Source organism: Pantoea sp. y20, from assembly GCF_054903455.1.
This window is the reverse complement of record NZ_CM142816.1, coordinates 2,990,933-3,221,618: the sequence shown is the minus strand read 5'-3', so window position 1 is coordinate 3,221,618 and position 230,686 is coordinate 2,990,933. Positions and strand designations below refer to the sequence as shown.

Annotated in this window: 209 protein-coding genes, 7 tRNA genes, 3 rRNA genes, 1 other RNA gene and 1 other annotated feature (2 of these 221 cut by a window edge); of the genes, 127 read left to right on the top strand and 93 right to left on the bottom strand. The window is 54.8% G+C overall.

The window, feature by feature from the left end:
- Positions 1-627, bottom strand: the 5' portion of a protein-coding gene (locus ACYAC5_RS15060) for a dihydrodipicolinate synthase family protein (RefSeq protein WP_110868322.1). It extends 261 nt beyond the left edge of the window; 627 of the gene's 888 nt are visible here — the first part of the coding sequence; the start codon lies at positions 625-627; the stop codon falls past the left edge of the window.
- A 166-nt stretch (positions 628-793) separates the two neighbouring features.
- On the opposite strand from ACYAC5_RS15060, the gene tam reads away from it, so the two are divergent.
- The 15 genes from tam (at position 794) to luxS (ending at position 11,593) form a co-directional block, all read left to right on the top strand.
- On the top strand, positions 794-1,570 hold the full coding sequence (tam, locus tag ACYAC5_RS15055) for a trans-aconitate 2-methyltransferase (protein WP_192411990.1): 777 nt from the start codon (positions 794-796) through the stop codon (positions 1,568-1,570).
- Between the two features lie 102 nt (positions 1,571-1,672).
- Positions 1,673-2,167: a nicotinamide-nucleotide amidase gene (pncC, locus tag ACYAC5_RS15050; RefSeq protein ID WP_192411989.1), complete on the top strand. Its 495-nt coding sequence runs from the start codon at positions 1,673-1,675 to the stop codon at positions 2,165-2,167.
- A 93-nt stretch (positions 2,168-2,260) separates the two neighbouring features.
- Complete coding sequence (gene recA, locus ACYAC5_RS15045) at positions 2,261-3,331, top strand: recombinase RecA (protein ID WP_137386329.1); 1,071 nt, start codon at positions 2,261-2,263, stop codon at positions 3,329-3,331.
- Positions 3,332-3,446: 115 nt separating this feature from the next.
- Positions 3,447-3,962 (top strand): regulatory protein RecX, encoded by a 516-nt coding sequence (locus ACYAC5_RS15040; RefSeq protein WP_192411988.1) that lies wholly within the window; start codon positions 3,447-3,449, stop codon positions 3,960-3,962.
- Positions 3,963-4,097: 135 nt separating this feature from the next.
- On the top strand, positions 4,098-6,725 hold the full coding sequence (gene alaS / locus ACYAC5_RS15035; protein WP_192411987.1) for an alanine--tRNA ligase: 2,628 nt from the start codon (positions 4,098-4,100) through the stop codon (positions 6,723-6,725).
- Positions 6,726-6,974: 249 nt separating this feature from the next.
- On the top strand, positions 6,975-7,160 hold the full coding sequence (gene csrA, locus ACYAC5_RS15030; protein WP_008104508.1) for a carbon storage regulator CsrA: 186 nt from the start codon (positions 6,975-6,977) through the stop codon (positions 7,158-7,160).
- A 305-nt stretch (positions 7,161-7,465) separates the two neighbouring features.
- Positions 7,466-7,558 (top strand) — tRNA-Ser (locus ACYAC5_RS15025).
- Positions 7,559-7,566: 8 nt separating this feature from the next.
- Positions 7,567-7,643 (top strand) — tRNA-Arg (locus ACYAC5_RS15020).
- 85 nt (positions 7,644-7,728) lie between these two features.
- Positions 7,729-7,805: transfer RNA gene (locus ACYAC5_RS15015), tRNA-Arg, on the top strand.
- Positions 7,806-7,860: 55 nt separating this feature from the next.
- Positions 7,861-7,937, top strand: a tRNA-Arg gene (locus ACYAC5_RS15010).
- A 44-nt stretch (positions 7,938-7,981) separates the two neighbouring features.
- Positions 7,982-8,058, top strand: a tRNA-Arg gene (locus ACYAC5_RS15005).
- Between the two features lie 241 nt (positions 8,059-8,299).
- Entirely contained in the window at positions 8,300-8,866 is a 567-nt protein-coding gene (yqaB, locus tag ACYAC5_RS15000; RefSeq protein ID WP_462061965.1) for a fructose-1-phosphate/6-phosphogluconate phosphatase, read from the top strand.
- On the top strand, positions 8,863-9,291 hold the full coding sequence (locus ACYAC5_RS14995) for a YqaA family protein (RefSeq protein WP_061719953.1): 429 nt from the start codon (positions 8,863-8,865) through the stop codon (positions 9,289-9,291). The genes yqaB and ACYAC5_RS14995 overlap by 4 nt, the downstream gene beginning before the upstream one ends.
- Before the next feature lie 31 nt (positions 9,292-9,322).
- Positions 9,323-10,927 carry a glutamate--cysteine ligase gene (gshA, locus tag ACYAC5_RS14990; RefSeq protein ID WP_110868328.1) on the top strand — a complete coding sequence of 535 codons (1,605 nt, stop codon included), beginning with the start codon at positions 9,323-9,325 and terminating at the stop codon, positions 10,925-10,927.
- Between the two features lie 150 nt (positions 10,928-11,077).
- Positions 11,078-11,593 carry an S-ribosylhomocysteine lyase gene (gene luxS / locus ACYAC5_RS14985; RefSeq protein WP_192236523.1) on the top strand — a complete coding sequence of 172 codons (516 nt, stop codon included), beginning with the start codon at positions 11,078-11,080 and terminating at the stop codon, positions 11,591-11,593.
- A gap of 53 nt (positions 11,594-11,646) precedes the next feature.
- Here the strand turns inward: luxS and ACYAC5_RS14980 are convergent, their stop codons facing one another.
- Positions 11,647-12,933: an HlyC/CorC family transporter gene (locus ACYAC5_RS14980; RefSeq protein WP_101762622.1), complete on the bottom strand. Its 1,287-nt coding sequence runs from the start codon at positions 12,931-12,933 to the stop codon at positions 11,647-11,649.
- A gap of 10 nt (positions 12,934-12,943) precedes the next feature.
- Complete coding sequence (locus tag ACYAC5_RS14975; protein ID WP_008108993.1) at positions 12,944-13,738, bottom strand: cytochrome C assembly family protein; 795 nt, start codon at positions 13,736-13,738, stop codon at positions 12,944-12,946.
- A 167-nt stretch (positions 13,739-13,905) separates the two neighbouring features.
- Between ACYAC5_RS14975 and ffh the strand changes: the two genes are divergently transcribed.
- The 7 genes from ffh (at position 13,906) to tyrA (ending at position 20,013) form a co-directional block, all read left to right on the top strand.
- Positions 13,906-15,267 (top strand): signal recognition particle protein, encoded by a 1,362-nt coding sequence (gene ffh, locus ACYAC5_RS14970; protein ID WP_101762624.1) that lies wholly within the window; start codon positions 13,906-13,908, stop codon positions 15,265-15,267.
- Between the two features lie 142 nt (positions 15,268-15,409).
- Entirely contained in the window at positions 15,410-15,658 is a 249-nt protein-coding gene (gene rpsP, locus ACYAC5_RS14965) for a 30S ribosomal protein S16 (protein ID WP_462061964.1), read from the top strand.
- 18 nt (positions 15,659-15,676) lie between these two features.
- A complete protein-coding gene (rimM, locus tag ACYAC5_RS14960) occupies positions 15,677-16,225 on the top strand; it encodes a ribosome maturation factor RimM (protein WP_008108998.1) in 549 nt (182 codons plus the stop codon).
- Positions 16,226-16,260: 35 nt separating this feature from the next.
- A complete protein-coding gene (gene trmD, locus ACYAC5_RS14955) occupies positions 16,261-17,025 on the top strand; it encodes a tRNA (guanosine(37)-N1)-methyltransferase TrmD (protein WP_192236546.1) in 765 nt (254 codons plus the stop codon).
- A gap of 42 nt (positions 17,026-17,067) precedes the next feature.
- Entirely contained in the window at positions 17,068-17,418 is a 351-nt protein-coding gene (gene rplS / locus ACYAC5_RS14950) for a 50S ribosomal protein L19 (protein WP_007893316.1), read from the top strand.
- Between the two features lie 387 nt (positions 17,419-17,805).
- Positions 17,806-18,885: a 3-deoxy-7-phosphoheptulonate synthase gene (locus tag ACYAC5_RS14945; RefSeq protein ID WP_101762625.1), complete on the top strand. Its 1,080-nt coding sequence runs from the start codon at positions 17,806-17,808 to the stop codon at positions 18,883-18,885.
- Between the two features lie 6 nt (positions 18,886-18,891).
- Entirely contained in the window at positions 18,892-20,013 is a 1,122-nt protein-coding gene (gene tyrA / locus ACYAC5_RS14940; RefSeq protein ID WP_061719956.1) for a bifunctional chorismate mutase/prephenate dehydrogenase, read from the top strand.
- A 33-nt stretch (positions 20,014-20,046) separates the two neighbouring features.
- Here the strand turns inward: tyrA and pheA are convergent, their stop codons facing one another.
- From pheA to bamD, 4 genes are all read right to left on the bottom strand, one after another.
- Positions 20,047-21,210: a bifunctional chorismate mutase/prephenate dehydratase gene (gene pheA / locus ACYAC5_RS14935; protein ID WP_154155473.1), complete on the bottom strand. Its 1,164-nt coding sequence runs from the start codon at positions 21,208-21,210 to the stop codon at positions 20,047-20,049.
- Positions 21,211-21,232: 22 nt separating this feature from the next.
- Positions 21,233-21,357 (bottom strand) — a sequence feature (Phe leader region).
- Positions 21,309-21,356: a pheA operon leader peptide PheL gene (gene pheL, locus ACYAC5_RS14930; protein WP_100703679.1), complete on the bottom strand. Its 48-nt coding sequence runs from the start codon at positions 21,354-21,356 to the stop codon at positions 21,309-21,311. Its footprint overlaps the feature before it by 48 nt.
- Before the next feature lie 96 nt (positions 21,358-21,453).
- Complete coding sequence (gene raiA, locus ACYAC5_RS14925; protein ID WP_008109009.1) at positions 21,454-21,780, bottom strand: ribosome-associated translation inhibitor RaiA; 327 nt, start codon at positions 21,778-21,780, stop codon at positions 21,454-21,456.
- A 276-nt stretch (positions 21,781-22,056) separates the two neighbouring features.
- Positions 22,057-22,797 (bottom strand): outer membrane protein assembly factor BamD, encoded by a 741-nt coding sequence (gene bamD / locus ACYAC5_RS14920; protein ID WP_008109011.1) that lies wholly within the window; start codon positions 22,795-22,797, stop codon positions 22,057-22,059.
- Positions 22,798-22,927: 130 nt separating this feature from the next.
- Here bamD and rluD point away from each other — a divergent pair, with 130 nt between their 5' ends.
- From rluD to ACYAC5_RS14875, 9 genes are all read left to right on the top strand, one after another.
- Complete coding sequence (gene rluD / locus ACYAC5_RS14915) at positions 22,928-23,908, top strand: 23S rRNA pseudouridine(1911/1915/1917) synthase RluD (RefSeq protein ID WP_110868333.1); 981 nt, start codon at positions 22,928-22,930, stop codon at positions 23,906-23,908.
- The gene (gene yfiH / locus ACYAC5_RS14910; RefSeq protein ID WP_280172003.1) at positions 23,905-24,633 is read left to right on the top strand and encodes a purine nucleoside phosphorylase YfiH; all 729 of its coding nucleotides are present in this window, start codon (positions 23,905-23,907) and stop codon (positions 24,631-24,633) included. The genes rluD and yfiH overlap by 4 nt, the downstream gene beginning before the upstream one ends.
- Before the next feature lie 126 nt (positions 24,634-24,759).
- Positions 24,760-27,333, top strand: a complete 2,574-nt coding sequence (gene clpB / locus ACYAC5_RS14905) for an ATP-dependent chaperone ClpB (protein ID WP_280172002.1) — start codon at positions 24,760-24,762, stop codon at positions 27,331-27,333.
- A 474-nt stretch (positions 27,334-27,807) separates the two neighbouring features.
- Positions 27,808-29,347, top strand: a 16S ribosomal RNA gene (locus ACYAC5_RS14900).
- Positions 29,348-29,420: 73 nt separating this feature from the next.
- A tRNA-Ile gene (locus tag ACYAC5_RS14895) sits at positions 29,421-29,497 on the top strand.
- Between the two features lie 143 nt (positions 29,498-29,640).
- Positions 29,641-29,716, top strand: a tRNA-Ala gene (locus ACYAC5_RS14890).
- Between the two features lie 202 nt (positions 29,717-29,918).
- A 23S ribosomal RNA gene (locus ACYAC5_RS14885) occupies positions 29,919-32,823 on the top strand.
- A gap of 106 nt (positions 32,824-32,929) precedes the next feature.
- Positions 32,930-33,045 (top strand): 5S ribosomal RNA (gene rrf, locus ACYAC5_RS14880).
- The 16S, 23S and 5S rRNA genes sit together here with 2 tRNA genes alongside, the layout of an rRNA operon.
- Before the next feature lie 232 nt (positions 33,046-33,277).
- Positions 33,278-34,582, top strand: coding sequence for an MFS family transporter (locus tag ACYAC5_RS14875; protein WP_462061963.1), 1,305 nt, complete (start codon positions 33,278-33,280; stop codon positions 34,580-34,582).
- On the opposite strand, the gene ACYAC5_RS14870 is transcribed toward ACYAC5_RS14875, so the two are convergent.
- From ACYAC5_RS14870 to trxC, 5 genes are all read right to left on the bottom strand, one after another.
- Positions 34,583-34,903: a YfiM family lipoprotein gene (locus ACYAC5_RS14870; RefSeq protein WP_462061962.1), complete on the bottom strand. Its 321-nt coding sequence runs from the start codon at positions 34,901-34,903 to the stop codon at positions 34,583-34,585.
- A gap of 3 nt (positions 34,904-34,906) precedes the next feature.
- On the bottom strand, positions 34,907-36,262 hold the full coding sequence (pssA, locus tag ACYAC5_RS14865; protein ID WP_101763429.1) for a CDP-diacylglycerol--serine O-phosphatidyltransferase: 1,356 nt from the start codon (positions 36,260-36,262) through the stop codon (positions 34,907-34,909).
- A 116-nt stretch (positions 36,263-36,378) separates the two neighbouring features.
- Positions 36,379-39,036, bottom strand: a complete 2,658-nt coding sequence (locus ACYAC5_RS14860) for a bifunctional acetate--CoA ligase family protein/GNAT family N-acetyltransferase (RefSeq protein WP_210081492.1) — start codon at positions 39,034-39,036, stop codon at positions 36,379-36,381.
- A gap of 87 nt (positions 39,037-39,123) precedes the next feature.
- A complete protein-coding gene (locus ACYAC5_RS14855) occupies positions 39,124-39,828 on the bottom strand; it encodes a tRNA-uridine aminocarboxypropyltransferase (protein WP_110868291.1) in 705 nt (234 codons plus the stop codon).
- A gap of 91 nt (positions 39,829-39,919) precedes the next feature.
- Positions 39,920-40,339 carry a thioredoxin TrxC gene (trxC, locus tag ACYAC5_RS14850; protein WP_110868290.1) on the bottom strand — a complete coding sequence of 140 codons (420 nt, stop codon included), beginning with the start codon at positions 40,337-40,339 and terminating at the stop codon, positions 39,920-39,922.
- A 156-nt stretch (positions 40,340-40,495) separates the two neighbouring features.
- Between trxC and ACYAC5_RS14845 the strand changes: the two genes are divergently transcribed.
- Positions 40,496-41,608 (top strand): tRNA/rRNA methyltransferase, encoded by a 1,113-nt coding sequence (locus tag ACYAC5_RS14845; protein WP_462061961.1) that lies wholly within the window; start codon positions 40,496-40,498, stop codon positions 41,606-41,608.
- A 37-nt stretch (positions 41,609-41,645) separates the two neighbouring features.
- Here ACYAC5_RS14845 and emrB read toward each other — a convergent pair whose 3' ends face one another.
- From emrB to ACYAC5_RS14790, 11 genes are all read right to left on the bottom strand, one after another.
- The gene (gene emrB / locus ACYAC5_RS14840; RefSeq protein WP_462061960.1) at positions 41,646-43,181 is read right to left on the bottom strand and encodes a multidrug efflux MFS transporter permease subunit EmrB; all 1,536 of its coding nucleotides are present in this window, start codon (positions 43,179-43,181) and stop codon (positions 41,646-41,648) included.
- 17 nt (positions 43,182-43,198) lie between these two features.
- On the bottom strand, positions 43,199-44,371 hold the full coding sequence (gene emrA, locus ACYAC5_RS14835) for a multidrug efflux MFS transporter periplasmic adaptor subunit EmrA (RefSeq protein ID WP_110868299.1): 1,173 nt from the start codon (positions 44,369-44,371) through the stop codon (positions 43,199-43,201).
- Positions 44,372-44,519: 148 nt separating this feature from the next.
- Positions 44,520-45,050 (bottom strand): transcriptional repressor MprA, encoded by a 531-nt coding sequence (gene mprA, locus ACYAC5_RS14830; RefSeq protein ID WP_008101638.1) that lies wholly within the window; start codon positions 45,048-45,050, stop codon positions 44,520-44,522.
- A 708-nt stretch (positions 45,051-45,758) separates the two neighbouring features.
- Entirely contained in the window at positions 45,759-46,754 is a 996-nt protein-coding gene (gene proX / locus ACYAC5_RS14825; RefSeq protein ID WP_101763435.1) for a glycine betaine/L-proline ABC transporter substrate-binding protein ProX, read from the bottom strand.
- A gap of 63 nt (positions 46,755-46,817) precedes the next feature.
- Positions 46,818-47,999 (bottom strand): glycine betaine/L-proline ABC transporter permease ProW, encoded by a 1,182-nt coding sequence (proW, locus tag ACYAC5_RS14820; RefSeq protein WP_309833572.1) that lies wholly within the window; start codon positions 47,997-47,999, stop codon positions 46,818-46,820.
- Between the two features lie 2 nt (positions 48,000-48,001).
- The gene (gene proV / locus ACYAC5_RS14815; protein ID WP_101763437.1) at positions 48,002-49,192 is read right to left on the bottom strand and encodes a glycine betaine/L-proline ABC transporter ATP-binding protein ProV; all 1,191 of its coding nucleotides are present in this window, start codon (positions 49,190-49,192) and stop codon (positions 48,002-48,004) included.
- A 482-nt stretch (positions 49,193-49,674) separates the two neighbouring features.
- A complete protein-coding gene (nrdF, locus tag ACYAC5_RS14810; protein WP_110868298.1) occupies positions 49,675-50,634 on the bottom strand; it encodes a class 1b ribonucleoside-diphosphate reductase subunit beta in 960 nt (319 codons plus the stop codon).
- Positions 50,635-50,642: 8 nt separating this feature from the next.
- Positions 50,643-52,781, bottom strand: a complete 2,139-nt coding sequence (nrdE, locus tag ACYAC5_RS14805; protein ID WP_309833574.1) for a class 1b ribonucleoside-diphosphate reductase subunit alpha — start codon at positions 52,779-52,781, stop codon at positions 50,643-50,645.
- Positions 52,760-53,164, bottom strand: coding sequence for a class Ib ribonucleoside-diphosphate reductase assembly flavoprotein NrdI (gene nrdI, locus ACYAC5_RS14800; protein ID WP_061718050.1), 405 nt, complete (start codon positions 53,162-53,164; stop codon positions 52,760-52,762). The genes nrdE and nrdI overlap by 22 nt, the downstream gene beginning before the upstream one ends.
- A 3-nt stretch (positions 53,165-53,167) precedes the next feature.
- Positions 53,168-53,410 carry a glutaredoxin-like protein NrdH gene (nrdH, locus tag ACYAC5_RS14795; protein WP_008101624.1) on the bottom strand — a complete coding sequence of 81 codons (243 nt, stop codon included), beginning with the start codon at positions 53,408-53,410 and terminating at the stop codon, positions 53,168-53,170.
- A gap of 505 nt (positions 53,411-53,915) precedes the next feature.
- Positions 53,916-54,236, bottom strand: a complete 321-nt coding sequence (locus ACYAC5_RS14790) for a DUF883 family protein (protein WP_008101623.1) — start codon at positions 54,234-54,236, stop codon at positions 53,916-53,918.
- A gap of 150 nt (positions 54,237-54,386) precedes the next feature.
- Here ACYAC5_RS14790 and ACYAC5_RS14785 point away from each other — a divergent pair, with 150 nt between their 5' ends.
- The 4 genes from ACYAC5_RS14785 (at position 54,387) to ACYAC5_RS14770 (ending at position 57,703) form a co-directional block, all read left to right on the top strand.
- On the top strand, positions 54,387-54,725 hold the full coding sequence (locus tag ACYAC5_RS14785; RefSeq protein WP_008101622.1) for a DUF2002 family protein: 339 nt from the start codon (positions 54,387-54,389) through the stop codon (positions 54,723-54,725).
- 133 nt (positions 54,726-54,858) lie between these two features.
- On the top strand, positions 54,859-56,274 hold the full coding sequence (gene mmuP, locus ACYAC5_RS14780) for an S-methylmethionine permease (protein WP_101763440.1): 1,416 nt from the start codon (positions 54,859-54,861) through the stop codon (positions 56,272-56,274).
- Complete coding sequence (gene mmuM, locus ACYAC5_RS14775) at positions 56,264-57,199, top strand: homocysteine S-methyltransferase (RefSeq protein WP_137386316.1); 936 nt, start codon at positions 56,264-56,266, stop codon at positions 57,197-57,199. Before mmuP ends, mmuM begins: the two co-directional genes overlap by 11 nt.
- A gap of 84 nt (positions 57,200-57,283) precedes the next feature.
- Positions 57,284-57,703: a hypothetical protein gene (locus ACYAC5_RS14770; RefSeq protein ID WP_008101619.1), complete on the top strand. Its 420-nt coding sequence runs from the start codon at positions 57,284-57,286 to the stop codon at positions 57,701-57,703.
- Between the two features lie 102 nt (positions 57,704-57,805).
- Here the strand turns inward: ACYAC5_RS14770 and speG are convergent, their stop codons facing one another.
- The 6 genes from speG to ACYAC5_RS14740 are packed head-to-tail and all read right to left on the bottom strand — an operon-like array spanning position 57,806 to position 63,330.
- Complete coding sequence (speG, locus tag ACYAC5_RS14765; protein WP_008101618.1) at positions 57,806-58,351, bottom strand: spermidine N1-acetyltransferase; 546 nt, start codon at positions 58,349-58,351, stop codon at positions 57,806-57,808.
- The gene (locus tag ACYAC5_RS14760; RefSeq protein ID WP_137386313.1) at positions 58,348-59,040 is read right to left on the bottom strand and encodes an ABC transporter ATP-binding protein; all 693 of its coding nucleotides are present in this window, start codon (positions 59,038-59,040) and stop codon (positions 58,348-58,350) included. The genes speG and ACYAC5_RS14760 overlap by 4 nt, the downstream gene beginning before the upstream one ends.
- Positions 59,033-59,866: an ABC transporter ATP-binding protein gene (locus ACYAC5_RS14755; RefSeq protein ID WP_462061959.1), complete on the bottom strand. Its 834-nt coding sequence runs from the start codon at positions 59,864-59,866 to the stop codon at positions 59,033-59,035. The genes ACYAC5_RS14760 and ACYAC5_RS14755 overlap by 8 nt, the downstream gene beginning before the upstream one ends.
- Positions 59,856-60,713: an ABC transporter permease gene (locus tag ACYAC5_RS14750; RefSeq protein WP_008101592.1), complete on the bottom strand. Its 858-nt coding sequence runs from the start codon at positions 60,711-60,713 to the stop codon at positions 59,856-59,858. Before ACYAC5_RS14750 ends, ACYAC5_RS14755 begins: the two co-directional genes overlap by 11 nt.
- The gene (locus ACYAC5_RS14745; protein WP_110868285.1) at positions 60,710-61,762 is read right to left on the bottom strand and encodes an ABC transporter permease; all 1,053 of its coding nucleotides are present in this window, start codon (positions 61,760-61,762) and stop codon (positions 60,710-60,712) included. Before ACYAC5_RS14745 ends, ACYAC5_RS14750 begins: the two co-directional genes overlap by 4 nt.
- Positions 61,762-63,330 (bottom strand): ABC transporter substrate-binding protein, encoded by a 1,569-nt coding sequence (locus ACYAC5_RS14740; protein ID WP_462061958.1) that lies wholly within the window; start codon positions 63,328-63,330, stop codon positions 61,762-61,764. Before ACYAC5_RS14740 ends, ACYAC5_RS14745 begins: the two co-directional genes overlap by 1 nt.
- Positions 63,331-64,136: 806 nt before the next feature.
- Here ACYAC5_RS14740 and mgtA point away from each other — a divergent pair.
- Positions 64,137-66,860, top strand: coding sequence for a magnesium-translocating P-type ATPase (gene mgtA / locus ACYAC5_RS14735; RefSeq protein ID WP_462061957.1), 2,724 nt, complete (start codon positions 64,137-64,139; stop codon positions 66,858-66,860).
- A gap of 134 nt (positions 66,861-66,994) precedes the next feature.
- Here mgtA and ACYAC5_RS14730 read toward each other — a convergent pair whose 3' ends face one another.
- Positions 66,995-67,654, bottom strand: coding sequence for an epoxyqueuosine reductase QueH (locus tag ACYAC5_RS14730; RefSeq protein ID WP_008101584.1), 660 nt, complete (start codon positions 67,652-67,654; stop codon positions 66,995-66,997).
- A gap of 124 nt (positions 67,655-67,778) precedes the next feature.
- Positions 67,779-68,135 carry a hypothetical protein gene (locus tag ACYAC5_RS14725; RefSeq protein WP_110868297.1) on the bottom strand — a complete coding sequence of 119 codons (357 nt, stop codon included), beginning with the start codon at positions 68,133-68,135 and terminating at the stop codon, positions 67,779-67,781.
- 224 nt (positions 68,136-68,359) lie between these two features.
- Between ACYAC5_RS14725 and ACYAC5_RS14720 the strand changes: the two genes are divergently transcribed.
- Complete coding sequence (locus tag ACYAC5_RS14720) at positions 68,360-68,527, top strand: hypothetical protein (RefSeq protein WP_192411362.1); 168 nt, start codon at positions 68,360-68,362, stop codon at positions 68,525-68,527.
- Here the strand turns inward: ACYAC5_RS14720 and ACYAC5_RS14715 are convergent.
- Positions 68,494-69,348, bottom strand: a complete 855-nt coding sequence (locus ACYAC5_RS14715) for a PA4780 family RIO1-like protein kinase (RefSeq protein ID WP_309833593.1) — start codon at positions 69,346-69,348, stop codon at positions 68,494-68,496. The two genes, ACYAC5_RS14720 and ACYAC5_RS14715, sit on opposite strands and share 34 nt — an antisense overlap.
- 729 nt (positions 69,349-70,077) lie before the next feature.
- Between ACYAC5_RS14715 and ACYAC5_RS14710 the strand changes: the two genes are divergently transcribed.
- A complete protein-coding gene (locus ACYAC5_RS14710; RefSeq protein WP_462061956.1) occupies positions 70,078-70,878 on the top strand; it encodes a hypothetical protein in 801 nt (266 codons plus the stop codon).
- Positions 70,879-71,031: 153 nt separating this feature from the next.
- On the opposite strand, the gene ACYAC5_RS14705 is transcribed toward ACYAC5_RS14710, so the two are convergent.
- The 8 genes from ACYAC5_RS14705 to ACYAC5_RS14670 form a co-directional block, all read right to left on the bottom strand.
- Positions 71,032-71,943 (bottom strand): retron St85 family RNA-directed DNA polymerase, encoded by a 912-nt coding sequence (locus tag ACYAC5_RS14705; RefSeq protein WP_462061955.1) that lies wholly within the window; start codon positions 71,941-71,943, stop codon positions 71,032-71,034.
- Complete coding sequence (locus ACYAC5_RS14700; RefSeq protein ID WP_462061954.1) at positions 71,933-72,868, bottom strand: retron St85 family effector protein; 936 nt, start codon at positions 72,866-72,868, stop codon at positions 71,933-71,935. Before ACYAC5_RS14700 ends, ACYAC5_RS14705 begins: the two co-directional genes overlap by 11 nt.
- Before the next feature lie 373 nt (positions 72,869-73,241).
- Positions 73,242-75,554 carry a primase-like DNA-binding domain-containing protein gene (locus tag ACYAC5_RS14695; protein ID WP_462061953.1) on the bottom strand — a complete coding sequence of 771 codons (2,313 nt, stop codon included), beginning with the start codon at positions 75,552-75,554 and terminating at the stop codon, positions 73,242-73,244.
- 14 nt (positions 75,555-75,568) lie between these two features.
- Positions 75,569-75,910 carry a DUF5375 family protein gene (locus ACYAC5_RS14690; RefSeq protein ID WP_143789980.1) on the bottom strand — a complete coding sequence of 114 codons (342 nt, stop codon included), beginning with the start codon at positions 75,908-75,910 and terminating at the stop codon, positions 75,569-75,571.
- Positions 75,897-76,163 (bottom strand): hypothetical protein, encoded by a 267-nt coding sequence (locus ACYAC5_RS14685; protein ID WP_034896822.1) that lies wholly within the window; start codon positions 76,161-76,163, stop codon positions 75,897-75,899. Before ACYAC5_RS14685 ends, ACYAC5_RS14690 begins: the two co-directional genes overlap by 14 nt.
- Positions 76,160-76,687, bottom strand: coding sequence for a host cell division inhibitor Icd-like protein (locus tag ACYAC5_RS14680; RefSeq protein WP_462061952.1), 528 nt, complete (start codon positions 76,685-76,687; stop codon positions 76,160-76,162). The genes ACYAC5_RS14685 and ACYAC5_RS14680 overlap by 4 nt, the downstream gene beginning before the upstream one ends.
- A 13-nt stretch (positions 76,688-76,700) precedes the next feature.
- The gene (locus tag ACYAC5_RS14675; protein WP_462061951.1) at positions 76,701-76,949 is read right to left on the bottom strand and encodes a hypothetical protein; all 249 of its coding nucleotides are present in this window, start codon (positions 76,947-76,949) and stop codon (positions 76,701-76,703) included.
- Positions 76,946-77,203: a helix-turn-helix transcriptional regulator gene (locus ACYAC5_RS14670; RefSeq protein WP_462061950.1), complete on the bottom strand. Its 258-nt coding sequence runs from the start codon at positions 77,201-77,203 to the stop codon at positions 76,946-76,948. The genes ACYAC5_RS14675 and ACYAC5_RS14670 overlap by 4 nt, the downstream gene beginning before the upstream one ends.
- Positions 77,204-77,744: 541 nt before the next feature.
- Here ACYAC5_RS14670 and ACYAC5_RS14665 point away from each other — a divergent pair.
- Both ACYAC5_RS14665 and ACYAC5_RS14660 read left to right on the top strand, forming a co-directional pair.
- Complete coding sequence (locus tag ACYAC5_RS14665) at positions 77,745-78,461, top strand: hypothetical protein (RefSeq protein WP_462061949.1); 717 nt, start codon at positions 77,745-77,747, stop codon at positions 78,459-78,461.
- The gene (locus ACYAC5_RS14660; RefSeq protein WP_462061948.1) at positions 78,458-78,709 is read left to right on the top strand and encodes an ogr/Delta-like zinc finger family protein; all 252 of its coding nucleotides are present in this window, start codon (positions 78,458-78,460) and stop codon (positions 78,707-78,709) included. Before ACYAC5_RS14665 ends, ACYAC5_RS14660 begins: the two co-directional genes overlap by 4 nt.
- Positions 78,710-79,150: 441 nt before the next feature.
- Here ACYAC5_RS14660 and ACYAC5_RS14655 read toward each other — a convergent pair whose 3' ends face one another.
- The 4 genes from ACYAC5_RS14655 to smpB form a co-directional block, all read right to left on the bottom strand.
- Complete coding sequence (locus ACYAC5_RS14655) at positions 79,151-80,038, bottom strand: hypothetical protein (protein WP_462061947.1); 888 nt, start codon at positions 80,036-80,038, stop codon at positions 79,151-79,153.
- 320 nt (positions 80,039-80,358) lie between these two features.
- The gene (locus ACYAC5_RS14650) at positions 80,359-81,549 is read right to left on the bottom strand and encodes an integrase domain-containing protein (protein ID WP_462061946.1); all 1,191 of its coding nucleotides are present in this window, start codon (positions 81,547-81,549) and stop codon (positions 80,359-80,361) included.
- Positions 81,550-81,741: 192 nt separating this feature from the next.
- Positions 81,742-82,104, bottom strand: a transfer-messenger RNA (tmRNA) gene (gene ssrA, locus ACYAC5_RS14645).
- A gap of 44 nt (positions 82,105-82,148) precedes the next feature.
- The gene (gene smpB / locus ACYAC5_RS14640; protein WP_007886141.1) at positions 82,149-82,631 is read right to left on the bottom strand and encodes an SsrA-binding protein SmpB; all 483 of its coding nucleotides are present in this window, start codon (positions 82,629-82,631) and stop codon (positions 82,149-82,151) included.
- Between the two features lie 159 nt (positions 82,632-82,790).
- Between smpB and ACYAC5_RS14635 the strand changes: the two genes are divergently transcribed.
- Positions 82,791-83,225, top strand: coding sequence for a type II toxin-antitoxin system RatA family toxin (locus ACYAC5_RS14635; RefSeq protein ID WP_008101549.1), 435 nt, complete (start codon positions 82,791-82,793; stop codon positions 83,223-83,225).
- Positions 83,218-83,508, top strand: a complete 291-nt coding sequence (locus ACYAC5_RS14630) for an RnfH family protein (protein WP_137386307.1) — start codon at positions 83,218-83,220, stop codon at positions 83,506-83,508. The genes ACYAC5_RS14635 and ACYAC5_RS14630 overlap by 8 nt, the downstream gene beginning before the upstream one ends.
- Before the next feature lie 54 nt (positions 83,509-83,562).
- On the opposite strand, the gene bamE is transcribed toward ACYAC5_RS14630, so the two are convergent.
- From bamE to nadK, 3 genes are all read right to left on the bottom strand, one after another.
- On the bottom strand, positions 83,563-83,910 hold the full coding sequence (gene bamE / locus ACYAC5_RS14625; protein WP_101763449.1) for an outer membrane protein assembly factor BamE: 348 nt from the start codon (positions 83,908-83,910) through the stop codon (positions 83,563-83,565).
- A gap of 187 nt (positions 83,911-84,097) precedes the next feature.
- Positions 84,098-85,759: a DNA repair protein RecN gene (gene recN, locus ACYAC5_RS14620; RefSeq protein WP_137386306.1), complete on the bottom strand. Its 1,662-nt coding sequence runs from the start codon at positions 85,757-85,759 to the stop codon at positions 84,098-84,100.
- Between the two features lie 85 nt (positions 85,760-85,844).
- Positions 85,845-86,723 (bottom strand): NAD(+) kinase, encoded by an 879-nt coding sequence (gene nadK / locus ACYAC5_RS14615; protein WP_061718023.1) that lies wholly within the window; start codon positions 86,721-86,723, stop codon positions 85,845-85,847.
- 122 nt (positions 86,724-86,845) lie between these two features.
- Here nadK and grpE point away from each other — a divergent pair, with 122 nt between their 5' ends.
- On the top strand, positions 86,846-87,424 hold the full coding sequence (grpE, locus tag ACYAC5_RS14610; protein WP_192411374.1) for a nucleotide exchange factor GrpE: 579 nt from the start codon (positions 86,846-86,848) through the stop codon (positions 87,422-87,424).
- 46 nt (positions 87,425-87,470) lie between these two features.
- Here grpE and ung read toward each other — a convergent pair whose 3' ends face one another.
- Positions 87,471-88,148, bottom strand: coding sequence for a uracil-DNA glycosylase (gene ung, locus ACYAC5_RS14605; protein ID WP_008101537.1), 678 nt, complete (start codon positions 88,146-88,148; stop codon positions 87,471-87,473).
- A 265-nt stretch (positions 88,149-88,413) separates the two neighbouring features.
- Between ung and grcA the strand changes: the two genes are divergently transcribed.
- A complete protein-coding gene (gene grcA / locus ACYAC5_RS14600; protein WP_192411376.1) occupies positions 88,414-88,797 on the top strand; it encodes an autonomous glycyl radical cofactor GrcA in 384 nt (127 codons plus the stop codon).
- Positions 88,798-88,982: 185 nt separating this feature from the next.
- On the opposite strand, the gene srmB is transcribed toward grcA, so the two are convergent.
- Positions 88,983-90,311, bottom strand: coding sequence for an ATP-dependent RNA helicase SrmB (gene srmB / locus ACYAC5_RS14595; protein WP_137386305.1), 1,329 nt, complete (start codon positions 90,309-90,311; stop codon positions 88,983-88,985).
- A 141-nt stretch (positions 90,312-90,452) separates the two neighbouring features.
- On the opposite strand from srmB, the gene trmN reads away from it, so the two are divergent.
- Complete coding sequence (trmN, locus tag ACYAC5_RS14590) at positions 90,453-91,202, top strand: tRNA(1)(Val) (adenine(37)-N(6))-methyltransferase TrmN (RefSeq protein ID WP_350260998.1); 750 nt, start codon at positions 90,453-90,455, stop codon at positions 91,200-91,202.
- Here trmN and nadB read toward each other — a convergent pair.
- Complete coding sequence (gene nadB / locus ACYAC5_RS14585) at positions 91,168-92,805, bottom strand: L-aspartate oxidase (RefSeq protein ID WP_101763455.1); 1,638 nt, start codon at positions 92,803-92,805, stop codon at positions 91,168-91,170. The genes trmN and nadB overlap by 35 nt on opposite strands.
- 440 nt (positions 92,806-93,245) lie before the next feature.
- On the opposite strand from nadB, the gene rpoE reads away from it, so the two are divergent.
- The 11 genes from rpoE (at position 93,246) to acpS (ending at position 102,592) form a co-directional block, all read left to right on the top strand.
- Complete coding sequence (gene rpoE / locus ACYAC5_RS14580; protein ID WP_007886161.1) at positions 93,246-93,824, top strand: RNA polymerase sigma factor RpoE; 579 nt, start codon at positions 93,246-93,248, stop codon at positions 93,822-93,824.
- Positions 93,825-93,851: 27 nt separating this feature from the next.
- A complete protein-coding gene (gene rseA / locus ACYAC5_RS14575) occupies positions 93,852-94,508 on the top strand; it encodes an anti-sigma-E factor RseA (RefSeq protein ID WP_192411378.1) in 657 nt (218 codons plus the stop codon).
- The gene (gene rseB, locus ACYAC5_RS14570; protein ID WP_110868278.1) at positions 94,508-95,464 is read left to right on the top strand and encodes a sigma-E factor regulatory protein RseB; all 957 of its coding nucleotides are present in this window, start codon (positions 94,508-94,510) and stop codon (positions 95,462-95,464) included. The genes rseA and rseB overlap by 1 nt, the downstream gene beginning before the upstream one ends.
- Complete coding sequence (gene rseC / locus ACYAC5_RS14565; RefSeq protein ID WP_061718009.1) at positions 95,461-95,925, top strand: SoxR-reducing system protein RseC; 465 nt, start codon at positions 95,461-95,463, stop codon at positions 95,923-95,925. The genes rseB and rseC overlap by 4 nt, the downstream gene beginning before the upstream one ends.
- A 218-nt stretch (positions 95,926-96,143) precedes the next feature.
- Positions 96,144-97,943 (top strand): translation elongation factor 4, encoded by a 1,800-nt coding sequence (lepA, locus tag ACYAC5_RS14560; protein ID WP_101763458.1) that lies wholly within the window; start codon positions 96,144-96,146, stop codon positions 97,941-97,943.
- 9 nt (positions 97,944-97,952) lie between these two features.
- Positions 97,953-98,924, top strand: a complete 972-nt coding sequence (lepB, locus tag ACYAC5_RS14555) for a signal peptidase I (RefSeq protein WP_101763459.1) — start codon at positions 97,953-97,955, stop codon at positions 98,922-98,924.
- 118 nt (positions 98,925-99,042) lie between these two features.
- On the top strand, positions 99,043-99,723 hold the full coding sequence (gene rnc, locus ACYAC5_RS14550; RefSeq protein ID WP_036620136.1) for a ribonuclease III: 681 nt from the start codon (positions 99,043-99,045) through the stop codon (positions 99,721-99,723).
- A 49-nt stretch (positions 99,724-99,772) separates the two neighbouring features.
- Positions 99,773-100,678 carry a GTPase Era gene (gene era / locus ACYAC5_RS14545; RefSeq protein ID WP_008101512.1) on the top strand — a complete coding sequence of 302 codons (906 nt, stop codon included), beginning with the start codon at positions 99,773-99,775 and terminating at the stop codon, positions 100,676-100,678.
- 3 nt (positions 100,679-100,681) lie between these two features.
- Entirely contained in the window at positions 100,682-101,410 is a 729-nt protein-coding gene (gene recO, locus ACYAC5_RS14540) for a DNA repair protein RecO (protein ID WP_008101510.1), read from the top strand.
- 70 nt (positions 101,411-101,480) lie between these two features.
- Positions 101,481-102,212, top strand: coding sequence for a pyridoxine 5'-phosphate synthase (pdxJ, locus tag ACYAC5_RS14535; RefSeq protein WP_210081456.1), 732 nt, complete (start codon positions 101,481-101,483; stop codon positions 102,210-102,212).
- Complete coding sequence (acpS, locus tag ACYAC5_RS14530) at positions 102,212-102,592, top strand: holo-ACP synthase (protein WP_101763460.1); 381 nt, start codon at positions 102,212-102,214, stop codon at positions 102,590-102,592. The genes pdxJ and acpS overlap by 1 nt, the downstream gene beginning before the upstream one ends.
- Here the strand turns inward: acpS and ACYAC5_RS14525 are convergent.
- Both ACYAC5_RS14525 and ACYAC5_RS14520 read right to left on the bottom strand, forming a co-directional pair.
- Entirely contained in the window at positions 102,579-102,839 is a 261-nt protein-coding gene (locus ACYAC5_RS14525) for a YfhL family 4Fe-4S dicluster ferredoxin (RefSeq protein WP_312464131.1), read from the bottom strand. The two genes, acpS and ACYAC5_RS14525, sit on opposite strands and share 14 nt — an antisense overlap.
- 55 nt (positions 102,840-102,894) lie before the next feature.
- Positions 102,895-103,734, bottom strand: coding sequence for a MurR/RpiR family transcriptional regulator (locus ACYAC5_RS14520; RefSeq protein WP_101763462.1), 840 nt, complete (start codon positions 103,732-103,734; stop codon positions 102,895-102,897).
- Positions 103,735-103,901: 167 nt separating this feature from the next.
- Between ACYAC5_RS14520 and yfhb the strand changes: the two genes are divergently transcribed.
- Positions 103,902-104,540 carry a phosphatidylglycerophosphatase C gene (gene yfhb, locus ACYAC5_RS14515; RefSeq protein WP_192232985.1) on the top strand — a complete coding sequence of 213 codons (639 nt, stop codon included), beginning with the start codon at positions 103,902-103,904 and terminating at the stop codon, positions 104,538-104,540.
- A 64-nt stretch (positions 104,541-104,604) separates the two neighbouring features.
- Positions 104,605-105,099, top strand: a complete 495-nt coding sequence (gene tadA, locus ACYAC5_RS14510) for a tRNA adenosine(34) deaminase TadA (protein ID WP_192411380.1) — start codon at positions 104,605-104,607, stop codon at positions 105,097-105,099.
- On the opposite strand, the gene mltF is transcribed toward tadA, so the two are convergent.
- Positions 105,096-106,553, bottom strand: coding sequence for a membrane-bound lytic murein transglycosylase MltF (mltF, locus tag ACYAC5_RS14505; protein ID WP_110868275.1), 1,458 nt, complete (start codon positions 106,551-106,553; stop codon positions 105,096-105,098). The genes tadA and mltF overlap by 4 nt on opposite strands.
- 270 nt (positions 106,554-106,823) lie before the next feature.
- Here mltF and purL point away from each other — a divergent pair, with 270 nt between their 5' ends.
- From purL to glnB, 5 genes are all read left to right on the top strand, one after another.
- On the top strand, positions 106,824-110,714 hold the full coding sequence (gene purL / locus ACYAC5_RS14500; RefSeq protein ID WP_192411381.1) for a phosphoribosylformylglycinamidine synthase: 3,891 nt from the start codon (positions 106,824-106,826) through the stop codon (positions 110,712-110,714).
- A gap of 611 nt (positions 110,715-111,325) precedes the next feature.
- Complete coding sequence (locus tag ACYAC5_RS14495) at positions 111,326-112,753, top strand: sensor histidine kinase (protein WP_101763467.1); 1,428 nt, start codon at positions 111,326-111,328, stop codon at positions 112,751-112,753.
- A 3-nt stretch (positions 112,754-112,756) separates the two neighbouring features.
- On the top strand, positions 112,757-113,428 hold the full coding sequence (gene qseG, locus ACYAC5_RS14490; protein ID WP_101763468.1) for a two-component system QseEF-associated lipoprotein QseG: 672 nt from the start codon (positions 112,757-112,759) through the stop codon (positions 113,426-113,428).
- A gap of 2 nt (positions 113,429-113,430) precedes the next feature.
- Complete coding sequence (gene glrR / locus ACYAC5_RS14485; protein ID WP_101763469.1) at positions 113,431-114,762, top strand: two-component system response regulator GlrR; 1,332 nt, start codon at positions 113,431-113,433, stop codon at positions 114,760-114,762.
- A 75-nt stretch (positions 114,763-114,837) separates the two neighbouring features.
- The gene (gene glnB / locus ACYAC5_RS14480; RefSeq protein ID WP_007886217.1) at positions 114,838-115,176 is read left to right on the top strand and encodes a nitrogen regulatory protein P-II; all 339 of its coding nucleotides are present in this window, start codon (positions 114,838-114,840) and stop codon (positions 115,174-115,176) included.
- Positions 115,177-115,227: 51 nt separating this feature from the next.
- Here the strand turns inward: glnB and hmpA are convergent, their stop codons facing one another.
- Positions 115,228-116,412, bottom strand: coding sequence for an NO-inducible flavohemoprotein (gene hmpA, locus ACYAC5_RS14475; protein WP_192411382.1), 1,185 nt, complete (start codon positions 116,410-116,412; stop codon positions 115,228-115,230).
- A gap of 339 nt (positions 116,413-116,751) precedes the next feature.
- Between hmpA and glyA the strand changes: the two genes are divergently transcribed.
- Positions 116,752-118,005 carry a serine hydroxymethyltransferase gene (gene glyA / locus ACYAC5_RS14470; RefSeq protein WP_101763471.1) on the top strand — a complete coding sequence of 418 codons (1,254 nt, stop codon included), beginning with the start codon at positions 116,752-116,754 and terminating at the stop codon, positions 118,003-118,005.
- 128 nt (positions 118,006-118,133) lie between these two features.
- Positions 118,134-119,273, top strand: coding sequence for a 3-phenylpropionate MFS transporter (locus ACYAC5_RS14465; RefSeq protein ID WP_192411383.1), 1,140 nt, complete (start codon positions 118,134-118,136; stop codon positions 119,271-119,273).
- Here the strand turns inward: ACYAC5_RS14465 and csiE are convergent.
- Complete coding sequence (gene csiE, locus ACYAC5_RS14460; protein ID WP_110868270.1) at positions 119,270-120,538, bottom strand: stationary phase inducible protein CsiE; 1,269 nt, start codon at positions 120,536-120,538, stop codon at positions 119,270-119,272. The genes ACYAC5_RS14465 and csiE overlap by 4 nt on opposite strands.
- 155 nt (positions 120,539-120,693) lie before the next feature.
- Between csiE and ACYAC5_RS14455 the strand changes: the two genes are divergently transcribed.
- The 3 genes from ACYAC5_RS14455 (at position 120,694) to ACYAC5_RS14445 (ending at position 123,496) form a co-directional block, all read left to right on the top strand.
- Positions 120,694-121,320, top strand: a complete 627-nt coding sequence (locus ACYAC5_RS14455) for a DUF1007 family protein (protein WP_101763474.1) — start codon at positions 120,694-120,696, stop codon at positions 121,318-121,320.
- Positions 121,311-122,291 (top strand): nickel/cobalt transporter, encoded by a 981-nt coding sequence (locus ACYAC5_RS14450; RefSeq protein WP_462061945.1) that lies wholly within the window; start codon positions 121,311-121,313, stop codon positions 122,289-122,291. Before ACYAC5_RS14455 ends, ACYAC5_RS14450 begins: the two co-directional genes overlap by 10 nt.
- Positions 122,292-122,482: 191 nt before the next feature.
- Complete coding sequence (locus tag ACYAC5_RS14445; protein ID WP_101763476.1) at positions 122,483-123,496, top strand: MFS transporter; 1,014 nt, start codon at positions 122,483-122,485, stop codon at positions 123,494-123,496.
- Positions 123,497-123,532: 36 nt separating this feature from the next.
- Here ACYAC5_RS14445 and suhB read toward each other — a convergent pair whose 3' ends face one another.
- Positions 123,533-124,336, bottom strand: a complete 804-nt coding sequence (gene suhB / locus ACYAC5_RS14440) for an inositol-1-monophosphatase (protein ID WP_008108283.1) — start codon at positions 124,334-124,336, stop codon at positions 123,533-123,535.
- Positions 124,337-124,457: 121 nt separating this feature from the next.
- Between suhB and trmJ the strand changes: the two genes are divergently transcribed.
- The 5 genes from trmJ (at position 124,458) to sseB (ending at position 129,261) form a co-directional block, all read left to right on the top strand.
- Positions 124,458-125,201 (top strand): tRNA (cytosine(32)/uridine(32)-2'-O)-methyltransferase TrmJ, encoded by a 744-nt coding sequence (trmJ, locus tag ACYAC5_RS14435; RefSeq protein ID WP_462061944.1) that lies wholly within the window; start codon positions 124,458-124,460, stop codon positions 125,199-125,201.
- A gap of 135 nt (positions 125,202-125,336) precedes the next feature.
- Complete coding sequence (gene iscR, locus ACYAC5_RS14430; protein WP_008108287.1) at positions 125,337-125,834, top strand: Fe-S cluster assembly transcriptional regulator IscR; 498 nt, start codon at positions 125,337-125,339, stop codon at positions 125,832-125,834.
- A gap of 88 nt (positions 125,835-125,922) precedes the next feature.
- Positions 125,923-127,095, top strand: a complete 1,173-nt coding sequence (locus ACYAC5_RS14425) for an IscS subfamily cysteine desulfurase (RefSeq protein WP_462061942.1) — start codon at positions 125,923-125,925, stop codon at positions 127,093-127,095.
- 62 nt (positions 127,096-127,157) lie between these two features.
- Positions 127,158-128,444 carry an aminopeptidase PepB gene (gene pepB / locus ACYAC5_RS14420; protein WP_101763480.1) on the top strand — a complete coding sequence of 429 codons (1,287 nt, stop codon included), beginning with the start codon at positions 127,158-127,160 and terminating at the stop codon, positions 128,442-128,444.
- 49 nt (positions 128,445-128,493) lie between these two features.
- Complete coding sequence (gene sseB / locus ACYAC5_RS14415) at positions 128,494-129,261, top strand: enhanced serine sensitivity protein SseB (protein WP_137386289.1); 768 nt, start codon at positions 128,494-128,496, stop codon at positions 129,259-129,261.
- A gap of 30 nt (positions 129,262-129,291) precedes the next feature.
- Here sseB and sseA read toward each other — a convergent pair whose 3' ends face one another.
- Positions 129,292-130,131, bottom strand: a complete 840-nt coding sequence (gene sseA, locus ACYAC5_RS14410) for a 3-mercaptopyruvate sulfurtransferase (protein WP_222233806.1) — start codon at positions 130,129-130,131, stop codon at positions 129,292-129,294.
- 147 nt (positions 130,132-130,278) lie between these two features.
- On the opposite strand from sseA, the gene ACYAC5_RS14405 reads away from it, so the two are divergent.
- The 13 genes from ACYAC5_RS14405 to ACYAC5_RS14345 all read left to right on the top strand — a co-directional run bounded on the left by ACYAC5_RS14405 (position 130,279) and on the right by ACYAC5_RS14345 (position 150,424).
- Positions 130,279-135,165, top strand: a complete 4,887-nt coding sequence (locus ACYAC5_RS14405; RefSeq protein WP_462061941.1) for an alpha-2-macroglobulin family protein — start codon at positions 130,279-130,281, stop codon at positions 135,163-135,165.
- A 6-nt stretch (positions 135,166-135,171) separates the two neighbouring features.
- On the top strand, positions 135,172-137,496 hold the full coding sequence (pbpC, locus tag ACYAC5_RS14400) for a peptidoglycan glycosyltransferase PbpC (protein ID WP_462061940.1): 2,325 nt from the start codon (positions 135,172-135,174) through the stop codon (positions 137,494-137,496).
- 168 nt (positions 137,497-137,664) lie between these two features.
- A complete protein-coding gene (gene ndk, locus ACYAC5_RS14395; protein ID WP_007884899.1) occupies positions 137,665-138,096 on the top strand; it encodes a nucleoside-diphosphate kinase in 432 nt (143 codons plus the stop codon).
- A 188-nt stretch (positions 138,097-138,284) separates the two neighbouring features.
- On the top strand, positions 138,285-139,454 hold the full coding sequence (rlmN, locus tag ACYAC5_RS14390; protein ID WP_462061938.1) for a dual-specificity RNA methyltransferase RlmN: 1,170 nt from the start codon (positions 138,285-138,287) through the stop codon (positions 139,452-139,454).
- Between the two features lie 75 nt (positions 139,455-139,529).
- A complete protein-coding gene (gene pilW / locus ACYAC5_RS14385; protein WP_192233009.1) occupies positions 139,530-140,264 on the top strand; it encodes a type IV pilus biogenesis/stability protein PilW in 735 nt (244 codons plus the stop codon).
- On the top strand, positions 140,254-141,270 hold the full coding sequence (gene rodZ, locus ACYAC5_RS14380; RefSeq protein WP_192411389.1) for a cytoskeleton protein RodZ: 1,017 nt from the start codon (positions 140,254-140,256) through the stop codon (positions 141,268-141,270). Before pilW ends, rodZ begins: the two co-directional genes overlap by 11 nt.
- A 38-nt stretch (positions 141,271-141,308) precedes the next feature.
- Complete coding sequence (gene ispG / locus ACYAC5_RS14375) at positions 141,309-142,430, top strand: flavodoxin-dependent (E)-4-hydroxy-3-methylbut-2-enyl-diphosphate synthase (RefSeq protein WP_462061937.1); 1,122 nt, start codon at positions 141,309-141,311, stop codon at positions 142,428-142,430.
- A 105-nt stretch (positions 142,431-142,535) separates the two neighbouring features.
- Entirely contained in the window at positions 142,536-143,810 is a 1,275-nt protein-coding gene (gene hisS / locus ACYAC5_RS14370; RefSeq protein ID WP_192233011.1) for a histidine--tRNA ligase, read from the top strand.
- Positions 143,811-143,849: 39 nt separating this feature from the next.
- Entirely contained in the window at positions 143,850-144,467 is a 618-nt protein-coding gene (locus ACYAC5_RS14365) for a YfgM family protein (protein ID WP_101763489.1), read from the top strand.
- A gap of 19 nt (positions 144,468-144,486) precedes the next feature.
- Positions 144,487-145,668, top strand: a complete 1,182-nt coding sequence (gene bamB / locus ACYAC5_RS14360) for an outer membrane protein assembly factor BamB (RefSeq protein ID WP_110866466.1) — start codon at positions 144,487-144,489, stop codon at positions 145,666-145,668.
- 178 nt (positions 145,669-145,846) lie between these two features.
- A complete protein-coding gene (der, locus tag ACYAC5_RS14355; protein ID WP_101763491.1) occupies positions 145,847-147,337 on the top strand; it encodes a ribosome biogenesis GTPase Der in 1,491 nt (496 codons plus the stop codon).
- Between the two features lie 93 nt (positions 147,338-147,430).
- The gene (locus ACYAC5_RS14350; protein WP_101763492.1) at positions 147,431-147,658 is read left to right on the top strand and encodes a zinc ribbon domain-containing protein; all 228 of its coding nucleotides are present in this window, start codon (positions 147,431-147,433) and stop codon (positions 147,656-147,658) included.
- A gap of 327 nt (positions 147,659-147,985) precedes the next feature.
- Complete coding sequence (locus ACYAC5_RS14345) at positions 147,986-150,424, top strand: glucose/quinate/shikimate family membrane-bound PQQ-dependent dehydrogenase (protein ID WP_192411392.1); 2,439 nt, start codon at positions 147,986-147,988, stop codon at positions 150,422-150,424.
- Between the two features lie 86 nt (positions 150,425-150,510).
- On the opposite strand, the gene ACYAC5_RS14340 is transcribed toward ACYAC5_RS14345, so the two are convergent.
- The 4 genes from ACYAC5_RS14340 to xseA all read right to left on the bottom strand — a co-directional run bounded on the left by ACYAC5_RS14340 (position 150,511) and on the right by xseA (position 153,556).
- Entirely contained in the window at positions 150,511-150,693 is a 183-nt protein-coding gene (locus ACYAC5_RS14340) for a con-10 family general stress protein (protein WP_045814915.1), read from the bottom strand.
- Positions 150,694-150,796: 103 nt separating this feature from the next.
- A complete protein-coding gene (locus ACYAC5_RS14335) occupies positions 150,797-151,123 on the bottom strand; it encodes a protealysin inhibitor emfourin (protein ID WP_192411393.1) in 327 nt (108 codons plus the stop codon).
- Positions 151,108-152,133, bottom strand: a complete 1,026-nt coding sequence (locus ACYAC5_RS14330) for a M4 family metallopeptidase (RefSeq protein ID WP_192233017.1) — start codon at positions 152,131-152,133, stop codon at positions 151,108-151,110. Before ACYAC5_RS14330 ends, ACYAC5_RS14335 begins: the two co-directional genes overlap by 16 nt.
- A gap of 49 nt (positions 152,134-152,182) precedes the next feature.
- Positions 152,183-153,556 carry an exodeoxyribonuclease VII large subunit gene (xseA, locus tag ACYAC5_RS14325; protein WP_101763496.1) on the bottom strand — a complete coding sequence of 458 codons (1,374 nt, stop codon included), beginning with the start codon at positions 153,554-153,556 and terminating at the stop codon, positions 152,183-152,185.
- A 169-nt stretch (positions 153,557-153,725) separates the two neighbouring features.
- Here xseA and guaB point away from each other — a divergent pair, with 169 nt between their 5' ends.
- Positions 153,726-155,192, top strand: coding sequence for an IMP dehydrogenase (gene guaB / locus ACYAC5_RS14320; RefSeq protein ID WP_101763497.1), 1,467 nt, complete (start codon positions 153,726-153,728; stop codon positions 155,190-155,192).
- Positions 155,193-155,264: 72 nt separating this feature from the next.
- Positions 155,265-156,845 (top strand): glutamine-hydrolyzing GMP synthase, encoded by a 1,581-nt coding sequence (gene guaA / locus ACYAC5_RS14315; protein ID WP_101763498.1) that lies wholly within the window; start codon positions 155,265-155,267, stop codon positions 156,843-156,845.
- Positions 156,846-156,920: 75 nt separating this feature from the next.
- On the opposite strand, the gene ACYAC5_RS14310 is transcribed toward guaA, so the two are convergent.
- Positions 156,921-157,058, bottom strand: coding sequence for a hypothetical protein (locus ACYAC5_RS14310; protein WP_462063007.1), 138 nt, complete (start codon positions 157,056-157,058; stop codon positions 156,921-156,923).
- Here ACYAC5_RS14310 and ACYAC5_RS14305 point away from each other — a divergent pair.
- Positions 157,015-157,791 carry a DUF3750 domain-containing protein gene (locus tag ACYAC5_RS14305; protein WP_008108318.1) on the top strand — a complete coding sequence of 259 codons (777 nt, stop codon included), beginning with the start codon at positions 157,015-157,017 and terminating at the stop codon, positions 157,789-157,791. The two genes, ACYAC5_RS14310 and ACYAC5_RS14305, sit on opposite strands and share 44 nt — an antisense overlap.
- 27 nt (positions 157,792-157,818) lie before the next feature.
- On the opposite strand, the gene ACYAC5_RS14300 is transcribed toward ACYAC5_RS14305, so the two are convergent.
- On the bottom strand, positions 157,819-157,998 hold the full coding sequence (locus ACYAC5_RS14300) for a DUF2158 domain-containing protein (RefSeq protein ID WP_101763499.1): 180 nt from the start codon (positions 157,996-157,998) through the stop codon (positions 157,819-157,821).
- Between the two features lie 487 nt (positions 157,999-158,485).
- Here ACYAC5_RS14300 and ACYAC5_RS14295 point away from each other — a divergent pair, with 487 nt between their 5' ends.
- Complete coding sequence (locus ACYAC5_RS14295; RefSeq protein WP_192411394.1) at positions 158,486-158,986, top strand: helix-turn-helix transcriptional regulator; 501 nt, start codon at positions 158,486-158,488, stop codon at positions 158,984-158,986.
- Here the strand turns inward: ACYAC5_RS14295 and mgtE are convergent.
- From mgtE to ppk1, 5 genes are all read right to left on the bottom strand, one after another.
- Positions 158,983-160,416: a magnesium transporter gene (gene mgtE, locus ACYAC5_RS14290; protein ID WP_192411395.1), complete on the bottom strand. Its 1,434-nt coding sequence runs from the start codon at positions 160,414-160,416 to the stop codon at positions 158,983-158,985. The two genes, ACYAC5_RS14295 and mgtE, sit on opposite strands and share 4 nt — an antisense overlap.
- Before the next feature lie 121 nt (positions 160,417-160,537).
- A complete protein-coding gene (locus ACYAC5_RS14285) occupies positions 160,538-160,723 on the bottom strand; it encodes a YfgG family protein (protein WP_110866478.1) in 186 nt (61 codons plus the stop codon).
- Between the two features lie 153 nt (positions 160,724-160,876).
- Positions 160,877-161,482 (bottom strand): tellurite resistance methyltransferase TehB, encoded by a 606-nt coding sequence (gene tehB / locus ACYAC5_RS14280; RefSeq protein ID WP_462062982.1) that lies wholly within the window; start codon positions 161,480-161,482, stop codon positions 160,877-160,879.
- A 21-nt stretch (positions 161,483-161,503) separates the two neighbouring features.
- A complete protein-coding gene (gene ppx / locus ACYAC5_RS14275; protein ID WP_101763505.1) occupies positions 161,504-163,030 on the bottom strand; it encodes an exopolyphosphatase in 1,527 nt (508 codons plus the stop codon).
- Positions 163,031-163,035: 5 nt separating this feature from the next.
- A complete protein-coding gene (gene ppk1 / locus ACYAC5_RS14270) occupies positions 163,036-165,096 on the bottom strand; it encodes a polyphosphate kinase 1 (RefSeq protein WP_101763506.1) in 2,061 nt (686 codons plus the stop codon).
- Positions 165,097-165,278: 182 nt separating this feature from the next.
- Here ppk1 and ACYAC5_RS14265 point away from each other — a divergent pair, with 182 nt between their 5' ends.
- Genes ACYAC5_RS14265 through pstB form a run of 3 tightly spaced genes read left to right on the top strand, consistent with a single transcriptional unit; the run spans position 165,279 to position 169,746 of the window.
- Complete coding sequence (locus ACYAC5_RS14265; protein ID WP_462061935.1) at positions 165,279-167,372, top strand: ABC transporter permease subunit; 2,094 nt, start codon at positions 165,279-165,281, stop codon at positions 167,370-167,372.
- The gene (pstA, locus tag ACYAC5_RS14260) at positions 167,369-168,967 is read left to right on the top strand and encodes a phosphate ABC transporter permease PstA (protein ID WP_192233025.1); all 1,599 of its coding nucleotides are present in this window, start codon (positions 167,369-167,371) and stop codon (positions 168,965-168,967) included. The genes ACYAC5_RS14265 and pstA overlap by 4 nt, the downstream gene beginning before the upstream one ends.
- Before the next feature lie 11 nt (positions 168,968-168,978).
- On the top strand, positions 168,979-169,746 hold the full coding sequence (pstB, locus tag ACYAC5_RS14255; RefSeq protein WP_312464214.1) for a phosphate ABC transporter ATP-binding protein PstB: 768 nt from the start codon (positions 168,979-168,981) through the stop codon (positions 169,744-169,746).
- 109 nt (positions 169,747-169,855) lie between these two features.
- On the opposite strand, the gene purN is transcribed toward pstB, so the two are convergent.
- Entirely contained in the window at positions 169,856-170,494 is a 639-nt protein-coding gene (purN, locus tag ACYAC5_RS14250) for a phosphoribosylglycinamide formyltransferase (RefSeq protein ID WP_110866482.1), read from the bottom strand.
- Positions 170,491-171,531, bottom strand: a complete 1,041-nt coding sequence (gene purM / locus ACYAC5_RS14245; RefSeq protein ID WP_008108330.1) for a phosphoribosylformylglycinamidine cyclo-ligase — start codon at positions 171,529-171,531, stop codon at positions 170,491-170,493. Before purM ends, purN begins: the two co-directional genes overlap by 4 nt.
- 229 nt (positions 171,532-171,760) lie before the next feature.
- On the opposite strand from purM, the gene upp reads away from it, so the two are divergent.
- From upp to hda, 3 genes are all read left to right on the top strand, one after another.
- Positions 171,761-172,387: a uracil phosphoribosyltransferase gene (gene upp, locus ACYAC5_RS14240; protein ID WP_008108331.1), complete on the top strand. Its 627-nt coding sequence runs from the start codon at positions 171,761-171,763 to the stop codon at positions 172,385-172,387.
- Between the two features lie 190 nt (positions 172,388-172,577).
- The gene (uraA, locus tag ACYAC5_RS14235) at positions 172,578-173,861 is read left to right on the top strand and encodes a uracil permease (RefSeq protein WP_280171958.1); all 1,284 of its coding nucleotides are present in this window, start codon (positions 172,578-172,580) and stop codon (positions 173,859-173,861) included.
- A 93-nt stretch (positions 173,862-173,954) separates the two neighbouring features.
- Positions 173,955-174,656, top strand: a complete 702-nt coding sequence (hda, locus tag ACYAC5_RS14230) for a DnaA inactivator Hda (RefSeq protein ID WP_036649513.1) — start codon at positions 173,955-173,957, stop codon at positions 174,654-174,656.
- Here the strand turns inward: hda and arsC are convergent.
- Together arsC and bepA are read right to left on the bottom strand one after the other, a co-directional pair.
- Positions 174,653-175,000 carry an arsenate reductase (glutaredoxin) gene (gene arsC, locus ACYAC5_RS14225; protein WP_217548966.1) on the bottom strand — a complete coding sequence of 116 codons (348 nt, stop codon included), beginning with the start codon at positions 174,998-175,000 and terminating at the stop codon, positions 174,653-174,655. The genes hda and arsC overlap by 4 nt on opposite strands.
- Positions 175,001-175,004: 4 nt before the next feature.
- A complete protein-coding gene (bepA, locus tag ACYAC5_RS14220) occupies positions 175,005-176,468 on the bottom strand; it encodes a beta-barrel assembly-enhancing protease (RefSeq protein ID WP_192233031.1) in 1,464 nt (487 codons plus the stop codon).
- A gap of 641 nt (positions 176,469-177,109) precedes the next feature.
- On the opposite strand from bepA, the gene ACYAC5_RS14215 reads away from it, so the two are divergent.
- From ACYAC5_RS14215 to ACYAC5_RS14175, 9 genes are all read left to right on the top strand, one after another.
- A complete protein-coding gene (locus ACYAC5_RS14215) occupies positions 177,110-177,721 on the top strand; it encodes a DsrE family protein (RefSeq protein ID WP_462061933.1) in 612 nt (203 codons plus the stop codon).
- Between the two features lie 23 nt (positions 177,722-177,744).
- Positions 177,745-178,353 (top strand): DsrE family protein, encoded by a 609-nt coding sequence (locus tag ACYAC5_RS14210; protein WP_101763515.1) that lies wholly within the window; start codon positions 177,745-177,747, stop codon positions 178,351-178,353.
- Between the two features lie 126 nt (positions 178,354-178,479).
- Positions 178,480-179,505, top strand: coding sequence for a substrate-binding domain-containing protein (locus tag ACYAC5_RS14205; RefSeq protein WP_462061932.1), 1,026 nt, complete (start codon positions 178,480-178,482; stop codon positions 179,503-179,505).
- Complete coding sequence (locus ACYAC5_RS14200) at positions 179,502-180,515, top strand: ABC transporter substrate-binding protein (RefSeq protein WP_462061930.1); 1,014 nt, start codon at positions 179,502-179,504, stop codon at positions 180,513-180,515. The genes ACYAC5_RS14205 and ACYAC5_RS14200 overlap by 4 nt, the downstream gene beginning before the upstream one ends.
- The gene (locus ACYAC5_RS14195) at positions 180,515-181,378 is read left to right on the top strand and encodes an ABC transporter permease (protein WP_462061929.1); all 864 of its coding nucleotides are present in this window, start codon (positions 180,515-180,517) and stop codon (positions 181,376-181,378) included. The genes ACYAC5_RS14200 and ACYAC5_RS14195 overlap by 1 nt, the downstream gene beginning before the upstream one ends.
- The gene (locus ACYAC5_RS14190; RefSeq protein ID WP_462061928.1) at positions 181,375-182,187 is read left to right on the top strand and encodes an ABC transporter permease; all 813 of its coding nucleotides are present in this window, start codon (positions 181,375-181,377) and stop codon (positions 182,185-182,187) included. The genes ACYAC5_RS14195 and ACYAC5_RS14190 overlap by 4 nt, the downstream gene beginning before the upstream one ends.
- Complete coding sequence (locus ACYAC5_RS14185) at positions 182,184-183,167, top strand: ABC transporter ATP-binding protein (protein WP_110866491.1); 984 nt, start codon at positions 182,184-182,186, stop codon at positions 183,165-183,167. Before ACYAC5_RS14190 ends, ACYAC5_RS14185 begins: the two co-directional genes overlap by 4 nt.
- Before the next feature lie 70 nt (positions 183,168-183,237).
- Entirely contained in the window at positions 183,238-184,056 is an 819-nt protein-coding gene (locus ACYAC5_RS14180; RefSeq protein WP_462062981.1) for a phosphodiesterase, read from the top strand.
- A gap of 165 nt (positions 184,057-184,221) precedes the next feature.
- Positions 184,222-185,814, top strand: coding sequence for a sensor domain-containing diguanylate cyclase (locus ACYAC5_RS14175; protein ID WP_101763522.1), 1,593 nt, complete (start codon positions 184,222-184,224; stop codon positions 185,812-185,814).
- A gap of 32 nt (positions 185,815-185,846) precedes the next feature.
- Here the strand turns inward: ACYAC5_RS14175 and bcp are convergent, their stop codons facing one another.
- Both bcp and ACYAC5_RS14165 read right to left on the bottom strand, forming a co-directional pair.
- Positions 185,847-186,314 carry a thioredoxin-dependent thiol peroxidase gene (gene bcp / locus ACYAC5_RS14170; RefSeq protein WP_101763523.1) on the bottom strand — a complete coding sequence of 156 codons (468 nt, stop codon included), beginning with the start codon at positions 186,312-186,314 and terminating at the stop codon, positions 185,847-185,849.
- Positions 186,315-186,454: 140 nt separating this feature from the next.
- Positions 186,455-187,021, bottom strand: a complete 567-nt coding sequence (locus tag ACYAC5_RS14165; protein ID WP_101763524.1) for a glycine cleavage system transcriptional repressor — start codon at positions 187,019-187,021, stop codon at positions 186,455-186,457.
- A gap of 143 nt (positions 187,022-187,164) precedes the next feature.
- Here ACYAC5_RS14165 and dapA point away from each other — a divergent pair, with 143 nt between their 5' ends.
- From dapA to ypfH, 6 genes are all read left to right on the top strand, one after another.
- Complete coding sequence (gene dapA / locus ACYAC5_RS14160) at positions 187,165-188,043, top strand: 4-hydroxy-tetrahydrodipicolinate synthase (protein ID WP_101763525.1); 879 nt, start codon at positions 187,165-187,167, stop codon at positions 188,041-188,043.
- Between the two features lie 14 nt (positions 188,044-188,057).
- Positions 188,058-189,086 carry an outer membrane protein assembly factor BamC gene (bamC, locus tag ACYAC5_RS14155; RefSeq protein WP_101763526.1) on the top strand — a complete coding sequence of 343 codons (1,029 nt, stop codon included), beginning with the start codon at positions 188,058-188,060 and terminating at the stop codon, positions 189,084-189,086.
- Between the two features lie 266 nt (positions 189,087-189,352).
- Entirely contained in the window at positions 189,353-190,066 is a 714-nt protein-coding gene (gene purC / locus ACYAC5_RS14150) for a phosphoribosylaminoimidazolesuccinocarboxamide synthase (RefSeq protein WP_007884822.1), read from the top strand.
- Between the two features lie 214 nt (positions 190,067-190,280).
- Positions 190,281-191,150, top strand: a complete 870-nt coding sequence (gene ypfJ, locus ACYAC5_RS14145; RefSeq protein ID WP_110866495.1) for a KPN_02809 family neutral zinc metallopeptidase — start codon at positions 190,281-190,283, stop codon at positions 191,148-191,150.
- Positions 191,151-191,176: 26 nt separating this feature from the next.
- Positions 191,177-193,108, top strand: a complete 1,932-nt coding sequence (locus ACYAC5_RS14140; protein ID WP_277973950.1) for a tRNA(Met) cytidine acetyltransferase TmcA — start codon at positions 191,177-191,179, stop codon at positions 193,106-193,108.
- Positions 193,109-193,181: 73 nt separating this feature from the next.
- Positions 193,182-193,877 carry an esterase gene (gene ypfH, locus ACYAC5_RS14135; RefSeq protein ID WP_101763528.1) on the top strand — a complete coding sequence of 232 codons (696 nt, stop codon included), beginning with the start codon at positions 193,182-193,184 and terminating at the stop codon, positions 193,875-193,877.
- Between the two features lie 47 nt (positions 193,878-193,924).
- Here the strand turns inward: ypfH and ACYAC5_RS14130 are convergent, their stop codons facing one another.
- Genes ACYAC5_RS14130 through ACYAC5_RS14120 form a run of 3 tightly spaced genes read right to left on the bottom strand, consistent with a single transcriptional unit; the run spans position 193,925 to position 195,630 of the window.
- The gene (locus tag ACYAC5_RS14130) at positions 193,925-194,113 is read right to left on the bottom strand and encodes a YpfN family protein (protein WP_277973949.1); all 189 of its coding nucleotides are present in this window, start codon (positions 194,111-194,113) and stop codon (positions 193,925-193,927) included.
- A 19-nt stretch (positions 194,114-194,132) separates the two neighbouring features.
- Positions 194,133-195,260, bottom strand: coding sequence for a succinyl-diaminopimelate desuccinylase (dapE, locus tag ACYAC5_RS14125; RefSeq protein ID WP_277973948.1), 1,128 nt, complete (start codon positions 195,258-195,260; stop codon positions 194,133-194,135).
- Between the two features lies 1 nt (position 195,261).
- Positions 195,262-195,630 (bottom strand): ArsC family reductase, encoded by a 369-nt coding sequence (locus ACYAC5_RS14120; RefSeq protein ID WP_101763530.1) that lies wholly within the window; start codon positions 195,628-195,630, stop codon positions 195,262-195,264.
- 404 nt (positions 195,631-196,034) lie between these two features.
- Here ACYAC5_RS14120 and ypfM point away from each other — a divergent pair, with 404 nt between their 5' ends.
- A complete protein-coding gene (gene ypfM, locus ACYAC5_RS14115) occupies positions 196,035-196,094 on the top strand; it encodes a protein YpfM (RefSeq protein WP_137386901.1) in 60 nt (19 codons plus the stop codon).
- 196 nt (positions 196,095-196,290) lie between these two features.
- Here ypfM and acrD read toward each other — a convergent pair whose 3' ends face one another.
- The 3 genes from acrD to narQ all read right to left on the bottom strand — a co-directional run bounded on the left by acrD (position 196,291) and on the right by narQ (position 202,033).
- Entirely contained in the window at positions 196,291-199,407 is a 3,117-nt protein-coding gene (gene acrD, locus ACYAC5_RS14110; protein WP_462061927.1) for a multidrug efflux RND transporter permease AcrD, read from the bottom strand.
- Positions 199,408-199,602: 195 nt separating this feature from the next.
- Entirely contained in the window at positions 199,603-200,235 is a 633-nt protein-coding gene (locus ACYAC5_RS14105) for a response regulator (RefSeq protein WP_110866498.1), read from the bottom strand.
- A 109-nt stretch (positions 200,236-200,344) separates the two neighbouring features.
- The gene (narQ, locus tag ACYAC5_RS14100) at positions 200,345-202,033 is read right to left on the bottom strand and encodes a nitrate/nitrite two-component system sensor histidine kinase NarQ (protein WP_277973946.1); all 1,689 of its coding nucleotides are present in this window, start codon (positions 202,031-202,033) and stop codon (positions 200,345-200,347) included.
- Between the two features lie 244 nt (positions 202,034-202,277).
- Between narQ and ACYAC5_RS14095 the strand changes: the two genes are divergently transcribed.
- The 8 genes from ACYAC5_RS14095 (at position 202,278) to nudK (ending at position 209,561) form a co-directional block, all read left to right on the top strand.
- Positions 202,278-202,550 (top strand): YdgH/BhsA/McbA-like domain containing protein, encoded by a 273-nt coding sequence (locus tag ACYAC5_RS14095; RefSeq protein WP_462061926.1) that lies wholly within the window; start codon positions 202,278-202,280, stop codon positions 202,548-202,550.
- 279 nt (positions 202,551-202,829) lie between these two features.
- Positions 202,830-204,332, top strand: coding sequence for an L-asparagine permease (gene ansP / locus ACYAC5_RS14090; protein WP_101763535.1), 1,503 nt, complete (start codon positions 202,830-202,832; stop codon positions 204,330-204,332).
- A gap of 163 nt (positions 204,333-204,495) precedes the next feature.
- Complete coding sequence (gene napF / locus ACYAC5_RS14085; protein WP_192411412.1) at positions 204,496-204,966, top strand: ferredoxin-type protein NapF; 471 nt, start codon at positions 204,496-204,498, stop codon at positions 204,964-204,966.
- Complete coding sequence (locus ACYAC5_RS14080) at positions 204,956-205,234, top strand: chaperone NapD (RefSeq protein ID WP_176971097.1); 279 nt, start codon at positions 204,956-204,958, stop codon at positions 205,232-205,234. The genes napF and ACYAC5_RS14080 overlap by 11 nt, the downstream gene beginning before the upstream one ends.
- Positions 205,231-207,717 carry a nitrate reductase catalytic subunit NapA gene (gene napA, locus ACYAC5_RS14075; RefSeq protein WP_101763538.1) on the top strand — a complete coding sequence of 829 codons (2,487 nt, stop codon included), beginning with the start codon at positions 205,231-205,233 and terminating at the stop codon, positions 207,715-207,717. The genes ACYAC5_RS14080 and napA overlap by 4 nt, the downstream gene beginning before the upstream one ends.
- An 11-nt stretch (positions 207,718-207,728) precedes the next feature.
- Positions 207,729-208,160, top strand: coding sequence for a nitrate reductase cytochrome c-type subunit (gene napB, locus ACYAC5_RS14070; protein WP_007890846.1), 432 nt, complete (start codon positions 207,729-207,731; stop codon positions 208,158-208,160).
- 7 nt (positions 208,161-208,167) lie between these two features.
- Positions 208,168-208,752: a cytochrome c-type protein NapC gene (gene napC, locus ACYAC5_RS14065; RefSeq protein ID WP_101763540.1), complete on the top strand. Its 585-nt coding sequence runs from the start codon at positions 208,168-208,170 to the stop codon at positions 208,750-208,752.
- Between the two features lie 230 nt (positions 208,753-208,982).
- Positions 208,983-209,561, top strand: a complete 579-nt coding sequence (nudK, locus tag ACYAC5_RS14060; protein ID WP_101763541.1) for a GDP-mannose pyrophosphatase NudK — start codon at positions 208,983-208,985, stop codon at positions 209,559-209,561.
- A 103-nt stretch (positions 209,562-209,664) separates the two neighbouring features.
- Here the strand turns inward: nudK and ACYAC5_RS14055 are convergent, their stop codons facing one another.
- From ACYAC5_RS14055 to ACYAC5_RS14020, 8 genes are read right to left on the bottom strand one after another with little or no spacing between them, the layout of a single operon-like run.
- A complete protein-coding gene (locus tag ACYAC5_RS14055; RefSeq protein WP_309836642.1) occupies positions 209,665-210,627 on the bottom strand; it encodes a ribokinase in 963 nt (320 codons plus the stop codon).
- The gene (alsK, locus tag ACYAC5_RS14050) at positions 210,627-211,520 is read right to left on the bottom strand and encodes an allose kinase (protein WP_462061925.1); all 894 of its coding nucleotides are present in this window, start codon (positions 211,518-211,520) and stop codon (positions 210,627-210,629) included. The genes ACYAC5_RS14055 and alsK overlap by 1 nt, the downstream gene beginning before the upstream one ends.
- Entirely contained in the window at positions 211,517-212,209 is a 693-nt protein-coding gene (gene alsE, locus ACYAC5_RS14045; protein ID WP_061717928.1) for a D-allulose 6-phosphate 3-epimerase, read from the bottom strand. The genes alsK and alsE overlap by 4 nt, the downstream gene beginning before the upstream one ends.
- Positions 212,209-213,258, bottom strand: coding sequence for an ABC transporter permease (locus tag ACYAC5_RS14040; protein ID WP_101763544.1), 1,050 nt, complete (start codon positions 213,256-213,258; stop codon positions 212,209-212,211). The genes alsE and ACYAC5_RS14040 overlap by 1 nt, the downstream gene beginning before the upstream one ends.
- 16 nt (positions 213,259-213,274) lie before the next feature.
- Positions 213,275-214,264, bottom strand: coding sequence for an ABC transporter permease (locus ACYAC5_RS14035; protein WP_101763545.1), 990 nt, complete (start codon positions 214,262-214,264; stop codon positions 213,275-213,277).
- Positions 214,257-215,762, bottom strand: coding sequence for a sugar ABC transporter ATP-binding protein (locus tag ACYAC5_RS14030; RefSeq protein WP_110866694.1), 1,506 nt, complete (start codon positions 215,760-215,762; stop codon positions 214,257-214,259). The genes ACYAC5_RS14035 and ACYAC5_RS14030 overlap by 8 nt, the downstream gene beginning before the upstream one ends.
- A 2-nt stretch (positions 215,763-215,764) precedes the next feature.
- Positions 215,765-216,748: a substrate-binding domain-containing protein gene (locus tag ACYAC5_RS14025; RefSeq protein ID WP_110866506.1), complete on the bottom strand. Its 984-nt coding sequence runs from the start codon at positions 216,746-216,748 to the stop codon at positions 215,765-215,767.
- Between the two features lie 12 nt (positions 216,749-216,760).
- Positions 216,761-217,591, bottom strand: a complete 831-nt coding sequence (locus tag ACYAC5_RS14020; protein WP_101763547.1) for a DeoR/GlpR family DNA-binding transcription regulator — start codon at positions 217,589-217,591, stop codon at positions 216,761-216,763.
- 488 nt (positions 217,592-218,079) lie between these two features.
- Between ACYAC5_RS14020 and ACYAC5_RS14015 the strand changes: the two genes are divergently transcribed.
- The gene (locus ACYAC5_RS14015) at positions 218,080-219,153 is read left to right on the top strand and encodes a DUF1176 domain-containing protein (RefSeq protein WP_110866507.1); all 1,074 of its coding nucleotides are present in this window, start codon (positions 218,080-218,082) and stop codon (positions 219,151-219,153) included.
- 92 nt (positions 219,154-219,245) lie between these two features.
- Here the strand turns inward: ACYAC5_RS14015 and ampH are convergent, their stop codons facing one another.
- The 3 genes from ampH to tal all read right to left on the bottom strand — a co-directional run bounded on the left by ampH (position 219,246) and on the right by tal (position 223,591).
- Positions 219,246-220,415, bottom strand: coding sequence for a D-alanyl-D-alanine-carboxypeptidase/endopeptidase AmpH (ampH, locus tag ACYAC5_RS14010; RefSeq protein WP_192411415.1), 1,170 nt, complete (start codon positions 220,413-220,415; stop codon positions 219,246-219,248).
- Between the two features lie 146 nt (positions 220,416-220,561).
- The gene (gene tkt, locus ACYAC5_RS14005; protein ID WP_192411416.1) at positions 220,562-222,571 is read right to left on the bottom strand and encodes a transketolase; all 2,010 of its coding nucleotides are present in this window, start codon (positions 222,569-222,571) and stop codon (positions 220,562-220,564) included.
- Between the two features lie 69 nt (positions 222,572-222,640).
- On the bottom strand, positions 222,641-223,591 hold the full coding sequence (tal, locus tag ACYAC5_RS14000) for a transaldolase (protein WP_101763551.1): 951 nt from the start codon (positions 223,589-223,591) through the stop codon (positions 222,641-222,643).
- A 341-nt stretch (positions 223,592-223,932) separates the two neighbouring features.
- On the opposite strand from tal, the gene maeB reads away from it, so the two are divergent.
- Positions 223,933-226,212, top strand: coding sequence for an NADP-dependent oxaloacetate-decarboxylating malate dehydrogenase (gene maeB / locus ACYAC5_RS13995; protein WP_192411417.1), 2,280 nt, complete (start codon positions 223,933-223,935; stop codon positions 226,210-226,212).
- A 104-nt stretch (positions 226,213-226,316) separates the two neighbouring features.
- Here the strand turns inward: maeB and hemF are convergent, their stop codons facing one another.
- Positions 226,317-227,237, bottom strand: coding sequence for an oxygen-dependent coproporphyrinogen oxidase (gene hemF / locus ACYAC5_RS13990; RefSeq protein ID WP_462061924.1), 921 nt, complete (start codon positions 227,235-227,237; stop codon positions 226,317-226,319).
- A 48-nt stretch (positions 227,238-227,285) separates the two neighbouring features.
- Positions 227,286-228,143, bottom strand: a complete 858-nt coding sequence (gene amiA, locus ACYAC5_RS13985; RefSeq protein WP_277973936.1) for an N-acetylmuramoyl-L-alanine amidase AmiA — start codon at positions 228,141-228,143, stop codon at positions 227,286-227,288.
- A gap of 211 nt (positions 228,144-228,354) precedes the next feature.
- On the opposite strand from amiA, the gene ACYAC5_RS13980 reads away from it, so the two are divergent.
- The 4 genes from ACYAC5_RS13980 to ACYAC5_RS13965 form a co-directional block, all read left to right on the top strand.
- Positions 228,355-228,780 (top strand): GNAT family acetyltransferase, encoded by a 426-nt coding sequence (locus ACYAC5_RS13980; protein WP_061717913.1) that lies wholly within the window; start codon positions 228,355-228,357, stop codon positions 228,778-228,780.
- Positions 228,780-229,241, top strand: coding sequence for a DUF2919 domain-containing protein (locus tag ACYAC5_RS13975; RefSeq protein ID WP_462061923.1), 462 nt, complete (start codon positions 228,780-228,782; stop codon positions 229,239-229,241). The genes ACYAC5_RS13980 and ACYAC5_RS13975 overlap by 1 nt, the downstream gene beginning before the upstream one ends.
- A 63-nt stretch (positions 229,242-229,304) precedes the next feature.
- The gene (locus ACYAC5_RS13970; RefSeq protein ID WP_192411420.1) at positions 229,305-229,925 is read left to right on the top strand and encodes an RpoE-regulated lipoprotein; all 621 of its coding nucleotides are present in this window, start codon (positions 229,305-229,307) and stop codon (positions 229,923-229,925) included.
- 101 nt (positions 229,926-230,026) lie between these two features.
- A protein-coding gene (locus tag ACYAC5_RS13965) for a Dyp-type peroxidase (protein ID WP_462061922.1) crosses the window boundary here: on the top strand, positions 230,027-230,686 show its 5' portion. 237 nt of this gene lie beyond the right edge of the window; only the first 660 of its 897 coding nucleotides appear in the window; its start codon is at positions 230,027-230,029; its stop codon lies beyond the right edge, outside the window.

Sequence of the window (230,686 nt, the reverse complement as noted above, 5' to 3'; positions counted from 1 at the left end):
CACACCTGAACCGCCAGCCAGTAGATTGGGCAACAGATATTCGTCATAGCCGGAAAGCACGGTGAAATCACTGCGCACCTGCTTCGTTTCTTCAATCATTGCGCGGTTGTGCGACAAGCAATCCATGGTGTCTTTGATGCCAATAAAGTTGGGCAGCTCTGCCGCCAGTTCTGCGACCAACGCAGGCGTTAAATCACAGCCGGTGCGTGCGGGGAAATTGTAGGCGAACCACTTGCCGCCCAGCTGTGTATCCAGCGCTTTGAAATAGCGCAGCAGCTGTTTATGTGTCTGCCCGTAATAGTAAGGAGGCAGCACCATTACAGCATCAAATCCGTTCTGCCAGGCCGCATCTGCCAGTTGCAGCATGTCCGCAATACAGGTGCTGGAGACATTTGCCACCATGGTCAGGGGCGAGAGTTGACGCGCCTCGCGGATCAGTAACAGGCGCTCCTGCTGCGAGAGCGAGGCAAATTCGCCAATACTGCCCATCAGCAGCAAGGTATCAATGCCTGATTGGCTCAGGCGAGAAAAATGGCGGCCAAGCGCATCAATATCGAGATTATTGTTGCTATCAAAGGGCGTTACTGACGGACACCATACGCCGGGCAATGCGGGTTGTGCAGACATATCAAGCTCCTTGGTTGGAAAATGAAACGTCGTTTTAACTTAATGCTATCTGCACAGGCTAACCAGCTAACGAGGGCAAAAAGGTGAGATATCGCACTTTTCTCTTTCTATAAACGCATGAAAAGCAGGTAGTGTTTAACCCCTCAGCCAAGACAGGAGCATTGCCATGCAAGACTGGAATCCACAGCTGTATCGCCAATTTGAATCAGAGCGAACCCGCCCGGCGCGCGAGCTATTGGAGCGCATTCCGCTCGATGATGTGCGCTTTGCCACCGATCTTGGTTGCGGACCCGGCAACAGCACCGAGCTACTGGCACAAGCCTGGCCGGAGGCGCAGATAACCGGCATTGACAGTTCTGCGGCAATGTTAGAACAGGCGCGCGAACGTCTCCCCAACTGCCATTTCCTGCAGGCCGATATTCGTCGCTGGCAGGCTGAACAGCCGCAGCAGGTTGTCTATGCCAACGCCTCGCTGCAGTGGCTGACCGAGCATCACACCTTGCTGCCGCATCTGGTTGATCAATTGGCCATCGGTGGCGCGCTAGCGATTCAGATGCCGGATAATCTTGAAGAACCATCGCACCGTCTGATGCGTGAAGTGGCGGCGAATGAAAAATGGCAGGCGCTGATTTCGCCACAAGCGGCGGATCGCAAACGTCTGCTAACCACCGATCGCTATTACGATCTGCTGACCGATGCGGGTTGTCAGGTTGATGTCTGGCGCACTACTTATTATCACCCGATGGCAGATGCGCAGGGCATCATTACCTGGTTGCGTGCCACCGGGCTGCGTCCTTTCCTCGCGGGGCTGGATGAAACGCAGCAGGCAGCATTTCTTCATGATTATCATCAGGCCCTCATTCCGGCTTACCCCGCACGCAGTAACGGCCAGGTTTTGTTAGCCTTCCCGCGTCTGTTTATGGTTGCAGTGAAAACAGGTTGAGGTATCTGGAATCCACTGCGCAGAAATGATGGCTGAAGGTTGAAAAGGGCTTTTCAGTGCACCATTTACTGCTAACGTGAAGCGCCACAACGGGAGAAGGCGATGAACGATGAACAGTTACAGCAGCTAAGCCACCGCATTGGCGAACAGCTGAAGAGACGTCAGGCCACGGTGACCGCTGCAGAATCCTGCACCGGCGGCTGGATTGCGAAAGTATTTACTGATATCAGCGGTAGCTCTGCCTGGTTTGAGCGCGGTTTCGTTACTTACAGCAATGAAGCTAAGCAGCAGATGGTCGGCGTACAGGAGACAACGTTGCAGCAGCATGGCGCCGTAAGTGAACAGACGGTGCGTGAGATGGCTACCGGTGCGGCTAAAGCGGCAGCGGCAGAATACGCCATCGCCGTAAGCGGTATTGCCGGTCCTGAAGGTGGCACGCCCGATAAACCGGTGGGCACCGTGTGGTTTGCGATTGTGGGTCCAGAGGGGCGCGTACTAGCGCAGCGCCAGATCTTTGCTGGCGACCGTGATGCGGTACGCCGTCAGTCAGTGGCTTGGGCGCTGCAAACGCTGCTTGATGAATTTCTGATAAATTAAAACTTGATACTGTATGACTATACAGTATAATTAGCTGCAACAGAACGAGCGACATACTTGATGTCGACTCACCCAGCATGATTAGGAGTGGAAATGGCGATCGACGAGAACAAACAGAAGGCTTTAGCTGCCGCACTGGGCCAGATTGAGAAGCAATTTGGTAAAGGCTCCATCATGCGCTTGGGTGAAGACCGCTCAATGGATGTCGAAACCATCTCTACCGGCTCACTGTCACTGGATATCGCGCTGGGCGCGGGTGGCTTGCCGATGGGCCGTATCGTTGAGATTTACGGACCGGAATCTTCGGGTAAAACCACGCTGACGCTGCAGGTCATTGCTTCTGCACAGCGTAAAGGTAAAACCTGTGCCTTTATCGATGCTGAGCACGCACTGGATCCGGTGTACGCGAAAAAACTGGGCGTTGATATCGATAACCTGCTGTGTTCACAGCCGGATACCGGTGAGCAAGCGCTGGAGATTTGTGATGCGCTGGCGCGTTCAGGCGCAGTTGACGTCATCATCGTCGACTCCGTGGCGGCGCTGACGCCGAAAGCGGAAATCGAAGGCGAGATTGGCGATTCGCACATGGGTCTGGCCGCTCGTATGATGAGCCAGGCAATGCGTAAGCTGGCGGGTAACCTGAAGCAGTCCAACACGCTGCTGATCTTCATCAACCAGATTCGTATGAAGATTGGTGTGATGTTCGGTAACCCGGAAACCACAACAGGCGGTAACGCACTGAAATTCTACGCTTCTGTTCGTCTGGATATCCGCCGTATCGGTGCGATTAAAGAGGGCGACGAAGTGGTAGGTAGCGAAACCCGCGTGAAAGTCGTGAAGAACAAAGTTGCGGCACCGTTTAAGCAGGCTGAATTCCAAATCATGTACGGCGAAGGTATCAACACCTTTGGCGAGCTGGTGGATCTTGGCGTGAAGCACAAACTGGTTGAGAAAGCCGGCGCGTGGTACAGCTACAACGGTGAGAAGATTGGTCAGGGTAAAGCTAACTCCACCAACTTCCTTAAAGAGAACCCGGCGATTGCGAATGAAATCGACAAGAAGCTGCGTGACTTACTGCTAAGTGGTGATGCCGCCGCCGCAGACACCGCGAAAATCTCCGCGGATGATCGCGAAGAAGCCAGCGAAACCAACGAAGATTTCTAAAATATTAACGGGAGCAGAAATGCTCCCGTTTTGCTTTTCCCCGCCAGCGCTTTTCCTCTCTGCCTTCTTGCTTTACTCTGCGACCCTGCACGACTGTTAGAACAAGGTTGATCCTATGTCATCATCACCATCTGCGGCACCGGTGCCAACATATTCCCGTTTACTCGACCGCGCTATGCGCATCCTTTCGCAGCGCGACCACAGTCGTGAAGAGCTGAAGCGTAAATTACAGCTCTCTTCCCAACGTGCGGCTTATCTGCAGCAGCAGGAAAATACGCCCATTCCCGACGAGTTACTGGAAAAAGTGCTCGACTGGTGTCAGGAAAGCGGTTGGCTCAACGATGAGCGCTTTACCGAACGCTTTATTCAAAGCCGTGCACGTAAAGGATATGGTCCACAGCGCGTGCGTATGGAATTGCAGCAAAAGGGCATTGGCCGTGAGGAGATCAATCAGGCGCTATTCGATACCGAAGTAGACTGGAGCCAGTGCGCAGCCGATCTTGCCAAACGCAAATTTGGCGAACCCTTACCGCAAACCTGGACTGAGAAAAGCAAGGTACAGCGTTTTTTAATGTCGAAAGGCTTTATGATGGAAGATATTCAGGCTGTTTTCAGAAATAGTGACGACTGAAAGGCGATGTGATTTTACTTCCCACTGAAGAAAATTTATCTTATTCCCACTTTTTGTTCCTCAGTCAGCGGCAGGCCGGATGGATAGGGTTTGCCAGCGAAAGGGAACGTTCGTTAGCGTGATTCCAGGAATTTTATGAGCAAGAGCACTGCTGAGATCCGTCAAGCGTTTCTCGACTTTTTTCATAGCAAGGGACATCAGGTTGTAGCCAGCAGCTCCCTCGTACCGAACAACGACCCGACTTTGCTGTTTACCAATGCCGGGATGGTCCAGTTTAAAGACGTTTTCCTCGGTCAGGATAAGCGCGACTATGCGCGTGCAACGACGTCGCAGCGCTGTGTGCGTGCCGGCGGCAAGCATAACGACCTCGAAAACGTGGGCTACACGGCACGTCACCACACCTTCTTTGAAATGTTGGGCAACTTCAGCTTTGGTGATTACTTCAAGAAAGAAGCGATCGCTTATGCATGGGAACTGCTGACGGGTGAGCAGTGGTTCAAGCTGCCTAAAGAGCGCCTGTGGGTGACCGTCTATGAAACAGACGATGAAGCCTTCGAAATCTGGGCTAACGATATTGGTGTGCCGCGCGAGCGCATTATCCGTATCGGTGACAACAAAGGCAGCGCTTTCGCATCAGACAACTTCTGGCAGATGGGCGACACCGGACCTTGCGGTCCATGTACCGAAATTTTCTTCGATCACGGCGATCATATCTGGGGCGGCCCACCGGGCAGCCCGGAAGAAGATGGCGATCGTTACATCGAGATCTGGAACATCGTCTTCATGCAGTTCAACCGTCAGGCCGACGGCACCATGGAGCCGCTGCCTAAACCGTCAGTGGATACCGGCATGGGTCTGGAGCGTATTGCTGCCGTGTTGCAGCACGTTAACTCCAACTATGAAATCGATCTGTTTGCCAAACTGATCAAATCAGTTGCGCAGGTAACTGGCGCAACCGATCTGGATAACAAGTCGCTGCGCGTTATCGCTGACCATATTCGCTCTTGTGCCTTCCTGATCGCCGATGGCGTAATCCCATCGAATGAAAACCGCGGCTATGTGCTGCGTCGCATTATTCGTCGCGCGGTACGTCACGGCAATATGCTGGGTGCGAAAGAAGCCTTCTTCTACAAGCTGGTTGCGCCACTGATTGAAGTGATGGGAGCTGCAGGCGAAGACCTGAAGCGTCAGCAGAAGCATGTTGAAAACGCGCTTAAAAACGAAGAAGAGCAGTTTGCCAAAACGCTGGAGCGTGGACTCGCGCTGCTGGATGAGGAATTGGCCAAGCTGCAGGGCGATACGCTTGATGGCGAAACGGTGTTCCGTCTGTACGACACCTTCGGTTTCCCGGCGGATTTGACCGCTGACGTGTGCCGTGAGCGCAATCTGAAGATTGATGAAGCGGGTTTTGAAGCCGCGATGGAGCAGCAGCGTCAGCGTGCGCGTGAAGCCAGCGGTTTTGGTGCCGACTATAACAATGTCATTCGCATTGATGCCGCAACCGACTTTAAAGGCTATGACCATCTGGAACTGAATGCGACAGTCGAAGCACTGTTCGTCGACGGTCAGCAAGTTGAGCAGATCAGCGCAGGTCAGGACGCGGTGGTCGTGCTGGACGAAACGCCGTTCTACGGCGAGTCAGGTGGACAGGTTGGCGATACTGGCGTGCTGGCTGGGCAGAATGCTGAATTTAGCGTTCAGGATACACAGAAGTATGGTAAAGCGATTGGTCATATCGGTAAGCTGAGCAACGGTCAGTTACGCGTTGGTGACCGTTTGCATGCGCAGGTTGATGAAACGCGTCGCGCGCGCATCCGTTTGAATCACTCCGCCACGCACTTACTGCATGCAGCACTGCGTCAGGTGTTGGGTGATCACGTAGGACAAAAAGGCTCGCTGGTTAACGATAAATATCTGCGTTTCGACTTCTCTCATTTTGAAGCCATGAAACCGCAGGAAATCCGTCAGGTCGAGGATATTGTTAACGCGCAGATTCGCCGCAACCTTGTCGTTGAGACCGAAATCATGGATCTCGATGATGCAAAACAGAAGGGCGCAATGGCGCTGTTTGGTGAGAAATACGATCAGCGCGTACGTGTGCTGACCATGGGCGATTTCTCTACCGAACTCTGTGGTGGTATTCACGCGCTGCGTACCGGTGATATTGGCCTGTTCCGCATTCAGTCTGAATCGGGCACTGCTGCAGGTGTACGCCGCATTGAAGCCGTAACCGGCGAAGGTGCGTTGGCACAAGTGAATGCGCAAAGCCAACAGTTGCTGGATGTGGCGCAATTGGTGAAAGCCAATAGCAGTAACCTGAATGAGAAAGTGCGCGGCTTAGTTGATCACGTCCGCGCGCTGGAAAAAGAGTTGCAGCAACTGCGCGATCAGCAAGCTGCGCAGGAAAGCGCGTCACTGAGCAGTAAGGCGATTGACGTTAAAGGCACGAAGTTGCTGGTCAGTGAACTGAGCAACGTTGAGCCGAAAATGTTGCGTACCATGGTTGACGATCTGAAGAACCAGTTAACGTCTGCCATTATCGTGCTGGCAACGGTTGATGATGGCAAAGTTTCATTGATTGCTGGCGTGACCAAAGATCTTACTGACCGTGTAAAAGCCGGCGAGCTGATTGGCGAACTGGCCTCTCAGGTTGGTGGTAAAGGCGGTGGTCGCCCAGATATGGCTCAGGCCGGCGGTACAAATCCGCAGGCGCTGGCTGGCGCGCTGGCAGGCGTGCAGGAATGGGTCAGTGACCGACTGTAACGTATAAAATTTCGCATTGTGATAAGCGCCAGAAGCCCGTTTTCTGGCGCTTTTTTAACGCGGTGCACACCAGGTAATGACAAAGTCCGGTTGATGTAGTGTATTTCGGCTAAACTAACTATCAGCAGAATGTATTGGCATGGCGAAGCACAATGGTGTATTTGTCATAGGCATTGTTCAGCGTTATATGATGGATACGGCCGGGAGACCGAACAAGCCCGACTCTTTTAATCTTTCAAGGAGCAAAGAATGCTTATTCTAACTCGTCGAGTTGGTGAAACCCTCATGATTGGCGATGAGGTGACTGTAACGGTGCTGGGTGTAAAAGGTAACCAGGTCCGCATTGGGGTTAACGCGCCTAAAGAAGTTTCGGTACATCGCGAAGAGATCTATCAGCGTATTCAAGCCGAAAAAACTCAAGCCTCGAGTTACTAACGGATTCAGCGCCTCGCTCATGAGCGAGGCGCTACCGGTTTTTCCTCTCCAGCCCCACACATCTTCCGCTTTTCGCTCTCTATTACCAATTCTCTTTAACGCCCATTTCTGTTCTCCAGCAGGCTTTCTTTGTTGATAAATCACTCTTTTTGTCGCTAAAGCATCCGAATTGAGTGTCATTTGTGCAATCAAACAAAAGGCTGGAAATAAATGTTTGACTTATAAGTCCGGGAAAGTAATATGTGCGCCACGCAGTGCCGATGAGCAGAAACAAGTTCAGAAGCACGGTTCGGAAGAACGCGTAAGGTGAGGTGGCCGAGAGGCTGAAGGCGCTCCCCTGCTAAGGGAGTATGCGGTCAAAAGCTGCATCCGGGGTTCGAATCCCCGCCTCACCGCCATTTCCGATGCATCCATAGCTCAGCTGGATAGAGTACTCGGCTACGAACCGAGCGGTCGGAGGTTCGAATCCTCCTGGATGCACCATTCGGAAAGGTGAAGTAAGAGTGAACGAGCAGTTCCTTTCATGGTGAGTTGTTAGCACCCTGCGTTGTACAAGAATTAACTCGATGCATCCATAGCTCAGCTGGATAGAGTACTCGGCTACGAACCGAGCGGTCGGAGGTTCGAATCCTCCTGGATGCACCATTCTTCGTATCATCCTCAGGTTGTTTCAGTTAGTCCATCGTAAGAAAACCTCAATGCATCCATAGCTCAGCTGGATAGAGTACTCGGCTACGAACCGAGCGGTCGGAGGTTCGAATCCTCCTGGATGCACCATTCCTCTTCAAACTTCTCAAAATTTTCTTCAGCAGTAACTCAATGCATCCATAGCTCAGCTGGATAGAGTACTCGGCTACGAACCGAGCGGTCGGAGGTTCGAATCCTCCTGGATGCACCATCTCTTCTTCGATACCTTTCTTTTTTTGACTCTCAGTTTCTGAATCCTGCAGCAATCAAATCAACTTGTAAAAAAATCGCTGAATTTACCGGCGTTTATCCACGGCATTGCACTCTGACCTTTTTCTGAAAACGAAAAAAACTAATGCTTTCAAAGCATTTGCGGTTAAGCGCGCCTGGCGACAACCTGAACGCATTACGCTAAAGTAATGGCTCATTTTGTGGTGCTCGATGGAGTGACAATGTACGACCAATATGACGCCCTGATTTTCGATATGGACGGCACAATTCTGGATACTGAGCCGACACATCGAAAAGCCTGGCAGCAGGTGCTTGGCCGCTATGGTTTCACCATGGGTGAAGAAAAAATGGTGGGCTTCAATGGCGCTCCAACCTGGCAACTGGCGCAGTTCATTCTTGAGCAGAACAATGCAACGCACGATCCGCATCTGCTGGCGGCGGAAAAAACCGCTGCACTGAAAGCGATGTTGCTGGATGACGTGCGTCCGCTGCCGTTGATGGACGTGGTAAAGGCTTATCATGGTCGCCGTCCGATGGCGGTGGGCACCGGCAGTGAACACAGCCTGGCAAAAGCCCTACTCGAAGAGTTAGGTGTTTACCACCTGTTTGATGCGGTGGTCGGAGCGGATGACGTACAGCGTCACAAGCCGCAGCCGGATACCTTTTTACGCTGCGCTGAATTAATGGGTATCGCGCCCAAGCGCTGTGTAGTGTTTGAGGATGCTGACTTCGGCGTACAAGCCGCCAAAGCAGCAGGCATGGACGTGGTTGATGTCCGTTTACTGTGAATGAATTTCTGACCTATGGATCGTTATTCGGCAGCAGCTTTCTTAGCGCGACTCTGTTACCGGGAAGCTCGGAAGCGGTGCTGGTTGCACTGCTGATCGCCCAAAAAGGTTCGGTTTATGGATTGTTATTGGCTGCATCAGTGGGAAACACGCTGGGTGGCCTGACCAACATTCTTCTTGGTCGCCTGATGCCGCCAAAAGGGCAAGGGCGATGGCACGACACAGCAATGACGTGGTTACACCGATTAGGACCTGCAGCACTGATTTTTAGCTGGCTGCCGGTAGTGGGCGACTTACTCTGCGTGCTCGCAGGTTGGTTGCGCTTTGCCTGGCTGCCTTCAGTGCTGTTCCTCGCCATTGGTAAAACGCTGCGTTATATCGTTATCGCGACCGCCACATTGCAAACAATGCAATGGTGGCATTGATTCGCACAGATTCGAGGCTACGGCTAACATTATGCTGAACAAAAATAAATTATTAACACAGCGGGAGGTTAACGTGATCCCGGACGTATCTAAGGCACTTTCCTGGCTGGAGGCGCATCCTGACGCGTTAAAGGGTATCGGCCGTGGTATTGAGCGCGAATCATTACGCGTAAAACCCGATGGTCACCTGGCAACCACAGGACATCCTGAGTCACTCGGTTCAGCGCTCAAGCATGATTGGATCACCACCGATTTTGCCGAAACGCTGATGGAGTTCATCACGCCAGTTGATCAGAGCATCGATCGCTCACTGGCGTTCCTGCGCGATATTCACCGTCATGTGGCGCGTGAGTTAGGCGAGGAGCGCTTGTGGCCTTTCAGCATGCCGGGCTTCATTGATGACGTTGATAGCATCGAGCTGGCGCAGTATGGCAGCTCGAACATTGGCAAAATGAAAACGTTGTATCGTCAGGGGCTGAAGAATCGCTATAGCGCGCTGATGCAGATTATCTCTGGCGTGCACTACAACTTCTCGTTGCCGCTGTCGTTTTGGCAGGAGTGGGCGGATGTGAAAGATGCCGAAAGCGGTAAAGAGACCATCTCTGCCGGCTATCTGCGTTTGATTCGCAACTACTATCGTTTCGGCTGGGTTATTCCGTATCTGTTCGGTGCATCGCCAGCGATCTGCTCCTCGTTCCTGCAAGGGCGCGAGAGCAATCTGCCGTTTGAAGGTGATGGCAAAGGCACGCTGTGGCTGCCTCACGCCACCTCACTGCGCCTGAGCGATCTCGGTTATACCAACAAATCGCAGAGCGGTTTGGGTATCACTTTTAACTCGCTGGAAGGTTACGTTGCAGCACTGAAGGCAGCGATTAAAACGCCGTCGGAAGAGTATGCCGCCATGGGCACCAAAGACGCCGATGGCAACTGGCTGCAGCTGAACACCAATGTGCTGCAAATTGAAAACGAGCTGTACGCGCCGATTCGTCCGAAACGCGTTACGCGTTCAGGCGAGGCACCATCTGATGCGCTGCTGCGCGGCGGTATTGAATACATTGAAGTGCGTTCGCTGGACATTAACCCATTCTCCGCGATTGGCGTAGATGCCGATCAGGCGCGCTTCCTCGATCTGTTCCTGATTTGGTGTACGCTGGCTGATGCGCCAGAAATGAGCGCGGATGAGCTGCTGTGTACGCGCAAAAACTGGAACCGCGTGGTGATGGAAGGGCGTAAGCCTGGCCAGGTCATTGCTGTAGGTTGCAGCGAAAAAGAACACACGCTGGTTGAAGTGGGTAAAGCGCTGTTTGCCGATCTGCGTCGCGTGGCGGAAGTGCTCGACAGCAATCACGGCAACACGCAATATCAACAGGTTTGCGATCAACTGGTGGCATCTTTCGACGATCCTGAGCTAACCTATTCGGCGCGCATCCTGCATGCGATCAAAGAAAACGGTTTGACCGGCGCGGGTGTGGCATTGGCAGAGCAATATCGTCATCTGCTGTGTGAAGAGTCGTTAGAGATTCTGACCGAAGAAGATTTTAGTCGTCAGGCGCTGGAGTCTGTGCAGGCACAAGAGAAGCTGGAACAGAGCGATACGCTGGATTTCGAAAGCTACCTTGCGGGTCGCGAAGGCTAGAAAAGAAAATGGCCACATCAATGTGGCCAAAATAAACATCTCTGTTGTCAGGGATGATGATAACAAATGCGCGTCTTTCATATATTCAGACGCTGGACGAACAGAAAAGTTTCATCGTTTTAAAAAAAATCTCAAAACAGGAGGTGACGTATGCCACTACTGGATAGTTTTACTGTTGATCACACCATCATGGGCGCACCTGCAGTACGCGTAGCAAAAACCATGAAAACTCCGCATGGCGATACCATCACCGTTTTCGACCTGCGTTTTTGCCGTCCGAATATTGATATTCTGACTGAGCGTGGCATCCATACGCTGGAGCACCTGTTTGCTGGCTTCATGCGTAATCATCTGAATGGTGATGGCGTTGAAATCGTCGACATCTCGCCAATGGGTTGCCGCACCGGCTTCTACATGAGTTTGATTGGTACGCCTGACGAGCAGCGTGTAGCGAAAGCCTGGAAAGGCGCGATGGAAGATGTTCTGAAAGTCAAAGAGCAGGGCCAGATTCCAGAGCTGAACGAATATCAGTGCGGCAGCTATAAACTGCACTCACTGGATGAAGCGCAGCAGATCGCGCGCAATGTGCTGGCGCACGACATCGGCGTGAACCGCAACGAAGATTTGAAGCTGCCAGCGGAAAAGCTGAAAGAGCTGCACATCTAGTTGAGACACCATGAAAAACGCCGCGATTATCGCGGCGTTTTTGTTTACAGGCTTCAGGAGCCGATGGAGGATTTCAGTGCGTGGTGTGGCGTAATGCGCACCTGCTTCACCATGTTGTCCTGCACATCAAGGATATCAATATCGTAGGCGCCAAGTGTGACACGAGTATCGACCAGCGGAATCTCTTCCAGTGCTTCCAGCAGCATGCCGTTAATGGTGCGCGCATCTTCTTCCGGTAACGTCCAGTTAAAGGCTTTGTTGATTTCACGCACATTGGCGCTGCCTTCAATCAATACCGAACCATCATTTTGCGGCATGACTTCTTCGGCCAGCGACGGCGACATGGAGGTGGTGAAATCGCCGACGATCTCTTCCAGAATATCTTCGATCGTCACTAGGCCTTTAACATCGCCATATTCATCAACCACCATGCCGACTTTCTTTTTGTTGCGCTGAAATTTAACCAGCTGCACGTTAAGCGGCGTGCCTTCCGGTACATAGTAAATCTCATCAGCAGCACGCAGCAGGCGATCTTTGTTGAACTCTTTCTTCTCGGTCATCATGCGCCAGGCTTCACGCACGCGCAGCATACCAACGCAGTCATCCAGCGAGTCACGGAACAGGACGATACGCCCATGCGGCGAATGACTCAGCTGGCGCTCAATCGATTTCCAGTCATCATTGACGTTGATGCCGACGATCTCATTGCGCGGCACCATGATGTCATCCACGCTGACTTTCTCCAGATCAAGCACTGACAGCAGCATGTCCTGATTACGCCGCGACATCAGCGAGCGCGACTCATGCACAATGGTGCGCAACTCTTCTTTGCTTAACGCCGAACTGATGGAACCGTCGGTTTTAATGCCCACCATGCGCATCAGAATGCGGGTTATGGTATTCAGCAGCCACACCAGCGGCAGCATCACATACTGCAGCGGAGCCAGTAACACGCTGCTGGGATAGGCCACTTTTTCTGGATAGAGCGCCGCGACCGTTTTCGGCAGCACCTCGGCAAAAACCAGCACGACAAAAGTCAGAATGCCGGTGGCAATCGCTACGCCAGCATCACCATACAGGCGCATACCGACAATGGTGCCGAGTGCGGAGGCGAGAATATTAACGAGGTTGTTGCCAATTAAAACCAGGCTGATCAGGCGGTCGGGACGACGCAGAAGTTTTTCTACCCGACGCGCGCCGCGATTGCCGCTTTTGGCTTTATGGCGCAGTTTGTAGCGATTAAGCGTCATCATGCCGGTCTCTGAACCGGAGAAATAGGCAGAGACCAGCACCATGATGACCAGCGTAATGATCAGCGTGGTGGTTGAAACGTGTTCCAACACAAAATCCTTAGTGAGAGGTGAGCAGGTGCTGAAGCACGCGACTGCCGAAGTAGGCCATGGTTAGCAGCAATGCGCCGCCACAGTTAAACCACACGACGCGGCGTCCGCGCCAGCCTTCACGATAGTGTCCCCAAAGCAGAACGATGTAGACAAACCAGGCAATGATGGAGAGAACCGCTTTATCCACATTCTCAGCACTAAACAGGTTATGCATGAAGAGCAAACCGGTGCACAGCACCAGCGTCAACAGCACAACGCCAATCTGCGTGATGTGGAACATTTTGCGCTCAATGCTGAGCAGCGGCGGCATATCCTGAGTGAAAGCCAGTTTCTTATTTTTCAACTGGTAATCGATCCACGCCAGCTGCAGCGCATACAGTGCCGCGATGATCAGCGTGGCATAGGCAAACAGCGACAGACCGATGTGAACCATCATGCCCGGCGTGGTTTCCAGATGCGTAATAAAGGCATTGGGCACAAAGGTGGCAAAGGCCAGATTAATCAATGCAAAGCTGTAAACAATCGGCAGCAGCAGCCAGCCACGATTGCGCGAGGCGACAATCGTCATGATGGCGCAGATCAGCAGGCTAACCAGCGAGCCGATATTAAGCAGGCTGAGGTTTTGCCCATTATCAACAGCAAAAATGCGCTGCTGCAGAGCAACGGCGTGCGCAATTAGCGCCACGCAGGCAGAAAGCACAGCAAAACGACGCCAGCCACCGTTGCGTTTAAGCAGGCTGGGAATGATCAATGCAAGGCTGAGGGAGTAGGCGAACAGCGCCACGATCGCGAAAACGAACATAGATCCTTTCAGGTATCGGTCAGATAAGGAAAAAAGCAGTATAGCGCCAGCGGCAGCAGGCTCCAAACGATCTGACGGTCAATTGCAGAGATCGCTTCGTCTTCGTGTTATAATCCGCCGCATTGTGTCGCCTATGGCGGCCTCGCTACGGTTCTAAGTGAGAGAGCATGTTTGATAATTTAACCGATCGTTTGTCGCAAACCCTGCGCAATATCAGCGGCCGCGGAAGGCTGACTGAAGACAACATCAAAGACACGCTGCGTGAAGTCCGCATGGCGCTGCTGGAAGCCGACGTTGCGCTGCCGGTAGTGCGTGAATTTATTAATCGCGTGAAAGAAGCCGCCGTTGGCCACGATGTGAACAAAAGCCTGACGCCAGGCCAGGAGTTCATCAAAATCGTGCGCAACGAACTGGTTGCGGCGATGGGCGCTGAAAATAATGCGCTCAATCTGAATGCTCAGCCGCCAGCCGTGGTGCTGATGGCAGGTTTGCAAGGTGCTGGTAAAACCACTAGCGTGGCGAAACTGGGTAAATTCTTGCGCGAGAAGCATAAGAAAAAAGTGCTGGTAGTTTCTGCTGACGTTTATCGCCCTGCGGCGATCAAACAGCTGGAAACCCTGGCTGGCCAGGTCGGCGTGGATTTCTGTCCGTCCGATCTGAGTCAAAAGCCGGTCGATATTGTTCAGAACGCGCTAAAACAAGCCAAAGTGCAATTCTACGATGTGCTGCTGGTGGATACCGCCGGTCGTTTACACGTCGATGAAGCGATGATGGACGAAATCAAACAGGTACACGCCGCGATAAATCCGGTGGAAACCCTGTTTGTGGTCGATGCCATGACCGGTCAGGATGCCGCCAATACCGCGAAAGCCTTCAACGAAGCGCTGCCGCTGACCGGTGTGATCCTGACTAAAGTCGATGGTGATGCGCGCGGTGGTGCGGCGCTGTCGATTCGTCACATTACCGGCAAGCCAATCAAATTTATGGGGATGGGCGAGAAGACCGAAGCGCTGGAAGCTTTCTATCCAGAGCGTATCGCGTCGCGCATTCTCGGCATGGGCGATGTTCTGTCGCTGATCGAAGATATCGAGAGCAAAGTTGACCGCGATCAGGCGGAGAAACTGGCGAAGAAACTGAAAACCGGCGACGGTTTTGATCTCAACGACTTCCTTGAGCAGTTGAAGCAGATGCGTAACATGGGCGGCATGGCGAGCCTGATGGGCAAACTGCCGGGCATGGGGCAACTGCCTGACAACGTGAAATCGCAGATGGATGATAAAGTGCTGGTCCGCATGGAAGCCATCATCAATTCGATGACGCGTAAAGAGCGTGAGAAGCCAGAAATTATCAAGGGGTCGCGCAAACGTCGTATTGCGTTGGGCTCAGGCATGCAGGTGCAAGATGTCAACCGACTGCTGAAACAGTTCGATGATATGCAGCGCATGATGAAGAAAATGAAGAAAGGCGGCATGGCCAAAATGATGCGTGGCATGAAAGGTATGATGCCGCCTGGATTCCCTGGTCGCTGAGGCGGCCGTCATAAAGCCGGAAATTTGGCACGCTTAGGTTGCTTTTTGCGCCAAAATGAGTAAAATTTTCGGGCTTTTTATATCGCGCTCGGGCCCCGTTCCTCGATGGGGGCCGAGCGCTTTATTAACTAATGAGGATGTTATGGTAACAATTCGTTTGGCACGTCACGGCGCTAAAAAGCGTCCGTTCTATCAGGTCGTCGTCACTGACAGCCGCAATGCTCGTAACGGTCGTTTCATCGAGCGCGTAGGTTTCTTCAACCCGATCGCTTCTGGTCAGGCTGAAGGTCTGCGTCTGGATCTGGACCGTATTGAGCACTGGGTTGGCCAGGGCGCAACGCTTTCTGATCGCGTTAACGCGCTGATCAAAGATGCAAAAAAAGCAGCTTAATCTGTCACGGTGGTGAGCATGAGCATTAAACCTGCCGGGCAGCCTCCCGTTAACCCGATTGTATTGGGAAAAATGGGCGCGGCTTACGGAATTCGGGGTTGGCTCAAAGTGTTTTCCTCCACTGAAGACGCTGAAAGCATCTTCGACTACCAACCTTGGTTCATCCAGCGCGCCGGTAAATGGCAGCAGGTCGAACTCGAGGGCTGGAAGCACCACAATCAGGACCTGATCATCAAAGTCAAAGGCATTGACGATCGGGACGCTGCGGCACAGTTGACCAATTGCGAAATTACGGTCGACTCCACGCAGCTGCCAGCGCTGGAAGCAGGCGATTACTACTGGAAAGACCTTATGGGAATGAAAGTAGTGAACCTCGAAGGCTACGAGATGGGCAAAGTCATTGATTTGATGGAAACCGGATCGAACGACGTTCTCGTCGTTAAGGCAAACCTGAAGGATGCATTCGGTGCGCAAGAGCGGTTAATCCCGTTTCTTGATGAACAGGTTATCAAGAAAGTCGATCTCTCTACTGGCCTTATTGAAGTAGATTGGGATCCTGGTTTTTGATCTCCGGACAATCCGGTAACGTAACGGCGAACGCGATGTGGATTGGTGTTATTAGCCTGTTTCCAGAGATGTTTCGCGCTATTACCGAGTACGGGGTAACTGGCCGGGCAGTAAAAAATGGCCTGCTCGACATTCAAAGCTGGAGTCCTCGTGACTTCACGCATGACCGGCACCGTACCGTGGACGATCGTCCTTACGGCGGCGGACCGGGAATGTTGATGATGGTGCAACCCTTACGGGACGCCATCTCCGCAGCGAAAGCAGCGGCGGGAGAAGGTGCTAAGGTGATTTATCTTTCACCTCAGGGACGCAAACTGGACCAACAGGGCGTTTGCGAACTGGCGACCCATCAGAAGTTGATTCTGGTGTGTGGTCGCTATGAAGGGATAGATGAGCGCGTGATTCACACTGAGATTGATGAAGAATGGTCAATCGGTGATTACGTGCTCAGTGGCGGTGAGCTGCCAGCCATGACGTTGATAGACTCGGTCGCCCGGTTTATTCCCGGCGTACTGGGAAAACAGGCGTCAGCCGATGAGGATTCGTTCTCGGATGGTTTGCTGGATTGCCCGCACTATACCCGACCTGAAGTGTTAGAAGGGATGGAAGTTCCGCCAGTTTTACTGTCGGGCAACCATGCCGATATTCGCCGCTGGCGCCTGAAACAGTCGTTAGGCCGTACCTGGCTAAGAAGACCTGAACTTCTGGAAAACCTGGCTCTGACTGAAGAGCAAGCACGGTTGCTAAATGAGTTCCAGCGTGAACATCAGCAGCAACAAAACGATGAGGCGGGAGAGTAATCTTCCCTCACTATCAGTTTACCCAGGATAAGAGATTTAATTATGAGCAACATTATCAAGCAACTTGAACAAGAGCAGATGAAGCAGGACGTACCTTCATTCCGTCCGGGTGATTCCGTGGAAGTGAAAGTATGGGTCGTAGAAGGTTCTAAGAAGCGTCTGCAGGCATTCGAGGGCGTGGTTATCGCTATTCGTAACCGCGGTCTGCATTCTGCATTCACTGTTCGTAAGATTTCTAACGGCGAAGGTGTTGAGCGTGTCTTCCAGACTCACTCTCCAGTAATTGACAGCATTGCTGTTAAACGTCGTGGTGCTGTGCGTAAAGCCAAACTGTATTACCTGCGTGAGCGTACCGGTAAGTCAGCTCGTATCAAAGAGCGTCTTGGCGCGTAAGCGACTTCTCAAAGTTAATAGCAAACAAGGGGTTGGCCATTTGGCCAGCCCCTTTTTTTATGGGCGTATAAGGGCGCAGGATCATCCCTAAGATGGAAAGTGTATGTTTCCTGAAAATAATGAAAATCAAAATGTTATACCAAACTTTTAGTTGAGAGCATCATCAGAACATAATTGTATGTAACTTTTAGTTTACACTTTCGCTCTGCCGTCAATTCAATTATGTATTTGATTTTGATGGTTATTTTAATGTTACCTGTGTTTTTTATTTGATGTGGTAATAAATGTGTACATGGGTGGATTGCAACCTGTACAGGGTGTGATAAAGTAAGCGCCATCCTCAGTGAGGATCCCAAACCGCATAAACGAGTAAAAAGGATCGCAATCATGCAAAAAGACGCGCTGAACAATGTGCATATCGCCGACGAACAAATTTTGATTACCCCGCAAGAGCTGAAAGCCAAATTCCCGCTCACTGCGGCGCAGGAAGCGCAAATTGCGTCTTCTCGCCAAACCATTGCCGACATTATTGCGGGCCGCGATCCGCGTCTGTTGGTGGTTTGTGGTCCTTGTTCGATTCACGATACTGAAGCCGCACTTGCCTATGCCCGTCAGTTGCAATCTCTCTCTGCACAGTTGAAGGATCAGCTGTACATCGTTATGCGCGTTTATTTTGAAAAACCTCGAACCACCGTCGGCTGGAAGGGGTTAATCAACGATCCTTACATGAACAACTCGTTTGATATGGAAGCTGGCCTGCATATCGCGCGTCAGCTGCTGGTTAATCTCGTGGAGATGGGTTTACCGCTGGCGACCGAAGCGCTGGATCCGAATAGCCCGCAATATCTTGGCGATCTGTTTAGCTGGTCAGCGATTGGTGCGCGTACCACCGAATCACAAACCCACCGTGAAATGGCTTCAGGCCTTTCTATGCCGGTTGGTTTTAAAAATGGTACGGATGGCAGCCTTGGCACCGCGATTAACGCCATGCGCGCCGCCGCAATGCCGCACCGTTTTGTTGGCATCAATCAGGCCGGCCAGGTTTGCTTGCTGCAAACGCAGGGTAACCCAGATGGACATGTGATTCTGCGCGGCGGTAAAGCACCAAACTACGGTCCAGAAGATGTCGCTCAGTGTGAAAAAGAGATGCTGAAAGCGGGACTGCGTCCGGCCTTAATGATAGATTGCAGCCATGGTAATTCTAACAAAGACTATCGTCGCCAGCCTGGCGTAGCCGAATCGGCTATTGCGCAGATTAAAGATGGAAACCGTTCCATCATTGGCCTGATGTTGGAAAGCAACATTCATGAAGGCAATCAGTCTTCTGAACAGCCACGTAGCGAAATGAAATACGGTGTGTCCGTCACTGATGCCTGCATCAACTGGGAAACCACTGAAACATTGCTGCGTGAAATCCATCAGGATCTGCAGGGAGTGCTGTCGGCGCGTCTGTCACACGAGGTGTAATGAGTCATGGTGGCTGAACTGACCGCGCTACGCGATCAAATCGATGAAGTAGATAAAGCACTGCTTGGGTTACTGGCAAAACGACTGGAGCTGGTAGCCGAAGTAGGAGAAGTTAAAAGCCGCTACGGTTTGCCGATCTATGTTCCTGAGCGTGAGGCCAGCATGCTGGCTTCACGCCGCCAGGAAGCTGAAGCGCTCGGCGTGTCGCCGGACTTGATTGAAGATGTATTGCGTCGTTTGATGCGTGAATCCTATGCGCATGAAAATGACAAAGGCTTCAAAACGCTGTGTCCGACGTTGCGTCCGGTGGTGATTGTAGGTGGCCGCGGCCAGATGGGGCGTCTGTTTGAAAAGATGCTGACGCTTTCTGGCTATCAGGTCCGCATTCTGGATAAAGGCGATTGGGAACGCTCTGACGAGCTGCTGAAAGATGCGGGCATGGTGATCATCAGTGTGCCAATTCATCTGACCGAGCAAATCATCGGTGAGCTGCCGAAATTGCCAGAAGACTGCATTCTGGTCGATCTGGCTTCGGTGAAGAATCGCCCGCTGCAGGCGATGCTGGCCGCGCACACCGGACCGGTTCTGGGCTTGCATCCGATGTTTGGCCCGGACAGCGGCAGCCTGGCAAAGCAGGTTGTGGTTTGGTGTGATGGCCGTCAGCCGGAAGCTTATCAGTGGTTTCTTGAGCAGATTCAGGTTTGGGGCGCGCGGTTGCATCGTATCAGTGCCGTTGAGCACGACCAGAATATGGCGTTTATTCAGGCACTGCGTCACTTTGCGACTTTCGCTTACGGTCTGCATCTGGCGGAAGAGAACGTTAATCTGGATCAGCTGCTGGCGCTATCTTCACCGATATACCGCCTTGAACTGGCAATGGTTGGACGTCTGTTTGCGCAGGATCCACAGCTTTACGCGGACATCATCATGTCCTCGGAGAGCAATCTGGCGCTGATTAAACGTTATTACCAGCGATTTGGCGATGCGATCAAACTGCTCGAGCAGGGCGATAAGCAAGCCTTTATCGATAGCTTTGAGCGCGTCGAACACTGGTTTGGTGATTACGCGAAACGCTTCCTGGTCGAAAGCAGAAGCATGCTGCGATCGGCGAACGATAGCCGGCAGTAAAAACAAAAGGCATCCTCACGGATGCCTTTTTGCTTAGAGACGCGGCTCAACCGGCACCACATTCTCGCCTGGATAGCAGCCAAGAACTTTTAATGAACGGGTTAAGCCGCTCAACTCGGTTAACGCCAGCTGCATATTTTCTGACTGCAGATTGCCCTGCACATCAATATAAAACATCTCTTCCCACGGATTGCCGTTGATGGGACGGTTTTCCAGTTTGCTCATGATGAGGCCGTGGTTACGTAATACCATCAGCGCTTCCACCAATGCGCCTGCTTGTTGACCCGTTGCCATGATCAATGTTGTTTTCGCTGGAACCTGACCCGAAACTTCAATCGCTTTACGTGCCAGCACGATGAAGCGCGTGTGGTTCTGCTGTTGATTGGCCAGATTGCGCTCCAGCACCTGCAATCCATACAGCTCACCGCCCGCTTCGCTACCCAATGCGGCAACCTTTGGTGAATTCATCGCTGCCACTTTCTCCATCGCTGCAGCGGTGCTTTCGGTGTATTCGATTTTCCACTGCGGGAAACGATTAATGAACTGGCTGCACTGCTGGAATGGCTGTGGATGGCTATATACCGTTTCGATCTGCTGCAAATCGGTGCTGCCGTTGACCAGCACACAGTGCTCAATTGGAATGGTCAGTTCACCCACAATCGATAGCGTGGTTTGCTGAAGCAGATCGTAAACGTCGTTGATCGAACCAGAGCTGGTATTTTCAATCGGCATCACCGCGTAGTCCGCTTGTCCACTTTCCACCTGATGGATGATGTCATGGAATTTCAGGCAGCCGATCTCAACCATTGAATCAAAATGTCGGGTGGCGTATTTGCGCGCCGCAAGATGTGAGTAGGAACCTTTCGGACCGAGGAATGCAATGCGCGGTGCGTGAGCATGTGGATGGTTGAGATTCTTTTGCAACAAGGCTTGCTGAGTAAGAACCGAATCTTCAATCACCAACTGAAACAGGCGAGTGATGTAATGCGCATCAAGCTGATGCTTTTTACCCAGTGAAATTAAGTTTTCCAGCAGAGCGCGTTCACGCTCAACATCGCGGATAGGGCGATGCGTTGCCAGTTTGGCCTGCGCAACTTCAACGGCCAATGTGCGACGCTCCGACAAAAGCGCTAAGAGTTTTTCATCAACGGCGCTGATTTTATCGCGTAATGCCAGCAGCGGATTTTCGGGATTCATAGGGCTCACCTGTAAAATGTCCAATAAAAAAGCCTCCCATTTGGGAGGCTTTGTTGTTCGTCTTCGCATTCATTTTCACATGACGAATCGCCTCCCAATCAGGGGAAGGTAAAAAAGAATGCGAAGAAGAACGGCAGATGTTTCATGGTTGTTTCCATAAATGAAGTGGCTTGAGAGTAACCGCAGTGATTTAAAGCTGTCAATAAAAAACGCGCCCGGAGGCGCGTTACTAAAGATGTTTGCTTATTCCGTAGGAAGAAAATCTTTCACACTACTGTTGGCGCGACGGGCTTCGGGTTTGTGTTGCGCTTTATTGAGTTGTCGCTCCAGCTTGGCAATCAAGTCATTGATGGCCGTATACATATCATCATGTTTCGCGCTGGCAACCAGCGTTCCGTTAGGCGTATTAATGGTGGCATCAGCCACAAACTCCTTCGGCTCTTTCGATAACACAATGTGAGGGTTTATCAGATGTGTTTGCCATTTTTCCAGCTTGGCGAGACGCTCTTCAACGTGGTTACGGATGGCCTCTGTGATTTCCATTTGTTTGCTGGTAATGTTCAGAATCATAGTTAAACCTCTCTGTCATTTCCGTGTGGGTAGGTCCAGCATACCGCGGAAATTAAGAAAATGTGTGATCTAAATCACATTGAAATGTCACTTTTTGTCAATGCCGCTTAATTGTGAGAAAGGCCGGGAAAGTGGCGGGAAATACTTGAAGACGACTGGGGAAGGGCGCATGATTGACTGGATAACTGCAGCGATAAATCTGTAAAACTGCTGAATTATCCACAAAGTGACATAAAAAAAGCAGCCTCATGGGCTGCTTTTTTGTGGGTGTAATAATCAGGACTGATTATTTGCCGCAATGATTTTTGCCACTTTGTCGGCTTCAGCCGTCAACTGCAGCTGGCGGTAAGCATTCTCCATCAACGGCAACGCTTCATGGGTCGCCTCAGTATCCGGATAATCCTTCATCATTGTTTCCACGCGGTTAACAACAGCGACATAGGCACCGCGCTTGGTATAGAATTGCGCCACCGAGAGTTCATACTTCGCCAGGCGCTCTTTCAGGAATGCCAAACGTTTCTGCGCATCCGCAGCATATTGGCTGTTTGGATAACCGCGCAGTAATTGCGAGAAGTCACGGAAAGCATCACGAGCGTGCGTCGGATCACGATCAGAACGATCGATACCGAAGAAGCCCTGCAGTGCAGAATCGTCCAGCGCCATATCCGTCAGGCCTTTCATATAGATGACATAGTCGATATTCGGATGGGTTGGATTCAGACGCATAAAGCGAGAAATAGCGGCTTGCGCCAGTGGCAGATCGGCATTTTTGTAATACGCGTAAATCAAATCCAGCTGTACTTGCTGCGAGTAAGGACCAAACGGATAGCGGTTATCCAGTGCTTCCAGTTGCTTAATCGCCGCTTTAAAGTTACCGTCCTGCAGCTTTTGCTGGGCCGTGGCGTAAATTTCAGACGGCGGGCTGTCCGGGACTGGATCTGATGAGCCAGAACAACCCACAAGCGCCAGGCTCAGGCTCAGTGTGGCAGCAGCCACCAGATGTTTCATACGCGTCATGACGAAATGATTATCCTCAAAGTGTTGTAGCAGAAGCTGTCCGTATAGCTCCCAGTTATGACCAGGTACGATAGCACATTATATTAAACGGCATCGCCGTGAAAACCCAACGTTAACGAAGAAGCTGTATATGGCACAACAAGTTCAACTCACCGCAACGGTGTCCGAAGCACAGCTTGGACAACGCTTAGATCAGACTTTGGCAGAATTGTTCCCTGATTATTCACGTTCTCGCATAAAAGAATGGATTCTTGAGCGCCGTGTCAGCGTCAACGGCACTATCATCGATAAACCAAAAGAAAAAGTTTTTGGCGGTGAGCATGTCTCGATTGATGCTGAGATCGAAGAAGAGCAACGCTGGGAAGCGCAAAATATCCCACTGAATATCGTCTATGAAGATGACGACATTCTGGTCATCAACAAACCTCGCGGTTTGGTGGTACATCCCGGCGCCGGTAATCCTGATGGCACAGTGCTTAACGCACTGCTTTATCACTATCCACCGATCGTTGATGTGCCTCGTGCAGGTATTGTTCATCGTCTGGATAAAGATACCACCGGTTTGATGGTGGTCGCGAAAACCGTTCCTGCGCAAACGCACCTGGTTGAAACGCTGCAGCTGCGCGAAATCACGCGTGAGTATGAAGCGGTGGCTATTGGCACCATGACTGCGGGCGGTACGGTGGATCAGCCCATGGCGCGCCACTCAACCAAACGTACGCACATGGCGGTGCACCCGATGGGTAAACCGGCAACCACGCACTATCGTATCATGGAGCACTTTCGTGCCCATACGCGTTTGCGTTTGCGTCTCGAAACCGGTCGTACCCATCAGATTCGTGTGCATATGGCGCATATCAACCATCCGCTGGTGGGCGATCCGCTGTACGGTGGCCGTCCACGTCCGCCAAAAGGGGCATCTGAAGCTTTCATCACTACGCTACGGGGTTTTGATCGCCAGGCGCTGCATGCCACGATGTTACGTCTCTATCACCCAATCACCGGTATTGAGATGGAATGGCACGCGCCGTTGCCGCAGGATATGGTCGATTTAATTGATGCGCTGAAAGCCGATACCCTTGAATTCCGCGATCAGATGGATTGGCTATGAGTGAATGGATCATCCCGGATTGGCCTGCGCCGCAGCATGTTCGGGCATGTTCCACCACGCGTTACGGCGGCGTCAGCGCTGCTCCATGGGATTCGTTGAATCTTGGTGGGCATGTTGGCGACACTGAGGCGCATGTTGCTCAGAATCGTCAACGCCTGGTTGAACAACTGACGTTACCTGCAATGCCGCAATGGCTGGATCAGATCCATGGTCAAGTGGTTGCGCGTTTACCCGCCAGCGATCCGCTGCCGCGCGCTGATGCCGCAATCACGCGTGAAAGCGGGGTGGTTTGCGCAGTGATGACGGCGGATTGTTTGCCGGTGCTGTTCTGCAGCAAGGATGGCAGTGAAGTCGCGGCAGCACATGCCGGTTGGCGTGGACTCTGTAATGGCGTGCTGGAACAGACGTTGTCGCAGTTTCACTGCGCGCCAAATGACATTCATGCATGGCTTGGTCCGGCAATTGGGCCGCTGGCATTTGAAGTTGGCTCGGAAGTCAGAACGGCATTTATGGCGCATGATTCACAAGCGGAAGAGGCTTTCCGCCCGGCGGGTAACCAATACTTCGCCGATATTTGGCTGCTGGCGCGTCAGCGTCTGCAGGCCGCCGGCGTGCATTCCATCAGCGGTTCAACGCGATGTACCTTCCATGAGCGCGATGATTTTTTCTCCTACCGACGCGACGGAATCACCGGGCGTATGGCAACTTTGATTTGGCTGAGATAACCTTACGCCACAAGACGGTCCAGTTAGCGTATTTTTTGCTCACAACTCAGGTCATTAACCTTGAAAAATTTGAGGGATGACCTCATTTAATCTCCAGTAGCATTTTGACCTGTAATGGGAGGAATTATGCGTCTGGATCGTCTTACTAATAAATTTCAACTGGCACTTGCCGATGCACAGTCCCTTGCTCTGGGACATGACAATCAATTCATTGAACCCCTTCATTTGATGAGCGCATTGCTCAACCAGGAAGGCGGATCGGTGCGTCCGTTGCTCAGCGCAGCGGGTGCCGACGTGGCTGGCCTGCGTACCAGCATTGAACAAGCGATTAATCGACTACCTCAGGTTGAAGGCACGGACGGCGATGTGCAGCCATCCGCCGATCTGATTCGGGTACTCAATCTGTGCGACAAGCTGGCGCAAAAGCGCGGCGACAACTTTATATCATCTGAATTATTTGTATTGGCGGCCCTCGATTCACGTGGTTCGCTGGCTGATCTTTTGAAATCAGCTGGCGCGACTCCGGAAAAACTCTCTGCGGCCATCGAGCAAATACGGGGAGGAGACAGCGTGAACGATCAAGGGGCTGAAGATCAGCGTCAGGCATTAAAAAAATACACCATCGACCTTACAGAGCGTGCCGAACTCGGCAAGCTGGATCCGGTTATTGGTCGTGATGAAGAAATCCGCCGCACCATTCAGGTGTTGCAGCGTCGTACCAAAAATAACCCGGTGCTGATTGGTGAACCCGGCGTCGGTAAAACGGCTATCGCCGAAGGTTTAGCGCAGCGCATCATCAATGGCGAAGTACCGGAAGGGCTGAAAGGCCGTCGCGTGCTGGCTCTGGATATGGGTTCGCTGGTGGCGGGCGCCAAATATCGCGGTGAATTTGAAGAGCGCCTCAAAGGCGTGCTTAGCGATTTGGCGAAGCAGGAAGGCAACGTCATTCTGTTTATCGACGAACTGCATACCATGGTGGGCGCAGGTAAAGCCGATGGCGCCATGGATGCCGGCAACATGCTGAAACCCGCATTAGCGCGCGGTGAGTTGCACTGTGTCGGCGCAACTACGTTGAATGAGTATCGTCAGTTCATTGAGAAAGATGCGGCGCTGGAACGTCGTTTCCAGAAAGTCTTTGTTGCTGAGCCGAGTGTCGAAGATACCATTGCCATTCTGCGCGGACTGAAAGAACGCTATGAGCTGCACCATCACGTGCAGATCACCGATCCGGCGATTGTGGCTGCGGCGACGTTGTCGCATCGTTACATCTCCGATCGTCAGCTGCCGGATAAGGCCATCGACCTGATAGACGAAGCGGCCTCAAGCATTCGCTTACAGATGGATTCGAAGCCTGAGCCCCTTGATCGCCTTGAGCGACGCATCATCCAGTTGAAACTTGAGCAGCAGGCGCTGAAGAAAGAGTCTGATGACGCCAGCGTGAAGCGTCTGGAAATGCTGGAAAGTGAACTTGACCAGAAAGAGCGTGAATATGCTGAGCTGGAAGAGGAGTGGAAAGCGGAAAAAGCCTCATTAACCGGCACGCAAAACATTAAAGCCGAGCTGGAACAAGCGCGCCTGACGATGGAGCAAGCGCGTCGCGTTGGCGACTTGGGTCAAATGTCTGAGCTGCAGTACGGTAAAATTCCGGAGCTGGAGAAACAGTTAGCCATCGCTACGCAGTCTGAAGGTAAAACCATGAAGCTGTTACGTAATCGCGTAACGGATGTGGAGATTGCCGATGTACTGGCGCGTTGGACCGGAATTCCTGTCGCACGCATGATGGAAGGCGAGCGCGACAAGTTGCTGCGTATGGAGCAGGATTTGCATTCACGCGTCATCGGCCAGAACGAAGCGGTAGAAGCGGTTTCGAATGCGATTCGTCGTAGTCGTGCCGGCTTGTCCGATCCGAATCGTCCAATTGGTTCCTTCCTGTTCCTCGGACCAACGGGAGTAGGGAAAACCGAATTGTGTAAAGCGCTGGCTAGCTTCCTGTTCGATAGCGATGACGCGATGGTGCGTATTGATATGTCCGAGTTTATGGAAAAACACTCGGTGTCGCGGCTGGTGGGTGCACCTCCGGGATATGTCGGCTATGAAGAGGGCGGTTATCTGACCGAAGCGGTACGTCGTCGGCCTTATTCGGTGATTCTGCTGGATGAAGTGGAGAAGGCGCATCCTGATGTGTTCAACATTCTGTTGCAGGTGCTGGATGATGGTCGCTTAACCGATGGACAGGGCCGTACGGTCGATTTCCGCAATACCGTGGTGATCATGACCTCGAACCTTGGTTCTGATCTCATTCAGGAACGTTTCGGTTCTCTGGATTATGCGGAGATGAAAGAGGTGGTGATGACGGTTGTGGGGCAGCATTTCCGCCCAGAGTTTATCAACCGCATCGATGACATGGTGGTGTTCCACCCATTGGGCGAAAAACACATTGCTTCAATTGCGCAGATTCAGCTGCAACGTTTGTATAAACGTCTTGAGGAGCGTGGCTATCAGCTGCATATCTCCGATGAGGCGCTCAAACTGCTCGGCGAGAATGGTTACGACCCGGTTTATGGTGCGCGTCCATTGAAACGTGCTATTCAGCAGCAGATTGAAAACCCGCTGGCTCAGCAAATTCTTTCTGGTGCCCTGGTTCCGGGAAGAACCATCGAAATGGATGTAAAAGACGATGTGATCGTTGCTCATCAGTAATCCCTTCCGATTTAAACGGGCCCGCGGGCCCGTTTTTTTTGCCTTTATGCAAGAATTAGCTGCTTTTTGCAACGTATAGCCTGGAAAGTGAGCGGTCGCGCAAAAACTTCAAATTAGCACTTGTCAGCTGAAATGAACTCCCTATAATGCGCCACCACTGAGACGGCAAAGCGGCAACGCAGACGACTCGGCAGGGAGTGACGAAATTCATCCCGCCGGATGAAAACGCTGAAAAAAGTGTTTGACTCCGAAGGAGAGTAGCGTAGTATACGCCACCTCGCGACAGACGGTTCAGCCGCTGTTCGCAACGCTCTTTAACAATTTATCAGACAATCTGTGTGGGCACTCGCAGGATTGATATCCGCGTCTCCGGACGCAAAAAAATATCAAAGCCTCACGAGTGAACACATAATGAAATTCATTATGACGTTTTACAGATGAGCACCGCTGAACTGGTTTCAGCAAATCAAACTTAAATTGAAGAGTTTGATCATGGCTCAGATTGAACGCTGGCGGCAGGCCTAACACATGCAAGTCGAACGGTAGCACAGAGAGCTTGCTCTCGGGTGACGAGTGGCGGACGGGTGAGTAACGTCTGGGAAACTGCCCGATGGAGGGGGATAACTACTGGAAACGGTAGCTAATACCGCATAACGTCGCAAGACCAAAGTGGGGGACCTTCGGGCCTCACACCATCGGATGTGCCCAGATGGGATTAGCTAGTAGGTGGGGTAATGGCTCACCTAGGCGACGATCCCTAGCTGGTCTGAGAGGATGACCAGCCACACTGGAACTGAGACACGGTCCAGACTCCTACGGGAGGCAGCAGTGGGGAATATTGCACAATGGGCGCAAGCCTGATGCAGCCATGCCGCGTGTATGAAGAAGGCCTTCGGGTTGTAAAGTACTTTCAGCGGGGAGGAAGGCGGTGAAGTTAATAACTTCACCGATTGACGTTACCCGCAGAAGAAGCACCGGCTAACTCCGTGCCAGCAGCCGCGGTAATACGGAGGGTGCAAGCGTTAATCGGAATTACTGGGCGTAAAGCGCACGCAGGCGGTCTGTCAAGTCGGATGTGAAATCCCCGGGCTTAACCTGGGAACTGCATTCGAAACTGGCAGGCTGGAGTCTTGTAGAGGGGGGTAGAATTCCAGGTGTAGCGGTGAAATGCGTAGAGATCTGGAGGAATACCGGTGGCGAAGGCGGCCCCCTGGACAAAGACTGACGCTCAGGTGCGAAAGCGTGGGGAGCAAACAGGATTAGATACCCTGGTAGTCCACGCCGTAAACGATGTCGACTTGGAGGTTGTTCCCTTGAGGAGTGGCTTCCGGAGCTAACGCGTTAAGTCGACCGCCTGGGGAGTACGGCCGCAAGGTTAAAACTCAAATGAATTGACGGGGGCCCGCACAAGCGGTGGAGCATGTGGTTTAATTCGATGCAACGCGAAGAACCTTACCTACTCTTGACATCCAGAGAACTTAGCAGAGATGCTTTGGTGCCTTCGGGAACTCTGAGACAGGTGCTGCATGGCTGTCGTCAGCTCGTGTTGTGAAATGTTGGGTTAAGTCCCGCAACGAGCGCAACCCTTATCCTTTGTTGCCAGCGGTTCGGCCGGGAACTCAAAGGAGACTGCCAGTGATAAACTGGAGGAAGGTGGGGATGACGTCAAGTCATCATGGCCCTTACGAGTAGGGCTACACACGTGCTACAATGGCGCATACAAAGAGAAGCGACCTCGCGAGAGCAAGCGGACCTCATAAAGTGCGTCGTAGTCCGGATCGGAGTCTGCAACTCGACTCCGTGAAGTCGGAATCGCTAGTAATCGTAGATCAGAATGCTACGGTGAATACGTTCCCGGGCCTTGTACACACCGCCCGTCACACCATGGGAGTGGGTTGCAAAAGAAGTAGGTAGCTTAACCTTCGGGAGGGCGCTTACCACTTTGTGATTCATGACTGGGGTGAAGTCGTAACAAGGTAACCGTAGGGGAACCTGCGGTTGGATCACCTCCTTACCTGAAGATACCTTCCCGCGAAGTGCTCACACAGATTGTCTGATAGAAAGTAACGAGCAGAAAAAACCTCTACAGGCTTGTAGCTCAGGTGGTTAGAGCGCACCCCTGATAAGGGTGAGGTCGGTGGTTCAAGTCCACTCAGGCCTACCAAATTTCTTCTCATGCTGCGTTAAAGCGCCGCTCGTATAGTGAACTATACGTCGCGCCACTTTGCCTTGCCTGAAAAGAAATTACCGTTTGTCAAAAACGGAACTCCTGGTGAGTGGTAGTAGTGGTCTCTGCAGTAACTGTATGGGGCTATAGCTCAGCTGGGAGAGCGCCTGCCTTGCACGCAGGAGGTCAGCGGTTCGATCCCGCTTAGCTCCACCATTACAGTGACTCAAAACAATACTTCAGAGCAAACCGGAAACGGTGTGCTGCGAAGTATTATGCTCTTTAACAATCCGGAACAAGCTGAAAATTGAAGCGACGTATCGTCTTCATTCTCCGTAATAAGAATGAAGCGGCGATATGTTCGAGTCTCTCAAATGCTTGCAGTCTGCGCGCGTTGCAAAACGCCTGTGGGTTGTGAGGTTAAGCGACTAAGCGTACACGGTGGATGCCCTGGCAGTCAGAGGCGATGAAGGACGTGCTAATCTGCGTAAAGCGTCGGTAAGGTGATATGAACCGCTACAGCCGACGATGTCCGAATGGGGAAACCCGGTGCACCCAGTGCATCATCGCAACATGAATACATAGTGTTGCGAGGCGAACCCGGGGAACTGAAACATCTAAGTACCCGGAGGAAAAGAAATCAACCGAGATTCCCCCAGTAGCGGCGAGCGAACGGGGAACAGCCCAGAACCTGAATCAGTTTGTGCGTTAGTGGAAGCGTCTGGAAAGTCGCACGATACCGGGTGATAGTCCCGTACACGAAAGTGCACATTCTGTGAGTTCGAAGAGTAGGGCGGGACACGTGGTATCCTGTCTGAATATGGGGGGACCATCCTCCAAGGCTAAATACTCCTGACTGACCGATAGTGAACCAGTACCGTGAGGGAAAGGCGAAAAGAACCCCGGCGAGGGGAGTGAAACAGAACCTGAAACCGTGTACGTACAAGCAGTGGGAGCCTCTTTATGGGGTGACTGCGTACCTTTTGTATAATGGGTCAGCGACTTATATTCTGTAGCAAGGTTAACCGTATAGGGGAGCCGCAGGGAAACCGAGTCTTAACTGGGCGTTAAGTTGCAGGGTATAGACCCGAAACCCGGTGATCTAGCCATGGGCAGGTTGAAGGTTGGGTAACACTAACTGGAGGACCGAACCGACTAATGTTGAAAAATTAGCGGATGACTTGTGGCTGGGGGTGAAAGGCCAATCAAACCGGGAGATAGCTGGTTCTCCCCGAAAGCTATTTAGGTAGCGCCTCGTGAACTCATCTCCGGGGGTAGAGCACTGTTTCGGCTAGGGGGCCATCCCGGCTTACCAACCCGATGCAAACTGCGAATACCGGAGAATGTTATCACGGGAGACACACGGCGGGTGCTAACGTCCGTCGTGAAGAGGGAAACAACCCAGACCGCCAGCTAAGGTCCCAAAGTCATGGTTAAGTGGGAAACGATGTGGGAAGGCACAGACAGCCAGGATGTTGGCTTAGAAGCAGCCATCATTTAAAGAAAGCGTAATAGCTCACTGGTCGAGTCGGCCTGCGCGGAAGATGTAACGGGGCTAAACCATGCACCGAAGCTGCGGCAGCGACGCGTATGCGTTGTTGGGTAGGGGAGCGTTCTGTAAGCCGTTGAAGGTGGCCTGTGAGGGCTGCTGGAGGTATCAGAAGTGCGAATGCTGACATAAGTAACGATAAAGCGGGTGAAAAGCCCGCTCGCCGGAAGACCAAGGGTTCCTGTTCAACGTTAATCGGAGCAGGGTGAGTCGACCCCTAAGGCGAGGCTGAAAAGCGTAGTCGATGGGAAGCAGGTTAATATTCCTGCACTTGGTGTTACTGCGAAGGGGGGACGGAGAAGGCTAGGTTATCCGGGCGACGGTTGTCCCGGTTTAAGCGTGTAGGCTGATACCTTTGGTAAATCCGGGGTATCTTAAGGCTGAGGCGTGACGACGAGCCACCACGGTGGTGAAGTAACTGATGCCCTGCTTCCAGGAAAAGCCTCTAAGCTCCAGGTAACACGAAATCGTACCCCAAACCGACACAGGTGGTCAGGTAGAGAATACCAAGGCGCTTGAGAGAACTCGGGTGAAGGAACTAGGCAAAATGGTGCCGTAACTTCGGGAGAAGGCACGCTGTCATCAGGTGAAGTCCCTCGCGGATGGAGCTGAAGGCAGTCGAAGATACCAGCTGGCTGCAACTGTTTATTAAAAACACAGCACTGTGCAAACACGAAAGTGGACGTATACGGTGTGACGCCTGCCCGGTGCCGGAAGGTTAATTGATGGGGTTATCCGCAAGGAGAAGCTCTTGATCGAAGCCCCGGTAAACGGCGGCCGTAACTATAACGGTCCTAAGGTAGCGAAATTCCTTGTCGGGTAAGTTCCGACCTGCACGAATGGCGTAATGATGGCCAGGCTGTCTCCACCCGAGACTCAGTGAAATTGAAATCGCTGTGAAGATGCAGTGTACCCGCGGCAAGACGGAAAGACCCCGTGAACCTTTACTATAGCTTGACACTGAACATTGAGCCTTGATGTGTAGGATAGGTGGGAGGCTTTGAAGCGTGGACGCCAGTCTGCGTGGAGCCAACCTTGAAATACCACCCTTTAATGTTTGATGTTCTAACGTAGGCCCGTAATCCGGGCTGCGGACAGTGTCTGGTGGGTAGTTTGACTGGGGCGGTCTCCTCCCAAAGAGTAACGGAGGAGCACGAAGGTTGGCTAATCCTGGTCGGACATCAGGAGGTTAGTGCAATGGCATAAGCCAGCTTGACTGCGAGAGTGACGGCTCGAGCAGGTGCGAAAGCAGGTCATAGTGATCCGGTGGTTCTGAATGGAAGGGCCATCGCTCAACGGATAAAAGGTACTCCGGGGATAACAGGCTGATACCGCCCAAGAGTTCATATCGACGGCGGTGTTTGGCACCTCGATGTCGGCTCATCACATCCTGGGGCTGAAGTAGGTCCCAAGGGTACGGCTGTTCGCCGTTTAAAGTGGTACGCGAGCTGGGTTTAGAACGTCGTGAGACAGTTCGGTCCCTATCTGCCGTGGGCGCTGGAGAATTGAGGGGGGTTGCTCCTAGTACGAGAGGACCGGAGTGAACGCACCACTGGTGTTCGGGTTGTCATGCCAATGGCACTGCCCGGTAGCTAAGTGCGGAAAAGATAAGTGCTGAAAGCATCTAAGCACGAAACTTGCCCCGAGATGAGTTCTCCCTGACTCCTTGAGAGTCCTGAAGGGACGTTGAAGACTACGACGTTGATAGGCCGGATGTGTAAGCGCAGCGATGCGTTGAGCTAACCGGTACTAATGACCCGTGAGGCTTAACCTTACAACGCCAGAGGCGTTTTGGTCTGAGAGACCGGATATTTTCAGCTTGTTTACGGATTAAAGAATCAGCGGAAGCGAATGTCATTCGTTTTTGCACAAAGAATTTGCCTGGCGGCTTTAGCGCGGTGGTCCCACCTGACCCCATGCCGAACTCAGAAGTGAAACGCCGTAGCGCCGATGGTAGTGTGGGGCCTCCCCATGCGAGAGTAGGGAACTGCCAGGCATCAAATAGTGAAGAAGCCCCGGACGAAAGTCCGGGGCTTTTTTACATCTGCATATAGCGAATTAAAGTCGGCAGATGGCTGAATTTGCATGAAAATCAGTAATAAATTGCACTAAAAACTTCGCGGCAATCACATTTTGCAATCCAGGAACAGAGACAATTCCCGCAACCAGTTAATAGATGCTTTACTCAATCCTTTGGCGCTAATTATTCGCAAGGAAAAGAGGTAAGCATGACTGATTCACAACAACAAAAAGTGGCTCTAACTGCAACGGCAGCTGACAGTAAAAAGCGCATCTGGTCGATTGTCGGCGCATCGTCTGGCAATTTAGTCGAATGGTTCGATTTCTACGTCTACTCCTTCTTCTCACTCTATTTTGCCCATGTCTTCTTTCCAAGCGGTGATACCACCACCCAATTGCTGCAAACAGCAGGCATCTTCGCAGCTGGTTTTCTGATGCGCCCGATCGGCGGATGGTTATTTGGCTATATTGCCGATCGTCACGGTCGCAAAGCCTCAATGCTGATCTCAGTGTGCATGATGTGTCTGGGATCATTAGTGATCGCCTGTCTACCGGGCTACGGAGAAATTGGCCTGGCCGCGCCTGTCATTCTTCTGCTGGCGCGTATGTTTCAGGGATTATCGGTTGGTGGGGAATACGGTACCAGCGCCACTTATATGAGCGAAGTAGCACTGGAAGGACGAAAAGGATTTTATGCCTCTTTCCAGTATGTGACGCTCATCGGCGGCCAACTGTTAGCGGTGCTTACCGTTGTAGTCTTACAGCAAATTCTCAGCGATGAAGAACTTCGCAGCTGGGGCTGGCGTATTCCGTTCTTCCTCGGGGCGGCGCTCGCTGTGGTGGCATTGTGGTTGCGTCGTTCTCTCAACGAAACTTCAGAGAAAAAACACCGAGAACATCGTGACGCCGGCAGCATTACGGGATTACTGCGCAATCACACCCGTGCATTTCTGATGGTGCTGGGCTTTACCGCAGGCGGTTCGCTAAGCTTCTATACCTTCACCACCTACATGCAAAAATATCTGGTAAATACTGCCGGGATGGATGCGCGCAGTGCCAGTGGATTAATGACCGGTTGCTTATTGGTATTCATGTTGATTCAGCCGATAGTTGGCGCGCTGTCAGACAAGATTGGTCGTCGTGCCTCAATGATGATTTTTGGTGCCGGGGCAGCTATCTGTACGGTACCTATTCTGCTATTGCTGCAAAATGTGCAAAGCAGTTGGCTGGCATTTGCCTTGATCATGCTGGCGCTAATCATCACCAGTTTCTACACCGCTATCAGTGGCATTTTGAAAGCAGAGATGTTCCCGCCGGAAGTCCGCGCGCTGGGCGTTGGGCTTTCCTATGCGGTGGCGAATGCTATTTTTGGTGGTTCAGCAGAGTACGTGGCCTTACTGCTGAAAAGGGAAGGTATTGAAACCAGCTTCTTCTGGTATGTTTCGGCAATGGGCGCTTTAGCATTCCTGGTATCGCTGATGCTGCATCGCAAAGGGAAGGGGATTGCGCTGTAATTACTGACTGAGGTTCCACAGTGCGATACCGCTGGCGGCGCCGGCGACATCCCAGCTAAGATCTTTCCAACTCCAGCCGCTCCCCGCTGAGCGGCTGTCATATAACTCTTTCCCCACACCGAAACTCAACGAAAACAGAAAGCCGAAACGCAAATTCTGCCCGCGGCTGTGATTTTGATGCTGATAAATCTCACTACCTGCGGCTGCCAGCACAGCAGAAGAGAAGTAGTGTTGCGCTTTGTCTTTGCCGGTCCAGTTATCCTGAGCGACATGCGCACATCCACTACACAGCAAAACCACGCAGAGGATAGGCGCACGCATCGGCTAAAGCAGACGGCTAATCAAGCGATCGATGCGAATACGGCGCAGGCGACGAATCAGCTTGCGCACCTTTGCCGGATAATCGGAGATACTTTCCAGCTCGCGATAATGCTGCACCACGGAAGTATGCTCACGAATCAGCGCCAGCTCTTTTTCGCGCTGCTCGGCCAATTGATTCAGCGGATCGTGAATCAGCACCGCATTTTCCAGATCCAGTCGCCACGCGCGTGGATTGAGGTTATTACCGGTGATCATCATCCATTCGTCATCCACCCAAATGCCTTTCAGGTGATAACTGTTTTCGCCATCTTTCCACAAGCGTACCGTCAGCTGACCATTATTGACGTAATACTGCAAACGGCTCAGGAAGCGACGCAGGTTAATCTCATATAGATAAGGCAGCGCCCCGATAATCTTGAACGGCTGTTCTGGCGGGATGTAGAAGTCATTGGCCGTTTTGTCGCCAATGATGATTTCAACTTCTTTACCCTGACGCAGTAAATGAATCAGGTTACGCACCAGAATGGCCGGCAGGTTAAAATAGGGCGTACACAGCGTCAGCTTGCGCTCAGCGCAGGGCATCAAATGGAAAATGGTTTTGTTCAGCAGGCTACGTTTGCCCAAGCCAACCAGCGGCGTGACGGCAAGGCAATCATTATCTGCATTGCCGGTAAACTGATAGTTAAAGCTGCGCAGCTCCTGACGGAACTGACGTGTTTCATTTTTGATTTCCGGGCTGGAAGGGCGCTCAGTTTTATCGAGGCGGTTAACCGCATCGGAATCCTTGAGATTTTCGCAGATCCACGCATACATGGTATCGGTAAGCTGTGGATTGCGGATCAGCTGATAACGGTCATAACGGTATTTATCATGCTGATGTAAATAGACATCGTTCAGGCTCGCGCCGCTGTAGAGCAGCGTATCATCAATGATAAACCCTTTCAGATGCAGCACACCGAGCGCTTCGCGGGTGTTAACCGGAATGCCATAAACTGGAATAGCGATATCCGGGTGCTGAGTCGCCATTTCGCAATACCAGTCAGCGTTGGTCACGCCGCGAGCAGCGCCAATACGACCACGCTGCGCACGATGCCAGTCAACCAGAATACAGACATCCAGCTCCGGACGTGCCTGACGCGCTGCGTACAGCGCCTGCATTATTCCCCGACCGCCGTCATCATTCTCCAGATACAGCGCGGTGATACAGATACGCTTTTCTGCTGCGGCAATTTTCGTCAGCAGGGTTTCGCGAAACTCGGCAGGCGAGTAAAGCGTCGTCAGATCCGACACGGATTGTGACAGTTTAGGCAGCTGTGCGAGGTGTTGTTGGTGTTTATTACGTTTAAATTTAGACAACATCACAGTGCACTTCTTCTCTGTTCATTGCATGGCCTTTTGCCATCAAATCATGATCCTAACGGTAAATAATACCATCAACCGGCCTGTAGAGGAGGAATTTTACCTTTCTGTACAGGTTAGCTGATGACATCACCGAGCGGCAAATTCAGGCTGACAATGCCATCATCCAGTTGAATATTCACGCGAAAATTGAGCTTTCGCGCCAGCGTGATCATGCCGCTATTGTTTGGCATGGTGATACCGTTCAATTGTTGCAGGCCATGATCGCGCGTATAGCGAATCATCTTCTCCAGTAAGCGCCTGCCCATGCCCAAGCCTTTCAGGTCAGACCGCACCAGCACGGAGAATTCAGCATCGATATTATCGGCATCGGAGATCGCACGTGTTACGCCAATGATCTCGTCGACGCCGTTGTGCTGCCGTACAGCGACAATCGCCATTTCGCGGTCATAATCAATTTGCGTCATATTCGCCAAATCTTCATGGGTGAATTCATTGATTTCACTGAAGTAACGATAGTAGAGATCTTCTTTCGTTACCTGGGCGATAAAGGCGCGCAGCTGCGGTTCATCTTCCGGCAGGATCGGGCGGAACAGGCAATATTGCCCATTTTTCAGCTGCACCTGCTCTTCAAGATGATGCGGGTAAGGACGAATCGCCAGCCGTGTTTCGTTATCACCATTGAAAGGCGCCAGCTGCAGCGTGACATCCAGCAGCGTGAATTCGTCAGCTGATGCCAGCAGCGGATGAATATCCAGGCGCTGAATCTCCGGACAATCGACCACCAGGTTTGAAACCTGCACTAACAGCTGGCTAAGCCCGGTGATATCCAGTGGTCGCAACGCACTACGGCTGCGGACTTTGCCGCTTTTCATCGCCTGAATCACCAGATAGCGCGCCAGCGTCATATTCAGCGGCGGCAAAGCCACGGCGGCTTGCTTGTCGGGCTGCCACTCCACGCCGCCTTCGCCCAGCAGGATGATAGGACCAAACAGCGGATCCTGTTCGACCACCACACGCAACTCCTGCGCTCCGGCGCGATTCGCCATACTCTGCACCAGCAAACCATCAATATGCGCCTGTGGATGGGTTTCACGCACGCGATCAAAAATGGCTTCAGCCGCTTGTTCCACCTCTGCGGCGCTGCGCAGATACAGCATTACGCCTTGTACCTCCGACTTATGCGGAATATCCGGCGAACGCAGCTTGAGCGCGACCGGATAGCCAATCTGATCGGCGATGCTGGCAGCCGCGGCGCTGTCGCTGGCAATCCAGGTGGGCAGCGTCGCCAGGCCATAAGCCTGCAACACCGGCTGCACTTCGTGGGTGTCCAGCGTGGTGATGCCTTTATCCAGCGCTTGCTGAATCAGCTGATGCGCCTGCGCGCTGTTCTGCGTCAAACCAATCGGCAGCGCGGGCGTCTCACGCAGTTGCTTCTGGTTGCGGCGATATTCCACCTGATGCATGAAAGCGGTAACGGTACCTTCCGGTGTGCGCCAGGTGGGAATGCCAGCCTGAGTAAACGCGCGTCGTGCGCTCTGCGAAGAGTATTCGCCGCACCAGTTCGTCAGCAAAGTAACCTGCTTGCCACGCGGATGTTTGGCAACCGCAGCGATAATCTGCTCGGCGGTCTCGCTCGAAGGTGAAACGGCGCTTGGCGCATGAATGATCATCAGTGCATCAAGTTCATGGCTATCCAGCAGCCGTTCAATGCAGGCGACATAGCGCGCTGGTGTCGCGTCATCTTTCAAATCCAGCGGATTGCCGCGGCCAACGCCTTCTGGCAGCAGTGTGGCCAGCGCCTGCAAGGTTTCGTCACTTAGCGTCGCCAGCTTACCGTTGCGCGCATACAGTTCATCCAGGGCCAGCGCCGCCGGGGCCGCGCCGTTGCTGATGATCATCAGTCGATCGCCGCGTAATGGACGCATATGGCTCAGCGACTCAACCGCCGTAAACAGTTCATGCGTATCCTGTACGCGCAGTAAACCAGCGCGCTGAATCGCCGCATCCCAGGCAGCGTCCAGTCCGCTGTGGGTACCGATCATAGCCTGCGCTTGATGACTGCGACCACTTTTTATCACCAGAATCGGTTTATTACGCGAGGCGCTGCGCGAAGCGGAAACAAAGCGACGCGCATCGCTGAGGTGTTCGAGGTAGAGCAGAATGGCGCTGGTTTTACCGTCGCGCGCGAGGAAATCCAGCAGATCATCAACGTCGATATCCAGGCTATCACCCAAGGCGATAAACCAGGAGAAACCGAGGTTACGCTGCTGCGCCCAGTCGAGAATGGTGTTAGAAACCGCGGCGGATTGCGAAATAAAAGCAATGCGACCTTTAGCAATCGGCACCGGCGAGAAGCTGGCATTCAACCCTTGCCACGGCGCCAGCAAACCTAAGCTGTTGGGCCCAAGCAGGCGAATTTGCCACTGACTGGCGCAGGCTTTCAGCTCTTCCAACTGGCTGGATGGCGCCGAGAGAATAATACAGGCCTTACAGCCTTTTTCGCCCAGTTGTTGCAGCAGTTCGAGATTACGTTTGGCGTGGGTACAGATGATGGCGAGATCGGGCGCGAAGGGCAGGCTGGCGATATCCGGCCAGGCCAGCACGCCGCTCACCGCTTTATACTTCGGCGTTACCGGCAATACCGGACCGCTAAATCCACCGGCCAGCAGGTTACGCATCATAAAGTAGCCGGCGCGCCCCGGTGTAATTGACGCACCGATTACCGCGATTGATTTAGGTCGTAACAGCGCTTCCAGTCCGCGTTGGCTCATCATCCGCTCCTGCTATCAAGATTGGCATGATTGTAAACGCTTTTTAGCGCGCGTGCCGATTCGCCGATCGCAGGCTGAGAGCCAGCTTCAGATTCCGCTACTCAATGCTTCTTCCAGAGCATGAATCGGATGATGCGGTTTCCCCGCCAGATAAGCATGACGGAAGCGGGCGAAATAGTGCTGCAATTCTGCGGCGGCGGCGAGATCCCCGGCCTGTTCCAGCAGCGCGGCAGCAACTTCGGCGGTGCAGTGCTGGCCTTCGCCGTGGGCCTCGCGCAGCGTGTAGCGCGAGGGCGCAGACACGTTGAGCGACATCACCGGCAACGCATCCAGCCACGGACTTTTGCGGAACATCTTGCGCGCTTCCGTCCAGGTGCCGTCGAGCATAATAAACAGCGGCGGTTTGCCGGTGAGCGGCGGGCTGGTGAGCACTTCGCGATCGGCATCTGCGTAAGACGCCGGGAAAACCACCAGCGGCTGATAATGGGCGTTCTTCACCGCCGCCAGCAGCGCGGCATCCGGCTCGGTGCGTGACCAGCCAAACGCCTCGGTGTCCGGCAAAACATCGGCGATTAACCTTCCGGTATTGCTCGGCTTCATCGGCTCGGTATCGAACATCACCAGACAGAAGCGACTGCGCGCTTGCTGAGGCTGGATGGTGGCGCACAGACAGTTTTTCTGCGGCAGCAGGCAGCGTTGGCAACGAATGACACGATTACCGCGCGCAAGAAACGGGCGCGTGGCGCGCGCTAAACGTTGCGCACGTAAGCGCAGAACGGCATTTTCAAACATAAATTCGCAGGCAGGAGAAAAAACGCCAGTGTAATGGAATTAGCCGGGAAAGGTAATAAGGAAGGCCAGCACGCGGCTGGCCATCAGCGGTTTACAGCGATTCGTCGAGCCACTCGTTGAAGGGCGCTTTCGGCATTGCGCCGTTCAGCATGTCGACCATCTCGCCGTTCTTGAACAGCATAATAGTAGGAATGCTGCGAATGCGGAAACGCGAACTAAGCGCCGGTTCGGCTTCGGTATTCACTTTCACGAAGCGCACCTTGCCGCGCCGCTCGTCGGCGACATCTTTAAACACCGGTGCGAAGTTAACGCACGGGCCGCACCACGGCGCCCAGAAGTCGATCACCACCGGCAGATCGTCTTGCAGATACTTATCCAGCGTGGCTGCGGTCGCGTTGGCGACTTCACCGTTGAATAGCTCGCCGCCGCAACGACCACATTTTGCTCCATCAGCCATGCGCGACTCGGGCACGCGGTTGGTTGCCTGACAGGAGGCACAAACTGTATTCATATTTACCTCAACCCGGACCTGTAAATCTGATGATTGCCGGACATTATGAAAAGGTTGAGTGCTATGCTCAATCTGGATTGCCCAATAGGTTCAATAGTTGATAGCTAAGCACCGACACATCAGGTAATCTTCGCGCTCTCAATGCTGGAGGAACAGATGAACGACGAATTTAAAGGCAAAAGCGGCAAGGTAAAAGTGATGTACGTACGTGATGAGGAGAGTGGTCAAAAGCCGAATCCCCGTACCGGCAAAGGCGGCCGTCCTGCTGCGCGCCAGGAAGATAATCGTCGTTCTGGTCCTCGCAGCGGTGCACGTAATAATGAAGAAGGTGGCCGTAGCGGCGCACGCAGCTCGGCACCGCGCGGTGCGAGTAATACCGAACGCGGTCGCAGCTTTGGTCGTCGTGACGATCGTGGTGACGACAACCGCAGCTTCGGTGATTCGCCGTGGCGCACCGTTTCTCGTCCGCCGATCGCGGATGATAGCCAACTGGATGATGTCGCGAATAAGCCGGTCATCGATCCCGAGCAGATTCGCCGTCAGCGTCAGGAAGAGACGCGCGTCTACGGTGAAAATGCCTGTCAGGCGCTGTTCCTGAGCCGTCCGGAAAGCATCGTGCGCGCCTGGTTTATTCAGAGCGTAACACCGCGTTTCCGTGAAACCCTGCGCTGGCTGGCGGCCAACCGCAAAGCCTATCATGTGGTTGAAGATGCTGAGCTGACCAAAGCTTCAGGTACTGAACACCACGGTGGCGTGTGCTTCATCATCAAAAAACGTATGGGCATGCCGGTTACCGAGTGGCTGACCAAGGCCCCCACCAAAGATTGCGTGCTGGCGCTGGAAGATGTCAGCAACCCGCACAACCTTGGCGGCATTATGCGTAGCTGCGCGCACTTCGGTGTGAAAGGTTTGCTGGTGAATGATGCTTCGCTGCTGGAGTCAGGTGCGGCAGTACGTACCGCCGAAGGTGGCGCTGAACACGTACAGGCAATCAGCGGCGAAAGCTTTGCCGATGGCCTGGAAGCGTTCCGTAAAGCGGGTTACACCATCGTTACCACCTCAAGCCACGAAGGCACACCGCTGGCGAAAGCTGAGCTGCCTGCCAAAATGGTGCTGGTGTTAGGTCAGGAGAGCGAAGGTCTGTCAGACAGCGCTTTCCAGCAGGGCGATCTCAGCCTGTCGATTGGTGGCACCGGCAACGTTGAAAGCCTCAACGTGTCAGTGGCGACCGGTATTCTGCTCGCCGAATGGTGGCGTCAGAACGCATAAAAAAACGGGCCGCAAGGCCCGTTTTTGTTTGTCTCGCTTAGTGAGCACCACCGCCGCCACTGCCCGCACCAAATGGTGGACGCGCAAACCACACCAGCACCAGCAAGATCAAGAACACGCCCGCCGATGCCCAGAAGATCTCATTCGCCGAAATAATCAGACCCTGATTGGTAATTTGCTGCGCGATATATGCCGAGGCCTGCTGCTGGGTCATGCCCATGCTTTGCAACTGGTCATATATCTGCTGTGAATTGACGTTGTACGGATTCACCGACTCCGACAGATAGCTATGATGCATCGATTCACGGTTACTCCACATGGTGGTAGTAATCGAGGTACCGATGGAACCCGCCAGCGTACGCACGAAGTTCGACAGGCTTGATGCCGCCGCCATACGTTCTGGCGGTAAGCCTGACAGCGTAATGGTGGTGAGCGGCATAAAGAAGCACGCCACCGCAAAGCCCTGAATAAACTGCGGCCACGCTGATGCACCAAAATCCATCCCCGGCTCAAATGTGTAGGCGCGCCAGTAAAAACAGACGGCATACATGATGAAGCTAAAGGTCACCAGCTTACGCATATCCAGCTTGTGGGCGAAGCGGCCAATGATCGGCGACAGGATCACTGGCAGAATCCCCACCGGTGCCGACGCTAATCCGGCCCAGGTGGCGGTGTAGCCATATACCTCCTGTAACAGCTGCGGCAGCAACACTATCGAGCCGAAGTAAAGCATATAGGCCAGGCTGATCGACAAACAGCCGATGGTGAAGTTGCGCATCTTGAACAACGACAAATCGACTATCGGATGGTCGTCGGTGAGCTCCCACACCAGCAACACCAGCAGCGCCACCACGGCGACCACCATCAGCACAATGATCTCGGTTGAGCTAAACCAGTCGAGCTCTTTTCCGCGATCCAGCATCACCTGCAGCGAGCCAATGCCCACCACCAGCAGTACCAACCCCACCATATCGATCCGGCGGATTTCGGTTTTGGTTTCACGCCCACGCAGCGTTTGCAGCGTTAGCAACACCACCACCAAACCAATCGGTACGTTGATGAAGAAGATCCAGCCCCAGTGATAGTTATCGCTGATCCAGCCGCCGAGAATCGGACCGCAGATCGGTGCCACAATCACCGTCATCGCCCACAGCGAAAGCGCCACGCTGCGTTTCGCTGGCGGATAGTTGTTCAGCAGTAAACTCTGCGACAGCGGAATCAGCGGACCGGCAACCACGCCCTGAATGACGCGGAAGAAGATCAGCATCTCCAGGCTTTCGGACATGCCGCAAGCCCAGGACGCCAATACAAACAGGATGGTCGACCAGGTAAACAGCTTCACTTCACCGATGCGCTTGGCCAGCCAACCGGTTATCGGAATCGAGATGGCGTTCGCCACCCCGAAAGAGGTAATCACCCAGGTGCCCTGCGAGTTCGAGGCACCGAGGTTACCGGCGATGGTCGGAATCGCCACGTTAGCGATGGTGGAGTCGAGTACCTGCATGAACGTCGCCAGCGACAGGGCGATGGTCATCAGGACTAACGGCGCACCTTCAAGCGGTTTTTGTGCCATAACAGCCTCCCGCGGCGTTAGTCAGCGTTGGCACGAACGATGTCAGTAATCAGCTGGTTAACCGGCGCGAGGTCGATTGCCAACGCATTACTTTCATACGCGGCTTGCGAACGCACGGTGCTGGCCAGCGTGGCACCCTCTTTGTTTTGGGTATCCACTTTCACCAGCGTGGAGAGGCCGATACGCAGCGGATGTTCCGCCACTTGTTTCGGATCCAGCTCGATACGCACCGGCAGACGCTGGACCACTTTAATCCAGTTACCGGTGGCGTTCTGCGCAGGCAGCAGCGAGAAGGCGCTGCCGGTACCCATATCCAGACCCACCACTTTGCCGTGATACTCCACGTCATCGCCGTAGATATCACTGATCACCGTGGCCGATTGACCGATACGTACACCCGCAAGCTGGGTCTCTTTGAAGTTTGCATCGATCCACAGATTAGTGGACGGCACCACCGCCAACAGCGGCGTGGTGGTGGAGATTTGCGAGCCAACCTGTACGCTGCGACGTGAAATGAAGCCATCAATCGGGCTACGGATTTCAGTACGCTGCAGCGCCAGCCAGGCATCGCGCAGCTCAGCCGCACTCTGCTGTACCGCGGGCTGATTTTCCAGCGAGGTATTCAGAATCATCGCCTGGTTAGCGTTGTATTGCTGCACTGCCACATCCAGCTGCGCTTTGGCTGTCGCTACGGCATCACGCGAGTGTTGCAGCTCTTCGCGGCCAATCAGATTAGACGCGCCCAGCGGCTCGCGGCGTTTCAGGTCAGCTTCGGCCTGTTCCAGCGCAGTTTGCTGCAGTTTGATGGTAGCTTGATACTGCTTGCCATTGATCATCAGCTGGTGGGTTTGACGCACGCTGGTAGCTAGCGCGGTCTGCGCTTTTTCAAACGCCTGCTCGGCATCAGTTTTATCCAGCGACACCAGGACGTCGCCTTTCTTCACCACGTCGGTGTTATCAAACCACACTTTGTTTACGCTGCCAGAAACCTGCGCCATCACCTGCACCTGGTTGCCCGCCACGTACGCATCATCGGTTTCCTGGAAGTGACGCAGCACCAAATACCAGTAAGCCAGATACGAAACACCAATAATTACAAACACGATAGCCAGCAGGATCAGCACACCTTTGCGCTTCTTCTTTTTATTCGCTGGCTGTTGCGGGCTTTGAGCTTCCGCTGTCGCACTCATGTCGTTCTCCACGTTTTCCATTTAGTCGGGATGTGCCGATCCTTCAACACGGTTGCCCGAGTCAAAAAAGCCAGCACTTAAGCGCTGGCCGGACAAAAGGGGATTAAAATAGCGATTTCGGAAGGTGATTGTGTCGCACTTCTTGCTATTAGCGCGACAGGGAAGCGATAACCTGATCTTCGTCCATTTTATCGAGACGGTTAAGTAACTTACGGGTAATCGATTCCAGCTGATCCTGCTCGTTAGTAGAGAGCGAAGACCACAGGTATTGCAGGCTCTGATGCTGCGGTGGCAGCAGCTGGCGCAGGAATTCATTGCCTTTTTCGGTCAAATGCAGATGCAGGCAGCGACGGTCGTTCTCGCTTTCACGACGTTCGATCCAGCCGCGCTTCTCCAGCTCATCAGCGATACGCGTGGCATTGGTGCGTGAAGAGCCGAGGGCAGAACTCAGTTCTGAAGGCTGAATGCTCTGATTTTCCTGTGCATCAAGGGTAATCAGCGCCATGAATAAGGTCTCGTTAATTCCCTGCGCCTTCAACATTTTGTTGCGATTATCCAGCAGTTTACCCTGCATGTGCATGCACAAGCGGGTCAAAATGATCTCCTGCAGCGGAAAATCTTTATGGCGGTTAGCACGGATGTTAAGCATCTGTTCAATGGGAGTAAACGAACTTTCCATTTTAAAAAAACCTCTTAGTTGCAACTGGTATAGTAATGATGGTGACAGATTAAGCGTAGTCACAATTTCCGCAGGTGATTGTTAGCACGATCACATAGTCAACATCTGACATTCCAGGTTGTTCCTTAACCCTGGGCATTTTGCCCTGACATCCCACCTGAACATACAGGCAGCCGATGCCATCAATTCATCTCGGGAAACCTTTTTACAGATAAATAATTTCGCGAGAAAAAATAACTCTGGTGAATAACTGCGCTGCTAACCATAACAAACCCAATCATTAATGAATAGTATTGCTCAGCGGTTTAGAACCATCTTTACGATTTCTAAACACTTTTCGCGCGCCGCTTATCCACGTAAATCAAGGTGTTGATTAACATGCTCTTAACAACGCCCGCGCGAATGCGACACCAGCCTAAGTGATGGAATTTGATCGCTAAACGGGAAGCAGTCATTGCGTGCGGATAAGAGAGATAATCATTTGTAGGTAATAGTAACCGAAAAAATTATTTCAATGGTGTGTTAATTAACAGGACGTACCAGTGCGCTATAGCGCACGCTTCGCTTATCGGGGGAAAGGAAAAGGGGGAGGCAGCCGTTTTGCCGTAGCGGCGCAATTTATTGCGCTGAGTTCTTAAAGTGGATTGATTGCATGAAAAACGGCGCGATAAATCGCGCCGCTACAATACCAACGCTAATGTAAATGCGTTACTTCGCTGCCGCCAGTGCGTCCTGAATCCACTTATCGAATTCCGCCTGGTGACCTTTGATCCAGCCATCAACGTGGCCATTGATATCGGCTTCAGAAGCATGGCCCGCATGCATCGCCGCATTCTCGGCGTTGATGTCGCCAATCGGCAGCTTCATCTCAGCAAACAGCTTTGCCGCGGCCGGATTTTTCTCGGTCCAGGCTTTGTTGGCGACGATATGCATGGTGTTCACCGGGAAACCGTAGTTAGCCCCGTTCGCCAGCTTGGTATCGACTTTGCTCTGCTCGCCCGGCAGTGAAGAGAACGGTACCTGCAGCCATACCACATCTTTACCCGGCTTCAGCACGTCGCTGACCCAATACGGCGTCCAGGTGTAATAAAACACCGGTTTGCCCTGTTTAAAGCGCGTGATGGTATCGGCGATCATCGCCGAGTAGTTGCCCTGATTGTGCTCCACTGTGTTGCTCAGCTTGTAGGCATCAATCTGGTGATTAATCACCGCTTCACAGCCCCAGCCTGGCGTACAGCCGGTCAAATCCGCTTTGCCATCACCATTGGTATCAAACAGTTTGGCGATCTTGGGATCTTTCAGCTGTTCAATATTGGTGATGTGATACTGCTCGGCGGTTTTCTTATCGATCAGGTAACCCTGAGCCGCGCCACCGACGTAAGTGCCCTGGCGATAAAACTTCGCATCGCCGCCCGCGGCTTTATACATATCGTCGTGCAGCGGTTGCCAGTTGGTGGCAATAAAGGTGGCATCACCGGCTGCGATGGTGGTGTACGCCACGTTGTAATCAATCTCGCTTGGCTTCTCAACGGTATAACCGAGTTTCTCCAGCGCGCGGCTCACCAACAGCGTTTGGAAGGTCTCTTCAGAGATGGTGCTCTGCGTCGGTTTAACGGTGATGCCTTTACCGGGCAGGTCGGCGGCGGACACGTGCGTCGCGGCGAACGTCGTCAGGACGGCGGCGATGAGAGCTGTCTTGCGCATAGTCATTCCTTATTTTACGTGTTACGTCGAAGACGGGCGGCCGCAGCGGACCGCCCATTGAAATCAGGCTTTTTTACTGAAAGGGCGCATCAGCAGACCGAGCGGGCCAGTGCTGTACCAGTGACGGCTGCCACGGCTGCGGCTGTCGCGGCCCATCGACTGCGTCAAGCGATCGAGGATAATGGCGAGGATCACGATGCCCACGCCGCCGACGGTGGCGAGGCCCATATCCAGGCGACCAATGCCGCGCAGCACCATCTGACCGAGACCGCCAACCGCGATCATCGAGGCGATCACCACCATCGACAGCGCCAGCATCAGCGTCTGGTTTACGCCAGCCATGATGGTCGGCATCGCCAGCGGCAGCTGCACTTTGAACAGCATCTGACGCGGGCTGGCACCGAAGGATTCACTCGCTTCAATCAGGTCGGCTGGTACCTGCTTAATCCCTAGAATGGTGAGGCGCACAATCGGCGGCAGCGCAAAGATAATGGTCACCACTACGCCCGGCACGTTGCCGATACCAAACAGCATGACGATCGGCACCAGATAGACGAAGGCTGGCGTGGTCTGCATCGCATCCAGCAGCGGACGAATAATGCGCGCGGCACGTTCACTGCGCGCCAGCCAGATGCCGAGCGGCAAGCCGATGATGATGCAGAACAGCAGGGCGGTTAGCACCAGCGCCAGCGTCACCATCGCCTGCGACCAGGCACCAATCGCGCCAATGGCAATCAGCGAGACCAGCGTAGCAACGCCCATCGCCGGGCTGGCAATCTGCCAGGCGATCAGTGCGAACACCACAATCGCTACCGGCGCGGGCATGCCGAGCAGTAACTGCTGGAACGCGCTGAGGATGTAATCCACCGGCACGCGAATGCCCTGAAACACCGGACGGAAATGGCTGACCACCCAATCGATGCCTTCAGTCACCCAGCTATCAAGCGGAATCCAGGTTTTATGGAACGGGTCCATGAGGTTGAAATGTTCCGGCGCGGGAGCGGGTGCGCTGCTCAGCCAGTCGCTGCTGCTGCTGGCAGCATTGCTGGCGGCATCGTGGCCACCGCTGCTGGCGGCGGAGGGATCGCCCCATGCATCGGCGCTGCCGGAGCTGCTATCTGCAGGCGCGGCACCGCCGCTCGCCCAGGGATCGCTGCTGCTGGCGGCGGGGCTGGTATCAGTGGTGGCAGGTTGCTGGGTGGTTTGGCTGGCGCTTTCCCACGGATTCGCTGTTTGTTCGCTCATGATTAGGCTCCTTCACGGTCTAAAGCACGCAACAGCATGCTTTTCGAAATGATACCGACGTACTGATTCTCTTCGCTGACTACCGGCACGGCGCAGGGCGCTTGTGCCACATGCGACAGCAGATCGTTCAGGGAGGTATCGGCAGGAACCGCTAAGGGCGTGTCGAGCAGCGCGCTATCCAGCCCTTCACCGGCCGCCAGCGCGGCTTTCAATGAATCGGTGGACACCACGCCAACAAACTTCTGTTTCTCCAGCACGTAGCCATATTCGCGATCTTCATCCTGCAGCAGCTTGATGGCGGATCGCGGACCAAAACCGGCGGCTTTGCGGATCAGAGAACCCGCACTGCGACGCGCAATATCTTTGGCGCTAAACACGTGACTAATATCGACGCCGCGGAAGAAGGTGCGCACATAATCGTTGGCAGGATTATTGAGGATTTCATCCGGCGTGCCGACCTGTACCACTTCGCCGCCCTGCATAATGGCAATACGGTCGCCAATACGCATCGCTTCATCGAGGTCGTGAGAAATAAATACAATGGTACGCTGATGTTTGGCCTGCAGTTTTACCAGTTCATCCTGCATTTCGGTACGAATCAACGGATCAAGTGCTGAGAAAGCTTCATCCATTAATAAAATATCAGGATTAATCGCCAATGCGCGGGCTAATCCAACGCGTTGACGCATGCCGCCAGAAAGTTCATCGGGATAAGAGTGGGCGTAATTATCCAGGCCAACCTGACGCAATGCTTCCAGCGCTTTTTCCTGACGTTCGGCTAAGGGAATGCCGGCTAATTCCATGCCAAAGGCGGCATTATTTAGCACAGTCATGTGTGGCATCAGCGCGAAGGATTGAAATACCATACTGATCTTATTTCTGCGGACTTCACGCAGTTCCGATTCCGATATTTTGGCAATATCGACACCGTCTATGATTACCTGGCCGCGAGTGGGCTCGATCAGACGATTGAGAAGGCGAACCATGGTGGACTTACCTGAACCTGAAAGCCCCATGATGACGAAGATCTCGCCTTCTTCAATGGCCAGACTGGCATTTTTGACGCCAACAGAGAGGCCGGTTTTTGCCAGAATACTCTCTTTGCTTTCGCCTTTATCGATCAGCTTAAATGCCTTTTCGGGATTATCCCCAAATACCTTATATAAATTCTTTACTTCGAGTTTAATTGCCATGCAGTAATTAATTTCCCGGTTAAATGTTTAACTATTTCTTGTTGTGGTCCTGAGTAAAATTAAGCGCCCTATACCCTAACATAGTGAAATTATCTGACAACCCTGAAGGGCGATATTCGGCGGCGCGCGCAGCAGTCAATCGCTAAAATCGCCAGTGCTCACAAGGGATGCGCGCGGATTAATTTTTTGCATTTGAGAAGTGAATTTATGTGCGTTTCAGACTGTTTCTGGTGCAGAGCGGCCGAAAATCAATCCAAAAAGAAGAAATATAAGTGAAATAAATGGGTGAGAAGAGCGGAAATAAGATTGGTTTAAAAATTAATTATCACTGAATCAATACGCTAAATAATTCGCGTCACAGCAAGGCGACAAGCCCACTCGACCCAGCAGCATAGTGAACTATGGGACTGGGAAGAGTGGGCGCAGTCAACGCTGCTGTGCCAAAAGTAGGTGCCGCCAGGCAACGCGAACTATGACGCGTATTAAAAATTCCAGTCTTCGTCTTCGGTTTCCACGGCTTTCCCCATTACATAAGAGGAGCCTGAACCTGAGAAGAAGTCGTGGTTTTCATCGGCGTTGGGCGACAGCGCGGACAAAATCGCCGGGTTCACGGCGGTCAGTTCGGCCGGGAACAGCGCTTCGTAGCCGAGGTTCATTAGCGCTTTATTGGCGTTGTAGTGCAGGAAGGTTTTCACCTCTTCCGCCCAACCGACTTCACCGTACAAGGCTTCGGTATACACCACTTCGTTTTCGTACAGCGCCAGCAGCAAATCAATCGCAAACTGCTGCAACTCCTCGCGGCGGCCAGCATCGACGTTTTCCAGCGACTTTTGGTACTTATAGCCGATGTAGTAGCCGTGTACCGCTTCGTCGCGAATGATCAGGCGAATCAGATCTGCGGTGTTGGTCAGCTTGCCACGGCTTGACCAATACATCGGCAGCCAGAAACCGGAGTAGAACAGGAATGATTCAAGGAACACGCTGGCGATTTTCTTCTTGAGCGGATCCTCGGCGCGATAGTGCTCCAGCACAATCTTCGCCTTGTTCTGCAACGCTTCATTCTCTTCACTCCAGCGATACGCCGCATCGACATCTGCGGTATTACACAGCGTGGAGAAAATCGAACTGTACGAACGCGCATGCACCGCTTCCATAAAGGAGACGTTCGACAGCACGGCTTCTTCATGCGGCGTAATCGCATCTTCCATCAGACCCGGCGCACCAATCACGTTCTGGATGGTGTCGAGCAGCGTCAATCCGGTAAACACCCGAATAGTCAGCTGCTGTTGCTGGTGGTCCAGCGACTGCCACGCTGGCAAATCGTTGGAGAGCGGCACTTTTTCCGGCAGCCAGAAATTACTGGTCAGTCGGTTCCACACTTCGAGGTCTTTTTCGTCCTGGATGCGGTTCCAGTTAATCGCTTGAATTTGTTTGAGTTGCATAGTTTTCATCACAGTGAGCAGGAGACGCAGCCCTGCACCTCGGTGCCTTGAAGCGCCATCTGGCGCAGACGGATGTAATAGAGCGTTTTGATGCCTTTTTTCCACGCGTAGATCTGCGCTTTGTTGATATCGCGCGTGGTGACGTCGTCGCGGAAGAACAGCGTCAGCGACAGGCCTTGATCGACGTGCTGCGTGGCTTCGGCGTAGGTATCAATAATCGCTTCCGGCCCAATGGAGTACGCATCCTGATAGAGGTCGAGATTGTCGTTGGTCATAAACGGTGCCGGATAGTAGACGCGGCCAGTTTTGCCCTCTTTACGGATCTCAATGCGCGACACAATCGGGTGAATGCTGGAGGTCGCATGGTTGATGTACGAGATCGAACCGGTGGGCGGAATCGCCTGCAGGTTCTGGTTGTACAGCCCATGTTGCATCACCGCTGCACGCAGCGCTTGCCAGTCGGCCTGCGTTGGCAGAGTTAGTCCGGCATCGGCGAACAGCTTTGCCACGCGCGCGGTGCGCGGCAGCCAGCGCTGTTCGACATATTTATCGAAGTAACTGCCGCTGGCGTATTTCGACTCGGCGAAACCGTCGAAACTCTTCTGATGCTCCTGCGCCAGCAGATTCGAGGTGCGCACGGCGTGATAGGTGACGCAATAGAAATAGAGATTGGTGAAATCCAGCGCCTCTTCTGAACCGTACGCCATGCCTTCGCGCGCCAGATAACCATGCAGGTTCATCTGACCGAGGCCAATCGCGTGCGAGCGGCGATTGCCTTCCGCCACCGAAGGCACCGAATTGATCTCACTCATCTCGGAAACGGCGGTCAGTGCACGCACGGCGGTTTCCACGGTTTGCGCCAGATTGCGCGAATCCATGGCATGCGCAATGTTGAGAGAGCCGAGGTTGCAGGAGATATCTTTGCCGACGCGACGATAGCTAAGATCGTCATTGAATTCGCTGGCGCTGTTAACCTGCAAAATCTCGGAACAGAGATTACTCATGTTGATGCGCCCGGCAATCGGGTTGCTGCGGTTCACGCTGTCTTCAAACATGATGTACGGGTAGCCCGATTCAAACTGAATCTCCGCCAGCGTCTGGAAGAAATCGCGCGGCTTGATGTAGGTTTTGGTGATGCGATCGTCCGCCAGCATCTCGTCGTAATGCTCGCTGATGCTGATATCACCAAAGGCTTTGCCGTAGATGCGCTCGACATCGTACGGCGAGAACAGCGCCATATCGCGATTCTCTTTCGCCAGTTGGAAGGTGATATCCGGGATCACCACGCCGAGCGACAGCGTTTTGATGCGGATCTTCTCGTCGGCGTTTTCGCGTTTGGTATCAAGGAAGCGGAAAATATCCGGGTGATGGGCATTCAGCCATACCGCGCCTGCGCCCTGACGCGCACCCAGCTGGTTAGCGTAGGAGAACGCATCTTCCAGCATCTTCATCACCGGAATTACGCCGGACGACTGGTTCTCAATGCGCTTAATCGGCGCGCCCGATTCACGCAGGTTGGAAAGCAGGAACGCTACGCCGCCGCCGCGTTTCGACAGTTGCAGCGCCGAGTTCACCGCGCGACCAATCGATTCCATGTTGTCTTCGATGCGCAGCAGGAAGCAGGAGACCAGCTCACCGCGCTGCTGCTTACCGCAGTTAAGGAAAGTTGGCGTAGCCGGCTGGAAGCGACCGCTCAGCATTTCCGCCAGCAGCTCGCGCGCTAAGGTTTCATTGCCGCGTGCCAGCGTCAGCGCCACCATGCAGGCGCGCTGTTCGAAGGTTTCCAGATAGCGTTTGCCGTCGAAGGTTTTCAACGTGTAGCTGGTGTAAAACTTCCACGCCCCGAGGAAGGTGTGAAAGGCGAAACCTGCCGCATCAGCTTCATCGTGCAGCTGACACAGGAAATCGAAAGCGTACTGATTCAGCACCTCGGCTTCGTAGTAGCCTTCGGCCACCAGATAGCGCAGGCGCTCGCCTGCCGAGGCAAACGGCACGGTATTGGGTTGTACATGCTGCAGGAAGAACTGGCGCGTCGCTTCGTGATCTTTGCTGAACTGGATGCGGCCATCGGCGTCATACAGGTTCAGCATCGCGTTAAGCGCGTGGTAATCAGTCAGCGAGCTGTTTAGGGTGTCTGTCGTTGCCAAAATTGGGTCACTCCCGCTTTTACATTAGCGATATCGTCGGGGGTTCCCATCAGCTCAAAGCGGTAGAGATAGGGAACCTGACATTTCTGCGCAATGATGTCGCCCGCCAGGCAATAGCCTTCACCGAAGTTGCGGTTACCGGCAGCGATCACCCCGCGAATCCCGCGTCGGTTGGCATCATCATTGAGGAATTGAATCACTTGTCTCGGCACCGCACCGCGCGAACTGCCGCCGCCGTAGCTCGGCACCACTAAAATGTAGGGCTGTTCGATATGCAGGCGCTGCTTGCCGTCAACCGGAATGCGGCGGGCAGGCAGCCCAAGACGCGTGATGAATCGGTGCGTGTTTTCCGACTGGCTAGAGAAATAGACCAGTGGAAACATGGCTTATCCCCCGACGGCCGCGAGCTGGCGCAGGCTGGCAATTTTGTCGGGACGGAAGCCACTCCAGTGATCGTCTTGCGTCATCACCACTGGCACCTGGCGATAGCCGAGAGATTTGAGGTTGTCGATGGCTTCAGGTTGGGTATCAAGGTTGATCAGCTGATAGTCGATACCTTTGCGGTCCATGGCATTTTTAGTCGCATTGCACTGGACACAGTTGTCTTTGGTGTAAATAATAATGCGCATGATTCGTATTTCCCTTTGATTGCGGTCAGATTGCGAGATACGAAGCAAATTCCTGTTTGCATCGAACTTCGTCCTTGACGACATTTGGTAGTTAGTTGATGGGTTGAATACTAGATGTAGTGGGTAAAAGGGTCAAGCCCACCAGATATAGGGTTTTGTGATTTTGATCTTCGGATATTCGCTAAGACCAGAGATCATGCGCCTTCCAGGCCGGAAAAATTTTTTGTAAAGGGAATGAGATGGGAGAGGTGGTTGGATTTTGTGCGATTTGACCCTCATCCCAGCCTTCTCCCGCAAGCGGGAGAAGGAGCCGATCCAGCATAGGTGTTACAGTTGAACGCCACCTAAACATTCCCTCTCCCGCCTGCGGGAGAAGGCGCTAATCAAGCTAACTATTCCCTCTCCCGCCTGCGGGAGAGGGTTAGGGTGAGGGAAAGCGCGCACTATCTCGCGCCCACAAAAAAGCCCCGCATCAGCGAGGCTCATTGCATCAACGAACACATGCTTATCGGCGTGAAGACACCAGCAACGCGCCAAGCACTAAGCCTATCGCCGCACCGACGCCCACGCCGTGCCACGGCTTGTCGTGGACATAGGCGTCAACCTGCGTACCCGCATCACGTGCCGCTTGCGATACGCGACTCTGTCCGCCGCTCAGTTTGGCACGCGTCTGCTTTAACAGCGCCTGCGCCTGGCTACGGGCATTATCAACTTCGTCTTTAGCTTCACTGCCATAAGATTTAAGTAACGCCTCTAGCGAATCGGCCAGTTCGTTTACATCCTGATTGATATCAATGTCATCGTTTTTTGCGCTTCGATTAAACATTTTTTAGCTCCCTTTGATTTAACACGTAATACTTAGTGTAGACGAAGCGTGATTAAACGCAGGGATGTGCCAGGCTTTAGGGAAAATTCCGAATGCCCATGCCATCTTGCTGCTGTAAGGTTGCGGGGCTGTGAGAAGAGAGGAGCAAGCATGTATTTACGACCAGATGAGGTAGCGCGCGTACTTGAGAAAGTGGGCTTCGAAATGGATACCCAAACGCCAAAAATTTACGGTTATCGTCGCGGCGAAAACTATGTGTACGTCAATCGCGAAGCGCGTATGGGACGGACCGCCTTAATCATTCACCCGACGCTGAAAGAGAAAAGCCAGAGCTTTGCTGAACCGGCTTCAGAGATGAAAACCTGCGATCACTACACGCAATTCCCACTCTATTTAATGGGCGATTCGCAGGAGCATTACGGCATTCCGCACGGCTTCAGCTCGCGCGTTGCGCTTGAGCGTTATCTGCAAGGCGTATTTGGCGCCTGAACTTGCGCCCCGTTTCACGCGGGGCCGCAAACCCTGACTCAATCCTCTCCTTCTGCCCCGTTGCAAATCCGCACGCTGACGCGTATAACCTTGTGTCCATATAGATGTTCAGACGTCCATACGGATAAATATCATGCAAACTCAGGATACGCCTCCACAGGAAAACTTTAAGCGCACCATGAAGGTACGGCATCTGGTGATGCTGTCGCTGGGCGGTGTGATCGGAACCGGGCTGTTCTTCAATACCGGCTACATCATCTCAACCACCGGTGCAGCCGGCACCTTGCTGGCCTATCTGATTGGTGCGCTGGTGGTGTGGTTGGTGATGGTCTGTCTCGGCGAACTGGCCGTAGCGATGCCGGAAACCGGCGCGTTCCACGTCTATGCCGCGCGCTATCTCAGTCCGGCCACCGGTTATACCGTCGCCTGGCTTTACTGGCTCACCTGGACGGTGGCGCTGGGTTCCAGCCTGACCGCCGCCGGGTTCTGTATGCAGTATTGGTTCCCAAGCGTGCCGGTGTGGACGTGGTGTCTGGTGTTCTGCATCGCTATTTATCTGCTGAATATCGTCTCAACGCGCTTTTTTGCCGAAGGTGAATTCTGGTTCTCCATCATCAAAGTGATCACCATCATCGCCTTTATCATTCTCGGTGCGGGTGCGATCTTTGGTTTTATCCCGATGAAAGACGGCAGCGCTGCGCCGGGATTACACAATCTCACCGCTTCCGGCTGGCTGCCGCACGGCACGCTGCCGATTCTGATGACCATGGTAGCGGTCAACTTCGCTTTCTCGGGCACGGAATTGATCGGCATCGCCGCCGGTGAAACCGAGCAGCCACAAAAAGCGCTGCCGCTGGCGATCCGCACCACCGTCGCACGGTTGATCATCTTCTTTATCGGCACGGTATTTGTGCTGGCGGCGCTGATCCCGATGGATCAGGCCGGGATCGTCAAAAGCCCGTTTGTGCTGGTGTTTGAAAAGATCGGCATCCCGTACGCGGCGGATATTTTCAACTTCGTGATCCTCACCGCCATTCTCTCCGCCGCCAACTCCGGCCTGTATGCTTCTGGCCGCATGTTGTGGTCGCTGGCTAATGAGAAGACGCTGCCGCGCTGTTTTGCGCGCGTCAACCGTCGTGGCATTCCCGTGCTGGCGCTGACCGTGAGCATGATTGGCGGCTTGCTGGCGCTGTTCTCCAGTGTGATTGCGCCGGACACAGTGTTTGTGGCGCTGTCGGCGATTTCCGGTTTTGCCGTGGTGGCGGTGTGGCTCAGCATCTGCGCCTCGCACTATGTGTTCCGTCGTCGCCATCTGCAGGCGGGCGGCAGCTTACAACAGCTGGCGTATCGCGCGCCGCTCTATCCGCTGACGCCGATTCTGGGCTTCCTGTTATGCCTGCTGGCGTGCGTCGGACTGGCATTCGATCCATCGCAGCGTATTGCGCTGTGGTGCGGCATTCCGTTTGTGCTGTTCTGCTATGCCGCATACCATGTCACGCAACGACGCAAGTCATCCCTTAAGGCTGAGGAGGCCAACGATGTCGCGTAATCCTGTCGCGCAGGCTCTAACCCAAACTGACACGCTGATTCTGGATGGCGCGCTGGCGACCGAGCTGGAGGCGCGCGGCTGCAATCTGGCCGATGCGCTGTGGTCGGCCAAAGTGCTGATGGAAAATCCTGAGCTGATTTATCAGGTGCATCACGACTACTTTGCTGCCGGCGCGCATGTGGCGATCACCGCCAGCTATCAGGCCACGCCGCAGGGTTTTGCCGCGCGCGGCTTAGATGAAGCGCAGGCGCTGGCACTGATCACCCAGAGCGTACAGCTGGCGCAGCGCGCGCGTGATGACTATCGCGCATCTTCCGCCAGCACCGCGCCCTTGCTGGTGGCCGGTTCGGTCGGGCCGTATGGCGCTTTTCTGGCCAATGGTGCGGAGTATCGCGGTGATTACGCGCTGCCGGAAGAGGAGATGAAAGCGTTCCACCGTCCGCGCGTGAAGGCGTTGCTGGAAGCGGGTGTCGATCTGCTGGCCTGTGAAACGTTGCCGTCCTTTACCGAAGCGCAGGCGCTGGTGAGTTTACTGGCTGAATTCCCTGCCAGCAGCGCGTGGTTCTCCTTTACCCTGCGCGATGCCGAACACATCAGCGACGGCACGCCGTTGAGTAAAGTGGCTGAGCTGGTGCATGCGGCACCGCAGGTGGTGGCGGTTGGCATCAACTGCGTGGCGCTGGAGAGCGTAACGCCCGCTCTGCGCCGCTTCCAGGCGCTGTGTGATAAGCCGCTGCTGGTCTATCCGAACTCCGGCGAGCAGTACGATGCCAGCAGCAAAACCTGGCACTCCGCGCCGTCGGGCTGCACGCTGCATGACAAATTCGCTGAATGGCAGCAGGCGGGCGCACGTCTGATTGGCGGCTGCTGCCGTACCACGCCGCAGGATATCGCGGCGATTGCTGCTTGTTGTCAACCGCAATAAAGCGCAGAAAATCATCAGTGATAGCGCGATTAAGCACAGAAGGGCAGTTTACACTGTCCTATCTGATGCTGAAGCGGACCTGCTATGAACCTGCGACCTCTTTTTCCTGCCTGTGCGCTGCTGCTGAGCGGCTGCGCCACCATTGTCGGCACTGAAACGCAACCGGTGAAAATCGACTCCCTGCCGCAAGGCGCGCGTTTCACCGTGCAGGATGAGACCGGACGCGCGGTGGCGCAGGGCTATACCCCGCAAACCGTCGAGCTGGCGAAATCGACCGGGAATTATTTTGGTAAGAAGCACTATCAGGTGATGCTGGAGAGTCCGGGCTATGTGCCGCTAACCTTGCCGATCGAGGCCAATGCCAATCTGTGGTATTTGCTCGGCAATATTCCGCTGTTGGGCTTCCCCGGCTGGCTGCTGGTCGATCCCTTCTACGGCGGCATGTACGATCTCAAACCAGAACATCCACAGCCGAAGCTGAACGTCGTCGGCGCGCGGGGTTAATAAGCCCGCACCGATCGTAGCGGCGCAATTTATTGCGCAATCTTACCGCGAAAAAAAACAGCGCAATTAATTGCGCCGCTACAAATCATTCAACAGTTTGAGTTACTGCGCGGTAGGCTTCACCATCGCATTGGCGCTTTTATGCTGCGCCAGATGTTGCTGCTGGAAAATGCACATGCGGATGGTGTTGCGGTATTCGCCGTTGATGAAAAATTCGTGCTTCAGTACGCCTTCCACCTCAAATCCCAGCTTGGTGTAGATATGCACCGCCTTCTTATTCTCTTCATCGACAATCAGATAGAGTTTGTAGAGATTCAGCACCGAAAAGCCGTAATCCATCGCCAACTTTGCCGCTTTGGTGGCTAAGCCTTTGCCCTGATGGGAAGGATCGATAATGATTTGAAACTCAGCGCGGCGATGCACGTGATTAATCTCGACCAACTCCACTAACCCGGCTTTGTGTCCATCATGCTCCACCACAAAGCGGCGCTCGGTTTGGTCATGGATATGTTTGTCATACAGGTCTGAAAGCTCGACAAACGCTTCGTACGGCTCTTCAAACCAGTAACGCATCACGCTGGCGTTGTTATCTAATTGGTGCACAAAGCGTAAATCTTCCCGCTCCAGCGGACGTAACTTAACCGTCATACGGTGTTCCTTGTTGTTGAATGTTGCTCCACGATGCGGCCCTGCGCCATACGCGCCGCGCGATCGCACATGTGATCGATCACATCCGGATCGTGGCTGACCAGCACCATGGTTAAACCATCTTTTTGCTTTAGATCGTTGAGCAGGTTGAGGATCTCGGCCTGCACCGACATGTCCAGCGCCGAGGTCGGCTCATCCAGCAGCAGGATCTTGGGTTCCAGCAGCAAGGCGCGCACAATCGCTACGCGCTGACGCTGACCGCCTGAAAGCTGATGCGGATAGCGATCCGCCAGCGCCGGATCGAGCCCGACATGGCGGAACCCGGCATTAATGCGGTCGTCGATGTTATCACGTTTGAGCATTTTCAGCGGTTCCGCCAGCGTGCGACGCAGGCGATGGCGCGGATGCAGCGAAGCGTAGGGATCCTGAAACACCATCTGCACATCGCGGCGCAGCTGGCCAGTAAACGCTTTGCCGGGCTGCACGGCGGTGCCCGCCAGCGACATGCTGCCGCTCCAGTGCGGATTCAATCCCGCCAGCACCCACAGCAGCGACGACTTGCCGCAGCCGGACGGGCCAACCAGACCAAAACACTCACCGGCCGCGACCTGCAGCGACACATCGTGCACCACGGTGCGCAGCTCGTAACCTTGCTTGTGCGAAACGCTGAGGTTCGCTAACTCAATCATAATTCTTCTCCAGCGCGGCACGATCCAGCACCGGCAAACGCTCGCCGTGCGTGGCTTTACTCGGACGACAGGCCCACAAGGTGCTGGTGTAAGGATGGCTGGCGTTGGAGAGTTCGGACGCCGGCAAGGTATCCAGCACGCGGCCCTGATACATCACCATCACACGTTCGCAGTGTTCGGAAACCTGTTGCAGATCGTGGCTGATCAGCAGCAAACCCATGTTGCGCTGCTCAACCAGACGACGAATCAGCGCCAGTACCTGATCGCGCATCGCGTGATCGAGCGCCGACGTAGGTTCATCGGCGATCAGCAGTTCAGGATCGGTGATCAGGGCGATCGCCAGCATCACGCGTTGCCCCATGCCGCCAGAAAGTTGATGCGGATAGCGTTTCATCAGCTGACGCGGGTCGGGCAAGCCCACCGCATCCAGCATCTCGCACACTTTCTCTTTACGTTCAGCGCGGCTCAATGTGTGGTGCAGCACCAGCGGTTCTTCCACCTGCCAGCCAATGGTGCGCGTGGGATTGAGCGCATATTTCGGATCCTGCATCACCATTGCCACTTTACTGCCGCGTAGCTGGATCCAGTCACGCTCGCGCAGGCTCAGCGCATCGGTGTCGACAATCTGCAAGCGATCGGCCTGCAAGTGCAGCGAAGGTGACAGCAAGCCCATCAGCGTACGTGCGGTGAGTGATTTACCGGAACCGGATTCACCCACCAGCGCCACGCGCTCGCGGCCAATTTGGAAGCCAATGTTATCGACCAGCAGCGCATCATCGCTGCGAATCGTCAGGCCTTGTACATCAATTAACAGATCATTTGGCATGACGAGTATCCAGTCGGTCACGCAGGCCATCGCCTGTCAGGTTAAACGCCAGGCTGGCGAACAGAATCGCGCCGCCGGGTGCGGCGGCAACCCACCATTGGTCGAAGATCACTTTACTGCCTTCTGCCACCATCGAACCCCATTCGGCGGTAGGCGGTTGCACGCCCATGCCAAGGAAGCCGAGGCCCGCCGCTGAAAGAATGATTCCGCCGAGGCTCAGCGCGGCACGTACCACCGCCGTTGGCATACACAGCGGCAGAATGTGGCCAAACATCAGGCGTAAACCGGTGATGCCCTGCATGCGCGCGGCGGCGAGGTAATCACTGCGGCGCAGCGCCAGCGTTTCTGCACGTGCCTGACGGGCAAACGGCGGCCAACTGGTGAGCGCCAGCGCCAGTGCGCCATTCATCAAGCCGGGGCCGAGCATAGCGACCAGCGCCAGCGCGATCACCAGATTCGGCAGTGACAGGAAGATATCGGTTATGCGCATCAACACGCGCTCGGTCCAGCCGCCCACGTAACCGGCGGTGATGCCGACCAGCAGGCCAACCGGAATGGTCAGCACCAGAATCAGTGACACCAGCAGCAGCGTGGGGCGCGCGCCGTAAATCACGCGTGACAGCAGATCGCGGCCAAAGCCATCGGTGCCAAACCAGTGCAGCGCCGACGGCGCCTGCAAACGCTGGGAGATAATCTGCGCATTGGGATCGAAAGGCGCCAGCAATGGCGCGAACAATGCCATCGCCACCACAATCAACACCAGCGTCAGGCCGATGGTAAGCGAGGTGACGCGCGCGCGTCGGCGGCGTGGACGCAGCGTTTCCAGTTCAGAGAGTTGTTGAGTCATCGGGTTCTCGGATCGGTTAACCAGGTCAGGGCATCGGCCAGCGCGTTGAGCAGAATAAAGCAGCTGCCAATCAGCAAGGTCGAGCCGAGAATCGCCGGTACATCAGAGGAAAACAGCGCGTTGGTCATGTAGCGACCGACGCCCGGCCAGGCAAATACCGTTTCGGTCAATACCGAACCTTCCAGCAGCGTGGCGTAGGAGAGGGCGATAACGGTAATCAGCGTGCCCAGCACGTTGGGGAAAATATGACGCAGCAAAATGCGGCCACGGCTGGCACCTTTCGCGCGCGCCAGCACCACATACTCTTTGCTGCTCTCTTCCAGCAGCGCCGCGCGCAGCAGGCGCGTAATGCCCGCCATTGCCAGCAGGCCGAGAATCACCACCGGCAGCCACAAATGGGCAATCGCATTGCGGAACATCTCGGGATCGCCGGACATCCAGCTATCAATCAGCACAAAGCCGGTTTTCGGCTCCAGCGTATAGATCCAGATGTCATCGAGCTGGCCCGGTCCGGCGGACCAGTGCAGCACGGCGTAAAACAGCAGCAAACCCAGCAAGCCGAGCCAGAACACCGGCACAGAGTAGCCGAGCAGCGAAACAAAACGCGCCACGTTATCGATGATGCTGCCCGGCTTCCACGCCGCCAGCAGCGCTAAGGCAATGCCGAACACTGCGGCAAAAATCATCGCGCAGGTGGCCAGCTCAATGGTGGCCGGGAAGGTACGCATCAGGTCGGCGCTGACCGGTTGATTGGTTAGATGCGATAAGCCGAGATCGCCGCGCGCCAGATGGCTGATATAGCGCCAGAACTGCACCAGCACCGGCTGATCAAGGCCGAGATCGTGGCGCACCTGCGCGTAGGTGGCTTCACTGGCGTGATCGCCAGCGATCTGTTGCACCGGATCGACAGGCGACAGGTGCGACAGCATAAAAGTGAACGCTAACAAACCGACCAACGTCACCAGCAGCGAAAGCAGGCTGGTGACGATATGGCTAACGCGTTGCCAGAGTGGCCGGGCGAACCCGGCCTGTGAAGCTGACACTGCCATTACTTAGAAACCTGCGAGTAATACACCATGTCCGGGTTGATGCCCTGCACATAGCCTTGCAGATTGTCGCGCAGCGCAATCAGGTTTTTCGCCTGCAAGCCAATCACGTACGGCGAGTTCTTCAGCACTTCACGCTGCATCGCCTGATAGAGTTCGACGCGCTTGTTGTTATCGCTCTCGGCGGTGGCGGCCAGCGTTTGCTTGTTCAGCTCCGGGATATGCCAGTCAGAACGGTAAGCCACGGTTTTGCTGCCATCTTCCGGGTTGTAAGCGAAGGACGCGGCGTTGGTGTTTGGATCGAAATAGTCTGCGCCCCAGGCGTTCAGAGTGGCTTCATATTTGTGCGCCTTCACGCGGGTGGAGACTTCAGAGCTCAGGCCAGGTTGCACTTCCACCTTCACGCCGCCTTTGGCAAAGCTGCCCTGCAGCGCCTGCGCGATGTCGAGGTAAGGCGGCTGATTGCTGGTGGAGAGCTTGAAGCTGACGTTGGTCAGACCGGCTTTCTTCAGAATCGCTTTGGCTTTCTCAGGATCGTAAGTGTACGGCGTGTCGTTGATTGCGCCGAGGAAGCCTTTCGGCAGGAAGGTCTGATGCACTTCGAACTGGCCTTTCAGCAGGTCGTTAGCGATACCTTTATAGTCGAACAGATAACGAGCCGCTTCCCACAGCGCCGGGTTCTTCAGCACCGGGTTTTCACCGATGTTGAACTGGATGTAATAGAGAGAAGCCATCGGAATCGCTTCGGTCTTCACGCCCGCTTTGCCTTTCAGCGAGGCGATCTGATCCGCACCGAGGTTACGCGCGATATCCACATCGCCCTGTTCCAGCAGCAGACGACGCGCAGCCGGTTCCGGTACGTTTTTGATCAGGATATTCTTCAGCTTCGGAGCGCCCGCTGGTGAAGTTGGGTTCGCGCTCAGCAGAATCGCTTCGTGCAGCACCACTTTACGAATCTGATACGGGCCGCTACCGGCAGAGTGAGTACCGAGCCATGCGTGGCCGAAGTCACCGTTCTTCGCGTTGGCCTGCGCGGTTTTCTCATCAACAATTGAAGAGACCGGCGCGGAGAGCAGGCTGAGCACATACGCCGGGCTGACGTTGGCGCTCCAGCTAATCTGTACGTGGTTGTCATCAACCTTCTTCAGGAAGGTATCGACGTTATCTTTATTCCAGCCGAGCTGGGTAAGAATAAAGGAGGGATCGAGATTGAGTTTAACCACGCGACCCAGCGAGAAGATCACATCTTCCGGACGCAGCGGATTACCGCTGGCGAACTGAGCACCTTTGCGCAGTTCAAATGTCAGGCTGCGATTATCGCTGCCCGCTTGCCAGGACGTGGCCAGCGTTGGCTGTAAATCGGTTGGATTGGTGGGATCGGACTGAACCAGGCGCTGATAAATGTTAGTGAACGCTTGCACCGTGGTCAGCTCAAAGCCCTGCGCGGGATCGAAGCTGTCGGCGTCATCGGTAGACTGGGCAATAACCAGCGTATCTTTCGGCGTCGCTGCCTGAACAGAGAAGGCGGCTACCAGCGATAACGCCAGCAGTGATGGAATAATTTTTTTCATGTTGTTTCCTTGCCTAAAAAAAGTAACGCGAGTTTACGAGAGCGCAGCAGTGAAGAATAGTCAATTTCAGGCTATGCATATGCATTAATGATCTAAGACGCATGGTTCAGTTATAAGGGGAAACCGCACAATCCGTAGCGGCGCAATTCATTGCGCAATGTGTGGACGGGCTTTGGGTGCAGGATCGTTAACGCAAAATCGCGCGATTAATCACGCCGCTACGGAATGTGCATGTGAGGTAATATCAACTCAACTGCAACGGAATATAAATGATGGGTGACTAACCGATAATTAACTTTACTTCGTTACTTGCCAGAATATAATGGCCGCAATTTCAAAGCAGGAGAGTTCAGTTGGACAGTCACCCTTTTAGTTGGCATCACAAGGCAAGCTGACGCGCGAACTTTTTTGTCGCTGCTTGCCAACACGGCGGGCAGCAATCCTCTCTTTTCTGATGATTGTTCCCTTTAAACGACATTGTAACGGGCCAAAGCCCGTGGGGATATCATCATGTACATGATTTTTAACACACTTTTCCCTCCACCTCGATACGCGCGCTGAACCTCAGCGTGCTGATTAGCGCTGCACATTAGACGGCTTTTCGCTGTTCGATTGCGTGGTGTTTACCTTCGTCTTTATTTATTACTCGTTATTTTTCGAGCGACTCTTTTCGTCTTTAATTTCCGGGAGGTGATATGGAAATTCCCGACAGGTTATTTTTAATTTAACAAACGCATTGCCGTTAATTTAATTTGTGTGCCTCGCACGCAGGGATTTTTATTGCCGTAATAAAGAGGAATGTCACTATGACTGACATGAAACTCAACCAGGACAAAAAAGCCTGGAACACTACGCGCCAGCCGCGTCAAAAAACACCGCGTTACCTGATTGAAGATGAAGCCGGTTTTACTGCCGACGAAACGCTGGTGCGTCTGCGCAGCGATGCGCTTGGCCTGAGTGAACGTGAAGCCGAGGCGCGCCTGGATGTATATGGCCGCAATCAGGTCGAACACGACAAAGCGCCACCGGCGTTGTTGCAGTTGCTGCAGGCATTCAACAATCCGTTTATCTATGTCCTGATGGCGCTGGCGCTGGTGAGCTTTTTCACTGATTTCTGGCTGCCGCTGCGCAACGGCGAGGAGACCGATCTGACCGGTGTCATCATCATTGTGACGATGGTAACGCTCAGCGGTTTGCTGCGCTTCTGGCAGGAGTTCCGTACCAATAAAGCGGCGCAGGCGCTGAAATCGATGGTGCGCACCACCGCCACGGTGCTGCGTCGTGAGTCAGCGCAGCAAGCGCCGCTCAAACAGGAAGTCGATATCGCCACGCTGGTGCCGGGTGACATCATCTATCTGTCGGCGGGGGATTTGGTGCCAGCCGATGTGCGGCTGCTGGATTCACGCGATCTGTTTATCAGCCAGGCGATTTTGACCGGCGAATCGTTACCGGTTGAGAAGTATGACGTCACCGGCCACGTCACCAGCAAAAGCAGCGGTGCCAGCGAACAGGGCACATCGCTGCTGGAACTGGGCAGCGTCTGCCTGATGGGCACCAACGTGTCCAGCGGCAGCGCCAAAGCGGTGGTAGTGGCAACCGGCAGCGAAACTTACTTCGGTAGCCTGGCGAAATCGATTGTGGGTAATCGCGCACAAACCGCCTTTGACCGCGGCGTCAACAGCGTGAGCTGGCTGCTGATCCGCTTCATGTTGGTGATGGTACCGGTGGTGTTGCTGATTAATGGCCTAACCAAAGGCGACTGGCTGGATGCTTCACTGTTTGCGCTGGCGGTAGCGGTAGGTTTAACGCCGGAAATGTTGCCGATGATCGTCAGCTCCAATCTGGCGAAAGGTGCCATCGCCATGTCGCGGCGTAAAGTGATCGTCAAACGTCTGAATGCGATTCAAAACCTCGGCGCGATGGATATTCTTTGCACCGACAAAACCGGCACGCTGACGCAGGACAACATCATTCTGGAGCATCATCTGGATTGTGCTGGCGTGGAGAACTCACGCGTACTGATGCTGAGCTGGCTCAACAGCCACTATCAAAGCGGCACGCTGAATCTGATGGATCGCGCCATTTTGCAGTACGGCAAAAACCGCGTCAGCGAAGCGGTGAGTGATACCTATATCAAAGTGGATGAGCTGCCATTTGATTTCATTCGCCGTCGCGTCTCGGTGGTGGTGCGCGATCGTCGTCTCAATCAACAGATGCTGATTTGTAAAGGCGCGGTGGAAGAGATGCTGAGCATCGCGACTGCCGAGCGTGAAGGCAAACTGGTGCAGCCGCTGAACGAAACGCGTCGTGCAGAACTGCTGGCGCTGGCACATCAATACAATGAGCAGGGTTTTCGCGTGCTGCTGGTGGCGAGCCGCGTGCTGGCGGAGCCAGGTTTACAGCAGCCGCTGAGCGTGGCGGATGAGCAAGGCTTAACGGTAGAAGGGCTGCTGACCTTCCTCGATCCACCGAAAGAGAGCGCCGCCAAAGCCATCGGCGCGCTGCGCGACAATGGCGTTAGCGTCAAAGTGCTGACCGGTGATAATCCGGTGGTGACCGCGCGCATTTGCCAGCAGGTTGGCATCGACAGCGGCGCGATCGTCACCGGCGACCAAATTGCCCTGATGAGCGACGAGCAGTTGGCAGACGCCGCCGCACAGAGTTCGGTATTCGCTAAACTCACGCCGCTGCAGAAATCACGCATCCTGCGCGCGCTACAGCAACAGGGCCACACCGTTGGCTTCCTCGGCGACGGGATTAATGATGCGCCGGCGCTGCGTGATGCCGATGTGGGGATTTCCGTCGATAGCGCGGCGGACATCGCTAAAGAGTCCTCCGATATCATCCTGCTGGAAAAAGATTTGATGGTGCTGGAAGAGGGCGTAATGAAGGGACGCGAAACCTTCGGCAACATCATTAAGTACCTGAACATGACCGCCAGCTCGAACTTCGGCAACGTGTTCTCGGTGTTGGTGGCGAGCGCCTTTATTCCGTTCCTGCCGATGCTGGCGATTCATCTGCTGATTCAGAACCTGATGTACGATCTGTCCCAACTGGCGCTGCCGTGGGACAAAATGGACCGCGAGTTCCTGCGTAAACCGCGTAAATGGGACGCGCGTAATATCAAACGCTTTATGCTGTGGATTGGGCCAACGTCGTCGATTTTCGATATCACCACTTTCGCGCTGATGTGGTACGTGTTCGCAGCGAATACGCCAGAAATGCAGTCGCTGTTCCAGTCCGGCTGGTTTATTGAAGGCTTGCTTTCGCAGACGCTGGTGGTGCATATGCTGCGCACGCAAAAGATTCCGTTTATCCAGAGCCGTGCGGCGCTGCCGGTGCTGCTGACCACTGCGTGTGTGATGATCGCCGGCATTCTGCTGCCGTTCTCACCGCTGGGCGCGATGGTGGGATTGGTGCCGCTGCCATGGTCTTACTTCCCATGGCTGGTGGCAACGCTGCTCGGGTATTGCGTGGTCGCGCAGGGCATGAAAATGCTCTACATCAAGCGCTTTGGTCAGTGGTTTTAAACACATGGAGGTGAAATGCGTAACCGCAATCTCAATAAGGTGGTGTTTCACCTGATAATGATGATGGTTGTCATGGTGGTGTTAACGCTGGTGTTTCGTTAATGAAAAAAGGGCAGGATTTCCTGCCCTTTTCTTTACTCTTCGTCGGGCTGATAATACTGCACGCCGATCTCAATGCGCTCGCGGCCGCTAGCTACACGATGGCGATTGCTGTCGCGCAGCGAATAGATGCAGCCGCAATACTCCTGCTGATAGAAACGTTCGCGCTTGCTGATCTCAATCATGCGTGACGAGCCGCCACCTTTCCGCCAGTTAAATTCCCAGTAGAGCATATCGGGATAGTGCGCCGCCGCGCGCACGCCGCAGTCGTTAATCTGCTGCATATTCTTCCAGCGCGAAATGCCGAGTGAACTGGTGATCACCGGGAAACCGTTTTCATGTGCATACAGCGCGGTGCGTTCAAAGCGCATGTCGAAACACATGGTGCAGCGCACGCCACGTTCCGGTTCCCACTCCATGCCACGTGCCCGCTCAAACCAATTGTCTTTATCATAATCGGCATCAACAAAGGGCACGCCAAACTGCTCGGCAAAGCGGATATTCTCCTCTTTACGCAGCTCATACTCTTTCAGCGGATGAATGTTTGGGTTGTAGAAGAAGATGGTGTAATCGATGCCGGAAGCCAGCATCGCTTCCATCACTTCGCCCGAGCAGGGCGCACAGCAGGAGTGCAACAGGACTTTATTATGACCGTTGGGTAAGGGCAGCGGCTGGCGGGTAAAGGTGTCAGACATGAGCATTATTGGTTAATGGAGTGTTGGGTAAAGTCTAAGGGGATAGCGTTAAAGATGCAAAGTTGAGGGAAAACAGGCAATAAAAAAAGGCCGCAAACGCGGCCTCTGGATTGAGCGAAGAAAGTTATTCAGTCACTTTCTTCTTCAGATCGCTGGCACCTTCTTTAGTTTTATTCCAGCCTTTCTGCGTGCCTTCTTTGGTGGCATCCCAACCTTTCTCAGAGCCTTCTTTGGTTTTGTTCCAGGCTTTCTGCGTACCTTCGCTGGCTTTGCTGGTCAGGTTATCGCTTTTGCCTTCTGCCGCATGCTTCGCTTTCAGCTGCTGCTCTTTACCTTCGTTCTGCGCCTGATGCAGTTTTTCTTTGGCGGTGTTCGCACCGGCCTGCGCGTTAGCGACAGTTTCATCAGTTGCATGTGTGGTCGCGGCAAAAGCCGAAGATGCCATCAGAATGGCTGACAGTGCAATAATGGTCTTTTTCATAATTCCCTCTTTCATGAAATTTGTCGTCTCAGGTAATCATCCTGGCACAGGCCGGGATGGAAAGATTTAAGAATAAACCAGGAATGAAAAAGGTCTAGTTTCGCTGGCAAAATCACCAGTAGATAGCATTTTAGGTTGTTGCAAGAAGGGATAAGAGCCACCTGAGCGGTGGCTCTGCAATATTAATCTGCTATCTGCCTGGCGCAGCATAGCAGTGGCGCAACGTGCAACGGTTGCGTACCGAGGTTGGCAATCAGGGATTGAACGTTACGCTGGTAACGTTGTGGAATCCGGGTGGCAATAAACACGCGATAGTCGAGGCGTTTATCGCCAGCCTGCCTGAGCTGTGGAGCCGCCTCTACTCTTCGTCGCGCTCTTTAGCGGCGCGCTGACGATCATAGAACTCATCTTCGGCGGCGATGATCTCATCCATCAATGAGTTCATATCCACTTCATGCACCTCTTCTACGAAGAGACCGGTGAGCGGCGTTTCTGGCGTCAGCTTTCCATCTTCATATAACTGCCAGATCTCTTTCGCATAGCGCGTTTGCAAAATCTGCGGAGCATATTGCCCGTAATAGGCGGTGATGTTGTTCACATCGCGCTCAAACATCGATTCAGCGTGGTTGTTTGCCGCGGCATCAACCGCTTGTGGCAAGTCGATAATCACCGGTCCGTTGGCATCCTGCAGCACGTTGAATTCCGACAGATCGCCATGAACAATGCCGGCGCACAGCATGCGCACGATATTGCGGATCATGGTATCGAAATCCTTAAGGGCGTTCTCTTCAGTCAGGAACACATCGCTCAGGCGTGGCGCAACCAGACCTTCTGCGTCTGTGACCAGCTCCATCAACAAAACGCCGTCGATGCAAATGTAGGGCTGCGGGACGCGTACGCCAGCATGCGCCAGGCGGAATAACGCATCAACTTCCGCGCTTTGCCAGGTCTCTTCTTGCTGCTTGCGCCCGAATTTCGACCCTTTTTGCATCGCACGTGAATTACGGCTGTTGCGCACTTTGCGCCCTTCCTGATAATGCACAGCCTGCTTGAAACTTCGTTGTGTGGCGTCCTTGTACACTTTGGCACACTGGATTTTGCCGCCCGTTAACACGGTATAAACGTCAGCTTCTTTGCCGCTTCTTAGTCTTTGTAGTACTTCATCTACCAGGCCATCATCAACGAGAGGCTGGAGTCGGTTTGGGATTTTCATGCGAGTCGCCTTGAAAGAGTCCAGATACAAAAAAGCCCGTAAGGCTTGCGCCATACGGGCTCTTAGGACTTCATCGAATGACTCTGGTGATCATCGATGGAGAATTTTGGTGGGCTGGCGGAGTTTGAACACAATCCGCAAGCTCATGTATTTAGGTGACTTTATCTAATTCAACTTTGTATTGTGTACCTAAACGTGTACCAATTATTAGATCTCATACCCCGGAACGGCAGGACAATGATAACGAATGCACGGCGCTAAATCCAAAATAAAATGATTTTTGGGAAAAGTGTTCACACTGTTCACTTTTGGTTTTTATGGATTAATTTCAATGTCATAGGTGGTGAATGGTTTGAGGTAGGATGTACACTAGTGTGCACTAAGAGTGACCACTTTCGTGAGTTGATTGATAAGCGACTGAAGCACAGTTTATGCGATGTGATTCTATCAAGCGCTTTGTACTGGCAATTGTCAGCTCAGCACCATAAGTAGACTTCTTAAATTTTACGGCACGTGTAATAAGTGCAGGGCTGCTTGAGTGGATTTTTACATTAGCCAACGTAAGACTAGTATGTTTCGCGTTGCTAAGATGCTTTACACTAACGTTCACTGAGTGATAAGTGAGCTCTGATTTACCTAAGTTACATTTGTCGAAATATATTATGGTTTAACTGGCCATCTCATCATTGTGAGTGGTTATTAGTAACACTGTCTAAGAATGGATGTGGAATGATCAATCAAAATGTTATAGATGGACTTGCATGGTTGTATTCTATTTTTGATATAAAGTTGCTAACTTTAATCGCTGCAGGTTTTACGATTTACTTCGGATACCAGAAAGTAACAAGAAAAATATGTGTGTCATATAGTCTAAGTACAGGAAGGTTGTACAACTCACATTTAACAAACTTTGTCATTTCAAATAAGCGAGATAACACAGTTATTATTTCCTCAATAAACATGAGGATTGGTGGTAAAGGTAGCATTGAAATAATAAAATTTGAAGAACCACTAGTCTTAAAAGGCTATGAAGCTAAATTGATCGTTATACCTAAATATAGTGAGATTTATGATCAAAATGGCTCGGTTTCGATTGGTATTTCTGAGGAACTTTTCTTTTCTGTGATTACTGGAGGCGGAGATATCATCGGTTGCGATGTGGAAAGCGCGCTAACATTAAAGAGCTTAGAAAACCGCCTATATAAAAAAGTGGTAACTTTCAATGACATAGTTTTGACGAAAAGAATGGGGTTCATATTCACTTATCGAATTAAAGATAAAACTATAGATGTAATTTTCGATAAATTTGGTTTCATAACAGGATATTCTCCATTTAAATTTAACATGTTCACGGAAATGTCAGGTGAATCATTTGAGTTTTTTCTAATATCAAATGGTTATCATGAGCACTATGATGATTACGCTCTATTCGAAGTGCAAGATAATCTAGATGCAATTTTAATATTGAGTAAATATAAGGTTCAGGAAAAATTAAAAGATAAAAGTGATGTTAGAGTTGATTCGGTTTAATTAAATTTCCACGTAAGTATATGCATGTGAAATGATATAATTTATATTGGTATGAGTTTCTATAATTTCAATTGCACGACTTCGCCTTACAATGTGATTTACTTGTTTTTAGATTATTTTACACATTAGCTAAGGTTATTGCTTACATATAAGTTATAGTTTAGATGATTGGATTTTTTTTATGATTTTAGCACTAAATTTTTCACATAGAGAATTTATAAAAAGAGGCTCAACACTTACACAATATGATAGGTATCCTTGAAGATATTTTTTCTTTTCAATTGTTAGTTGATCCCATTTGTATACTAAGCTTCTAATCTCTCGTTTCTTATCTCTACCAATCGATATGTTGCCAGCATTCGTAATTGTAAGTCCAGTTACCATCATCCTACTTTTTTTGGATGAATGTTTAGTTTTCGATGAATTAATTATTAAGTTTTTTGGATATTCTAATAAGCGCAGTATATGAATTATTCTTTGAGGCATGCTTCTTAAAATATCAGGCGTATTAGTGGACAGATAAATATCATCGGCATATCTCGTATAAGTAATACTTTGCTGGCTGCAAATTGAGTCGATAATTCTATCCAGTTTATTACAAATTAAATTAGATAACATTGGAGACGTAACAGCACCCATGGTAAGTCTGCCATTGTAACAAACTAGTTTTAGGAAAATTTCTTTATCATATTCATTCCAATCAGGATGGATTTTATTTTCCATCATGAATGACAAAATGTCATTGTGTGTAATTGACTTAAAAAAATCCACGAAATCAAGGCGGAGGAGGTATTTATTATTTTTGTGTTTTTCGGCGTTATTTTTAACTGAAGCACCCTCTAAGTAAGCTGTAGATGCTGGATGTACTGGCAGCTTAACTAAAAAATCATCATGAATTACTCGTTGTAATAATTTTAGTTCTTTATGTGGTTGATAAACAACTCTTGTGCCACCATTTTTTTTGGGCACGCTGAATTTGTTATAATTTTCACTAGCGGCATCAGCAAGTTCACAGATAAAATTCTCAGTTAAAATAAGACTATCTGAAAGATGTTCAATTAACATTCTTCATTACCTTCCCCAATTCGCTTTTAAAAGCTGGTATCATTATCAAATCTGACAGTGCTCTTGCCCTGCTTTTCAGTATTTTACTCAATAGTTTTTTGGTGGAATCATGATTGAAAAATTTATCAAAATCAACGCACGAGTAATACAACTCACTTCCAATCTGTGTTTTCTTAAATAATCCTAAAGCGATTCCAAGAGATAGCATGAATCTAATATTATTTTTGTTTCTATCCTTCAGTCCAATAATGTTAGAGCTCAGTTTTGCTATTTCTGTTGTCCCAATAGGACCAAGAGACGCAATTACATATAATAAGAAGAAAAGAAGAACTTTCGGTGAGTATTGATAGTCACCATGAAGATTATTTTTCGATACGGAAGATCTTGTTTTTCTGGTTAGTCTCTCATTAATTTGAGGAATGCATGTTAGAATTGTTTTAAAATCAGTGTAGATTGTTGGTTTAAATTTCGAGTCATTATTTACCCACATTACTGGGCCTGTGTTAATGAAGGAGTTGTGTCTCTCAAACTGTTTATCTAAAATAGGTAGCAACTTCTTTCTTAAGCTTGTGCTTAATGAAAATGCACCTAATTCAGCCACAGTTCCAAAGCTCTCAACTAATATAATTACAATGTCGGAAATATCTGCCAGCCACTCTTCTAAAGCTAGCGCATTTACATTCTTTGAGTTGTCACTACTACTAATTAAATCCCAAGCAAGTTCAGCACGAAATGTAAGATATTCCTTGTGATGTTTTCTAATATAACTTTCTAAAATCCCGCGGTTTTTACAGTTTTTTTCTTCACCACCACAAATAAAAAGGATCTTTGGTAACGAATAACTTAACTGCGTTAGTTCACTTGCTGAGAAGTTAGCAACGAAATCCTTACGAGCATTCAGATATTTTGGATGTTTTGACCACATCAAAAGAGCCCTTACACAGGTTACGAGGCGCAAGATCGCGAGGTGGCACGAGGACAGCCGTCCTCGTGACGCCTCGCGTTCTTGCGACGAGAAACCAAACAATAGCAACGGGTCGGATATGCACCAACCACAAGAAATGCCGAAGCACTTCCAAACTAAGGGTTGACAAGAAAATATCATCAATTTTACAAATTCGAAAGCGAAAAAAATAATTTCCGGCAATAGTTTTCATTCTGCTCACTCACTTATTAAATTATATTAATCAATAAATTAATAAGTGAGTGGTGTCATTACAGGTGTGCATTAGTACGCACTTAAGTTGATTCGGAGTTAAAAAAAACCGGCCTAAGCCGGTTTGTGCAGGATGAAATTATCAGGCACTACATGCTGGCAACCAATCTGCCTCGCTGTCCTCATGTAACGTGAGGTTGGTCTGGATGCCATTATTCGTTCTGCGCTTTAGTAACACGCGTTCGTACTCTTTCAGCGTCTGTGGCACAGCCTGGCCGAAAGCTGTCAGGCTAAGCGGATGCTGATGCCCACGCGATTCCATAAACGACAGATACGCATGATAGAGATAGCGCTTTGGGTTAATCGGGCGAATGTTGGCGTTGCCGATAAACAGCCCATTAGGCGCGCTTAGCGGCATCAGGTAGCCACAGAAATCAACCAGCGGATCGGCCTGTCGCTTGATCTCCAGTGCTTCGCCGGATGATTGTTGCGCCTGTAACAACTCGCGCGCTTCATCCGGTGACGCGAATCGCTGCATCAGGTGACGAACAATCACGGCCAGCTCGTTGCTGATTTTATCCAGCAGCTTTGGGTCGCGTTCTTTCGCCGGTATTACTTCCGGGAACGTCAGGATCACCCGGCGACGCGACACGCCGCCGCTGCGGTCGCTGAAACGCATAGGATTGTTGTTCACCGCCAAAATAACCGCCGGGATTTGAGTTGAGTACGGATCGCGATACTTGGGATCTATAGCTACCGCATCGCCGCCAGTAATCGCTTTGATGCCCGCGCCGTCGCCGCTCCATTTCTCCTGATCGGGCAGAATTATCAGCGAGAATCCAACCACGCTGGCGCGTTCGCGTGATGATTCTAGTGTGTCGATGGTGGCTGACGTGGTGTTATCCCGGCCAGCGAGTAGCGTGGCGATCGAGGCTAATACGCTTTTCCCGCTTCCACCTGGACCAGTTACCTCCAGGAACATCTGCCAGTCATATCGGTTTGCCAGCACCATAAATAATGCCGCGAGGATGCGCTCCTGCTTATCGTCATTGTTTCCGGCCGCCCGCGTTAACCAGCGGTAAAAGTTTGGCGCGTGGTCTGCGAGATTTTCACCGGTGCGCGGCGCGGAGTAATCAACGCTGTTTACCGTACGCAGCCAGTTCTCGCGGCGGTGAAGGCTGAATGTGCCGTTGGTCGTATCAAATACCCCGTTTCGGAAACCAATCAGGCGGCGTGCCGGTTCGCCCATCTGCGGAACCATCAGTTTGAGCGTATCGAGCACGCTGCCAATTCCGGCCGCTGAAAACGGTGCCCGCACCTTCTGAAACAGCCCGGCGATTTCACGACGCAGCGTCTGCACCGGCATCACCTGCCACGCGCCGTTCTCATAACGGCAGATTTCCTCTCCAACGGGCGGAACGGCCAGCGCCTGCCCGTAGTGATCGACCAGAAGCTCAGCTTTTTCGCTGGCGCTCATGGCTTTAAGGTCGGCTTCGCTCACCGACTCAAACGGGCTTGGCTTATGAGGTTGAGCGAAGGCGGTAAGTAGCGCCTGCGTCGCGATGTCGCCCTGTGCCTGCCAGACGTCGTTCCAGTCGCCGGTTTCCGGCGGTAAAGCGGCCTTGCCCTTACAGGCTTTCGCGGCTTCCTCCGCCTTTAACTGGCCTGTGCCGTTGTCGTCGCGATCGGAGGCAATCAGTATGAGCGCATCAGGATTGGTTTTGCGAAGCTGCGCGGCAAGTGCCGGCAGATTATTGGCGCTGAGCGCCACATAAACCGGTTGCCCGGTCAGGCGCTGCACCGTCAGGCCGGTTGCATAACCTTCGGTGAGCCACAGCGTTTTGCTGTCAGGTTCGCCTGCAAGGTGATAAGCGCCTTTCACCTGTCCGCCGGGCAGGGTGCGCTTGTCGCCAGCGGCGCTGATTAGCTGGATGTTAACGGCGTTGCCGATTTCGTCGGTCAGCGGCACAAGCAGATCGCCAACTGCAAAACTGATACCGCCACAGCGGAAACTGGCAGCCAGCGTTAACGCCTGAGTGCTGTGCAGCCCTTTCGATAAAAGGTAGGCGTTATCCGTGCGGCTGACGGCGGCGGCGAGCAACTTCTGCGCCCGCGCGGCGGCCTCAGATTGTGCGACTGCTTTATCAATTGTGTTCACCGGTGCTTTTGATACCGGTGGCAGCGCGCCGAGCATATCGGCGATTTTGATTGCCGCCTCTTTGGCGCTGACGTCGAGCGCCTTTTCGACCAGATTCAGGCCGTCACCGGCTCCACACTGATTACAGTGCCACGTCCCGCGCCCGTCCTGATTATCAAAGCGGAAACGATCTTTACCACCGCAAACCGGGCATGCGCCGTGTCTGCCGCTGGCGTGAATGCTGATGCCCAGCGCGGGCAGCAGTTGCGGCCAGAATCCGGCGGCCGCTTTTACCGTGTCAGAGACAATGTGTTTCATCTGCAGGATCTCCCTCAGTGCAACGTGGCGCGGCGAGTTGCGGCAAGCTGGCTGCAAAATAGTTCATCCATCATGGTCGCGCCAAGTCGAGTCAGGCGCGGCGGCGCGGTCAGCAGGTCAGGTTCAACCATATCGCCCAGCATGGTGCAGGCCATTTCCATTCCGGCTTCTGCGCCGTGGCGACGAACGTAAAATCCTTCCAGCTCGAGCGCGATGGTCATCTGTAGCTCGTCGAGCGTTGCCGAAACGGTGATGCCCAGCGTTGTGCAGGCATTGAGATAACCCTGCGCCAGTGCGCGACGGTAAACGGCAGTGCGGACTTCAACAGGTAAGCAGGAATTATTAGCGGTCATCATGGCGAGCCTCCGTGGCAAGAATCAGGGAATCACAGGTTTCAACAACTTTACCGAGCTGGTCGGTAAGAAGGGCGACGACAGAAGCCAGCGCGGCGCTGTCTGGCACGCAGCTTTGAGCGCTGAGGCAATGAACAGAATCGAACATATCAAGCACAGTTACGCCGACGGAATGAGCATGCAGAAGGCGCAGATAATCGGCGTGTGGAATTGAATAGGTGCTGTTGCTGTTGGTGCGAGCGGCAAGAGTATTCATGCAGTCACCGCCTGTACCGGCACGCGGCCAGCGAAGCACAGGACATAGTCACGAATGAAGTTGGCACGGGCTGTGCGCTCGTCTTTCGCCGCATAGCGCAGCATGCAGGGGCGGGCAGCGCGGTCGGTCCGGCGCACGGCGGCGAAAATAAAGGTGAATTCAGGGCGAGAGGCGGTAAGAACCATCGTCATGATGACAATCTCCAATAAGTAGCTTTTACAGCTACCACCAGAGTTCCTACGCTCAAGGGTGGTAGCCCAGACGGGGGTAGGAATACCGGCCTTATTGGAAACCGGCCAGCCCGAAGGCTGCCCCGCCTGAGCCACCATTATTTTGACAGCACAACGGCATAAGAACCGCTGCGCTAAAAAATGGCGCACTAAGGCAGCGACGTAAAAAAACACGCATGGCGCGTGTTGTGTCGCCAATAAGTAACACGGGTTCCTACGCCCGGCTGCCGATTTTGCGACAGCGCGAAAACTGTATAACGGCTGCTCGCCAGAGAAAAGGCTTTTTTCGTTCATTAGTACGTTTTCCTTAGCAATCGGTCAGGACTTGATCGGACTGCTGCGGATTTGATCGGCGCTTGCTGTCAGCTTTTCCCGTTATGAGTTTTCCCGCCTGAGCTTTTTTGCCCAGAACCGAAATATGGCCGTGCATCCCGCTGTTAAAAGAAGGTGAGGTTGCAGGCTTATCACTGAGTGCGTTTGTGAGGCTTTCAGCAATGAAGGCAGATTCATCTTTGGTCAGTGGAAATGAGCTGGTGTTGAAATTCAGCGTGATCATGCTCCACCTCCGGCTCGCTGTGCGATGCGTGATTGCATCCAGCCATCAATTTCAGAGGCCAGCCAGGCAACGTTTTTACCACCGAGGGAAATCTGTGACGGAAACTGTTCACGGCTGATTAAGTCATAAATAGTTGAGCGGGACAGGCCGCAGCTGTTGAGCACTTCTGGTAGGCGCATAAAGCGATCGCGGGGATAGGAAACATCACCAGTGTTAGGCGTTGTTGGGGTTGAAGCGGATGAAACTGCGTGCATGGTGTTACCTCATAATGAGTCCGGCCGGTGCTGCCCGGTTCCGGGTGTGTCTTCAGGTAACTCCCTATTTTGAGAATATTTTACTTAATGTAAACAACCCCTTGCACGGTGGTCTCTAGCTAAAAAGTGATCAAAAATTCATCAGTTGGTTAATATAGGTCAATATAGGTCAATATAGGTGTTTGAGTGCTTTCAGTGCCTTTATTAAGAAGTAAAAACAATTTATTTCAATTAATTAATAGGAAAAAACTATGAAAAAGGCTTGCCAGAAAAAGGCTGGATTTATAAAAGCAGTGAAGACCAGTGAACACTGAGTGAAGACTTTACCCATAAGTGTTCACTACTTTAGTTGCTGTATTTACTGCCTTTTTTCTTTAGTGAACAGTAGTGAATAGTTTTATAAGAACTAAAAGCATGTTAGGAATGTTCAAACCCCAATTTTGGGTTTGTTTGCTGAGCGACAGGCAGAAAGCAATGAAATGATTTGTTCGTTGGTGCACGACAGAATGTCTTCATCCTTTACAGATGATGCGAGACAAAGATGAACACAATTGAAAACAAATCAGCCTCACTAATTCGATTTGAAAAAGCGCGAGCGGAACATACTGAACAGATGACGGCATTTAATGGTGTTGTTGCTAACATCACCCGTTGCGAAAAAGAGCGTCAGGCCGCTATCGAGGCGGGCAAGGAAGCTGAGAGTAACTGGCGCACTAATTTTCGAAAATTGCGGGGTAATCTCACTGAGGAACTTCGCGCCGAACACACTCAGCGTATAGCCAAGCGAGAACTGGCCGATGAGTTTGCGGGATTGTTGAAAGAACTGGAGCTGGATAAGCAGTATGCCGTGCTGTGCTGTTGTACCAGCGGTAAAAAATACGTTGAAGCACATCAAACTGCTTTTACTGAGTTTGCTGACTCGCATTGGGAATCGGCACTGCGAAACGTTAGCCCTTCATTGCTATGGGCGATCAAGTTGCGCATTCAGCGCGAAAAAATTGCCTCAACCTTTGTCGGAGACGATCGTGACCCGATCCGCGATATCGCTGGGCTTGTAGGGGAAGCATTGACGCGAGCTGCGGCCGCGCTGCCTGAAAGTGTTCTAAATGAAGCTCCATTACTGGAGTCTATCGGTGTCCGTCGTCCGGCTCTGACGGGTGTTGATATGGATCTTTATTCGCGTCCTTTACGCCGTCAGAAGCTGGCGGAATCAATCAGGGAGCAGCGTTTAAAACTTCAGGAGGGCGACCAGCAATGATGCACTGCCCTTACTGCAAAAGCCCGGCGCACGCTAAATCCAGCCGCTATATGTCCGAGCAGGTAAAAGAGCGTTATCACCAGTGCACGAATCTGGATTGCTCCTGCACGTTTAAGACGAATGAAAGCATCACGAAAGTCATAACCTCGCCGCCAACGCCGGAAACAGTTGAGGACGTTTCGCCGATGCCGGTTAAAGAACGGCAGACGTTAGGACGTTACGGCTCAGCATTTCGAATCACTCATTAATCCTCACAGCCGCTGATCACACAGCGGCTTTTTTATGTCCGCTATTCGCATATCGAAAGCTTTTTTCTGGCAAGCCGCTTTGTAAAGAGCCGTGCATGCGTAGGGTGCATGGATTTGCATGCAAGATCATGCGCCAACAGTATGCGCTGAGGCTATGCAGGGTGTGGCTCAGATGGCTTTATGCACCTGCATGAAAAGCGGTGCATAAAGCGGGCAGGCGAGGGGGGGATAGCATTGCGCGCTGGCCTCTTTGTGTGATTCCAGGGTGCAATTGGCTTCCTTTCATGTGTATTAGCTCAAACTTGAGCTGACAGTTTTCACTGGCAGCATACAATCAAATCTGACAGTCTGATTAGAGCGAATTGCGGACTTTAACGCTGCCACTAGAGGTCGAGCGCAGCGAGGTCCAGCGCACGAAGCACGCGATGCAGCTTGGCTTTGTTATGCATTTTTTTGTCCGTCAAAAGGTATAACCCATTGGCAGCCGGTTACCTCTCTGAAAACCGTCATAGTAAGCATTGAGTAAAACAGCTCGAACCGTTGAAGCTCGTAATATCTAAATTCATTCATACGATTTTCAAATGCGGTTTTCAGATAACCAATCCCTTCGACATCCTTCATGGCTGAATTAATCTGCTTTGAAAAGTTAACGATTAGTTTGAAGTTATCTTCCGACTCGCGCGGTTTCATGGCTTCAATCATTTCAATTAGATCAAAATTTTCAATTCTTTCTGGCTCACTACATGCCTGCGAGTATCTGCCTGCCTTTATATAGGTATTTTTGTGGTGCCCATCCAATTCTCTGGCGCGTCTAAAGTTAGTGTTATCAATAATTGAGCCCGCCCTTTTTAGGTTGACCAACTCGGCAACATCTATAACAGAAGGGGCAGCGTAAAGGACTACCGCATCGTTACCAAATTTTGCTTCTATGTGGGAGAGCAAGGCATGTTGCTGAGCGTACAGTTCATAGCGGAAATACTTCTGGTTCCATAAGTGCCATTCAGAGCCAGTTGACATCGTTATATACTGCGGGCGCTTATACTGAAATAGCAAGTTGACTTTCATGGTCGGTATGTTCTTAACCTCTCGACCAAGATAGCGCTCCATTTCATGAGCGATTGCCGTTAGGTCCACGCCTGAAAATTGTGGAGAGAGCCAGAAGGGATATCCCAGCTTTCGCCACAGAAGCCAGTTTCTAGAATGAGCAACGGAGTCCAAGCCTAAAACGCCTTCTTGCACTTGGCCAAGGGGGAAATAGATAGATGTTTTTCTATTAAGCTCATTGTTGAAGTAACTTTCGAAAGTCTTTTCTTCGAATCTCGCATCCATTCACACATTCTCTAATTTGAATAGGCATAACGCTTATTCGGCGAAAAGATCCTTATTTAAATACGGATTTTTCGCCTTTTTACATTTGATGTGTAGAACACTACATCGATTTTTTATAACTGACAATATGCTATAGGTACAGCCGGTATTTGCATTTGCTACAAATACGGGTTAATCCGTCTAATAAGTGTTGTCGATGCAAAAATATAGGCAGGAATTTTAAACGTCTACTTCTGGCTCAGAGCTGCCTGCCAGAGTAGGTTTGGCTCTGTGCCATAGTTGTGTCCCGTAAAATCTAAGCTAATAAATTTCATATTGGGCTAACTTTTGTAGGTGAAATTGCCCCACCAACTCATCATGTCTTTACGCTGTTCGAGGTATGTAGAACGGTTGTAGGCTCTCCTCACTTCGTTTTTATCGCTATGTGCAAGTGCTGACTCGATAACATCAGGATTAAAACTGGCTTCGTTAAGTGCCGTGCTCGCTATGGAACGAAGACCATGAGCAACCAACTTACCGCCATAACCTATTCGCTTTAATGCCGCATTCGCAGTTTGGCTATTCATCGGTTCTTTGGGATTGTTTCGGCTTGGGAAAACATATTGCCGGTTGGCGCTCAGAGGCCGCATAACCTCAAGAATATCGAGAGCTTGTTTCGATAAAGGAACGACATGTTCGCGCTTAGCCTTCATGCGCTCCGCTGGAATAACCCAAAGGTTTGAATCAAAATCGATCTCTGCCCATTGTGTTCCAGAAGCTTCTGACGGCCGTACAAGGGTAAGTAGTTGCCACTCGATTAAACAGCGTGTTGTGATTGAAAGATTGGACATGACTAATGAGCGCATTAGCTTTGGAAGTTCTTCCGGGCGTAACGTAGGCATATTTTGTTTCTTTGGCCTTTCAAAAGCCATACCGACACCCGAAGCAGGATTAGTGTCAATCAACCCTGTGTTGACTGCAAAAATCATGATCTCGTTGATGCGCTGCACCAACCGGCGAACTGTCTCAAGCGCGCCACGAGCTTTAATTGGCTCCAGTGCTTCAACAATTGTCCGGGCTTTAAGCGTCTGAACAGGGATCTCACCGATAGTAGGGAAGATGTCCTTTTCCAGCGATCGCCAAATATCCTTCGCGTAATCCTCGGTGACGCTTTTGCTTTTGAGCTGGAACCATCTCCCAGCAACAACTGAAAAAAGACTATCCAGTTCAATTTGCCGTTGCTCTGATACTTCCTCTTGCTGCTTCTGAGGGTCTTTCCCTTGCGCAAGCATCGAAAGATATTGGTCACGCATTTGGCGTGCTACAGCGAGCGTTAGGGCAGGGTAAGAGCCAAGGCTGAGATTTGTGCGACTGCTGCTATTTGGTCGCTGGTAGCGAAAACGCCACAGCTTTTTACCTGATGTTTTGATGAGCAGGAAAAGGCCGTCGCCATCATGCAGTGTGAAGTCTTTCTCTTGAGGTTTAGCTTTGAGGATTTCGTTATTGGTGAGGGGGCGTGTCATCCGCGCCATGACTGGTTTCCGTCCATAATTGGTACACGTTTTTGGTACACATTATAGCGTGTACCAATTCGTGTACCAATTATCTCTGGATTCAGGCGGAACGTCTCGGAAGATTACAGACACAAAAAAGCCCGCAGGGCTTGTGCCGTGCGGGCTTCTAGGACTTCTACGGATGACTCTGGAATCATCTTCGAAGGATTTTGGTGGAGCTGGCGGGAGTTGAACCCGCGTCCGAAATTACTACACCGTCGGCACTACATGCTTAGTCAGTCTTTACATTCGCCGGCCAGCTGCGGACAGACACGCCACTGACAAACTAGCCTGATTAGATTTAGTGCTTCAACCCCAGGCAAGGCATCCACACGATCTCTTTTGGGTTTGACCTCTCTTGATCCCCGTCTTAAGAGCGGAAGCTAGGGAGAGAGGGCTTCAAAGCAGGTTATTAAGCTGCTAAAGCGTAGTTTTCGTCGTTTGCGACTATTTTTTTGCGGCTTTTTACGAGGCAAACCGCCCCTCGGCATGCTCCTAAGGCTTCACAATCCCGTCGAGTCCAGAATCAGCCCCAAGAAATTTCAATACTACAGACAAGTGACGCCAAAATCCAGCGCTTAACGCTTTGAATTCTTCATAATACGCGCTTTGTCCATCTTCCATTCGCGTTCTTTCACGTCGTCACGCTTGTCGTGCTCTTTCTTACCGCGTGCCACACCGATTTTCAGTTTGGCCCAGGCATTTTTCCAGTACATCGACAGCGCAACCACGGTAAAACCTTCGCGGTTGACGCGACCGTACAGCGAATCGAGTTCGCGTTGTTTCAGCAGCAGCTTGCGGCTTCGCGTGGGATCACACACCACATGCGTCGAAGCAACCGCCAGCGGCTGGAAAGTAGAGCCGAACAGGTAAGCTTCACCATCGCGCAACAAAATGTAGCTATCGCTGATGTTAGCCTTACCGGCACGGAGTGATTTGACTTCCCATCCTTGCAACGACATACCCGCCTCGAACTCTTCTTCAATGAAGTATTCATGACGTGCGCGTTTATTGAGGGCAATAGTGGCTGAACCGGGTTTGTTAACTTTTTTCTTTGTCATAGTGCGGCGTAGTCTACATCACTCAGTTTATGGGCGCATCCCCTGTCCTGCAGGGCGGTAAAAAACACTCCATTTTAGCACAGCAAGCAAAGCCGTGAATTTTTGTTTGGTGACTGAAAATGGTATTATTCAATGGTTTTGTGATGAACAGGAACCATTATGGCCCAGATTAGTCGTTCAGCGCTGGTCCCTTATAGCGCTGAACAGATGTACCGTCTTGTGAATGACGTGGATGCTTATCCTCAGTTTCTGCCGGGCTGCACCGGCAGTCGCGTGCTGGATAACAGCGGAGATCAAATGACCGCGGCCGTTGATGTCTCGAAAGCGGGCATCAGTAAAACTTTCACTACGCGCAACACGCTGATCAGCAACCAAAGCATATTGATGCAGTTGGTTGATGGCCCGTTTCGTAAATTGACCGGCGGCTGGCATTTCACTTCATTAGGTGATGATGCCTGCAAGGTTGAGTTGAACCTCGATTTTGAGTTCACCAATATGCTGGTAGAAATGGCGTTCGGCCGCATCTTTAAAGAGCTGGCAAATAGCATGGTGCAGGCGTTCAGTCAGCGCGCAAAAGAGGTTTATCGTGCCTGATATCAGCGTGGAAGTGGTTTACGCACTGCCAGATAAGCAGTATTTGCGTGCCGTAACGCTTGAAGAAGGCGCAACCGTGGAGCAAGCGATCAAGGCTTCCGGGTTGCTGTCACTGCGTAAAGATATTGACCTGAACTCGAATAAGGTTGGGATTTATAGCCGCCCGGTAAAATTGGGTGATGCCGTCCAGGATGGTGATCGCATTGAGATCTATCGTCCGCTGATTGCCGACCCGAAAGAGTTACGGCGTCAACGCGCAGAGCGGTCAGCTGAGAAGAAATAGTCGGAATGTAAAAACGAAAAAAGGCGCTTAAGCGCCTTTTTTATTGCCGTTCACTTAGCCTTCTTTGCCTGAGAGCTTCGGCTTATTGTCGATGTTAGTCAGCGTTCCGTTGCTGTCAAAGGTCAGCGTCAGCGTTTGCTGTTTCACACCTTCATGGCCAGGTTCCTGACGGAACACGTAATACCAAACGTTGCTGCCAAACGGATCGCGCATCATCGGCGTACCGAGCGTATAGGCAACCTGCTGCTGCGTCATGCCGTTGTGAATCTTCGACACATCGTTGGCGACCAGGTAATTCCCCTGATTGATATCCGGACGATACACAACGCGCTCAAGGGTGGAACATCCAGCGGTCATCATCAACATTACTACTGCCGCGGCAGTCAGCGTTTTACAGCGCATCTATACATTCCTTTTCTGGGGCCAAACGCCTTTCAGCAGGCTATTTTTTTGCCATCAAATTCTGAACTCTGCCTGCGGCAGGCTTTATTACTCAGACGACATAACTGCCGATGATAATAAACCTTTTCGCTATTTGAAACCTCTACAGAGCAAGCATATGACCACCAGCCGGGAAAAAAGTGCGGTATCAGGCGGCTAAAAGTTCTTTAGCGTTGGCCAGCGTGTTGCGCGTCACCTCGCTGCCGCCCAGCAAACGCGCCAACTCTTGCAGACGCGCGCGTTTATCCAGCGGCTGCATATGCGTTTCTGTCATCGCACCATCGGTCTCTTTGCTGACGTAAAAGTGCTGATGACCGCAGCCGGCAACCTGCGGCAGGTGCGTGACACACATAACCTGTGTTGACTCGCCCAGCTGACGCAGCATTTGACCGACAACAGCGGCGGTTGGGCCGCTGATGCCAACATCTACTTCATCGAAGATCATTGCCGGTGTTTCCATTTTCTGTGCGGTAATCACCTGAATCGCCAGAGCGATACGCGACAGCTCACCGCCGGAAGCCACTTTGCCCAGCGGCTGGAGCGGCTGGCCTGGGTTCGTCGTAACGCGGAAATCAATGCGCGTTGCGCCATCTGCGGTGAGTTGATCGGCATTGAACTCCAGCACAATGGCAAACTGGCCGTGCGGCATTGCCAGCGTGCGCATGCTTTGCGTAATCAGCTGGCTCAATTCTTGAGCGGAATGCTCACGCAGTTGATGCAGATTTTCAGCGCTGACTAACGCGGCTTTGTGGTGAGCGACAACTTCAGACTGCAAAGTTTCCTGATCGCTCTCTTGCTGCGAAAGCAGTTCCGCTTCATCCAGTAGCTGCTGATAAAGCACCGGCAAGGTTTCAGGTGCGACATGGTGCTTACGTGCCAATGCAATCTGCCGTGACAGACGTTGCTCCAGCTCATGCAGGCGATTGGGATCGAGATCCAGACGTTCGCAGTAGTGACGCAGTTCATCGCTGGCTTCACTGAGTTGAATCGCGGCTTCCTCCAGCAGATTGAACACGCCGCTGACTTTATTATCCAGCGTCACCAGTTCGCCCAGCATGTGACGAGCGCTATAAAGAAGGCTCTGCAGGTTGGTGTCATCCCCATCGGCGAGAATTTGCAGCGCTTGCTGGCTAGTGGACAGCAACTGGCCGCTGTTCGCCAGGCGTTTATACTCTTCATCAATCTGTTCAAATTCGCCCAGCTGCGGGGCAAATTCATTGAGTTCTTTCAACTGATACTGCAGTAGCTCGCGACGGGATTCACGCTCTTGCGATAGCTGCTGATGCTGTGCCAGCGCGCGGCAACTCTGATGCCAGCGCTGATAGTGCTGGCGCATTTCAGACAGCAAATCATCGTGGGCTGCATACGCATCCAGCAGATGTTTTTGGTGATCGGATTTGAGCAGCAACTGGTGAGCATGCTGGCCGTGAATCTGAATCAGCAACTGGCCCAGTTCACGCAACTGCGACAGCGGCACCGATGTGCCGTTGATAAAGCCACGCGAACGACCATCCGCGCTAATCACACGCCGCAGCAGACACTCATTGCCTTCATCCAGCTGATTCTCCACCAGCCAGCGTTGTGCGGAAGGCGAAGCTTTGAGCTGGAAGCGGGCGCAGATATCAGCGCGGCTGGCACCCTGACGCACCATATCTGCTTCAGCGCGACCGCCCAGACACAGGCCCAACGCATCGATGGCGATAGATTTACCTGCGCCGGTTTCACCCGTGATCGCCGTCATACCACGATGAAAATCGATCTCCAGTTCACGAACGATAGCAAAGTTACTGATGGTCAGTTGTGCCAGCATAGAATCACCTGTATGTAAAAACAGATATGGTTTTACGTACAGTATATCCTGGTTTTTTATACAGTAAAGTAGTCAACGCTGATTTTCAGAACAATTTTTTAGACCAACCCAACTTTGAGCTTAATGTATTAAAATAGTTGTAATTTTTAGGATGGATAAGATTGAGATGATTGGCGCTACGGCGGATAAGGACATCTTCACCTTCCTGAATTGGCAAGGCAATCTGGCTGTCGCAACTGATCTCAAGATCGCTGCGCAGGGAAGAAAAACGCAGGCGGATGGTGCTGCTGCTGTTGATTACCAGCGGACGCGCAGAAAGCGTGTGCGGGAACATGGGCACCAGCGTAATCGCATCCAGCGACGGCGTCAGAATAGGGCCGCCCGCCGAAAGCGAATAGGCGGTGGAGCCGGTCGGCGTGGAGATAATCAAACCATCGGAACGCTGTGAAAAGGCAAACACCTCATCAATATAGACTTCGAATTCAATCATATGCGCAACTTTACCGGGATGCAGCACCACTTCATTAATGGCACTACCAATGCGCGGCGAGCACGCTTCTTTGCACACCTGCGCCTCCAGCAAGAAGCGGCTTTCGACGAAGTAATCGCCCTGCAGCACATCGTCCAGCTGCTGTTGCGCATTGTCCGGATCGAGATCGGTGAGAAAACCGAGGTTGCCACGGTTGATGCCAATCACTTTGATGTCATAGCGCGCCAGCACACGGGCAGCACCAAGCATGTTGCCATCGCCACCAACCACGACAGCTAAATCAGCGCGTTGACCAATATCCGCAAGGCTGCCGGTTTGGGCATTTTTCAAATCCAGTTCGCGCGCAATCTGCTGCTCGACAATCACCTCATAACCCTTTGCCGTTAGCCAGCGCCAGAGCATTTCATGGGTGGTTAACGCAGTAGGATGGCGCGGATGGCCGACAATCCCGATGCAGTTAAAGTGTTTGTTCATTTAGCGCGAGTTCCTTATAAGCCAAAACGGCCAGGCAATGTGATGGGTTTACTTGAAACCGTCAAACTGATCCCCATAATAAGCCAACCAGCGAGATGAATGTGCAAAACGCGGAGAAATTCATGAGTAGTAAAGAACAGAACACCCCAAACGAGCAAGTCTCAGACGAAATTCAACAGGATCAGCAGCACGTGGACGCAGAGACAACCGCTGAGGTGGATCCGCGTGATGAGCGTATCGCGCAACTGGAAGCCGAGTTAGCCGTGTCGCAAACCGGCGTGCGTGATGCACAGCTGCGTGCGCAGGCGGATATCGAAAATATTCGTCGCCGTACTGAAATGGACGTGGAAAAAGCGCATAAATTTGCGCTGGAGAAATTTGCCAACGAGCTGCTGCCCGTGATCGATAGCCTGGAGCGCGCGCTGGAAGTGGCAGACAAAGAGAACGCTGAACTGGCTTCGATGATCGAAGGTATCGAGCTGACGCTAAAGTCGCTGCTGGGCGCGGTGCGTAAGTTTGGCGTGGAAGTGGTGGGCGAAACCAATGTGCCATTCAATCCAGAGATCCATCAGGCGATGTCGATGATGGAATCAGAAGATATGGCGCCAAATCACGTGCTGATGGTGATGCAGCGCGGTTACACCCTCAATGGTCGCCTGCTGCGTCCGGCGATGGTGGCAGTGACCAAAGCCAAAGGCTAATCTGTCGCTGTAATAACAACGGCCGCTTAATGCGGCCGTTTGTTTATTAAGGCAACACCGGCATCCAGTCAATCGGTGACTGGCCCGATTGACTGAGCAGCGCATTCGCCTGCGAGAAGTGTTTACTGCCAAAAAAGCCACGATGCGCGGAGAGCGGAGAAGGGTGTGGCGCTTTCAATACATGATGACGTTGCGTATCAATGATGCTGCCTTTCTTCTGCGCATGCGAACCCCACAGCAAGAAAATTACCCCTTCGCGATGCTGATTGATGGCGCTGATGACGTTATCGGTAAAGGTTTCCCAGCCAAAGCGCGCGTGCGAATGCGCCTTACTGGCTTCCACCGTTAACACGGTGTTTAACAGCATCACGCCTTGTGTTGCCCAGCTTTCGAGAAAACCGTGCGTAGGACGCACAAAGCCAGGCATATCTTGCTCCAGCTCTTTGTACATATTCAGTAATGATGGCGGGATCGCCACGCCGGGCAGAACGGAAAAAGCCAGACCATGCGCCTGATTCGGGCCGTGATAGGGATCCTGCCCCAAAATCACCACTTTGATATCGCCCAGCTCGGTCAGCCGAAAGGCATTAAACACATCCTTCTGCGGCGGATACACCGTTACGCCGGCAGCGCGTTCATTGGCCACCGCTTTCAGCGTTTCCACGAAGTAAGGTTTCTCTTTCTCTTCAGCCAGCACGTCGTGCCAGGTCAGCTTCTCAGCCATCGTTGACTCCCTGCAAAATAGTGCGCCTAGCTTAACGTGTCGGACTCAACAGCAGAAGGATAAAAATAATTTGAATATTTACGTAAAATTTTATTTGGCGAAGTTGTTATGAATCAATTTGTTAGGTTTTCAGCGTGTAATCGTGACTGGACGAAATTGATACAGGTCAAAACGGCGCATTTCCTGCAGTGATATACCACAGCATTCCAAAACCTTATGAACCTCGCTGCCCAGTTGCGACAGCGTAAAGCCCTGGAGACCTACTATGATTACCGGTATTCAAATTACTCAGGCAAATAATTCACAGCTATTGAACTCATTCTGGCTGCTGGACGATGATAAAGCCGAAGCGCGCTGCCTGTGCGCCAAAGGGGATTTCGCAGAAGATCAGGTTGTTGCTATCAGCGATCTCGGCGAAATCGCTTACCGTGAAATTCCACTTGAGCAGAAACCGCAGGTGCGCATCGAAGGTGGTCAGCACCTGAACGTTAACGTGCTGCGCCGCGAAACGCTGGAAGATGCCGTCAATCATCCGGATAAATATCCGCAGTTGACCATTCGCGTATCTGGCTATGCCGTGCGCTTTAACGCGCTGACGCCAGAGCAGCAGCGTGACGTGATTACACGTACATTCACCGAAAGCCTGTAATTGCAGCGCTGACGAAAAGACACACAGCAATACAAGCCGCGCCAATGTTGATTGGCGCGGCTTTTTTTATCTGGCGAGTTTAAAAGAACGGTCTATAAGGCGGATGATAGCGAAAGCGCGTTTTCGCTACGCTTAAAACAAAAAAATCGCCTCAAAAGAGGCGATTAATTACAGCGAGTGCTGTTTTATTCCGCACCAGACTTTGGTGCATCGCTACCGCTTGGCTTGCGGCGTTTACCCACATTTTTGGTATCGCGATGACGTTGCTTGACGCGCGGTTTCTCTTGTTCTTTCTCTTTACGCTCTTGACGCTTCGCAAGTGCTTTTTTCGACGGTTTTCCCGTCACTTTAGCACTTGGCGCACGGCTTTCTGGACGCAGCTCATCAATCACACGCGCTTTTAACGGCTCGTTGATGTAACGGGTGATTTTACCCAGCAGCACGTGATCGTGCGCTTCAACCAGCGAGATCGCGGTACCTTTACGGCCCGCACGCGCGGTACGACCGATACGGTGCAGATAGGTATCTGCGGTGCGCGGCAAATCGTAGTTAATCACGTGCGAGATATCGTCGATGTCGATACCGCGCGCAGCAACGTCGGTGGCAATCATCACCTTCACGCGGCCATCATTCATACGCTTGATGGCTTCGTTACGGTTGACCTGCACCATTTCGCCTTCGAGATAGCTGGTGCGGATGCCCGCTTCATGAAGCCAGGTAACCAGCTCATGCAGGCGCTCACGTTTGCGCACAAACACAATGACGCGCGTGGCATCTGGCTGTTTCAACAGGTGAATCAGCAGCTTGTTCTTATGCTCTAAATTATCGGCGCGGTAATACCATTGCTGGATTTTTTTGCGTTCGCTTTTGCTTGGGTCGGCCTCAATAAACACAGGCTCGTTGAGCAAACGCTCGGCGAAGTCTTTGATGTGCTCACCTTCCAGCGTCGCCGAGAACAGCAGCGTCTGTTTGCGCCAGCGGGTTTCTGCGGCGATGGTTTCGATGTCCTGCGCAAAGCCCATATCGAGCATGCGGTCAGCTTCATCAAGAATCAGCGTTTCTACGGCGCGGCAGTCAAAGTTCTCTTCTTTGATGTACTGCAGCAAACGGCCGGTGGTCGCGACGACGATGTCCTGGTTTTCACTGAACACTTCGGCATGGTTCATATACGCCACGCCCCCGGTGATGGTGGCGATATCCAGATGCGTGTGTTTAGCCAGCTCGCGCGCGTGATCGGCAACCTGCATCGCCAGTTCGCGCGTTGGGGTGATGATCAGAATGCGTGGTGGGCCTGATTTCTTGCGCGGGAAATCGAGCAAATGCTGTAAAGCGGGCAGCAAAAACGCTGCAGTTTTCCCCGTCCCGGTTGGAGCCGAACCCAGAACGTCACGGCCTTCCAGCGCGGCAGGAATGGTCTCGGCCTGAATAACAGTAGGGCGAGTGAAGCCTTTTTCCTGCAAAGCTTGTAGCAGGCTTTCGTCGAGTTCGAGTTCGGAGAATGTGGTTACGGTCATGGTCTACCTCAGTTTGGGGCGCTGATTATAGACAGAACGAATATAATCTTCATCTGTTTGTGTAGGTATTACCGGCGCAGGTGAATTCCCATCGCCACCACGTTACACTTCCGGCAGTAAAAAATTCAATGGTAGTGAAGTATGTCTCAGGACCAGCCGCACGCGCGGCCGACGTTAAGAAAAGACGGTTTTACCTTTAAGCAATTTTTCGTGGCGCACGATCGCTGTGCGATGAAAGTCGGCACCGATGGCGTGTTAATCGGGGCCTGGGCGCCAGTAGCCGGCGCGCGTCGCGTCCTCGATATTGGCTGCGGCAGTGGCTTGATTGCGCTGATGCTGGCGCAACGTACAGCAGATTCGGTAGAGATTGATGCCGTCGAACTGGAAGCCAGCGCAGCGCAGCAGGCGCAGGAAAATATGCAGGCTTCGCCGTGGGCGGATCGCATCCACGTCCACCATCAGGATATTGTCAGCTGGAGCGAACAGTGTGAAAAACGCTTCTCGCTCATCGTCAGTAATCCACCTTTTTTCGCGCCCGGTATGGCAAGCGGCAGTGTCGCGCGCGATACCGCGCGCAGCACCGCCACGCTCGACCATCTGACGCTGCTGCGTTGTGCCGCCCAGTTGATTGAAGAAGAAGGGCTATTTTGCGTGGTGCTGCCGGCTGAAGCTGGCGAAGCATTGATTTCACTGGCGCTGGCGGATGGCTGGCATTTGCGTTATCGCTACGATGTCGCCGCCTATGCGCAGCGCCCGCCGAATCGCGTGGTGTTAGGTTTTTCGCCCTCCGCCGGCGAAACCTTGCTGGAACGTCTCGCCATTCGTGATGAAGATAAAAGCTATTCAGCCGACTGGCTCAGCCTGGTGAAAGACTTTTACCTGTTCCGCTAGCTTCGGGCTGCAGGATGGTCGGTAACGCTTCATCCAGCAGATCGGGATTGTCGAGGGTAAAGTGTAACCCTCGGCTCTCCTTGCGCTCCAGCGCACAGCGCACCATCAGTTCGGCGACCTGCACCAGATTGCGCAGCTCAAGAAGATTGTTAGAGAGGCGGAAGTGCGCGTAGTACTCGTCAATCTCCTGTTGCAGCAAATTAATGCGCCGCAGTGCGCGCTCCAGACGCTTGGTAGTACGCACAATTCCCATGTAATCCCACATGAATAATCGCAGTTCATGCCAGTTATGCTGGATTACTACGCGCTCATCGGCATCATCAACGCGGCTTTCATCCCACGCGGGCAGATGTTCTACCGCCGCGATGTCCGGCAAGCGGGCGATCATATCTTCAGCAGCAGACCAACCGTAAACCAGGCACTCGAGCAGGGAGTTGGACGCCATGCGGTTTGCGCCATGTAAGCCGGTGTAACTCACTTCGCCAATCGCATACAGTCCGTCAACATCTGTACGGCCTTGCTGATCGACCATCACGCCGCCGCAAGTGTAATGCGCGGCTGGCACAATCGGAATCGGCTGTTTAGTGAGATCGAGGCCAAAGGTCAGCAATTTTTCGTAAATCATCGGGAAGTGCGCGCGCACAAAGCTTTCCGGCTGGTGGCTAATGTCGAGATACATGCAATCGACGCCCAGCCGTTTCATCTCATGGTCAATGGCGCGCGCCACAATATCGCGCGGTGCCAGCTCGGCACGCTCATCAAAGTCAGGCATAAAGCGAGTGCCGTCAGGACGCAACAGCCAGGCACCTTCACCGCGCAGCGCTTCAGTCAGCAGGAAGTTTTGCGCTTGTGGATGGAATAAACAGGTGGGATGGAATTGATTAAATTCGAGGTTCGCTACGCGGCAACCGGCGCGCCACGCCATGGCAATGCCATCGCCAGAGGCCACGTCCGGATTGGTGGTGTACTGATAGACTTTTGCTGCGCCGCCGGTGGCTAACACCACGGCGCGCGCGCGGCAGGTTTCCACCTGTTCACGTTTACGGTTCCAGATCCACGCGCCAACTACGCGGCGCTTGCCGGGCAGGCCAAGCTTATCGGAAAGGATCAAATCCACCGCATTGGTGCGTTCAATAATGCGGATGTTAGGATGGCTCAGCGCCTGGCTTACCAGCGTGGTTTCCACCGCGCGGCCAGTGGCATCGGCGCTATGCAGAATGCGGCGATGGCTGTGCCCACCTTCGCGCGTGAGGTGGTAACGCGCTTCACCCTCAGCCTGCGGCTCTTTATCGAAGGCAACGCCGTTATCAATCAGCCACTGCACGCAGTGACGCGCGTTGCTGGCGATAAAGCTCACCGTATCGCGGTCGCACAAGCCGGCGCCCGCAACCAGCGTGTCTTCAACGTGTGATTCGATGCTGTCCGTTTCATCAAACACCGCCGCAATCCCGCCCTGCGCATACAGCGTTGAGCCCTCATTCACCTGCGCTTTACTCAGCACGGTAACCTGATAATGCGGCGCTAAGCGCAGCGCTAACGATAAACCTGCCGCACCGCTGCCGACGATGAGGACATCACACTGATATTCCGGGAGAGAAGTCATGATGTTTAATTTACTAAACAAAAGGTGGCTTGAGCATAAGCCGTGATGGGGGTGCTGTGAAGTATTTTGAACCAACTGCGCGGAAAAATTATTCAGCGGGTAGAGATAGTAGCGTGAATTCAGTGAGTTAACTCTGAAATTAGGCACAATGTGTTTTTTATATCAAACACTCTGAAAATTCAGGGAATAAAGGTGAAAATGACGGCGTCATAAGGTACTCTGCCAGCGATTATCGGTGCCGCAAAAGACACCACCAGCGTGGCAAGTCGCTACACTGAAAGACAATCAACAACAATGATGTCGTGGTTCCGATACGGAAAATTCTGGTCGTAGTGAACTTCGGGCCAAAGGGCCACTCTAAGCGCATGCTTGCTCAGAATAATGAGATGTGCTGGCAGTTCACTTACGCATAAAAAAGTTTTGGGGAGATATTACCTCGGATGAGCGAGCAGTTAACGGATCAGGTTCTCGTTGAGCGGGTTCAGAAGGGAGATCAAAAGTCCTTTAATTTACTGGTGATTCGATACCAGCATAAAGTGGCGAGCCTGGTTTCACGCTATGTTCCGTCAGGCGATGTGCCTGATGTGGTTCAGGAATCTTTTATTAAAGCGTATCGCGCACTGGAATCGTTCCGTGGCGACAGCGCCTTTTATACATGGCTGTACCGCATTGCGGTAAACACAGCGAAAAATTATCTGGTTGCTCAGGGGCGACGTCCTCCATCCAGTGATGTGGATGCTATCGATGCGGAAAATTTCGAAAGTGCGGGTGCACTGAAAGAAATTTCGAACCCTGAGAACTTAATGTTGTCTGAAGAACTGAAACAAATCGTCTTTCGTACCATTGAGGCGCTTCCCGAAGATCTTCGTATGGCCATTACCCTCAGGGAATTGGATGGTCTGAGTTACGAAGAGATTGCCGTCATCATGGATTGTCCGGTCGGTACCGTACGTTCGCGTATCTTCCGTGCACGAGAGGCTATTGATAATAAAGTTCAACCGCTTATCCAACGTCAGTGATAACGGCTACTGGAAGGGTACCAAGGCATGCAGAAAGAAAAACTTTCCGCTTTAATGGATGGTGAAACTTTAGATAACGAGCTGTTGGCATCGTTGTCGAAGGATGCGGATCTTCAGCACAGCTGGGAAAGCTACCATCTCATTCGCGACACCTTACGCGGTGATATCGGAGAAGTGCTGCATTTTGATATCTCCGCACGTGTGGCGGCGGCCATCGAAAACGAGCCGGCACGCAAAGTCACTTCGCTGATCCCTGAAGCGCAGCCTGAACCAGCACGCTACGAGAAGATGCCGTTCTGGCGTCGTGGTGGCAGTTGGGCGGCACAGCTGACGCAAGTTGGTGTGGCTGCGTGCGTCTCACTGGCGGTGATTGTCGGTGTTCAGCACTACAACAGCTCTCCAACCGGCAGCGCGACTGAAGCGTCCGATTCACCGGCATTCAACACCTTGCCGATGATGGGTAAAGCGTCTCCGGTCAGCTTAGGCGTGCCTTCTGAAGCCTTCGACACCAACAGCTCTAATCAGCAGGTGCAGGAACAGCGTCGCCGCGTGAATGCCATGCTGCAGGATTATGAACTGCAACGTCGTCTGCATGCCGATCAGGTTCAGTTTGAGAAAAACGATCCGCAACAGGCTCAGGCTAATGTTCCCGGAAATCAGTCGTTAGGAACTCAGCAGCAGTAATGAAGCAGCTTTGGTGTGCCGTTAGCCTGCTGGCAGGCAGCCTGTTTTGCTCATCTATCGCCTCGGCGCAGACCTCTGCGTCCGGGGCGTTGTTGCAACAGATGGAGCAGGCAAGCCAGAACCTCAACTACGAATTTGCCTACATCAATGTCTCGCGTCTCGGCATTGAATCTCTGCGTTATCGTCACGCGGTTATCGACAATCGTATCTTCGCCCAACTGTTGCAGATGGACGGGCCGCGCCGTGAAGTGATTCAGCGCGGGAACGACATCAGCTATTTCGAGCCGGGATTAGATCCCTTCTCGCTGCCGGGCAATCACATCATCGATGCTTTACCTGGTTTGATGTTCGCCGACTTCTCCCGTTTGGGTGAGGCCTACGATTTCATTCCGGTGGGCCGTTCGCGCATGGCCGATCAGATGTGCGAAGTGGTGCGCATCGTGTCACGTGATGGCACGCGTTACAGCTATGTCGTGTGGCTGGATGTGGACACTAAATTGCCGCTGCGTATCGATCTGCTTGATCGGGACGGTGAAACGCTGGAACAGTTCCGCGTCATCAGCTTTGCCGTCGATGAAGGCGTACGCAATCTGATGCAAGGGCTGGAGAAGGCCAACTTGCCGCCATCGCTGTCGTTACCGGCCGGTGACAAAGTGGAACTCAGCTGGCAGCCAAACTGGCTTCCGGCGGGCATGAAACTGATCTCGCAAAGTCGCCGCGATATCCCGTCGATGAACAAAACTGTCGAATCGCGCCTGTACAGCGATGGCCTGTTTAGCTTCGCCATCAACGTTACGCCAGCAGATAAAAGCAGCAGCGTGCAGGCATTGCGCACTGGACGTCGCACGGTGCAGACAGAAGTGCGCAATAATAACGAAATCACGGTGGTGGGCGAGTTACCGCCAGCCACTGCCAAACGTATTGCGGACAGCATAGATTCGGGTTCACCAAAATGATGAAAGAATGGGCCACCGTGGTGGCGTGGAAAGAAGGCATTGCCACTCTGCACACGGAAGCGAAAACGTCTTGTAACAGCTGCTCGGCGCGTAAAGGCTGCGGCAGCCATGCGCTTAATCAGCTGGGGCCGAAAAATGCCCACGTGATGACTATCGCCAGCGCGGAGCCGTTGCAACCCGGCCAGCGCATTGAGTTAGGCATCCGCGAAAGCAGCCTGCTGGGCTCTGCCTTGCTGGTTTACATGACGCCGCTGTTTGGCCTGTTTTTAGTGGCTGGCATCTTCCAGATGCTGTTCGCCAGCGATCTGGCTGCGGCCTGTGGCGCGCTGTTGGGCGGCATTGGCGGCTTTATCGTGGCGAAAGGGGTATCCAAACTCTTCGGCGATCGCGAGGCTTTCCAGCCGGTGATTCTCAGCGTTGCGTTACCGCCTGATGCGTTGCGCGTGGAAAGCGAAGCTTGATCCCCGTCCAGGCCGCGTTTGATGCGGCCTTTCCCAATCAGCTTAACCGCTGAAATCTGTTGCGATTCCCCACAGTTCCATTCTTTAACGCGCGGCGTTAACAGTGTAATATGCGTCGTCATTAATGAGGCCGACAGGGTTCCGGGTTAAGCTCACTTTCCTGAATGTGTTCGTGCTCAAGTTTCCCACTGATTTTCTACGTGAAGATATTCATATAAATGAAGCACATACGAAATTTCTCCATCATCGCTCACATTGACCACGGCAAATCAACGCTCTCTGACCGTTTGATTCAAATTTGTGGTGGCCTGAGCGATCGTGAGATGGCGGCGCAGGTTCTGGATTCCATGGATCTGGAACGCGAGCGCGGCATTACCATCAAAGCGCAGAGCGTGACGCTCGATTACAAAGCGCAGGACGGTGAAACTTACCAGCTCAATTTTATCGATACTCCCGGTCACGTTGACTTCTCGTATGAAGTTTCCCGCTCGCTGGCGGCGTGTGAAGGAGCATTGCTGGTGGTCGATGCAGGGCAGGGCGTTGAAGCTCAGACGCTGGCAAACTGCTACACCGCAATGGAAATGGATCTGGAAGTGGTACCGGTACTGAACAAAATCGACCTGCCTGCCGCCGATCCAGAACGTGTAGCGGAAGAGATTGAAGATATCGTCGGCATTGACGCGACCGATGCGGTGCGTTGCTCGGCGAAAACCGGCGTGGGCGTACCCGACGTGCTGGAACGTCTGGTGCGTGACATCCCGCCGCCAGAAGGCGATCCGGAAGGCCCGCTGCAGGCGCTGATCATCGATTCCTGGTTCGATAACTACCTTGGCGTGGTATCGCTGATTCGTATTAAGAACGGCACGCTGCGTAAAGGTGACAAAGTTAAAGTCATGAGCTCCGGTCAAAGCTACAACGCTGACCGTCTCGGCATCTTCACGCCGAAGCGTGTTGATCGCAACGAGCTGAACTGCGGTGAAGTAGGCTGGCTGGTGTGTGCGATTAAAGACATCCTCGGCGCACCGGTGGGCGATACGCTAACCTTGCAGCGCAATCCGGCGGAGAAAGTGTTGCCTGGCTTCAAGAAAGTGAAGCCACAGGTTTACGCCGGTCTGTTCCCAATCAGTTCTGACGACTATGAAGCGTTCCGTGATGCGCTGGGCAAATTGAGCCTGAACGATGCGTCACTGTTCTACGAGCCAGAGAGCTCAACGGCGCTGGGCTTCGGTTTCCGCATCGGCTTCCTTGGTCTGCTGCACATGGAGATCATTCAGGAACGTCTGGAGCGTGAATACGATCTGGATCTGATCACCACTGCACCAACCGTAGTGTATGAAGTGGAAACCACCGACGGTGAAACTATCTATGTTGATAGCCCGTCGAAGCTGCCACCGCTGAATAATATTGCCGAGCTGCGTGAGCCGATTGCTGAGTGTCACATGCTGCTGCCGCAGGAGTTCCTCGGCAACGTCATTACGCTGTGTATTGAAAAACGTGGCGTGCAAACCAACATGGTTTACCACGGCAAGCAGGTTGCGCTGACGTATGAGATCCCGATGGCGGAAGTGGTTCTTGACTTCTTCGACCGTCTGAAATCAACCTCGCGCGGTTATGCTTCGCTGGATTACAACTTCAAACGTTTCCAGACCTCTGACATGGTGCGTGTCGACGTGATGATTAACTCAGAACGTGTTGATGCGCTGGCGCTGATTACTCACCGTGATAACTCACAATATCGTGGCCGCGACCTGGTGGAGAAGATGAAAGATCTGATCCCACGTCAGCAGTTCGATATTGCGATTCAGGCGGCAATCGGCAACCACATTATCGCTCGCTCAACGGTAAAACAGCTGCGTAAAAACGTCCTGGCGAAATGCTATGGCGGTGACGTGAGCCGTAAGAAGAAACTGTTGCAGAAGCAGAAAGACGGTAAGAAGCGAATGAAGCAGGTCGGCAACGTTGAGCTGCCGCAGGAAGCATTCCTTGCCATTCTGCATGTCGGTAAAGACAGCAAATAAGGATTTTTAATGGCTAACATGTTCGCCCTGGTTTTAGTGATCGCAACGCTGATCACTGGCGTTATCTGGTGTATCGATCGCTTTAAATGGGCACCGGCGCGTCGTGCGAAGCAGGCTGCCGCGCAAGCGCAGGCCGGCAACGCACTCGACAGTAAAACGCTGGCGAAAGTAGCCGCGCAGCCGGGTTGGGTTGAAACCACCGCATCGGTGTTCCCGGTGCTGGCGGTGGTGTTGATCGTGCGTTCGTTTATTTTTGAGCCGTTCCAGATTCCCTCGGGCTCAATGATGCCAACGCTGCTTATTGGTGACTTCATCCTCGTGGAGAAGTTTGCTTACGGTATTAAAGATCCGATTACCCAAACCACACTGATCCCAACTGGCCATCCGCAGCGCGGTGATGTCGCGGTATTCAAATACCCGAAAGATCCCAGCGTGGACTACATCAAGCGCGTGATTGGCTTGCCGGGCGATAAAGTGGTGTTTGATCCTTACAGCAAAACCCTGACCATCAATCCGGGTTGCAGCAGCGGCAGTTGCGACACGGCGCTGCCAGTGACTTACACTAACGTTGAGCCAAGCAACTTCATTCAAACCTTCAGCGGCTTTGATGGCAATGAAACCGGCAACGGCTTCTTCCAGGCGCCGCAGGGCGAAACCATGAAGGGCGGCCTGCGTCTCGGCACCCGCAAAGAGACATTGGGCAACGTAACGCACGATATCTTGCTGGTAAACGAAGCGCAAAGTCAGGCAAGCATGTATTATCAGCAGCCGGGCCAGCCGCAATCGACCTGGATTGTGCCGCAAGGGCAATATTTCATGATGGGTGATAACCGCGATAACAGCGCCGACAGCCGCTACTGGGGCTTTGTGCCCGAGAAGAATCTGGTCGGCAAAGCGGTGGCCATCTGGATGAGCTTCGAGAAACAAGAAGGACAGTGGCCGACCGGCGTGCGCTTTAGCCGCATTGGTGGGATTCACTAATTAGCTTCAAAAAAGGTTGGCCTCTCTTTCGGGAGGCCAGTGCACACGAAACAGACCAGGTTGGAACCTCAGCCCTGTTTCGTATGCAGTGATAGGCGCACAGAACAACTGGAATAGCATGAACCCCATCGTCATTAACAAGCTGCAGCGCAAACTGGGCTACACTTTTACTCATCCGGATTTATTGCAGCAGGCACTGACGCATCGTAGCGCCAGTAGCAAACACAATGAACGTCTTGAATTTCTTGGCGATTCTATTCTCAGCTACGTGATTGCCAATGCGCTCTATCACCGCTTCCCGCGTGTGGATGAAGGCGACATGAGCCGTATGCGTGCCACGCTGGTGCGCGGCAATACGCTGGCGGAGATGGCGCGAGAGTTCGACCTTGGCGAATGTTTACGCCTCGGTCCGGGCGAGCTGAAAAGCGGCGGTTTCCGTCGTGAATCGATCCTCGCGGATACCGTTGAAGCCTTAATTGGCGGCATCTTCCTCGATAGCAGCATTCAAACCGTCGAAAAGTTAATTCTCGACTGGTATCACTCACGACTGGAACAGATCAGTCCGGGCGATAAGCAAAAAGATCCGAAAACGCGCCTGCAGGAGTATTTGCAGGGACGTCATCTGCCGCTGCCGTCGTATTTGGTGGTGCAGGTGCGTGGCGAAGCCCACGATCAGGAATTCACCATTCACTGTCAGGTGAGTGGCATGGCAGAACCGGTGGTGGGCATTGGCTCCAGCCGCCGTAAAGCCGAGCAAGCAGCCGCCGAACAGGCGTTAATTAAGCTTGGCCTCGAATAAATAGTCACATTGCAGCGTCGAAAGCGGCGCTGCCCAAGTCAGGACTCGAATGAGCGAACTCGAAACATATAGCGGCTTTGTCGCGATTGTAGGCCGACCAAACGTCGGTAAATCCACTTTGCTGAACCAGTTGCTGGGGCAGAAAGTGTCGATCACGTCGCGCAAGCCGCAAACCACGCGTCACCGTATTATGGGCATCCACACCGAAGGCGCTTATCAGGCGATCTACGTGGATACGCCAGGGCTGCACATGGAAGAGAAACGGGCGATCAACCGCCTGATGAACCGTGCCGCCAGCAGCTCCATTGGTGACGTTGAGCTGGTGATCTTTGTGGTTGAAGGCACGCGCTGGACACCAGACGACGAGATGGTGCTCAACAAGCTGCGTGATAACAAAGTTCCGGTGGTATTGGCGATCAATAAAGTCGACAACATCCAGGACAAGAGCATTCTGTTACCGCATCTGCAGTTCCTTAGCCAGCAGATGAACTTCCTTGAAATCGTCCCTATCTCAGCGGAAAGCGGCAAAAATGTCGACGCGATTGCGGCGATTGCGCGCAAATGCCTGCCAAAATCTGAGCATCATTTCCCGGAAGATTATGTCACCGACCGCTCGCAGCGCTTTATGGCGTCTGAGATCATCCGTGAAAAGTTAATGCGCTTCCTGGGTGCAGAACTGCCTTACTCCGTTACCGTAGAAATTGAGCAGTTTGTTTCGAACGATCGCGGCGGCTACGACATCAATGGCCTGATCCTTGTTGAGCGCGAAGGCCAGAAGAAAATGGTCATCGGTAATAAAGGCGCCAAGATCAAAACCATCGGCATTGAATCGCGTAAAGACATGGAAGAGATGTTTGAAGCGAAAGTGCATCTCGAACTGTGGGTTAAAGTGAAATCGGGCTGGGCGGACGATGAACGTGCGCTGCGCAGCTTAGGTTACTCTGACGAAGGTTAAGTAATGGAAGGCTGGCAACGCGCCTTTGTGCTGCATAGTCGCCCTTACAGCGAAACCAGCCTACTCCTCGATCTGTTCAGCGAAAGCGAAGGGCGCGTCCGCGTCCTTGCCAAAGGCGCCCGCTCGCGCCGCTCCCAATTAAAAGGTGCACTGCAACCCTTTACGCCACTGCTGGTACGCTGGGGCGGACGCGGTGACGTCAAAACGCTGCGCAATGCCGAAGCCGTTTCGCTGGCATTGCCGCTCAGCGGCATTACGCTCTATTGCGGGCTCTACGTCAACGAGCTGCTGTCGCGCGTGCTGGAGCAGCAAATTCCCTTCTCTGATATGTTCTTTGATTACCTGAATTGCATCCAAACGCTGGCGGCAGGCAACGGCTCGCCTGAACCGGCACTGCGCCGCTTTGAGCTGGCGCTGCTCGGGCATCTCGGTTACGGCGTGGATTTTCTGCACTGTGCCGGCAGCGGCGAAGAGGTGGCTGATGGCATGACCTACAGCTACCGGGAAGAGAAGGGTTTTATCGCCAGTTTGGTGGTCAATCAACGCAGCTTTACCGGCCGCCAGCTGCGTGCGTTGTGGGAGCGCGAATTCCCGGATGCTGATACGCTGCGCGCCGCTAAACGCTTTACGCGTATGGCGCTCAAACCCTATCTTGGCGGCAAGCCGCTGAAGAGTCAGGAACTGTTTCGCCAGTTTGTGCCAAAAAAGAAACCCGATGTGGCAAACGACTAGCGCTGGTCGTACCGCCTGATATATTCAGCGCGGTACACTGCAAACACACTGAACACATTTAAGGATTGTCATGGCTGAGTTGCTGTTAGGCGTCAACATTGACCACATTGCCACCGTACGTAACGCACGTGGTACAAACTATCCCGATCCGGTGCAGGCCGCGTTTGTTGCTGAGCAGGCCGGCGCTGACGGCATTACCGTGCATCTGCGTGAAGATCGCCGTCACATCACCGATCGCGATGTACGCATTTTGCGTGACACCATCCAGACGCGCATGAATCTGGAGATGGCGGTAACGGACGAGATGATCGACATTGCCTGCGAAATCAAGCCGCACTTCGTTTGTCTGGTGCCGGAAAAGCGTCAGGAAGTGACCACCGAAGGCGGGCTGGATGTGGCGGGTCAGCAGGATAAAATCAATGCGGCGGTGCGCCTGTTAAGCGACGCCGGCATTCTGGTGTCACTGTTTATCGATGCCGATCACCGCCAGATTGAAGCGGCGGTTGCCAGTGGCGCGCCTTATATCGAAATTCACACCGGTGCCTATGCCGAAGCGCCCGAAGGTCTCGCGCGCCAGGCTGAGCTGTCGCGCATCCGCAAAGCCGCGACTTTCGCCGCCAGCCTCGGCCTGAAAGTGAATGCCGGCCACGGTTTGACTTACCACAACGTGCAGCCGATTGCTGAATTGCCGGAGATGCATGAGCTGAATATCGGCCATGCGATTATAGGCCGCGCGCTGTTCAGCGGTTTGGCCGATGCGGTCAGCGAAATGAAGCTGCTGATGCGGGAAGCGCGTCGCTAATGGCGATTCTCGGACTCGGCAGCGATATCGTAGAGATCGAGCGCATTGCTGGCGTCATTGAGCGCTCCGGCGACCGTCTGGCGCGTCGCGTATTAAGCGAAGCCGAGTGGCAGCAATATCAGGCGCACCAGCAACCGGTGCGCTTTCTGGCTAAGCGTTTTGCGGTGAAAGAGGCGGCAGCGAAAGCGTTTGGCACCGGCATTCGCGGTGGCCTGGCCTTCAATCAGTTCGAAGTGTACAACGATGCGCTGGGCAAACCGGGATTACGTTTCTTTGAGCAGGCCAGGGTGATTGCCAGCCAGCTCGGCGTGAAGCATGTGCATGTGACGTTAGCAGATGAACGCCATTACGCCTGCGCAACGGTGATTATCGAGAACTAAGGGTGTGCAACACCACAAACTTCTCCCACAGCGCCTCGCGGCTTTCCGGGTGCTGTGGATCGGTAATGATGGTGTTATCAATCGGACAGACGCTTTGGCAGGTCGGCATATCATAATGGCCCACGCACTCGGTGCAGCGGTCGACATCAATTTCATAGATCGCGTCACCTAAGCTGATTGCCTGGTTTGGGCATTCAGGTTCGCACATATCGCAATTGATGCATTTAGTGGTGATGAGCAAGGCCATAGCAGAAGTCCAATAACAGCAGAAAAGGCGCGGCTATTATACGCGCCTGATCTCATCAGACCAGCTTTTTCACCAACGCTTCGCTGTGGCGAATGTGGCTGGAGGCGCGTTCAGGATCGTTTTGTACCAGCGCCATAAACAGCAGATCGGTCAACGCCAGCTGCGCGCTGGTCGACGAGATCGCCGCACTGCGCGTGCTCTGCTCTTCCGCCACGGTGTAGAGGCAAACCGTGGCGCACTGCTGCAGAGCATTCGGCGTAAAGCCGGTAAAGGCCAGCACATCGGCACCGACCTGCGCCGCTTCCTGCGCCGCCAGATTGATTTCGCGACGTTCGCCAGTATAGGAAATCGCCAGCAGCACATCGCCCGGCGCCATCGCTTGCACGCTGGCGAGCAAAGCGTGCATATCCTGCTCCGCCACCGCATTGATGCCGATCTTCATCAGCTTCCACGAAAAATCTTTCGCCACTAAACCGGACGCGCCGATGCCAACCAGCAAAATCCGATTGGCATTTTTCAGCAGCTGCAAGGTTTGCAGCAGCTTCTCTTCGCTATTGATGTCCAGCGTGGCGCGGATCGCCGAGATCTTTTCGGTCAGCAGCTTTTCGCCGACCACTTTCAGCGGATCGTCGCTGAGAATATGGTTATGCACGGTAATCGCATCGCGATCGGCCATCGATTCGCTCAGCGCCAGCTTCAGCGCTGGAAACCCTTTGTAGCCCAGCTTCTGGGCAAACTTCACCACGCTGGACTGGCTAACGCCCGATTCCTCAGCGAGTTTTTGTGAACTGAGATGCCGTGCACGATCCGGCTGCGACAGCAAAAAATCCGCCAGCCGGCGCTCATTTAGCGCCAGTCGAGGGTAGAGCTGACGAATGCGCAGCAATGAACTCATGGTTCGATCCTTAATTCCTTTATCCGCAAACAGCGCGTAAACGCGAAGAATAAACTATTCAAATGGCATTGTAGTCACTGGAATTAAAAATAGCAGCTTTCGCCCTGAACGCCGAAGCTGGCTACACTGTAGTGCAGAAACCACGAAGGATAGAGAAGGAGTGCTGTTTGACAAAGGGTACACAACGACGCGTGGTGTTTTTCGATCTCGATGGCACGCTGCATCAGCAAGACATGTTTGGCACCTTTATGCGCTATCTGCTGCGACGTCAGCCGATCAATCTGCTGCTGGTGGTGCCGCTGTTACCGGTGATTGGTCTTGGCATGCTGATCAAAGGCCGCGCCGCACGCTGGCCAATGAGTTTGTTACTGTGGGCGATTACCTTTGGCCACAGCGAAAAACGTCTGCGCCAGCGTGAGGCGGAATTCGCTGAGTGGTTCCGCCAGCGTGTTACTGCGTTTCCGGTGGTGCAGCAGCGGCTCACCGACTATCTCAGCAGCAGCGATGCCGATGTCTGGCTGATTACCGGTTCGCCGCAGTCGCTGGTGGAGCAAGTCTATTTCGACTCGGCCTTCCTGCCGCGCGTACAGCTGATTGCCAGCCAGATGAAACCGGGCCGCGGCGGACGTTTGCTGTCGATGCGCTGCCTCGGCCATGAAAAGGTGGCACAGCTGGAGGAGAAAATCGGCACGCCGCTGCAACTGTATAGCGGCTATAGCGACAGCAAACAGGACAACCCGCTGCTGTTCTTCTGTCAGCACCGCTGGCGCGTCACGCCGCGCGGTGAGCTGCAACAGCTGGAATAACGCTTCGATTCCGGCAGCAGCATCGCTATAATGCGCCGCCTTTATTGCCCGCAGGAGTTGCCCGGTGAACCCACAAACTGATGAATATTGGATGCGTTATGCGCTGGAACTGGCGAAGCGCGCGTGGGAGCAGGGCGAAGTGCCGGTTGGTGCGGTGCTGGTGCAGGGCGACAAGGTGATTGGCGAGGGCTGGAACCGGCCGATTGGTCAGCACGATCCCACCGCACATGCCGAGATTATGGCGCTGCGTCAGGGCGGCAAAGTACTGGAAAACTATCGTCTGCTGGATACCACGCTCTACGTCACGCTGGAACCCTGCGTGATGTGCGCCGGTGCGATGGTGCATGGCCGCATCACGCGGCTGGTGTACGGCGCTAAAGATGAGAAAACCGGCGCGGCCGGTTCACTGCTGGATGTGATTGGTCATCCCGGCATGAATCATCAAATTCAGATTGATTGCGGTGTGCTGGCGGAAGAGTGTGCCGGGATGCTGAGTGACTTCTTCCGCATGCGTCGCGAGCAGAAGAAGGCGCTGCGTCAGGCGCAGCGCACCGGTTAATTCATCGCAATTTTCGGTTCGACCGCCGGGTAACCGGCGCCTAACTCCGCTTCCAGTGCCGACTGCTGCGCTAAACGCTTCTCCTGTTCCTGCAAATATCCCACCAAACTGATCTGATATTTACGGATATTCTCCACGTAGTTATAAGCTTCGTGGCCGCGCGCGTAGCCGTAGGTGGTTTGCGTGTAGTAGCGCTTCTGGCTCAACATCGGCAAACGCAGCTTCACGTCGGCCCAGCTGTCTGGATTGCCGCCCTGTTTCGCCGTCAACTTGCGTACGTCCAGCATGTGCGCGTAGCCCATGTTATATGCCGCCAGCGCGAACCAGATACGTTCATCTTCAGGAATCGTTTCCGGGACTTTCTCCATCATGCGCTTGAGATATTCGCTGCCGCCGCGAATGCTCTGTTCGGGATCGAGGCGATCGTTAACGTCAAGGCTGTCGGCGGTATTACGCGTCAACATCATCATGCCGCGCACGCCGGTTGGCGATGTGGCCTGCGGATTCCAGTGCGACTCCTGATAAGATATTGCCGCCAGTAAACGCCAATCCATGCTGGCGGAATATTTCTCAAACAGCGGTTTGATATCCGGCAAAGTGTTATCAATGGCGCGCAGGAAGGTGCGGGTATCAACGTAATCGAAGGTGCCAACGTGGCCGAGATACTTCTCTTCCAGCCGCGCCATCGTGCCTTCCTCGCCCATCTGGCTGTAGAAGTCGAGCATCGCCGCACTCAGGCTGTCGTCTTCGTTACGCGGTAAATACCAGGTGACCGGCTCTTCGTCAGTCACATCAAACGCCACCGCCAGCTGCGGATGAATGCGCTGCAGCAGGCCGATGGTGACCGAATCGCCCACCGTGTAATCGAGTTTGCCGTCAGCAACCGCTTCAAGCAGCGCTTTCTGACCCTGATCGGTGGAGATCGCCCAGTCGAGATCGGGATAGCTGTCAGCTTTGGCGGAACGTAAAGTTGACAGATATGCCGAACCGGACTGCACAATCAGGCGGCCTTTGAGATCGCCGAGATTCTTCGGACGAGGCTTATCGATGCGGTACACCAGCTGCTGGGACACCGAATAGTAGCTCGGGCCACTTTGGTAGTGCGCGAGGCGCTCGCTGTTGTAGATCAAGCCGGCCGCCAGCAAATCCGCTTTACCGTCATCGAGGTCGTCAAACAGATCGCCGAGATTAGGACGCACCTCAACTTCCAGTTTTACGCCAAGGTAATCGGCGAAGCGCTTCGCCAGCTCGTAATCCATACCGGCTGGTGCATTGTTAATGGTGTAGTAAGTCAGCGGAGAGTTAACGGTACTGATGCGCAGCACTCCGCGTGATTTGATCTGTGATAGCGCGTCTGTTCCGCCCCCGTACCACGGGATTGAAGGCCACAATGCTAGCGCAAGTAGCACGGTGATCAGACCGATAAACAGATAGTTTATTTTTAGGCGTTTCAAATAGTTGTCTCGTAATGGCTCACAGGCCTCTGTCTTTTAAAGGCAGTATTTATGTTGTTTTAACTCCCAGAGCGAGGGGCATTTTGCGCAACAAAAAGGGGCAGGGCAACTTTTATAGCAAGAATTGTGCAAAATTCAGCCAAACGCCAGGCGCCAGAATTTATGCGCAAACGGTTTCGTAACCCGAGCTGTTTCTCTATAATACCGCCCGTTTTCCCCTGTTGCGCCCAATGAAGCGTCGCCCGGCACTTCAAAGACGAGAGATCTTTAATGATGGAAATTCTGCGTGGTTCGCCCGCTCTGTCGGCATTTCGTGTAAACAAACTGCTGACCCGCTTTCAGGACGCTCACCTTCCGGTGAGTGATATTTACGCCGAGTACGTCCATTTTGCCGATGTTAGTGCACCGCTCAGCGCGGATGAGCAAGCCCGCCTGCAACGCCTGCTGAAATACGGTCCTTCTCTCGCCGAACACGCGCCACAAGGGCGTCTGTTGCTGGTAACGCCGCGTCCCGGCACCATCTCACCGTGGTCATCGAAAGCCACCGACATCGCCCATAACTGCGATCTGCCACAGGTATTGCGTCTTGAGCGCGGTATGGCCTTCTATGTGCAGGCACCTGAGCTGACGGAAGCACAGTGGCAGCAGCTGGCGAGCCTGCTGCATGACCGCATGATGGAAACGGTGTTCGCTGATCTCAACGATGCGCAGCAGCTGTTTGCTCACCATCAGCCGCAGCCGCTGAAAAGCGTTGACGTGCTGGGCGCAGGCCGCCGCGCGCTGGAGCAGGCCAACACCACGCTGGGCCTGGCGCTGGCTGATGATGAGATCGATTACCTGCTTGATGCCTTTACTAAGCTGGGCCGCAATCCAAACGACATCGAGCTTTACATGTTTGCGCAGGCAAACTCCGAGCACTGTCGTCACAAGATCTTCAATGCCGACTGGATTATCGACGGCGAAAAGCAGCCGAAGTCGCTATTTAAAATGATTAAAAACACCTTTGAACACAATCCTGAGCACGTGCTGTCTGCCTATAAAGACAACGCTGCGGTAATGGAAGGTTCTGAGGTTGGCCGCTTCTACGCCGATGCGCAGAAGGGCGAATATGAATTCCATCAGGAAGCCGCACATATCCTGATGAAAGTCGAAACCCATAACCACCCAACCGCCATTTCACCATGGCCGGGTGCCGCGACCGGTTCTGGTGGCGAAATCCGTGATGAAGGCGCAACCGGACGTGGCGCGAAGCCCAAAGCCGGTCTGGTCGGTTTCTCGGTATCGAACCTGCGTATTCCAGGCTTTGAACAGCCGTGGGAAGAGGATTTCGGTAAGCCGGATCGCATCGTCACCGCGCTGGATATCATGACCGAAGGTCCACTGGGCGGCGCGGCGTTCAACAACGAATTTGGTCGTCCAGCCCTCAACGGCTACTTCCGTACCTACGAAGAGCGCGTTAACAGCCACAATGGCGTGGAGCTGCGCGGCTATCACAAGCCCATCATGCTAGCGGGCGGCATCGGTAACATCCGTGCCGATCACGTGCAGAAAGGCGAGATCGTGGTCGGCGCCAAGCTGATCGTGCTGGGTGGCCCGGCTATGAACATCGGTCTGGGTGGTGGCGCGGCATCGTCAATGGCATCAGGCCAATCGGATGCCGATCTCGACTTTGCGTCAGTACAGCGCGACAACCCAGAGATGGAACGTCGTTGCCAGGAAGTGATCGACCGCTGCTGGCAGCTGGGCGAAGCCAACCCGATTCTGTTCATCCACGACGTCGGCGCGGGCGGCCTTTCGAACGCCATGCCAGAGCTGGTGAGCGACGGTAATCGTGGCGGTAACTTCAACCTGCGCGACATCCTAAGCGATGAGCCAGGCATGAGTCCGCTGGAAGTATGGTGTAACGAGTCGCAGGAACGTTATGTGCTGGCGGTCGCGCCGGAGAAACTGGCGCTGTTTGACGAGCTGTGTCAGCGTGAACGCGCGCCTTATGCGGTCATCGGTGAAGCCACCGAAGAGCTGCATCTGAACCTCGCCGACAGCCATTTCGACAACAAGCCAATCGACATGCCGCTCGACGTACTGCTGGGCAAAACACCGAAGATGACGCGTGATGTTGCCAGCCAGCAGGCCAACGGCGAAGCGCTGCAGCGTGACGGGATTAGCGTAGCGGATGCGGTGAATCGCGTGCTGCACCTGCCGACCGTGGCGGAAAAAACCTTCCTGATCACCATTGGTGACCGCAGCGTAACCGGCATGGTGGCGCGCGATCAGATGGTAGGACCGTGGCAGATTCCGGTCGCGAACTGCGCCGTCACCACCGCCAGCCTCGATAGCTATCACGGTGAAGCCTTCTCGCTTGGTGAACGTGCACCCGTCGCATTGCTCGACTTCGCGGCTTCAGGTCGCCTCGCCGTCGGTGAAGCGCTGACCAACATCGCCGCAACCTCCATTGGTTCGCTACAGCGCGTTAAGCTCTCTGCGAACTGGATGGCCGCCGCCGGTCATCCAGGCGAAGACGCGGGCTTGTACGCGGCGGTTAAAGCGGTCGGCGAAGAGTTGTGTCCCGCGCTGGGTATCACCATTCCGGTAGGCAAAGACTCAATGTCGATGAAAACCCACTGGCAGCAAGGTACTGAGCAGCGCGAAATGACCTCGCCGCTGTCGCTGGTAATCACCGCCTTTGCGCGCGTGGAAGATGTGCGTCGCACCGTGACGCCGCAGTTGCAGACGGATCAAGATAACCTGCTGCTGCTGGTGGATCTCGGCAACGGCGCGAACACCCTTGGCGCGACTGCGCTGTCGCAGGTGTATCGTCAGTTGGGCGACAAGCCTGCCGACGTGCGTGATGCTACGCAGCTGGCGGGCTTTTTCAACGCCATTCAGGCGCTGGTGGCCGAGCAGAAACTGCTGGCTTACCACGACCGTTCCGACGGCGGCCTGCTGGTCACGCTGGCGGAGATGGCCTTCACCGGTCACTGCGGTATCGAAGCCGATATTGCCGCGTTGGGCAGCGATGCGTTAGCCGCATTGTTCACCGAAGAGCTGGGCGCGGTGCTGCAGATCAACGCAGCGGATCGTGCAGCCGTCGAGAAGGTGTTCGCTGACCACGGTCTGAGCGCTAACCTGCACGTGATTGGTAAAGCCCTGCCAGGCGATCGCTTCGTGATCCGCTCTGGCGACAGCGCGGTGTACAGCGAAAGCCGTAGCACGCTGCGTACCTGGTGGGCAGAAACCACCTGGCAGATGCAGCGTCTGCGTGATAACCCAGCCTGTGCCGACCAGGAGCATGAAGCTAAGAAAGACGATAACGACCCAGGTCTGAACGTCCATCTGACCTTCAAGCCAGAAGAAGATGTTGCGGCACCGATGATTGCGACGGGCGCACGTCCGCGTGTGGCAGTGCTGCGTGAGCAGGGCGTTAACTCACACGTAGAGATGGCCGCCGCCTTCCATCGTGCGGGCTTTACTGCAGTTGACGTGCATATGAGCGATCTGCTGGCGGGCCGTCGCGGTCTGGAAGAGTTCCAGGCGCTGGTCGCCTGCGGTGGCTTCTCGTACGGTGACGTGCTGGGCGCGGGTGAAGGCTGGGCGAAATCCATCCTGTTCAACGGTCGCGTGCGTGATGAGTTCGAAAACTTCTTCCATCGTCCACAAACGCTGGCACTTGGCGTGTGTAACGGTTGTCAGATGATGTCGAACCTGCGCGAGCTGATTCCGGGAAGCGAGCTGTGGCCACGCTTTGTGCGCAACCAGTCCGAGCGTTTCGAAGCGCGTTTCAGCCTGGTTGAAGTAGCGGCGAGCCCATCGCTGCTGCTGGATGGCATGGTCGGATCGCATATGCCAATCGCCGTATCACACGGTGAAGGTTTTGTCGAAGTGCGTGACGGCGCGCATCTGGCACAGCTGGAGAGCAAAGGTTTGGTGGCGCTGCGCTTCGTCGATAACTTCGGCAAAGTGACAGAAAGCTATCCGGCTAACCCGAACGGATCGCCCAACGGCATCACTGCGGTAACCAACGAGAGCGGACGCGTCACCATTATGATGCCGCACCCAGAGCGTGTGTTCCGTACCGTGAGCAACTCCTGGCATCCGGCAGAGTGGGGCGAAGACAGCCCGTGGATGCGTATCTTCCGCAACGCGCGTAAGCAGTTGGGATAAGCAAAACAAAGGCCGCTAAATAGCGGCCTTTTTTATTCTGCGCGTTTTGCAGGTCCACCATTCATGGCGACCTTACTGAAATCCGCATAATCTCTAAACTGTCGGAAAATAACGACAATCCCGCCAATACGTTGTCGTCAAAAGGTGACATTTAACTCATTGATTTATATGGCCAGTAAATTGCCACGACAAACACGTTGCTAATAAGCGACACTTTTCACAGACCGTCCGGTCCGCTTTTCTCTGGGAGAGCGCTTCATCTCAGGCATTTCTCTGATAATAAACGCTATTTATTTATTGGCACGATACTTGCTATAATCCCTACGTGGCTCATTCACCTGTTTATGATTGCCCCGCTTCAGCGGCTGAGCTCATAAAAACCGAATGACGCACCAAACGGAGCCTGTCGTCCACCTCACCGATAATCGTTTGCTTTGCAACGTTATCAAACATCGGGCGCAACGTTGAGTTAGGCTCCACCTATTTTGCAAGCGATGCTGCGGCGTCGCTCTCACGGCAGGCCAAAAGGCCTGCCGTTTTCATATCTGGCCTTTCTTCCGTTTTGATACTTCGCTAGCATGCCTGCAGCTCACATTTAAGGAAGCGCGGTTGTGATGAAATGGCGTCTGTTTCCCCGATCCCTGCGGCAGTTAGTGTTAATGGCTTTCCTGCTGGTACTGCTACCGTTACTGGTGCTGGCGTGGCAAGCGTGGGAAAGTCTTTCGGCGTTAAGCAACCAGGCGGCGGATACCAACCGCAATACCTTTACCGATGTGCGTCGCAGCGAAGCGATGGCGCGTACCGCGCTGGAGCTGGAGCGCAGCTACCGCCAATATTGCGTGCTCGGCGATGCGTCGCTGGCGAAGCTGTATCAAACGCAGTGGACGCGCTACGGCCAAATGCTCAGCAGTCACGCCGCCAGTTTGCCCGATCTGCCTTCCTTCAAAGTGCTGCAAACCACCTTGCCTTCGCTGCAGCAACTGCAGTGCGATAACGGCAATCCCGAGGCGCAAGCCGCCAGCGCGCTGGAGCGTTTTTCCGATACCAATACGCAAATGGTGCAGGCAACGCGTGAAGTGGTATTTTCGCGCGGCTTACAGCTGCAGCGTGAAATCGCCGATCGCGGTCAGTTTTTTGGCTGGCAGGCGCTGATTCTGTTCCTGATTAGCCTGGTGCTGGTTTTGCTGTTCACGGGGATGATCATCGGTCCGGTGAAGCGGGTTGAACGCATGATCAATCGATTGGGCGAAGGTAAGGCGCTGGGCGATAGCGGCAGTTTCCGTGGTCCGCGTGAGATCCGTTCGCTGGGGCAGCGCATCGTCTGGCTGAGTGAGCGGTTAAGCTGGCTGGAAGAGCAGCGCCACGAATTTTTGCGCCACCTGTCGCATGAGCTGAAAACGCCGCTTGCCAGTCTGCGTGAAGGCACAGAACTGCTGGCCGATCAGGTCGCTGGACCACTGAATGCCGAGCAGCAGGAAGTGGTGGCGATTCTCGATACCAGCAGCCGTCATTTACAGCGGCTGATTGAGCAGTTGCTCGATTATAACCGCAAGCTGGCCGATGGACCGATGGCGCTGAAGCCTGTGGCGCTAAATGAGATCATTGATTCGGTGGTAAAAGTGCACTCGTTGCCAGCCAATGCACGTGAAATGACCACCCACGTTGATCTGCAAGTGCATCATTGTCTGGCGGAAGCGACGCTGCTGCAGCGGGTGATCGATAACCTCTATTCGAACGCCGTGAACTACGGCAGCGAATCCGGTAACATCTGGCTGCAGAGCCAGCAGAAGGGCAACCAGGTGTGGATTGAGGTGGCAAACACCGGCACACCGATTCCGGCTGAAGAGCAGGCGATGATTTTTGAGCCCTTTTATCAGGGCAGCCAACAGCGCAAAGGGCCGGTCAAAGGCAGCGGGCTGGGCTTAAGCATCGCCAAAGATTGTCTGCGCAGGATGCACGGCGATCTGCAGTTGGTAACGCGCAAGGATGCGGATGTCTGTTTTCGTATCATTCTGACGACCAGCGCCGGGAATGCCTGATTAATGAAACTAACCCTATTCAAACTTGTGGCCAGTGCAGTGCTGGTTTTCGGCCTCAGCGCCTGCCAGGCACCGTCACAAGATCGTACGCAGCATAATGGCGTTAGCGTGCCTGAACCGGAGGTACGCCTGCCGGATTATCTGGCGACCGATTGCCAAAACGTGTGGCAAATCGAAACGCCAGCCGCTGCAGGCAATCCGCTCTATTGGCAGCGCGCCATGGATTGCGCCGAGCGCTTATCGCCGGCCGAAGCGCGTGCAGAAGCGCGTCGTTGGCCGGTACAAGGCTGGGCGCGCGCCTTCAAGCAGGGCATCTTGCTCGCGAACGGTAACGTCACGCCAGTTGAGCGCCGTGATTTCGTCACTACCTTAGACGGTTACAGCGCGGCTTATCCTGCATCGGTGCGTCCGTTGCTACAGCTGTGGCGCAGCAATCAGGCGGCCCAACTGGAGCTGAGCGAAGCGCGTGGACGCTACGCCGCTTTGCAGCAGAGCAATGACGCGGAGATGGATAACCTGCGCCAGCAGCAAACCAAAATGCGTCAGTCGCTGGCCGATACCCAACGCAAGTTAGAGCGTTTAACCGACATTGAACGCCAGCTGTCGTCGCGTAAAGCGCCTGATAGCAGCGACACATCGCACGGCGGCAGCGATGTGCAAAGTGAGGATCAGTAACCATGAAACAAGCCGCACGTTTATTGCTGGTGGATGATGATCCGGGCTTATTGAAACTGCTCGGCATGCGTCTGAGCAGCGAAGGCTATCAGGTGGCGACGGCCGCCAGCGGGCCGGAAGCGCTGCGCCATCTGCAGAAAGAGAAGGTCGATTTGGTGATCAGCGACCTGCGCATGGACGAAATGGATGGTCTGGCGCTGTTCGGCGAAGTGCAGAAACGTCATGCGGGCTTGCCGGTGATCATTCTCACCGCGCACGGTTCGATCCCGGAAGCGGTATCCGCCACGCAACAAGGCGTGTTCAGTTTTCTGACCAAACCGGTCGATCGTGACGCTTTGTATAAAGCAATAGATGAAGCGCTGGCCCAGCGCGCACCGATCAGCGATGACGGCTGGCGCGAAGCGATTGTGACGCGCAATCCGCAGATGCTGCGCTTGCTGGAGCAGTCGCACATGGTGGCGCAATCTGACGTCAGCGTGCTGATTAATGGGCAAAGCGGCACCGGTAAAGAAGTGCTGGCGCAGGCGATTCACGCCGCCAGCCCGCGCGCCACCAAGCCGTTCATCGCCATCAACTGCGGTGCGCTGCCGGAACAACTTTTAGAGTCCGAACTGTTTGGCCACGCTAAAGGCGCCTTTACCGGCGCGGTCAGCGCACGTGAAGGTCTGTTCCAGGCGGCGGAAGGCGGCACGCTGTTTCTTGATGAGATTGGCGACATGCCACAGGCGCTGCAGGTGAAACTGCTGCGTGTGCTGCAGGAGCGCAAAGTGCGGCCGTTAGGCAGCAACCGCGATCTGGATATCAACGTGCGGATTATTTCCGCGACGCACCGCGATTTGCCCAAAGCGATGGAGAAGAAGAGTTTCCGCGAAGATCTCTACTATCGTCTTAACGTGGTGAACCTGAAAATTCCTGCGCTGCACGAGCGCGCTGAAGATATTCCACTGCTGGCGAATCATCTGCTGCGCCAATCCGCCGATCGCCATAAACCTTTCGTGCGCAGTTTCTCAGTGGATGCGATGAAGCGATTGGTCAGCGCCGCATGGCCGGGCAATGTGCGCCAGCTGGTCAACGTGATTGAGCAGTGCGTCGCGTTGAGTACCGCGCCGGTCATCGGTGATGCCCTGGTTGAACAGGCACTGGCGGGCGAAAATACTGCGCTGCCCACTTTCGTCGAAGCACGAAATCAGTTTGAGCTGAACTATCTGCGTAAACTGCTGCAGATGACCAAAGGAAATGTCACCAACGCTGCGCGTCTGGCTGGACGTAACCGCACTGAATTCTATAAGCTGCTGTCGCGCCATGAATTGGACGCCAGCGAATTTAAAGAGTAGCTTGCTGCGGCAGCGTCAGGAACAATTATACTAACGGTATCCGTCCATCATGGAGGGAGTAAAAAAGGATCTGTCATGAAAAAGATCGATGCAATTATCAAACCATTCAAACTCGATGATGTACGTGAAGCCTTAGCTGAAGTGGGCATCACCGGGATGACCGTCAGTGAAGTGAAAGGCTTTGGTCGTCAGAAAGGTCACACTGAGCTGTATCGCGGCGCTGAATACATGGTCGATTTTCTGCCAAAAGTGAAAATCGAAATGGTGGTAGGTGACGATATCGTCGATACCTGCGTAGAAACCATTATGAAAACCGCGCAGACCGGCAAAATCGGCGACGGCAAAATCTTTGTCTTTGACGTGGCGCGCGTAGTGCGTATCCGTACCGGTGAAGAGGACGAAGAGGCGATTTAAGCCCCTTCGCGCATTGCCTGTAAAAGCCTGCCTTGCGCAGGCTTTTTTGTTTTACAGCACCTTGTGCGGGCCAAATACTTCGTAGTGGATGCGATCGGCATTGATGCCGGCATCGACCAGTTGACGTGCGACAAACTGCATAAACGGCAGCGGACCACAGATCCAGAACTGACGATCGGCCTGGTTCAGCGCGGAGGATACGCTCGCCAAATCCATCAAGCCCTGCGCGTCGTAACGCCCGGCATCGGCACTTTCCGGCTGACGATACCAAACGTGGCTGGTGAAGTTTGGCAGGCGTGCGCCGAGGGATTTTACCTCTTCAGCAAACGCATGCTGCGAACCGGCTTCCGCAGCGTGTAGCCAGTCAACCGCCGCCGGATGTTGCTGCTGCGCCAGAGTAGCCAGCATCGCCAGCATGGGAGTTTGGCCGACGCCAGCAGAGATCAGCGTAATCGGCGTAGCGGCTTCAGCCTGCAGGATGAAATCACCGGCTGGTGCTGCGCACTGCACGATATCGCCCACCTGCGCACGATCATGCAGCCAGCCCGACACGCTGCCCAGCGCTTCGCGTTTAACCGCGATGCGATAAAATTGCCCATTTGGCTGGTGCGTCAGCGAATACTGGCGATGCTGAATATTTTCACAGCCTGCCGGTTGTAGGCTGATGGCCAGATACTGCCCTGGCAGGAAGGTTGCCACCGGCTTACCGTCGTTTGGCACCAGTTCAAAACTCTTGATCACCGAACTCTCCTGATTGATAGCGCGAACACGAAAATCACGCGCACCGCGCCAGCCGCCGGTTTTCTCTTCGGAGGCCGAATAGATGGCTTCTTCACGCTGGATAAACACATCGGCCAGCACGCTGTACGCTTTGCCCCATGCGGTCAGCACTTCTTCACCCGGATGCAGCAGCTCATCAATCGTCGCCAGCAGGTTTTCACCCACAATCGCATACTGCTCGGGCTGAATGTTCAGGCTGGCATGCTTCTGCGCGATTTTCTCCACCGCCGGCAACAGTACGGCCAAATTTTCCAGGTTGCTGCCATAAGCCACAATGGCGTTAAACAACGCTTCCCGCTGATTGCCGCTGCGCTGATTGTTCATGTTGAATACGTTTTTCAGTTCAGGATGTTGCGTCAGTAAACGTTGGTAGAAATGGCCGGTCAGCTGCGGTCCAACCTGGGCAATGGCGGGCAAAGTCGATTTGATGGTAGCGATGGTTTGCGCGTCGAGCATGGTGAAATCCTCAGAGTGAATTTAAACATGTATTTTAAATGCATCTTACGGGTAATCGAAGCGCCTGTAAATCCCTTGTTGTGATTAAGGATTAAGCAAGAAAGGTGCGGGCTGGCGCGCAAAGCTGAAATTCTTTCGCCATGAAAGTGAGCAAATTTCGTGATTTTCTGGCTTGCAAAAAAGCGTAAAAAACCCGTTCCAGCGCCATGCCAATCGTTTGCGCAAAAAGAGGGGATTGACGCTACCGTCACCTGTCAAAACCGTTTACACTGTTCGCCTTCGCCCCCTAGCCGGGGCCTAAACTGCCGTTAAAAAGTTAGCTGAGTCAGGAGAGTCCGGATGTTAAAGCGTGATATGAACATTGCCGATTATGATGCCGCGTTGTGGCAGGCTATGGAGCAAGAGAAAGTGCGTCAGGAAGAGCACATTGAACTGATTGCTTCTGAAAACTACACCAGCCCACGCGTAATGCAGGCCCAAGGTTCACAGCTCACCAACAAATATGCCGAAGGCTATCCGGGCAAACGCTATTACGGCGGATGTGAATACGTCGATATCGTTGAACAACTGGCGATCGATCGCGCTAAAGAGCTGTTCGGCGCAGATTTCGCTAACGTACAGCCGCACTCCGGTTCTCAGGCCAACTTCGCGGTTTACACCGCGCTGCTGCAGCCAGGCGACACCATTCTGGGTATGAACCTGGCGCACGGTGGTCACCTGACGCACGGTTCCCCGGTAAACCTGTCGGGTAAGCTGTACAACGTTATCCCTTACGGCATCGATGAAACCGGCAAAATCAACTACGAAGAACTGGCTGAGCTGGCACAAACCCACAAGCCAAAAATGATCGTCGGCGGCTTCTCTGCTTACTCTGGCGTGTGCGACTGGGCCAAAATGCGTGAAATCGCAGACAGCGTTGGCGCCTACCTGTTCGTCGATATGGCACACGTTGCGGGCCTGATCGCCGCAGACGTCTATCCGAACCCAGTTCCTCATGCCCACATCGTGACTTCAACCACCCATAAAACCCTGGCGGGTCCGCGCGGCGGCCTGATCCTGGCGAAAAACGGTGACGAAGAGCTGTATAAAAAACTGAACTCCGCGGTGTTCCCGGGTGGTCAGGGCGGTCCTCTGATGCACGTGATCGCCGGTAAAGCGGTGGCGTTCAAAGAAGCGATGGAGCCAGAGTTCAAGACTTATCAGCAGCAGGTGGCTAAGAACGCGAAAGCGATGGTGGAAGTTCTGCTGGAGCGCGGTTACAACATCGTTTCCGGTGGTACACACAACCACTTGTTCCTGATCGATCTGGTCAGCAAAAACCTGACCGGTAAAGAAGCCGATGCCGCTCTGGGCCGCGCCAACATTACCGTGAACAAAAACAGCGTACCTAACGATCCGAAGAGCCCGTTCGTGACCTCTGGCGTGCGTATCGGTACCCCAGCGGTGACGCGTCGTGGCTTCAAAGAAGCTGACGTTCGCGAGCTGGCTGGCTGGATCGCTGACGTGCTGGACAACATCAACGACGAAGCGACCATCGAACGTACCAAACAGAAAGTGCTGGAAATCTGCAGCCGTCTGCCGGTGTACGCGTAAGCTTTACGCTTCTCGATGCAGTGCAAAAAAGGATGGTGCAAGCCATCCTTTTTTATTGCCGTCGCAGCAGTGCTCTGACAAAGTAGCGCCCACTCGTGCTGCTCAGCAGCATTTTTGCTGGAGGGAATATGGCAATCGGCTCCGCCAAATGGCTCGGTTTGGGCTACTTCACTTACTTCTTCTGTTACGGCATTTACCTTCCTTTCTGGAGCGTGTGGCTCAAAGGCACCGGACTCGATGCAGAAAAAATCGGTCTGCTGCTGGGGTGCGGCATGGTGGCGCGCTTTGTCGGCAGTTTGCTGATTGCCTCGCAGGTAAAAAATCCCTCACAGCTGATCACTGCGCTGCGCTTGCTGGCGCTGATGACGTGCCTGTTCGCTATCGGTTATTGGCTGGGACAACAGTGGATGTGGCTGCTGTTCGTGATGATCGGCTTCAACCTGTTTTTCTCACCGCTGGTGCCGCTGAGTGATGCGCTGGCCGCCACCTGGACGCAGCAAATTGGTCTGACATATGGCCCGGTTCGTTTGTGGGGCTCGCTGGCGTTTGTCATCAGCTCTGCCTTAACCGGCATGCTTGTCACGGCGTTCTCATCGCAGGCGATTCTGGTGCTGCTGTCACTGGGCGCGATCGGCATGTTAGGTGGGATGATGTTAACGCCAGCGACGAAGCCGCAGGGTAGTGAACGTCAGACGTCAACCGATGGTGGCTGGCAGGCATGGCGTGATTTGCTGCGCGAAAATGCGGTGTGGCGTTTCATGTTATGCGTGACATTGTTGCAGGGCGCGCATGCGGCTTACTACAGCTTCAGCGCGATCTGGTGGCAGGAGAGCGGTTATTCCGCGTCGATTATTGGCTACTTGTGGTCGCTGGGCGTGGTGGCTGAAATCATCATTTTTGCTCTCAGCAGCCGACTGTTCCGCCGCTGGAGTGCGCGCGATCTGCTGCTGTTATCAGGCGTGTGCGCCATTATCCGCTGGACAATGCTGGGATCCAGCACCGCGTTGCCGTTGCTGATCGTGGCGCAAATTCTGCACTGCGGCAGCTTTACCGTCTGCCATTTAGCGGCGATGCGGTTTATTGCCGCGCGCAAAGGCGCGGAAGTGATTCGTCTGCAATCGCTCTATTCGGCGCTGGCCATGGGCGGCGGTATTGCGGTGATGACTATGATTTGCGGTGTGCTGTTTTCTCATCTGCAAGGACATCTGTTCTGGGTGATGGCGTTAGTGGCGCTGCCGGCGCTGTTCCTGCGTCCGCGCGCCGCTTAACTCTCCAGCAACTGGAGAATACGCTGCTGCTGATGACGACTCAGCGGCAGCTCCGCCTGGATTAGCGGCGGTGAGAACAGCGGCAATGAAATGGCATACGGCGTGATCACCAGCGCGATATCGCGCGGCGCGCCTTCACGCTGAAAATGCACGACGTCCTGATAGCTGATGTTGATCGGTAGCAGCGTCATTTCCCGCAGCTGCTGCTCCAGCAACTGCTCCAGCGCCGCATCCGCGCCCGTCAGCAGCAGCACCTGCTTTTCCTGCAATGCACTCTCCTGCATCAGCCAGGCACCAAATAACACCGCCACCAGACTTATCTCTTCAGCACTAAAGCGCGTGGCAAAGTTACGGCTGAAATGCTCAAGTGCGCGTTCCGTGGTGCGCAGCAGACGCGGGTAGAGCCGTGCGACATCCAGCGCCACGCTGTTATCGATGCCGATGGCAAAATGGCTGCGATCCAGCGCCTGCGCCAGATGCGTAAAGAGTTGCTGAGTGAGTTCGGCGCGATTTCTGAAGGTGGTTTGTGCCAACTGCTCAAAGCGCGCAATCAGCGCTTCCACTGACTGCATCAGCTTTACTGCCTGCGGATGCTCCAGCTGCGTAGCGGTTGGCGCGTGAATCAGGCTAAATAGCAGCGTCCAGAAGTCGGTCTCGCTTACATCCGGCGCTAAGTGGCAGCGCTTCTGCCAGTGATGGATTACGTCGTCGGCGGCAGCTCGTTCGACTTTTTCCGCCAGCCACGCGCGCTGTCCGTCATTGAACAAGGCGTTTTGGCGCTGGCACAGCGCATACTTCATGAATATTTGCAGAAACAGGCGGTCGCGCGGGCTGAAGTCGCGCGCCAGACGCAGGCTGCAGTGCTGAATCAGCGCCTGCAGGTTGGTTTCATCCCACAACGCTTTCTCGATTTTCAGGACTTTCAGGCGCTGACGCAGCACCGGGGCAAAATGCTCGCAGACAAAATCCTGCGACAAACGCAGCGCGCGTCGCAGCCAGTGGATCAGGCACAGCCGCCTGTCCAGTTCCGTCCCGTGTATGCGAAAGCTGCCATCGACCATCTGGTGTAGCTCCAGTTGATGGTAACGCTGTATCTCCTCTCCCACATCCGCGATATCCTGTCGGGCGACAACAGGCGCCACGCCATTTAACTGGCAGAGCTTTTCAAGCGTCAACGCGGGAGCGGGCAGAAATAGCAGCAGTAACAGATGACAACGACGCTGGGAACGGCTGAAGAGTGGTGCAGAGGAGGGTGCAGAACTCATCAATGGTTTATCCGCAGGTCACTTTTGAGCTAAGAATAGCTAACTCCACGCGGTAACCTTGCACTTTGTCGTGACTTTTGTTCAGAGCTTTAGGGCGGGTCACAATTTTTCTGGGCCACTCTACACTTCACTTTAAAATTGTTACTTTATAACACATGAAAATTGCACTCATTACGTTTACGCTGTTGTTCAGCACCGCAGCCTGGTCACATCCGCATAGCTTTATTGACATGAAAACCGAGTTCATCAGTGACAACCAACATCTTAGCGGCATGAAAATGGTGTGGACCATGGATGAGATAACCTCCGCCGATCTGTTATACGACGCAGGTAAAGCCAAGCCCGGTGATGTAGTGTGGAAAAAGCTGGCGGCGCAGGTGATGGCAAATGTGCTCGGTCAGCACTATTTCACCGAAGTGTGGCAGGACAAAAATCGGGTTAAGTTTCTCAATCTGCCGAAAGAGTACAACTTATCGCGCAACGGCAACAAAGCGGTGCTGGAGTTTATCGTGCCGTTTGGCGAGCCTCAGCTATTGAGTGCGAAGCAGTATCGCATTCAGACTTTTGATCCCAGCTACTTTGTTGATATGTATTACGATAATCCACAGGCATTAACCATGGACGACACCGTTAAATCGCATTGCCAGATCGATCTGCATACGCCGAAACCGGATGACTCGCTGAAGCAATATGCGCTGTCGCTGGATAAAGCCGATGCACCGCCAGAGGATATGGATCTTGGCCAGCAATTCGCCCAAACGGTAACACTGACATGTCACTGATTTCGCTTCCCTCCCGTTCACGTCGTTTATGGCCGCTGTGGCTGATGACGGTGTTATTGCTGCTGGCGGGCGTGCTGCTGTGGCAGCACTGGTCGCAGATTTTGCTGCAAAGTGTGCTGTGGCAAAAAATCCTCAATCGCGAAATGACGCAGCTTTTGCAGCAGGTGGCTGAACAACCGCAGCAGGCGGGCGTGACGCTGATGCTGTTCAGCCTCGCTTACGGCGTGCTGCATGCGCTGGGGCCGGGACACGGCAAAGTGGTGATCACTACCTTTCTTGCCACCCATCCGGCAAGGTTGAAAACCAGCATGAAGCTAACGCTGCTGGCGGCTTTGCTGCAAGGCGGCGTGGCGATTGGTCTGGTAACGCTGATGCTGGTGGTGCTGCAAACCTCGTCGCGTCACATGCATCTCGGCAGTTACTGGCTAGAGAAGGGCAGTTATCTGTTAGTCGTCGCGCTGGGTATTTGGGTCGGTTGGCGTGCACTGCGGTCGCTGCGCCAGCAATGGCGTCCTCAGCCAAAGTTGCAGATCCACGCTATTCGCCCAGCGCATCAGCACGATGAACACTGCGGCTGCGGACACGCGCATCTGCCCAGCGCTGCGCAGATGGATCAGGCAGTTAGCGCTAAAACGCAGGCGCTGGTGGTGTTTTCCATGGGGCTGCGGCCCTGTTCCGGCGCGATCATGATGCTGCTGTTTGCCAAAGTGATTGGTGTGTATGCGTGGGGCGTCGCCTCTGCCGTGGCGATGGCGTTGGGCACTGCTGTGACGGTTTCGGCGCTCGGCTTGTTAGTGCAGCGCTCCCGTCTGCTGGCTCAGCGCTTAGGGCAGGCCGGCGGTACTCATCCTGCGACCAGGCTGCTGGTGCCGCTGCTCGCCATGTTAGGTAGCGTGCTGTTAATCGTTGCGGGCGTTGCATTATGGCAAAGTGCCTCGCCGGGCATCGGCGGTGGAGTTCGTCCTTTCTGACATTAAGGATATTTGGGTAGTGTAAATATTCCACTGTTGCAAGTATTCTCACCCTCAACAGTTAATTAAATATCTCCGCTTAGCGCGCTGGTGAAAATAGATTTCTCTGTCTAAGCTCAATTACACCAGTCAATATCCTGGTGGATTAGCAATTATAAAATTTCAGCGAAATATTCTGCGAGGAGAAAACGATGCCTGAAACTCGGATTAATAATGGCAGCGTAGATACGGTGCACGACGTGCATGGCGGCCTACCATTAAAACGTATTTCATGGAGCGCAGTATTTGCCGGCGTTATCGCTGCGCTAATCATTCATATTTTATTGGGGATATTGGGTACAGCGATTGGTGCAACAACCATCGATCCACAACAGGAACAAAATCCGCTGCAGCATCTGGGAACCGGCGCGTTAATCTGGACCGGCGTGAGTATGCTGATTGCCATGGGCGTAGGTAGCTACGTTGCGGGGCGTCTGGCGCAGCGCGAAGGGGCGATGCATGGTTTGTTGATGTTTGGTGTTAGCACCATTTTGACATTATGGCTCGCGATTACCCTGGCGACTGGCGTTATTGGCGGTGCGTTTAATATTTTAGGCGCCGGCGTAAATGCCGTGGGTAATGGAATTTCCGCAGCGGCGCCATCACTGACCAATATGGCAAAAGAGAAGCTGCAGGAAAGTAATATCAATTTAGATGATTTAAAAAACGAATTACAAACTACACTGCGTCAAACCGGCAAGACAGAATTACAACCTGAGAATCTGCAAAAGGATGTAAATAACGAAGCCAATAACGCGCAAAATCAAGCAGAGCAAACGGCACAAAATCCACAGAATGCTGATAATGATCTGGCTAATTGGTTGAAAGGCGTTATGAATCGTCACTCAGATACATTGCAAGCTGCCGATCGTGATGCGCTGAAAAATATTATCAAAGCGCGCACCGGTAAAAGCGATCAAGAGGTTGAGCAGATAGTAACTCAAACCGAGGAGAGCTATAAAAAAGCCGTGCAACAGTATCAGGAGTTGAAACAGCAGGCGGAGCAAAAAGCCCGTGAAGTGGCTGAGCAAGCGGCGGCCGCAACGGCGAAAGCGAGCTGGTTCACCTTCTTTATGCTGGTGATTGAAGCAGTACTGGCAGCATTGCTGGGGCGCGTGGGTCGCAGGACGCAACCGCGTCAGGTATTAAGCCACGAACGTCGGTAACAAAAAAAGGCGGCTGATTCAGCCGCCTTCTCGCTTCTAGCGCTTCAGCGCCTCACTCAACTCTTCACGCATCGATGCCAGCATCGCTTTCACTACGCGTGGGTTACCCGCAACGATGTTACCTGACATCACGTAACCGTGGTTGCCGGTAAAGTCAGTCACCAGGCCGCCCGCTTCACGCACCAGCAGTTCGCCCGCCGCAAAATCCCACGGCTTCAGGCCAATCTCAAAGAAACCATCAACGCGACCTGCAGCGGTGTAAGCCAGATCCAGCGCCGCCGAACCGGTGCGACGGAAATCAGCGCACTGGGTGAACAGTTTGCCAACAATGTTGATGTAAGGGGTTGCGTGCTGCTTTAACTTGAACGGGAAGCCGGTCGCCAGGATGGTGCCATCCAGATCGCGCGCCGTGCTGCCGCGCAGGCGATAGCCATTCAGCTGAGCGCCCTGACCGCGTACGGCGGTAAAGAGTTCGTTGCGCATTGGATCGTAAACCACAGCCACTTCGGTGCGGCCTTTGATGCGCACAGCGATAGAAACGGAGAAGTGTGGTAAACGTTTGATGAAGTTGGTGGTGCCATCCAGCGGATCGATTACCCATTGAATGTCTTGATCTTCGCCCGCCAGCTCACCGCTTTCTTCGGTGATGATGGTGTGTTTCGGGTACGATTTACGAATTACTTCGATAATCAGACGTTCTGCGTCACGGTCAACATTGGTAACGAAGTCGTTGCTGCCTTTCTGGCTGGCTTCGACAGCGTCCGGGGTTTCATAATTCTTGGCAATTAAATTTCCGGCCTTGCGCGCGGCGCGCACGGCTATGTTGAGCATCGGATGCATCGGTATCTCTCGCTGGATGTTAAAGAACGGGGAAAACGGCGCGGAGTATATCAGCGTGTTCAGCAAATGTCCTCTTTTTATGTTAGGATGCGCGCCATCATTTCCCTGACCGCCTCTAATTATGCTGCAGAATATCCGAATCGTACTGGTAGAAACGTCGCACACCGGCAACATGGGCTCCGTCGCACGCGCGATGAAAACCATGGGCTTAACCAACCTTTATCTGGTCAATCCGCTGGTGAAACCAGATTCACAGGCCATTTCCCTCGCCGCCGGTGCCAGCGATGTCATTGGTAATGCGCGCATTGTCAATACCATGGATGAAGCCATTGCCGGTTGTAGTTTGGTGGTTGGCACCAGCGCACGTTCACGTTCACTGCCGTGGCCCATGTTGGATTCACGCGAGTGCGGCATTAAAAGCGTGGAAGAGGGCCAGCAGGCGCCGGTGGCGTTGGTGTTTGGCCGCGAGCGTGTGGGCCTGACCAATGAAGAGTTGCAGAAATGTCACTATCACGTCGCGATTCAGGCTAACCCCGAATACAGCTCACTGAATCTGGCGATGGCGGTGCAGATTATCGCTTACGAAGTGCGCATGGCCTGGCTGGACGCGCAGGAAAAAGCCGCGCCGACGGAAGAGCCGGTCGAATCACCGTATCCGCTGGTTGACGATCTGGAGCGCTTCTATCAGCACATCGAACAGATGATGCTGAACAGCGGCTTTATCCGTGAAGGCACGCCAAGTCAGGTGATGAGCAAGCTGCGTCGTTTATATACACGTGCGCGCCCCGAACGCGACGAACTGAACATCCTGCGCGGCATGATGGCATCGTTCGAAAAGCGCAAAGGTAATGTGGATAATAGTTGAGTAAAACAGTTGGTTAAATAGTTGAGCAATTTACTTGGTTAAATAGTTGACCGTTTTACTCAGGAATGTCAGACTGGCGTCAATTCTTCAGATAACCCGCCGATAACCGGACGGACGCTTACGAGGTTGTATGCTATGAGACTGACATCCAAAGGACGTTATGCCGTAACCGCTATGCTGGACGTTGCACTGCACTCCAATGAGGGCCCGGTGCCGCTAGCTGACATTTCTGAGCGTCAGGGCATCTCATTGTCCTATCTGGAGCAGTTATTCTCACGTCTGCGTAAGCATGGATTAGTGGCCAGCGTTCGTGGTCCAGGTGGCGGTTATCTGTTAGGCAAAGATTCAAGCGCGATTGCTGTGGGCGCGGTTATTACCGCAGTTGACGAATCTGTCGATGCCACTAAATGCCAGGGCAAAGAGGGCTGCCAGGGCGGCGAGCGTTGCCTGACCCACGTTTTGTGGCGTGATCTGAGTGAGCGCATCAGCGACTTCCTCAACAACATCACGCTGGCGGAACTGGTGAATAATCAGGAAATCCTCGAAGTGGCCGATCGTCAGAATACCGTCGACAATCGTCGTTTCCAGCAGCATCGTGTGCAAGAAACCATCAACGTTAATCTGCGCGCTTAATCCGTTCTCCTTCGGCCTTTCCTGTTCATACGGGCGAGGCCGAATGTGCTATAAAGACGTATGATTTTTTATACGGAGTTTTAGCGCAATGAAATTACCGATTTACCTGGATTACGCAGCCACTACGCCTGCGGATCCGCGTGTTGCCACCAAAATGATGCAGTTCCTCACAATGGATGGCACTTTCGGTAACCCCGCGTCCCGTTCCCACCGTTTTGGCTGGCAGGCTGAAGAAGCTGTTGATGTGGCTCGCAATCAAGTTGCTGAGCTGGTCAATGCCGATCCCCGTGAAATCGTTTTTACCTCCGGCGCGACCGAAGCGGACAACCTTGCGATCAAAGGTGCCGCGCAATTCCATCAGGCGCGCGGCAAACACATTATTACCAGCCAAACCGAACACAAAGCGGTGCTCGACAGTTGCCAGCAACTGGCGCACGAAGGCTTTGATGTCACCTTCTTACAGCCGGGCAGCGACGGTATCGTTACGCCGCAGATGCTCGAATCTGCACTGCGTGACGACACGGTGCTGGTATCGCTGATGCACGTCAATAATGAAACCGGTGTGATTCAGGACATCGCCGCACTCGGCGCGCTGTGCCGTGTGCGTGACATCCTGTTTCACGTTGATGCCACGCAAAGCGTCGGCAAATTGCCGATTGACGTCACTGAACTGCCGGTGGATTTGATGTCGTTCTCAGCGCACAAGCTGTATGGACCGAAAGGCATCGGCGCGCTGTGGGTGCGTCGTAAACCGCGTCTGCAAATTGATGCACAGATGCACGGTGGCGGTCACGAGCGCGGCATGCGTTCGGGCACGTTGCCGGTGCATCAGATTGTCGGTATGGGCGAAGCCTACCGTATCGCGCGTGAAGAGATGAGCAGCGAAATGGCGCGTCTGGCCGAGTTGCGCCAGCGTCTGTGGCGCGGTATTAGTCAATTGGGTAACGTGAACCTCAACGGTTCGCTGGAGCAGGGCGCTCCGAACATCCTCAATATCAGTTTTGCCCACGTCGATGGCGAATCGCTGATTATGGCGCTGAAAGATTTGGCGCTGTCATCCGGTTCCGCCTGTACCTCGGCCAGTCTCGAACCTTCCTATGTGCTGCGCGCGATGGGCGTTGAGCAGGAGCTGGCACACAGCTCGCTGCGTTTTTCGCTCGGACGCTTCACCAGCGCAGAGGAAATTGAGTACGCTATCGAGCTGGTCAACAAAGCGGTAACACGTCTGCGGGCACTTTCGCCTGCGGCAAACGCCCGCTAATTCATGCACCCCTTGCGCCGGTTCTGGCGTAAGGTGACACCTAACGCAAACGGAGCCACGCGATGACAACACAACCGATGATAATTACGCTCAGCTCCCAGGCCGCCGATGCGCGCTGGGGTGACAAAGCGCTGCTGAGCAGCAACGAAAGTGGCATGACCGTTCACCTGACTGGCGCAGACGCGCTGATGAGCATCCAGCGCGCGGGGCGCAAGCTGGACGGCCAGGGCATTCGTCACGTCTCGCTGCAGGGCGAAGGCTGGGATGTGGAAAAGTGCTGGGCGTTCTGGCAAGGCTACCGCAGCCCGAAAGGCAAACGTCAGGTCGAGTGGCCGGAATTCAATGAAGACGATCAGGCTGAATTTGCGCGTCGTCTGAAGATTGTTGACTGGGTGCGCGACACCATCAACCTGCCGGCGGAAGATCTTAGCCCGGAACAGCTGGCGCACAATGCGGTTGATCTGATCAACGAAGTGGGCGGCAAAGCAGTCAGCTATCGCATCACCAAAGGTGACGATTTGCGTGTTCAGGGTTACGCCGGTATCCACACCGTGGGCCGCGGCTCCACGCGCGCACCGGTGTTGCTGGCGCTGGATTTCAATCCAACTGGCGATGAAGATGCGCCGGTTTACGCCTGTCTGGTCGGTAAAGGCATCACCTTTGATACCGGCGGTTACAGCCTGAAGCAGAGCGCTTTCATGGACTCAATGAAGTCTGATATGGGCGGCGCGGCAACGCTGACTGGCGCACTGGCGCTGGCGATTTCACGCGGTCTGAATAAGCGCGTGAAACTGTATCTATGCTGCGCAGACAACATGGTCAGCGGCAACGCCTTCCGTCTGGGCGACATCATTCGCTATCGCAACGGTAAAACCGTGGAAGTGATGAACACCGATGCGGAAGGTCGTCTGGTATTGGCCGATGGCCTGATCGATGCAAGCGAGCAAAATCCTGAACTGCTGATCGATGCGGCAACGCTGACCGGCGCGGCGAAAACCGCGCTGGGTAACGATTATCACGCGCTGTTTACCTTTGACGATGTGCTGGCGGAATCGCTGCTTGGCAGCGCAACCGGCGAAAACGAAGCTTTCTGGCGTCTGCCGCTGGCCGAGTTCCATCGCAGCCATCTGCCTTCAAACTTTGCCGATCTGAATAACATCGCCAGCCCGTCACATGCGGCAGGTGCCAGCAGTGCGGCGGCGTTCCTGTCGCATTTCGTCAGCAAATATCAGCAAGGCTGGCTGCACATTGACTGCTCCGCGACGTACCGCAAAAGCGCGGTGGATCAGTGGTCCGCGGGTGCGACCGGTTTGGGTGTGCGCACCGTCGCCAATCTGTTACTGAAATAATCCTCATCACGGCAGGCGCAAGCTTGCCGTCTTTTTTGGAATACGATAAATGAGTAACCGTCTTGAAGAGGTGCTGAAGCTGGCGGCTACTGAGCCTGCGCACCGTCCGGAATTTTTCCAGCTGCTGCTGGAAGCCGATGTGTGGGTGCCAGGCGAAAGTCCCGCCGAACAGTTTGATGCGACTTCGCCGGTCGAATTACAGCATTGGGAAAAAGAGGATGGCGGCAGCGTGATCCCGTTCTTCACCTCGGAAGAGGCGATGGGCGAGGCCATCAAAGATGAACAACCTTACCTGCGCATGCCGGTGCGCACGCTGTTTGAAATCACGCAAGGCGAAACGCTGTTCCTCAATCCGAAACTGCCTGCGGGTAAAGAGTTTTCGCCGGGTGAAATCGCCCATTTGATTGGCGAAGAGGGCAGTGCGCTGAGCCAGCAAACCGTGCTGGAAGGTGGTCATGCGTTGCTGTTGTCCGAAGTGGCCGAGCCGCCAGCGCAGATGATTGATTCGTTAACGCAACTGTTTGCCAAGTACAAACAGGTACGCCGTGCTTACATCGCCAGCATTCGTGAAAGCGCCAGCGAAGCACCGAACCTGCTGATTGGTATCGAAGCTGATAGCGATATCGATGAGATTATTCAGGCGGCGGGCGGTGTAGCGACGGATACGCTTGCGGATGATGCGCCCATTGATATCTGTGAAGTGGTTAATGAAGATCGCGGCGTGAGCCACTTCTTTACTGCCCACATCACGCCGTTCTATGAACGTCGCTGGGGCAGTTTCCTGCGCGATTTTAAGGGCAGTCAGCGGATTATATAATGCGTGGTCGCCATTGATGGCGACCTGCTATCACTTCTCGATCGGTAAATCGTCGCGGCTGCCCCATTCGCCCCACGAACCGTCGTACAGCGTCACATCCCGCACACCCAGCGAGGTGAGCGCCAGAATCACCACCACCGCCGTGACACCCGAACCGCAGCTGGCAATCACCGGCTGATCCAGTTTTACCCCCGCCTGAGCAAACAGATCGCGCAGTTCCGCTGCCGGTTTCAATTCACCATTTACCACTAAACTGTTCCACGGCACGTTCAGGCTGTTGGGAATATGCCCGCGCAGCAAGCCCGGACGCGGTTCATCCACTTCGGCGTTAAAACGGTTCGCCGCACGGGCATCGACAATCTGCGCACCGCCTTCGTGGCTGATCAGCAGCACATCGGTCAGACGTTTCACCTGTGCGCTATCATAAGTCGCTTCGAATTCACCCTCCGGCAAACTAACCGGTCCGGTGGCGACATCGAAACCGGCTGCCTTCCAGCCCTGTAATCCTCCGGCCAGAATCGACACGTTTTCGCAGCCAAAGGCGCGCAGCATCCACCACGCACGCGGAGCCGAAAACAGGTTGCCTTCGTCATACACCACCAGATGTTTGTCCTGGCTGACGCCCAATTCGCGCATTGCCACCGCAAAGGATTCGGCGCGGGGCATCATGTGTGGATAAGCACTGGTGTGATCGGACAAGGCTTCAATATCGAAGAACGGCGCATTCGGCAGATGACCAGCCAGATATTCAGCCTGCACATCACGTACGGCTTCCTGGCCAGGCGGTAACATGCGGGCATCAAGCACCTGCAATGTTTCCTCGGTGTAATGTTCTTTCAACCAATCAGCGGACACAAATATGGCTGTCATAGCAACCTCTTCTCAGCAAACGGGAAACGACCAGTCTCCGGGAATGTGAACGCTATCTCAAGGGTGTGATTGCTAAAGTTGGCGGGTTGATGTGAAATTGCGCGGAATGACGTTTTCTTAACTTCTGGGACTGGTGAGGGAATTACCATGGCAAAACGTTTTAACCGGCTGCTGCTCAGCGTGCTGATCGGTGCTGGATTACTGGGCGGCGGGACCTTGACGATACACGCGGAGGAAGCGGCAGCCGCAACAGCAACGCAGAAATCGCTGTCGGTTATCGATCTCTCCGAGCTGCAACTCGACGGCGCCGCCGCGCTGGTGTTGACCTTCAACACGCCGCTTGAAGCGAAGCAGGATTTCGCTGCGCGCGTGCAAATTATCGATGAGAAAAGCGGCAAGGTTGATGGCGGCTGGGAGCTGGCGCCAAACGGTAAAGCGTTGCGTTTTCGTCATCCTGAACCGTCGCGCAAGTTGACGGTTAATGTCGATGCCGGTCTCAAAGCGGCCGATGGCAGCACCTTATCGAAATCTTTTAGCCAATCGCTCACCACGCGCGATATCCAGCCGATGGTGGGTTTTGCCAGTCGCGGATCGCTGCTGCCGCTGCGTCTGACGCAGGGATTGCCGGTGCTGGCGCTGAATGTGAATAACGTCGACGTCGATTTCTTCCGCGTGAAAAACGCCTCGCTGGCCGATTTTCTGGCGCAGTGGAATTACGGCAACAATATGTCGTACTGGGAATCACGCGAGCTGCTGAAAAATGCCGATCTGGTTTACGGCGCCCGCTTCGATCTTAATCCGGCACGCAACACGCGCGAGAAAATGCAGCTGCCGCTGGGCGATGTCGATGCGCTGAAGCAGCCGGGTGTTTATCTGGCGGTGATGAAACAGGCCGGAACCTACAACTACACGCAACCGGCGACACTGTTTACGTTGAGCGACATCGGTTTGTCGCTGCACCAATTCCCTGAACAGCTGGAACTGTTTGCCCAAAGCCTGAGCAACGGCGCGCCGCTGGATGACGTTAGCGTGCAGCTGCTGGATGAGAAAGGCAAACAACTCGCCAGTGGCACCAGTGACAGCAACGGTCATTTGCGCTTACCGGCGAATGCTAAAGGCAAGCTGCTGCTGGCGACACAAAAGGACCAAACCTCGCTGATCGATCTTAATCGTCCGGCGCTGGATCTGGCGGAATTCCCGATTGATGGTCCGCAAGGCTACGACAAACAGTTGTTCGTATTTGGTCCGCGCGATCTCTATCGTCCGGGTGAAACGGTGATCGTCAACGCGCTGCTGCGTGATGCTGATGGCAAACCGTTGCCGCCGCAGCCGGTGAAAGCCGACGTGGTGCAGCCGAATGGCGAAGTGTCGCAGACCTTTGTCTGGCAGCCGGAGAACGGCGTTTATCAACATCGCTTCGCAATACCGGCTGCGGCGATGACCGGAGAATGGACGTTGCGCATCAACAGTGGCGACAACCAGCCGCGCAGCTGGCCGTTCCACGTCGAAGACTTCCTGCCGGAGCGCATTGCGCTGGATTTGACCAACAGCGCGCAGCCGTTGGCGCCGGATGACGACGTCACCTTTGCTGTTGAAGGCCGCTATCTGTACGGCGCGCCGGCTGCGGGTAACGAGCTGCAAGGGCAGCTGCTGCTGCGTCCTGCGCGTGAAGCGGTGGCCGCGCTGCCCGGCTATCAATTTGGCGACATCACTGAAGAGCTGAAACGTTCGCTCGATGATGTGGATGAGAAGCTGGATGAGAGCGGCAAGCTGCAGCTTAACGTTGAGAGCAGCTGGAAAGAGATCCATTCACCGCTCAATCTGATTCTGCAAGCCAGCCTGCTGGAAACCGGCGGCCGCCCGGTGACGCGCCGCGCAACTCAGGCGATTTGGCCGGCAGCGGCGCTGCCCGGCATCCGTCCGCTGTTTAGCAGTGAATCGGTATATGACTATCGCAGCGATCGTTATCACGATGAGCCGACCGTGGCAGAAAACAGCCTCGCGGAATTCGACGTGGTCTACGCCAATCCGCAGGGCGAAAAACTGGCGGCGTCAGATCTTGATGTGCGCCTGATCCACGAACGCCGCGACTATTACTGGAGCTTCTCTGACAGCGAAGGATGGCAATCGCGCTTCGATCAAAAGGATCTGCAGGAGGATCAGCAGCGCATCTCTATTACAGCGGGCGGCAGCCAAAAAGTGAGTTTCCCGGTGGAGTGGGGCGCCTATCGCCTTGAAGTGCATGCCGGCAACAACATCATGAGCAGCGTACGCTTCCAGGCCGGATATGGGTGGCAGGACAATACCAACGGCACCGGCGCGCTGCGTCCGGATCAGGTCAAACTGAAAATTGATAAAACCGCCTATCAGGCGGGCGACATCGCACACGTACAGGTGGAGTCGCCTGCTGCCGGCAAAGGCTATCTGATGGTGGAATCCAGCAGCGGCACGCTGTGGTGGCAACCGCTGGAGGTTCCGGCGGGCGGCGCAACCATTGATGTACCGATTAGCGACAGCTGGAAGCGACACGATCTCTATCTCAGCGCCATCGTGGTGCGCGACGGCGACAAGGCCAGCGGCGTCACGCCGAAACGCGCGGTGGGCTTGCTGCATCTGCCGATGGCGACCGAAGCGCGCCGCCTCAGCTTAGCGCTCGACGCGCCGGATAAAATCCGTCCTGAGCAGACGCTAAAAGTGCAGGTCAAAGCCAGCCGTGAAGGTGGCGCATTACCAAAACAGGTTCAGGTATTGCTCTCGGCGGTGGACAGCGGCGTGCTTAACATCACTGACTACAAAACCCCGAATCCGTGGGAAGCGTTCTTTGGCCGCAAGCGCTATAACGCCGATCAATACGATGTGTTTGGTCAACTGATTGAAGGCGGTGGCAAACTGGCCGCGCTGCGCTTTGGTGGTGACGGCGACGATGCGGATGCGCTGTCGCGCGGCGGCAAAAAACCGGTCACTGACGTGCATATTGTGGCGCAGCAGTTGCAGCCCGTAACGCTGGATGCCAATGGCGAAGGTACGCTGGAACTGCCGATTCCGGCGTTTAATGGCGAACTGCGTTTGATGGCGCAGGTGTGGAGTGACGACAGCTTCGGGTCGGCCGATCGTAAGCTGGTGGTTGCCGCGCCATTGTTCAGTGAACTGGCGACGCCGCGCTTCCTGGCCAGCGGCGATCAATCTACGCTGGCGCTGGATCTCACTAACCTCACCGATCAACCGCAAACGCTGAAAATCAACATCAGCGCCAGCGGCCAGATCGCCCTGAACGGCAACATCCCTGCCAGCGTGCAGCTGGCGCAAGGCGCGCGCACCACCTTGCAAATTCCGGTCAGAGCGCTGGGCGGCTTCGGTGAAGGCGAGGTACAGGTCAGGGTTTCCGGCATGAGTTTGCCGGGTGAAACGCTGGCAGCGAGCGAGCGTAAATGGAAAATTGGTGTGCGACCGGCGTATCCGGCACAAACGCTGAGTTTCCATAACGTGATGCAAACCGGCCAGAACTGGCAGGTGATGGCCAGCGCCTTCAATGGCTTGCAGCAGGATACCTTGAGCGGACAGCTGTCGCTCAGTAACCGTCCGCCGCTGAATATCGCCAGCTATATCCGTTCGCTGTACGCCTATCCTTATGGCTGCCTTGAACAGACCGCCAGCGGCATTTGGCCGTCGGTGTTCACCAACTATGCGCAGCTAACGGCGATGGGCATCAAAACCAGCAACGATGAAGCGCGTCGCGCCTCAATTGATACCGGCATCGCGCGTCTTGCAGGCATGCAGCGCGGCAACGGCAGCTTTGGTTTGTGGAGCAAAGAGAGTCAGGAAGAGTTCTGGCTGACGGCTTACGTCACCGATTTCCTGCTGCGCGCCAGCGAAGCCGGTTACAGCGTGCCGGATGGCGTAATTACGCGCGCCGACGAACGTCTGCTGCGCTACCTGCAGGATCCCGCGCAGATCGAAACCAGCTGGAGCAGCGATGCCGATGGCTTGCGTTTCAGCGTGCAGGCTTATGCCGGATTGGTGCTGGCGCGCCAACAGCAGGCTCCGCTCGGTGCGTTGCGTGCGCTGTATGAAAAACGCGATCAGGCTAAATCGGGCCTGGCGATGGTGCAGCTTGGCGTGGCGTTGAAGCTGATGGGCGATCAACAGCGCGCGCAACTGGCGCTGGCGCAGGGCATTGGCCTGGAACGTAAACCCAACAGCTGGCTCGGCGATTACGGCAGCCCGGTGCGCGATCGCGCGCTGATTCTGTCGCTGCTGACAGAAAACCAGCTGCTGCCGGAGATGAAAGGTTCGTTGTTGATCGAGCTGGCAAAAGCCGTGCACGGACAGCGCTGGTTCTCGACCCAGGAAAACAACGCGTTGTTCCTCGCCGCTCGCACCTTGCAGCAGCACAAAGGTGAAAGCTGGCAGGCGACCCTGCAGGGTAAAGCGGAACCGCTCAGCAGTGATCAGCCGCTCAATATTGGCATGACGGAAGATCAGCTGCGTCAGGGCGTGTCGGTGAAAAGCGACAACGCATCGCCGCTTTACGGCACGCTGAATGTGGTGGGGTATCCGCGCACCGCACCGTCGCCGATGAGCAACGTGCTGCAGATCAGTCGTGAGTACTTCACGCTGGAGGGTAAGCCGGCGGATCTCACCAACCTGAAAAGTGGCGAGCTGCTGGTGGTGCGGCTTAACGTCGCGGCCAGCGAGCGCGTCAGTGATGCGCTGGTGGTGGATCTGCTGCCTGCCGGACTGGAGCTGGAAAACCAGAACCTGAGCGACAGCAGCGCCAGTTTAGGCGACAGTGCCGATGCGCTGAAAGAGAGCATGATGGATATGCAACAAGCCAACATCAAGCACATCGAATTCCGTGACGACCGCTTCGTCGCCGCGCTGGCGCTCGATGGCTACACGCCGGGCACGCTGCTGTATCTGGCGCGAGCGGTGACGCCGGGCAGCTATCGCCTGCCGCCGCCGCAGGTGGAATCGATGTATGTGCCGGAATGGCGCGCGATTGGCAGCACGACGGAAAAACTCAATGTGCGTTAAGCATTGATGTCTGGAAGTAAGCGACTAAAGCGGTGGCGCTGGCTGCCGCTTTTTTTACTGCTGCTGCTGGCCGCGCTGTGGCTACTGGATCGCCTTACACCGCTACCGCTGCATGAGTTACAGCCGGCGCGCGTGGTGGTGGCTGAGGACGGTACGCCGCTGTGGCGCTTTGCTGACCCGCAAGGCATTTGGCGCTATCCGGTGACGCTGGAGGATGTCTCGCCTTCCTATATTGAGGCGCTGCTGACCTACGAAGATCGCTGGTTCTGGCATCATCCCGGCATCAATCCGATGGCGATTATGCGTGCAGTCGGGCAGAACGTGCTGCATCACGGCGTGGTCTCCGGCGGTAGCACGCTCACCATGCAGGTGGCGCGGCTTATTGATCCGCAACCGCGCACCCTGCGCGGCAAAGTGGTGCAGGCGTGGCGCGCGCTGCAGCTTGAATATCATCTCTCAAAACGCGACATCCTCACGCTGTATCTCAATCGCGCCCCTTTTGGCGGCACGGTTGAGGGCGTTGGCGCGGCGAGCTGGATGTGGCTGGGGAAACCGCCTTCGCAACTTACCCAAGGTGAAGCGGCGCTGCTGGCGGTGTTGCCTCAGGCACCAAGCCGCCTGCGTCCGGACCGCTGGCCTCAGCGCGCCGAAGCAGCACGCAATAAAGTGCTGGATCGCCTCGCGCAATATCACGTCTGGTCAGCGCAGGTTGTCGCTGATATCAAACAAGAAGCGGTGTGGCTGCCGCCGCGCCAAATGCCGCAACGTGCGCCGCTGCTGGCCCGACGCCTATTGTCGCTGTCACCCGACAACAAAATCACCTCAACCATTGATGTGTCGCTGCAGCGCGAACTGGAGAATCTGGCGACGTCGCTGAAAAACAACTTACCGCCGCGCACCTCGCTGGCGCTGCTGGTGGTGGATCACCAAAACATGAAAGTGCGCGGCTATGTCGGATCGGTGGATTTCAATGACGACAGCCGTTTTGGTCATGTCGATATGATCTCGAGCGTGCGATCGCCAGGATCGGTGCTGAAGCCTTTTGTCTATGGCATGGCGCTGGATGATGGGCTGATTCATGGCGAATCACTGCTGCAGGATGTGCCGCGCCGCTTCGGCGACTATCGTCCCGGCAACTTTGACTCGGGCTTTCACGGGCCGGTGAGCGCCAGCGCTGCGCTGGAGCGGTCGCTCAATCTCCCGGCGGTGCAGTTACTGGATGCGCTGGGGCCAAAAAGTGTCGCTGCGCGCTTGCGTAACGTGGGATTAAATCTGCGCTTTCCCGCTGGCGCAGAGCCCAATCTGTCGCTGGTGCTGGGCGGCACCGGCGCACGCATGGATGAGATTGTGGCGGCCTACAGCGCCTTTGCCCGTCACGGCAATGCGGCGCAGTTGCGCTGGCTGACGACACAGCCGCTGCAGGAGAGGCCGCTGTTGTCGCCGGGCGCAGCATGGATTGTGCGGCGCATTCTGGCTGGCGCGGCGCAACCTCCGGCCAGCGGCGCGGTGCCGGAGATCGCGCCTTTGGCGTGGAAAACCGGGACCAGCTACGGCTATCGCGATGCATGGACGATTGGCATCACGTCGCGCTATCTGATTGGCGTGTGGGTTGGGCGGCCGGATGCCACGCCGGTCGCCGGGCAATTTGGTTTTGCCTCGGCGGTGCCGGTGATGAATCAGGTCAATAATGTGCTGGCGGGACACATGCCGGTGAGCGGTGCGCCGCGCGATCCGCGTCCGCTTGCGGTCAGCGCCATGAGCATTTGCTGGCCTGGCGGTCAGCCGTTGCCTCCCGGCGACGAGAACTGTCGCCAGCGTCGTCAGAGTTGGGTGTTGAATCAAACTGTGCCACCGACGCTGCTGGCGCCGGGGCAGGAAGGCGTCAATGGCTTGCGTCAGCGCTACTGGCAGAACAGCCGGGGATGGCGTGTGGCGGCCGATTGCCCGGATGCACAAAGTAGGGAGCGCCTGATGTGGCCGCTGCCGCTTGAACCCTGGCTGCCGGTTGCTGAACGCCGTGCGCAGCGCTTGCCGCCGATCGATCCCGCTTGTCCGCCGCGCAATCAGGGCAATGCGCCGCCGATGGTGATTACTGGTGTGATCAACGGCCAGCGCGTACAGCCTCTGCCGGGTAAAGTGGTGCTGGTGATGCCGGTTGCGGTGCAGGGCGGGCAAGGTGAGCAGCGCTGGTGGTTCTTAAACGGAGAGCCGCTTGAGCGGGACGCGAGTAATAAGAGTGCGGCGCTGGTGCTGGATGAGCCGGGCAGTTATCAATTGGTGGTGATGGATGAAGCGGGGCAGCTCTCATCGGTGTCATTTATCCGCGGTTGAGTGCATGGATATGGCATACTTTTTGCCTGCGTGCCCCGACAAAAATCAATTATTTTCAATAATTCCGCAAATCGCTAATAGGCAACGCGCCATGATGTCCCTATAATCGGCGCGTTTTCTTACCGGGAGGAGCTCCCGGATTCTTCAGGATGCTAACTAGAGGTCAACATGGCAATCGAACGTACTTTCTCAATCGTGAAACCAAACGCCGTCGCTAAGAACGTGATTGGTGCAATTTATAACCGTTTTGAAAGCGCGGGCTTCAAAATCGTTGGCGCAAAAATGCTGCACCTGACTAAAGAGCAGGCTGAAGGCTTCTACGCTGAGCACAAAGGCCGTCCATTCTTTGATGGTCTGGTTGAATTCATGACTTCTGGTCCGGTTGTGGTTTCTGTACTGGAAGGCGAAAACGCCGTTCAGCGTCACCGCGATCTGATGGGTGCAACTAACCCAGACAACGCGCTGGCAGGAACTCTGCGTGCGGATTACGCGGACAGCTTCACCGAGAACGCGACCCACGGTTCTGACTCTGCTGAATCTGCAGCACGCGAAATCGCCTACTTCTTCGCAGAAAACGAAGTCTGCCCACGCACTCGCTAAGTGCGTTGATGGCCTGAGCGGACACCCGTCTTTACAGCTGTTCAACCTCTGTTAAACGGTTCCCCTGGCATCATGCAGCAGATGTAGTACAATTATGCGCCCTTGTTGAGCCAGCCTCAGCGAGGGCGCTGTTTTTTTCCTACTATTAACCAGAGCCGTAACGTGTAACAACGAGGCCAGAGAACATTATGTCCGAACAGATTGTGACGCCGTCGTCCGCTTCCCCCGTGGTTGTTTCCCCAAAAAACGAAAAAATTAACCTGCTGGATCTTAACCGTCAGCAGATGCGCGAATTCTTTCTTGAGATGGGCGAAAAGCCGTTCCGTGCCGATCAGGTCATGAAGTGGATGTACCACTACTGCTGCGATGATTTCGAGCAGATGACCGACATCAACAAAGTGCTGCGCGGTAAGCTGATGCAGCGCGCTGAAATCCGTGCGCCGGAAGTGGCGGAAGAGATGCGTTCCACCGATGGCACCATTAAATGGGCGATTCGCGTGGGCGACCAGCTGGTTGAAACCGTCTACATCCCGGAAGCGGATCGCGCAACCCTGTGTGTCTCCTCGCAGGTAGGCTGCGCGCTGGAGTGCAAATTCTGTTCGACGGCGCAGCAGGGCTTTAACCGCAACCTGCGCGTATCAGAAATTATCGGCCAGGTATGGCGCGCCGCGAAAATCATCGGTGCTGCGAAAATTACCGGTCAGCGCCCGATCACCAACGTGGTGATGATGGGCATGGGCGAACCGCTGCTGAATCTGAACAACGTGGTGCCGGCGATGGATATCATGCTGGACGACTTCGGTTTCGGCCTGTCAAAACGTCGCGTTACGCTGTCAACCTCAGGCGTGGTGCCGGCGCTGGATAAGCTGGGCGACATGATCGACGTAGCGCTGGCGATTTCACTGCACGCGCCGAACGATGTGATTCGTGATGAGATCGTGCCGATCAACAAAAAGTACAACATCGAGACTTTCCTTGCGGCGGTCAAACGCTACATCGGCAAGTCCAACGCCAATCAGGGCCGTGTGACCATTGAGTATGTGATGTTGGATCACGTCAATGACAGCACCGACAACGCGCATGAACTGGCGGCACTGCTGAAAGAGACGCCGTGCAAAATCAACCTGATTCCGTGGAACCCCTTCCCGGGCGCGCCGTATGGTCGTAGCTCCAATAGCCGTATTGACCGCTTCTCCAAAGTGCTGATGGATTACGGTTTCACCACCATCGTGCGTAAGACCCGTGGTGATGATATCGACGCCGCTTGTGGTCAGCTGGCGGGCGATGTGATTGACCGTACCAAGCGTACGCTGCGTAAGAAAATGGCGGGCGAAGCCATCTCTGTGAAGGCGCTCTGAAAGCCAGCGCCTGCTGATATTCAGCGGGCGTAACTCATGTCAGTCTCTCCGCATATTTTTCATGGAGAGACTGAAATGCGTAAAGGATTACCCGCCGCGATTCTGGCTGGCTTTGTTGTAACCGGTTGTGTCAATCATCCTGCAAAACAGAGTGCAGCGGATATCCGTCTGCAGCTCGGATTGCATTATCTAGCGGTGAAGGATTATGCCGCTGCACAGCGCAATTTATTGCGTGCTCAGCAGGCAGCGCCGAAAGATTATCGCGTGCCGTTGGCCCTGGCCCGTGTGGCGCAGGCGCAGCAGAACAGCGCACAAACCCGCTGGCACTATCAGCGGGCGCAGCAGTTAGCGCCACTGAATGGTTATGTGGCTAACAATTACGGTGCGTTTCTCTGCGGTTTAAGGCAGTATGACGAAGCGCATCAACAGTTTAAGCTGGCAATTGAGGCGCAGGAAATCGATGCTCGTCAGGATGCATTCCTGTTTTCGGGCTATTGTTACCTGCAGGCTGATGAGAGTGCCGCAGCGCGCGAGCAGTTAGGTTACGCGCTGGATGCCGCACCGGAGCAGGGCAGTCAACTGCTGAGGGAAGTGGAAAGGCGGCTTGAACAGCAGGAACAGCAGTCGGTTCCGCTGCTTTTAGAAGTGTACCACCAGCGTTTGCCCGCAACGGCAGAGAGCATGTGGTTACAGATACGTTTCGCCGCGCAACAGGGAAACGCTGCTGACGTTACACGTTATGGCGACCGGTTGGCGCGAAGTTTTCCACAATCGATACAGTACCAGCGTTATTTAGCTAATGAATACTGAAGCCACTCAAGAGAATTCTGCAGTACATTCCACAGGTGAACGCCTGCGTCTGGCCCGTGAGCAGATGGGGCTGACCCAGCAAAACGTCGCTGAACGCCTGTGCCTGAAACTTACTACCGTGCGTGATATTGAAGAGGATAAGTCACCTGCTGATTTGGCTTCGACATTCCTGCGCGGTTACATTCGCTCCTATGCCCGTCTGGTGCATGTGCCGGAAGATGACCTGCTGCCGATGATGGCAAAACAGGCTCCGGTGCGCGCTGCCAGGATCGAGCCGATGCAGAGCTTCTCATTGGGTAAGCGTCGTAAAAAGCGCGATGGCTGGCTGATGATCTTCACCTGGTTGGTGGTTTTCGTCGTAGTCGGTTTGACCGGTGCGTGGTGGTGGCAAAACCATAAAGCGTCACAGGCTGACTTGGTGTCGATGGCCGATCAAAACGGCAGCGGCGACAATAGCCAGTCCATTCCATTGGGCGACAACAGCACCGACAGCAATACCGATGCGGACACTAACGCTGCCGGTACGCCAGTCGATAACGGTGCTGGCGCAGCGGCCACGCCTGAAAGCAACGCCGACGCACCTGCGTCGAGCATGAGCAACAATGCGCAAACCACCGGCAGCGACAACGCCGTGGTTTCGCCAAGCCAGGCTCCGATTGATACAGCGCCGCCAGCAGCGACCTCTCCGGCGCCAGCAAACAGTGTTCCTGCTGGTCAAATGCCTACCGCGAATGCGGCAGTCAGCCAACCGGCAGGCGATCCGAATGCCATCGTAATGAACTTCAAAGCCGACTGCTGGCTGGAAGTCAGCGATGCGACCGGCAAGAAGTTGTTCAGCGGTTTGCAACGTAGCGGCGGTAAGCTGAGTTTGTCCGGAACGGCTCCGTATCGTCTGAAAATTGGCGCACCGGGTGCGGTTGACGTGCAATATCAGAATCAGCCCGTTGATTTAAGTCGTTTTATCCGTAATAACCAGGTTGCCCGTCTGACGCTGGGTGCGCAATAACGCGCAGCGCGCTTTCCGGGTAATTGTGGAGAGAGAATATGCATAACGAAGCACCCATCATCCGTCGCAAATCAACACGGATTTACGTCGGCAAGGTGCCAGTTGGCGATGGTGCGCCCATCGCCGTTCAGTCAATGACCAACACCCGCACCACTGACGTGGACGCCACCGTTAACCAGATTCGCCAGCTTGAGCGCGTCGGGGTTGATATCGTGCGCGTCTCCGTTCCCACTATGGATGCGGCTGAAGCCTTCAAACTGATTAAGCAACAGGTCAACGTGCCGCTGGTCGCGGACATTCACTTTGACTATCGCATCGCACTGAAAGTCGCTGAATATGGCGTGGATTGTCTGCGTATCAATCCAGGCAACATCGGCAACAATGAGCGTATTCGCCAGGTGGTGGATTGTGCGCGTCATTACAACATTCCGATCCGTATCGGCGTTAATGCCGGTTCGCTGGAAAAAAATCTGCAGGAAAAATATGGCGAGCCAACGCCGCAGGCGCTGCTCGAATCCGCGATGCGCCATGTGGATCACCTTGATCGCCTCAACTTTGATCAGTTCAAAGTGAGCGTCAAAGCCTCTGACGTCTTCCTTGCCGTTGAATCTTATCGTTTACTGGCGAAAGCCATCGATCAGCCGCTGCACCTCGGTATTACCGAAGCGGGCGGCGCGCGTGCGGGTTCCGTGAAATCGGCGATCGGTTTAGGTTTACTGCTGGCCGAAGGCATCGGCGATACGCTGCGTATTTCGCTGGCGGCCGATCCGGTTGAAGAAGTGAAAGTCGGCTACGATATCCTCAAATCTCTGCGCATCCGCTCCCGCGGTATCAACTTTATTGCCTGCCCGACCTGTTCGCGTCAGGAGTTTGATGTCATCGGTACGGTCAATGCGCTGGAAGAGCGGCTGGAAGACATCATCACACCGATGGATATTTCCATTATCGGTTGCGTGGTGAACGGTCCGGGTGAAGCGACAGTTTCTACCCTCGGCGTGACCGGCGGAGCCAAGAAAAGCGGCTTCTACGAAGATGGTGTGCGCCAGCGCGATCGTCTCGATAACAACGACATGATCGACCAGCTGGAAGCGCGTATTCGCGCTAAAGCCAGCATGCTGGATGAAAGCCGCCGTATCAACGTGCAGCAGTTGGAAAAATAATCGTGGTGCGCGCCTGTCGCGTGCCAGTTTGTGATTGAACCTGTGCGGTTTCATCCTCATAAGGTATGATGCCGCTCAGGTTTTTTTGTCTTAAGAGATTCTAACGTGGCGAAGAATATTCAAGCGATTCGCGGGATGAACGATTACCTGCCGGCGGATACCGCGATTTGGCAGCGTATTGAAGGCACCCTTAAGCAGGTGCTGGCCAGTTATGGTTACAGTGAAATCCGTCTGCCAATCGTTGAGCACACCCCGTTGTTCAGCCGCGCGATCGGTGAAGTCACCGACGTGGTTGAGAAAGAGATGTACACCTTTGAAGACCGAAACGGCGAAAGCCTGACGCTGCGTCCGGAAGGCACTGCAGGTTGCGTGCGCGCCGGTATCGAGCACGGTCTGCTGTACAATCAAGAACAGCGTCTTTGGTACACCGGCCCGATGTTCCGCTACGAGCGCCCGCAGAAAGGTCGTTATCGCCAGTTCCACCAGATGGGTGTCGAAGTCTTCGGCCTGCAAGGCCCGGACGTAGATGCTGAGCTGATCATGATGACCGCACGCTGGTGGAAAGCGTTAGGTATTGCCGAGCACGTTGAGCTGGAGCTGAACTCTATCGGTTCGCTGGACGCGCGTGCCAACTATCGCAGCGCGCTGGTGGCATTCCTGGAGCAACATCAGGACGTACTCGACGAAGATTGCAAACGCCGCATGTACACCAATCCACTGCGCGTGCTCGACAGCAAAAATCCTGACATCCAGAAACTGTTAAACGATGCGCCAACGCTAGGCGAATTCCTTGATGAGGAGTCACGCGAGCACTTCAGCGGCCTGTGCGCCTTGCTGGACGACGCGGGCATTAACTATCGCATTAACCAGCGCCTGGTGCGCGGCCTCGATTACTATAACCGTACCGTGTTTGAATGGGTGACCAGCAGCCTCGGTTCGCAGGGCACCGTGTGCGGCGGCGGACGTTACGATGGTTTAGTTGAACAGCTGGGTGGACGTGCCACGCCAGCGGTTGGTTTTGCCATGGGTATGGAGCGTCTGGTGTTGCTGGTGCAAGCAGTTAATCCAGAATTTGAACCGACGCGCATTGTTGATGTCTATGTTATCGCTTCGGGGCAGGGCGTTCAGTCCGCCGCGATGCAACTGGCGGAAAAACTGCGTGATGCTGATCCGGCACTGAAGATGATGACCAACTTTGGTGGCGGTAACTTCAAGAAGCAGTTTGCCCGTGCAGACAAGTGGGGCGCACGCATTGCGCTGGTGCTGGGCGAAGATGAAGTGAAAGCGGGCCAGGTTGTGGTGAAAGACCTGCGTACCGGCGATCAACAGACGCTGGCTCAGAGCGACGCCGCTGCGACGTTGCGCACGCTGCTGCAGTAAGCGCAGCACTGCAACAGCCATTTTAAAGAGAGGGATTGCGTGGAAGTTTACAGCAACGAAAACGAACAAGTTGACGCGCTGCGTCAGTTCTTTGCCAACAATGGCAAATTCCTGGCCGTTGGCGTAATCATCGGTATCGCTGCGCTGGGTGGCTGGCGTTTCTGGTCCAGTCATCAGGAAGGCACCGATAAAGCGGCATCAGCAGAATATCAACAACTGACCAGCGCGATGCAGGCGGACAAGCCTGATTCGCTGGAAGCGGTCGCCACTTTCGCCAGCGAAAACAACAACACCTATGGTGCGTTGGCTTCGTTGGATCTGGCTAAGCAGTATGTTGAAACCAATCAGCTCGATAAAGCTATCACTCTGTTACAGAGTGGGCTGAAAGATACCAAAGATGCCAACCTGCAGGCGGTGATTAACCTGCGTCTGGCTCGCATTCAGTTGCAGCAAAGTCAGGCCGATGCCGCACTTTCTACCCTTAACAATGTTAAAGGTGATGGCTGGACAGCCATTGTGGCGGACATTCGTGGCGAAGCACTGCTGAGCAAAGGCGATAAGCAGGGCGCGCGTGATGCCTGGAGCAAAGGTGCTGAATCGCAGGCCTCTCCTGCGCTGAAGCAAATGCTGCAGATGAAGATGAATAACTTAAGTTAAGCCAGTCAAGAGAGCGCACATGGAATTACGTAAATACCTGCTGCCAGGGCTGATTTCAGTCACTCTGCTCAGCGGTTGCTCGCTGTTCAGCGGCGAAGAAGATGTAGTGAAAATGGCCCCGCTGCCTAAAGTGGAAAACCAGTTTACGCCGCAGACCGCGTGGAGCACCTCGGTTGGCGATGGCGTTGGTGATTTCTATTCCAATCTGCATCCAGCCTGGCTGGACGGTACCGTGTATGCTGCGGATCGTTTTGGTGTGGTTAAAGCGCTTGATGCCAGCAATGGTAAAGAGAAATGGAAAGTCGATCTCTCTGAGAAAACCGGCTTCTTCTCGAAAAACATCTCGGCACTGCTCTCTGGCGGCGTCACCGCCAGCGGCGATCGCATCTACATCGGTAGCGAACGTGGTCAGGTATTTGCGTTGAATACCAGCGATGGTGGCATTGCCTGGCAGACCAAGGTCGCCGGTGAAGCGCTGTCGCGTCCGGTGGTGAGCGACGGTTTAGTGCTGGTTCACACCAGCAACGGTATGTTGCAAGGCCTTGATCAGAGCACTGGCGTGATCAAATGGACTGTTAACCTTGATATGCCTGCGCTGTCACTGCGCGGTGAATCAGCCCCGACCGTGGCCTTTGGTGGCGCAATTGTGGGTGGCGATAACGGCCGCGTGAGCGCAGTCATCGTCAATCAAGGTCAGCTTATTTGGCAGCAGCGTATTTCGCAGCCAAGCGGCGCCACGGAAATCGATCGCCTGAGCGACGTCGATACTACGCCAGTCGTGGTAAACGGTGTGGTTTATGCGCTGGCGTATAACGGTAACCTCACCGCGCTGGAACTGCGTTCTGGTCAGGTGCTGTGGAAACGTGAGATTGGCGGCGTGAAAGACATGGTGGTGGATGCGGGTCGTATCTATCTGGTCGATCAGGATGACCGCGTGATTGCCCTGAATGCTGACGGTGGTGTAGCCATCTGGCGTCAAAGCGATCTGCTGCATCGTAATCTGACCTCGCCGGTGCTGTTCAACGGTTATCTGGTTGTCGGTGATAGCGAAGGTTATCTGCACTGGATTAACACCCTTGACGGCCGCTTCGTGGCGCAGCAGAAACTGGACAGCGATGGCTTCCAGACTGAACCGGTTGTTGCCGGTGACAAGCTGCTGATCCAGGCGAAAGGCGGAGAAGTTTACGCCATCACCCGTTAAGGATTTGGCTCTGCGGGAACCCGTTTCCCGCTCGCTTACACGGCTCCTGATTCGTCAGGGGCCGTTTCGTTTTTAGTCAGGCATGGTATTCTTTGCGCCTTCAGCCTGACGCCTGGCGTCAAATGTCGTTATAATCACGCCATTCGGGCGAATTATTTTAAAAACTGAGGCAAGTGTTATGGTACCTGTGGTCGCGCTGGTTGGGCGTCCCAATGTGGGAAAATCTACGCTATTTAACCGTTTAACACGCACACGTGATGCGCTGGTGGCGGATTTTCCTGGACTGACTCGCGATCGCAAATATGGTCGCGCCGAAGTGGAAGGGCGCGAATTCATTGTTATTGATACCGGCGGTATTGATGGCACCGAAGAGGGCGTAGAAAACCGCATGGCGGAGCAGTCGCTGCTGGCGATTGAAGAAGCCGATGTGGTGCTGTTTATGGTGGATGCGCGCGCGGGCGTGATGCCGGCGGATCAGCAAATCGCCAATCATCTGCGTGCCCGTGAGAAAGCCACCTTTGTTGTCGCCAACAAAACTGACGGTATCGACCCGGAAGCGGCGGTGCTCGATTTCTATGCGCTGGGCTTAGGCGAGATTCACGCCATTGCAGCTTCGCATGGCCGCGGCGTTAACAGCCTGCTGGAAACCGCACTGTTGCCGTGGATGGAAGAAATCGTTCCAGAAGTCGAGCTCACTGAAGAAGAAGAGAACGCCGCCTATTGGGCCGATTTAGAAGAAGAGAGTGAGAAGGCGCTGGAGGAAGAGGAAGAAGAAGATTTCGACCCAACCACACTGCCGATCAAACTCGCTATCGTTGGCCGCCCGAACGTGGGTAAGTCAACGCTAACTAACCGCATTCTTGGCGAAGACCGTGTCGTGGTCTTCGACATGCCGGGCACCACGCGCGACAGCATCTATATTCCGATGGAACGTGACGGACGTGAGTATGTCCTGATTGATACCGCTGGCGTACGTAAGCGCGGTAAAATCACCGAAACCGTCGAAAAATTCTCAGTTATCAAAACGTTGCAAGCTATCGAAGATGCTAACGTGGTAATGCTGGTGATTGATGCGCGTGCCGGAATCTCCGATCAGGATCTCTCGCTGCTCGGCTTTATCCTGAACAGTGGGCGCTCACTGGTGATCGTGGTCAATAAGTGGGATGGCATGACGCAGGAAGCCAGAGATGAAGTCAAAGAGATGTTGGACTTCCGCCTGGGCTTTATCGATTTTGCGCGCATCCACTTTATTTCCGCCCTGCACGGCAGCGGCGTCGGCAACCTGTTCGAATCGGTGACCGAAGCGTACGACTGCTCTACCAAACGTGTGGGCACCGCAATGCTGACGCGCATCATGACCATGGCCGCCGACGATCACCAACCGCCGTTGGTGCGGGGTCGCCGCGTGAAGCTGAAGTATGCGCACGCCGGTGGTTATAACCCGCCAATTGTGGTGATTCACGGCAACCAGGTGAAAGATCTGGCTGATTCCTATAAGCGTTACCTGATGAACTACTTCCGTCGTTCACTCAACGTTATGGGTACGCCGATTCGCATTCAGTTCAAAGAAGGCGATAACCCATACGCGGGCAAACGCAACCTGTTGACGCCAACGCAGCAGCGTAAACGTCAGCGTCTGATGTCGCATCTGAAGAAGAACAAGCGTTAAGATGAGAAGGGCCCAGCAGGGCCCTTTTTTTCACCTGTAACTTGTGGTGGCGCCATTTATGGCGACCGCCATCCAAAGCGCAGAGGACAATGGATGAACTTTTCCTGCCCAACCTGTCAGCAACCACTCACTCTCAGTGAAACCGGTTTTGACTGCCCCAATTGTGAACGTCATTTCGATCGTATCGCCTTATGCCCGGATTGCCATCAGCCGTTACAAGTGCTGAAAGCCTGTGGCGCTGTCGACTACTTTTGTCAGCACGGCGACGGTCTAATCTCGAAAAAGCGCGTCGAATTTACGCCTGCCTTCATCGCAGATTAAAAACTCCGGATTCCACGCCTAGAGTTATTAACCAGTTACGCCTGGATTTGTAGCAAAAATGCTATTAACCAGTGACTGCCGCGTTATGGATATTCACTTTTTATTGTACCAGGTGGTACAATCCTGCCGCCTTGTCGCGAGAATCACTCTCACCTACGTTGTGTCCTCGCTCACAAGCGCCGAATCACGGGCATTGCACCCGTATCAATAGATATAAAATAAAGCGTAACGGAATAGTTCCTGTCTCCCGCTGCGGCTGGGGCCTTGTCATCGGCTGCCACAGATTTATCGGCGCCAGCGCTTTATTTTTTCAGGAGAGTTTTTGTTATGGCAGAAAATTCCGCTCGTCCCGGCAAAGGGCTGAGCATCTGGTCCGTACTGTTTGGCCTGGTCTTGCTGGCAATCGGCTTGTTCTTCGCAATCGGCGGCGGCAAGCTGGTCGCGCTGGGCGGCAGCTGGTACTTCCTCATCGCCGGTATCGTTATGTTGCTGGCGGCCATTCAGTTCTTCCGTCGCAAATCATCCGCCGTCACCCTGTTTATTCTGGTGTTTGCTGGCACGCTGATTTGGTCACTGTTTGATGCAGGCCTGCATTTCTGGCCGCTGGTCTCGCGCTTGATGGTGCCGGCCGGCTTGATGCTGTTTGCATTCCTCACCTGGCCAGCCCTGCGTAAAAGCGAAGGCAAAAGCTCCCTGGCAAAAGTCTCTTATGTGCTGTCTGCGGTGATCGTGGTGGGCATGGTGGCGACTTTCGTGCAGATGTTCCAGCCGCATCCTACCGTGGCATTTGACGGTAAACAGCTGCCGCTGATTCCGGTCGATAAATCAAAACCTCAGCAAGACTGGAGCAGCTACGGCCGTACGCCGGGTGGCGACCGCTTCGCTGCCATCGATCAGATTACCCGCGACAACGTGAAAGACCTGCAGGTCGCCTGGACTTTCCACACTGGCGATACGCCAATCAGCCCAACCGGTAACGGTGCGGAAGATCAGCAAACCCCGCTGCAGGTGGGCAACACGCTGTTCCTGTGCACCCCGCATAACAATGTGATTGCGGTTGCCGCAGACAGCGGTAAGGAAATCTGGAAACGCGAAATCAACGCGCAGGCAGAAGTGTGGAACCGCTGCCGTGGCTTAGCCTATTTCGATGCGACTAAACCGCTGCAGCAGCCAACCGAGCCGGGTTCAACGCCGGTTACTGCCGCTGTGCTGCCTGCTGGCGACACCTGTCAGCGTCGTATTCTGATGAACACCATTGATGCGCGTCTGATTGCTATCAACGCCGACAACGGTGAGCTGTGCGACACCTTCGGTACGCACGGTGTGGTTGACCTGAAAACCGGTCTGGGCAGTGCGCCAGATCCGCAATATCAGCTGACGTCACCGCCAGCGATGGCCGGCACCACTGTTGTTGTGGGTGGTCGTGTCGCCGATAACGTACAGACCGACATGCCTGGCGGCGTGCTGCGTGGTTTTGACGTCATCACCGGTCAGATGCGTTGGGCGTTTGACCCAGGCAACGACGACCCCAATGCGGTGCTGATGCCGGGTAAAAATTACACCCGCAGTACGCCAAACTCGTGGGCGCCAATGTCTTACGATCCGGCAATGAACACCGTGTTCCTGCCGATGGGTAGCTCGTCAGTGGATCTGTGGGGTGCGAACCGTACCAAACTGGATCACACTTACGGCGCATCAATCCTGGCGTTGGATGCCACCACCGGTAAGCAGAAGTGGGTTTATCAGACCGTGCATAACGATCTGTGGGACTTCGACCTGCCAATGCAGCCGAGCCTGGTCGACTTCCCGATGAAGGATGGCACCAACAAGCCAGCCGTCGTTATCGGCGCGAAAACCGGCATGATCTGGGTGCTGGATCGCCTGACCGGCAAGCCTTTGACCAAAGTTGAAGAGCTGCCGATGCCGCAGGGTCACATCCCGAACGAGCAGTACACCAAAACTCAGCCGCACTCTGTGGAAATGCCAAATATCGGCAACCAGAAAATGACGGAGTCGGATATGTGGGGTGCAACACCGTTTGATCAGCTGGCGTGCCGTATTGCCTTTAAAGGCATGCGTTACGATGGTCTGTTCACCGTGCCGGATACCGATAAATCCCTCAGCTTCCCAGGTTCACTGGGCGGTATGAACTGGGGCGGTATCTCGTTTGACCCGAACAACCAGTACATGTTCGTTAACGACATGCGTCTGGGCCTGTGGGTACAGATGATCCCACAAGACACCAGCAAAACGGCGGCCAGCAACGGTGGTGAAGCTATCAACACCGGTATGGGTGCGGTTCCGCTGAAAGGCACACCGTACGCGGTGAACAAAAACCGCTTCATGTCGCCGCTGGGCATTCCGTGCCAGGCTCCGCCGTTCGGTACGCTGTCAGCGATTGACATGAAAACCCGTCAGATCGTGTGGCAGGTGCCAGTGGGTACGGTAGAAGATACCGGTCCGTTTGGTATCAAAATGCGCGCGAAAATGCCAATTGGTATGCCGACCTTAGGCGGCACGCTGGCAACGCAGGGTGGCCTGGTGTTCATCGCGGGTACGCAGGATTACTATCTGCGCGCTTTCGATAGCTCAACCGGTAAAGAAGTGTGGAAAGCACGTCTGCCGGTCGGCAGCCAGGGCGGTCCAATCAGCTACGTTTCGCCGAAAACCGGCAAACAGTACATCCTGATCTCCGCAGGCGGTGCACGTCAGTCGCCAGACCGTGGTGATTACGTGATTGCTTACGCGCTGCCAGACAGCAAGTAAGTTAAAAAAAGAGAAAGGCCGACATCATGATGTCGGCCTTTTTTTATAACCCTCCGTGGCACATCTCTTCCTTTAAGGCACCTTAATTACTGCTGCTTAGAAGGGCGACGGCTTTTTTGACCTCCTTTTCTTCCAGCTTCCCTGGCTCTTTCAGGATCGTTTCTGAAATTACCCCCACTGACTTTGCCGCCAGCGCTACCGGCTTCCCTGGCGCGCTCCGGGTCCTCTGCAAAGTTCCCGGCACCACCTCGTTGCTTTTTTTGTGTCATAGCAGAGACCTCATCTAAGGGTGTTTTCTTCGACGTGGACTAGCTAGCCACATAATGAGTATAGTCAATCAGTTACGCTCTGCCTTGAGAGATCTCCGATAACCTATTCACCGTCTCGCCACAGCGATTGCAGCTCGGGGGGCGCCAGTTGTTCGGGAATTAAAATCACGAAACTTCCCGCTTCGCGATGGGTAGCATAGGTGATTTGAATGCGGTAGTAGCGCTGATCGCCACGACCGACATTTGCCGCCTGATCTTCCGTTTCCCCCAACGGCATTGCCTGTTCCAGTACTTCGCAGACGCGCTGCTTTTGCGGTTCCGGCAGTTCCCCCAGCGCAAAGCGCCGTTCGCCGCGCAGTTTAGGGATAAAAGCGATTCCGCCTTCCCGCGCCAGCTCGATGATTGCGTCATCGGTCAGTTGGATGTCCATGTTACGCCTACCTGCTGCCAGGCGGATTGAATCTTTTCCGCCACTGAGCTGTTGAATCGTTGATTGGCGTGCTGCACGGTAAAGCGCGCAAAGGTGCTGAAATCGGCATCCTGCGGCAGCGTTTTGTCGCACAGCGTGTCGTACCAGGCTTGACCGGCCTGTTCCCACGCAAAGCCGCCCAGCGCTTTAGCGGCGAGGTAAAAGGCGCGATTGGGAATGCCGGAATTGAGGTGCACGCCGCCGTTGTCGTCACGCGTTTCGATGTAGTGCGCCATATCGGCCGGTTGCGGATCTTTACCCAGCACCGGATCATCGTAAGCCGTTCCCGGTGACGACATCGAGCGCAATCCGCGCCCGTTGATGCCCTGCGCCAGTAAACCTTCGCCGATAATCCAGTCGGCCTGATCGGCGCTCTGCTTGAGGTGAAATTGCTTCACCAGCGAACCAAACACGTCAGACATCGATTCATTCAGCGCGCCTGCCTGCTGGAAATAGATCAATCCCGCTTCGGTTTCTGTCACGCCGTGCGTCAGCTCGTGCGCCACCACATCCAGCGCGATAGTGAAGCGATTGAAAATCTCGCCGTCACCGTCACCAAACACCATCTGCTGCCCGTTCCAGAAGGCGTTCTGATACTCCTTGCCGTAATGCACGGTGCCATCGAGCTTGAGGCCTTTATTGTCCAGCGAGTTGCGTTGGTAGATTTGCCAGAAGAAATCGTAGGTAATGCCGAGATAGTTCCAGGCTTCTTCGGCTGCAACATCACCATTTCCCGGCTGGCCTTCTTCGCGCACCAACGTGCCGGGCAGATTTTGCGTTCCTTCGGCGTCATAGATAGCACGCAGCACCGTGCCTGGCTGAGCGGTGGCGGTGCTTGCTGGTTTAGCGTTATGTTCGCCCATCAAGTGCTGGACGTGGGTGAGGGTGCGGCGCGCGTAGTCTTGTTGCGCGCCGGAGCAGTTATCAATGATATTGCGCAGAATGTAGGGAGGAATAACGCTGTAAGACATAAAAAAACTCCTGGCCGTTTAGGTACATGCCAGAAGTATAGTTTTCCCGCTATGAACGCGCTTTGCGGCTCCGGGATTTCTGCGGTTCGAGTGCGGTAACCTGGCTTTCCACCCAGCCATCGTCCAGCCGGGTGCGCAGCAAGTCGCCTTTGCTCAGCTGTTGGGTTTTCTTCACCACCTGACCTTGGGTGTCGGTGGTTACGCTGAAGCCACGCGCCAGCGTCGCCAGCGGGCTCACGCCTTCCAGCTGTGCCGCCAGCGTGCCAAAGCGCTGACGATTGTGATTGAGCTGCTTCTCCATGCCCTGCTGTAAGCGATAGTGCCATTGCTGGAGCTGCTGCTGAGCGCGCAGAATACGTCCCTGCGGCTGCTGGGCGTTAAGGCGTTGCAGCAGGCGATCCTGCTGACGATTGGCCACACGCATGCGCTGGTCCATTGCTTCACCGAGACGGCGCTGCAGCTGTAAGAGCGCGGTTTGCTGGCGTGCCAGACGCAGCTGTGGATGCTGCTGCTGCAAGCGGTGCTGAATGCGCGTGAAGCGACGCTGCTGCTGAGCCAGATAGAAATCCATCGCCATCTCCATGCGCTGCTGCTGCGACTGCAAACGACGCAACAGTTCAAGCTGATTACGGCTCACCAGTTCTGCCGCAGCAGACGGCGTCGGCGCACGTAAATCCGCTACGAAGTCAGCGATAGTGACATCGGTTTCATGCCCAACGGCGCTGACAATCGGCAGGCGGCTGGCAAAAATCGCCCGCGCCACGCGCTCGTCATTGAAGCTCCACAAATCTTCCAGCGAACCGCCGCCACGACCGACAATCAGCACATCACACTCATCGCGCTGGTTAGCCAGCTCAATGGCACGCACAATGCCAGCCGGCGCATCCACACCTTGCACCGCGGTGGGATAGATAATCACCGGCAGTGAAGGATCGCGTCGATGCAGCACGCGCAGCACGTCGTGCAGCGCCGCGCCGGTGGCGGAGGTAATCACGCCCACCTGACGCGCCGGATCCGGCAGCGGCTGTTTGAACTGTTGATCGAATAAGCCTTCCGCGGCTAAACGCGCTTTCAGCTGCTCGAATTGCTGCTGCAGCAAGCCTTCACCGGCCGGATGCATGCTTTCGATAATCAGCTGATAATCGCCGCGCGGCTCATACAGCGTGATGCTGGCGCGCACTAACACTTGCTGGCCATGTTGCGGACGGAAGGTGACGCGACGATTGCTGTTGCGGAACATCGCGCAGCGCACTTGTGCGCCATCATCCTTCAACGTGAAGTACCAATGACCGGAAGAGGGCTGAGTGAAATTTGAAATTTCAGCGCTGAGCCACACCAGGCCCATCTCATTTTCCAGCAGTTGGCGCACCGTGGTGTTCAGGCGGCTGACGGTAAAAATATTGGCGGTTGGCGGTAGCGACATGTGATGTAGATCAAATTTTAAATCAGAGGGTTAATCAACTGATACTACATTGCTTGCCCTGAGGATCAAGACATTTTCTGAAAAAACACTGGAGGCAATCGGTTTCGGCCTGTATAATGCCGCGGCAATATTTTATCTGTTTTAATCGCCCCCAGGTGGAGATATTGCAATGTTAAGAATCGCTAAAGAAGCCCTCACATTTGACGACGTTCTGCTCGTTCCCGCTCACTCCACTGTCTTACCGAACACCGCTGATCTCAGCACTCAGCTGACGAAAAACATCCGTCTGAACATCCCCATGCTCTCCGCTGCAATGGACACCGTGACCGAAGCCGGTCTGGCAATTGCGCTGGCGCAGGAAGGTGGTTTGGGCTTTATTCACAAAAACATGTCAATTGAGCGCCAGGCGGATGAAGTTCGTAAGGTGAAAAAACACGAAAGCGGCGTCGTTACCGATCCACAAACCGTGCTGCCAACTACCGCGCTGGCGGCGGTGAAAGAGCTGACCGAACGTAACGGCTTCGCCGGCTACCCGGTCGTGAACACCGACAACGAGCTGGTGGGCATCATCACGGGCCGTGACGTGCGTTTTGTTACCGACCTGACCTTACCAGTTTCCGCAGTGATGACCCCTAAAGAGCGCCTGGTAACGGTGAAAGAGGGTGAAGCACGCGAAGTTGTGCTGCACAAAATGCATGAAAAACGTGTTGAGAAAGCGCTGGTTGTTGATGACAGCTTCCACCTGCTGGGCATGATCACCGTTAAAGACTTCCAAAAAGCCGAACGTAAACCTAACGCGTGTAAAGATGCGGAAGGCCGTCTGCGCGTAGGCGCTGCGGTTGGTGCCGGTGCGGGCAATGAAGAGCGCGTTGATGCGCTGGTTGCTGCCGGTGTTGACGTGCTGCTAATTGACTCATCACACGGTCACTCTGAAGGCGTGCTGCAGCGTATTCGTGAAACCCGTGCAAAATATCCGAACCTGGAAATCATCGGCGGCAACGTTGCCACCGGCGCAGGCGCATTGGCGTTGGCGCAGGCCGGCGTGAGCGCGGTGAAAGTGGGGATCGGTCCTGGCTCAATCTGTACCACGCGTATCGTCACTGGTGTTGGCGTGCCACAGATCACCGCGGTTTCTGATGCGGTTGCCGCGCTGGAAGGCACCGGCATTCCGGTTATCGCTGATGGCGGCATCCGCTTCTCTGGCGACATCGCTAAAGCGATTGCAGCAGGCGCAGCGGCCGTCATGGTCGGTTCTATGCTGGCTGGTACCGAAGAGTCTCCGGGCGAAATCGAGCTGTATCAAGGCCGTTCGTTCAAGTCTTATCGCGGTATGGGTTCACTGGGCGCGATGTCCAAAGGCTCTTCAGATCGTTACTTCCAGAGCGATAACGCCGCTGACAAACTGGTACCGGAAGGTATCGAAGGCCGCGTTGCCTACAAAGGCCGCCTGAAAGAGATCGTGCACCAGCAAATGGGCGGCTTGCGCTCTTGCATGGGCCTGACGGGTTGCCAGACCATTGACGATCTGCGCACCAAAGCGGAGTTTGTGCGTATCAGCGGCGCGGGCATCAATGAAAGCCACGTGCATGACGTGACCATCACCAAAGAGTCACCAAACTACCGCATGGGTTCATAATCCCGTAAAATTTAGCGCCCGGCACCCGCCGGGCGCTTTTATTATTAAGTCCATCCCAATGGAAACGCCTCAATGACGACTGAAAATATTCATAAACATCGCATTTTGATCCTCGATTTTGGTTCTCAGTATACGCAGCTGGTTGCGCGCCGCGTGCGCGAGCTGGGTGTCTACTGCGAACTCTGGGCGTGGGATGTCACCGAAGAGCAAATTCGCCAGTTTAACCCGAACGGCATCATTCTCTCTGGCGGTCCGGAGAGCACCACCGAGCTGAACAGCCCGCGTGCGCCGGAATACGTGTTTAACGCGGGTGTGCCAGTGTTGGGCGTCTGCTACGGCATGCAGACCATGGCGATGCAGTTGGGCGGCAAGGTTGAGGGCTCTAACGAGCGCGAATTTGGTTATGCGCAGGTTGAAGTGCTGACTCAGAGCGCGCTGGTGCGTGACATCGAAGATGCGATTAGCGCAGCAGGTAAACCGCTGCTGGACGTTTGGATGAGCCACGGCGACAAAGTCACCGCCATCCCAGCCGGTTTCGAAACCGTTGCCAGCACCGAAACCTGTCCGTTTGCCATCATGGCTAACGAAGAGAAGAAATTCTACGGCGTGCAGTTCCACCCGGAAGTGACGCACACGCGTCAGGGCCTGCGCATGCTTGAGCGTTTCATTCGTGACATCTGCGGCTGTGAAGCGCTGTGGACACCAGCCAAAATCATCGAAGATGCGGTTGAGCGTATTCGTCAGCAGGTTGGCGATGACAAAGTGATTCTCGGTCTGTCTGGCGGCGTGGACTCTTCTGTGACCGCGATGCTGCTGCATCGCGCCATCGGCGAGCGTCTGACCTGCGTGTTCGTGGATAACGGCCTGCTGCGTCTGAATGAAGCTGAGCAGGTGCTGGAAATGTTCGGTGACCACTTCGGTCTGAACATCGTGCACGTTGCGGCAGAAGCGCGCTTCCTTGATGCGCTGGCGGGCGAGAACGATCCCGAAGCCAAACGTAAAATCATCGGCCGCGTATTCGTAGAGGTGTTTGACGAGCAGGCGCTGCGTCTGGAAGACGTGAAGTGGCTGGCACAAGGCACCATCTATCCTGACGTGATCGAATCGGCGGCTTCTGCCACCGGTAAAGCGCACGTGATCAAATCGCACCACAACGTGGGCGGTTTGCCGAAAGAGATGAAGATGGGCCTGGTTGAGCCGCTGAAAGAGCTGTTCAAAGACGAAGTGCGTAAAATCGGTCTGGAACTCGGCCTGCCGTACGACATGCTGTATCGTCATCCGTTCCCAGGTCCAGGTTTGGGCGTGCGCGTGCTGGGCGAAGTGAAGAAAGAGTACTGCGACCTGCTGCGCCGTGCAGACGCCATCTTCATCGAAGAGCTGCATAAAGCTGACCTGTACAACAAAGTCAGCCAGGCGTTCACCGTGTTCCTGCCAGTACGTTCTGTTGGCGTGATGGGCGATGGTCGTAAATATGATTGGGTAGTTTCACTGCGTGCGGTGGAAACCATCGACTTCATGACAGCGCACTGGGCGCACCTGCCGTACGATTTCCTCGGCCGCGTCTCTAACCGCATCATCAACGAAGTTAACGGCATTTCCCGCGTGGTTTATGATATTTCAGGTAAACCACCTGCGACGATTGAGTGGGAATAAATCCTGCTTTGATCACTGCGTAAAAACGAAGCCCGCTTAATTGCGGGCTTTTTTTTCAAACCTTCTGATGGCAAATCATTCGGCTAAATGTATCGCATAGTTCGTGAATACAAATCCCACCGTTTCGATGCAAGATAGCGGTTGATTTTTACTCATCAGGATGCCGTCGATGTTGCCTTTTAAAGCCGTACTGATCTCTTTTCTTTGCATCATCTTGCTTTCCTTAGGCGCGAGCTTGGCGCAGGCAACGCGAAGCGGTGAGCTCACCTCTGAACGCGGTGGCTGGGCATCCGCAAGGCGCGATTCGGCCGGTATCGCACCGGATCCGCAGCGTTATGCGGCAGAAGCTATCGTGCAGGTTTATGCTGCGCCGACTTATGGCTGGAAGGGCGCGGTGGCGGTACATCCGTGGATTATCTTCAAACGCGCCGGTGAAACCCGCTATAACCGTTACGAAGTGATTAGCTGGGGCAGCGGCGATAAAGTGCGTCGTAATAGCAATCTTCCTGATGGTTACTGGTACGGTGCGAAGCCGCGTCTGCTGGTTGACCATCGCGGCAGTAGCGCAGAAGCGATGATTCCGCAGATCGAAGCGGCCATTAAATCCTATCCCTGGCCGACCACGTATCACGCCTGGCCGGGACCCAACAGCAATACTTTTATGGCACATATTGGCCGCGAGGTTCCGGCGTTGAAGTTGGATCTACCGGCTAACGCGCTCGGCAAAGATTATCGCTCGCTGCTTAATCCGGTAGGTTTACCGCCGTCAGGTCGCGGCGTGCAGCTTTCCCTGCTGGGTGTGTTGGGTGTGACGGTTGGAGCGGAAGAGGGGCTGGAAGTGAATCTGCTGGGATTAAACATGGGGCTGGATTTCACACCATTCAGGCTGCGTCTGCCGTTTATCGGCGGCATCGGTCAGAATAATGTGCAGCGAGACAATCCCTAAAAATGGCCCCGATTTGGGGCCATTTTTTTAACAGACGCCGAAATCGCCGTCTTCGTGATACAGATTCACGCTATCGGCTCTGACTTCAATTTCACGCTTGATGTGATCGTCAACGCGAGCGCACCACAGCATATCGCCTTCCACGCGCAGCACCTGCATCTTTGGGCCACCGGTCTTAGACTGCACAAAATCATCCACGTTAAACATGCTTCTTCTCCTTCAGGTCAGTGATAACAACAGAGTCTATATGCACTTCAGGCGCTGTGCGCTTGATTTTGTGCGCTGTCTTCCAGCACAAAACTGAATCAAAGCGCGTTGAGACCGTTCTGGTTATTTTCTGCAGCATTCGCCGCTGAAATAGTACCGAAACACTTCGCGGTTGTCAGTTGACAACTTATTGCGGTGAGCATAAGGTAGCCAGCGATGTCATAGAGGAAGCGGCATCCGCATAAAGCGGTCGAAGGAGCTTTGCGATATGCAGAAGCGAGAGGTTGGAAGATTGCAGTTGGCGGTCACCATGCGTGGGGCAAGATGTACTGCCCAGATAATTCGACAGAGTGTCGATGTGGGGATTACTGCATTACCTGCATCTGGAGTACGCCAAAAAATCCTGAAACCCATGCCAAACTGTTACGGCGCGTGGTGGACAACTGCAGTGAAAACCCTCAGCGGGTTAAGTGACGAGGAGTGAAACATGGAATTTGAGTTTACGCTGCGTTTTCAGCTCAATGATGAGATCGACATCGATGAAGTGATCGAACGGCTCGGTTCGCAAGGCTGCACTGATGCGTTAATTGGCGCGGGGGTGGCGGGAAAATTAAGCATGACGTTCTGCCGCGAAGCCAGCACTGCACAGGACGCGGTGCGCAGCGCGTTGGAGGATGTTTTTCAGGCATTGCCAGATGCGGAACTGATTGAAGCCGCGCCAGATTTAGTCGGGCTGACGGATATCGCAGAGTTGATAGGAGTTTCGCGGCAGAACATGCGCAAGCTGATGCTCAGCCATAGCCCGCAGTTTCCGCGTCCGATTCATGATGGAAAAACAGCCATATGGCATTTAATCGATGTGCTGGAGTGGTTAAATCAGCGTGGTTCAACGCGGGTCAATCCAGCACTGAGTGAACTGGCGCGCGCAACGTTGCAACTCAATTTACAGCAGATGCTGCAACGTTACGCACACTGTTTAAAGCCTTAATGATGCAGCAAAAATATCGTCGCCAGACCAAGGAAGATAAAGAATCCGCCGGTATCGGTGATCGCGGTGATCAGCACGCTAGAGCCAACGGCGGGATCGCGTTTCATTTTGGTCATGATTAACGGAATCAGCACGCCCATCAGCGCGGCCAGCAGCAGGTTCAGCACCATCGCCAGCATCATCACGCCGCCGAGTTGCAGGTTGTCGTACATCAGCCAGGTGACGCCGCCCATAATGCCGCCCCAGAACAGGCCGTTAATCAATGCCACGCCGAGTTCACGCATGATCAGGAACGAGAAGTTACCCGGTTCAACCTGATGCAGCGCCAGCGCACGCACAATCATGGTAATGGTTTGATTGCCGGTGTTGCCGCCGATGCCGGCGACGATTGGCATCAGCGCCGCCAGCGCAACCAGCTGCGATATGGTGGCTTCAAACAGGCCAATCACGCGCGAAGCGACAAATGCGGTACACAGGTTAACCGCCAGCCAGGCCCAGCGTTTACCCACCGCTTTGCGCACCGGCGCAAACACGTCTTCGCCCTGGCTGATACCCCCCATTTTACGGATGTTGCTTTCGTTCTCTTCGTTCACCAAATCGACCACGTCTTCAATGGTGATACGGCCAATCAGTTTGCCTTGAGCATCGGTGACCGCAGCGGAGATCAGGTTATAACGTTCAAACGCGCTGGCGGCGTCTTCCGCTTTATCGTTGAGCTGAAACGTGGTGGGATGCGAATTCATCACTTCTGCGACCAGCATCTTCGGTTTGTTGAGCAGAATATCAGTGAGCGTTAACTCACCTACCAGTTGATTTTGTTCGTCGGTGATAAAGATCTTATCGGTGCCGTTAGGCATTTTTTTGCCTTTACGCAGATAGCGCTGCACCGTGGCTAAGGTCACGTCAGAGCGCACCGTCAGGATATTGAAATCCATGATCTGCCCGACGCGATCGCGATCCAGCTCGATCACGCTCATCAGTCGCGCGCGCAGGCTAGGTTCGAGGGTGGTGAGCAGTCGTCCGGTTAAATCGCGCGGCAGGTAGCGCGCCAGATATACCTGATCGTCGATATCCAGCGGCTCGATGGCGTGCAGAATATCGCGATCAGACATTTCTTCCGTCAGGCTGGCCCAAACGGTTTCTGAAGCCTCAACCAGGACGTGACCGCGCTGCGCCGTCGGCACTAAACGCCACAGCGCCTGACGCTCTTCTTCCGGCAAGGCTTCGAGGATGTCGGCCAAATCCGCGGCGTGCAATTGCTGCAGCTCACGCTCTAATTCATGACGCCAGTCGGTGATATCACGCAGTTCGGCGGCATTCAGATCGACGGATTTATCCAGCAGAACATCAACCAGATCGTGCTCGTTGAGCAGCAGGTTGAGAATGTGATGACGGGTTTCAGCTAATTTTTGTGAATGCGAAGCAGACATAACGCGTTCCTTGTGTCTGTAAAGTCAGCTCACAGTGTAGCGCGTTGCGGGTAACAGGACGTAAAAAGCAGCATTGTCTCAAAGGACAATGTTTAGCAGCGACAGCCGACCCGCAAATTATTTAGCGCGAATCACTGGTGCTCAGCGTGACCGGTTCAGGGATGGCTTTCTTTTGCTGATGATGCTCGATGGCACCGGGAATGATGAAAAGCAGGCGGCCAAACAAAATTAAGAAGCTGACCAGTAAAACAATGCGGGTCATGGTGCCAGTTTTGGGACGTCTTCGTGCAGAGATAGCGCTGTTCACGCGGGGTGGTTCCTGTAATTGCCCGATGGGCGGAGGCAATATTTAGTCACACTTAGATCGCTAAAGCAATCGCTGTGTGAAAAATGAGCGAAAAAGGTTCAGCGCACTGATCGACATCAGACAATCGAATGGCCGCACAAAGCGGCCGTTAATTCAGTAACTGGCTTTCTGCGCCAGCAGCGTGGCGAAACGGGTTTTAATGCGGTTACCGTTTTCATCACGACGATGCAGTTCACCGACCTCTTCGTTGTACTTCACAATATGCCAGTTGCGGTAATAGTGGCTGAGTTCACCGGATTTAAACGCAAACGGGAAGTTTTGCGTATTGGGATAATCATCGGTATCCATCGCCGCCACAATCAGGTTGTAGCCATATTTACGCGTGCTGGCCTGCATATCGGCAATCAGCTGCGGAATGGTTGCCGGCTGCAGGAACATCATCACCACGGTCGACAGCACAAACTGATAGTCGCCGTTGAAGCGCACGCTATTGAGATCGCACAGCTCGGTGTGAATGTTCTGTAGATTCTCTTCCGCAATGATGCTGTTCAGGCGCTCCAGACTGGCGGGATTGCTGTCCCAGGCCGTCACGTCAAAGCCATGCTGATTGAGAAACAGACTATTGCGGCCCTGGCCGCAGCCCAAATCCAGTGCTTTCCCTACTTCAAGATGAGGCAGGGCCGCCAGCACTTCAGAATGGGTCGACGTGAGACCGTATTTTTCAGCGTAATAGTTATCGGGGCGTGTAGTCATAACCAGATTGCGGGCCAGCTGCCCGCATTACTCCTCTTCTTCCAGCATTAGTTTCCAGCCGGTGACATCATTCCAGTAAGCTTGCTCGCGCTCCAGATCCAGCTGCACCAACGTATTCTGGCTCAGGAAGCCGGCAGGGAAGGTCAGCGTCCAGTGGCCGTCGTCGGTGCTGAGCTTGAGCGAATCCGGTTTGGTGGTCGCCTGGCGCTGATTATTCAGCAGCGTGCCAAGACGCAGCAGGAATACCATCGGCAGAAACTGTTTCTTTTTAAACAAGGTGAAACGCGGCATCTCATCCTGCTTCACCGCTTTGCGGTGATAACGTACCAGCGTGGCCAACAGCATCTGTTGATCCTGATTAAAGCCCGGCATGTTGGAGTTCTGCAGGATGTAAGCCGAATGGCGCTGCATACCGCTGTGATTGATGGTCAATCCCACTTCATGCAGCAGCGCAGCCCATTTCAGCAGCGCCGACAGTTGTGGATTGGCTTGCTTGGGATTCTGCTCCTGCCACTGCAAATAGAGCTTCTCGGTGGTTTCCAGCACGCGACGCGCCTGATCGCTATCAATCGCATAGTGATTTGCCAGACTTTGCGCGGTGCGGCTGCGAATGTCCTGATGACGGAAACGGCCCTCCATCTCATACAACACGCCTTCACGCAGTGCGCCGTCAGAGAGACGCAGCTCGCGAATCGCTAACGCATCAAACACGCCACACAAAATTGCTAAGCCCGGTACAAATACCGCCTTACGCTCTTCCGACAAGCCCGGCAGGCTCAGCGCATTAAACGACTTATGCTTCAGCACTTCGCTGGTCAGCAATTCCAGCGTTTCTGGCGTAATCAGCTTCTCTTTTTCGCCCATCGCCAGCAGCACTTCGCAGGCCGCTTTAATGGAACCCGACGCGCCCAGCGCATATTGCCAGCCGTGCAGACGATATTGCCACGCCATGGTTTCCAGCTTTTGCGCAGCGGAGAGGCGCGCACGGCGGAAGTTTTCTGGCGTGATTTCGCCTTTGGGGAAGAAGAGATTGGCGAAGCTGACGCAGCCCATGCGGCGGCTCTCTACCAGCTGCGGCTCAAAGTCTTCCCCAATCACCAGTTCGGTGGAGCCGCCGCCGATATCGATCACCAGCTTGCGGCCTTTTTCCGGCTGCGTGTGCTCCACGCCCATAAAAATCAGACGCGCTTCTTCGTTGCCGGAGATCACTTCGATCGGATAGGGAATCACCTCGGCCGCGCGCTGCAGAAACTCTTCCGCATTGCTGGCGATACGCAGCGTGTGCGTGCCGACGATCGTCACGTTGGCGGAACTGAAGCCCTGCAAACGTTCGGCGAACAACGCCAGACAGCTCAGCCCGCGCTCAATCGCTTCTTCGCTCAGGCGATTGTGCGCATCCAGCCCATCGGCCAGATGCACGCGCTGTTTCAGGCGTCCCAGCACTTGCAAAGCGCCATCCACCACGCGGGCAATGACCATATGGAAGCTGTTCGAGCCGAGGTCGATTGCCGCGAATTCCTGAGGTTTCGGCGTACTTTTATGTGAGATTGGCATAGGCGTTATTCGGGTTGTTCCAGTTTCTTGATGTAGTCATAAATGGCCAGCTGCGAACGCACCTTTTTACGGTTGCCGCGCGGCACATAACGATTACTCAGCTCTTTATCGACGATGCGGGCTTTCACCGTATCACTAAACAGAATGGCGATGATGTCCAATATGCGCTGCTTCACGCGGGGATCAAGAATCGCCACGGCTACTTCAATGCGGTGGTCTATGTTACGCGTCATCCAGTCCGCGGAAGAGAGGAACACCTTTTTCTCGCCGCCGTTCTCAAAAATATAGACGCGGTCGTGTTCGAGATAGCGGTCAACGATGCTGGTAATGCGAATATTTTCACTGATGCCCGGTAAATCAGGAATCAGCGAACACATGCCGCGCACCAGCAGATTCACTTTCACGCCTGCCGACGAGGCGGCGTAAAGTCGATCAACTAAACCATTATCCACCAGGTTGTTGATCTTCAACGTAATGCCAGCAGGATTGCCTTGCTGCGCGTTGGCGATCTCGGCATCAATGAACTTATACAGCACGTCACGCGAGTTCTGCGGTGACACCAGCAAATGCTCGAAGGTGACCGGACGATACGGATTCTCAATGAAGTTGAACACGCGACGCACTTCATTGGTGATGCGCGCATCGGCGGTCAGCAATGAATAGTCAGTATAAATGCGCGCGGTTTTTTCGTTGAAGTTCCCGGTACCGATATGCGCATAACGCACCACTTCTTCGCCTTCACGGCGCGAAATCAGGAACAGCTTGGCGTGAATTTTCAGACCCGGCGCGGAGAAGATCACATGCACGCCCGCTTCGGTCAGGCGTTTCGCCCAGCGGATGTTGGCCTCTTCATCGAAGCGCGCCTGCAGTTCCACCACCACCGTGACTTTCTTACCGTTATAGGCGGCGTGAATCATCGCATCCATGATGCGCGAGTTTTTCGCTACGCGGTAAATATTGATCTTAATTGCCAGCACGTTCGGGTCGAACGAGGCCTGACGCAGCAGTTCCAGCACATGCTCAAAGGTGTGATACGGATAGTAGAGCAGCACATCGCGATTGCGGATGGCGTCGAAACCGTTGCGGAAGCCGTCAAAGCCGATGTGGCGAATCTGCGGCAGCGGACGGTTTTCCAGATTGCTTTTACCAACGTTCGGGAAGCCGATGAAATCTTTGAAGTTATGGTAGCGGCCGCCGGGCACAATCGAATCGTAGTTCGAAATCGACAGCTTATGGCGCAGCATTTCCACCATCGCATCCGGCATATCGCGCTGATAAACGAAACGGACCGGCTCGGCATTGAGACGCTGCTTCAGGCTCGACGACATCAGCTCCAGCAGGCTCGATTCCATCTCTGTAACCAGATCGTATTCGGCGTCGCGCGTCATCTTCATCGAATAGGCGTTCAGCGTATCGTAATCGAAGAAGCCTTTGAAAATTTCATCGAGGCAATAGCGCAGGATGTTATCCAGCAGAATCATTGGCTTGCGCCGACGTGGCGACTCAGCCGGCAAGTTTATAAAGCGCGGCACTTTATCAGACGGGATCTCCAGCAGCGCATAACGAATATCGTCGCCGCGAATGATCTCCACCGCCAGATAGGTGTAATCGTCTTTCAGGAATTCGATCAGATCGGTGTCATGGTTAATCAGAATCGGCGTAACGTGCTGGCGTAATTGATGTTTGAAGTAGTAGCGCAGCCACTCTTGCTGATTCGGTGACAGTTGACGTTCGTTAATCAGGAAGATCTGATTACGCGCCATTTCCAGCAGCAGATCGTTGTAGAGCGCATCAAACTCCTGATCCGATTTCTGCACCCGCAGCTGAATTTTCTTTAACAGATGCCGCAAAGAGGTCGGTTTGCCTTGCTCTTCGCTGATCAGAATTCGCCGCTTGAGATCGGCAAAGCGCACTTTATAGAACTCTTCGAGGTTATTGGAGTAAATCCCGAGGAAGCGCATGCGTTCAATCAGCGGATTACTTTTATCCGAGGCTTCCTGTAACACACGTTCATTGAAGCTTAACCAGCTTAATTCTTTTTCTATATACAGCTTATCCTGACCCATTCTGACTCCGAGATGCTGATGCTGGACGGAATGTCCGGCGGAAAAGACGCAAAAATGCGTTACCGCTCAGTGTCCGTCACCATTATGGCGAGAGTATGGCAGGCTTGTCCAACGTCAAAGGTTGTCTTATCAATCAGCTACGGGCAACATAGCGACTTGTTTCCACCGGTAACCTGGCCTGCATGAGCATAAATCGTATTCCCGTCCACTTTAGCGACCGTCGTCGACGCGCCACTGATAATTTAGTGCGCCGCGTCGTCACAGCTTGCGGCGTGGGAATTTTGCTGCTGATGTTACTGCTGTTCTTCTGGTTGATCTGGGTGGTGTTGCCGCTGTTTAGCGCGCCGGGAATGCATGCCACCACCAATATTCAGCTGTGGGACAAAGCCCCAATGCTGGCGATGGGCAGCGACGGCCATTTAGGCTGGCGCATCAGCCGCAACGAAGCGCGCTTTATTCCGCTTGATGGTCAACCTGCCGCTCCCGCACTGGCGCTGAATGGCAAACCCGATGCGGCGATCGCAAGCTTTGATAACCGCAGCGTGCTGCTCAATATGCAGGGCGAACTGCTGTTAATGCAACCGGTTATCCGCAACGGCAGCGGCGAATGGGGCTTCCCGCTCGGCGATCGTCCACTGCGCTTACCGCAAGGCCCGGTCAGTAACATGGCGCTGACCGCTCTCAACGACCATCAATGGTTGATCGCGGCGCAAACCGCAGCCGGCATCAGCCTGCTGACGCTGGAAAATCAGCAAAAAGTGAATCAGATCCTGTTGCCCCAGCAGCAGGCCGATCATCTGCTGCTGTCGCCGGATGGCTCTTTGCTCTACGCCAGCAGCGGGCGCTTACTGCGCGTGTGGCAAATCACATCTGATGGCGCACAGTTACGTGAAACGCAAACCCTCAATCTGCCGCCGCAAAGCCTGCATATGCTGGCCGGTGGACGCACCTTGCTGATTCAGGATGCGCAAGGCGTACAGCAATGGTTCGCTATCGCCAGTAATAATGGGCCGCGCTTACGACAGATTCACACCTTCAACGGCAGCCAGCAGGCGCGCGGAATAACGCCGGAGCCGCAGCGCCGCGTGTTTGCCACTTACGATGCGCAGGGCACGGTTCAGCTGTTCGCCAGCAAGCAGCAGGGCGCGATTTTAACGCGTCAGCTGGCACCGGGCATTCAGGCACTGGCCTTCGCGCCGCACGGTGATGCCTTGATCATTGAACGCGCCGGGGAGTGGCAACAGTTTGCGCTGGATAACCCGTGGCCGGACTTCACCTGGCGCAACCTGTGGCAAAAAATCTGGTACGAAAACTATCCGCAGGCCGATTGGGTATGGCAATCCACCGCGGCGGGCGACAGCTATCAAGCCAAGTTCAGCCTGATGCCGCTGGTACTGGGCACGCTGAAAGCCGCCTGTCTGGCGCTGCTGTTTGCCACGCCGCTGGCGCTGGCTGCCGCGATGTATACCGCCTGGTTTATGTCGCCGGGTTTACGTCGCTGGGTGAAACCGGCGATCGAAATGATGGGCGCGCTGCCCAGCGTGGTAATTGGTTTAATCGCTGGCGTGTGGCTGGCACCGCACATCAGCACCGCGCTGGTTGGCGTGCTGCTACTGCCGCCGGTGTTGGCCGCGACCTTATTATTGTGCGGCGTGCTGAGTCCGCGTTTGCCGGCCAGCTGGCGACGTCCCGGTTTTGAAGTGATTCTGCTGCTGCCGCTACTGTTAGTGGTGACGTTGCTGACGCTGTGGCTGCCAACGCTGTTCTGGCCGGAGATTGGCGAGCGTTTAGCGCATTACGAACAGCGCAACTTATTAGTTGCTGCGTTGGCGATGGGTTTTGCACTGGTGCCGCTGATTTTCACCCTATCGGAAGATGCGCTGTTCAGCGTGCCGGGCGCGCTCGGGCAGGGCTCGCTGGCGCTGGGCGCCACGCCGTGGCAAACCCTGACGCGTGTAGTGCTGCCGGGTGCCTCCGCGGGCATCTTCGCCGCCTTGATGATTGGCTTTGGCCGCGCCGTCGGCGAGACGATGATTGTGCTGATGGCCACTGGCAACACGCCGGTTAGCGAAGGCGGCTTATTTGCTGGCCTGCGTGCGCTCTCCGCCAACATTGCCATTGAGATGCCCGAAGCCGCAGCGGGCAGCGCGCATTATCGCATTCTGTTCCTCAGTGCGTTGTTGCTGTTGATCTTCACCTTGGTGATCAACACCATCGCCGAGTTGATTCGTCAGCGCTTGCGCCAACGCTACAGCCAGCATGAGGGCCACGGATGACGGCAATGAAACAAAACGATCGCTGGCGCTGGCTCACCGCCGGCGCCGTCGCGGTTTGCCTGCTGGCGTTTACCTTGCTGATTGGTTTGCTCGGCTGGCAGGGCGTGCGTGCCTTCTGGCCGCAGCCGGTCGATCAATATCAGTTCCAGCCGCCGCAAGGCAGCCCGGTGATGGTGCTGGGTGAAACCTTGCAAAAGCAGCAGCAGGGCGAACAGTGGCGCTATGTGGTGAAAACCGGCAACCGTGATTTTGCCGCGCCGGATTTCCGCGTGCTCTACAGTCAGGGCGAGGCGAAAACCCGTCGTCCTGCTGATGTGTTGGTGCTGCAGCGCCGCAACGGCGGCAACGCCTATGGTTGGCTGGTGGAGCTGCGCCAGGATAACGAAGTCATGACCGCTCAAAGCCGCGATGCCTTGCTGCATCAGCGTTTGCAGCAGGTACATGAGCAGTTGCGCCAGGCGAGTAACATCCGCCGCATTGAGATGGCGCGCCTTAATGCACAGCTGGAAAGCTTGCAGCAGCAGGCCGATGAGCAGCAGCGTAACGGCCGCTTCAGCCTGGAGGTGCAGTCTGAGTTTGATGCCAATCGCACGGCGTTACAGCGCCGCTTTAACGCGCTGGCGCAGCAGTTAACTCATCTGCAGCACGAAAGTCAGCGCGATACGCTGGTGCTGCGCGATGTGAACGGCGTGGATCACACCATCCTATTGGCGCAGGTGGTGGATGCGTGGTATCCGAATGCCATGACCTTAACCAACAAAACGCTGCACTTCTTCGGTCAGATTTGGCAATTCGTCAGCGATTCACCGACTTCCGGTGGCGGCGAGAGCGGGGCGTTTCCGGCAATTTTTGGCACCGTGCTGATGGTGCTGTTGATGTCGATCATCGTCATGCCGCTCGGCGTCATCGCGGCGGTATGGCTGCACGAATACGCCGGACGCAATGCGTTGACGCGGCTGGTGCGCATCGCGGTGGTGAATCTTGCGGGCGTGCCGTCAATTGTCTATGGCGTGTTTGGCCTCGGTTTCTTTGTCTGGCTGATTGGCGGCACCCTCGACCAGCTGTTTTTCTCCAGCGCCTTACCCAATCCGACTTTTGGTACGCCGGGATTGCTGTGGGCCGCGCTGACGCTGGCGCTGCTGACGCTGCCGGTGGTGATCGTTGCCACCGAAGAGGGATTGTCGCGCATTCCGGATAATCTGCGTCAGGGATCGCTTGCGCTGGGCGCAACGCAGGCGGAAACGCTGTGGCGCGTGGTGCTGCCGCTGGCGGTACCGGCCATGCTCACCGGCTTGATTCTGGCGGTGGCGCGTGCGGCTGGAGAAACCGCGCCGCTGATGCTGGTGGGCGTGGTGAAGATGGTGCCTGAGCTGCCGGTTGATGCGGTGTTCCCTTATCTGCACCTCGATCGCAAATTCATGCACCTCGGTTTTCAGATCTACGATTTGGCGTTCCAGAGCCCCAACATCGATGCTGATCGACCGCTGGTTTACGCCACCGCTTTGCTGCTGGTGGTGATCATCCTGTCGCTCAATCTGCTGGCGATGGCGTTGCGCCATCGGCTGCGTGAGCGTTACCGGATTATGACGCACTAAAAAGGTTTCTGATGACGCCCGATTACGACATTGCCCTTAGCGTTAATCAGCTGTCGCTGTGGTATGGCGAACGCCAGGCGCTGAATAACATTGATCTGCAGATTCCGAAGAACCGCATCACGGCGTTGATTGGTCCTTCCGGCTGTGGCAAATCGACGCTGCTGCGCTGTTTCAATCGCATGAATGATGTGATCGATCGCTGTCGCATTGAAGGTGAGATTCTGCTCGGTGATTACGTGGTGATGCAGGCGAATCAGGATCTTCCCGCGCTGCGTCGCCGCATTGGCATGGTGTTCCAGCGGCCGAATCCGTTTCCTAAATCGATCTACGAAAACGTGGTTTACGGCCTGCGCTTGCAGGGCGTGCGCGATCGTCGCGTGCTGAATGAAGCCTGTGAGCGTGCGCTGCGCGCGGCGGCGTTGTGGGGCGAAGTGAAAGATCAGCTGGGGCAGAACGCGTTAACGCTCTCTAACGGCCAGCAGCAGCGTTTGGTGATTGCGCGCGCCATTGCCATCGAGCCGGAAGTGTTGCTGCTGGATGAGCCCACTTCGGCACTTGATCCGATCTCAACGCTGGTGATCGAGGAGTTGATGACCACGCTGAAGCAGCATTTCACACTGGTGCTGGTGACGCACAATATGCAGCAGGCGGCACGCGTGTCGGATTACACCGCGTTTATGCATAACGGACAATTAGTTGAGTTTGACGAAACCGACAGAATCTTCACCTCACCGAAAGCGCGGCGCACCGAAGATTATATTACGGGAAGATTTGGTTAAAAAAGTCTGCGATTTGTAGCGGCGCAATTTATTGCGCAATGCCCGGATGGGCACGATGTTGCCATCGAAATGCGCGATAAATCGCGCCGCTTCGGAATATGCATAACATTCAATCGTGAGCATAGCCTTGCGTCGGTAATAACTGACCATCCAGCCATGCTTTACCTTCACGCATCTGCAAACGCCCATCAACAAACCAGCTGATCACCAGCGGATAGATCGCGTGTTCCTGATGCTGCACGCGCGCGCTGATCTCGTCTTCGCTGTCGCCAGCAAACACCGGCACACGCGCTTGCAAAATAATGGGTCCGCCATCCAGCTCGTCAGTGACAAAATGCACTGAGGTGCCATGCTCCTCGTCGCCGTTTTCCAGCGCCTGACGATGTGTGTGTAAGCCCGGATATTTCGGCAACAGCGACGGATGAATATTCACCAGACGATCGTGATAGTGCGCGACAAAAGCGCTGCTGAGGATGCGCATATAACCGGCCAGCACCACCAGATCTGGCGCGTAAGCATCAATCTCCTGCATCAGCTGGCGATCAAAGGCTTCGCGGTCGGCAAAATCACTGGCGGCTAACGCATGTGACGGGACATTGGCTTCCCGCGCGCGCGTTAAACCAAACGCGCTGGCTTTATTACTGAAAACGGCAGCGACGCTGCCGTTTATACGCCCGCTTGCGCAGGCGTCGAGGATGGACTGAAGATTGCTTCCGTTGCCGGAGATCAGTACAACCAGTTTTTTCATGGATTGATAACCACACGCTCTTCGGAATCAGACGCTTTAATCACACCGATTTTCCACGCTTTTTCGCCCGCGTCGGTCATCAGCTGTACCGCTTTATCGGCTTCTGCCGGGCTCAGCGCAATCACCATGCCCACGCCGCAGTTAAAGGTGCGGTACATTTCGTGACGGCTAACGTTGCCTGCCTGCTGCAACCAGCTGAACACTGACGGCCACTGCCAGCTGCTCTCTTCCAGCACCGCCTGGGTGTTATCTGGCAACACGCGCGGGATGTTTTCCCAGAAGCCGCCGCCGGTCAGATGCGAAATCGCATGCACATCAACCTGTTCGATCAGGCTAAGGATGTTTTTCACATAGATGCGGGTTGGCGCCAGCAGGTGATCGGCCAGTGATTTGCCATCCAGCTGTTTGGTGGCCGGATCGGTCTGGCTGACTTCAAGAATCTTGCGCACCAGTGAATAACCGTTCGAGTGTGGGCCGCTGGAACCCAGCGCGATCAGCACGTCGCCGTCCTGCACTTTCGAACCGTCAATGATCTCTGATTTTTCCACCACGCCGACGCAGAAACCCGCCACGTCGTAATCTTCGCCGTGGTACATGCCCGGCATTTCAGCGGTTTCACCGCCGACCAGCGCACAACCCGACTGCAAGCAACCTTCGGCGATGCCGGTGATCACCGATGACGCGGTATCCACATCCAGCTTGCCGGTCGCGTAATAATCGAGGAAGAACAGCGGCTCAGCACCCTGAACAATCAGGTCGTTCACACACATCGCGACCAGATCAATGCCGATGCTGTCGTGGCGTTTGAGATCCATCGCCAGACGCAGCTTGGTGCCGACGCCATCGGTTCCGGAGACCAGCACAGGCTCGCGGTACTTCTGCGGCAGCGCACAGAGCGCGCCGAATCCGCCCAATCCACCCATGACTTCCGGGCGGCGGGTTTTTTTCACTACGCCTTTAATACGGTCAACCAGATCGTTACCAGCATCGATATCAACACCGGCGTCTTTGTAGCTGAGAGAGGTTTTGTCGGTCACTGCGGAATCCCCACGCGAGTTGCGGTTGGTGGCAAAAATTAAGCGCGGCAATTCTAACAGCGCAGGCAAACGTTTGCGAGTCCCATCTCATGCTGCCTTTGCATCGCCTCAGATTTTCGCCAATCCTTAGATGACGCAGGCTATTGACCGATGACAAGTGGCGCAGCAGCGAAAAGGCGGTATAATCCGGCGATTTTTTTTAGCTCAACTCAATTCCGGGAGAACAATCATGAAGATCGTGGAAGTCAAACACCCGCTGGTCAAACATAAACTGGGCCTGATGCGTGAGCATGATATCAGCACCAAGCGTTTCCGCGAGCTGGCCTCGGAAGTGGGCAGCTTGCTGACCTATGAAGCCACCGCCGATCTGGAAACCGAGCGCGTCACCATCGAAGGCTGGAATGGTCCGGTTGAAATCGATCAGATCAAAGGTAAAAAAATCACGGTGGTTCCGATTCTGCGTGCGGGTCTTGGCATGATGGAAGGCGTGCTTGAGCACGTTCCCAGCGCGCGCATCAGCGTGGTTGGCGTGTATCGTGATGAAGAGACGCTGGAGCCGGTTCCTTATTTCCAGAAGCTGGTTTCGAACATCGAAGAGCGCCTGGCGCTGGTGGTCGACCCGATGCTGGCAACCGGCGGCTCGATGATCGCCACCATCGATCTGCTGAAAAAAGCCGGTTGTACCAGCATTAAAGTGCTGGTGCTGGTGGCCGCACCTGAAGGTATTGCCGCGTTGGAGAAAGCGCATCCGGATGTGGAGCTTTACACCGCATCTATCGATCAGGGATTGAACGAGAAGGGCTACATCATTCCTGGCCTCGGCGATGCCGGGGACAAGATTTTCGGAACCAAATAAAAGAAACCAGCCGGCCAGAGAGTCGGCTTTTTTTTGGCAAAAACACAACATTGTCATCCTCAAGTTATTCGAGCCAGGGCAAGGCGGCAAACGAGTTCATCCCGATGAGCTTACTTAAGTAAGTGATTCGGGTGAACGAGAGCAGCCAACGCAGCCATGGCTCGAAGAACGAAGAGGATAGGGGATAATAATGACTCGTCGTGCTATTGGTGTGGGCGAACGTCCGCCACTGTTGCAAACCATTCCACTCAGCTTACAGCATCTGTTCGCCATGTTCGGCGCAACCGTGCTGGTGCCGATTCTGTTCCACATCAACCCGGCCACGGTGTTGCTGTTTAACGGCGTCGGAACGCTGCTCTATCTGTTTATCTGTAAAGGCAAAATCCCCGCTTATCTCGGATCGAGCTTTGCCTTTATTTCGCCGGTGCTGCTGCTATTGCCGTTGGGTTATGAAGTGGCGCTGGGCGGCTTTATTCTCTGCGGTTTGCTGTTCTGTATGGTGGCGCTGATCGTCAAGAAAGCCGGTACCGGCTGGCTGGACGTGATGTTCCCACCGGCAGCGATGGGCGCGATTGTCGCGGTTATCGGTCTGGAACTGGCGGGCGTGGCGGCGAATATGGCCGGCCTGCTGCCTGCTGACGGCACATCGCCAGACAGCAAAACCGTGATCATCTCGATGGTGACGCTGGCGGTGACCGTGTTTGGTTCGGTGCTGTTCCGTGGTTTCCTCGCCATCATCCCGATTTTAGTCGGCGTGTTGGTCGGCTATGCGCTCTCTTACGCGATGGGCATTGTGGACTGGACCGCGGTGGAAAATGCGCCGTGGTTTGCGCTGCCAACCTTCTACACGCCGCGTTTTGAATGGGTGGCGATGCTGACCATTCTGCCAGCCGCACTGGTGGTGATTGCCGAGCACGTGGGTCACTTGGTGGTCACCGCGAATATCGTGAAGAAAGATCTGATCCGCGATCCGGGTCTGCACCGCTCAATGTTCGCTAACGGTTTATCCACCATGATCTCCGGTTTCTTCGGCTCCACGCCGAACACCACTTACGGTGAGAATATCGGTGTAATGGCGATTACCCGCGTGTACAGCACCTGGGTAATTGGCGGCGCGGCGATCTTTGCCATTCTGCTTTCGTGCGTCGGCAAGCTGGCGGCGGCGATTCAGGCGGTTCCTGTGCCGGTGATGGGCGGCGTATCGCTGCTGCTGTACGGCGTAATTGGCGCGTCCGGTATTCGTGTGCTGATCGAGTCGAAAGTGGATTACAACAAAGCGCAGAACCTGATCCTGACCTCGGTGATCCTGATCATCGGCGTGAGCGGTGCCAAAGTGCATATCGGCGCGGCCGAGCTGAAAGGCATGGCGTTGGCGACTATTGTAGGCGTCAGCCTGGCGCTGATCTTCCGTTTAATCAGCGTATTGCGCCCGGAAGAGGTGGTGCTGGACGCTGAAGAGAAGCGCGAAAGTTAAGGCTGCAAGCCGGGCAGGGAAGCCCGGTTCATCTCCGGCAAAGATCGTGATAAACTTGCGCGGTTTTCTGCCCGCTCATCCGTTGAGGTACTTCTGAACACGCCGGCACAGCTCTCATTGCCACTCTATTTACCCGATGATGAAACCTTCGCCAGTTTCTGGCCGGGGGAAAACACGTCTCTGCTGGCGGCGCTGCAAGGCGCACTCTCTCAGCAACACGGTAGCTATCTCTATTTCTGGTCGCGCGAAGGCGGTGGCCGCAGTCATCTGCTGCATGCCGCCTGTGCGGAACTCTCGGCGCGCGGCGAAGCGGTGGGCTATGTGCCGCTGGATAAGCGCACCTGGTTTGTGCCGGAAGTCCTGGAAGGCATGGAGAATCTGGCGCTGGTGTGCATCGATAATATCGAGTGCATCGCGGGCGATCCGGAGTGGGAAATGGCGATCTTTGATCTCTACAATCGTATTCTGGAAATCGGTAAAACGCGTTTGCTGATAACCGGCGATCGACCGCCGCGCCAGCTCAATCTCGGCTTACCGGATCTGGCTTCACGTCTCGACTGGGGACAGATTTACCGTTTGCAGCCGCTCTCGGATGACGACAAATTACAGGCGATGCAGCTGCGTGCCGGATTGCGTGGTTTTGAGTTGCCGGAAGATGTCGGGCGCTTCCTGTTGAAACGCCTCGACCGTGAGATGCGCACGCTGTTTGATACGCTGGATCGTCTCGATCGCGCCTCCATCAGCGCCCAGCGCAAACTCACCATTCCTTTTGTTAAAGAAGCGCTGGAGCTTTAGATAATCTCCAGCACCGCTTCGGGTGGACGACCAATACGCGCCTGTTCGCCCTTGATCACAATCGGGCGTTCGATCAGTTTCGGATGATCCACCATCGCTTGCAGCAGATGAGCCTCGCTTAACGCGCTATCCGCTAAAGCCAACTCTTGATACAAGTCCTCTTTACGCCGCATCAGTTCGCGCGCGCTGTGCATGCCGAGCTGTTTCAACAGACGTTTTAGCGTGGTGACATCGGGCGGCGTCTCAAGATAAAGCACCACATCGGGCTCGATACCTCGCTCCTGCAACAGCGCCAGCGTTTCACGGCTCTTGCTGCAGCGCGGGTTGTGATAAATGCTGACCATCTTCTTATCCTTTTTGATAAACCTTAAAACGCTTTTGCAGTTCACGGAACTGGTCGATACGTGCGTCATAGCGCGCTTGTTTCAGGCTGCCGAGCGGCACCTGCGCGCTGGCGCTGCTCAAGGTGGAGATCGCCTGATCGAGCTGGCCGTTGAGTGCCAAACCTTCCGCGCGCGCCGAAAGTTCTTCATCGCGCAAACCCTGCGCCGCAGAGGCCTGCGCCAGCAGATCAAAGGCGTTAACATCGTCCGGATGGGCAAAGGTGTAGCGATTGAGGATGCGGCTGGCGTTGGCGGGCTGCTTCGCTTCAACATAGGCATTAGCCAGATTCAACTGCAACACCGGATTGCTGCTGCTGCCTTTGGCGCTGCTCAGCATGGCGATCGCCTGCTGCGGCTGATTCAGGCCGATGTCGATGTCGGTCATGATATCAAGGAACCAGACGTTATCCGGCTGCTTCGCCAGCAGCGGGGCGATCACCCGTTTGGCGCTATCAAAGCTTTTGGCCTGCAGGAACTGTATCGCTTTGCCGTACTGTGCCGCCTGCTGCTCGCGCACGTTGCCTTTGGCGTATTCGTTCAGCAGGTCATCGGTCAGCTGATTGCGGCCAGTGGCGTACATGCCGAGCGAGCGCACTTTCGCCATGTAGAAATCCTGCGACGACTGCACCACCACCGGACGCATCTGGTTGGCGCGGTTACGCGCATCGGCAAGTCGGCTGTCGGGTAACGGGTGCGTCAGCAAAATTTCCGGCGGCTTGGAGGAGAAGCGGCTCTGATCCGCCAGCTTCTGCAGAAAAGTCGGCATCGCTTGCGGATCGAATCCAGCGCGTTGCAGAACCTGAATACCGATGCGGTCAGCTTCCTGCTCGTTGCCCTGGGTAAAGCTGATAATGCCTTGCTGCGCACCCGCCAGCGTACCGGTCAACGCCGCCATGCCGGCTTGCGGGCTGGCCATTGCCAGCAGAATCGATCCCAATGCGCCGACCCAGGTCAGCGGCGCATTGCGTCGCTGCTCTTCCATGGCGCGCGCCAGATGGCGCTGCGTGACGTGCGAGATTTCGTGCGCCATCACCGACGCCAGCTGGCTTTCGTTATCGGTATAGCGGAACAGCGATGAATGCAGCACCACGTTGCCGCCAAAGAAGGCGAAGGCGTTGAGTTCGTCGTTCTGGATCAAAAAGAAGTGGAACGGCGTGCGCACCGAGTTGGCATGCGCCACCAGTCGCTGACCGAGCTCATTAATGTATTGATTCAACAGCGGGTCGTTGATCAGAGGCGCACTGGCGCGCAGCTGGCGCACGTAGAAATCGCCCATCTGCAGTTCCTGATTAATCGAAAGCGTTGAACCTGCTGTGGTGCCCATGTCGGGCAGCGTATCACTAACGTCAGCGCGCGCACTCAGCGCAGGCGTCAGCAGCAGCGTAGGAATAAGGGCCGCCAGCACTGATTTTTTCAACCGGTTAAACATGCCTTGATCCTGTAAAAGTCACCCGAAATTGGACAGGTAAGTGGTTCAAATGTTCTGCACTATTTTTCCCTTTGCGGAACGCGCTCTATCTTAACCAGACTGCGGCGACAAGCAAACGATGAAGATTCATGAGCTTTAAATGAAAAAAAGGTTACAGCATGACGAAATTGCAGCAAAAAATTGAATAGCACGCCGCGATTTAAACAGGCTTCTTTATCCGCAGAAGTTAAAGTTACGTAAAGTTGCTCAAAATTATTGAATTTGGCATGAACTTTTCCAGGTTTACTCTGAAAAGCGGCGGCAAATCAGCGGTGTTGGCCCGCTTTATCCATCAGTGTTTTTAATCGTGAAGACGACGCACAGAGCATTCTACACAGTTATCATCGGACGGATTTTAAACGCACGTAAACTTATTCCCTCTGTATTAGGATCACAATTTCACGGCCACGCATTTCTCAACTCCTGCCAAAGCGATAATCGAAACCCTTTTTCAATTAACCTTGCTAATTATTTTTCACGCAATGAAAACGCCGGACAGCCCGTCACTACAGGACTTTTGCCTTGCTCACGCTGTGGTATAGATAAGGCACTTTATTCAAACGGACTGTGAATTGACGCGCAGTGTAAGCCGGAGAGTTTTTATGCGTTCTCGTTCTGTAGTTTCATACGCCCTTATCGCAATTGTCGGTGGCTTTGTTGGCGCCACCGTGAGTAAAGGTGATGACCTGTATCAGCGTGTTGTCAGCCATTTTTCCTCTGCACCCACCGATCCCGACGGCTTCTGGAGCACGCCCGCCGTCGACGGCTACGGCAAAATCCATTACGAACCGGATGCGGCTTTCAAACCGGTGGTCGGTTTAAGCAACAAAGTGGTGTTTCAAATTACCCGCAGTGAAGGGGAGATGACGCGCCCAAATCTTGGACTGGAGCGCGTAGCGCGCGTGGTCAATCTCTATATCGCTTCGGGCGTGCCCGCTGACGACCTGCACTTTGTGGTATCGGTCACCGGTGATGCCACGCCAGCGATGCTGGATAACGCGCATTTCCAGCAGTTCTACCAGGCGGACAACCCCAATCTGGCGCTGATCGGCGCACTGAATAAGTTGGGCGTGAAGGTTTCCGTATGCGATCAGTCGGTGGCGTTCCATCACTTCCCGAGAGCGTGGATTGACCCATCGGTGATTCATGCACTCTCCAGCCCGACCACCGTGTCGACGCTGGAAAATCAAGGTTATGCACTCTTACAGATGTAAATTTCAGGCACAGGAGAAGTGAAATGCGTCCAGCATCCTATATCGTTATTGCGGCTCTGGCAGGGTTTGTCGGCGGCAATGTATTACAGCTCCCCGATTTGGTCGACAAGGTTAGCGACAAATTTGCTGACAAGAAAAGTGAACCGGCTGATTTCTGGAGCACGCCGGCGATCGAAGGTTACGGCAAAATCCACTTTGTGAATGTGCCGGACTACAATCCGGCCACCACGCCAGGGTTGAGCAATAAAATCGTCTTCCAGATCAACCGTAATGAAGGCGATGTGCGTCAGCCGAACCTTGGGCTGGAGCGCGTGGCACGCGTCACCAACCTCTATTACGCGGCGGGCGTACCGCTCGATCAGCTGAAATTTGTGGTCTCGATTAACAGCGATGCGGTTCCTGCGGCGTTGAATAATGAGCAATTCCGCAAAACCTACGGCACCGATAACCCCAATCTCAAGCTGATTGATGAGTTGAAAAAAGCTGGCGTGAAGGTGACCATTTGCGATCAGTCGGTGGCTTTCCATCAGCTGGAGCGCAACTGGATCGATACGCGCGTCACCCACACGCTGTCGAGCGGCACCACCGTGGCGTCGCTGCAGAACGAAGGTTACGCCTTCCTGATGCTCTGATTTCTGCCTGACAGCAGTTCGCGCTGCTGTCATCCCGCTGTCATTTATCCGCGATGTTGCTGTCACAGTTCGCCGCTACTTTAAGCGCCAATGAGATCGATCTCATTGGCACTTTACGAGGCGAACATGTCCGATTTAATCAGCGTGGCCAAACTGGCTGGCGTTTCTCGCGCTACCGCCGCCCGCGCATTCTCTGATCCGCATCTGCTGCGAGCTGACACGCTGGAAAAGGTGTTGAGCGCCTCTGAGCAGCTCGGCTTTCGCCCCAATCACATTGCTCGCCAACTGCGTACCCAAAGTTCAACCACCTTCGGCGTGCTGCTGCCGTCGCTGCTGAATCCGATTTTCGCCCGTCAACTGCAAGCGATGGAGCGTCAGGCGCGTGCCGCCGGTTACGGTCTGCTGGTGGCAACCAGCGATTATCAGCCCGAGCGGGAAGCGGCGATGGTGGAGCACATGCTGAACCAGCGCGTTGCCGGTTTGGTTCTTACCGTCGCCGACGCCGACAACAGCGCCATCCTGCATACGCTGCATCAAGCCAGCATGCCGTTTGTCCTGACGCATAACGTGCCGCAAGCCACGCACTGGCCCGCGATTTGCGTCGATAACCGCCAGGCGATGCAGCAAGCCACCGAACACCTGCTGCAGCTCGGACATCGCCACATCGGTATGGTGGCCGGTCCCATGCTGCAATCGGATCGCGCCCGTCTGCGCTATCAGGGCTATTGCGATGCCATGCAGCAGGCCAGATTGCGCGCGCTGCCGGTACTCGAAATGCCCAGCCATACCCAATCTGATTTCGCGCTGCTGCAGCCGCAGTTGAGTGGCGACACGCCGCTCAGCGCGGTGATCTGCACCAACGATCTGCTCGCCATCAGCCTGATTGGTGCGGCGGCGCGCGCCGGAGTGCGCATTCCGCAGCAGCTGTCGGTAATGGGTTTTGATGGCATCGATATCGGCGAGCAGATCGCGCCGTCGCTGGCGAGCGTAAGCCAGCCAGCTGACATGCTCGGCGCCGGGGCGATCGACATGCTGTTACAACAAGCCAGCCACGGCACGCGCGTGCTGCCACATCGATTAAGGCTCGGGGCCAGTATCGCCGCGCCAGCAACCTCTTTTTCTTCCATTGCCACTATCAGGGAACCATCATGAAAAAAGTCACAATGATTGCCGGGGCGCTCGCACTGACCGCCGGTTCGCTGTTCAGTTCGCTGGCGCAGGCCGCCGATACGGCGATTTGCTACAACTGTCCTCCCGAATGGGCGGACTGGGGAACCCAGCTTAACGCCATTGCTAAAGACACTGGCATTCAGGTGCCGCAGGACAATAAAAACTCCGGCCAGGCGCTGGCGCAGCTGGTGGCGGAGCAGGGTAATCCGGTGGCAGATGTGGTGTATTACGGCGTCAGTTTTGGCATCCAGGCGGATAGCGCCGGTGTCATCAGCGCCTATAAGCCCGCGCATTGGGACGAGATCCCAGCGGGAATGAAAGATCCCGACGGCAAATGGGTGGCGCTGCACTCAGGCACCATGGGCTTTATGGTTAACCTTGATGCGCTGGGCGGCGCGCCCGTGCCGCAATCCTGGGACGATCTGCTGAAGCCTGAATACAAAGGCATGATTGGCTACCTCGATCCGGCTAGCGCCTTTGTCGGTTACGTGGCGGCCGTAGCGGTCAACCAGGCGAAGGGCGGCAACATGCAGGACTTCACACCCGCGCTGGCATGGTTCAAAAAACTCCAGGCTAACCAGCCGATCGTACCGAAGCAGACCGCCTACGCGCGCCTGATCTCCGGTGAGATTCCGATCCTGCTCGACTACGACTTCAACGCCTATCGCGCCAAATATAAAGATCACGCCAATGTCGCCTTTGTGATCCCGAAAGAGGGCACGGTTACGGTGCCGTACGTCATCAGCCTGGTGAAGAACGCGCCGCACGCAGACAACGGCAAGAAAGTGATCGACTACGTATTGTCGGATAAAGGTCAGGCGATTTGGGCCAATGCCTTCCTGCGTCCGGTACGCACCTCGGCGATGTCCGCTGACGCTAAGAAATTCTTCCTGCCAGACAGCGATTATGCGCGTGCGCAAACCGTGAACTATCAGCAGATGGCCGATGCGCAGAAGGCCTTCTCGGCGACATACCTGAGCGAGATGCGTTAATGTCGATGGCTGACACGCTGGCGGCCTCGCGCCGCCAGATACCGACGCAACCGGGCAGCCGCTGGTTGTGGCTGACGCTGCCCGCGCTGCTGTTCTTTTGCGCTTTCTGGCTGCTGCCGTTTGCCCGCCTGCTGCAAATCGGCATGCAGAACGATCGCAGCACCCAGCACAGCGGTTACTGGACGGTGATCACGCAGCCGCACTATCTGCTGAGCCTGCTGAACACCGTGCTGCTGTCGCTGGCGGTGACGCTGGTGACGTTACTCATCGCCGCTATCGTCGGCTGCTTTCTGGCGCGCCAGCGCTTTGCCGGCCGCGGCACCTTGCTGGCGTTGCTGACCTTTCCGCTGGCGTTTCCCGGCGTGGTGGTGGGTTTTCTAGTGGTGATGCTGGCTGGACGTCAGGGATTGCTGGCGCAAATCAGCATGAGTTTGCTGCATGAACGCTGGACGCTGGCCTATTCGCTGGCGGGTCTGTTTATCGGTTACCTCTATTTCTCGCTGCCGCGCGCCATCGTCACGCTGGTAGCAGCCAGTGAAAAACTCGATCGCTCGCTGGAAGAAGCAGCTCGTTCGCTCGGCGCCAGCCAGTGGCGCATCACCTGGGATGTGATTGTGCCCGGCCTGCAACCGGCGCTGCTCTCCACCGGCGCGCTGTGCTTCGCTACCAGCATGGGCGCTTTTGGCACCGCCTTTACGCTCGGCACCGATTTGGCGGTGCTACCGCTGACCATTTACGGCGAGTTCACCAACTACGCCAACTTCGCCACCGCCGCCGCGCTGTCAGTGTTGATGGGCGGATTCGCCTGGCTGGCGCTGATGCTGGCGCGCCGTCTGGCGCAGGCTAAGGAGGCGCAATCATGAAACGTCGTGGACTGTTTAGCCTGCAACTGCTGATCACCGCCATCACCGCGCTGTTTATGATCGTGCCGGTGGTGCTGTCGATGCTGGCGGGCGTCACCAATAACTATTTCATCGGCCTGCGCAGCGGCTTCACGCTGAAGTGGGTGGAGCAAGTGTGGCAGATGTACGCCGATACTTTCTGGCTGTCGCTGCTGATCGCGCTGTTCTGCCTGCTGGTTACCTTGGTGATTGGCGTTCCCGCTGCGTGGGGATTGCTGAAAGCGCCGGGCCGCTGGGCGGCGCGTATTGAAGAGTGCTTGATGCTGCCGGTGGCGCTGCCCGGTCTGGCAACAGCGCTTGGCATCATTCTGCTCTACGGCCAGTTTTCCGGCCTGCGTGATAGCTGGCTGTTCATCCTGATTGGTCACGTGCTGTTTACCTTGCCGTTTATGATGCGGCCGGTGCTGGCGGTGATGCAGGCGGTGGATATGCCGCGCCTGGAAGAAGCATCGGCCAGCCTCGGCGCCAGCTTGTGGCAGCGCTTATTTACCGTGGTGGTGCCGAACTGCCGCAACGGCATTCTTGCTGGCGCGTTTATGGTGATCACGCTGTCGGTGGGGGAATTCAACATTACATGGATGCTGCACACGCCGCTGACCAAAACCTTGCCGGTTGGCCTTGCCGACAGCTATGCCTCAATGCGGCTGGAAGTGGGTTCCGCCTACACGCTGATTTTCATTCTGATGATTCTGCCGCTGCTGCTGATGCTCAATGCCGTGAATCACTGGCTTAACCGCGCGGTTTCGCGCCAACACAAGGAGGCAGCATGAACCCTGCGGCCGTTACCGTGACGCTGCGCGGCTGCGCACGTCATTTTAATCATCATCAGGCGCTGCAACCGCTCGATCTCACAGTGCATGCCGGCGAAACGCTGGTGCTGCTGGGGCCGTCCGGCTGCGGCAAAACCACCACGCTGCGCATTATCAGCGGGCTGGAGAGCTGCGATGTCGGCGGCGAAGTGTGGTTTGACGATCGCAACGTTACCGCCTTACCGATTGAAAAACGCAACGTCGGCATGGTGTTCCAGAACTACGCGCTGTTTCCGAATCTCAATGTGGCCGGGAACGTAGCGTACGGCCTGAAAGTGCAGGGCGTGGCGCGTGCCGAACGGGAAGCGCGCGTACAGGAGATGCTGGCGCTGGTGGATCTCACCGCGCTGGCGCAGCGTAGCATCGACAAACTCTCCGGCGGCCAGAAGCAGCGTGTGGCGCTGGCGCGCGCGTTAGCCGCGCGGCCCAAAGTGCTGCTGTTTGATGAGCCGCTGGCGGCGCTGGATGCGCGCCTGCGCGATCGTCTGCGTCTGGAGATCGGCGCGCTACTGAAGAAGCTGGCGATCACCGCCGTTTACGTAACGCACGATCAGCAGGAAGCGATGGCGCTCGGTGACCGTATTGCGGTGATGGAGCAGGGACGTTTGGTGCAGATCGATACGCCGCAGAAAATTTATCAGCATCCGGCGTCAAAATTTGTCGCCGATTTTGTGGGCGCGATTAACTGCGTGGATGTGGATACGCGCGGCCATCCGCAGCGCTTTTGCCGCCCGGAAGATGTGCTGCTGGCCAGCGATGAGCGTTATCCGCGCCAGGGTTTTATTGTTGCCAGCACTTTTCTGGGCGCGTCGCAGCGGTTGATGATCGACATCGGACTGGCGACGCCCATTCAGGTGGATCGCCACGCGCGTGAAGCCTGGCATGCCGGACAAGCGGTGAGCTGGACGCTGGCGCAGGACGCCGCGCTGCAGTTTTCTTGATTGGCCCGGTCGCCATAAATGGCGACCGCCGCGCTTAAACATCCAAAGGAAAAAATTCGTGTCTGAAGCAATGACGCTCATCGCGCAAATCAGCGATTTACACATCAAGGCCAACGGCCGTTTATCCTACAAAAAAGTCGACACTCAAGCCGCGCTACTGCGGGTGATTGAGACGCTAAACCGCCTTGCGCCGCGCCCCGACATGGTGGTGATGACCGGCGATCTGGTCGATTTCGGCACCGCGGCAGAGTATCAAACGTTAAAGCAGGCGCTGCGCCAACTGCAGCTGCCGTTTCTGCTGATGCCGGGCAACCACGACGATCGCCAGGCGCTGCGTGCGGCGTTTCCGGATCATCACTATCTGCAGCACGGAGCAACCCTAAACTGGCAGATGCAGGTGAAAGGCGTGCAGCTGCTGGCGCTCGATTCCAGCGTGCCACAGCAGCCGTGGGGCTATGTGGATGAAGCGCAGTTGCGCTGGCTTGATGAGCAGTTGCAGCGCCAGCCGCAGTTGCCGACGCTGGTGATGCTGCATCATCCGCCGTTTCTTTGTGGCATCGAACAAATGGATAACCAGCCGCTGCGCAATCCGGCGGCGCTGGCGGCGATTATTCAGCGCCATCCACAGGTGGAACGCGTGCTGAGCGGTCATCTGCACCGCTCGGTGCAGGCGCGTTTTGCCGGTACGCTGGCGTGCGTGGCGCCGGGCGTATCGCATCAGGTGGCGTTTGATCTCGCGGAAAATGCACCGGCGAATTTTATGCTGGAGCCGCCCGGCTTTCTGCTGCATCGCTGGCATGCGCAGCAGGGCATGAGCACGCATTTGTGTGCTATCGGCGATTATCCCGGTCCGTGGCCGTTTTACGATGCCAACGGTTTGATCGATTAGCACCAGCGCAGAGAAAGAATTGTGTGTGGCTGACAGGATGCTTCGTGCTCAATTTGCGTTGTGGGTGTACAATCGCCCGTTAGCTCACCAGGGCAAGTGCATCCAACTATAACAAGACTGTCAGGCACACATATCGATGAATCTATTCACTAAGGTCGGTGCGCTATGCTAACGCGCCTGCGGCCAAAAACTGACCTGCGCACGCTGATCGCGCTGTTGGCGATCACCAGCATCGTCATCACACTTGCCAACACGCTGTACGCCACCTGGCGCGTGCAACGTATGGTCCTGATCGAAAGCACCCTCGAAGCCAATCGCGCTTACGCCACTAAACTGGCGGCGACGACGGAGGTCTTCTTTCAGCTGGCTCAGTCGCAGCTGCACTACAGCGCGACGCAGCTGGGCAATGATTTTGATGATGCCGATTTAGCGCAGCAGGAAGTCAATCGCCTGCGTGAGCAAACTAATAGCTTTAACTCGGTGGCGGTGGTGGACAGCAACGGCATCGTGAAAGCCATTTCACCCGAATCGCTGATGCTGAAAGGCATGCAGCTCACCAGCCAGGCTTCGCGTGAAGCGCTGGCGCAGCGTCAGCCGATGGTCAGCAAACCCAGCATCTCCGCCGCCAATAATTTGATTGTGTTTGTCTCCTGGCCGATCTGGAGCAAAGACGGACGTTACCTTGGCTACGTCGGCGGCACCATCTATCTGAAGAAGAAAAGCATCCTTAATGCACTGCTCGGCGAGCAGTTCTATCGCGATGGCACACATGTTTACGTGCTGGATCGCAATAATCAGGTGCTGTACCACCAGAATACCCAGCTGATTGGTAAAAGCGTGCCGGGCATCGTTAGCGATCGCCAGCGCGAGGAGAAAACCAACGGTGAAGTGCAACTGACGGAAGAGAACGTGCCTAAGCTGGCCGGTTACGCTATCGTGCCCACCACCGGCTGGATGGTGGTGGCGTTGAAACCCACCGATGTGACGCTGGCGCCGCTCACCGGCTTGCTGCTGAAAGTGTTGAAAAACTCGGTGCCATTTGCGCTGCTGACCTTGCTGGTGGCGGTGATTCTGGCGCGTCTGATTGCGCTGCCGCTGTGGCAACTGGCGCGCAAGGCCAGCCAGATGGATTCCCAGGGCGTGTCGAACGAGATTGGCGGCATTCGCGCCTGGTATTTCGAAGCGGCGCAGGTCAAACGCGCGCTGCTCACCGGTATTGGTTTAGTGCAGGATAAGATTGGTCGCCTGAAATCGGAAGTGCAGAGCGATCCCATGACCAATCTGCTTAACCGTCGAGGCCTGAGCGCGGTGCTCGACTACTTCGCCACCATGCGCCAACCGTTCTCGGTGCTGGCGCTGGATATCGATCACTTCAAACGGGTCAACGATACCTTCGGTCATGACGTCGGCGATGAGGTGATTAAACATGTGGCGCGAACCTTACGCAGCAGCGCCCGTCAAACCGATGTGGTGTGCCGTAACGGCGGGGAAGAGTTCCTGATGTTGCTGCCTGCGACGTCGGTGGAAGACGCACGCATTCTGGCCGAGCGCGTGCGCATCAGCATTGCAGAAAACTGGATTGATCAGGTTGGCAATGTCACGCTGTCGGTGGGCATTGCCGACTGGCAGCCGGAAAGTGGTTCGCAGGAGCAGAGCCTCAAGCAGGCCGATGCCGCGCTTTATCAGGCGAAAAATGCCGGACGCAACTGCGTGATGATCTCCGGTCAGGATGCGTTGGTCAGCAGCATTACGCATTAACGCTCCGGGTGCGGCCTGCGCACCCGTTTACCTCAGGCTGACTTCAGATAATCCAGCACGATGTCGTGGTGATTGGAGGTTTTGAAATCGTCGAACACTTTCTCAACTTTGCCGTTGGCATCAATCAGGAAGCTGATGCGGTGAATGCCGTCATAGGTTTTGCCCATAAAGGTTTTCTCGCCCCAGACGCCAAACTGCTCGCACACCTGATGATCTTCATCCGATAACAGCGTGAAGTTCAGCAGCTCTTTATCGGCAAAGCGTGACAGCTTCTCCGCTTTGTCGGTGCTGATACCCAGCACAACAACGCCCTCAGTTTTCAACTCATCCATGTTGTCGCGCAGACCGCAAGCCTGCACGGTGCAACCCGGCGTCATGGCTTTCGGATAGAAATAGACCAGAACGCGCTGTCCCTGGAAGTCGGCCAAATTTACTTGTTCGCCGTCCTGATCGGGCAAACTAAATTTCGGTGCGGTATCACCGGCTTTCAGTGGATTCATCACAACTCTCCATTTTTTTACATGCTGTGGGTAATACACCATCAAGAGCAAAAGTGCCAGGTGGTGTTTACCGTCAGGGTTATTTCACCACACGGTTTGCCGCAGCGGCAGAGTGTGTGGCGAAATAACCCGGAGCCTGATTAAACGGTGCTGTTAGCATCGTCGGTGACACTATAAAGACGAATTGAGCCTTGTGCATGCAGTTCTTCGCACAGCTGATTGAAAGCCTGCTCGATGGGCGCACTGAACTGATTGGCCGGGCTGTGCGCCGTTATTTGAATATAGAGCGTCGGTGCCACGCCATCCTGCGCCGGTTTAATTCTGGACACCAGTTCGGCAATGTTCATCTGATGTTTATCGAAAAGATCGGTGAAGCGCTCAATGATATGCGGTGAATCTGGCACTTCAATCTGCACCCATACGGTGGCGGGCATCGGTGGCGTGGCGCGCGCATTGGTGCGCTTCATTACAATCAGCAACTCCAGCTCGGCACCTTTCATCGGCAGCGTTGATTCAATCAGGGTTATCGCGTTCCAGCTACCGGACAGCAGCATAATAAAAGTGAACTCATCGCCCAGCATCGCTAAACGGCTGTCCTCGATATTGCAGCCGCAGCTGCTAACGTGACGGGTGATGGTATTGACGATACCCGGACGATCAACGCCCAGTGCGGTGATCACCAGATGGTGAGGCTGTGACTGCGACAAAATGGCATTTCCTGTACGTTCGCTAATAACTATAAGGTAAACATAAAAAAAACTGCTGACAAGCGCGGGAATGGCGTGGCTCGCTTGCTTTTCTTTCAATGTAAAACGTAACATGAGGCACTTGTTTGTCGAGGGGATAGCCCATGTTCACCGGAAGTATTGTTGCGCTCATTACGCCAATGAATGAAAAAGGTAATGTCTGCCGCGAAAGTTTGAAAAAACTGATTGATTATCATGTTGCCAGCGGCACCGCGGCGATTGTTTCTGTTGGCACCACCGGCGAATCTGCCACGCTCAGCCATGACGAGCACGGTGATGTGGTTATGCAAACCCTGGAACTGGCGGATGGCCGTATTCCGGTTATCGCCGGCACCGGCGCAAATGCCACGGCTGAAGGCATCTCTCTGACCAAACGCTTTACCGGCAGCGGTGTGGTGGGCTGTTTAACGGTCACGCCTTATTACAACCGTCCGACGCAGGAAGGTCTGTTCCAGCACTTTAAAGCTATTGCGGAAAGTACCGATCTGCCGCAGATGCTGTATAACGTTCCTTCGCGTACCGGTTGCGACATGCTGCCGGAAACCGTCGCGCGTCTGGCCGAAATTAAAAATATTATCGGAATCAAAGAGGCCACCGGGAACTTATCGCGTGTCTCACAGATCCAAGAGCTGGTTAATGATGAGTTCATCATCGTCAGCGGCGATGACGCTACGGCGCTGGACTCCATGCAACTGGGCGGCAAAGGCGTAATTTCGGTCACGGCTAACATTGCAGCGCGTGAAATGGTTGAACTCTGTGCCTTAGCGCAACAGGGCAAATTCGCCGAAGCGCGTCGCCTGAATCAGCGTCTGATGCACCTGCACCAGACGCTTTTCTGTGAACCCAATCCAATCCCGGTGAAATGGGCAGCAAAACAGCTAGGATTAATCGCGGATGACACGCTGCGCTTGCCAATGACGCCACTGACCGAAGCCGGTCAGACGAAAACGGCGCAAGCGCTGATTAAAGCAGGTCTGCGATAATTTAGGGAGAATCAATGAGTTATTCAGTTAAGCGCTCGACGCTGGCAACGGTAGTGGGCCTTTCCACCCTGATGCTGCTCACAGCGTGTTCCAACGATCAGCGTTATAAGCGCCAGGTCAGCGGGGATGAATCTTACCTGCAGGCGCCTGAGCTGCATGATTTAAAAGCACCCGCGGGCATGATTCTGCCGTTGCAGAATGGCGATTACGATGTTCCGCACAGCGTGGCGAAAGGCGCGGTTGGCAAAGAGCTGGATATTCGTCCGCCAGCCCAGCCGCTGGCGCTGCTGAACGGCACGCGTGCGCAGTTCACCGGTAACACGGGCGTGCTGGCCGTGGAAAGCAGCCGCGGTTCTATCTGGTCGCAGGTTGTGGGTGTGATTCAGTCTTACAAGTTCCCGATTGCCCAGCGTGATGACGCTTCGCAACAGCTGACCACCGATTGGGTGCAGTGGAACCGTGCTGACGAAGATAACCAGTATCGCGGTCGCTATCAGATCAGCGTGCAGAATCAGAGCTATCAGCAAGTGCTGACCGTACGTTTGCTGGAACTGCAGCAGTCTGGTCAAGCCGTTACTTCTCCGGCACAGATTCAACGCTATACCGGCCAGATGTTGAACGACATCAGCACCGGTCTGGATAAAGTTGATTCTGCCAGCCAGGATGCGGCGGCCAACCGTGCCACCGGACAGATTGATGTGCAGAGCGGCGCGGATGACACCGGTTTACCGCTGTTGATTCTGCGCGCACCGTTTAACGTCACCTGGCAGCGTTTGCCTGCGGCGCTGAAACGCGTGGGCATGGAAATCACAGATGACAACCGTTCGCAGGGCAGCCTGAAAGTGACCTACAAACAGCCGGGCAGCGGCGTGTGGGATCAGATTGGCGCCAAAGATCCAGAACTGCCAAACGGCGATTACAAGTTGCAGGTTGGCGATCTGGATAACCGCAGCAGTCTGCAGTTCATCGATCCGAAAGGTCACGTGCTAACCCAGGCGCAGAACGACGCGCTGGTGCAGGTGATTCAAGGCGCGCTGAAATAAATTGCCAAAGGGCCGGAGATTTCCGGCCTTTTTGTTTTGATTTGGCATATACACAAATCCTTCAAGCTGCAGATGCGTTGGCTGCTCTCGTTCACCCGAATCACTTACTTGAGTAAGCTCATCGGGATTCATTCGTTTGCCGCCTTCCTGCATCTCGAATGATTTTGTGTATAATAGCGCCCGGCGAAGTAAACGATTGCGTCACGCAATCGGCGCGCGGTGAAACACCGCTGAACACGGGTTCTTTCATGTTTGGAGTTAACAAGATGCAAAAGCGAGCTGAGTTGTATCGCGGTAAAGCGAAAACCGTATACAGCACCGATAATCCGGATCTGCTGGTACTTGAATTCCGCAACGATACGTCAGCAGGAGACGGTGCACGAATCGAGCAGTTTGATCGCAAAGGAATGGTAAACAACAAGTTTAACCATTTCATCATGACCAAATTGCAGGAAGCGGGCATTCCGACCCAGATGGAAGCGCTGCTGTCAGATAACGAAGCGCTGGTGAAAAAGCTGGAGATGGTGCCGGTGGAGTGCGTGGTGCGCAACCGAGCGGCAGGATCGCTGGTAAAACGTCTGGGTGTGGAAGAGGGCATTGTGCTCAATCCACCGCTGTTTGATCTCTTCCTGAAAGATGACGCCAAACACGACCCGATGGTCAACGAATCCTATTGCGAAACCTTCGGCTGGGTGAGCAAAGCGAATCTGGCACGCATGCAAGAGCTGACCTTCAAAGCCAATGATGTGCTGAGTAAACTGTTTGATGACGCAGGTTTGATCCTGGTCGACTTCAAGCTGGAGTTTGGTCTGTTCAACGGCGAAGTGGTGCTGGGTGATGAGTTCTCGCCAGATGGCGCGCGTCTGTGGGACAAAAACACCATGGATAAAATGGACAAAGACCGTTTCCGTCAGAGCCTTGGCGGCCTGGTTGAAGCGTACGAAGAAGTTGCACAGCGTTTGGGTGTGAAGCTGGATTAAGTCCTGTTTGCACCGGCCCGTAGCGGCGCGATTTATCGCGCTCTATTACGGTCGGTGCACCTTCCAGACATTGCGCGATAAATCGCGCCGCTACAAATTCCTTCCTCCTTTATCACACCATTTCTCTCATTCTTACCGTGCTGTCACTACAACACTGGTGCTTACCGCTGCCGCCAACTAAAATCATGCCAAACATGTTTAAAGGAGTTAGACCATGCGCTGGCAAGGGCGTCGTGAAAGCGACAATGTAGAAGATCGACGCAATGATTCACCTGGCCTTGGCGGCGGCGGGGGACGGCAAATCCGCATTCCACGCGGCAAAGGCGGCCTTATCTTGCTGGTGGTGGTCGCTGTTGCCGGCTATTACGGCTACGACCTCACCGCGTTATTGGAAGGCGGCGGCAGTGTCGCGCCAACGTCGCAGCAGCGTCAGGTAAACACCGCGCAGAGTAACGAAGATGCCAAATTCACCTCGGTGATTCTGGCGACCACCGAAGATACCTGGAGCAAGCTGTTCCAGCAGATGAACAAACAGTATGTGCCGCCGAAGCTGGTGATGTATCGCGGGGCAACGCGTACCAACTGCGGTACTGGCCAATCGGCGATGGGACCGTTTTACTGTCCTGCCGATCAAACTGTGTATATCGATTTGTCATTCTACGATGACATGAAAACCAAACTCGGCGCCGGTGGCGACTTTGCGCAAGGCTACGTGATTGCGCATGAAGTGGGGCATCACGTACAAAAGCTGCTGGGCATTGAGCCAAAAGTGCGTCAGATGCAGCAGGGCGCGAGCCAGGCGCAGGCGAATCAGCTGTCGGTGAAAATGGAGCTGCAGGCGGATTGCTTCGCCGGCGTTTGGGGCCATTACATGGAGCAGCAAAACGTTCTGGAAGTGGGCGATCTGCAGGAAGCACTCAACGCGGCTGAAGCGATTGGCGACGATCGTCTGCAGCAGAAAGGTCAGGGCCGCGTAGTGCCGGATAGCTTCACCCATGGCACCTCTCAGCAGCGTTACACCTGGCTGAAACGCGGTTTCGATAGCGGCGATCCTGGCCAGTGCAACACCTTCGCTAGCAAGTGATCTCCCTGGTTGAACAAACGGCGGCGATGCAGCGTGCAGGCATTCGCCGCCTTTGCGTGATAGCGGGTGATGCGGAGTGGGCGCAGCAGCAGGCCACAGGTTGGCACACCGCGCTGCCCGGCGACTGGCTGACGGTGAGCGACAGCACCGATTTCTCGCACGCCGTTGCGCCCGCGGCTTTACGCACCTTGCTGGGGCGTGAATTCCAGCATGCGATATTTGATGCCCGCCGCGGTTTTCACGCCGAAGCTTTTGCAGCACTGGCCGGAACCTTACGCGCGGGCAGCTGGTTATTGCTGTTAACGCCTGATTGGGAAAGCTGGCCCAGGCAGACCGATGCCGACAGCTTGCGCTGGGCGGATGTCGCTGAACCGATCGCCACGCCGCACTTTATCCACCATCTGCAATCCCTGATGCGGCAAGACGCGCAGGTGATGTTGCAACGTCAGCATCAAGCGGTGCGTTATCCGGTGGAAACGCATCTGCCCGACTGGCGCTGTCAGGTACCGCAGCAGCAGGCGCGAATCCTTGAACAGCTTGAAGCGATGCCGCCGGGCGTGGCAGTGATCACCGCCGCGCGCGGTCGCGGCAAATCGGCGTTGGCCGGCATGCTGGCGCAGCGCAACCAACACTGTTTAGTCACGGCACCGGCCAAAGTCTCCACGGCGGTGCTGGCAGAATTCGCTGGTGAGCATTTCAGTTTCATGGCTCCCGATGCCGTTCTCGCGCAGGAAGCGACGCCTCAGGCGCAGTGGCTGATTGTCGATGAAGCGGCCGCCATTCCCGCGCCCATCCTGCAACAGCTGGTGCAACGTTTCCCGCGCGTGCTGCTTATCACCACCGTGCAAGGTTATGAAGGCACCGGACGCGGCTTTATGCTGCGCTTCTGCGCCACCTTGCCGGATGTGCGCCTCTTCCAGCTCGACGAGCCGTTGCGCTGGTCGCCGAACGATCCGCTGGAGCAGTGGCTCAGCCAGGCGTTGCTGTTTGAAGATGCGCAGGAGAGCCGCGCAAGCGGTGAGATCGCCATTTACCCGGCCACACCGGACCACAACATAACGGCGCTGGAAGCGGGCTATCGCCTGCTTGCCAGTGCGCACTATCGCACTTCGCCACTGGATTTACGGCGCATGCTGGATGCGCCCGGCATGCGTTTTTGGTTGGCGGGTGCAGCCGAACAGGTAACCGGCGCGTTGTGGCTGGTGGAAGAGGGCGGATTGGATCAGCCATTGGCTGACGCGGTGTGGGCCGGTCATCGTCGGCCGCGTGGCAATCTGGTGGCGCAATCGCTGGCGGCCCATGCCGGTTTCGCGCAGGCGGCAACGCTGCGCTCACTGCGCATTAGCCGGATTGCGGTGCAGGCGTCACAGCGTCAGCGTGGGATCGGCAAAGCGCTGGTGGCCACCGCACGACAGCAGGCGCAGAACTGTGATTATCTCTCGGTGAGTTTTGGCTACACCGAATCTTTGTGGCGCTTCTGGCGCGCCTGCGGTTTTACGCTGGTGCGGATTGGCTCGCAGCGCGAAGCCAGCAGCGGCTGCTATGCCGCGATGGCGCTGCTGGCAATCTCTGCGGCAGGTGAAGCGCTACAACAGCAGGCAGCGCAGCGCCTGGCGCGTGATTGGCTGTGGCTGCAAGCGATTATAGATTTACCGTTAACGCTGGTAAGCGATGCCAGCCAGCAGCTAAACGAGGATGACTGGGCGCTGCTGGCCGGCTTTGCCTGGGCGCAGCGCCCGTTCGAAGCCAGCTACGCGGCGCTACAGCGGCTGGTGCGCCAGTCTCCTTCACCGTTGTTGAATGCCATCCTGCTGCAAAAACAGACGCTAACCGATGCCGCGCAACATGCCGGTCTCAGCGGTCGTAAAGCCTTGATAAACCAGCTGCGATCGGAAGCTGGCGCAGCACTGATTCGCCTCAATCCCGACGCGGCGCAGCGGCTGCGTTCATTGCAATAAATCCATTATCTCGTTCAAATTTTCCCGATATCTCTGTGCCAGCAGCGGCGTATAGTGATTTGAGGAGGATCTTATGGCACTACGATATGTAATTGTTCAGCAACCCAGCAGTGCAGCACAGCTGTTTCTGCTGTATCACGGCATCAACGACAACCCGGATTCGATGGCGCAGATTGGTAGCTGGTTCGCGAAAGCGTTCCCGCAAGCGCTGGTGGTGTCGGTCGGAGCACCTTACGCGGGCAGCGTGCCGCAAGGACGTCAGTGGTTTGCCGATATTCCGCCGCACGATCGTTCGGAACAGCAGGGCGTGGATGCGATCATGCCTGAGTTCGTGGCATCGGTGCGTCACTGGCAGCAAGAGAGCGGCGTGCGTGCCGAAGCCACGGCGCTGGTGGGCTTTTCCCAGGGCGGCATTATGGTGCTGGAAGGCATGAAAGCGCAGCCGGATTTGGCGGGACGCGCGATTGTGTTCAGCGGCCGCTATGCCACGTTGCCGTTGCGGGCCAGCACGCGTAACACCATTCATCTGATTCATGGCGATTACGACGAACAGATCCCGCTGCAGCACGCTGAAGAGGCGAAGCAACGTCTGATTTCGTTGGGCGGCGATGTCACGCTGGATGTGGTGGAAGATTTACCGCACGCGATTAACGATCGCAGCATGGAGCTGGCGCTGAATCATCTGCGTTATACCGTGCCGCGTCGTTACTTCGATGAGGCGCTAAGCGGTGCGAAGCCGGGCGATGATGATGTGGTGATGATGATGTAGCAGGATGCGTAACGGCGCGAGTTATCGCGCCGTTCGCGATATGACGATTATTTCTTTTTCGGCCAGTCGTCCTCGTCATCCCATTTATCGTTGAAATCACGATGCGGCGGTAACGTCGGTTTGTTGTCCATGAATTTTTTATGGTCGATACGTTTTAGGTCTTTGTAAACGTTCATCAAAATACCAACCATCAGCAGGATCACCAGGATCCACCAGTACTCTTTAATGAATTCCATCCCCTTTCTCCTTTCGCGCTTAGGCGATCAGCTGTTCCATGATGCGCTGATACATACGGCTCAGCATCTGCAAATCTGACGCTTTCACGCACTCATTGATCTTATGAATGGTGGCGTTCACCGGGCCCAGTTCCACCACCTGCGCACCCATGCGCGCAATGAAGCGCCCATCGGAGGTGCCGCCGGTAGTCAGCAACTGCGGCTTAATTTCATTATAGTGCGCCACAGCGTTCACCACGGCATCCACCAGCTTACCGCGTGATGTCAGGAATGGCTGGCCGGAAACATTCCACTCCAGCGTATAGCGCAGCTTATGACGATCAAGCAGCTCCGCCACGCGATCTTTAATCATCTGATCGGTCAACTGCGTGCTGAAACGGAAGTTGAACTGCACAAAGAATTCGCCAGGAATTACGTTGTTGCTGCCGGTTCCGGCCTGCACGTTGGCGATCTGCATGCTGGTCGGTGGGAAGAATTCGTTGCCTTCATCCCACACGGTTTCTACCAGCTCATTCAGCGCCGGCATGGCGCGATGCACCGGATTATCCGCCAGATGCGGATAGGCTACGTGGCCCTGCACGCCGTGAAGGGTGAGATTCGCGGTCATCGAGCCGCGACGGCCATTCTTCACCACGTCACCCACAATCTCGGTGCTCGATGGTTCGCCGACCAGGCAATAATCCATGCGTTCGTTGCGCGCCATCAAGCGCTCAACCACTTTCACCGTTCCGTTAACCGCGCTGGCTTCTTCATCGGAGGTAATCAGAAACGCCAGACGACCTTTATGCTGCGGATTAGCGGCCACAAAGCGTTCCGCTGCCACCACCATCGCCGCCAGCGAACCTTTCATATCGGCGGCACCGCGGCCAAACAGCATGCCGTCGCGGATGCTGGGTTCAAACGGCGGGCTGATCCAGCGGTTGGCGTCGCCCGGCGGCACCACATCGGTATGACCGGCAAACGCCAGCGTTTCGCCCTGGCCGCGCGTCGCCCAAAAGTTCAGCGTATCGCCAATGTGCATTGGCTCAACCGTGAAGCCGATGGCTTCCAGACGCGCAATCAGCAGCGCCTGACAACCGGCATCATCCGGGCTGAGTGACGGGCGACGGATAAGCTGCTGAGCCAGCTCAATAACCGGACAGAACATGTTATGACTTCTCCTGGATAAAGGCGGAATAAAGGGAATCTTTGAAGCCGACCAGCAGATCGCCATTCGGCGCGGCTAACACCGGACGCTTGATGATGGCAGGCTGCGCCAGCATCACCGCTTTGGCGCTGGCGGCATCGTTTACCGCGTCGCGTTCGGCTTCCGGCAGCTTGCGCCACGTGGTACCGCGCGTATTCAGCAGCGCCTCATAACCGAGTTGATCGATAAACGATTGCAGCAGCGCGTCGTCAATGCCCTCCACGCGATAGTCGTGAAAACAGTAGTCGATACCGGAAGACGCTAAATAGTTGCGTGCTTTTTTAATCGTGTCGCAATTTTTAATTCCGTACATCACCCACTGCGCTGTCATCGCTTATTCCCGTTGAGTAAAAAATAAAGCGCGAGTTTACCACAGCGCTCTAAGGGCTGTGAGCGCTGACGGTGAAAGCCGGCCTTATTCACCCATTTTTCATGACCCTTAAGCCGTTATAAATTTTATTACTTAGGGCCAGGAAGCGCTTTCACTTACGCACTTAATAATTGCCTGCGATATCATTAAGCCACTAAGGATTATCCTAAATGCAGATTTCTGCTACCCGATTTAAGTCAGCCATTTTTCCTGCCGCATTATAGAGTTGCTGAAATGTGCGTCAGTACGCAATTTCAAAAGATTGAAGCTTTTCTACGCTTTTGCCGATAGTGATAACAGGTGGAAACGTATTCACCACCAGAAAAAAACGGCGTAGAATTGCCGCTACAATAAGAGAGGGTTTTATGGTCGACACCGAAATGGGAAACTGGAAAGAATTCATCGAAGCGATGTTACGTAAGTAACGCGTGAAGAGAAAAGCAGGGCACTTCCCAACTTGCTGTAATTCTTACCACACACAACAATAAAGCCGCCATGGATGTTCATGGCGGCTTTTTTATTCATTTAACCGCGCGCGATGAATCACGCCGCGACAAGTGTGTGCACTTGATATGCGCGGAACCTGATGTCCGCACAAGCCTCAGCGGCGCAATGGCCTGCTTAATCGTGCGGCTTCTCTTTCAGCGGGAAGCGGCGGCGTACCACCACAAAGAACAGCGGCACAAAGAAAATCGCCAGCACGGTGGCAGAAATCATCCCGCCCATCACGCCGGTACCCACCGCGTGCTGGCTGCCGGAACCGGCACCGCTGCTGATGGCCATCGGCAGCACGCCGAAGATAAACGCCAGCGAAGTCATCAGGATCGGGCGCAGACGCTGACGCGAGGCTTCCAGCGTCGACTCCATCAGCTCGCGGCCTTTACTGTTGATCTCATTGGCGAACTCGACAATCAAAATGGCATTCTTCGCCGACAAGCCAATCACCGTGAGCAAGCCCACCTGGAAATAGACATCGTTCTCCAGCCCGCGCATCCAGGTTGCCACCAGCGCGCCCACCACGCCGAGCGGCACCACCAGCATCACTGAGAATGGAATTGACCAGCTCTCATACAACGCCGCCAGACACAGGAATACCACTAGCAGCGAAATCGCATACAGCGCCGGCGCCTGCGAACCGGATAAGCGCTCCTGATAGGAGGCGCCGGTCCACTGGAAGCCTACGCCCAGCGGCAGCTGCCCAACCAGTTTCTCCATCTCGTCCATCGCGGTACCGCTGCTGACGCCGTTCGCCGCTTCACCGACAATCTCCAGCGCAGAGTAACCGTTGTAGCGCTCCAGACGCGGTGAACCGGTTTGCCAATGGCTGGTGGCGAAGGCGGAGAAGGGCACCATGCTGCCGCTGTTGTTACGCACATACCACTTATTCACGTCTTCCGGCAGCATGCGGAACTCAGCCGCTGCCTGCACGTAGACTTTCTTCACGCGGCCGCGATCGAGGAAGTCATTGACGTAAGTTGAGCCCCAGGCGGTGGTTAAGGTGTCGTTGATGGTATCCAGCGACACGCCAAGCGCCTGCGCTTTGCGCTGATCGACATCAATCTGCAACTGCGGACTGTCGTCGAGGCCGTTGTGACGTACTCGCGACAGCGCCGGATTGCTGTCAGCCAGCTCAAGCAACTTATCGCGCATTGCCATTAGTCGCGTGTGGCCGATGCCACCGTGATCCTGCAGCTCCATATCGAAGCCCGACGAACTGCCCATGCCGGTAATCGCGGGCGGGCTGCTGGCGATAACGCGCGCTTCGTTGATCGTGTGGAAGGCTTTTGTCGCACGCTCGATGATGGCGAAAGAGGTGCGATCGCTGCCCGGACGCTCCTCCCAATCTTTCAAGCGAACGAACAGGCGCGCGACGTTTTGACCGTTACCGCCAGGACCCGCTCCGATGGTGGAGAACACCGAAACCACATTGTCTTTCTCCTGGGTCATATAATAATTCTCGACCTTCGCCACCACATTCGAGGTTTGTTGCAGCGTTGAACCGGCGGGCAACTGCACCTGCGTTAGAAATACGCCGCGATCTTCCAGCGGCAGGAACGAGGTGGGCAGACGGATAAACAGGAACGCCATCACGCCGATAATCGCCAGATAGAGCAGCAGCCAGCGGCCGCCTTTGCGCAGAATTTTGGCGACGCCGCGCTCGTAACGTTCCGCGCTGGCGTTGAAGGTGCGGTTAAACCAGCCGAAGAAGCCACGACGACCGTGATGATGTCCTTGCTCCAGCGGTTTCAGCAGCGTGGAACAGAGCGCGGGCGTCAGAATCATCGCCACCAATACCGACAGCACCATCGCCGAAACGATAGTGATCGAAAACTGGCGATAGATGGCGCCGACGGTGCCGCCGAAGAACGCCATCGGCACAAACACCGCCGACAGCACCAGCGCAATGCCGACTAGCGCGCCCTGAATCTGGCCCATCGATTTACGCGTAGCGGCGCGCGGCGACAGACCTTCCTCGCTCATGATGCGCTCGACGTTTTCCACCACCACGATAGCGTCATCCACCAGCAAGCCGATGGCGAGCACCATGGCGAACATCGTCAGGGTGTTGATGCTGTAGCCGAAGGCGTAGAGCACCGCAAAGGTGCCGAGCAGCACCACCGGCACGGCAATAGTCGGAATTAGCGTGGCACGGAAGTTTTGCAGGAACAGATACATCACAAGGAACACCAGCAGGATCGCTTCCAGCAGGGTCTTCACCACGTCTTTAATCGAGGCCTTAACGAACGGCGTGGTTTCGTAAGCGACTTTGGCTTCCAGCCCGTGCGGGAAGTAGTGCGACAGTTCAGCAATACGCTCACGCACCAGTTTGTCGGTGTTCATCTCATTGGCACCGGAAGCCAGCTTAATGCCGAGCCCCGAGGCCGCCTGACCATTATAGCGGCTGAGGAAGTCATATTTTTCCGCGCCCATCGCCACATCCGCCACATCGCCGAGCGTCACCACCGAGCCGTCGCTGTTGGTTTTCAGCGTCACCGCTTTGAACTGCGCCGGGGTTTGCAGCATCGACTGCGCATTCACCGTGGCGTTGAGCGCTTGCTTGTCCACCGACGGCAATCCGCCTACCTGACCCACCGCCACCTGCGCATTTTGCGATTCAATCGCGCTCACCACGTCTTCGGTGGTCAGCGCGTAGGCAATCAGCTTGTTGGGATCGAGCCAGATCCGCATCGCATATTGCGAGCCGTAAGCATCCACCTGGCCGACGCCATCAACACGGCTGAGCGGATCCTGAATGTTACTGGCGACGTAATCTGAAATATCCTGTTTGTCCATGCTTCCGTCGGTAGAGACGAAGGCAATCATCAGGATATTGCTGTCACCGGTTTTATTCACCGTCACACCTTGTGACTGTACCGCCGCAGGCAACTTACGCAGCGCACTTTGCAATTGGTTTTGCACCTGCTGGCGCGCTTCGTCGGGGTTAGTGCCAGCGGTAAAGGTGAGGGTGATCTGGGCTTGGCCGGTGTTGCTGCTGTTGGAGGACATGTACATCAAATTATCGATGCCGGTCATGTTCTGTTCGATAACTTGCGTAACGGTGTTTTCCAGCGTTTCCGCGGATGCGCCGGGATAGTTGGCGGTGATACGCACGTTAGGCGGCGCGAGGTCGGGATATTGCTCAACCGGTAGCGAGATGATCGCCAGCGTACCGCACAGGCAGAGCAGAATAGACAGAACCCAGGCAAAAATGGGCCGGTCGATAAAGAAATTCGACATGAAACCGACACTCCTCAACTGCGTATTTTTTACTTTTATTATGATGAGCGCGATGCGCGGACGGCGTCACGCTGGCGGAGTGCAAACTGCTCTCTCGAAAGACTCCTGCTGCAGACACTCTACGCGGCACAAATTAGAGAATCGTGAGTAAATTATGGAGAAAGTGTAAATATAGTGACGGTTTTTTGTGCGCGACTACAGATGTCGGCTTTCGAGCCACAGTACCGTAGCGGCAACGCGCGAACGGACATCCAGCTTGCGCAGCAGGTTGCGAATGTGCACTTTTACCGTCTCTTCGGAGATATGCAAGGTGGCAGCAATTTCCTTATTCGATAAGCCACGCGCCACTTCCTGCAGTACATCCAGTTCGCGTTCGGTGAGCTGTTTGAACGGGTTTGACGTCGGCTGGCGCGTCGCCAGATAATCGGCCACCACCTCGCTAAACACGTTTTCACCTTTAGCGCCGCGCATCACTTGCGCCAGCAGTAGTTCGGGTTCGCTGTCCTTGAGCAGATAGCCATCGGCACCGGCATCCACCATCGCATAAATATCACTGCGCGCATCGGAAACCGTCAGCACCAGAATCCGTGCGGCGATGCCTTCATTACGCAGCGCTTTCAGCGTGTCCAGTCCGGACATGCCTTTCATGTTGAGATCCAGCAGAATGACATCCGGCGACAAACGGCGTGCTTCGGCCAGCGCTTCAGTGCCATTATTGGCTTCCGCTACCACGTCCAGCCGGGGCTCCAGCGCCAGCAACTGGCGAATACCACGGCGCATCAGTGGATGATCGTCAACGATCATAATAGTCAGGGAAGGGTTAGCCATAATATCTCCAGTATCAAAGGCAACTTTCTTTCATTAACGCATCTGCCGTAGCGGCGCAGTTTATTGCGCGATGAATCGCGCCGCTACAGCAGGTGCGCTCTATAATCTGTCAGCTCAACCGGTGCGTCGGGCGCGGTGGAAAACGCAGCGTGACGCGCGTGCCTTGCGCCTGCGGGGTGATCATCAGCGTGCCGGATAATCGCGCGGCGCGCTCCGCCATGATGGTGAGACCATAATGTCCTGGCGGCTCTTCGAGGCTGCTGATGCCGCAGCCATCGTCTTCGATGGTCAGTAAGTGGTCCTCATCAGCGACACGCTGATAGTGAATCTGAATATTGTGCGCCTGCGCATGGCGAATCGCGTTGAGCAGCGCTTCGCGCGCAATCTGCAGCACATGCACTTGCTGCTGCGCATCCAGCATCTGCAAGCCGGGCTGATAATCGAAGTCGATTGCCGCCTGCGATTGCTCCTGCAGCGGCGCAATCATCGCCTGCATCGCCTGCACCAAATCAGCCTGTTCGATGGTCAGACGGAAGGTGGTCAGCAGTTCGCGCAACTGCTGATAGGCTTCGGCCAGCGCGCGATCGAAATCAGCGATAATCGCCAGCGCCTGCGGTTGCGACCCATCGACATTGCGTCGCAGCAGCGCCAGCTGGATGCGCAGGAAAGAGAGCGACTGCGCCAGCGAATCGTGCAGTTCGCGCGCAATGGTGGCGCGCTCTTCTATTAATAGCATCTGCTGATACTGCTTTTGCGTCTGCCAAATCCACAGTGCGCGCGCCAGCATGTTCGCCAGGCTCTGCATCAGTTCGTCGGCGGGCGGTGCGCGGTGGGTTTGCCAGCACAGTTCGCCCAGCCGCTGCTCTTCCTGCATCAACGGCAAACGCTGCCAGCTCACCTCATCCGCCGCCACACCGGCCTGAAACTCAATCCCTTCGCTATCAATTTTCAGCACCGTCAACGCTTCACGGCGCTGTACCAGACGCAGCAATCCCTGAAACAGTTCGGGATTGGGTGGGCTGCTGGTGAGAATTTGTGAGCTTTCATACAGTAGAGAAAGTGTGCGATTGGCCTGAGTGAGATCTTCGGTTTTATCACGCACCGCGCACTCCAGCAGGCGATAGTGCGAATGCAGCCGTTCGGCCATGGTAGTAAAAGCCTGCGCCAGCACACCCAGTTCATTCGGCTGTTGCACTGGCAGCGGCGGAAAAGCGAAATTCGCCTGCTCAACATATTGGCTGGCGGTCACCAGCGCGTTGAGCGGTCGCACCACGTTGCGGCGGATAAAGCGAATCGTCCACAACGCCAGCGCCACAATCGCCAGAAAACCGAACAGGCTGCTGGCGGCAACCAGATGCATCTTCAGTTCAGCATAATGCTGCAATGCCAGCACGAAGCGGTCGATCTCGCTGACGTAGCCCGCGACACGCTGCTGGTAGATTTGTGCTCGCCTGGGCTGCAACGTCTCCTGCAGCATCGGCCAACTGTGACGCAGATAGCGATAGCGGCTACTCACTTCAAGCGGTACCCACGCGCGCTCCAGATGCTGCAGCGCCGGGGATTCCAGCGTTTGTCGGTAGAGTTGGATGTGATGATCCAACTGCTGCGGATCGCGCGTGCTGTCCCACGCCAGACGGTAAATCTGCATGCGCAGCGATCCGGCGACATTCACCGCTTCGGCATCGCGCAGGCTGCTGGAGAGCGTCATCAGCGCCAGCCCGGTGGTCAACAGCGACAGCAGCACAATCACGCTGAGTGCGCGCGCAATGGTACGAGTAACGGGACGTTTCACAATCACAGTAATAACCCTTGTAAGAGCGGGGGATTATAGGGCAGCCGTGCGGTGACGGCGAGTGACATCTCGTCACATCAGGTTACTTTTAACAGAGAAAACTCTTTCTCTTTACCTTTCTCTAAATAACCCGCGCTAAGCTGGCGAATTATTAAACGGCTTTACGGCTTGCTCAACCTGGTTTTCATTCCCTGCGTGATAATAAGTCCTGTAACGCTTAACCCTTAACGGAAGACAACAGGAGCATCACATGAAGAGACGTTATGCCGTTCTGACTGCTGCACTGCTTGCCACCGGAAGTTTCTCGACGCTGGCGGCCCAGCCCGTAAGCGCCACGCAAGCGCAAAACCTGCAAAGCGCGGGCACCGTTTCCATCAGCGGCGTACGCGGCTCGCTGGATGATGCAACGCGCCATCTGTCGCAAAAAGCGCAAGAGGAAGGTGCCAGCGGCTATCGTGTTATTGGTGTACAAACTCCGGGCGACTCCAGCCTGTGGAGCGGCACCGCAGAGATTTATCGTTAATTCCCTCCAGTAGTTATCCCTGTAGCCATCCCTTTACCGGTTAGCCCTCTGGCCGGTTTTTTTGTGCACCGCGACGGATTATTACAATTCATCTTGTGCAGCCTGGCGGTATTTTTTGCTTCGTTCTTGCAGAACGGGTAGGATTCATCGCCGTAAATTCCCAGCCCGCCACGCGACATCGTTCCGCCGCTGTGACACCGGGTTTTTACCCCATTTCGCACCGCCATACGCAATCGTTTGGTTACGCGGTGATTGATGGTCAGGACAAACAGGATAGCTATGAAATCAACTAAAAAAACCGCAGCCGAACAACGCGCTGCGAAAAGACGCTGGCTCAACTCGCACGACAGCGGTTACCACAAAGCAATGGGTAACCGCCAGGTACAAATGATCGCCATCGGCGGTGCTATCGGTACCGGTCTGTTCCTCGGTGCTGGCGCGCGCCTGCAAATGGCCGGTCCTGCACTGGCGCTGGTTTATCTGGTGTGCGGTATCTTCTCCTTCTTTATCCTCCGAGCGTTGGGCGAACTGGTGTTACATCGTCCTTCCAGCGGCAGCTTTGTTTCTTATGCGCGTGAATTCCTTGGGGAAAAAGCGTCTTACGTTGCGGGCTGGATGTATTTCGTTAACTGGGCGATGACCGGTATCGTCGATATCACCGCAGTCGCGCTTTATATGCACTATTGGGGCGCGTTTGGCGATGTGCCGCAGTGGGTGTTTGCGCTAGGCGCGCTGGCGATTGTCGGCACCATGAACATGATCGGCGTGAAGTGGTTCGCCGAGATGGAGTTCTGGTTCGCGCTGGTGAAGGTGCTGGCTATCGTGGTGTTCCTGATTGTCGGCGTGGTGTTCCTCGGCAGCGGTAAACCGCTGGACGGCAATACCACCGGCTTCCATCTGATCACCGATAACGGCGGCTTCTTCCCGCACGGCTTGCTGCCAGCGCTGGTGTTGGTGCAGGGCGTCGTGTTCGCCTTCGCCTCGATTGAGCTGGTGGGTACCGCAGCAGGCGAATGTAAAGATCCCAAGACCATGCTGCCAAAAGCCATCAACAGCGTGATCTGGCGTATCGGCCTGTTCTACGTCGGTTCCGTGGTGCTGCTGGTACTGCTGCTGCCGTGGAATGCCTATCAGGCGGGGCAAAGTCCGTTCGTGACCTTCTTCTCCAAACTGGGTGTGCCTTATATCGGTAGCGTAATGAACATCGTGGTGCTGAGCGCCGCGCTGTCGAGCCTTAACTCGGGTCTCTATTCCACCGGCCGTATTCTGCGCTCCATGTCGATGGGCGGTTCTGCGCCACAGTTTATGTCGAAGATGAGCAAGCAGCAGGTGCCGTATGCCGGCATTCTGGTCACCGTTGCCGTTTACATCATCGGCGTGGTGCTGAACTACTATGTGCCGTCGCAGGTGTTTGAAATCGTTCTGAACGTGGCCTCACTCGGCATCATCTCGTCGTGGGCCTTTATCGTGGTGTGCCAGATGCGTCTGCGCAAAGCGATCAAAGAGGGCAAAGCCGAAGATGTCAGCTTTAAGCTACCGTGGGCGCCGTTCACCTCCTGGTTGACGCTGCTGTTCCTGGTGAGCGTGCTGGTGCTGATGGCGTTCGACTATCCGAACGGCACGTACACCATCGCCTCGATTCCCCTGATTGCCGTGGTGCTCGTGCTGGGTTGGTTTGGCGTGCGCAAACGCGTTAATGCCGAAGCGATGAAAGAGCACGAACATCATGCTGACGACCAGGATGATGTATCGCCGAAACTGGCGGACGATAACGCGCGTTAATCGTAGCGATTCTCATCTACGGGGGCCTTTTGGCCCCCGTTTTTATTTCAATTCCCCTTCACTTGATCCCACGTCGGGATTTACCCCTTTGGGGTGATATAGCCCTCTTTAGCGTCAGGTTATTTTACGCACCATCTCTCTTTCCCCCGTTTAAGGTGAACCGATGGCGCTGTCGCGACGTGAACTCTTTACCGGGCAGCGCGTAGCGTCTGCTGACGGCATCGCTTTGCCATGGTGGCGGGGAGAGAAGGGTTGTGATGGCTGCGGCACATGCGTCTCGGCCTGCGAAACCCACATCATCCGCCTGGCTGCCGGTGAAGTGCCGCACCTCGATTTTCTGCAGGGTGAATGCACGTTTTGCGCCGCCTGCGTAGACGCTTGCCCGCAGCCGCTATTCCACGCGCGTGAAACCGAGCCGTTTCCACAGCGCATTCGCATCGACAACCGCTGCATCACCTTCCTGGGCGTGAACTGCCGCAGCTGCCAGGAGAGTTGTGAACAGCAAGCCATCCGTTTCCTGCTGATGCCGAACGGCATCGCACAGCCTGAAACCCTTCCGCAGCATTGCACCGGTTGCGGCGCCTGCATCGCGCCTTGCCCGGTCTCAGCCACAGGATTACATCATGAACCATGAAAACAGTTGGCACGTCTGCGGCCTGGTGATTCAGGCGCGGCCGGCGTCGATTCCCGCCGTAAAAAGTGCGCTGCTGGCCTTTGCCGATTGCGACATCGCCGCGGAAGACGCCGCGCGCGGCACGCTGGCGGTAACGCTGGGTGCCGCGGATAGCGCCGCACTGCTGCGCAATATTGAAGAGAGCCGCAACATCGCTGGCGTGTTGGCGGTATCGCTGGTCTATCACCAGCAAGACGAAATTGAAGAACCTTGTAAGGAAGCATCATGAGCATAAGTCGTCGTGATTTTATGAAGGCCAATGCGGCGGCTGCTGCTGCAACGGCTGCAGGACTCACCATTCCCACCGTCACCAAAGCCGCGACCTCGCTGGCTGCGCCAATTCGCTGGGAAAAAGCGCCGTGCCGATTCTGCGGCACCGGCTGTGGCGTGCTGGTTGGCACCCAGGATGGCCGCGTAGTGGCGTCGCAGGGCGATCCGCAGGCAGAAGTGAACCGCGGTCTGAACTGTATCAAAGGCTATTTCCTGCCGAAGATCATGTACGGGAAAGATCGTCTGACCCAGCCGCTGCTGCGCATGACCGACGGTAAATATGCCAAAGAGGGCGAGTTCACCCCGGTCAGCTGGGATCAAGCCTTCGACATCATGGAAGAGAAGTTCAAAGCGGCGCTGAAAGCCAACGGCCCGGATTCGGTCGGCATGTTCGGTTCCGGTCAGTGGACGGTGTGGGAAGGTTACGCGGCCTCCAAGCTGATGAAAGCCGGTTTCCGCACCAACAATCTCGATCCCAATGCGCGTCACTGCATGGCTTCAGCGGTGGTTGGCTTTATGCGCACCTTCGGCATGGACGAACCGATGGGCTGCTACGACGACATCGAGCAGGCCGACGCCTTTGTGCTGTGGGGCTCGAACATGGCGGAGATGCATCCGATTCTGTGGTCACGTATTACCGCGCGTCGTCTCAGCAGTGAGAATGTCAAAGTGGCGGTGCTTTCCACCTATCGTCATCGCAGTTTTGAGCTGGCCGACAACGCGATGGTGTTCACACCGCAGAGCGATCTGGCGATCCTCAACTTCATCGCCAACTACATTATTCAGAACAACAAGGTCGATAAAACCTTCCTGCAGAACCACGTTACGCTACGCAAAGGCGTGACCGACATCGGTTACGGTTTGCGCCCCACCGATCCGCGTCAGGCTTCGGCGAAGAACCCGGACAGCGGCGAATCCACGCCGATGAGCTTTGACGAGTTTGCGAAGTTTGTCTCTGAGTACACGGTGGAAAAAGCCAGCGCAATGAGCGGTGTGGAGAAAGATCAACTCATCGCCCTCGCCGAGCTGTATGCCGATCCGAAAGTCAACGTGGTGTCGTACTGGACCATGGGCTTCAACCAGCATACGCGCGGCGTGTGGGCCAATAACCTGTGCTACAACCTGCACTTATTGACCGGCAAAATTTCACGTCCGGGCACCGGTCCGTTCTCGCTCACCGGCCAGCCATCGGCGTGCGGCACGGCGCGTGAAGTCGGCACCTTCTCGCACCGTTTACCGGCGGACATGGTGGTCAATAATGACAAACACCGCGCCACCGCCGAGAAGCTGTGGAAGCTGCCGCAGGGCACGGTGCCGGCCAAAATTGGTTTGCACGCCGTGGCGCAGGATCGCGCGCTGAAAGATGGCAAGCTCAACGCCTACTGGGTGATGTGTAACAACAACATGCAGGCCGGTCCGAACCTGACGCAGGAGCGTATGCCGGGCTGGCGCGATGAGCGCAACTTCATCGTGGTTTCCGATCCCTATCCCACCGTCAGCGCCTTGTCGGCTGACCTGATTCTGCCCACTGCGATGTGGGTGGAGAAAGAGGGCGCGTATGGCAACGCCGAGCGTCGTACTCAGTTCTGGCATCAGCAGGTGAAAGCGCCGGGCGACGCAAAATCCGATCTGTGGCAGCTGGTGAATTTCTCCAAACGTTTCAAGGTAGCGGAAGTGTGGCCGGAAGCGCTGCTGGCGCAGAATCCGGAGCTGCGCGACAAAACGCTGTTTGATGTGCTGTACGCCAACGGCCAGGTCAACCAATTCCCACTGAGTGAAGTGGCAGATGACCAGTTGAATGATGAAGCGCGCGAGTTTGGCTTCTACATCCAGAAAGGCTTGTTCGAGGAGTACGCCAGCTTTGGACGCGGTCACGGCCACGATCTTGCGCCGTTCGATGCTTACCATCAGGCGCGCGGCCTGCGCTGGCCGGTGGTGGATGGCAAAGAGACGCGCTGGCGCTATCGCGAAGGTTACGACAGCTACGTCAAAGCCGGTGAAGGCGTGCGTTTCTACGGTAAGCCGGATGGTAAAGCCACCATTTTCGCGCTGCCTTACGAAGCGCCAGCCGAATCGCCGGATGAAGAGTACGACCTGTGGTTCTGTACCGGTCGCGTGCTGGAGCACTGGCACACCGGCACCATGACGCGTCGCGTGCCGGAGCTGCACCGCGCAGTGCCGCAGGCGCTACTCTATATACATCCGCTGGATGCCAAAGAGCGCAATTTCCGTCGCGGCGAGAAAGTCCGCGTGGTGTCGCGTCGTGGCGAAACCCTTGCCACCGTGGAAACGCGCGGTCGTAATCAGCCGCCAAAAGGTCTGGTATTTATGCCGTTCTTTGATGCGGGCGTGCTGGCCAACAACGTCACGCTGGACGCCACCGATCCGCTGTCGAAGCAGACCGATTACAAAAAATGCGCCGTCAAGCTGGTTAAAATTTAAGGCAGGATGCAATGAAACCCTTAATCACACTTGTTACTTTAGCCGCCCTGATGCTGGGCGGCACGGTTTACGCCAATAACGGCGTCGATCTCAATCAGTCACCGGAAGTGACGGCTACGCAGCAGGGCACCATTCATCAGCCCAAAGAGCAGAGCCGCAAGCCGTTGAACTACGTGAACCAGCCGCCGGTGATCCCGCACAGCGTCGATGGCTATCAGGTGACGAAAAACGTTAACCGTTGCCTGCAGTGTCACGGCACGCAGAGCTATCTCACCACCGGTGCGCCACGCGTTAGCCCAACGCACTTCACCGATCGCGATGGTCTGGTGAGCAGCACCGTGTCGCCGCGTCGCTACTTCTGCCTGCAGTGTCACGTACCGCAAACCGATGCCAAACCGGTGGTGGAAAACACCTTCAAACCGGCTGACGGCTTCGGTAAGTGAGGAAATGATGAAAGAGAAACTTCTGCGCATCTGGCGCTGGTGGCGACGTCCAAGTCGTCTGGCGCTCGGTACGCTGCTGATTCTGGGCTTTGCTGGTGGCATTATTTTCTGGGGCGGCTTCAACACCGCGATGGAGATGACCAACCGCGAACAGTTCTGTATCGGCTGCCATGAGATGCGCAATAACGTCTATCAGGAATATATGCAGACGGTGCACTACAACAACCGCAGCGGCGTGCGCGCCACCTGTCCGGATTGTCACGTGCCGCACGAGTGGGGCCCGAAAATGCTGCGTAAGATCCAGGCGAGCAAAGAGGTGTATGCCAAGATTTTCGGCATCATCGATACGCCGCAAAAGTTCGAGGATCATCGCATTAAGCTGGCGCAAAACGAGTGGCGCAGGATGAAAAACAACAATTCGCAGGAGTGTCGTAACTGCCACAACTTCGATTATATGGATTTCACCGCGCAGAAAACCGTGGCCGCGAAGATGCACAGCAAAGCAGTTGAGGAAGGGAAAACCTGTATCGATTGCCACAAAGGTATCGCGCACCATCTGCCCGATATGAAAGACCAACCCAACGGTTTTTGAGGCCTAACAACGCGGCATGAATTGGCGTAATGCCGATCACTACCGCAGCGCATCAAACCACTGCACAATCCGTAGCGGCGCGATTTAACGCGCAACCCATTGCGCCGCTACAATCTCTGTGCACTGAGCCAGGAGCGCCCATCACGGCGACCGGCCTCACAATTCAGATAGTTTTCCCCACCGCTTCGGCCTATCATCTCAGGCTCCCTCAATTTAGCAGTGGAGCGGTTATGTCGTTAAAGATCAACATCATCAAAGACAAGTTGCTGTCAGAAAACTGGTTTGTGCTGCGCAACTTCACCTACGAACTCACCCGCAACAACGGCGAAGTCGTGCGCCATAAGCGAGAAGTGTACGATCGCGGAAACGGTGCCACCATCCTGCTGTACAACACTGAAAAAAATAGCGTGCTGCTGGTGCGTCAGTTCCGCATTGCCACTTATGTCAATGGCAATGAAAGTGGCGAACTGATTGAGACCTGCGCCGGGCTGCTGGATGACGACTCGCCGGAAGATTGCATCCGCAAAGAAGCGATAGAAGAGACCGGCTATCAGGTGGGTAAGGTCGATAAAGTTTTTGAAGCCTACATGTCGCCGGGCGGCGTGACTGAACTGATCCACTTCTTCGCCGCGGAATACAGCGATGCACAGCGCGCCAACAAGGGCGGTGGCGTTGAGGATGAAGAGATTACCGTGCTGGAGCTGAGTTTCCCGGAGGCGCTGGCGATGGTGAAAGATGGCCGCATTCGTGACGGTAAAGCCATTATGCTGCTGCAGCATGCGCAGATCGCCGGTTGGTTGCAGGCGTAGTTTTGACCGTAGCGGCGCAATTTATTGCGCTCTTTTGACCTTTTCATCGAGGTGAAAATGCGCAATAAATTGCGCCGCTACAGCAATGTGTGGCCATCTTGCCTTACACACACTCTCCCAACGTTTCCGGGACACATTGCGGATACGCCTGCAATCTTGCCAGCGCTTCGGCATACGAAGGCATCGAGTGCGCTGCACCGGAGCGTTCCACACACAGCGAAGCATAAGCTGAAGCAAACAGCGCCGCCTGTGGCAGTTCATCGCCGGAAGCCAGCCGCGCCGCCAGTGCGCCATTAAACGCATCGCCCGCGCCGGTGGTATCCAGCGGCTGAGCCGGGAACAGCGGAATACGCAGCGGCGGCTGGTCTGCTACTGACAGCAACGCACCGCAAACCCCCAACGTAATAATCACCTGACGCGCCCCTTTGCGATGCAGCTTCTCTGCGGCTTGATGCGCGCTGGCGAAGTCGGTGACCTTCACGCCGGTCAGCTGCATCGCTTCGGTGCTGTTAGGCGTCAGCAAATCCACTTTTGCCAGCAGCGCATCGGTGACCTTCTGCCACGGCGCAGGATTCATAATCACAAAGGTGCCACCGGCGCGCGCGTTGTCGATCATGCGCTGAATGGCGCTGAGATTATTCTCCAGCTGCACCAGCAGAATATCGGCTGCCGCAACGGTGGGTTGGCAGCGCGTCACCTCGGCGGCAGTTACGGTGGTGTTCGCGCCGGGATAGACCGAAATCATGTTCTCGGCATCGTCACCGGCGACATAAATCAGCGCATTGCCGGTCGGTTTCTCCTTGCAGGTAAACAAGGTAATGGCATCGAAACCGGTCTTTTCCAGATGGCGACGCGCAAACATGCCGAAGTCATCATTACCAATCTTACCGATATAGTGCACGCGCGCGCCGGCGCGCAGCGCGGCCGTCGCCTGATTCGCGCCTTTGCCGCCCGGTCCCATCATGCTGGTATGGGCGGTGAGCGATTCGCCCGGCATTGGAAAGCGGTTCATTACCGCGACTACGTCGAGGTTGAACGAGCCAAACACACACACTTTTCCTTTCATCATGCACTCCTGAACAGACGTTCGGCGGCTAAACAGGCACCGCGACAACCGGTGTGGTCGGTGGATTGGCTAAACACAATCTTCAAACCCTCACGCGTGGCGGGTGGACGAAGATGCTGCTGAATCTGGCTGCGCAGCTGTGCCAGCGGGAAGTCCGCCATCGCCAGCACGCCGCCGCCCAGAATCAGGTATTCCGGATCGAGGATGTTCATCTCGGTGGCAATCAGTTGCGCCAGCCGCTGTATAAAAGCCTGCAGCTCCGGATGCTCACGATGCTGGGTAAATAGCGCTGACATGTTAGTTTCCGGCACATGGGCGCTCGCCCAGCGACTCAGCCAATGGCCCGACGTCACGGTTTCCGCACAGCCACGATTGCCGCACGGGCAGGGCAGATCGTTGCCGGCAACAGGCACATGACCAAGCTCACCCGCGCCACCGTGTTGACCATGATAAAACTGGCCGTTAAGCCACAGGCTGTTGCCCATGCCGGTGCCGGGATACAAACCCACCGCGCTGTCTGGCAGCTGCTCCAGCTGCAGTAAATCCCACAGCATCAGATGGTTAACATCTTTGTCCATCGCCACCGGTACGCCAAGGCGTTCGGTGAGGCGCGCGGCAACCGGTTGCTGATCCAGCGCCTGAATAAACGGCAGCGAAATCACCTGCTGGCGGTCACGGCTGAGAATGCCGGGTAATCCGAGCATCACGCCGCTAACTGGCTGCTGCTCCAGCGTTTCGCTGATTAACTGGCCCAACGCGTTAAGCGCATCAGGCTGCTGCGCCCAGCTGGCCGTCGGCACTTTACGGAAGCTCGACCAAACGCGGCCTGCTTCCATCAGCTGCAGACGTGTGCCGGTGCCGCCAATGTCGATACCGAGCCAGCATTTTTTCATGCGGATACCTGCGCCAATCCCTGAGCCTCATCAATGCTTTCGCGCATCATATTCCAGGCGGTTTCCAGATCGTCATGAATATTGAACAGGCCGGAGGTGCCGACAATCAGCACTTCTGCACCCGCGCCGACCAGCGTGTTGTAGGTGCGGGTATTGCAGGAACCGTCGATCTCAATCAGATATTGATAGCCGTTGGCCTGCTTCAGCGCTTTCAGCTCTTGCACCTTCTGCACCATTTCCGGAATAAACGGTTGTCCGGCGTAGCCGGGATCCACCGTCATCACGGTGATTTTATCCACCAGATGAATGTAGTGATGAATAAAGGAGACCGGCGTAGCAGGATTAAGCACCACGCCAACTTTCTTGCCGAAGCTGCGGATCATATTGATCACCCGGAATGCATCGCGGTTGATGGTTTCGGCGTGCGGGCAGATGTAATCGGCACCCGCTTTGGCAATTACTTCAATGAAATCGGTGGGCTGCTCGACCATCAAATGCACATCCAGCGCCACTTTGGTGAACGGGCGAATCTGCTCAATAAAGAACGGTGACAGCGTGATATTTTTCACGTAGTGACCATCCATAATGTCGATATGCAGGAAGTCGGCGCGGGAGTCCAGCACGGCGAGCTGGTGCTTGATCTCCATCAGATTCATACACATCAACGACGGGGAGACTTGAATACGCATCATACTTCCTTTTTTTCGGTCAAAGGGTTAAGCGCCGCCGCCAGTTTGCTGAGCTTGACGGCACGATGTTCGTTAAAGCGAGTTTTGAATTGTTTGAAGGCCAACACCACAATCAGCACCGCGCCCCACATTGCCAGGCTAACGTGCTGGCTGATGTTCATCAGGTTGAAGCCGGTGGAGAGCACTTGCAGGGCGATCAGCGCCAGCACCACGCCGGTCACGCGACCAAACCCGCCATTCGGGTCGGTGCCGCCAAGGATAATGGCCAGCACCGTCAGCAGCAGATACGCATCGCCGTAACCCATACGCGCCGAGTTGAAGCGCGCCATCATGATCAAACCGGCCAACACGCACAGCAGGCTGGAGATGACGTACACCAGAATCACCATGCGATGCGTATTGATGCCGCTAAACCAGGTGGCGTTGATGTTGCTGCCGCCCATATAGATGCATTTACCGGCGCGGGTTTTGCCGAGGAACAGCGCCAGCAGCGCGGCGGCAAACAGGAACACCCACAGCGGCAGCGGAACGCCAAGCAGCGTGTTGGAACCGAGCGCCTGCACCACCGACGGCATGCCGCTGACGGCCGCGCCTTTGGTCAGCCAGATGCCGATACCGTTCAGCGTCATCATGGTCGCGAGCGTCACCAGAATCGGGTGCGCACCGATGCGCGTCACCATCACGCCGGTAATCACGCCGATCACCGCCGCAATCAGCATCGCGCCGATAATCGCAATAAACAGCCACAGCAGTTGCATGCCAGTGCCGGCATCGGCGGGCAGGGCGCGCATCAGCGTCCAGGCGATAAACAGCGCCGTCAGGTTGGCGGTGGCGATGATTGCCAGATTCAGTCCGCCGCTGAGAATGGCGATAAACATCGCCAGCGTCAGCAAGCCCAGCTCAGGCAGCTGAAATGCCATACTCATAAAGGTCGAATCAGTGAGAAAGCGACCCGGCAACATGACGGTAAAGATCGCCAGCGCCAGCGCGATTAACAGCATCAGGCCGATATTGGTGCCGTCCGGACGCAGAGCAGAGAGTGATTTCATGTTGATGCGGCTCCCGTTAGACGAAACTGACATCAGTTTCTTTACGTTTTTTGTAGTGAGTCACGGCAATAGCCACCATGATCACGCCGCCCACCACGATGTTCATGAAGTAGTTGGAGACGCCAATCAGGTTGAGGCCGTTCTTCAGGATGGCGATAAGAAAAACACCCATCAGCGTGCCGCTCACCGTGCCTTTGCCGCCCATCAGGCTGGCACCGCCAAGAACGGTGGCGGCCAGCACATCCAGCTCGCCGCCGACCAGCGCATTTGGCACCACTTCGCCCATGCGATAGACCTGCACCAAGCCGCCAATCGCCGCCATGGCACCCAGCCAGCCATAGGCGAAGACATGAATCAGACCGACGCGAATACCGATGCGGCGCGCCGATTCCGCATCGCCGCCCACCGCATACAGTTGGCGACCGAGATTGGTTTTGTTCAGCAGCAGCGCGGTGAGTCCGGCAATCACCAGCATGGTCACCAGCGGCAAGCCAATCTGGAAGCTGTTGCCTTGCCAGGTGAACGGCAGCACGCTGCGCAGCGTGATCCACCAGTCCGGCAGCGAATAGAGGCTTTTGCCGCCGGTTACCCACATCAACAGGCCAAACAGCAGCGACTGCATGCTGATGGTGATGATGATCGAGACGACGCGCAGCGTGGTGATCAGCAGGGCGTTGATCACGCCAAACAGCGTGCCGCACACCACCGCCAGCAGGATGCTGAGCAGGGCGTTATCAAACTGGAACTGCACAAACAGCGAGGCGATCAGGTATTGCACCACCGACGCCACCGCAGCAAAGGAGATATCGATGCCGCCGGTCACCAGCACCACAAACAGGCCGAGGGCAAAGATGCCGGTCACGGCGTAGCTTTCTGCCAGATCCAGCAGGTTTTGCACCGTCAGGAACTGATCGCTGGCGGCAGAGAAAAACACAATGAACGCCAGCAAAACCCAGGCCAGCCAGCCCTGGCTGGAGCTCGGACGTAAACGAGAAAAATCAGGCATTGATCACCTCCGCCAGCTGCTGTTGCTCAACGGTATCGGGTTGGTATTCGGCATGAACGGTGCCATCACGGAAGTGCAGGATGCGGTCGCAGTTGTACCAAACCTCCGGCACTTCGTCGGAAATCAGGATGATCGACAAACCCTCTTTCGCCAGCAGATGAATCAGTTGATAGATGCTGGCTTTAGCGCCGACATCCACGCCAACGGTGGGCGAATCGAGGATCAGGATGCGCGGCTGGGTCAGCACCCATTTCGCCAGCACGATTTTCTGCTGGTTGCCGCCGGAGAGCGTGGAGATAGCCAGATTGGGATCGGCGACGCGTACGCCAAGCTGCTGAATCCACTGCAGGATCAGCTTGTTCTTGCGATATTCATCAATCAGGTGGAAACGGTTTTGCAGCTTGTCGAGGATCGGCAGCACCATGTTGTCGGCCACCGATTGTTGCTGCACTAAACCCAGGGTTAAGCGATCTTCGGAGACGTAGCCGATGCCGGCTTTGATCGCATCTTCGTGCCCACGGAAGCGCACCGGTTTGCTGTCGAGCCAGATCTTGCCGCTGTCCGGTTTGGTCATGCCAAACAGCGACAGCGCCAGTTCGGTGCGTCCCGAGCCTAAAAGGCCGCACAGGCCCAGCACTTCGCCCTGATAGAGTTTGAAATTAACGTCATGGTATTGTCCGGCGCGCGTGAGTTTTTCGACTTCGAGGATCAGGCGATCGTCATGGCGCGTCGGCGTTTTCAGCTGATAGTCGAGTTTCAGGCCGGTCATCAGCTCGGTCAGATGGTGCGGCGTCATCGCTTTGGCGGGCCAGCAGCCCATTTTGCGGCCGTCGCGGATCACCGTCACGCGATCTGAGATCTCCAGCACCTCATCCAGTCGATGGCTGACAAACACCACGCAGATGTTTTTGTCTTTCAGGTAACGCACGGTGCGCAGCAGCTGATTCACTTCGGTGCGCGTCAGCGACGCCGTCGGCTCATCCATGATCACCAGCCGCGCATCGGCGACCAGCGCGCGGCAGATCGCCACCTGCTGACGCTGCGCAATCGACAGCGACGCCACTTTCTCATCGAGATCGAGTTCAAACTTCAGTTCATCAATGATGCGCTGCGCGGTTTCACGCAGTTTGGCTTTGCGGTGCCAGCCGAGCAGGCTATTCAGGTTGTGCTCGAAGGCGATGTTTTCCGCCACGCTGAGGTTGGGGAACAGCGACAGATCCTGATAAATCACCTGGATACCGAAGTCACGCGCCTGGCGAGTGGTCAGACGCGGAAAGCTCGGGCCGTCGCCCAGCGTGATGCGGCTGCCGCTATCCGGGGCGTGCACCCCGGAAATGACTTTGATTAAGGTGCTCTTGCCACAGCCGTTGGTGCCAGCGAGACAGTGCACTTCGCCAGCCAGTAAGGTCAGCGAGATATCGCTCAGTGCGCGGTTGCCACCAAATGTTTTTGACAGGTTGTCGAGCGCAATCAGCGTCTGTGGGATCACCTCATTCATCATTACAGCCCCATTTTCACCAGTTTTGGCAGGTTCTCTTTGTCCAGGCTTTCGGTGTTGTTGCCGAGGATGGTGTGGGTCGCCTCGTCAACTTTTACTTTGCCCAAACCCTCGATGGTCATTCCGTCGGTAATTGGCTCTTTCTTCTGCATCATGTCGGCGATACGTACGAACACTTCGCCTGCGGTTTGTGGATTCCAGATGTAGCCGCCTTTGATCGCGCCACGCTGCACCAGCGATGCGCCCTGGCCAGGACTAAAGGCACCAATTACGCAGACCTGATCGATCTTGTTACGGTTCATCACCGCGCGACCGGCGCCAATCGGACCCTGTGAACCAAAGGCCATAATCCCTTTCAAATCCGGATACTTGGACATCAGTTCGTTAGTGGTGCGAATCGAGTCATCCAGCGATTCGCCGACGCCAAACTTGTCGGTGACCATTTGCATCTTCGGATAGTGTTCTTTTTGATAATTCAGCGCGGCGTCGGTCCACTGCTGGTGCAGCGGCACGGTCAGGCTGCCGACGTACATGGCGTATTTGCCCTCTTCATGCATGCATTTCGCCAGCGCTTTCATATGGTTGATGCCGTGCGTCGGCGCATCCACCAGTTCGAAGTCCCAGTTAGCGCCTTTCTGATCCGGCGATTCGTGGGTGATCACTTCAATGCCAGCATCACGGGCGCGCTTCAGCACCGGTTCCAGCACTTTCGGGTCATTTGGCACCACGCCAATGATGTCGACCTTCTGGGCAATCAAATCTTCGATAGCGCGCACCTGCAGAGCCGGATCGGCCGCCGTTGGTCCCACCATCCAGGCGTCAATGCCGCGTTTTGCCGCTTCACTCTTGATGCCCGCTTCCATGGCGTTGAACCACGGAATACCGCCAATTTTCACCACGATGCCCATGCGTAATTTGTCAGCAGCCTGCGCGCCAGAGGCGGCAAACAGGGCGAGCAGAGAACAGGCGATAAGATGTTTTTTCATAAAGACTCCGATTTAATTTTTTATTAGCTGCATAGAATGACTGCGCTGGGAGCAATCAATAATATTGACGCCGTTCCACGCTAATTCTTGTTCCAGCTCTTTGTCTTTTAATTGGTCAGTAATGAGAAAGTCCACATCGCGATAATGACAAATACGCGCGAATGAGGGCCGCAGGAATTTACTTCCGTCCAGCAGCAGATGTTTTCTTTCCGCTGCTAATAACATTTGCTGTTTTAAATGTGCGTTGTTTTCGTTACCTTCACGTAAATAACCGTCATTGCCTAAACTGCTACAGGAGAAAAAGATCTTATTGATCTGAAATTCCCTGAGCGGTTGCTCGGCGACGACGCCGTGAAAATCTTCATAACGGTCAGAATATTCTCCCCCCAGACAGATAGTGCGGATGCTGCCGCGCGCCGCAAGGGTTTGTACAATCCTGATGGAATTGGTTAATACCGTTAATTCAATATCCGGCAGCTGTCGCGCTAAATACCAGCAAGTGGTGCTGCTATCGAGTAATATACAATCGCCGGGGCTAATGAAATCGAGTGCGCGTTTGGCAATAGCCATTTTTGCATCAACATGTTCATTGACTCTCTGGCGGAAAGATAATTCATACTCGTTAACACCTCGCGTATTTCCCTGAATGTTGGCGGCCTGTCGTTTTGCGGGTACCGCACCACCGTGACTGCGTTGTAACAGACCACGTTTCTCCAGCTGCGTTAAATCACGCCGAATAGTTTCTTGTGAAACCTGACATAACGTGACTAATTCAGCGACAATGACCCGACCATTTAAATTTAATTCGTCAATAATTCGCTGCTGTCTTTCAATCGGCAACATAACCAACCTCCGATGGCTATAAATTACTGGATAGCGCATTTGGAAAGTGTGGGCTGCGCACGAGTCCACAGTCACCAAAACGCCTTAGCTGATTAGAGTGATCTGGATCTGTTTTATATGTAAATGAGATGTCTGGTTATCAAAATTAAGTGATATGCCTCACATAAATAAGCCTAATGGCGCGAAATCCCCGTTCTACGCGCGTTGCATATCCAAAACATGAATTTAACCTAGCATGACCGCTTATGACCGTTTGTGTGTATTTGACCGTTTTGTGATGAGTTAGCAAGAGTCCGACGAATCCGATTGAGCAGTAATCGGTCAAAACGGATGATGAGCGCTTGCGCCATCCAGTACCCGTTCGCCACAGGTGACGGCTTTTTCAGCGGTTAACCTCGCTTTTAGGGCCGGCTCACAGTTTAGGCCTGCTGACAGCGTTCCCGTTGCGCTATTATTTTCTTTCCAGGAATTTGGGGACCGATTTTTTGATGTCGTATTGGATGAAGTTACTGCTTTTATTGCCCTTTCTTTTTGTCGCGTGCGTTCAGGCTCAGCCACTGCAAAAGTCATTTTCTGACTGGCAACTGACCTGTAACAACGCGGCTTTTTGCGTGGCACGCAGTTTTCCCGGTGACAACGGCTTAGTGATGACGCTCTCACGTCATGCTGGCGTCAACGATCGTCCCTTGCTGCGTATTGATTACGGCAGCGCCTACAGCGGCGAGCTGCCGGGCGGCCCGCTCAAGGATAACCTGCTACTCGATCAACGCCGTCTCACACCAGACCTTAAACACTGGACGGTGGAACCGCATCATCTGGCGACCAGTAATGCTATCGCCATCGACGAGTTTCTGGCGCAGACGCTGGATGCGCAAAATCTGCAGCTGACCTATAAAGCCAACGCCACCATTCCGCTCAGCGGCATGAAGGCGGCATTACTGTTGATGGATGACGTGCAGGGCCGCGTCAACGGTGCCAGCGCCTGGGTGAAGCGTGGCGACCGCGTGCAGTGGGATGTGCCGCCGCAGCCAGCGTTACCGGCGTTACCTTCGCCATTACCGCCGCCGCCGCCGCTGACGCAGGAAGAGACCAGCGGTTTAATTGATTTTGGTACCTGGCGGGTGAATACCGATAACTGCTCGCTCGATCCGCTGCGGCGTGAAGTGAGCGTGTCGCCGCTGACAGACAGCAAAGCGCTGCTGCTGATCAGCTGCGAAACCGGTGCGTATAACGTGATCGATCTGGCCTTTGAAGTGACGCGCACGCAGCCTTATGTGTCGCGCGGTCTGAGCTTAACGCTGCCGTTTACGCCGCCGTCACGCGGGGATAATCAGCTGGAGTTGGTGAACGCGGAATTTGATGCCAGCCATGGATTGCTCTACACCTTCAGTAAAGGACGTGGTTTGGGGGATTGCGGCGTGGCAACGCGCTGGCAGTATGACGGCAACGAGTTTGTGCTGGCGGAGTATGCGGAAGAGAAGACCTGCGATGCGTGGCACAGCAGTGAGGATTGGCCAACACTCTGGGTCACTGAATCGCAAAATCCGGCGCAGTCGCGTTAATACCACGTGCAGCATTAAATCATTGCACATTCCGTAGCGGCGCGATTTATCGCGCAATGAATTGCGCCGCTACAGCCTGCACCACATCCCAGTTAGCGGATGGCTTGCACCGTCATCGGTGAACCCGACTGATTGCCCACCAGCTCGGTCAGCATATTATTCACGCCATCACTCATCGGGGTGAAACGCGTTAACGGCGAGCGAGTCACCACCACAAACACGCCGACGTTGTGCTGCGGCACCATCGCCATATAGGTAATGAAGCCGCCGCCGCCGCCGGTTTTCTGAATAATCCCCGGACGACCTTCCTTCGGCCCCATATAGACCCAACCCATGCCCAGCGCATCGGCGCGGCCCGGTACATCCATGCCTTCCACTTTGGTTAGCTGGTCGCGACGATAGATCAGCGTTTGCAGGCGATCAATTTGCGGCGTGCGATGATTCACCGCCGAGTTGAGGAACTGCTGCATCCAGCGGCCCATATCGTCTGGCGTTGAGTAAACACCGCCGCTGCCGATGGCCGCCAGCGTGTTGTTGCACGGACTGGCGCCTTTCTCGGCAATCATCAGACGCTGACACTGATCCGGTGACGGCGTGAAAGTAGTGTCTTTCATGCCCAGCGGACGCGTTATCAACTGCTGGAACAGTGCTGGATAGGGCATGCCCGCCGCTTTGGCGAGCGCATCGCTCAGCAGATCAAAGCCCAGGTTGGAGTAGGCGGCATTGGTGCCTGGCGCGGCCTTTAATGCCGCTCCGCTCAGCCACTGCCAGCGATCGGACTTGGTCGGCCAGACAAACACCGGACGATGCGGTTTACCGCCAGGCTGTTCGCGCGGCAGGCCGCTGGTGTGGGTGGAGAGGTCAATCAGGCGAATCGGCTGGCCGTTATAGCTTGGCACGCGCGCGCCAGGCGGCGCGTATTTGCTCAGCGGATCGTCAAGACGCAGTTGACCGCGTTCGGCCATCTTCACCATCACTTCGCTGGTCATCAGCTTGCTGAGCGAGGCAATACGAATCACCGAATCGGGCTGCGGACGCACGTTGTTGCCGGGGCGCGTATCACCAAAGCTGGCGAAAACCCGCTGATTGCCATCAATCGCCACCAGCGCCATGCCGGTTGCGCCGCTGCCATAGAAAATGTGCTCGGCGTAGCGATCAACAATTTGCGATGCCAACAGCGGATCGGGCGACGACTGCGCCATGCTTTTTAATGGAAGCACTGTAACCATTAAGGCCAGTAAAAAAGGAGTACGTTTTTTCAACGGGAAAGCGTCCGCTATAAGAATCGGAGGAAAGCTTATAGTAATCAGTTTGCGCGAGGCGTGAAGGGGGCAGGGCGGATTTTTTTCTGTTTCAGGCTGTGATCAAAAAATGGCCCTTACGCCAAAAAGACGCAGGGCCAGATCGATTAGTGCGGCTTGAGTAAAGCTTCAGTATGGCTGACGATGTTCTCGACGGTGAAACCGAATTCCGGGAACAGTTTGCCGGCGGGGGCTGACTCACCAAAGGTGGTCATACCGACAATCGCGCCATCCAGACCAACATACTTGTACCAGTAATCAGCAATGCCGGCTTCGACTGCCACACGCGCTTTCACGCCGGATGGCAGCACCGATTCGCGATACGCGACGTCCTGCTTATCAAACACGTCGGTGCTCGGCAGCGAAACCACGCGAATCTTGTGGCCAGCAGCGGTGAGTTTATCCGCCGCGCCCAGCGCGATTTCAATCTCCGAACCGGTGGCGATGATGATCGCATCCGGCGTGCCGTTGCTGTCCTGCAGCACATAGCCACCGCGTGCAATATTCGCCACCTGCTCTTTGCTACGCTCTGGCTGCAGCAGGTTCTGACGCGACAGGATCAGCGCGGTTGGCCCATGATGGCGCTCAACGGCGGCTTGCCACGCCACGGCAGTTTCCACCTGATCGCACGGACGCCACACACTCATGTTTGGCGTAACGCGCAGGCTGGCAATCTGCTCAACTGGCTGGTGTGTCGGACCATCTTCGCCAAGGCCGATGGAGTCATGCGTATACACCAGCACCTGACGCGCCTTCATCAGCGCCGCCATGCGCACCGCATTACGCGCGTACTCGACGAACATCAGGAAGGTAGCGGTGTATGGCACGAAGCCGCCGTGATGCGCGATGCCGTTGCCGATCGCCGTCATACCAAATTCACGTACGCCGTAGTGAATGTAGTTACCGGCACTATCCTCTTTGATCGATTTTGAGCCCGACCAGATGGTGAGGTTACTGGGTGCCAGATCCGCTGAGCCGCCGAGGAATTCTGGCAGCAGCTTGCCAAACACTTCCAGCGTATTTTGTGAGGCTTTACGGCTGGCGATTTTCTGTGGATTAGCCTGCAGCTCTTCAACAAACTTCTGCACTTCGCTACTCCAGTTAGCCGGCATTTCACCGCTCAGACGACGGGTAAACTCCTGCGCCAACTCGGGGTGTGCCTCTTTATAAGCGGCAAACTTATCATCCCAGGATTTCTCGCGCTGCGCGCCCGCTTCTTTGGCATCCCACTGCTGATAAATCTCTTTCGGGATTTCAAACGGCGGATAGTGCCAGCCCAGTTTCTGCCGCGTCAACGCCACTTCTTCTTCGCCCAGCGCCGCGCCGTGCGACTCCTCTTTACCGGCTTTGTTCGGCGAGCCGAAACCGATAGTGGTGCGACAGATAATCAGTGACGGCTTATCGGTGACGCTTTGCGCCTCTTTAATCGCCGCAGCGATCGCTGCCGAATCGTGGCCGTCGATACCTTCTGCGCTACCCACGACGTGCCAGTTGTAGGCTTCGAAACGTTTGTGCGTGTCGTCGGTGAACCAGCCTTCGGTTTCACCATCGATGGAGATGCCGTTGTGATCGTAGAAGCCAATCAGTTTGCCGAGGCCGAGCGTACCGGCCAGCGAGCTCACTTCGTGCGAGATGCCTTCCATCAAACAACCATCGCCCATAAACACGTAGGTGTGGTGATCGACGATGTCGTGGCCGGGACGGTTAAACTGCGCCGCCAGCGTGCGTTCGGCAATCGCTAAACCTACCGCGTTGGCCAGGCCCTGGCCGAGCGGACCGGTGGTGGTTTCCACGCCAGGCGTGTAGCCGAGTTCAGGGTGTCCCGGCGTTTTTGAGTGCAGCTGACGGAAGTTTTTCAACTCTTCCATCGGCAGGTCGTAGCCGGTGAGATGCAGCAGGCTGTAGAGCAGCATCGAGCCGTGACCGTTGGAAAGAATAAAGCGGTCACGATCGGCCCACGCCGGATTGTTGGGATTGTGTTTCAACACATCGCGCCATAACACTTCGGCGATATCTGCCATGCCCATCGGCATACCTGGGTGCCCGGAATTTGCTTTTTGTACCGCATCCATGCTGAGTGCACGAATTGCGTTAGCCAACTCTCTGCGTGAAGACATAAGGTTCTCCCTTGTGATTTGGCGATAGCGGATGAGCAAATGCCCATCCGCCATAAGAGTGAGTGCGGATTACAGACGAGAAGAGAGCACGTCTTCCAGTTTCTGCTGGTCGACGGCGAACTGACGGATGCCGTCTGACAGTTTTTCTACCGCCATCGGATCCTGATTGTGTTCCCAGCGGAATTCCGCTTCTGAAAGTGAAGCCGGCTGATGGAAACCTTCGGTTGATGGCTCCAGCTTACGCTCCAGCGGCGCGTCGCTATTGGCCAGCTCTTCCAGCAGGTTAGGGGAAATGGTCAAACGGTCACAGCCGGCCAGCGCCTGAATCTGTTCCACTTTACGGAAGCTGGCGCCCATGATGACGGTGCTGTAACGGTGCTTCTTGTAGTAATCGTAGATACGGCGCACAGATTTCACGCCCGGATCTTCATCGACCACATACGGATCCATCGGTTTGCGGGTGTTGTACCAGTCGTAAATACGGCCAACAAATGGCGAGATCAGGAACACACCGGCTTCGGCACAGGCACGCGCCTGAGCGAAGGAGAACAGCAGCGTCAGGTTGCACTGAATACCGTTTTTCTCCAGCTCCTCGGCGGCTTTGATGCCTTCCCAGGTTGACGCCAGTTTGATCAGAATGCGTGAGCGGTCGATGCCGTGCTCTTCGTACAGACGCACCAGCTTCTCGGCTTTGGTGACACACATGCCACGATCGAAGGAGAGGCGCGCATCCACTTCGGTCGAAACACGGCCCGGTATGCTTTTCAGAATTTCCATACCGAGGTTGATCGCCACTTTGTCGCTGGCGTTGATGATTTGCGTCTCTTTGCTGCCGCCCTGTTTTTTCGCGTAGTCGATGGCGTCATCAATCAGATGTTTATAACCCTCAAGACCGGCGGCTTTCAGAATCAATGAGGGGTTGGTGGTCGCGTCTTCTGGATTGTAATGGCGAATGGATTCGATATCGCCGCTGTCCGCCACCACGGTGGTGTATTGTTTCAATGCATCTAGCTGGTTCATCACTTAACTCCTTGATTAGCAATAATGTGGGCAAAGGTGTTGCACCCATTCCTGTTAAGTATTGGTCCAACACAGTGCTACAGACGTTACACGAAGAAAATGCGTTTTCTCTGATTGTGGCGTCGTGGCGCTTAAGAGGTGCGATAGTGAAAGGAGGACTGGCCTAAACGGTTCAGCTACGCTTTTTGCCATCAATAAGGATAGCAGGCTGTGCCGATCCCGCAGGCGAAGCGGTGGCAATCCGTGCCTTTCAGTCTGTGCGTTCTTTGAGCGCCTTCACCCTCTTTTGTGCCGCACATTCCTATACTGAATGCCTATTTAGCGATGCCAAAGGATGCCCAATGGACGATCAACTCAAGCAAAGCGCGCTCGATTTTCATCAATTCCCTACGCCCGGAAAAATTCAGGTTTCACCCACCAAACCGTTAGCCACGCAGCGCGATCTGGCGCTGGCCTATTCGCCCGGCGTCGCTGCGCCTTGTCTGGAAATTGCCGCCGATCCGCTGGCGGCGCGCAAATACACCGCGCGTGGCAATCTGGTGGCGGTGATCTCCAACGGCACCGCGGTGCTGGGGCTGGGTAACATTGGCGCGCTGGCGAGTAAGCCGGTGATGGAAGGCAAGGGCGTGCTGTTCAAAAAGTTCGCCGGCATTGACGTGTTTGATATCGAAATTGATGAGCGCGATCCCGATAAGTTGATTGAGGTGATTGCCGCGCTGGAACCCACTTTTGGTGGCATCAATCTGGAAGATATCAAAGCGCCCGAGTGTTTCTATATTGAGCAACAGCTGCGTGAGCGCATGCAGATCCCGGTATTCCACGACGATCAGCACGGCACGGCGATCATCTGTACCGCGGCGGTGCTCAACGGCTTAACCATCGTTAAAAAAGCCATCAGCGAGGTGCGGCTGGTGGTTTCCGGCGCAGGGGCTTCGGCGATTGCCTGCCTGAATCTGCTGGTAGCGCTCGGCATGCAGCAGCACAACATTGTGGTGTGCGATTCCAAAGGGGTGATCTATCGCGATCGCGAGCCGAATATGACGCCGACCAAAGCGGCCTATGCGGTGGCCGACAGCGGCGCACGCACGCTGGACGAGGTAATTGGCGGCGCGGATATTTTCCTTGGCTGTTCCGGCCCCAAAGCGCTGACGCCGGAGATGGTGCAGAAGATGGCGCAGGATCCGCTGATTCTGGCGCTGGCCAATCCCGAGCCGGAAATCATGCCGCCGCTGGCCAAAAAGGTGCGGCCCGACGCGATTATCTGCACCGGGCGCTCTGATTTCCCCAATCAGGTGAACAACGTGTTGTGCTTCCCGTTTATCTTCCGTGGCGCGCTGGACGTGGGCGCCACCGCGATCAATGAAGAGATGAAGCTGGCGGCGGTGCACGCGATTGCGGCGCTGGCGCAGGCGGAACAGAGCGATGTGGTGGCGTCGGCGTATGACGATCAGGATCTGAGTTTCGGCCCGGAATACTTGATCCCCAAACCGTTTGATCCGCGTTTAATCGTGCAGATCGCGCCCGCGGTGGCGAAAGCGGCGATGGAATCGGGCGTCGCCACGCGACCGATTGAGGATTTTGATGCTTATCGTGAGCAACTCACCGAGTTCGTCTATAAAACCAACCTGTTTATGAAGCCGATCTTTTCGCAGGCGCGTAGAGATCCTAAACGCGTGGTGCTGGCAGAAGGCGAAGAGGTGCGCGTGCTGCATGCCACGCAGGAGCTGGTAACGTTAGGGCTGGCGAAGCCGATTCTGATTGGCCGGCCGAACGTCATCGCTATGCGTCTGCAAAAGCAGGGTTTGAAGATCGAGGCGGGCAAAGATTTTGAGATCGTCAATAACGAGTCCGATCCACGTTTCAAAGAGTACTGGAATGAGTATTACCAGATCATGAAACGGCGCGGCGTGACGCCGGAAACTGCCCAGCGCGCGGTGATCGGTAATCCCACGCTGATTGGCGCGATCATGGTGCATCGCGGTGAGGCCGATGCGCTGATCTGCGGCACCATCGGCGATTATCAGGAACATTATGATGTGGTGGAGAAAGTGTTTGGGCTGCGAGAGGACGTGAAGGTGGCGGGCGCGATGAATGCGCTGCTATTGCCGAGCGGCAATACCTTTATAGCTGACACCTACGTTAATGAAGATCCCAGCGCAGAACAACTGGCGGATATCACGCTGCTGGCGGCGGAAACGGTGCGACGCTTCGGCATTGAACCGCGCGTGGCGCTGCTGTCGCACTCCAGCTTTGGCACCTCAAATGCGCCGGGCGCGCGCAAAATGCGTGACGTACTCGCGTTGATTCAGCAACGCGCCCCGGACCTGGAGATTGACGGCGAAATGCACGGTGATGCGGCGCTGGTCGAGAGCATTCGCCGTGAACTGATGCCGGACAGCCCGCTAAAAGGCACCGCGAATTTGCTGATTATGCCGAACGTCGAAGCGGCGCGTATCAGCTATAACCTGCTGCGCGTTTCCTGCTCCGAAGGTGTCACGGTGGGACCGGTGTTGATGGGGATCAGCAAGCCGGTACATGTGTTGACGCGTATCGCCTCGGTGCGGCGCATCGTGAATATGGTGGCGTTAGCGGTGGTGGAGGCGCAGACCGAGCCGTTGTAACGACTTGATTGGCGAATGTGTTGCGCCGCAATGAAATTCTGCAAACCTTTTCGCGGCGCAATTCATTGCGCGATAAATCGCGCCGCTACGGGGTGTGCGGTTGGTTAATTATGTCGCTTCAACCACTCTTTGACTGGCAGGAAATCACGGTACAAGGCGGCTTCGGGGGAATCGGCTTCTGGCTGATAATCGTATTCCCAGCGCACCAGCGGTGGCATCGACATCAAAATGGATTCGGTGCGGCCGCCGGTTTGCAGGCCAAACAGCGTGCCGCGATCCCACACCAGATTGAACTCGACGTAGCGACCACGACGATAGAGCTGGAACTGGCGCTCGCGATCGCCCCACGGCAGCGCTTTGCGCCTGGCCACAATCGGCAGGTAGGCGTTGGCGAAACCGTTGCCGACTGCCTGCATGAAATCGAAGCAGTAATCGAAATCGGGCGTGTTAAGGTCGTCATAAAACAGGCCGCCGATGCCGCGCTGCTCGTCGCGATGCTTGAGGTAGAAGTAATCGTCGCACCACTTTTTGTAGCGCGGATAAACCTCCTCACCAAACGGCTGGCATAGATCGTGCGCGGTTTGATGCCAGTGCAGCGCATCCTCTTCGAAGCCGTAATAGGGCGTGAGATCGAAACCACCGCCAAACCACCACACCGGATCGGCGCCCGGTTTTTCCGCGATAAAGAAGCGCACGTTGGCGTGGCTGGTTGGCACGTAAGGATTGGATGGATGCACCACCAGCGACACGCCCATCGCTTCAAAGCTGCGGCCAGCCAGTTCGGGACGATGCGCGGTGGCGGATGCGGGCATTTGATCGCCGTGCACGTGCGAGAAGTTTACGCCGGCCTGTTCAAATACCGCGCCATCACGCAATACGCGACTGCGTCCGCCGCCGCCGCCGGGACGTTGCCACTCATCTTCGGCAAAGCTCGCCTTGCCATCTTCCGCCGCTAATTGGACGCAAATATCATCTTGCAGCGCCAGCAAAAAGGCTTTGACGCGGGAAATATCGGGATTGCTCATCAGTCACTCGTTCCGGAAATTTGCCGCGATTCTACCACAGGATAAAGGCTATGCTTCGCGACGATCGACCTCATCGAAGTAGCGGGCGATGCCGTCGGCAATGGCGCTGGCAATTTTCTGGCGGAACGCCTGCGTGCCAAGCAGCTGCTCTTCACGCGGATTGGTAATAAAGGAGGTTTCCACCAGCACCGAAGGAATCGACGGCGATTTCAGCACCGCAAACGCGGCCTGTTCGGTGTGCTGGCTGTGCAGATGATGCACCGGGCGAATCTGATCGAGGACGTGTTTACCCAGCGTCAGGCTGTTGCGAATGGTATCGGTCTGCACCAGATCGAACAGAATCTGGTTGAGGTAATGATCTTTATCCTGCACCTCAGCACCGCCCACTTTGTCGGCATCGTTTTCACGCTGCGAAAGGTAACGCGCCATCGCGCTGCTGGCACCGCGATTGGAAAGGGCAAAAACCGATGCGCCGTTAGCATCCGGGCTGGTGTAGCCATCGGCGTGAATCGACATAAACAGGTTAGCGCCGTGCTGGTGGGCGATTTCGACGCGCTGATAGAGCGGAATAAAGTGGTCGCTGTCGCGCGTCAGGCGCACTTCGATGCGTGGATGCGATTGCAGCAGCGTCTTCACGGTGTTAGCGATCGCCAGCACAATGTGTTTCTCTTCCGAACCCTCTTCGCCGACGGCGCCGGAATCGATGCCGCCGTGACCGGGATCAATCATCACGATACGTTTGCCGTTGCTGGCGGGTTTCGGTGGCGTATGACGCGGACTAACGCGCAAATCGCTGTTCTGTTCTTTGGCCTGCACCGCACGCGGTGACAACACCGCCAGCGCTAAACCGGAAAGTATCAGTTGGCGACGATTGGTAAGGCGCTTAAGCAGTGAAATCTTCATCATTTACGGGTCCATGGCAGGTAAATCCTGCCCCGTGTTATAGCGTAACAATTGCCAGGCGGCGACCTCGCAACTATTTCAAGTGTTTACTTTCTATTGCAACAGACTAACAGCGATGTCGCGCTTTTTTTGCTCCGTTGTCACGCGTGAGGGTTGCGCCTGGCAAAGAATGCGTGATAATCAGCGAATTGTGCCTAACAGCAGGGTAACGTCGATGGAAATCCGTTCTTTCCGCCAGGAAGATTTTGAAGAAGTGATCACGCTCTGGGAGCGTTGCGATTTGTTACGCCCATGGAACGATCCGGAGCTGGACATTGAACGCAAAATGAACCATGACGCGGAACTGTTTCTGGTCGCGGAAGTCGGTGGCGAAGTGGTCGGTACGGTGATGGGCGGCTACGACGGCCATCGCGGCTCCGTCTACTATCTGGCGGTGCATCCTGATTATCAGGGCCGTGGCTTTGCCAATGCGTTGATGAACCGTCTTGAGAAGAAGCTGATTGCGCGCGGTTGCCCAAAAATCAATTTGATGGTGCGCGAAGAGAACGATCAGGTGGTGGCGTTTTACGAAAAGCTCGAATACGAGCCGGTCGATTCGCTGCTGCTGGGCAAGCGTTTGATTGAAGATCGCGAGTATTAATGGTCGCTTTGAAATACCTTCCCGAAGAGTACGATGCGAAAGGGCAGCTGCGGCTGCCGTTTCTTTTCTGGCTGATCCTATTATTGCAGGCGCGCACCTGGCTGCTGCTGGTGATGGCGGGCGCATCACGCCAGCAGGGCAATGATTTGCTGGCGCTGTTCTATCCCGACCGCCAAAGCTTCTGGCTGGGGCTGGCGTTAGGCATTCCGGCGGCTATCGGCTTATTGCTGACCGGCTATCGCCAGCGCTGGCCGCGCTTGTGGCAAAGCTGGCGTCATGTGTTGAGCGCATCGCTCCTTGTCAGCCTGCTGTGGCAGGGTTCCAGCCAGCTGCAAGGCGCCTTTCCCGACTCGCCGCTGCCGCTGTTATTGACGCTGTTTGACCTGCTGGCGTTGTTCTGGCTGCAAACGCAACCTCGCCTGCACGACTGCTTTCTGCCGGAACATCAGCAGGTCGAATAAACTTTTTGCCGGTTTGTGACTCCAACAGGCACGCCAATCGGCTTAGCAGATCAAGGAGTTTTCATGAAAGTTGTTCGTCACGCACTGCTGGTTAGCAGCATGGTTCTGGCCGGCTGCGCCAGTTCGGGTTCATCTGGCAGCGCGAGCGATAGCGAAAGCCATTGGTACAATCCGCTTAGCTATCACTGGTCGGCGCTCAATCCACTCGGCTGGTTTGGTGGATCGCTGGAGGTCACCGAGCAAGGCGTTGCGGGCCTGACGAGCACCACCTCAATGTCGGAAGACGCCATCCATAAAGCCCTGAACGGCGATTACAAATTGCGTCAGGGCATGCGCACGCAGAGTGGTCAGGTGGTGGATTTCTGGCAGGCGCTGGATGGCGACAACGTTAAATTGGTGATTAACGGCAGCAGCAGTGTGGAGCGCATTGAAGTGCAGGATGCCGATGCCAAAGCGGCGGACGGCAGCAAGATCGGCGATCTGTTCAGCGACAAGTTCAGCAAAGCCTTTAACAACTGCAAAATGGTCACCGGCCTTGATGCACGCGATGTTGAGTGCCGTGCGCCGGGCAGCCAGCACATCTCCTACATTTACAGCGGTGAATGGCATGGTCCGGAAGGCTTGATGCCGTCGGACGATACCCTGAAAAGCTGGAAAATCAGCAAGATCGTTTGGCAGCGTTAAACCAGATAAAACTTGCTTAAAAACCCGCTCAAAGAGTGTGGCTTTCCGGTATGATGCGGGCGAAAAAATATCGTCTAACCTTCATGCCGGAGAGCATAGCAATGTCTCAGTTTCAGAGCGGGATCCTGTTGGAGCACCGCCGTTTCGCCATTTGGCTCGAAGCCCGCGTCACGGGCGATCTTGACGCGCTGCGCCAGGGCAGCAAATTCTTCTTACAGCAGCTTGAAGCGCTGCAGACGCAATTCAGTGATGCCGGATTGGGCGCGGTGATCGCCTTTGGTGATGCGCTGTGGCGCGATCTGCAAGGCAACGCTTCTGCACCTGAACTCAAAGCTTTCGCCGCGCTTGGTAATGGCATTGCGCCTGCCACGCAGCGCGATTTGCTGATCCATATTCAATCTCAACGACACGACGTGAACTTCGCGCTGGCTCAGGCGGCACTTAGCGCCTTTGCCGCTGCGGTCAATATCGAAGAAGAGACGCACGGTTTCCGCTGGATTGAAGATCGCGATCTATCGGGCTTCGTCGATGGCACGGAAAATCCGCAGGGCGAAGCGCGCAAGGAGGTAGCGATTATCAGCGCAGGCGCGGATGCGGGCGGCAGCTATGTGTTTACCCAGCGCTGGGAGCACAACCTTAAGCTGTGGAACCGCATGGCGGTGGAGAAACAGGAAGCGATTATTGGCCGTACTAAAGAGACGGATGAAGAGTTGCCGGGCGATCAGCGTCCTGCGACATCGCATCTCAGCCGTGTCGATCTT

What these genes read in the sequence shown, in the direction of transcription:
- uraA (WP_280171958.1), top strand. Translation starts at nt 172,578, where the DNA reads ATGACTCGTCGTGCTATTGGTGTGGGCGAACGTCCGCCACTGTTGCAA.
- glrR (WP_101763469.1), top strand. Translation starts at nt 113,431, where the DNA reads ATGAAACAAGCCGCACGTTTATTGCTGGTGGATGATGATCCGGGCTTA.
- ACYAC5_RS14860 (WP_210081492.1), bottom strand. Translation starts at nt 39,036, where the DNA reads ATGAGCCAACGCGGACTGGAAGCGCTGTTACGACCTAAATCAATCGCG.
- raiA (WP_008109009.1), bottom strand. Translation starts at nt 21,780, where the DNA reads ATGATTCTGAACATTACCAGCAAACAAATGGAAATCACAGAGGCCATC.
- pheA (WP_154155473.1), bottom strand. Translation starts at nt 21,210, where the DNA reads ATGAATCCCGAAAATCCGCTGCTGGCATTACGCGATAAAATCAGCGCC.
- rplS (WP_007893316.1), top strand. Translation starts at nt 17,068, where the DNA reads ATGAGCAACATTATCAAGCAACTTGAACAAGAGCAGATGAAGCAGGAC.
- nrdF (WP_110868298.1), bottom strand. Translation starts at nt 50,634, where the DNA reads ATGCAACTCAAACAAATTCAAGCGATTAACTGGAACCGCATCCAGGAC.
- arsC (WP_217548966.1), bottom strand. Translation starts at nt 175,000, where the DNA reads ATGGTCAGCATTTATCACAACCCGCGCTGCAGCAAGAGCCGTGAAACG.
- ansP (WP_101763535.1), top strand. Translation starts at nt 202,830, where the DNA reads ATGAAATCAACTAAAAAAACCGCAGCCGAACAACGCGCTGCGAAAAGA.
- xseA (WP_101763496.1), bottom strand. Translation starts at nt 153,556, where the DNA reads ATGTCGCTACCGCCAACCGCCAATATTTTTACCGTCAGCCGCCTGAAC.
- mmuP (WP_101763440.1), top strand. Translation starts at nt 54,859, where the DNA reads ATGCAAACTCAGGATACGCCTCCACAGGAAAACTTTAAGCGCACCATG.
- bcp (WP_101763523.1), bottom strand. Translation starts at nt 186,314, where the DNA reads ATGAATCCACTGAAAGCCGGTGATACCGCACCGAAATTTAGTTTGCCC.
- trxC (WP_110868290.1), bottom strand. Translation starts at nt 40,339, where the DNA reads ATGAATACAGTTTGTGCCTCCTGTCAGGCAACCAACCGCGTGCCCGAG.
- proV (WP_101763437.1), bottom strand. Translation starts at nt 49,192, where the DNA reads ATGGCAATTAAACTCGAAGTAAAGAATTTATATAAGGTATTTGGGGAT.
- ACYAC5_RS14525 (WP_312464131.1), bottom strand. Translation starts at nt 102,839, where the DNA reads ATGGCCTTGCTCATCACCACTAAATGCATCAATTGCGATATGTGCGAA.
- nrdH (WP_008101624.1), bottom strand. Translation starts at nt 53,410, where the DNA reads ATGCGCATTATTATTTACACCAAAGACAACTGTGTCCAGTGCAATGCG.
- ACYAC5_RS14215 (WP_462061933.1), top strand. Translation starts at nt 177,110, where the DNA reads ATGCGTTCTCGTTCTGTAGTTTCATACGCCCTTATCGCAATTGTCGGT.
- rodZ (WP_192411389.1), top strand. Translation starts at nt 140,254, where the DNA reads ATGAATACTGAAGCCACTCAAGAGAATTCTGCAGTACATTCCACAGGT.
- ACYAC5_RS14120 (WP_101763530.1), bottom strand. Translation starts at nt 195,630, where the DNA reads ATGACAGCGCAGTGGGTGATGTACGGAATTAAAAATTGCGACACGATT.
- pssA (WP_101763429.1), bottom strand. Translation starts at nt 36,262, where the DNA reads ATGTTGTCTAAATTTAAACGTAATAAACACCAACAACACCTCGCACAG.
- nadB (WP_101763455.1), bottom strand. Translation starts at nt 92,805, where the DNA reads ATGACTTCTCTCCCGGAATATCAGTGTGATGTCCTCATCGTCGGCAGC.
- ACYAC5_RS14770 (WP_008101619.1), top strand. Translation starts at nt 57,284, where the DNA reads ATGAACCTGCGACCTCTTTTTCCTGCCTGTGCGCTGCTGCTGAGCGGC.
- rimM (WP_008108998.1), top strand. Translation starts at nt 15,677, where the DNA reads ATGAGCATTAAACCTGCCGGGCAGCCTCCCGTTAACCCGATTGTATTG.
- lepB (WP_101763459.1), top strand. Translation starts at nt 97,953, where the DNA reads ATGGCTAACATGTTCGCCCTGGTTTTAGTGATCGCAACGCTGATCACT.
- rpsP (WP_462061964.1), top strand. Translation starts at nt 15,410, where the DNA reads ATGGTAACAATTCGTTTGGCACGTCACGGCGCTAAAAAGCGTCCGTTC.
- sseA (WP_222233806.1), bottom strand. Translation starts at nt 130,131, where the DNA reads ATGACAGCCATATTTGTGTCCGCTGATTGGTTGAAAGAACATTACACC.
- emrB (WP_462061960.1), bottom strand. Translation starts at nt 43,181, where the DNA reads ATGGCACAAAAACCGCTTGAAGGTGCGCCGTTAGTCCTGATGACCATC.
- ACYAC5_RS14690 (WP_143789980.1), bottom strand. Translation starts at nt 75,910, where the DNA reads ATGATGACCGCTAATAATTCCTGCTTACCTGTTGAAGTCCGCACTGCC.
- era (WP_008101512.1), top strand. Translation starts at nt 99,773, where the DNA reads ATGAGCGAACTCGAAACATATAGCGGCTTTGTCGCGATTGTAGGCCGA.
- ACYAC5_RS14695 (WP_462061953.1), bottom strand. Translation starts at nt 75,554, where the DNA reads ATGAAACACATTGTCTCTGACACGGTAAAAGCGGCCGCCGGATTCTGG.
- clpB (WP_280172002.1), top strand. Translation starts at nt 24,760, where the DNA reads ATGCGTCTGGATCGTCTTACTAATAAATTTCAACTGGCACTTGCCGAT.
- dapA (WP_101763525.1), top strand. Translation starts at nt 187,165, where the DNA reads ATGTTCACCGGAAGTATTGTTGCGCTCATTACGCCAATGAATGAAAAA.
- alsE (WP_061717928.1), bottom strand. Translation starts at nt 212,209, where the DNA reads ATGCGTATTCAAGTCTCCCCGTCGTTGATGTGTATGAATCTGATGGAG.
- pdxJ (WP_210081456.1), top strand. Translation starts at nt 101,481, where the DNA reads ATGGCTGAGTTGCTGTTAGGCGTCAACATTGACCACATTGCCACCGTA.
- bepA (WP_192233031.1), bottom strand. Translation starts at nt 176,468, where the DNA reads ATGTTTAACCGGTTGAAAAAATCAGTGCTGGCGGCCCTTATTCCTACG.
- ACYAC5_RS14305 (WP_008108318.1), top strand. Translation starts at nt 157,015, where the DNA reads ATGTTGCCTTTTAAAGCCGTACTGATCTCTTTTCTTTGCATCATCTTG.
- ACYAC5_RS14310 (WP_462063007.1), bottom strand. Translation starts at nt 157,058, where the DNA reads ATGATGCAAAGAAAAGAGATCAGTACGGCTTTAAAAGGCAACATCGAC.
- ACYAC5_RS14450 (WP_462061945.1), top strand. Translation starts at nt 121,311, where the DNA reads ATGTCACTGATTTCGCTTCCCTCCCGTTCACGTCGTTTATGGCCGCTG.
- trmN (WP_350260998.1), top strand. Translation starts at nt 90,453, where the DNA reads ATGTCTCAGGACCAGCCGCACGCGCGGCCGACGTTAAGAAAAGACGGT.
- trmJ (WP_462061944.1), top strand. Translation starts at nt 124,458, where the DNA reads ATGCTGCAGAATATCCGAATCGTACTGGTAGAAACGTCGCACACCGGC.
- rluD (WP_110868333.1), top strand. Translation starts at nt 22,928, where the DNA reads ATGGCACAACAAGTTCAACTCACCGCAACGGTGTCCGAAGCACAGCTT.
- ACYAC5_RS14725 (WP_110868297.1), bottom strand. Translation starts at nt 68,135, where the DNA reads ATGAAAAAGACCATTATTGCACTGTCAGCCATTCTGATGGCATCTTCG.
- ACYAC5_RS14700 (WP_462061954.1), bottom strand. Translation starts at nt 72,868, where the DNA reads ATGTGGTCAAAACATCCAAAATATCTGAATGCTCGTAAGGATTTCGTT.
- mprA (WP_008101638.1), bottom strand. Translation starts at nt 45,050, where the DNA reads ATGGAAAGTTCGTTTACTCCCATTGAACAGATGCTTAACATCCGTGCT.
- sseB (WP_137386289.1), top strand. Translation starts at nt 128,494, where the DNA reads ATGAGTAACCGTCTTGAAGAGGTGCTGAAGCTGGCGGCTACTGAGCCT.
- proX (WP_101763435.1), bottom strand. Translation starts at nt 46,754, where the DNA reads ATGCGCAAGACAGCTCTCATCGCCGCCGTCCTGACGACGTTCGCCGCG.
- csiE (WP_110868270.1), bottom strand. Translation starts at nt 120,538, where the DNA reads ATGAGTTCTGCACCCTCCTCTGCACCACTCTTCAGCCGTTCCCAGCGT.
- napA (WP_101763538.1), top strand. Translation starts at nt 205,231, where the DNA reads ATGAGCATAAGTCGTCGTGATTTTATGAAGGCCAATGCGGCGGCTGCT.
- ACYAC5_RS14210 (WP_101763515.1), top strand. Translation starts at nt 177,745, where the DNA reads ATGCGTCCAGCATCCTATATCGTTATTGCGGCTCTGGCAGGGTTTGTC.
- ACYAC5_RS14705 (WP_462061955.1), bottom strand. Translation starts at nt 71,943, where the DNA reads ATGTTAATTGAACATCTTTCAGATAGTCTTATTTTAACTGAGAATTTT.
- recA (WP_137386329.1), top strand. Translation starts at nt 2,261, where the DNA reads ATGGCGATCGACGAGAACAAACAGAAGGCTTTAGCTGCCGCACTGGGC.
- maeB (WP_192411417.1), top strand. Translation starts at nt 223,933, where the DNA reads ATGGACGATCAACTCAAGCAAAGCGCGCTCGATTTTCATCAATTCCCT.
- lepA (WP_101763458.1), top strand. Translation starts at nt 96,144, where the DNA reads ATGAAGCACATACGAAATTTCTCCATCATCGCTCACATTGACCACGGC.
- ACYAC5_RS14055 (WP_309836642.1), bottom strand. Translation starts at nt 210,627, where the DNA reads ATGAAAGGAAAAGTGTGTGTGTTTGGCTCGTTCAACCTCGACGTAGTC.
- hemF (WP_462061924.1), bottom strand. Translation starts at nt 227,237, where the DNA reads ATGAGCAATCCCGATATTTCCCGCGTCAAAGCCTTTTTGCTGGCGCTG.
- ACYAC5_RS14760 (WP_137386313.1), bottom strand. Translation starts at nt 59,040, where the DNA reads ATGATTGAGTTAGCGAACCTCAGCGTTTCGCACAAGCAAGGTTACGAG.
- ACYAC5_RS14330 (WP_192233017.1), bottom strand. Translation starts at nt 152,133, where the DNA reads ATGTCTTACAGCGTTATTCCTCCCTACATTCTGCGCAATATCATTGAT.
- ACYAC5_RS14675 (WP_462061951.1), bottom strand. Translation starts at nt 76,949, where the DNA reads ATGATCACGCTGAATTTCAACACCAGCTCATTTCCACTGACCAAAGAT.
- tal (WP_101763551.1), bottom strand. Translation starts at nt 223,591, where the DNA reads ATGAACCAGCTAGATGCATTGAAACAATACACCACCGTGGTGGCGGAC.
- acpS (WP_101763460.1), top strand. Translation starts at nt 102,212, where the DNA reads ATGGCGATTCTCGGACTCGGCAGCGATATCGTAGAGATCGAGCGCATT.
- speG (WP_008101618.1), bottom strand. Translation starts at nt 58,351, where the DNA reads ATGACGGTTAAGTTACGTCCGCTGGAGCGGGAAGATTTACGCTTTGTG.
- guaB (WP_101763497.1), top strand. Translation starts at nt 153,726, where the DNA reads ATGTTAAGAATCGCTAAAGAAGCCCTCACATTTGACGACGTTCTGCTC.
- suhB (WP_008108283.1), bottom strand. Translation starts at nt 124,336, where the DNA reads ATGCATCCGATGCTCAACATAGCCGTGCGCGCCGCGCGCAAGGCCGGA.
- alsK (WP_462061925.1), bottom strand. Translation starts at nt 211,520, where the DNA reads ATGAAAAAATGCTGGCTCGGTATCGACATTGGCGGCACCGGCACACGT.
- ACYAC5_RS14185 (WP_110866491.1), top strand. Translation starts at nt 182,184, where the DNA reads ATGAACCCTGCGGCCGTTACCGTGACGCTGCGCGGCTGCGCACGTCAT.
- ACYAC5_RS14025 (WP_110866506.1), bottom strand. Translation starts at nt 216,748, where the DNA reads ATGAAAAAACATCTTATCGCCTGTTCTCTGCTCGCCCTGTTTGCCGCC.
- smpB (WP_007886141.1), bottom strand. Translation starts at nt 82,631, where the DNA reads ATGACAAAGAAAAAAGTTAACAAACCCGGTTCAGCCACTATTGCCCTC.
- napB (WP_007890846.1), top strand. Translation starts at nt 207,729, where the DNA reads ATGAAACCCTTAATCACACTTGTTACTTTAGCCGCCCTGATGCTGGGC.
- ACYAC5_RS14030 (WP_110866694.1), bottom strand. Translation starts at nt 215,762, where the DNA reads ATGAATGAGGTGATCCCACAGACGCTGATTGCGCTCGACAACCTGTCA.
- bamC (WP_101763526.1), top strand. Translation starts at nt 188,058, where the DNA reads ATGAGTTATTCAGTTAAGCGCTCGACGCTGGCAACGGTAGTGGGCCTT.
- tkt (WP_192411416.1), bottom strand. Translation starts at nt 222,571, where the DNA reads ATGTCTTCACGCAGAGAGTTGGCTAACGCAATTCGTGCACTCAGCATG.
- ACYAC5_RS13975 (WP_462061923.1), top strand. Translation starts at nt 228,780, where the DNA reads ATGGTCGCTTTGAAATACCTTCCCGAAGAGTACGATGCGAAAGGGCAG.
- yqaB (WP_462061965.1), top strand. Translation starts at nt 8,300, where the DNA reads ATGTACGACCAATATGACGCCCTGATTTTCGATATGGACGGCACAATT.
- nadK (WP_061718023.1), bottom strand. Translation starts at nt 86,723, where the DNA reads ATGAACAAACACTTTAACTGCATCGGGATTGTCGGCCATCCGCGCCAT.
- ACYAC5_RS14740 (WP_462061958.1), bottom strand. Translation starts at nt 63,330, where the DNA reads ATGAAAAAAATTATTCCATCACTGCTGGCGTTATCGCTGGTAGCCGCC.
- purC (WP_007884822.1), top strand. Translation starts at nt 189,353, where the DNA reads ATGCAAAAGCGAGCTGAGTTGTATCGCGGTAAAGCGAAAACCGTATAC.
- bamE (WP_101763449.1), bottom strand. Translation starts at nt 83,910, where the DNA reads ATGCGCTGTAAAACGCTGACTGCCGCGGCAGTAGTAATGTTGATGATG.
- nudK (WP_101763541.1), top strand. Translation starts at nt 208,983, where the DNA reads ATGTCGTTAAAGATCAACATCATCAAAGACAAGTTGCTGTCAGAAAAC.
- tyrA (WP_061719956.1), top strand. Translation starts at nt 18,892, where the DNA reads ATGGTGGCTGAACTGACCGCGCTACGCGATCAAATCGATGAAGTAGAT.
- ACYAC5_RS14660 (WP_462061948.1), top strand. Translation starts at nt 78,458, where the DNA reads ATGATGCACTGCCCTTACTGCAAAAGCCCGGCGCACGCTAAATCCAGC.
- purN (WP_110866482.1), bottom strand. Translation starts at nt 170,494, where the DNA reads ATGAAAAAACTGGTTGTACTGATCTCCGGCAACGGAAGCAATCTTCAG.
- purL (WP_192411381.1), top strand. Translation starts at nt 106,824, where the DNA reads ATGATGGAAATTCTGCGTGGTTCGCCCGCTCTGTCGGCATTTCGTGTA.
- ACYAC5_RS14455 (WP_101763474.1), top strand. Translation starts at nt 120,694, where the DNA reads ATGAAAATTGCACTCATTACGTTTACGCTGTTGTTCAGCACCGCAGCC.
- ACYAC5_RS14785 (WP_008101622.1), top strand. Translation starts at nt 54,387, where the DNA reads ATGTATTTACGACCAGATGAGGTAGCGCGCGTACTTGAGAAAGTGGGC.
- ung (WP_008101537.1), bottom strand. Translation starts at nt 88,148, where the DNA reads ATGGCTGAGAAGCTGACCTGGCACGACGTGCTGGCTGAAGAGAAAGAG.
- pepB (WP_101763480.1), top strand. Translation starts at nt 127,158, where the DNA reads ATGACAACACAACCGATGATAATTACGCTCAGCTCCCAGGCCGCCGAT.
- ACYAC5_RS14190 (WP_462061928.1), top strand. Translation starts at nt 181,375, where the DNA reads ATGAAACGTCGTGGACTGTTTAGCCTGCAACTGCTGATCACCGCCATC.
- hmpA (WP_192411382.1), bottom strand. Translation starts at nt 116,412, where the DNA reads ATGCTCGACGCGCAAACCATCGCTACCATCAAATCGACTTTGCCCGCC.
- ACYAC5_RS14855 (WP_110868291.1), bottom strand. Translation starts at nt 39,828, where the DNA reads ATGTTTGAAAATGCCGTTCTGCGCTTACGTGCGCAACGTTTAGCGCGC.
- ACYAC5_RS14300 (WP_101763499.1), bottom strand. Translation starts at nt 157,998, where the DNA reads ATGTTTAACGTGGATGATTTTGTGCAGTCTAAGACCGGTGGCCCAAAG.
- ACYAC5_RS14175 (WP_101763522.1), top strand. Translation starts at nt 184,222, where the DNA reads ATGCTAACGCGCCTGCGGCCAAAAACTGACCTGCGCACGCTGATCGCG.
- trmD (WP_192236546.1), top strand. Translation starts at nt 16,261, where the DNA reads ATGTGGATTGGTGTTATTAGCCTGTTTCCAGAGATGTTTCGCGCTATT.
- ACYAC5_RS14335 (WP_192411393.1), bottom strand. Translation starts at nt 151,123, where the DNA reads ATGGACATCCAACTGACCGATGACGCAATCATCGAGCTGGCGCGGGAA.
- pilW (WP_192233009.1), top strand. Translation starts at nt 139,530, where the DNA reads ATGCGTAAAGGATTACCCGCCGCGATTCTGGCTGGCTTTGTTGTAACC.
- ACYAC5_RS14195 (WP_462061929.1), top strand. Translation starts at nt 180,515, where the DNA reads ATGTCGATGGCTGACACGCTGGCGGCCTCGCGCCGCCAGATACCGACG.
- ACYAC5_RS14520 (WP_101763462.1), bottom strand. Translation starts at nt 103,734, where the DNA reads ATGAGTTCATTGCTGCGCATTCGTCAGCTCTACCCTCGACTGGCGCTA.
- recN (WP_137386306.1), bottom strand. Translation starts at nt 85,759, where the DNA reads ATGCTGGCACAACTGACCATCAGTAACTTTGCTATCGTTCGTGAACTG.
- ACYAC5_RS14425 (WP_462061942.1), top strand. Translation starts at nt 125,923, where the DNA reads ATGAAATTACCGATTTACCTGGATTACGCAGCCACTACGCCTGCGGAT.
- ACYAC5_RS14710 (WP_462061956.1), top strand. Translation starts at nt 70,078, where the DNA reads ATGATCAATCAAAATGTTATAGATGGACTTGCATGGTTGTATTCTATT.
- ACYAC5_RS14340 (WP_045814915.1), bottom strand. Translation starts at nt 150,693, where the DNA reads ATGACACAAAAAAAGCAACGAGGTGGTGCCGGGAACTTTGCAGAGGAC.
- ACYAC5_RS14405 (WP_462061941.1), top strand. Translation starts at nt 130,279, where the DNA reads ATGGCAAAACGTTTTAACCGGCTGCTGCTCAGCGTGCTGATCGGTGCT.
- ACYAC5_RS14350 (WP_101763492.1), top strand. Translation starts at nt 147,431, where the DNA reads ATGAACTTTTCCTGCCCAACCTGTCAGCAACCACTCACTCTCAGTGAA.
- alaS (WP_192411987.1), top strand. Translation starts at nt 4,098, where the DNA reads ATGAGCAAGAGCACTGCTGAGATCCGTCAAGCGTTTCTCGACTTTTTT.
- ACYAC5_RS14015 (WP_110866507.1), top strand. Translation starts at nt 218,080, where the DNA reads ATGTCGTATTGGATGAAGTTACTGCTTTTATTGCCCTTTCTTTTTGTC.
- ACYAC5_RS14745 (WP_110868285.1), bottom strand. Translation starts at nt 61,762, where the DNA reads ATGGCAGTGTCAGCTTCACAGGCCGGGTTCGCCCGGCCACTCTGGCAA.
- pncC (WP_192411989.1), top strand. Translation starts at nt 1,673, where the DNA reads ATGAACGATGAACAGTTACAGCAGCTAAGCCACCGCATTGGCGAACAG.
- upp (WP_008108331.1), top strand. Translation starts at nt 171,761, where the DNA reads ATGAAGATCGTGGAAGTCAAACACCCGCTGGTCAAACATAAACTGGGC.
- ypfJ (WP_110866495.1), top strand. Translation starts at nt 190,281, where the DNA reads ATGCGCTGGCAAGGGCGTCGTGAAAGCGACAATGTAGAAGATCGACGC.
- amiA (WP_277973936.1), bottom strand. Translation starts at nt 228,143, where the DNA reads ATGATGAAGATTTCACTGCTTAAGCGCCTTACCAATCGTCGCCAACTG.
- grpE (WP_192411374.1), top strand. Translation starts at nt 86,846, where the DNA reads ATGAGTAGTAAAGAACAGAACACCCCAAACGAGCAAGTCTCAGACGAA.
- emrA (WP_110868299.1), bottom strand. Translation starts at nt 44,371, where the DNA reads ATGAGTGCGACAGCGGAAGCTCAAAGCCCGCAACAGCCAGCGAATAAA.
- ACYAC5_RS14845 (WP_462061961.1), top strand. Translation starts at nt 40,496, where the DNA reads ATGAACGACGAATTTAAAGGCAAAAGCGGCAAGGTAAAAGTGATGTAC.
- rlmN (WP_462061938.1), top strand. Translation starts at nt 138,285, where the DNA reads ATGTCCGAACAGATTGTGACGCCGTCGTCCGCTTCCCCCGTGGTTGTT.
- rnc (WP_036620136.1), top strand. Translation starts at nt 99,043, where the DNA reads ATGAACCCCATCGTCATTAACAAGCTGCAGCGCAAACTGGGCTACACT.
- ACYAC5_RS14140 (WP_277973950.1), top strand. Translation starts at nt 191,177, where the DNA reads ATGCAGCGTGCAGGCATTCGCCGCCTTTGCGTGATAGCGGGTGATGCG.
- ACYAC5_RS14715 (WP_309833593.1), bottom strand. Translation starts at nt 69,348, where the DNA reads ATGAAAATCCCAAACCGACTCCAGCCTCTCGTTGATGATGGCCTGGTA.
- ACYAC5_RS14295 (WP_192411394.1), top strand. Translation starts at nt 158,486, where the DNA reads ATGGAATTTGAGTTTACGCTGCGTTTTCAGCTCAATGATGAGATCGAC.
- ACYAC5_RS14080 (WP_176971097.1), top strand. Translation starts at nt 204,956, where the DNA reads ATGAACCATGAAAACAGTTGGCACGTCTGCGGCCTGGTGATTCAGGCG.
- ACYAC5_RS14750 (WP_008101592.1), bottom strand. Translation starts at nt 60,713, where the DNA reads ATGACTCAACAACTCTCTGAACTGGAAACGCTGCGTCCACGCCGCCGA.
- ACYAC5_RS14680 (WP_462061952.1), bottom strand. Translation starts at nt 76,687, where the DNA reads ATGAACGAAAAAAGCCTTTTCTCTGGCGAGCAGCCGTTATACAGTTTT.
- ACYAC5_RS14265 (WP_462061935.1), top strand. Translation starts at nt 165,279, where the DNA reads ATGAGCATAAATCGTATTCCCGTCCACTTTAGCGACCGTCGTCGACGC.
- ACYAC5_RS14445 (WP_101763476.1), top strand. Translation starts at nt 122,483, where the DNA reads ATGCCTGAAACTCGGATTAATAATGGCAGCGTAGATACGGTGCACGAC.
- pbpC (WP_462061940.1), top strand. Translation starts at nt 135,172, where the DNA reads ATGTCTGGAAGTAAGCGACTAAAGCGGTGGCGCTGGCTGCCGCTTTTT.
- ACYAC5_RS14105 (WP_110866498.1), bottom strand. Translation starts at nt 200,235, where the DNA reads ATGGCTAACCCTTCCCTGACTATTATGATCGTTGACGATCATCCACTG.
- ACYAC5_RS14635 (WP_008101549.1), top strand. Translation starts at nt 82,791, where the DNA reads ATGGCCCAGATTAGTCGTTCAGCGCTGGTCCCTTATAGCGCTGAACAG.
- ACYAC5_RS14665 (WP_462061949.1), top strand. Translation starts at nt 77,745, where the DNA reads ATGAACACAATTGAAAACAAATCAGCCTCACTAATTCGATTTGAAAAA.
- mgtA (WP_462061957.1), top strand. Translation starts at nt 64,137, where the DNA reads ATGACTGACATGAAACTCAACCAGGACAAAAAAGCCTGGAACACTACG.
- recO (WP_008101510.1), top strand. Translation starts at nt 100,682, where the DNA reads ATGGAAGGCTGGCAACGCGCCTTTGTGCTGCATAGTCGCCCTTACAGC.
- nrdI (WP_061718050.1), bottom strand. Translation starts at nt 53,164, where the DNA reads ATGTTTCCACTGGTCTATTTCTCTAGCCAGTCGGAAAACACGCACCGA.
- csrA (WP_008104508.1), top strand. Translation starts at nt 6,975, where the DNA reads ATGCTTATTCTAACTCGTCGAGTTGGTGAAACCCTCATGATTGGCGAT.
- ACYAC5_RS14095 (WP_462061926.1), top strand. Translation starts at nt 202,278, where the DNA reads ATGAAGAGACGTTATGCCGTTCTGACTGCTGCACTGCTTGCCACCGGA.
- qseG (WP_101763468.1), top strand. Translation starts at nt 112,757, where the DNA reads ATGAAACTAACCCTATTCAAACTTGTGGCCAGTGCAGTGCTGGTTTTC.
- bamB (WP_110866466.1), top strand. Translation starts at nt 144,487, where the DNA reads ATGGAATTACGTAAATACCTGCTGCCAGGGCTGATTTCAGTCACTCTG.
- ACYAC5_RS14870 (WP_462061962.1), bottom strand. Translation starts at nt 34,903, where the DNA reads ATGCGTGCGCCTATCCTCTGCGTGGTTTTGCTGTGTAGTGGATGTGCG.
- ffh (WP_101762624.1), top strand. Translation starts at nt 13,906, where the DNA reads ATGTTTGATAATTTAACCGATCGTTTGTCGCAAACCCTGCGCAATATC.
- pstA (WP_192233025.1), top strand. Translation starts at nt 167,369, where the DNA reads ATGACGGCAATGAAACAAAACGATCGCTGGCGCTGGCTCACCGCCGGC.
- glyA (WP_101763471.1), top strand. Translation starts at nt 116,752, where the DNA reads ATGTTAAAGCGTGATATGAACATTGCCGATTATGATGCCGCGTTGTGG.
- ACYAC5_RS14345 (WP_192411392.1), top strand. Translation starts at nt 147,986, where the DNA reads ATGGCAGAAAATTCCGCTCGTCCCGGCAAAGGGCTGAGCATCTGGTCC.
- ACYAC5_RS14130 (WP_277973949.1), bottom strand. Translation starts at nt 194,113, where the DNA reads ATGGAATTCATTAAAGAGTACTGGTGGATCCTGGTGATCCTGCTGATG.
- ACYAC5_RS14685 (WP_034896822.1), bottom strand. Translation starts at nt 76,163, where the DNA reads ATGAATACTCTTGCCGCTCGCACCAACAGCAACAGCACCTATTCAATT.
- mgtE (WP_192411395.1), bottom strand. Translation starts at nt 160,416, where the DNA reads ATGTCTGCTTCGCATTCACAAAAATTAGCTGAAACCCGTCATCACATT.
- ACYAC5_RS14180 (WP_462062981.1), top strand. Translation starts at nt 183,238, where the DNA reads ATGACGCTCATCGCGCAAATCAGCGATTTACACATCAAGGCCAACGGC.
- srmB (WP_137386305.1), bottom strand. Translation starts at nt 90,311, where the DNA reads ATGACCGTAACCACATTCTCCGAACTCGAACTCGACGAAAGCCTGCTA.
- ACYAC5_RS14205 (WP_462061932.1), top strand. Translation starts at nt 178,480, where the DNA reads ATGTCCGATTTAATCAGCGTGGCCAAACTGGCTGGCGTTTCTCGCGCT.
- napC (WP_101763540.1), top strand. Translation starts at nt 208,168, where the DNA reads ATGAAAGAGAAACTTCTGCGCATCTGGCGCTGGTGGCGACGTCCAAGT.
- rseC (WP_061718009.1), top strand. Translation starts at nt 95,461, where the DNA reads ATGATGAAAGAATGGGCCACCGTGGTGGCGTGGAAAGAAGGCATTGCC.
- guaA (WP_101763498.1), top strand. Translation starts at nt 155,265, where the DNA reads ATGACGACTGAAAATATTCATAAACATCGCATTTTGATCCTCGATTTT.
- napF (WP_192411412.1), top strand. Translation starts at nt 204,496, where the DNA reads ATGGCGCTGTCGCGACGTGAACTCTTTACCGGGCAGCGCGTAGCGTCT.
- rseB (WP_110868278.1), top strand. Translation starts at nt 94,508, where the DNA reads ATGAAGCAGCTTTGGTGTGCCGTTAGCCTGCTGGCAGGCAGCCTGTTT.
- ACYAC5_RS14655 (WP_462061947.1), bottom strand. Translation starts at nt 80,038, where the DNA reads ATGGATGCGAGATTCGAAGAAAAGACTTTCGAAAGTTACTTCAACAAT.
- ACYAC5_RS14945 (WP_101762625.1), top strand. Translation starts at nt 17,806, where the DNA reads ATGCAAAAAGACGCGCTGAACAATGTGCATATCGCCGACGAACAAATT.
- ispG (WP_462061937.1), top strand. Translation starts at nt 141,309, where the DNA reads ATGCATAACGAAGCACCCATCATCCGTCGCAAATCAACACGGATTTAC.
- ACYAC5_RS14020 (WP_101763547.1), bottom strand. Translation starts at nt 217,591, where the DNA reads ATGTTGCCGATTGAAAGACAGCAGCGAATTATTGACGAATTAAATTTA.
- ACYAC5_RS14790 (WP_008101623.1), bottom strand. Translation starts at nt 54,236, where the DNA reads ATGTTTAATCGAAGCGCAAAAAACGATGACATTGATATCAATCAGGAT.
- ACYAC5_RS14465 (WP_192411383.1), top strand. Translation starts at nt 118,134, where the DNA reads ATGGCAATCGGCTCCGCCAAATGGCTCGGTTTGGGCTACTTCACTTAC.
- ndk (WP_007884899.1), top strand. Translation starts at nt 137,665, where the DNA reads ATGGCAATCGAACGTACTTTCTCAATCGTGAAACCAAACGCCGTCGCT.
- der (WP_101763491.1), top strand. Translation starts at nt 145,847, where the DNA reads ATGGTACCTGTGGTCGCGCTGGTTGGGCGTCCCAATGTGGGAAAATCT.
- luxS (WP_192236523.1), top strand. Translation starts at nt 11,078, where the DNA reads ATGCCACTACTGGATAGTTTTACTGTTGATCACACCATCATGGGCGCA.
- ppx (WP_101763505.1), bottom strand. Translation starts at nt 163,030, where the DNA reads ATGCCAATCTCACATAAAAGTACGCCGAAACCTCAGGAATTCGCGGCA.
- rseA (WP_192411378.1), top strand. Translation starts at nt 93,852, where the DNA reads ATGCAGAAAGAAAAACTTTCCGCTTTAATGGATGGTGAAACTTTAGAT.
- ACYAC5_RS14875 (WP_462061963.1), top strand. Translation starts at nt 33,278, where the DNA reads ATGACTGATTCACAACAACAAAAAGTGGCTCTAACTGCAACGGCAGCT.
- ACYAC5_RS14670 (WP_462061950.1), bottom strand. Translation starts at nt 77,203, where the DNA reads ATGCACGCAGTTTCATCCGCTTCAACCCCAACAACGCCTAACACTGGT.
- grcA (WP_192411376.1), top strand. Translation starts at nt 88,414, where the DNA reads ATGATTACCGGTATTCAAATTACTCAGGCAAATAATTCACAGCTATTG.
- iscR (WP_008108287.1), top strand. Translation starts at nt 125,337, where the DNA reads ATGAGACTGACATCCAAAGGACGTTATGCCGTAACCGCTATGCTGGAC.
- dapE (WP_277973948.1), bottom strand. Translation starts at nt 195,260, where the DNA reads ATGTTCTGTCCGGTTATTGAGCTGGCTCAGCAGCTTATCCGTCGCCCG.
- glnB (WP_007886217.1), top strand. Translation starts at nt 114,838, where the DNA reads ATGAAAAAGATCGATGCAATTATCAAACCATTCAAACTCGATGATGTA.
- ACYAC5_RS13970 (WP_192411420.1), top strand. Translation starts at nt 229,305, where the DNA reads ATGAAAGTTGTTCGTCACGCACTGCTGGTTAGCAGCATGGTTCTGGCC.
- ypfH (WP_101763528.1), top strand. Translation starts at nt 193,182, where the DNA reads ATGGCACTACGATATGTAATTGTTCAGCAACCCAGCAGTGCAGCACAG.
- pstB (WP_312464214.1), top strand. Translation starts at nt 168,979, where the DNA reads ATGACGCCCGATTACGACATTGCCCTTAGCGTTAATCAGCTGTCGCTG.
- ACYAC5_RS14755 (WP_462061959.1), bottom strand. Translation starts at nt 59,866, where the DNA reads ATGCCAAATGATCTGTTAATTGATGTACAAGGCCTGACGATTCGCAGC.
- bamD (WP_008109011.1), bottom strand. Translation starts at nt 22,797, where the DNA reads ATGACGCGTATGAAACATCTGGTGGCTGCTGCCACACTGAGCCTGAGC.
- rpoE (WP_007886161.1), top strand. Translation starts at nt 93,246, where the DNA reads ATGAGCGAGCAGTTAACGGATCAGGTTCTCGTTGAGCGGGTTCAGAAG.
- ACYAC5_RS15040 (WP_192411988.1), top strand. Translation starts at nt 3,447, where the DNA reads ATGTCATCATCACCATCTGCGGCACCGGTGCCAACATATTCCCGTTTA.
- ACYAC5_RS14650 (WP_462061946.1), bottom strand. Translation starts at nt 81,549, where the DNA reads ATGGCGCGGATGACACGCCCCCTCACCAATAACGAAATCCTCAAAGCT.
- ACYAC5_RS14730 (WP_008101584.1), bottom strand. Translation starts at nt 67,654, where the DNA reads ATGTCTGACACCTTTACCCGCCAGCCGCTGCCCTTACCCAACGGTCAT.
- proW (WP_309833572.1), bottom strand. Translation starts at nt 47,999, where the DNA reads ATGAGCGAACAAACAGCGAATCCGTGGGAAAGCGCCAGCCAAACCACC.
- ACYAC5_RS14035 (WP_101763545.1), bottom strand. Translation starts at nt 214,264, where the DNA reads ATGCCTGATTTTTCTCGTTTACGTCCGAGCTCCAGCCAGGGCTGGCTG.
- mmuM (WP_137386316.1), top strand. Translation starts at nt 56,264, where the DNA reads ATGTCGCGTAATCCTGTCGCGCAGGCTCTAACCCAAACTGACACGCTG.
- ACYAC5_RS14040 (WP_101763544.1), bottom strand. Translation starts at nt 213,258, where the DNA reads ATGAAATCACTCTCTGCTCTGCGTCCGGACGGCACCAATATCGGCCTG.
- gshA (WP_110868328.1), top strand. Translation starts at nt 9,323, where the DNA reads ATGCTGAACAAAAATAAATTATTAACACAGCGGGAGGTTAACGTGATC.
- tam (WP_192411990.1), top strand. Translation starts at nt 794, where the DNA reads ATGCAAGACTGGAATCCACAGCTGTATCGCCAATTTGAATCAGAGCGA.
- ppk1 (WP_101763506.1), bottom strand. Translation starts at nt 165,096, where the DNA reads ATGGGTCAGGATAAGCTGTATATAGAAAAAGAATTAAGCTGGTTAAGC.
- ACYAC5_RS14975 (WP_008108993.1), bottom strand. Translation starts at nt 13,738, where the DNA reads ATGTTCGTTTTCGCGATCGTGGCGCTGTTCGCCTACTCCCTCAGCCTT.
- acrD (WP_462061927.1), bottom strand. Translation starts at nt 199,407, where the DNA reads ATGTCGAATTTCTTTATCGACCGGCCCATTTTTGCCTGGGTTCTGTCT.
- ACYAC5_RS14200 (WP_462061930.1), top strand. Translation starts at nt 179,502, where the DNA reads ATGAAAAAAGTCACAATGATTGCCGGGGCGCTCGCACTGACCGCCGGT.
- yfiH (WP_280172003.1), top strand. Translation starts at nt 23,905, where the DNA reads ATGAGTGAATGGATCATCCCGGATTGGCCTGCGCCGCAGCATGTTCGG.
- ACYAC5_RS13980 (WP_061717913.1), top strand. Translation starts at nt 228,355, where the DNA reads ATGGAAATCCGTTCTTTCCGCCAGGAAGATTTTGAAGAAGTGATCACG.